213 protein-coding genes, 1 tRNA gene, 1 pseudogene and 1 riboswitch are annotated in these 227,007 nt (G+C 61.7%); of the genes and pseudogenes, 117 read left to right on the top strand and 98 right to left on the bottom strand.

What is annotated here, in order from left to right; all coding sequences use genetic code 11:
* Positions 1 to 232: 232 nt before the first annotated feature.
* The 3 genes from G442_RS0103925 to G442_RS24890 all read right to left on the bottom strand — a co-directional run bounded on the left by G442_RS0103925 (position 233) and on the right by G442_RS24890 (position 2,139).
* Positions 233 to 433 carry a hypothetical protein gene (locus tag G442_RS0103925; RefSeq protein ID WP_026396924.1) on the bottom strand — a complete coding sequence of 67 codons (201 nt, stop codon included), beginning with the start codon at positions 431 to 433 and terminating at the stop codon, positions 233 to 235.
* A 40-nt stretch (positions 434 to 473) separates the two neighbouring features.
* Positions 474 to 1,931 carry an MATE family efflux transporter gene (locus tag G442_RS0103920; RefSeq protein WP_026396923.1) on the bottom strand — a complete coding sequence of 486 codons (1,458 nt, stop codon included), beginning with the start codon at positions 1,929 to 1,931 and terminating at the stop codon, positions 474 to 476.
* 67 nt (positions 1,932 to 1,998) lie between these two features.
* Complete coding sequence (locus tag G442_RS24890; RefSeq protein ID WP_154660344.1) at positions 1,999 to 2,139, bottom strand: hypothetical protein; 141 nt, start codon at positions 2,137 to 2,139, stop codon at positions 1,999 to 2,001.
* Positions 2,140 to 2,171: 32 nt separating this feature from the next.
* Here G442_RS24890 and G442_RS0103915 point away from each other — a divergent pair, with 32 nt between their 5' ends.
* Both G442_RS0103915 and G442_RS0103910 read left to right on the top strand, forming a co-directional pair.
* Complete coding sequence (locus G442_RS0103915) at positions 2,172 to 3,596, top strand: amidase (protein WP_026396922.1); 1,425 nt, start codon at positions 2,172 to 2,174, stop codon at positions 3,594 to 3,596.
* The gene (locus tag G442_RS0103910; RefSeq protein WP_026396921.1) at positions 3,593 to 3,799 is read left to right on the top strand and encodes a DUF3311 domain-containing protein; all 207 of its coding nucleotides are present in this window, start codon (positions 3,593 to 3,595) and stop codon (positions 3,797 to 3,799) included. Before G442_RS0103915 ends, G442_RS0103910 begins: the two co-directional genes overlap by 4 nt.
* Positions 3,800 to 3,902: 103 nt before the next feature.
* Here G442_RS0103910 and G442_RS20820 read toward each other — a convergent pair whose 3' ends face one another.
* On the bottom strand, positions 3,903 to 4,871 hold the full coding sequence (locus G442_RS20820; protein ID WP_051291900.1) for a hypothetical protein: 969 nt from the start codon (positions 4,869 to 4,871) through the stop codon (positions 3,903 to 3,905).
* A gap of 561 nt (positions 4,872 to 5,432) precedes the next feature.
* Between G442_RS20820 and G442_RS0103900 the strand changes: the two genes are divergently transcribed.
* The 7 genes from G442_RS0103900 to G442_RS20810 all read left to right on the top strand — a co-directional run bounded on the left by G442_RS0103900 (position 5,433) and on the right by G442_RS20810 (position 14,543).
* Positions 5,433 to 6,332 (top strand): DMT family transporter, encoded by a 900-nt coding sequence (locus G442_RS0103900; protein ID WP_026396920.1) that lies wholly within the window; start codon positions 5,433 to 5,435, stop codon positions 6,330 to 6,332.
* Between the two features lie 158 nt (positions 6,333 to 6,490).
* Positions 6,491 to 7,588 (top strand): LLM class flavin-dependent oxidoreductase, encoded by a 1,098-nt coding sequence (locus G442_RS0103895; protein ID WP_026396919.1) that lies wholly within the window; start codon positions 6,491 to 6,493, stop codon positions 7,586 to 7,588.
* A 93-nt stretch (positions 7,589 to 7,681) separates the two neighbouring features.
* Positions 7,682 to 8,485, top strand: coding sequence for a class II aldolase/adducin family protein (locus tag G442_RS0103890; RefSeq protein ID WP_026396918.1), 804 nt, complete (start codon positions 7,682 to 7,684; stop codon positions 8,483 to 8,485).
* Positions 8,486 to 8,491: 6 nt separating this feature from the next.
* Positions 8,492 to 9,091: a cysteine dioxygenase family protein gene (locus G442_RS0103885; RefSeq protein WP_026396917.1), complete on the top strand. Its 600-nt coding sequence runs from the start codon at positions 8,492 to 8,494 to the stop codon at positions 9,089 to 9,091.
* Between the two features lie 3 nt (positions 9,092 to 9,094).
* A complete protein-coding gene (locus G442_RS0103880; protein ID WP_084440350.1) occupies positions 9,095 to 10,684 on the top strand; it encodes a rhodanese-like domain-containing protein in 1,590 nt (529 codons plus the stop codon).
* 632 nt (positions 10,685 to 11,316) lie between these two features.
* A complete protein-coding gene (locus G442_RS20815) occupies positions 11,317 to 13,701 on the top strand; it encodes a TonB-dependent receptor (protein WP_084440349.1) in 2,385 nt (794 codons plus the stop codon).
* A 284-nt stretch (positions 13,702 to 13,985) separates the two neighbouring features.
* Positions 13,986 to 14,543 (top strand): carboxylesterase family protein, encoded by a 558-nt coding sequence (locus G442_RS20810; protein WP_026396915.1) that lies wholly within the window; start codon positions 13,986 to 13,988, stop codon positions 14,541 to 14,543.
* A 231-nt stretch (positions 14,544 to 14,774) separates the two neighbouring features.
* Here G442_RS20810 and G442_RS0103865 read toward each other — a convergent pair whose 3' ends face one another.
* The 7 genes from G442_RS0103865 to folD all read right to left on the bottom strand — a co-directional run bounded on the left by G442_RS0103865 (position 14,775) and on the right by folD (position 23,182).
* Positions 14,775 to 16,466: a S10 family peptidase gene (locus tag G442_RS0103865; RefSeq protein ID WP_246789316.1), complete on the bottom strand. Its 1,692-nt coding sequence runs from the start codon at positions 16,464 to 16,466 to the stop codon at positions 14,775 to 14,777.
* Positions 16,467 to 16,793: 327 nt separating this feature from the next.
* Positions 16,794 to 17,792 (bottom strand): lysylphosphatidylglycerol synthase domain-containing protein, encoded by a 999-nt coding sequence (locus G442_RS0103855; RefSeq protein ID WP_026396912.1) that lies wholly within the window; start codon positions 17,790 to 17,792, stop codon positions 16,794 to 16,796.
* An 88-nt stretch (positions 17,793 to 17,880) separates the two neighbouring features.
* The gene (gene ribH, locus G442_RS0103850; RefSeq protein WP_026396911.1) at positions 17,881 to 18,363 is read right to left on the bottom strand and encodes a 6,7-dimethyl-8-ribityllumazine synthase; all 483 of its coding nucleotides are present in this window, start codon (positions 18,361 to 18,363) and stop codon (positions 17,881 to 17,883) included.
* A gap of 157 nt (positions 18,364 to 18,520) precedes the next feature.
* A complete protein-coding gene (locus tag G442_RS0103845; protein ID WP_026396910.1) occupies positions 18,521 to 19,813 on the bottom strand; it encodes a bifunctional 3,4-dihydroxy-2-butanone-4-phosphate synthase/GTP cyclohydrolase II in 1,293 nt (430 codons plus the stop codon).
* 20 nt (positions 19,814 to 19,833) lie between these two features.
* Positions 19,834 to 20,451, bottom strand: a complete 618-nt coding sequence (locus G442_RS0103840) for a riboflavin synthase (protein ID WP_026396909.1) — start codon at positions 20,449 to 20,451, stop codon at positions 19,834 to 19,836.
* The gene (locus G442_RS20805; RefSeq protein WP_051291898.1) at positions 20,436 to 21,527 is read right to left on the bottom strand and encodes a bifunctional diaminohydroxyphosphoribosylaminopyrimidine deaminase/5-amino-6-(5-phosphoribosylamino)uracil reductase RibD; all 1,092 of its coding nucleotides are present in this window, start codon (positions 21,525 to 21,527) and stop codon (positions 20,436 to 20,438) included. The genes G442_RS0103840 and G442_RS20805 overlap by 16 nt, the downstream gene beginning before the upstream one ends.
* A 93-nt stretch (positions 21,528 to 21,620) precedes the next feature.
* Positions 21,621 to 21,782, bottom strand: a riboswitch (FMN riboswitch).
* 431 nt (positions 21,783 to 22,213) lie between these two features.
* Entirely contained in the window at positions 22,214 to 23,182 is a 969-nt protein-coding gene (folD, locus tag G442_RS0103825) for a bifunctional methylenetetrahydrofolate dehydrogenase/methenyltetrahydrofolate cyclohydrolase FolD (protein ID WP_026396907.1), read from the bottom strand.
* A 60-nt stretch (positions 23,183 to 23,242) separates the two neighbouring features.
* Here folD and G442_RS0103820 point away from each other — a divergent pair, with 60 nt between their 5' ends.
* Together G442_RS0103820 and G442_RS0103815 are read left to right on the top strand one after the other, a co-directional pair.
* A complete protein-coding gene (locus G442_RS0103820; protein WP_084440347.1) occupies positions 23,243 to 24,370 on the top strand; it encodes a threonine aldolase family protein in 1,128 nt (375 codons plus the stop codon).
* A gap of 722 nt (positions 24,371 to 25,092) precedes the next feature.
* On the top strand, positions 25,093 to 26,331 hold the full coding sequence (locus G442_RS0103815) for a cupin domain-containing protein (RefSeq protein ID WP_026396905.1): 1,239 nt from the start codon (positions 25,093 to 25,095) through the stop codon (positions 26,329 to 26,331).
* Between the two features lie 312 nt (positions 26,332 to 26,643).
* On the opposite strand, the gene G442_RS0103810 is transcribed toward G442_RS0103815, so the two are convergent.
* From G442_RS0103810 to G442_RS0103775, 7 genes are all read right to left on the bottom strand, one after another.
* Complete coding sequence (locus G442_RS0103810; protein ID WP_035376145.1) at positions 26,644 to 28,857, bottom strand: TonB-dependent siderophore receptor; 2,214 nt, start codon at positions 28,855 to 28,857, stop codon at positions 26,644 to 26,646.
* A 443-nt stretch (positions 28,858 to 29,300) separates the two neighbouring features.
* Positions 29,301 to 30,110, bottom strand: coding sequence for a DUF1266 domain-containing protein (locus tag G442_RS0103805; RefSeq protein WP_026396903.1), 810 nt, complete (start codon positions 30,108 to 30,110; stop codon positions 29,301 to 29,303).
* A 12-nt stretch (positions 30,111 to 30,122) separates the two neighbouring features.
* A complete protein-coding gene (locus G442_RS0103800; RefSeq protein ID WP_026396902.1) occupies positions 30,123 to 31,454 on the bottom strand; it encodes a J domain-containing protein in 1,332 nt (443 codons plus the stop codon).
* Positions 31,451 to 33,151, bottom strand: coding sequence for an Hsp70 family protein (locus G442_RS0103795; protein ID WP_026396901.1), 1,701 nt, complete (start codon positions 33,149 to 33,151; stop codon positions 31,451 to 31,453). The genes G442_RS0103800 and G442_RS0103795 overlap by 4 nt, the downstream gene beginning before the upstream one ends.
* Before the next feature lie 291 nt (positions 33,152 to 33,442).
* Positions 33,443 to 34,246: an NAD kinase gene (locus tag G442_RS0103790; protein ID WP_026396900.1), complete on the bottom strand. Its 804-nt coding sequence runs from the start codon at positions 34,244 to 34,246 to the stop codon at positions 33,443 to 33,445.
* A gap of 70 nt (positions 34,247 to 34,316) precedes the next feature.
* Entirely contained in the window at positions 34,317 to 35,357 is a 1,041-nt protein-coding gene (locus G442_RS0103785) for a hypothetical protein (RefSeq protein WP_026396899.1), read from the bottom strand.
* Between the two features lie 132 nt (positions 35,358 to 35,489).
* Positions 35,490 to 36,470, bottom strand: a complete 981-nt coding sequence (locus G442_RS0103775; RefSeq protein WP_026396898.1) for a diacylglycerol/lipid kinase family protein — start codon at positions 36,468 to 36,470, stop codon at positions 35,490 to 35,492.
* 316 nt (positions 36,471 to 36,786) lie between these two features.
* Here G442_RS0103775 and G442_RS20800 point away from each other — a divergent pair, with 316 nt between their 5' ends.
* From G442_RS20800 to G442_RS0103750, 5 genes are read left to right on the top strand one after another with little or no spacing between them, the layout of a single operon-like run.
* Complete coding sequence (locus G442_RS20800; RefSeq protein ID WP_051291897.1) at positions 36,787 to 37,785, top strand: metallophosphoesterase family protein; 999 nt, start codon at positions 36,787 to 36,789, stop codon at positions 37,783 to 37,785.
* On the top strand, positions 37,782 to 39,080 hold the full coding sequence (locus G442_RS20795) for an LptF/LptG family permease (protein ID WP_051291896.1): 1,299 nt from the start codon (positions 37,782 to 37,784) through the stop codon (positions 39,078 to 39,080). The genes G442_RS20800 and G442_RS20795 overlap by 4 nt, the downstream gene beginning before the upstream one ends.
* On the top strand, positions 39,077 to 40,216 hold the full coding sequence (locus G442_RS0103760) for an LptF/LptG family permease (RefSeq protein ID WP_026396897.1): 1,140 nt from the start codon (positions 39,077 to 39,079) through the stop codon (positions 40,214 to 40,216). The genes G442_RS20795 and G442_RS0103760 overlap by 4 nt, the downstream gene beginning before the upstream one ends.
* On the top strand, positions 40,213 to 41,013 hold the full coding sequence (locus G442_RS0103755) for a sterol desaturase family protein (RefSeq protein WP_026396896.1): 801 nt from the start codon (positions 40,213 to 40,215) through the stop codon (positions 41,011 to 41,013). Before G442_RS0103760 ends, G442_RS0103755 begins: the two co-directional genes overlap by 4 nt.
* Positions 41,014 to 41,026: 13 nt before the next feature.
* Entirely contained in the window at positions 41,027 to 41,806 is a 780-nt protein-coding gene (locus G442_RS0103750) for a nucleotidyltransferase family protein (RefSeq protein WP_035376191.1), read from the top strand.
* Between the two features lie 115 nt (positions 41,807 to 41,921).
* Here the strand turns inward: G442_RS0103750 and G442_RS0103745 are convergent, their stop codons facing one another.
* The 7 genes from G442_RS0103745 to G442_RS0103715 form a co-directional block, all read right to left on the bottom strand.
* Positions 41,922 to 42,989 carry a DMT family transporter gene (locus G442_RS0103745; protein ID WP_026396894.1) on the bottom strand — a complete coding sequence of 356 codons (1,068 nt, stop codon included), beginning with the start codon at positions 42,987 to 42,989 and terminating at the stop codon, positions 41,922 to 41,924.
* A gap of 82 nt (positions 42,990 to 43,071) precedes the next feature.
* Complete coding sequence (gene pckA, locus G442_RS0103740) at positions 43,072 to 44,652, bottom strand: phosphoenolpyruvate carboxykinase (ATP) (protein ID WP_026396893.1); 1,581 nt, start codon at positions 44,650 to 44,652, stop codon at positions 43,072 to 43,074.
* 300 nt (positions 44,653 to 44,952) lie between these two features.
* Positions 44,953 to 45,234 carry a hypothetical protein gene (locus G442_RS24245; protein ID WP_084440344.1) on the bottom strand — a complete coding sequence of 94 codons (282 nt, stop codon included), beginning with the start codon at positions 45,232 to 45,234 and terminating at the stop codon, positions 44,953 to 44,955.
* A 197-nt stretch (positions 45,235 to 45,431) separates the two neighbouring features.
* Positions 45,432 to 46,499 (bottom strand): histidinol-phosphate transaminase, encoded by a 1,068-nt coding sequence (hisC, locus tag G442_RS0103730; RefSeq protein ID WP_026396891.1) that lies wholly within the window; start codon positions 46,497 to 46,499, stop codon positions 45,432 to 45,434.
* Positions 46,496 to 47,050: an ankyrin repeat domain-containing protein gene (locus G442_RS0103725; protein ID WP_026396890.1), complete on the bottom strand. Its 555-nt coding sequence runs from the start codon at positions 47,048 to 47,050 to the stop codon at positions 46,496 to 46,498. The genes hisC and G442_RS0103725 overlap by 4 nt, the downstream gene beginning before the upstream one ends.
* A gap of 127 nt (positions 47,051 to 47,177) precedes the next feature.
* The gene (locus G442_RS0103720; protein WP_026396889.1) at positions 47,178 to 48,272 is read right to left on the bottom strand and encodes an MBL fold metallo-hydrolase; all 1,095 of its coding nucleotides are present in this window, start codon (positions 48,270 to 48,272) and stop codon (positions 47,178 to 47,180) included.
* Positions 48,273 to 48,523: 251 nt separating this feature from the next.
* Positions 48,524 to 49,450 (bottom strand): hypothetical protein, encoded by a 927-nt coding sequence (locus tag G442_RS0103715; protein ID WP_026396888.1) that lies wholly within the window; start codon positions 49,448 to 49,450, stop codon positions 48,524 to 48,526.
* A 376-nt stretch (positions 49,451 to 49,826) separates the two neighbouring features.
* Between G442_RS0103715 and G442_RS0103705 the strand changes: the two genes are divergently transcribed.
* The gene (locus G442_RS0103705) at positions 49,827 to 51,119 is read left to right on the top strand and encodes a cation:dicarboxylate symporter family transporter (RefSeq protein WP_051291895.1); all 1,293 of its coding nucleotides are present in this window, start codon (positions 49,827 to 49,829) and stop codon (positions 51,117 to 51,119) included.
* Positions 51,120 to 51,639: 520 nt separating this feature from the next.
* On the opposite strand, the gene G442_RS24880 is transcribed toward G442_RS0103705, so the two are convergent.
* The 3 genes from G442_RS24880 to G442_RS20780 are packed head-to-tail and all read right to left on the bottom strand — an operon-like array spanning position 51,640 to position 53,956.
* Entirely contained in the window at positions 51,640 to 51,921 is a 282-nt protein-coding gene (locus tag G442_RS24880) for a hypothetical protein (protein WP_154660342.1), read from the bottom strand.
* 56 nt (positions 51,922 to 51,977) lie between these two features.
* Positions 51,978 to 52,631 carry an SGNH/GDSL hydrolase family protein gene (locus G442_RS20785; protein ID WP_035376144.1) on the bottom strand — a complete coding sequence of 218 codons (654 nt, stop codon included), beginning with the start codon at positions 52,629 to 52,631 and terminating at the stop codon, positions 51,978 to 51,980.
* Between the two features lie 53 nt (positions 52,632 to 52,684).
* Positions 52,685 to 53,956, bottom strand: a complete 1,272-nt coding sequence (locus tag G442_RS20780) for an OpgC family protein (RefSeq protein WP_084440343.1) — start codon at positions 53,954 to 53,956, stop codon at positions 52,685 to 52,687.
* A 202-nt stretch (positions 53,957 to 54,158) separates the two neighbouring features.
* Between G442_RS20780 and G442_RS0103685 the strand changes: the two genes are divergently transcribed.
* Complete coding sequence (locus G442_RS0103685; protein WP_026396885.1) at positions 54,159 to 55,277, top strand: Mrp/NBP35 family ATP-binding protein; 1,119 nt, start codon at positions 54,159 to 54,161, stop codon at positions 55,275 to 55,277.
* Between the two features lie 178 nt (positions 55,278 to 55,455).
* On the opposite strand, the gene G442_RS20775 is transcribed toward G442_RS0103685, so the two are convergent.
* Positions 55,456 to 56,451: a DMT family transporter gene (locus G442_RS20775; protein WP_051291894.1), complete on the bottom strand. Its 996-nt coding sequence runs from the start codon at positions 56,449 to 56,451 to the stop codon at positions 55,456 to 55,458.
* A gap of 328 nt (positions 56,452 to 56,779) precedes the next feature.
* Between G442_RS20775 and G442_RS20770 the strand changes: the two genes are divergently transcribed.
* Complete coding sequence (locus G442_RS20770) at positions 56,780 to 57,616, top strand: SGNH/GDSL hydrolase family protein (RefSeq protein ID WP_161628328.1); 837 nt, start codon at positions 56,780 to 56,782, stop codon at positions 57,614 to 57,616.
* Between the two features lie 358 nt (positions 57,617 to 57,974).
* Here the strand turns inward: G442_RS20770 and G442_RS0103660 are convergent, their stop codons facing one another.
* The 3 genes from G442_RS0103660 to G442_RS0103650 are packed head-to-tail and all read right to left on the bottom strand — an operon-like array spanning position 57,975 to position 60,963.
* Positions 57,975 to 58,826 (bottom strand): sugar phosphate isomerase/epimerase family protein, encoded by an 852-nt coding sequence (locus G442_RS0103660; protein ID WP_026396884.1) that lies wholly within the window; start codon positions 58,824 to 58,826, stop codon positions 57,975 to 57,977.
* 56 nt (positions 58,827 to 58,882) lie between these two features.
* Positions 58,883 to 59,449: a UbiX family flavin prenyltransferase gene (locus G442_RS0103655; RefSeq protein WP_026396883.1), complete on the bottom strand. Its 567-nt coding sequence runs from the start codon at positions 59,447 to 59,449 to the stop codon at positions 58,883 to 58,885.
* Positions 59,446 to 60,963, bottom strand: a complete 1,518-nt coding sequence (locus G442_RS0103650; protein WP_051291892.1) for a UbiD family decarboxylase — start codon at positions 60,961 to 60,963, stop codon at positions 59,446 to 59,448. The genes G442_RS0103655 and G442_RS0103650 overlap by 4 nt, the downstream gene beginning before the upstream one ends.
* A gap of 92 nt (positions 60,964 to 61,055) precedes the next feature.
* On the opposite strand from G442_RS0103650, the gene G442_RS20765 reads away from it, so the two are divergent.
* Positions 61,056 to 61,943, top strand: coding sequence for a LysR substrate-binding domain-containing protein (locus tag G442_RS20765; RefSeq protein WP_051291891.1), 888 nt, complete (start codon positions 61,056 to 61,058; stop codon positions 61,941 to 61,943).
* A 569-nt stretch (positions 61,944 to 62,512) separates the two neighbouring features.
* Positions 62,513 to 62,848, top strand: coding sequence for a cupin domain-containing protein (locus G442_RS23835; protein WP_161628327.1), 336 nt, complete (start codon positions 62,513 to 62,515; stop codon positions 62,846 to 62,848).
* A 537-nt stretch (positions 62,849 to 63,385) separates the two neighbouring features.
* Here G442_RS23835 and G442_RS0103630 read toward each other — a convergent pair.
* Positions 63,386 to 64,030 carry a TetR/AcrR family transcriptional regulator gene (locus G442_RS0103630; protein WP_084440342.1) on the bottom strand — a complete coding sequence of 215 codons (645 nt, stop codon included), beginning with the start codon at positions 64,028 to 64,030 and terminating at the stop codon, positions 63,386 to 63,388.
* A 149-nt stretch (positions 64,031 to 64,179) separates the two neighbouring features.
* Here G442_RS0103630 and G442_RS0103625 point away from each other — a divergent pair, with 149 nt between their 5' ends.
* From G442_RS0103625 to G442_RS20755, 7 genes are all read left to right on the top strand, one after another.
* Positions 64,180 to 64,926: a glucose 1-dehydrogenase gene (locus tag G442_RS0103625; protein WP_026396880.1), complete on the top strand. Its 747-nt coding sequence runs from the start codon at positions 64,180 to 64,182 to the stop codon at positions 64,924 to 64,926.
* A 465-nt stretch (positions 64,927 to 65,391) separates the two neighbouring features.
* Positions 65,392 to 66,387: a phosphate ABC transporter permease subunit PstC gene (gene pstC / locus G442_RS0103620; RefSeq protein WP_026396879.1), complete on the top strand. Its 996-nt coding sequence runs from the start codon at positions 65,392 to 65,394 to the stop codon at positions 66,385 to 66,387.
* The gene (gene pstA, locus G442_RS0103615; RefSeq protein ID WP_026396878.1) at positions 66,384 to 67,292 is read left to right on the top strand and encodes a phosphate ABC transporter permease PstA; all 909 of its coding nucleotides are present in this window, start codon (positions 66,384 to 66,386) and stop codon (positions 67,290 to 67,292) included. Before pstC ends, pstA begins: the two co-directional genes overlap by 4 nt.
* 35 nt (positions 67,293 to 67,327) lie before the next feature.
* Positions 67,328 to 68,089 carry a phosphate ABC transporter ATP-binding protein PstB gene (gene pstB, locus G442_RS0103610; protein WP_035376183.1) on the top strand — a complete coding sequence of 254 codons (762 nt, stop codon included), beginning with the start codon at positions 67,328 to 67,330 and terminating at the stop codon, positions 68,087 to 68,089.
* A 71-nt stretch (positions 68,090 to 68,160) separates the two neighbouring features.
* A complete protein-coding gene (phoU, locus tag G442_RS0103605) occupies positions 68,161 to 68,862 on the top strand; it encodes a phosphate signaling complex protein PhoU (RefSeq protein WP_026396876.1) in 702 nt (233 codons plus the stop codon).
* A 13-nt stretch (positions 68,863 to 68,875) separates the two neighbouring features.
* Positions 68,876 to 69,601 carry a response regulator gene (locus G442_RS0103600; RefSeq protein WP_051291888.1) on the top strand — a complete coding sequence of 242 codons (726 nt, stop codon included), beginning with the start codon at positions 68,876 to 68,878 and terminating at the stop codon, positions 69,599 to 69,601.
* Positions 69,602 to 69,649: 48 nt separating this feature from the next.
* Positions 69,650 to 70,846 (top strand): ATP-binding protein, encoded by a 1,197-nt coding sequence (locus G442_RS20755; RefSeq protein ID WP_051291887.1) that lies wholly within the window; start codon positions 69,650 to 69,652, stop codon positions 70,844 to 70,846.
* 14 nt (positions 70,847 to 70,860) lie between these two features.
* On the opposite strand, the gene G442_RS0103590 is transcribed toward G442_RS20755, so the two are convergent.
* Together G442_RS0103590 and G442_RS0103585 are read right to left on the bottom strand one after the other, a co-directional pair.
* Complete coding sequence (locus G442_RS0103590; RefSeq protein ID WP_026396874.1) at positions 70,861 to 71,277, bottom strand: c-type cytochrome; 417 nt, start codon at positions 71,275 to 71,277, stop codon at positions 70,861 to 70,863.
* Between the two features lie 10 nt (positions 71,278 to 71,287).
* Entirely contained in the window at positions 71,288 to 72,874 is a 1,587-nt protein-coding gene (locus G442_RS0103585; protein ID WP_026396873.1) for a flavin monoamine oxidase family protein, read from the bottom strand.
* 186 nt (positions 72,875 to 73,060) lie between these two features.
* On the opposite strand from G442_RS0103585, the gene tmpT reads away from it, so the two are divergent.
* Positions 73,061 to 73,699, top strand: coding sequence for a thiopurine S-methyltransferase (gene tmpT, locus G442_RS0103580; protein WP_026396872.1), 639 nt, complete (start codon positions 73,061 to 73,063; stop codon positions 73,697 to 73,699).
* Between the two features lie 117 nt (positions 73,700 to 73,816).
* Here the strand turns inward: tmpT and G442_RS20750 are convergent, their stop codons facing one another.
* Positions 73,817 to 74,734, bottom strand: coding sequence for an AraC family transcriptional regulator (locus tag G442_RS20750; RefSeq protein ID WP_035376143.1), 918 nt, complete (start codon positions 74,732 to 74,734; stop codon positions 73,817 to 73,819).
* 459 nt (positions 74,735 to 75,193) lie between these two features.
* Here G442_RS20750 and G442_RS0103570 point away from each other — a divergent pair, with 459 nt between their 5' ends.
* From G442_RS0103570 to G442_RS0103560, 3 genes are read left to right on the top strand one after another with little or no spacing between them, the layout of a single operon-like run.
* Positions 75,194 to 78,379, top strand: a complete 3,186-nt coding sequence (locus tag G442_RS0103570) for an efflux RND transporter permease subunit (protein WP_026396871.1) — start codon at positions 75,194 to 75,196, stop codon at positions 78,377 to 78,379.
* Positions 78,372 to 79,547, top strand: a complete 1,176-nt coding sequence (locus G442_RS20745; protein ID WP_035376142.1) for an efflux RND transporter periplasmic adaptor subunit — start codon at positions 78,372 to 78,374, stop codon at positions 79,545 to 79,547. The genes G442_RS0103570 and G442_RS20745 overlap by 8 nt, the downstream gene beginning before the upstream one ends.
* 13 nt (positions 79,548 to 79,560) lie before the next feature.
* Entirely contained in the window at positions 79,561 to 81,015 is a 1,455-nt protein-coding gene (locus tag G442_RS0103560) for an efflux transporter outer membrane subunit (RefSeq protein ID WP_246789314.1), read from the top strand.
* Between the two features lie 183 nt (positions 81,016 to 81,198).
* On the opposite strand, the gene xylB is transcribed toward G442_RS0103560, so the two are convergent.
* Positions 81,199 to 82,662, bottom strand: coding sequence for a xylulokinase (gene xylB, locus G442_RS0103555; RefSeq protein ID WP_026396869.1), 1,464 nt, complete (start codon positions 82,660 to 82,662; stop codon positions 81,199 to 81,201).
* Between the two features lie 200 nt (positions 82,663 to 82,862).
* Here xylB and G442_RS0103545 point away from each other — a divergent pair, with 200 nt between their 5' ends.
* Both G442_RS0103545 and G442_RS20740 read left to right on the top strand, forming a co-directional pair.
* The gene (locus G442_RS0103545; RefSeq protein WP_026396868.1) at positions 82,863 to 84,191 is read left to right on the top strand and encodes a hemolysin family protein; all 1,329 of its coding nucleotides are present in this window, start codon (positions 82,863 to 82,865) and stop codon (positions 84,189 to 84,191) included.
* A 155-nt stretch (positions 84,192 to 84,346) separates the two neighbouring features.
* Complete coding sequence (locus G442_RS20740) at positions 84,347 to 85,516, top strand: acyltransferase family protein (RefSeq protein ID WP_051291886.1); 1,170 nt, start codon at positions 84,347 to 84,349, stop codon at positions 85,514 to 85,516.
* A 16-nt stretch (positions 85,517 to 85,532) separates the two neighbouring features.
* On the opposite strand, the gene G442_RS20735 is transcribed toward G442_RS20740, so the two are convergent.
* Complete coding sequence (locus tag G442_RS20735; RefSeq protein WP_051291885.1) at positions 85,533 to 87,770, bottom strand: putative bifunctional diguanylate cyclase/phosphodiesterase; 2,238 nt, start codon at positions 87,768 to 87,770, stop codon at positions 85,533 to 85,535.
* Between the two features lie 128 nt (positions 87,771 to 87,898).
* Positions 87,899 to 89,218 (bottom strand): DUF763 domain-containing protein, encoded by a 1,320-nt coding sequence (locus G442_RS20730; protein WP_051291884.1) that lies wholly within the window; start codon positions 89,216 to 89,218, stop codon positions 87,899 to 87,901.
* A 179-nt stretch (positions 89,219 to 89,397) separates the two neighbouring features.
* Here G442_RS20730 and G442_RS0103525 point away from each other — a divergent pair, with 179 nt between their 5' ends.
* Together G442_RS0103525 and G442_RS24875 are read left to right on the top strand one after the other, a co-directional pair.
* On the top strand, positions 89,398 to 90,330 hold the full coding sequence (locus tag G442_RS0103525) for a LysR family transcriptional regulator (RefSeq protein WP_026396867.1): 933 nt from the start codon (positions 89,398 to 89,400) through the stop codon (positions 90,328 to 90,330).
* Positions 90,331 to 90,618: 288 nt separating this feature from the next.
* Positions 90,619 to 90,774 (top strand): hypothetical protein, encoded by a 156-nt coding sequence (locus tag G442_RS24875; RefSeq protein WP_161628326.1) that lies wholly within the window; start codon positions 90,619 to 90,621, stop codon positions 90,772 to 90,774.
* A 121-nt stretch (positions 90,775 to 90,895) separates the two neighbouring features.
* Here the strand turns inward: G442_RS24875 and ung are convergent, their stop codons facing one another.
* The 11 genes from ung to queA all read right to left on the bottom strand — a co-directional run bounded on the left by ung (position 90,896) and on the right by queA (position 101,017).
* Positions 90,896 to 91,582, bottom strand: coding sequence for a uracil-DNA glycosylase (gene ung, locus G442_RS0103515; RefSeq protein WP_026396865.1), 687 nt, complete (start codon positions 91,580 to 91,582; stop codon positions 90,896 to 90,898).
* 99 nt (positions 91,583 to 91,681) lie between these two features.
* The gene (locus G442_RS0103510; protein ID WP_026396864.1) at positions 91,682 to 93,199 is read right to left on the bottom strand and encodes a complex I subunit 4 family protein; all 1,518 of its coding nucleotides are present in this window, start codon (positions 93,197 to 93,199) and stop codon (positions 91,682 to 91,684) included.
* 190 nt (positions 93,200 to 93,389) lie between these two features.
* A complete protein-coding gene (locus tag G442_RS0103505; RefSeq protein WP_026396863.1) occupies positions 93,390 to 94,034 on the bottom strand; it encodes a glutathione S-transferase family protein in 645 nt (214 codons plus the stop codon).
* Positions 94,035 to 94,358: 324 nt separating this feature from the next.
* On the bottom strand, positions 94,359 to 94,985 hold the full coding sequence (locus G442_RS0103500) for an MlaC/ttg2D family ABC transporter substrate-binding protein (protein WP_026396862.1): 627 nt from the start codon (positions 94,983 to 94,985) through the stop codon (positions 94,359 to 94,361).
* Positions 94,986 to 95,014: 29 nt separating this feature from the next.
* Positions 95,015 to 95,872, bottom strand: coding sequence for an MlaA family lipoprotein (locus G442_RS0103495; protein WP_084440341.1), 858 nt, complete (start codon positions 95,870 to 95,872; stop codon positions 95,015 to 95,017).
* A 192-nt stretch (positions 95,873 to 96,064) separates the two neighbouring features.
* On the bottom strand, positions 96,065 to 96,892 hold the full coding sequence (locus tag G442_RS0103490) for a TerB family tellurite resistance protein (protein WP_026396860.1): 828 nt from the start codon (positions 96,890 to 96,892) through the stop codon (positions 96,065 to 96,067).
* 50 nt (positions 96,893 to 96,942) lie between these two features.
* On the bottom strand, positions 96,943 to 97,122 hold the full coding sequence (locus G442_RS0103485; RefSeq protein ID WP_026396859.1) for a hypothetical protein: 180 nt from the start codon (positions 97,120 to 97,122) through the stop codon (positions 96,943 to 96,945).
* 198 nt (positions 97,123 to 97,320) lie between these two features.
* Positions 97,321 to 97,632 (bottom strand): ribbon-helix-helix domain-containing protein, encoded by a 312-nt coding sequence (locus tag G442_RS24240; RefSeq protein ID WP_084440340.1) that lies wholly within the window; start codon positions 97,630 to 97,632, stop codon positions 97,321 to 97,323.
* Positions 97,629 to 98,759 (bottom strand): tRNA epoxyqueuosine(34) reductase QueG, encoded by a 1,131-nt coding sequence (gene queG / locus G442_RS0103475; RefSeq protein WP_084440339.1) that lies wholly within the window; start codon positions 98,757 to 98,759, stop codon positions 97,629 to 97,631. Before queG ends, G442_RS24240 begins: the two co-directional genes overlap by 4 nt.
* Positions 98,726 to 99,886: a tRNA guanosine(34) transglycosylase Tgt gene (gene tgt, locus G442_RS0103470; RefSeq protein WP_026396857.1), complete on the bottom strand. Its 1,161-nt coding sequence runs from the start codon at positions 99,884 to 99,886 to the stop codon at positions 98,726 to 98,728. Before tgt ends, queG begins: the two co-directional genes overlap by 34 nt.
* Before the next feature lie 75 nt (positions 99,887 to 99,961).
* The gene (gene queA / locus G442_RS0103465; RefSeq protein ID WP_026396856.1) at positions 99,962 to 101,017 is read right to left on the bottom strand and encodes a tRNA preQ1(34) S-adenosylmethionine ribosyltransferase-isomerase QueA; all 1,056 of its coding nucleotides are present in this window, start codon (positions 101,015 to 101,017) and stop codon (positions 99,962 to 99,964) included.
* A 354-nt stretch (positions 101,018 to 101,371) separates the two neighbouring features.
* Between queA and G442_RS0103460 the strand changes: the two genes are divergently transcribed.
* From G442_RS0103460 to G442_RS0103450, 3 genes are all read left to right on the top strand, one after another.
* Positions 101,372 to 101,593, top strand: a complete 222-nt coding sequence (locus G442_RS0103460) for a hypothetical protein (protein WP_026396855.1) — start codon at positions 101,372 to 101,374, stop codon at positions 101,591 to 101,593.
* Between the two features lie 69 nt (positions 101,594 to 101,662).
* Positions 101,663 to 102,145, top strand: coding sequence for a kinase inhibitor (locus G442_RS0103455; RefSeq protein WP_026396854.1), 483 nt, complete (start codon positions 101,663 to 101,665; stop codon positions 102,143 to 102,145).
* 146 nt (positions 102,146 to 102,291) lie between these two features.
* Entirely contained in the window at positions 102,292 to 103,053 is a 762-nt protein-coding gene (locus G442_RS0103450) for a DUF2076 domain-containing protein (protein WP_026396853.1), read from the top strand.
* A 188-nt stretch (positions 103,054 to 103,241) separates the two neighbouring features.
* On the opposite strand, the gene G442_RS20720 is transcribed toward G442_RS0103450, so the two are convergent.
* Entirely contained in the window at positions 103,242 to 103,916 is a 675-nt protein-coding gene (locus G442_RS20720; RefSeq protein ID WP_051291883.1) for a uracil-DNA glycosylase family protein, read from the bottom strand.
* An 82-nt stretch (positions 103,917 to 103,998) separates the two neighbouring features.
* Entirely contained in the window at positions 103,999 to 104,607 is a 609-nt protein-coding gene (locus G442_RS0103440) for a LabA-like NYN domain-containing protein (protein ID WP_026396852.1), read from the bottom strand.
* A gap of 122 nt (positions 104,608 to 104,729) precedes the next feature.
* Between G442_RS0103440 and folK the strand changes: the two genes are divergently transcribed.
* The 20 genes from folK to gloA all read left to right on the top strand — a co-directional run bounded on the left by folK (position 104,730) and on the right by gloA (position 124,488).
* Positions 104,730 to 105,260, top strand: coding sequence for a 2-amino-4-hydroxy-6-hydroxymethyldihydropteridine diphosphokinase (folK, locus tag G442_RS0103435; RefSeq protein WP_026396851.1), 531 nt, complete (start codon positions 104,730 to 104,732; stop codon positions 105,258 to 105,260).
* A gap of 54 nt (positions 105,261 to 105,314) precedes the next feature.
* Positions 105,315 to 105,701: a DNA-directed RNA polymerase subunit omega gene (gene rpoZ / locus G442_RS0103430; RefSeq protein ID WP_026396850.1), complete on the top strand. Its 387-nt coding sequence runs from the start codon at positions 105,315 to 105,317 to the stop codon at positions 105,699 to 105,701.
* 69 nt (positions 105,702 to 105,770) lie between these two features.
* Entirely contained in the window at positions 105,771 to 108,071 is a 2,301-nt protein-coding gene (locus G442_RS0103425; RefSeq protein WP_026396849.1) for a RelA/SpoT family protein, read from the top strand.
* Between the two features lie 28 nt (positions 108,072 to 108,099).
* A complete protein-coding gene (gene acpS, locus G442_RS0103420; protein ID WP_026396848.1) occupies positions 108,100 to 108,504 on the top strand; it encodes a holo-ACP synthase in 405 nt (134 codons plus the stop codon).
* A 247-nt stretch (positions 108,505 to 108,751) separates the two neighbouring features.
* Positions 108,752 to 109,546 (top strand): signal peptidase I, encoded by a 795-nt coding sequence (lepB, locus tag G442_RS0103415; RefSeq protein WP_026396847.1) that lies wholly within the window; start codon positions 108,752 to 108,754, stop codon positions 109,544 to 109,546.
* 3 nt (positions 109,547 to 109,549) lie between these two features.
* Complete coding sequence (gene rnc, locus G442_RS0103410; RefSeq protein WP_026396846.1) at positions 109,550 to 110,272, top strand: ribonuclease III; 723 nt, start codon at positions 109,550 to 109,552, stop codon at positions 110,270 to 110,272.
* A gap of 34 nt (positions 110,273 to 110,306) precedes the next feature.
* Entirely contained in the window at positions 110,307 to 111,206 is a 900-nt protein-coding gene (gene era / locus G442_RS0103405) for a GTPase Era (protein ID WP_026396845.1), read from the top strand.
* A 193-nt stretch (positions 111,207 to 111,399) separates the two neighbouring features.
* Positions 111,400 to 112,137, top strand: a complete 738-nt coding sequence (gene pyrH, locus G442_RS0103395) for a UMP kinase (RefSeq protein ID WP_026396844.1) — start codon at positions 111,400 to 111,402, stop codon at positions 112,135 to 112,137.
* Between the two features lie 176 nt (positions 112,138 to 112,313).
* Entirely contained in the window at positions 112,314 to 112,835 is a 522-nt protein-coding gene (frr, locus tag G442_RS0103390; RefSeq protein WP_051291928.1) for a ribosome recycling factor, read from the top strand.
* A gap of 8 nt (positions 112,836 to 112,843) precedes the next feature.
* A complete protein-coding gene (uppS, locus tag G442_RS20715) occupies positions 112,844 to 113,608 on the top strand; it encodes a polyprenyl diphosphate synthase (protein ID WP_051291882.1) in 765 nt (254 codons plus the stop codon).
* A gap of 29 nt (positions 113,609 to 113,637) precedes the next feature.
* On the top strand, positions 113,638 to 114,468 hold the full coding sequence (locus G442_RS0103380; protein WP_051291927.1) for a phosphatidate cytidylyltransferase: 831 nt from the start codon (positions 113,638 to 113,640) through the stop codon (positions 114,466 to 114,468).
* Positions 114,469 to 114,532: 64 nt separating this feature from the next.
* On the top strand, positions 114,533 to 115,690 hold the full coding sequence (gene dxr / locus G442_RS0103375; protein WP_026396841.1) for a 1-deoxy-D-xylulose-5-phosphate reductoisomerase: 1,158 nt from the start codon (positions 114,533 to 114,535) through the stop codon (positions 115,688 to 115,690).
* A gap of 36 nt (positions 115,691 to 115,726) precedes the next feature.
* A complete protein-coding gene (rseP, locus tag G442_RS0103370) occupies positions 115,727 to 116,833 on the top strand; it encodes an RIP metalloprotease RseP (protein ID WP_026396840.1) in 1,107 nt (368 codons plus the stop codon).
* A gap of 319 nt (positions 116,834 to 117,152) precedes the next feature.
* Positions 117,153 to 119,549, top strand: a complete 2,397-nt coding sequence (gene bamA / locus G442_RS0103365) for an outer membrane protein assembly factor BamA (protein WP_084440366.1) — start codon at positions 117,153 to 117,155, stop codon at positions 119,547 to 119,549.
* Between the two features lie 7 nt (positions 119,550 to 119,556).
* Positions 119,557 to 120,423, top strand: coding sequence for an OmpH family outer membrane protein (locus tag G442_RS0103360; protein ID WP_026396838.1), 867 nt, complete (start codon positions 119,557 to 119,559; stop codon positions 120,421 to 120,423).
* A gap of 45 nt (positions 120,424 to 120,468) precedes the next feature.
* The gene (gene lpxD, locus G442_RS0103355; protein WP_035376141.1) at positions 120,469 to 121,575 is read left to right on the top strand and encodes a UDP-3-O-(3-hydroxymyristoyl)glucosamine N-acyltransferase; all 1,107 of its coding nucleotides are present in this window, start codon (positions 120,469 to 120,471) and stop codon (positions 121,573 to 121,575) included.
* Positions 121,576 to 121,610: 35 nt separating this feature from the next.
* Positions 121,611 to 122,093, top strand: a complete 483-nt coding sequence (fabZ, locus tag G442_RS0103350) for a 3-hydroxyacyl-ACP dehydratase FabZ (RefSeq protein ID WP_026396836.1) — start codon at positions 121,611 to 121,613, stop codon at positions 122,091 to 122,093.
* Between the two features lie 147 nt (positions 122,094 to 122,240).
* A complete protein-coding gene (gene lpxA, locus G442_RS0103345) occupies positions 122,241 to 123,140 on the top strand; it encodes an acyl-ACP--UDP-N-acetylglucosamine O-acyltransferase (RefSeq protein ID WP_035376140.1) in 900 nt (299 codons plus the stop codon).
* A gap of 38 nt (positions 123,141 to 123,178) precedes the next feature.
* Positions 123,179 to 124,057: an LpxI family protein gene (locus tag G442_RS20710; protein ID WP_051291881.1), complete on the top strand. Its 879-nt coding sequence runs from the start codon at positions 123,179 to 123,181 to the stop codon at positions 124,055 to 124,057.
* Between the two features lie 41 nt (positions 124,058 to 124,098).
* Positions 124,099 to 124,488 (top strand): lactoylglutathione lyase, encoded by a 390-nt coding sequence (gene gloA / locus G442_RS0103335; protein WP_026396834.1) that lies wholly within the window; start codon positions 124,099 to 124,101, stop codon positions 124,486 to 124,488.
* Positions 124,489 to 124,955: 467 nt separating this feature from the next.
* On the opposite strand, the gene G442_RS26065 is transcribed toward gloA, so the two are convergent.
* Positions 124,956 to 125,381 (bottom strand): hypothetical protein, encoded by a 426-nt coding sequence (locus G442_RS26065; RefSeq protein ID WP_035376139.1) that lies wholly within the window; start codon positions 125,379 to 125,381, stop codon positions 124,956 to 124,958.
* Positions 125,382 to 125,571: 190 nt separating this feature from the next.
* Here G442_RS26065 and rpmH point away from each other — a divergent pair, with 190 nt between their 5' ends.
* The 6 genes from rpmH (at position 125,572) to argB (ending at position 130,014) form a co-directional block, all read left to right on the top strand.
* Positions 125,572 to 125,706: a 50S ribosomal protein L34 gene (rpmH, locus tag G442_RS24235; RefSeq protein WP_084440337.1), complete on the top strand. Its 135-nt coding sequence runs from the start codon at positions 125,572 to 125,574 to the stop codon at positions 125,704 to 125,706.
* A gap of 7 nt (positions 125,707 to 125,713) precedes the next feature.
* Entirely contained in the window at positions 125,714 to 126,100 is a 387-nt protein-coding gene (gene rnpA / locus G442_RS0103320) for a ribonuclease P protein component (protein WP_051291925.1), read from the top strand.
* Positions 126,101 to 126,120: 20 nt separating this feature from the next.
* A complete protein-coding gene (yidD, locus tag G442_RS0103315) occupies positions 126,121 to 126,408 on the top strand; it encodes a membrane protein insertion efficiency factor YidD (protein WP_035376171.1) in 288 nt (95 codons plus the stop codon).
* Positions 126,409 to 126,534: 126 nt separating this feature from the next.
* Positions 126,535 to 128,274, top strand: a complete 1,740-nt coding sequence (gene yidC / locus G442_RS0103310; RefSeq protein WP_026396831.1) for a membrane protein insertase YidC — start codon at positions 126,535 to 126,537, stop codon at positions 128,272 to 128,274.
* Positions 128,274 to 128,942 (top strand): ribosome biogenesis GTP-binding protein YihA/YsxC, encoded by a 669-nt coding sequence (yihA, locus tag G442_RS0103305; protein WP_026396830.1) that lies wholly within the window; start codon positions 128,274 to 128,276, stop codon positions 128,940 to 128,942. Before yidC ends, yihA begins: the two co-directional genes overlap by 1 nt.
* Positions 128,943 to 129,090: 148 nt before the next feature.
* Complete coding sequence (gene argB / locus G442_RS0103300; protein ID WP_026396829.1) at positions 129,091 to 130,014, top strand: acetylglutamate kinase; 924 nt, start codon at positions 129,091 to 129,093, stop codon at positions 130,012 to 130,014.
* 474 nt (positions 130,015 to 130,488) lie between these two features.
* On the opposite strand, the gene G442_RS20700 is transcribed toward argB, so the two are convergent.
* The 3 genes from G442_RS20700 to G442_RS0103285 all read right to left on the bottom strand — a co-directional run bounded on the left by G442_RS20700 (position 130,489) and on the right by G442_RS0103285 (position 134,791).
* Positions 130,489 to 130,719 carry a hypothetical protein gene (locus G442_RS20700; RefSeq protein WP_035376138.1) on the bottom strand — a complete coding sequence of 77 codons (231 nt, stop codon included), beginning with the start codon at positions 130,717 to 130,719 and terminating at the stop codon, positions 130,489 to 130,491.
* A gap of 354 nt (positions 130,720 to 131,073) precedes the next feature.
* Positions 131,074 to 132,501 (bottom strand): c-type cytochrome, encoded by a 1,428-nt coding sequence (locus G442_RS0103290; RefSeq protein WP_026396828.1) that lies wholly within the window; start codon positions 132,499 to 132,501, stop codon positions 131,074 to 131,076.
* 58 nt (positions 132,502 to 132,559) lie between these two features.
* On the bottom strand, positions 132,560 to 134,791 hold the full coding sequence (locus tag G442_RS0103285) for a PQQ-dependent dehydrogenase, methanol/ethanol family (protein WP_026396827.1): 2,232 nt from the start codon (positions 134,789 to 134,791) through the stop codon (positions 132,560 to 132,562).
* A gap of 694 nt (positions 134,792 to 135,485) precedes the next feature.
* Here G442_RS0103285 and G442_RS0103280 point away from each other — a divergent pair.
* The 5 genes from G442_RS0103280 (at position 135,486) to cyoD (ending at position 140,605) form a co-directional block, all read left to right on the top strand.
* Positions 135,486 to 136,250, top strand: a complete 765-nt coding sequence (locus G442_RS0103280; RefSeq protein ID WP_026396826.1) for a Bax inhibitor-1/YccA family protein — start codon at positions 135,486 to 135,488, stop codon at positions 136,248 to 136,250.
* A gap of 497 nt (positions 136,251 to 136,747) precedes the next feature.
* Entirely contained in the window at positions 136,748 to 137,671 is a 924-nt protein-coding gene (gene cyoA / locus G442_RS0103275) for a ubiquinol oxidase subunit II (RefSeq protein WP_026396825.1), read from the top strand.
* Positions 137,672 to 137,676: 5 nt separating this feature from the next.
* A complete protein-coding gene (gene cyoB, locus G442_RS0103270; RefSeq protein WP_026396824.1) occupies positions 137,677 to 139,668 on the top strand; it encodes a cytochrome o ubiquinol oxidase subunit I in 1,992 nt (663 codons plus the stop codon).
* The gene (gene cyoC / locus G442_RS0103265; protein ID WP_026396823.1) at positions 139,668 to 140,273 is read left to right on the top strand and encodes a cytochrome o ubiquinol oxidase subunit III; all 606 of its coding nucleotides are present in this window, start codon (positions 139,668 to 139,670) and stop codon (positions 140,271 to 140,273) included. The genes cyoB and cyoC overlap by 1 nt, the downstream gene beginning before the upstream one ends.
* Positions 140,273 to 140,605, top strand: coding sequence for a cytochrome o ubiquinol oxidase subunit IV (cyoD, locus tag G442_RS0103260; protein WP_026396822.1), 333 nt, complete (start codon positions 140,273 to 140,275; stop codon positions 140,603 to 140,605). The genes cyoC and cyoD overlap by 1 nt, the downstream gene beginning before the upstream one ends.
* A gap of 496 nt (positions 140,606 to 141,101) precedes the next feature.
* On the opposite strand, the gene fdxA is transcribed toward cyoD, so the two are convergent.
* Together fdxA and G442_RS0103250 are read right to left on the bottom strand one after the other, a co-directional pair.
* Positions 141,102 to 141,434, bottom strand: coding sequence for a ferredoxin FdxA (fdxA, locus tag G442_RS0103255; RefSeq protein WP_026396821.1), 333 nt, complete (start codon positions 141,432 to 141,434; stop codon positions 141,102 to 141,104).
* A gap of 212 nt (positions 141,435 to 141,646) precedes the next feature.
* Positions 141,647 to 144,298 (bottom strand): helicase-related protein, encoded by a 2,652-nt coding sequence (locus G442_RS0103250; protein WP_246789312.1) that lies wholly within the window; start codon positions 144,296 to 144,298, stop codon positions 141,647 to 141,649.
* Between the two features lie 154 nt (positions 144,299 to 144,452).
* On the opposite strand from G442_RS0103250, the gene G442_RS0103245 reads away from it, so the two are divergent.
* From G442_RS0103245 to G442_RS0103235, 3 genes are all read left to right on the top strand, one after another.
* Positions 144,453 to 145,865, top strand: coding sequence for a leucyl aminopeptidase family protein (locus G442_RS0103245; protein ID WP_026396819.1), 1,413 nt, complete (start codon positions 144,453 to 144,455; stop codon positions 145,863 to 145,865).
* Between the two features lie 150 nt (positions 145,866 to 146,015).
* The gene (locus G442_RS0103240) at positions 146,016 to 146,438 is read left to right on the top strand and encodes a MarR family transcriptional regulator (RefSeq protein WP_146882157.1); all 423 of its coding nucleotides are present in this window, start codon (positions 146,016 to 146,018) and stop codon (positions 146,436 to 146,438) included.
* Positions 146,439 to 147,213: 775 nt separating this feature from the next.
* Complete coding sequence (locus G442_RS0103235; protein WP_026396817.1) at positions 147,214 to 147,660, top strand: hypothetical protein; 447 nt, start codon at positions 147,214 to 147,216, stop codon at positions 147,658 to 147,660.
* A 51-nt stretch (positions 147,661 to 147,711) separates the two neighbouring features.
* Here G442_RS0103235 and G442_RS0103230 read toward each other — a convergent pair whose 3' ends face one another.
* A complete protein-coding gene (locus tag G442_RS0103230) occupies positions 147,712 to 148,794 on the bottom strand; it encodes an MraY family glycosyltransferase (RefSeq protein ID WP_026396816.1) in 1,083 nt (360 codons plus the stop codon).
* Between G442_RS0103230 and G442_RS24870 the strand changes: the two genes are divergently transcribed.
* The 7 genes from G442_RS24870 to G442_RS20695 all read left to right on the top strand — a co-directional run bounded on the left by G442_RS24870 (position 148,787) and on the right by G442_RS20695 (position 155,266).
* Positions 148,787 to 148,969 carry a hypothetical protein gene (locus tag G442_RS24870; RefSeq protein ID WP_154660340.1) on the top strand — a complete coding sequence of 61 codons (183 nt, stop codon included), beginning with the start codon at positions 148,787 to 148,789 and terminating at the stop codon, positions 148,967 to 148,969. The genes G442_RS0103230 and G442_RS24870 overlap by 8 nt on opposite strands.
* Before the next feature lie 10 nt (positions 148,970 to 148,979).
* The gene (locus G442_RS0103225; protein WP_026396815.1) at positions 148,980 to 150,992 is read left to right on the top strand and encodes a polysaccharide biosynthesis protein; all 2,013 of its coding nucleotides are present in this window, start codon (positions 148,980 to 148,982) and stop codon (positions 150,990 to 150,992) included.
* Positions 150,989 to 152,128: a DegT/DnrJ/EryC1/StrS family aminotransferase gene (locus G442_RS0103220; protein ID WP_026396814.1), complete on the top strand. Its 1,140-nt coding sequence runs from the start codon at positions 150,989 to 150,991 to the stop codon at positions 152,126 to 152,128. Before G442_RS0103225 ends, G442_RS0103220 begins: the two co-directional genes overlap by 4 nt.
* 18 nt (positions 152,129 to 152,146) lie before the next feature.
* A complete protein-coding gene (locus tag G442_RS0103215; RefSeq protein ID WP_026396813.1) occupies positions 152,147 to 152,617 on the top strand; it encodes a hypothetical protein in 471 nt (156 codons plus the stop codon).
* Positions 152,614 to 153,225 carry an HAD family hydrolase gene (locus G442_RS0103210; RefSeq protein WP_246789311.1) on the top strand — a complete coding sequence of 204 codons (612 nt, stop codon included), beginning with the start codon at positions 152,614 to 152,616 and terminating at the stop codon, positions 153,223 to 153,225. Before G442_RS0103215 ends, G442_RS0103210 begins: the two co-directional genes overlap by 4 nt.
* 148 nt (positions 153,226 to 153,373) lie before the next feature.
* Positions 153,374 to 153,823, top strand: coding sequence for a RidA family protein (locus tag G442_RS0103205; RefSeq protein ID WP_051291880.1), 450 nt, complete (start codon positions 153,374 to 153,376; stop codon positions 153,821 to 153,823).
* A gap of 237 nt (positions 153,824 to 154,060) precedes the next feature.
* On the top strand, positions 154,061 to 155,266 hold the full coding sequence (locus tag G442_RS20695; RefSeq protein WP_035376137.1) for a serine hydrolase domain-containing protein: 1,206 nt from the start codon (positions 154,061 to 154,063) through the stop codon (positions 155,264 to 155,266).
* A 7-nt stretch (positions 155,267 to 155,273) separates the two neighbouring features.
* On the opposite strand, the gene G442_RS24865 is transcribed toward G442_RS20695, so the two are convergent.
* The 4 genes from G442_RS24865 to cobT are packed head-to-tail and all read right to left on the bottom strand — an operon-like array spanning position 155,274 to position 157,788.
* Positions 155,274 to 155,489, bottom strand: coding sequence for a hypothetical protein (locus G442_RS24865; RefSeq protein WP_146882153.1), 216 nt, complete (start codon positions 155,487 to 155,489; stop codon positions 155,274 to 155,276).
* Positions 155,486 to 155,971 carry a hypothetical protein gene (locus G442_RS0103195; RefSeq protein ID WP_026396810.1) on the bottom strand — a complete coding sequence of 162 codons (486 nt, stop codon included), beginning with the start codon at positions 155,969 to 155,971 and terminating at the stop codon, positions 155,486 to 155,488. The genes G442_RS24865 and G442_RS0103195 overlap by 4 nt, the downstream gene beginning before the upstream one ends.
* A 24-nt stretch (positions 155,972 to 155,995) precedes the next feature.
* On the bottom strand, positions 155,996 to 156,757 hold the full coding sequence (gene cobS / locus G442_RS0103190; protein WP_051291879.1) for an adenosylcobinamide-GDP ribazoletransferase: 762 nt from the start codon (positions 156,755 to 156,757) through the stop codon (positions 155,996 to 155,998).
* A complete protein-coding gene (cobT, locus tag G442_RS0103185) occupies positions 156,754 to 157,788 on the bottom strand; it encodes a nicotinate-nucleotide--dimethylbenzimidazole phosphoribosyltransferase (protein ID WP_026396808.1) in 1,035 nt (344 codons plus the stop codon). Before cobT ends, cobS begins: the two co-directional genes overlap by 4 nt.
* A 251-nt stretch (positions 157,789 to 158,039) precedes the next feature.
* Here cobT and bla point away from each other — a divergent pair, with 251 nt between their 5' ends.
* Entirely contained in the window at positions 158,040 to 158,897 is an 858-nt protein-coding gene (gene bla / locus G442_RS0103180) for a class A beta-lactamase (protein ID WP_026396807.1), read from the top strand.
* 106 nt (positions 158,898 to 159,003) lie between these two features.
* Positions 159,004 to 159,546: a bifunctional adenosylcobinamide kinase/adenosylcobinamide-phosphate guanylyltransferase gene (cobU, locus tag G442_RS0103175; RefSeq protein WP_035376136.1), complete on the top strand. Its 543-nt coding sequence runs from the start codon at positions 159,004 to 159,006 to the stop codon at positions 159,544 to 159,546.
* Positions 159,547 to 159,549: 3 nt separating this feature from the next.
* On the opposite strand, the gene G442_RS20690 is transcribed toward cobU, so the two are convergent.
* The 5 genes from G442_RS20690 to G442_RS24230 form a co-directional block, all read right to left on the bottom strand.
* On the bottom strand, positions 159,550 to 160,137 hold the full coding sequence (locus tag G442_RS20690) for a hypothetical protein (protein WP_051291878.1): 588 nt from the start codon (positions 160,135 to 160,137) through the stop codon (positions 159,550 to 159,552).
* A 113-nt stretch (positions 160,138 to 160,250) separates the two neighbouring features.
* Entirely contained in the window at positions 160,251 to 160,802 is a 552-nt protein-coding gene (locus G442_RS0103165; protein ID WP_026396805.1) for a methylamine dehydrogenase light chain, read from the bottom strand.
* A 101-nt stretch (positions 160,803 to 160,903) separates the two neighbouring features.
* Entirely contained in the window at positions 160,904 to 161,509 is a 606-nt protein-coding gene (locus tag G442_RS0103155) for a thioredoxin domain-containing protein (protein WP_051291877.1), read from the bottom strand.
* Between the two features lie 73 nt (positions 161,510 to 161,582).
* The gene (locus G442_RS0103150) at positions 161,583 to 162,770 is read right to left on the bottom strand and encodes an amine dehydrogenase large subunit (RefSeq protein WP_084440336.1); all 1,188 of its coding nucleotides are present in this window, start codon (positions 162,768 to 162,770) and stop codon (positions 161,583 to 161,585) included.
* Between the two features lie 137 nt (positions 162,771 to 162,907).
* A complete protein-coding gene (locus tag G442_RS24230; protein ID WP_084440335.1) occupies positions 162,908 to 163,201 on the bottom strand; it encodes a sulfurtransferase TusA family protein in 294 nt (97 codons plus the stop codon).
* Between the two features lie 304 nt (positions 163,202 to 163,505).
* On the opposite strand from G442_RS24230, the gene G442_RS0103140 reads away from it, so the two are divergent.
* From G442_RS0103140 to G442_RS0103125, 4 genes are all read left to right on the top strand, one after another.
* Complete coding sequence (locus G442_RS0103140; RefSeq protein ID WP_246789334.1) at positions 163,506 to 163,964, top strand: Fur family transcriptional regulator; 459 nt, start codon at positions 163,506 to 163,508, stop codon at positions 163,962 to 163,964.
* Positions 163,964 to 164,812, top strand: a complete 849-nt coding sequence (locus G442_RS0103135) for a GNAT family N-acetyltransferase (RefSeq protein WP_026396800.1) — start codon at positions 163,964 to 163,966, stop codon at positions 164,810 to 164,812. The genes G442_RS0103140 and G442_RS0103135 overlap by 1 nt, the downstream gene beginning before the upstream one ends.
* A 102-nt stretch (positions 164,813 to 164,914) precedes the next feature.
* Positions 164,915 to 166,504, top strand: coding sequence for an apolipoprotein N-acyltransferase (lnt, locus tag G442_RS0103130; protein ID WP_084440333.1), 1,590 nt, complete (start codon positions 164,915 to 164,917; stop codon positions 166,502 to 166,504).
* 90 nt (positions 166,505 to 166,594) lie between these two features.
* Positions 166,595 to 167,065 (top strand): helix-turn-helix domain-containing protein, encoded by a 471-nt coding sequence (locus G442_RS0103125; protein ID WP_026396798.1) that lies wholly within the window; start codon positions 166,595 to 166,597, stop codon positions 167,063 to 167,065.
* A gap of 57 nt (positions 167,066 to 167,122) precedes the next feature.
* Here the strand turns inward: G442_RS0103125 and G442_RS0103120 are convergent, their stop codons facing one another.
* Positions 167,123 to 167,449 (bottom strand): DUF551 domain-containing protein, encoded by a 327-nt coding sequence (locus tag G442_RS0103120; RefSeq protein WP_026396797.1) that lies wholly within the window; start codon positions 167,447 to 167,449, stop codon positions 167,123 to 167,125.
* Here G442_RS0103120 and G442_RS26430 point away from each other — a divergent pair.
* Positions 167,448 to 167,576, top strand: a complete 129-nt coding sequence (locus tag G442_RS26430) for a hypothetical protein (protein WP_264801260.1) — start codon at positions 167,448 to 167,450, stop codon at positions 167,574 to 167,576. The two genes, G442_RS0103120 and G442_RS26430, sit on opposite strands and share 2 nt — an antisense overlap.
* A 233-nt stretch (positions 167,577 to 167,809) precedes the next feature.
* Here the strand turns inward: G442_RS26430 and eutC are convergent, their stop codons facing one another.
* Complete coding sequence (gene eutC / locus G442_RS0103110; protein ID WP_026396796.1) at positions 167,810 to 168,550, bottom strand: ethanolamine ammonia-lyase subunit EutC; 741 nt, start codon at positions 168,548 to 168,550, stop codon at positions 167,810 to 167,812.
* A complete protein-coding gene (locus G442_RS0103105) occupies positions 168,547 to 169,941 on the bottom strand; it encodes an ethanolamine ammonia-lyase subunit EutB (protein WP_026396795.1) in 1,395 nt (464 codons plus the stop codon). Before G442_RS0103105 ends, eutC begins: the two co-directional genes overlap by 4 nt.
* Before the next feature lie 179 nt (positions 169,942 to 170,120).
* Here G442_RS0103105 and ssb point away from each other — a divergent pair, with 179 nt between their 5' ends.
* Positions 170,121 to 170,675 carry a single-stranded DNA-binding protein gene (gene ssb / locus G442_RS0103100; RefSeq protein ID WP_026396794.1) on the top strand — a complete coding sequence of 185 codons (555 nt, stop codon included), beginning with the start codon at positions 170,121 to 170,123 and terminating at the stop codon, positions 170,673 to 170,675.
* 452 nt (positions 170,676 to 171,127) lie between these two features.
* Here the strand turns inward: ssb and G442_RS0103095 are convergent, their stop codons facing one another.
* From G442_RS0103095 to G442_RS23825, 3 genes are all read right to left on the bottom strand, one after another.
* On the bottom strand, positions 171,128 to 171,967 hold the full coding sequence (locus G442_RS0103095; protein ID WP_170230052.1) for an aspartyl protease family protein: 840 nt from the start codon (positions 171,965 to 171,967) through the stop codon (positions 171,128 to 171,130).
* 198 nt (positions 171,968 to 172,165) lie between these two features.
* Positions 172,166 to 173,533, bottom strand: a complete 1,368-nt coding sequence (hflX, locus tag G442_RS0103090; RefSeq protein WP_026396792.1) for a GTPase HflX — start codon at positions 173,531 to 173,533, stop codon at positions 172,166 to 172,168.
* Positions 173,534 to 173,863: 330 nt separating this feature from the next.
* A complete protein-coding gene (locus tag G442_RS23825) occupies positions 173,864 to 174,484 on the bottom strand; it encodes a hypothetical protein (RefSeq protein ID WP_051291876.1) in 621 nt (206 codons plus the stop codon).
* A 330-nt stretch (positions 174,485 to 174,814) separates the two neighbouring features.
* Here G442_RS23825 and G442_RS0103080 point away from each other — a divergent pair, with 330 nt between their 5' ends.
* Positions 174,815 to 175,669, top strand: a complete 855-nt coding sequence (locus G442_RS0103080) for an EcsC family protein (protein WP_035376135.1) — start codon at positions 174,815 to 174,817, stop codon at positions 175,667 to 175,669.
* Between the two features lie 186 nt (positions 175,670 to 175,855).
* On the opposite strand, the gene G442_RS24860 is transcribed toward G442_RS0103080, so the two are convergent.
* Together G442_RS24860 and G442_RS0103070 are read right to left on the bottom strand one after the other, a co-directional pair.
* Entirely contained in the window at positions 175,856 to 176,011 is a 156-nt protein-coding gene (locus tag G442_RS24860) for a hypothetical protein (protein ID WP_154660339.1), read from the bottom strand.
* Between the two features lie 116 nt (positions 176,012 to 176,127).
* A complete protein-coding gene (locus G442_RS0103070; RefSeq protein ID WP_026396790.1) occupies positions 176,128 to 177,096 on the bottom strand; it encodes a 2-hydroxyacid dehydrogenase in 969 nt (322 codons plus the stop codon).
* Between G442_RS0103070 and G442_RS0103065 the strand changes: the two genes are divergently transcribed.
* The 4 genes from G442_RS0103065 to G442_RS0103050 all read left to right on the top strand — a co-directional run bounded on the left by G442_RS0103065 (position 177,074) and on the right by G442_RS0103050 (position 179,631).
* Positions 177,074 to 177,349 carry a hypothetical protein gene (locus tag G442_RS0103065; RefSeq protein WP_026396789.1) on the top strand — a complete coding sequence of 92 codons (276 nt, stop codon included), beginning with the start codon at positions 177,074 to 177,076 and terminating at the stop codon, positions 177,347 to 177,349. The two genes, G442_RS0103070 and G442_RS0103065, sit on opposite strands and share 23 nt — an antisense overlap.
* Positions 177,350 to 177,502: 153 nt before the next feature.
* A complete protein-coding gene (gene aat, locus G442_RS20680) occupies positions 177,503 to 178,189 on the top strand; it encodes a leucyl/phenylalanyl-tRNA--protein transferase (RefSeq protein WP_084440365.1) in 687 nt (228 codons plus the stop codon).
* A 51-nt stretch (positions 178,190 to 178,240) separates the two neighbouring features.
* Positions 178,241 to 179,035 (top strand): DUF4412 domain-containing protein, encoded by a 795-nt coding sequence (locus G442_RS20675; protein WP_174766878.1) that lies wholly within the window; start codon positions 178,241 to 178,243, stop codon positions 179,033 to 179,035.
* Positions 179,035 to 179,631: a hypothetical protein gene (locus G442_RS0103050; RefSeq protein ID WP_026396788.1), complete on the top strand. Its 597-nt coding sequence runs from the start codon at positions 179,035 to 179,037 to the stop codon at positions 179,629 to 179,631. The genes G442_RS20675 and G442_RS0103050 overlap by 1 nt, the downstream gene beginning before the upstream one ends.
* A gap of 131 nt (positions 179,632 to 179,762) precedes the next feature.
* On the opposite strand, the gene G442_RS24855 is transcribed toward G442_RS0103050, so the two are convergent.
* The 6 genes from G442_RS24855 to G442_RS0103015 form a co-directional block, all read right to left on the bottom strand.
* Positions 179,763 to 180,482: an SH3 domain-containing protein gene (locus G442_RS24855; RefSeq protein ID WP_146882148.1), complete on the bottom strand. Its 720-nt coding sequence runs from the start codon at positions 180,480 to 180,482 to the stop codon at positions 179,763 to 179,765.
* 553 nt (positions 180,483 to 181,035) lie between these two features.
* A complete protein-coding gene (locus G442_RS0103035) occupies positions 181,036 to 182,514 on the bottom strand; it encodes a mannose-1-phosphate guanylyltransferase/mannose-6-phosphate isomerase (protein ID WP_084440330.1) in 1,479 nt (492 codons plus the stop codon).
* A gap of 209 nt (positions 182,515 to 182,723) precedes the next feature.
* Positions 182,724 to 183,101, bottom strand: coding sequence for a hypothetical protein (locus G442_RS0103030; RefSeq protein ID WP_146882146.1), 378 nt, complete (start codon positions 183,099 to 183,101; stop codon positions 182,724 to 182,726).
* Positions 183,102 to 183,256: 155 nt separating this feature from the next.
* On the bottom strand, positions 183,257 to 183,559 hold the full coding sequence (gene ihfB / locus G442_RS0103025) for an integration host factor subunit beta (protein ID WP_026396783.1): 303 nt from the start codon (positions 183,557 to 183,559) through the stop codon (positions 183,257 to 183,259).
* A 20-nt stretch (positions 183,560 to 183,579) separates the two neighbouring features.
* A complete protein-coding gene (sppA, locus tag G442_RS0103020; protein WP_026396782.1) occupies positions 183,580 to 184,527 on the bottom strand; it encodes a signal peptide peptidase SppA in 948 nt (315 codons plus the stop codon).
* Between the two features lie 85 nt (positions 184,528 to 184,612).
* Positions 184,613 to 185,104, bottom strand: coding sequence for a MucR family transcriptional regulator (locus G442_RS0103015; RefSeq protein WP_026396781.1), 492 nt, complete (start codon positions 185,102 to 185,104; stop codon positions 184,613 to 184,615).
* Between the two features lie 624 nt (positions 185,105 to 185,728).
* Between G442_RS0103015 and G442_RS24850 the strand changes: the two genes are divergently transcribed.
* Complete coding sequence (locus G442_RS24850; protein WP_146882144.1) at positions 185,729 to 186,037, top strand: hypothetical protein; 309 nt, start codon at positions 185,729 to 185,731, stop codon at positions 186,035 to 186,037.
* Positions 186,038 to 186,402: 365 nt separating this feature from the next.
* Here the strand turns inward: G442_RS24850 and G442_RS20670 are convergent, their stop codons facing one another.
* From G442_RS20670 to trxB, 3 genes are all read right to left on the bottom strand, one after another.
* Positions 186,403 to 189,711, bottom strand: a complete 3,309-nt coding sequence (locus G442_RS20670; protein ID WP_051291875.1) for an efflux RND transporter permease subunit — start codon at positions 189,709 to 189,711, stop codon at positions 186,403 to 186,405.
* Positions 189,712 to 189,970: 259 nt separating this feature from the next.
* Positions 189,971 to 190,855: a LysR family transcriptional regulator gene (locus G442_RS0103005; protein ID WP_026396780.1), complete on the bottom strand. Its 885-nt coding sequence runs from the start codon at positions 190,853 to 190,855 to the stop codon at positions 189,971 to 189,973.
* Between the two features lie 124 nt (positions 190,856 to 190,979).
* Positions 190,980 to 191,933, bottom strand: a complete 954-nt coding sequence (trxB, locus tag G442_RS0103000) for a thioredoxin-disulfide reductase (protein WP_026396779.1) — start codon at positions 191,931 to 191,933, stop codon at positions 190,980 to 190,982.
* A 230-nt stretch (positions 191,934 to 192,163) separates the two neighbouring features.
* Between trxB and G442_RS20665 the strand changes: the two genes are divergently transcribed.
* From G442_RS20665 to gshB, 7 genes are all read left to right on the top strand, one after another.
* The gene (locus G442_RS20665) at positions 192,164 to 192,643 is read left to right on the top strand and encodes an Lrp/AsnC family transcriptional regulator (protein ID WP_084440329.1); all 480 of its coding nucleotides are present in this window, start codon (positions 192,164 to 192,166) and stop codon (positions 192,641 to 192,643) included.
* A complete protein-coding gene (locus tag G442_RS20660; protein ID WP_084440328.1) occupies positions 192,640 to 193,809 on the top strand; it encodes a glycosyltransferase family 2 protein in 1,170 nt (389 codons plus the stop codon). Before G442_RS20665 ends, G442_RS20660 begins: the two co-directional genes overlap by 4 nt.
* Before the next feature lie 46 nt (positions 193,810 to 193,855).
* Positions 193,856 to 195,301 carry a glycosyltransferase family 39 protein gene (locus tag G442_RS0102985; RefSeq protein ID WP_026396778.1) on the top strand — a complete coding sequence of 482 codons (1,446 nt, stop codon included), beginning with the start codon at positions 193,856 to 193,858 and terminating at the stop codon, positions 195,299 to 195,301.
* Positions 195,302 to 195,351: 50 nt separating this feature from the next.
* Complete coding sequence (locus G442_RS23820; protein ID WP_026396777.1) at positions 195,352 to 196,536, top strand: flagellar motor protein MotB; 1,185 nt, start codon at positions 195,352 to 195,354, stop codon at positions 196,534 to 196,536.
* Between the two features lie 55 nt (positions 196,537 to 196,591).
* Positions 196,592 to 197,458 (top strand): flagellar motor stator protein MotA, encoded by an 867-nt coding sequence (gene motA, locus G442_RS0102975; protein WP_026396776.1) that lies wholly within the window; start codon positions 196,592 to 196,594, stop codon positions 197,456 to 197,458.
* Positions 197,459 to 197,489: 31 nt separating this feature from the next.
* Positions 197,490 to 197,999, top strand: a complete 510-nt coding sequence (gene greB, locus G442_RS0102970) for a transcription elongation factor GreB (protein WP_026396775.1) — start codon at positions 197,490 to 197,492, stop codon at positions 197,997 to 197,999.
* A 65-nt stretch (positions 198,000 to 198,064) separates the two neighbouring features.
* Positions 198,065 to 199,060 (top strand): glutathione synthase, encoded by a 996-nt coding sequence (gene gshB, locus G442_RS0102965; protein WP_026396774.1) that lies wholly within the window; start codon positions 198,065 to 198,067, stop codon positions 199,058 to 199,060.
* Between the two features lie 7 nt (positions 199,061 to 199,067).
* On the opposite strand, the gene G442_RS20645 is transcribed toward gshB, so the two are convergent.
* Complete coding sequence (locus G442_RS20645; RefSeq protein WP_035376132.1) at positions 199,068 to 199,265, bottom strand: hypothetical protein; 198 nt, start codon at positions 199,263 to 199,265, stop codon at positions 199,068 to 199,070.
* Between the two features lie 164 nt (positions 199,266 to 199,429).
* Between G442_RS20645 and G442_RS0102955 the strand changes: the two genes are divergently transcribed.
* The 4 genes from G442_RS0102955 (at position 199,430) to G442_RS25700 (ending at position 202,784) form a co-directional block, all read left to right on the top strand.
* A complete protein-coding gene (locus tag G442_RS0102955; protein WP_026396773.1) occupies positions 199,430 to 200,161 on the top strand; it encodes a class I SAM-dependent methyltransferase in 732 nt (243 codons plus the stop codon).
* A gap of 213 nt (positions 200,162 to 200,374) precedes the next feature.
* Positions 200,375 to 201,682 (top strand): heme-copper oxidase family protein, encoded by a 1,308-nt coding sequence (locus G442_RS0102950; RefSeq protein WP_026396772.1) that lies wholly within the window; start codon positions 200,375 to 200,377, stop codon positions 201,680 to 201,682.
* Positions 201,679 to 202,635: a heme o synthase gene (cyoE, locus tag G442_RS0102945; protein WP_026396771.1), complete on the top strand. Its 957-nt coding sequence runs from the start codon at positions 201,679 to 201,681 to the stop codon at positions 202,633 to 202,635. Before G442_RS0102950 ends, cyoE begins: the two co-directional genes overlap by 4 nt.
* Positions 202,632 to 202,784, top strand: coding sequence for a hypothetical protein (locus G442_RS25700; protein ID WP_169720786.1), 153 nt, complete (start codon positions 202,632 to 202,634; stop codon positions 202,782 to 202,784). Before cyoE ends, G442_RS25700 begins: the two co-directional genes overlap by 4 nt.
* Before the next feature lie 15 nt (positions 202,785 to 202,799).
* Here the strand turns inward: G442_RS25700 and rlmB are convergent, their stop codons facing one another.
* Positions 202,800 to 203,684, bottom strand: a complete 885-nt coding sequence (rlmB, locus tag G442_RS20640; RefSeq protein ID WP_084440364.1) for a 23S rRNA (guanosine(2251)-2'-O)-methyltransferase RlmB — start codon at positions 203,682 to 203,684, stop codon at positions 202,800 to 202,802.
* A gap of 134 nt (positions 203,685 to 203,818) precedes the next feature.
* On the opposite strand from rlmB, the gene G442_RS0102930 reads away from it, so the two are divergent.
* Both G442_RS0102930 and G442_RS0102925 read left to right on the top strand, forming a co-directional pair.
* Positions 203,819 to 203,904 (top strand) — tRNA-Tyr (locus G442_RS0102930).
* Positions 203,905 to 204,036: 132 nt separating this feature from the next.
* Complete coding sequence (locus G442_RS0102925; protein WP_035376130.1) at positions 204,037 to 205,623, top strand: tyrosine-type recombinase/integrase; 1,587 nt, start codon at positions 204,037 to 204,039, stop codon at positions 205,621 to 205,623.
* 18 nt (positions 205,624 to 205,641) lie between these two features.
* On the opposite strand, the gene G442_RS20635 is transcribed toward G442_RS0102925, so the two are convergent.
* The 9 genes from G442_RS20635 to G442_RS24840 form a co-directional block, all read right to left on the bottom strand.
* On the bottom strand, positions 205,642 to 206,010 hold the full coding sequence (locus G442_RS20635) for a hypothetical protein (RefSeq protein ID WP_035376129.1): 369 nt from the start codon (positions 206,008 to 206,010) through the stop codon (positions 205,642 to 205,644).
* Entirely contained in the window at positions 206,007 to 206,369 is a 363-nt protein-coding gene (locus G442_RS0102915; protein WP_026396769.1) for a tlde1 domain-containing protein, read from the bottom strand. Before G442_RS0102915 ends, G442_RS20635 begins: the two co-directional genes overlap by 4 nt.
* Positions 206,370 to 206,550: 181 nt before the next feature.
* Positions 206,551 to 207,957: a hypothetical protein gene (locus G442_RS0102910; RefSeq protein WP_146882140.1), complete on the bottom strand. Its 1,407-nt coding sequence runs from the start codon at positions 207,955 to 207,957 to the stop codon at positions 206,551 to 206,553.
* A gap of 234 nt (positions 207,958 to 208,191) precedes the next feature.
* Positions 208,192 to 208,689, bottom strand: a complete 498-nt coding sequence (locus G442_RS23815) for a hypothetical protein (protein ID WP_051291872.1) — start codon at positions 208,687 to 208,689, stop codon at positions 208,192 to 208,194.
* 146 nt (positions 208,690 to 208,835) lie between these two features.
* A complete protein-coding gene (locus G442_RS23810) occupies positions 208,836 to 209,498 on the bottom strand; it encodes an HNH endonuclease signature motif containing protein (protein WP_051291871.1) in 663 nt (220 codons plus the stop codon).
* Between the two features lie 371 nt (positions 209,499 to 209,869).
* Positions 209,870 to 210,262 (bottom strand): hypothetical protein, encoded by a 393-nt coding sequence (locus G442_RS24845; RefSeq protein WP_146882137.1) that lies wholly within the window; start codon positions 210,260 to 210,262, stop codon positions 209,870 to 209,872.
* The gene (locus G442_RS0102890) at positions 210,259 to 210,786 is read right to left on the bottom strand and encodes a hypothetical protein (RefSeq protein WP_146882136.1); all 528 of its coding nucleotides are present in this window, start codon (positions 210,784 to 210,786) and stop codon (positions 210,259 to 210,261) included. The genes G442_RS24845 and G442_RS0102890 overlap by 4 nt, the downstream gene beginning before the upstream one ends.
* 361 nt (positions 210,787 to 211,147) lie before the next feature.
* Positions 211,148 to 211,534, bottom strand: a complete 387-nt coding sequence (locus G442_RS0102885) for a hypothetical protein (protein ID WP_026396766.1) — start codon at positions 211,532 to 211,534, stop codon at positions 211,148 to 211,150.
* A gap of 335 nt (positions 211,535 to 211,869) precedes the next feature.
* Positions 211,870 to 212,097, bottom strand: coding sequence for a hypothetical protein (locus G442_RS24840; protein WP_146882134.1), 228 nt, complete (start codon positions 212,095 to 212,097; stop codon positions 211,870 to 211,872).
* A 211-nt stretch (positions 212,098 to 212,308) separates the two neighbouring features.
* Between G442_RS24840 and G442_RS0102880 the strand changes: the two genes are divergently transcribed.
* On the top strand, positions 212,309 to 212,971 hold the full coding sequence (locus G442_RS0102880; RefSeq protein ID WP_026396765.1) for a recombinase family protein: 663 nt from the start codon (positions 212,309 to 212,311) through the stop codon (positions 212,969 to 212,971).
* Positions 212,972 to 214,662: 1,691 nt separating this feature from the next.
* Here G442_RS0102880 and G442_RS0102865 read toward each other — a convergent pair.
* Together G442_RS0102865 and G442_RS0102860 are read right to left on the bottom strand one after the other, a co-directional pair.
* Positions 214,663 to 215,646, bottom strand: coding sequence for an aldo/keto reductase (locus G442_RS0102865; protein ID WP_026396763.1), 984 nt, complete (start codon positions 215,644 to 215,646; stop codon positions 214,663 to 214,665).
* Positions 215,647 to 215,784: 138 nt separating this feature from the next.
* Entirely contained in the window at positions 215,785 to 216,774 is a 990-nt protein-coding gene (locus tag G442_RS0102860) for an aldo/keto reductase (RefSeq protein WP_026396762.1), read from the bottom strand.
* 164 nt (positions 216,775 to 216,938) lie between these two features.
* Here G442_RS0102860 and G442_RS0102855 point away from each other — a divergent pair, with 164 nt between their 5' ends.
* From G442_RS0102855 to G442_RS20620, 9 genes and pseudogenes are all read left to right on the top strand, one after another.
* The gene (locus G442_RS0102855; protein WP_026396761.1) at positions 216,939 to 217,835 is read left to right on the top strand and encodes a LysR family transcriptional regulator; all 897 of its coding nucleotides are present in this window, start codon (positions 216,939 to 216,941) and stop codon (positions 217,833 to 217,835) included.
* A 673-nt stretch (positions 217,836 to 218,508) separates the two neighbouring features.
* On the top strand, positions 218,509 to 219,357 hold the full coding sequence (locus G442_RS0102850; protein WP_035376128.1) for a DeoR/GlpR family DNA-binding transcription regulator: 849 nt from the start codon (positions 218,509 to 218,511) through the stop codon (positions 219,355 to 219,357).
* Positions 219,358 to 219,374: 17 nt separating this feature from the next.
* On the top strand, positions 219,375 to 219,863 hold the full coding sequence (gene derI / locus G442_RS0102845) for a D-erythrulose-4-phosphate isomerase (RefSeq protein ID WP_026396759.1): 489 nt from the start codon (positions 219,375 to 219,377) through the stop codon (positions 219,861 to 219,863).
* Positions 219,823 to 220,848, top strand: a complete 1,026-nt coding sequence (locus G442_RS0102840) for a substrate-binding domain-containing protein (RefSeq protein WP_246789309.1) — start codon at positions 219,823 to 219,825, stop codon at positions 220,846 to 220,848. Before derI ends, G442_RS0102840 begins: the two co-directional genes overlap by 41 nt.
* Positions 220,849 to 220,873: 25 nt before the next feature.
* On the top strand, positions 220,874 to 222,373 hold the full coding sequence (locus G442_RS0102835) for a sugar ABC transporter ATP-binding protein (protein ID WP_026396757.1): 1,500 nt from the start codon (positions 220,874 to 220,876) through the stop codon (positions 222,371 to 222,373).
* Positions 222,363 to 223,379 carry an ABC transporter permease gene (locus G442_RS0102830; RefSeq protein ID WP_026396756.1) on the top strand — a complete coding sequence of 339 codons (1,017 nt, stop codon included), beginning with the start codon at positions 222,363 to 222,365 and terminating at the stop codon, positions 223,377 to 223,379. Before G442_RS0102835 ends, G442_RS0102830 begins: the two co-directional genes overlap by 11 nt.
* Before the next feature lie 67 nt (positions 223,380 to 223,446).
* Positions 223,447 to 225,168: a dihydroxyacetone kinase family protein gene (locus tag G442_RS0102825; RefSeq protein WP_026396755.1), complete on the top strand. Its 1,722-nt coding sequence runs from the start codon at positions 223,447 to 223,449 to the stop codon at positions 225,166 to 225,168.
* An 87-nt stretch (positions 225,169 to 225,255) separates the two neighbouring features.
* Positions 225,256 to 226,023 (top strand): triose-phosphate isomerase, encoded by a 768-nt coding sequence (locus tag G442_RS0102820; RefSeq protein ID WP_026396754.1) that lies wholly within the window; start codon positions 225,256 to 225,258, stop codon positions 226,021 to 226,023.
* 263 nt (positions 226,024 to 226,286) lie between these two features.
* A pseudogene (locus G442_RS20620) lies at positions 226,287 to 227,007 on the top strand (IS5 family transposase); the annotation flags it as partial.

Here is a 227,007-nt window from a genome sequence, read left to right as displayed (position 1 = left end):
AAACGGGCCCTCAGGCAGGCGATGCTCTGCCGCTTCGTGAGACGAGGGGTTCGGAGGATATGGGCCCGAAGGCGCATATTCGCGGCGCTCAGCCACTGTTGCCGGGCATCGGCAGCGTCTGGTTTATTGAGAGCTATTGCAAAATGGGCGGACCTGCCGGATTGGCCTAACACAAGCTCTCGCGTGTGGCTCGGGCAGCAGGCTTTATAGCTTTCGTGAAGAGTGGTCGTCGTTACTCGCCAAGCACTGCTCGGGCGCGGTGGACCACTGTTTCGTATTCCTCGTCGCTCAGTTCGCCCCGGCGATGGAACTCGCTCGCACGCGCCAAAGCGTCACGGGCATGACCTGCGTCCGGAATGGGATAGCGTCGTCCCGACAGCGCGAATGCGTCGTCGGGCAATGCGTCCCGCTCGGCCTTGCTCAGCTTCGACATGGGCGTCTTACTCTTCAGGGCAGACAGTTTTGAAACCGTCTTATTTCGATTCGGACAGCGCGGCTTCCTCGATGGCGTCGAGATCCGCCATGGCGGCTTCCGGGCTCAGCGTCGGCACGTCCGACGCTGCGACGATGGCGTCCGTTTCTGGCGTAACCTGCCCGACGTTCAGGTTTGCGACCACGCGAAAGGCCACGACCACGGCCAGGGAGCCGAACAGGACGCAGCCCAGCGATTGCCCGATCTGCACGCCTGCCGCGCCGTAACGCGCGCCGACTGTGACGAACGGAATGGTCCCGAGCGTCGCGCGCCCCCAGTTAAACAGCGTCGAATAGATCGGGTGGCCAAGATTGTTGAAAGCGGAGTTGGCCACGAACAACATGCCGACGAACAGGTAAGACGAAACCGTCCACGAGCAGAACAGGTGAATCAGCGTCGCGCCGTTGCCTGTGGCGTGGAAGCCGGCGACCAGCAGGTTCTGGATGAGCGCGAGCACGACCCAGGTTGTCGCGACGCACAGAGCGACCAGCGTCAGCGACGACCGCAGCACTTCACGCACGCGGTCGAGTTTCTTCGCCCCGAGATTTTGCGCCATGATCGGCCCGACCGCGCCGGTCAGGGCGAAAACGAACGCGAACGCCACGACGACGATACGCTCCACGGACGCCTGTCCGCCGACTGCATCGAGCCCGAACCGCGCCATGTTTCCCGTCACGTAAGCAGAACCGACCGGCGTGGCGAGGTTGGTGAGGATCGCGGGGCCGGCGATGGAGGCGACGCGTTTCGTGTCGCCGGGAATCGCATGTAGTTGCGGCTTGCGCAGCAATCCGTGCGCCCCCGCCCCGCGCATGCCCAGCATGAGGACCGCAAAACGCGAAAGGACGGAACTTATCGCCGCGCCTGTCAGCCCCTCATGCATGCCAAGGATCAGCGCCGGGTCGAGGATCGCCGCGACGATGGCGCCGCCCAGCGTCACGTTCATGGAGCGTCTGGCGTCGCCGACGGACCGCATAAGCGCGGAACTGGACATGCCGAGCGCTACGAACGGCAGGAACGGCGAAACGATATAGAGGAAGCGCTCCGCCTGCGTCAGCGCTTCTCCTGATGCGCCGAGAAGCCGCAGGATCGGGTCTGCGAAAAGCGCCGTCGCAACGCCCAGCAGCAGCGTCAGGACGAACGTGGTGGTCATGAAGGAGGAGGCCACGCGTTGCGCAACGTCGAACCGGCCTGACCCTATCTCTCGCCCCACGCAGGCGCCGAGTCCGATCGTCAGTCCGATGGACACCGCGATCTGCACGCCGCCGATCGCGCTAGCGAAACCGATCGCGGCGGTCAGCGCCGGATCGCCGAGATGGGCGATATAGATCATGTTCAGCAGATCGACGGCGAAGACGGCCATAAGGCCGATGGCGCCCGTTCCCGCCATGACCATCACATGCCGCATGATGCTTCCGGTGACGAAGCATGCGCCGCGTCCCGGCGCTGTCTTTCCGCTCATTGAAACCCCGTCCGCTGCGAGCGTCCCGCAGCGGCTCCGACTGTCGTTCATCACAAGTATGGCACGTTCACGCCGTGGCGCGAATGCTCGATTGCGCATTGCGGACAGTAAATTGAGGCTCCACGATGACGGCGGCGCGCCATTTGGGTTGTTGCGCGGGGCTGGGCGAGATTTCATAATGATCGAGAAACGATCTGCCGCGCTCCACGCCGCATCACGCCATCGCAGAGGATCCTTCTGATGACGACGCCGCTGTTTTTATGGCCCGCGACCCGCATGGCCGAAGCTATCCGCACGGGCGAGGTTTCGGCTCGCGAATGCGTTCAGGCGGCCCTCTCGCGCGTCGAAAGTCTCAATCCGCGCCTCAACGCCGTCGTGCAGTTCATGGCGGAGGACGCCATCCGGCAGGCGGACGAAGCAGACCGGGCCGCGCGTTCGGGCGCGGAGGTCGGCCCGCTGCATGGCGTGCCGATCACCATCAAGGTGAACGTGGACCAGAAGGGCTACGCCACCACCAACGGCGTCGTCGCCCTGCGGGACGCCATTGCGAAAGAGGACTCGCCACAGGTCGCGTCATTGAAGGCGGCAGGCGCTATCGTGATCGGGAGGACGAACACGCCAGCCTTCTCAATGCGCTGGTTCACCGACAACGCGTTGCATGGCCGGACCGTCAACCCGTGGAGCCCGGCCGTGACGCCCGGCGGATCAAGCGGAGGGGCGGGGGTCGCGGTGGCGACGGGCATGGGGGCGATCGGACACGGCAACGATTACGGCGGGTCGATACGATATCCGGCCTATTGCTGCGGGGTTGCAGGATTGCGGCCGTCGGCTGGTCGTGTAGCCGCGTATAACCCTTCTTCGACTGTCGAACGCAGCCTGACCAGCCAGATGATGTCCGTGCAGGGGCCTCTGGCGCGCTGCGTCGCGGATCTGGGTCTGGCGCTGCGCGCCATGGCGCGCCCCGACCCGCGCGACCCCGGTTATGTGCCTGCTCCTCTGGATCACGCCGGGTCTTTTCGTTCGGGCAAGCGGGTCGCCGTATTTCGCGGGACCGATCCCGGCTCTACGAATCCGGCGTCGCTCGTCGCTCTGGATCGCGCGGCCGCCGCGCTTGCCGAGGATGGATACGTCATCGAAGACGCCGCGCCGCCGCACTTCGATGACTCCGCCGCTCTGTGGGCTGCGCTGGTTTTCAACGATCTCAGCGGCGCCGCTTTCGAGAAAATGAGCGAACTGGGGGACGAGGCTTTGCGGCGCACGCTCGCCTATTCGGTTGGCGTGACGAAAACGTTGGACCGGGAGGCCTGGGCGGCGTGTTTCGCCCGTCGGTTCACGTTGGCGCGCGAGTGGTCGCTCTTCCTCAACGCCTATGACGTCCTGCTGACTCCCGTGTCTTTTGCGCCGCCGTTTCCCGTCGATCTCGACGTGCGCTCGCAAGAAGATTGCGTCGCGACGCTGCGCGATCAGGCGCCGTTGCTGCCAGCCGCGCTGTTCGGCCTGCCTGCGCTGTCGATTCCCACCGGTGTCGTCGACGGCTTGCCCACGGGCGTGCAGATCATCGCAGACCGTTTCCGCGAAGATCTCTGCCTGATGGCGGGGGAGACGATTGAACGCGCCGTCGGCCCGGTCTGGCCTGAACTTTACGCGCGGGAGGCGGGGGTTTGAGCGCCGCCGCCCGTCTTGGCGTCGGGTTGGGAATCCCCGCCGTCGCGACGTTGGCCCTTATTCCCGTTGTTGGCCTTGTTCATGGGACAGTCTTGGGATTTCCGGTCGTGATCGCGGCGTCGCTGGCGGTTTTCGCCCTGACCAGCGGATGTATGGCGATCTGCTGGCTGGTCTGGGACCGGAAGGCGCCCGATCGTCCTTAGATGCAGACGATCCTGACGTTGCGGGAGCGTTCGGCGCGTCGTGATACTGGCGCGCAGTCGGTGAGTAGGGGAGCGGCGCTTCTGTTTGAAAGGTGACTCGGGGCTAGAGCTGGTAAGCAAGCCCCAGGCGCAGTTGGACAGCGTTCGAGCGTGTCCCGGCGCGCGACGCTGAGGTGAACTTTGCGTCCTCTCCATAGAAATTAGCCGTAAAAATTTCCGGGCCGCTGGCTTTCCTCCAGATATCGGAAGAGTGGGTGTGTCCATAATCCATGTACGCGTATCTTACCCCGCCGGTCAGGTGGAGCCGACGCGTCATCCGGTAATCAAGTGCGACGTCCCCGCTCCACTCCGGTCGGGCTCCGTTGGAGCCATAGACCAGATCAGCGCTCCCCGCATCGAGATATTCCGCCCACCCGGCGCGCCCTCGGATGACCAGTCGCTTCGTGAGGGCATAATCCGCATGCAGGGCAAGTCCAACATACCCAAGGCCCAGACTCGTGAACGAGTTTCCGCCGCCCGCTGTGTATCCACCCTGAAATACAGGGGTAAGCATCAGCCTGTTATGGGCGAGTTGAAATCCCTTTCCGATCTCGCCGGTGACATTGATCGTATTATGCGTAAAGTTGTCTCGATAACGCGCTCCGCTCGCCGAACGTCTGCCGCCGTCTACATTTGTCCAGACATAATCCTGTTGCGCCGACATATCCCCACTACCAAGGTTGAATATGCCTGCGGCGTAGAGGTTTCTGACCCGCCCGATATCGAACATGTATTGAGCATCGGCCCGAAAGCCTGGCCGCCAGCTTGTTAGGTGCGCGCGCGAAGAGGTCCGGTCGCTCCAGTCGTATTGTGGGTAGTAGGGCGACGTGATCGCGGTGTTCAGGCCAGCTGTTCCAGCGAGCGCATCATAATTCCCGGTGATCGACAGGCCGACCTCGCGGTTGACCGCAACGACGGGCGACGTTTCTGCGAACGCATTGGGCGTCGTCACACATGCGCCGAATGACGCCGCCACAGATGCGGCGCCAAGCAGAACGATCTTTGGAATGGCGTGACATCGTCTGGAACTCATGAACAAACTCTCCGTGGCGCAAAGGCGTCCGGCACGGAATGCCACAAGTCTCAATCATGAAACAGTGTCATAGTTTGTCACTGTTTGACATATTGTGTTGATTTCATACCCTGATGCTTGACGGCCCTGGTGTGGCTCCTTCCGGGCTGGCGCATTGGATGGGTATTGTAATAATTAATTGTCGTATAATTTTAACTTAAATTTATAAATAAATTATTTATATATATCGTCATTATTGCCATTAATGCTGTGAATGCAGTGTGTATTTTAGTCTGATATTGTTCTGGATCGGTCGTGAATTGCCGATTGCGATCCGTTTTCGCTATTGGCGTTTGTCGAAATCACGCTGCTTGAGCAGGCCGAGTCTTCCGTGCGTGAGGTGGAGGCTGTTCGCTGGCTGAAAGCTGGCAGCCGATCTGCTCATGATTGGATGAGCAGTCGCATCCGCAAGTCATGCAATCGTGTCTTCAGGCCCTTCATCGGCCCCATTCACATAGACGGCTATCTCCCGGCGTGCTTCAGAGGCGACGTTCCTGAAACAGACCGAAGAGATCTAGCGTCATGTCCGCCTTAATCGCTCGCAAAACGTTCTTTTCCCCTGAAGAAATGGCGTTGCTGGGCATTACGGTCCTGTGGGGCGCGACCTTTCTGATCGTGCACACGGCGATGCAACATTGCGGGCCGTTGTTCTTCGTCGGACTCCGGTTCAGCATCGCGGGAGGATTGAGTCTGCTCCTGTTTCTCCGAACGATGCGCGCCGTGACCGTGAAGGAAATAGGCGCGGGGGCCTTGATCGGCGTTTCGATTTTTCTGGGATACAGTCTTCAGACGTACGGATTGGAGACGCTCGACGGTGGTATTTCCGCATTTCTGACGGCGCTGTACGTGCCGATTACGCCGCTGCTGCAATGGGCGGTGATGAAGCGGCGCCCGAAGCTGATGACGTGGGTCGGCATCGGATTTGCGTTTACGGGGTTGCTGTGTCTGACCGGGCCGGGGGCGATGTCCGTCGGGCTTGGGCGCGGAGAAATCGCGACCTTCGCTTCGGCCTGCGCAATCGCGGCGGAAATCATTCTGATCGGACGTTTCGCATCGAAAGTGGACAGCGTTCGTGTGACCGTCGTGCAGCTTCTGACGGTCGGCGTCCTGTCATTCGTCGTCATGCCCATCGCTGGAGAGTCTGCGCCGTCATTCTCATGGGTGTGGCTGTCCGCTGCGGTAGGGCTGGGCATGGCGAGCGCGCTCATCCAGTTGACCATGAACTGGGCGCAGAGGGCGGTTTCGCCCGCGCGGGCGACCATCATTTACGCCGGAGAGCCCGTATGGGCTGGCCTCGTTGGGTGGATCGCAGGCGAGCATCTGCCCCCGCTCGCCATTCTGGGCGCGGCGTTCATCGTGGCGGGCGTCGTGGCCAGTGAATTAAAGCCGCGTCGTCGAAAAACAGCGATTGCGTCCCTGTAATCGGCCAGACCGCCGTCCGGGGTCCCGGCAGGAGAAGGGATTATTGAGCGAATCTTGATGGTGGATTTGAGTTTTTTTGATGGCATTAATTACGAAAAAAACGGTAGATTAAGCGCCAACGGCACTTTTTTTAGTGAAATAGTCATCAGGAGCGCGTCATGCCCGTTGATTTCATTGGCTTCGTCAACGGCCGCAACCATTCGGAGATTATCCCGGCGGAAGGGCCGGTGGTGAATCTCGACCATGTCGAGGCGGCCGCGAAAATCCATGAGAACGGGGGGTTTGACCGGGTTCTGGTCGCCTTCCATTCGAATTCCCCGGAAAGCATCCTGATCTCCCAGCATGTCGCCAACGTGACTCGTCGGCTCGGTCTGATGGTCGCCCATCGACCGGGTTTCACTGCGCCGACGCTTGCGGCGCGGCAGTTCGCCACGCTGGACGCTATCAGCGGCGGCCGCGCTTCCGTGCATATCATCACGGGCGGCGACGATCGGGAGTTGCAGGCGGACGGCGACCATCTGACGAAGGCTGAGCGTTACGCCCGGACGAGCGAATACCTCGACATCGTGCGCCGTGAATGGAGCAGCGATGCGCCCTTCGACTATGATGGAAAGTATTACAAGGTGCGTGGCGCTCATTCGGCTATCCGCCCCCAGAACGGCTCATCCATTCCCGTCTTTTTTGGCGGCTCTTCAGAGGAGGCGATTGCGGTCGCCGGCAAGCACGCTGATATTTACGCGCTCTGGGGCGAGACATACGACCAGGTGCGTGAGACGATCGCGCGCGTGAAGGCGTCTGCGGCGCAGCATGGCCGCACGGTCAGGTTCTCGCTGTCCCTCCGTCCCATTCTTGCCGAGACGGAGGAGGCGGCCTGGGCGAAGGCCGAGCATATTCTGGAGACGGCGCGCGGCTTGCAGGAGCAAACCGGCTACGCCCGCCCATCGGTTGTGCCCAACGAGGGGTCGCGGCGTCTGCTCGCGGCTGCGGCGCAGGGGGCGCGGCTGGACAAGCGGTTGTGGACGGGGCTGGCGGCGCTGACCGGCGCACGGGGCAATTCCACGTCGCTGGTCGGCACCGCGGAACAGGTGGCGGACGCTCTGCTCGACTACTATCGTCTGGGCGTGACCAACATTCTGATCCGGGGCTTCGATCCGTTGCAGGACGCCTATGTCTACGGACGGGATCTTATTCCTCTCGCCCGACGTTTGATCGCGGCGGAGGACGCGCGCTCTGGCGCGGGGCGTGAGGCTGCGTAAGAAATTTTCTGTGCTGCGGCGCCTTGATCGGGTGGGCCGCGCGGTCGTCCATCGTCGCGTCAATCGAACCGGTAAGCAAAAGGGTCACGTCCAATGAACGTCATCGCAGCCCCGCTCCGCCATAATGATCAGCAGGCCCGCGCCCGAAAACTGGAGCCACGTCGGCCCGCAGCGTCTTTCGCGGAGGAAAGACTTCACCGCAAGCAGCGCCTTGCCGCGACGTTTCGGCTTTTTGCCCGCTACGGCTTCGATCAGGGTCTGGCCGGGCATGTTACCGCGCGCGATCCGGAATTTCCCGATCAATACTGGATCAATCCGCTCGCTGTGCATTTTTCCCAGATCAAGGTTTCGGATCTGCAACTCGTCGATCATGACGGCGCCATTCTGATCGGCGACAGGCCGATCAACACCGCAGGTTTCACCATTCATTCTGCGTTGCACCGGGCGCGTCCCGACGTGATCGCGGCGGCGCATACACATTCGACCTATGGAAAGGCGTTTTCCGCGCTGGGAACGGAACTGCTGCCCATTACGCAGGACTCCTGCGCCTTTTACGAAGATCACGTCGTTTTCGACCCGTTCAGCGGCGTGGTGCTGGAGGACAGCGAGGGGGAGCGGCTTGCGCAGACTCTCGGCGACCGCAAGGCGTTGATCCTGCAGAATCACGGGCTGCTTACCGTAGGTCCGACCGTAGAGGCCGCCGCATGGTGGTTCATCACCATGGACAACGCCGCGCAGACGCAATTGCTTGCGCAGGCGGCAGGTCCGCTTAAGCCTATTGCGCCCGACATCGCGAAGCTGACGGCCAGTCAGGTCGGCACGCATCAGGGCGGTTACTATTCTTTCCAACCTCTGTGGGACTGGATAGTCGCACAGGAGCCGGATCTTTTGGACTGATATTCGATGAGCAGCATTGTTCCCTTGCGGGAGTTCGTTACCCGTTTCACCGCGCTGTTCGAGCGAGGTCTCTCTCCTTCGGCTGTGCAGCAGGAGGGGGCTTCCCTTTTGCGGACACTGGTCAGCAAGGACGACTGGCTGCCGGACGTCTTCGCGGTTCCAAATCCTGAGCGATACAGTCAGTATCTTCTGCACTGCGACCCTCTCGAGCGGTTTTCGGTCGTCAGCTTCGTGTGGGGGCCCGGCCAGACGACGCCATTGCACGATCACCGGGTCTGGGGATTGATCGGAATGCTGCGGGGACGGGAGAGCGAAACGCAATTCCGGCGGAATTCTGATGGCGGCTTTGAACGCGTAGACGTGAGTTTTCTTGAAGAGGGCGAGGTTGCGTCCCTGGAGCCGGACGTCAATGACTATCATGTCGTAGCGAACGCGCTGGAGGACAGGGCGTCCGTGTCCATCCACGTCTACGGCGGCAATATTGGCGGCGTTTCGCGCGCGGTTTACGATATCGAGACCGGCGAGGAACGTCCGTTCATCTCTGGTTACTCAAGCGGCGTTACGCCCAATCTCTGGGATCGATCCCTCAACGCGAAAGCGGCCTGATCCATGAACGCATTTTCCTCTCCGCATGTGTCTTCAACGGTGGTTCGCGAAAAACTTCGCGACGGCGAGGAGATTGCGCTGTTTGATTTGCGGGAGGAAGGCCCGTTCGCCGCCGCGCATCCCCTGTTCGCGGTGAACCTGCCGCTCGGGCGTATTGAAGAGCGGCTTGCGGGGCTCGCTCCGCGTCGCGACGCGCCCATCGTGATTTATGACGACGGGGAAGGGCGCGTTGCGAAGGCGTTGCCGATTTTCCGGCGGCTGGGCTACACGAATGTCTCGGCGCTTGCTGGTGGTCTGGAGGGGTGGCGCAATTCGGGCGGCGAAATTTTCATCGACGTCAATGTGCCATCCAAATCTTTCGGCGAACTGGTCGAGCACGAGCGCGGCACGCCGTCGTTGCCTGCGCGGGAACTGTATGAACGCCTCGAGCGGGGGGATGACCTCGTGGTGCTCGATGCGCGTCGGTTCAGCGAATATACGACCATGTCCATCCCGAGCGGCCGTTCAGTGCCTGGCGCGGAACTGGCGTTGCGCGTTCGTGGTCTGGCGCCATCGCCGCAGACGACCGTTGTCGTGAACTGCGCGGGGCGCACGCGCTCCATTATCGGCGCGCAATCGCTGATCAACGCAGGTATTCCCAATCCTGTCTTCGCGCTGCGCAACGGAACGATTGGCTGGACGCTTGAGGGATTACAGCTCGCGCATGGAGAGACAAAGCGGGCTGGCGACGTGCTGGAAGATGACCGGGAAGCCGCGTTGCAGGGGGCGATTTCTCTGGCGGAGCGAGCAGGGGTGCGGTTGATCGACGCCGCAGGCGTCGCCGAATTGGCGGCGGACACAGCGCGTACGCTGTACCGGCTCGACGTTCGCTCTCCGGAAGAATACGAGGCGTCCCATCTCGCAGGTTTTCGGTCGGCGCCTGGCGGCCAGCTGGTGCAGGCCACGGATGAATGGGTCGGCGTGCGACATGGAACGATCGTTCTGACCGACGATGACGGCGTGCGCGCCCGCATGACGGGGCACTGGTTGCGGCAGCTCGGCTGGAATGAGGTTTATGTTCTGACGGACTGGTCCGATCTGCCGCGCGAGAGCGGTGTCGAGCAGGCGCCGCTCGCTGGTCCGCTGCCGGATGTGCGCTTCGTCTCGGTGAAAGATTTGTCCGAACGTGTGGCCCCGTTTGTAATTGATCTCGCCACGAGTCCAGAATTTCGAAAAAAACACATTCCAGGATCGCATTTTGCGATTCGTAGTGATGTCGAAGACATTTTCGGAAAAATAGGTGCTCGCAAGATTGTCCTGACGTCTCCGGATGGCCTTGCCGCACGTCTGGCGGCGCCGGAATTTGAGGCCCAGGGTTTTGACGTAGAGGTTCTGGAGGGGGGGCTGAACGCATGGCTTGCGGCGAAGCAGCCGATCGAGGTGGGGTTGACGCCGGAAGCTGCGCTGTCTGAACCGAACGATATCTACAAACGTCCTTATGAGGGAGCCGATAACTCTGCAAAGGCGATGCAGGCTTATCTTGACTGGGAATTTGGTTTGATTGCGCAGCTTGAGCGTGACGGGACACACGGATTCCGTGTTTTAAAAGGGTGATGCGCGTCGGGTGTTCATGTCTGGAGTGAGGCAATTGTTATGCCAAGCTCCAGATTGATCGTTTTTGTCTATTGAAATTTGAAAGCAGTATGCCCTTCTTGGAATAAATGAAGGTATTGGGAAAATTTTCTCATAAAGAAAATGTTTTTTGGACAATTATATCTTATAGATGACCCGCACATTCCCTGCGCAAGCGAGTCTGTTGGGGCGGCCGCAGATTTTCGTATGTTGGAAATAATGTAAGTCGAGTTGACGTAATGCTGCAAACGAATTTCCGATAGATAATTAAATTACTGAGATTTATAGAAAATCATCCCGTGGTCCTGATCTTTTAATTTATGACTTGTGAAACATCTGCAGTTTTCCTTGCGCCCGTTCGGGCATAAATTCCGTTCGTATTCGCACGGGCCATGGGTGTGGCGGATACATGAGGCGAGCGAATGGCAGATTTTCAAAAACAACATGAATAGTTATAATATTAAATATGAATTGTATTGAAATTTATTCAATTTATGTTGTTGTATTTGATTTTGCAATGAAATTACTTTAAATAAATCAATATAGAAATTGTATATTTTGGAAAAAATATAGATATTAATTGTGTTGTTCTCGTTGCTTCGGAATGACATGATATGACGCTAGCTTGTGTTAATTCTTCACGCGCCCTGAAAAACGGCCATCGCCTGATGCTGCTGGTGTCAGCCTTTACATCCTCAACGGCTTTGGCGGCGTCTTCCGACGTATCGCAGTCTCGATCTGTGGGGGCGCATAAATCCCGCGATGCGGCGCAAGTTCGCCATCCGGCGCCCCGAGCGTCCGTGGGGAAGGCCGAAAGCATTGCAGTTACCGGACAGACGCACGGCGCGCGTCTGCATGCCGCGTTGCAACGCACTCCAGCGTCTATCTCTTTGCTGACAGGAGAGCGTCTGCGCCAACTTGGGGTGACGGATGTGCGACAACTGGCGAACTTGACGCCAAATTTGTACGAACCGCGTGCGACAGTGGGGTTTTCGGCCACCAACTATTTCATTCGTGGCATTGGAGAACTTGACCCGCAAGGAGAGCCGTCAGTCGGCACCTATATCGACGGCGTTTATCTGCCGCGGACTATAGGTACGATGCAGGAATTGCTGGATGTGGATAACGTGCAGATCGACCGTGGGCCGGTCGGCTTTACTGCAGGGCACCAGGCCGAAGGCGGCGCAGTGCGCATCAACACCGTTGCGCCAGGAAATACAAGGCAGTTTCGCGCGCTGGTTGGATATGGATCATATAATGAATACAGGGCCGCGTTTCTGGCGAGCGGCGCGCTCGTGAAGGATCGTGTTTACGCCAGCCTCGCCTTCGATCGTCACGGCCGTGACGGCTTTGATCGCAACTACACGCTCAACCAGACCGAGAATAATATTGATTACACGCAGGCGCGTGGAAAATTGCGCTTCACGCCGAACGATCGCTGGGACATTACGCTCGCGTTCGACGGAACGGTGGATGGCTCGACCAACCGGGGGTATGGCAATCTGCTGAATGGCTACACCCATGGCTTATATTCTTCGATTTATCCTAAAAATAATTACAGTCAGGTCGGATTTACAGGAAACGTCAACTATGTCGTCAACTCTCACCTGCAGCTGCATTCGACGACGGCCGTTCGGGGGTATGACGACACAGGATATTATGACAACTACGGGACGAAATACATTCAGCGGTCGCAACTTCTTTATTATAAAGACCGCGCGTATTCCGAGGATTTAAATCTGCACGGTGATTATGGACGGCTCTCCTTCACCGTTGGTGCGTATTTCATGTACGAAGACTGGTATACTGCACGGCGGGCGAACAATACGAACGGGGCATGGTACCCGGATTCACAGGCCGCCTCTCTTCAGAGCTACACGCCAGTATATGCCAAAATCGATCAGTTGACACGTATCTGGGCTTTATATGGGCAGGCGGAATACAAAATTACGCCGACTTTGACAGCGACGGTGGGGTTGCGATTCAATCATGAATCTCATTCGAATGCGGAAGACCTGAACTACCTCGTAGCTGGCGGCAATCATTCCGTGGGCTGGCCGGGCGTCACAGGCGCTCTTTACTCCGGCGCCCCGGGCGCTTCGGCATGGCCGGGGCACGCCGCAGCCCATGCCGACTGGACGCAATTGCTGCCGAAAGGCGCTTTGACCTGGCAGATCACGCCAAGTGTCATGCCCTACGTATCGATCTCGCAGGGAAGCAAATCGGGCGGATACGATTATCGCGCACAGACGCCCGGCGCAGCCAATATGGCGCAGGCTTTGCTGCCTTATAAGCCGGAGCTGGTGACGACGTTCGAAATTGGCGCGAAGACCAGTCCGCTCGCCCATATTCTGGAAGTAAACGGCGCCCTGTTCTGGAATAATTTTAATAACATCCAGATGACGACTTATGACGCGACGACTGCGCTCTCACACAGATTTAATGCGGGCAAAGGGCACTCCGCAGGCGCGGAGATGGAGGCCACTGCGCATATCGGATCGAACTGGGATATGCACTACACGGCGTCCTATCTCTATGCGCAGTTGGACCATTTCGACGGCGTCTCCACGGCTCCCCTGAAACTGGCCGACGGAGGTGCATACAATAACGCGCCGCATTCGGGCGCACGGCTTCCATATTCTCCACGTTGGCAGATGAACGCGTCCGTCTTCTATCGTGTGCCGTTGCGCCGTGCGCCGGGCCGGTTCAGCATCGGCGCCGACGTTTCATGGCAGTCTTCGCTCTATCTCGACGGGAATGAAAACGCGCAGACAAGACTGTCGCCGCAGACATATTTCAACGCCATCGCGACATGGACAAGCGACGACAGACGATGGACCATCACCGGGCAGGTCCGCAATATTCTCGACCGCAGGTATCCGCAGACCTTGTCATATACGCTCGGTTCAGCGTCGCATGGGGCTTACTCGCCCGTGAACTACGCGGCGGCGTTCGCAGATCCCCGCACGATCTTCGTGACCGCCGAATACAAGCTGTGACGCTCGTGTTTCCGCCGCGTCGGATCTGACGCAACGACGCGATTTGGACGCGCCTCGCAGACTTGCGTCTGACCAGGATAATATCGCCCGACATACGTTGTCTGATGACAACAATCCTCGTAGCGTCCGCATGTTTTGGGAAGTGATTATTCAGACAGGAGACGCAGGTGAGTGCAACCCGGATATAAAAAAAATTCTCTGGCCCGGGTTGGCTTGCCCTTGCGCTTCTGCTCTCGCATGGAACTGCGCGTTCGACGTCGCCTGCGCGCGAAGCAGCTCCTTCTATGCACGATGTGAAAATTTCGACGGCATTGGGCGAAATCGTGGGAACGGAACTGGGCGGAGTCGAAGCCTTCAAGGGCATTCCTTTCGCTCAGCCCCCCATCGGGATGTTGCGGTGGGCAGCGCCACAACCTGCATCCCGCTGGGTCGGAGTCCTGGATGCGACGCATTTTCGGGCGGACTGTATGCAGAAGCCCTTTCCCAGCGACGCGGCGCCGCTGGGCGGACCGGTGTCAGAGGACTGCCTCTATCTCAATATCTGGCGGCCCGTATTGGCTGCGAAAACGAAATCGCCCGGTCTGCCTGTCATGGTGTGGATTTATGGAGGAGGGTTCGTGAACGGAGGAAGCTCGCCTGCCGTTTACTCCGGAGCGCCGATTGCGCGGCAGGGCGTTGTCGTCGTCAGTTTCAACTATCGTCTCGGCCGTTTTGGAACATTTGACACACGTTCTTTCAGGGGCGGCGGCACGCAATCAGAGAATTTCGTCAATTACGGATTTGAAGATCAGGTAGCGGCGTTGCGCTGGGTCAATGGCCATATTGCTGATTTCGCTTCGTGAGTGATCATTTTCAAAATATCGTCGGATTTATGCCGGTATATATCTTCCACGAGCAGGAACGCGCGTTCGAGGCGTTTCACAATAAGTAAAGTCACGGTTGCAACAGCGGCAGAAACGAGAGTGACGCGGCGCCATCCTAGTGGCGCGCCACTTTTCACAGGTGAGTAGAGGAAAAAACGACCATGGTGAAGCTTCGCCCCGGACGTTGAGCCGGGACGAAGCTCCATTTGGTCACTCTGTGTGGGCGGGGTTCACATTGCTGGATCGCGTGATGAAAGAAGCCACGTTCTCGTGCAACTGCTTCAACGCCGTCTCATTCGCATACACCATGTGCCCCGACTCATACCGTGCATATTCGATGTTCGATTGCAGACGATTTGGAATCTGCAGATGCTTCATCTCATAAACGCCTTCGTAATATGGCGTCGCAAGATCAAAATACCCAGCGTTCAACATGACTTTCAAAGTTGGGTTGGTTTTCATCGCATAGGCGAGATCCGGCATCACGTTTGCGGAGCCGTCAAACGCCTGCCCTTCGCCGGGCGGCGTGTGTCGGAAATCCCAATGGGTGTCTATGCCCCCTCTGTATTCCTGTCCGTTTCCGTACCCGAGCGTTTTACGTGTGTAATCGTTGAACGCGGAGATATAGGCGGAACTGATCGCTGCGGACTGCGGATCGTAGTCCGCCTCTTCGCTCAGCGGATTGATCGTGGGGCCAGAGAAGCGGGAATCCAGGCGTCCCGTCGTGGTGTCGTCATTTTCCTGCAGCGTTTTTTCAAACTCTCCTACATCGACACGCAAATCGGCCCGCAGAAGATAATCCACCGGCAGGCCGGTATAGGTATGCAGCTTCTCGGCGACGGCACGCTTGCTCTCAGCAGTCAGATCTGCGCCTTTCTGCAACGCCAGCAGATAATCGTTGGATGCGAATTGCTCGACGTCCTTGAGCAGAGCCTTGAGATCGGGAGGATTGTCGGGCAGGCGATGGTGGTACCACGCGGTTGCTGCGTAGGTTGGTAACGCCAGAACGTATGGAAGGTCATTGCCGGGATTGAGTTTTGGTTCATCTCCTTCATTATCATAGCTGAGAATTTGAGAAAGAAGGATGACTCCGTTGAAGTCGATATTGTCCTCGTTTTGCAAATCGTTGACCAGAACGGCCGAACGGAGCGTGCCGTAGCTTTCCCCAAACAGGAACTTCGGCGAGTTGTAACGCCCGAACTCGCCGAGGAACTGGGTGATAAAGTTGGCGAATGCGTGCCCATCGGCGTCCACGCCCCAAAAAGACTTTTCGCGATCCTTGCCGGCAATGCGTCCGAACCCGGTGCCAGGCGCGTCAATGAACACAAGATCCGTCACGTCGAGCAGGCTGGCCTCGTTATTGACCAGTTGATATGGCGCGGCGGGGTCGTGGGCGTCGTTCATTGTGACGATACGACGCGGACCAAAAGCGCCCATATGCAGCCATACGCTCGCGGAGCCCGGGCCGCCGTTATAGACGAACGTGATCGGTCGCCCTTCCGGTTTGGCGTCTTTTTTGAAATAGGCGACGTAAAACATTGCCGCGGCGGCGTCTGGATTGCCGTCGTCGGCCTTGCCGTCGCCTTTGTTGTCCGTATGAAGACCAAGCCGGCTCTCAACGACTGATGTCGAATCATCCCACCCCTTAGGGTGCACAATCAGCGTGCCAGCGACGGCGCGGTAGTCGATTTTCTGACCGCCGATCGTGACGCTTCCGGCGCTCTCGCGCCGGTCGGTCGTCTGCGGCGTCGCAGGCTGAGCGTGGGAGAAGCTTGCCGTCGCAGACTTGTCTTCCGCCGCGACTGCCCGTGATCCGGGTAAAGCTGTGGACGACAGGAGCAGCGCGAGCAGCGAAGCGGAAAAAGTGAGACATGAGGACGGGGAACGAGAGACTCTGGTCAACGCGATAATCTCCATGCGGCGCGATGGCGGGACTATACGGTGGTCCGATGCGTTGCAAAATTGGGCGGTAGCGGAGAATGCTCTGCATTACGCAAGTTTCAGACTGCATGCGGCGTTCGACGTCACGTCGTATTGTGCCTTGAGGCGTTGTGCTCTGTTCCGCTCGCCTTCTGGCGCGCGCTGTGTGAAACGGGACTGCCGGTCGGCGGTATTGTCATCATCCTTCGCGGGGATCACGCGTTGCAGGTAAGCGGTTTTGCGAAAATACATGATCAATCAGGCCGCCCAGCCAGATGCGAAGACTGATCGACCTGAATGGGTTCAACCTTACCCGCCGCGTGCGCTTACAGGTGGCGCGGCGCCCACCGGACGCCAGCGATGTTCCAGATATTGCCATGCCGCGAGCGAAGGCAGGCCCCAGGCGATTTCGCGTAACCGCTTGATCAGCGAAAGTGCGATCGACACTGTCGGCGGCAGGCCGAACAGGCCGCCGACCAACACGTACCCGCCTTCCGAAACGCCCAGTCCTCCAGGAACGGCGAAGGCGACGGATTTTGCGATCTGCCCGACGCTTTCAATCACGTAACCTGTGGCGAGAGAGCGGTCATGGCCCAGAAAATGCAGGATGATGCAGACCTCAACCGCGCCCAGCGACCATCCGGCGAATTGCGCGCACCCGGCGATTATCGCCCGGCGGGGCGCGCGGTAGAGAGACATGATTTCGTCGTGCAGGCCACGGATGCCGTCGACGCCGCTCCAGCCCAGATGCGCTGCGATCCGAACCAGAAGTCTCTCGACGACGGAAATCGCGCCGAACCACTGACTGCCGAACAGGGCGGCTCCGATCAGGAGCGCAACACCGCCGCTCTCCATCAATTCGTCGGTAATTGTCGAGCGTTTAACGAGCAGAAACAGGATCAGAAGGCCGACGGCGGTGAAAGCGACCTGACTTAGCAATTCGATGGTCAAATCGCAGATGGTGGCGGCCGCGGCGTGACGAAGCCCAAGACCCCGACGACCAAGAAGGCGCGCTGATGCGACCTCTCCCCCGATCTGCGCAACGGGAAGCAGATTGTTCACACCCTCCCGCACGCAACGGAGCAGGGCATAATCGCGCAGCGGAACGCCCGCGCCCCGGCGCCCGGAGATGACGCGCCAGGAGTGGGCGGAAAGCAGGACCTGAACGGAATGGAAGAGGATCGCGAAGAGAACGCCCCAGCCCCCGGCGGCGACAAGGGTCAACGTGGCGGCCGCCCCGAACTGGGCCAGCATCCACGCGGTCAGTCCGACGCCAAGAATTCCGGCCAGGACCGTCAAGCGCCTCATCGTCAGGCGGGCCTCCCCCCCTTAACCAGCAGCGGATACCGGCGCAGGATCGACGCCACCCGGGGGGCGATCCTTTTCGATATGCCGATTATCCGGCGATCTGTCGTAACAGTGCAATCGATTCCACACACGCAGCGGCCGCTTCGCGCCCCTTGTTATGGATATCTTCACGGGAGCGGTCGACGGCCTGCTGCTCGGTGTAGGTAGTGAGAACGCCGAACGCGACAGGAGTTTCCGTCGCGAGTGACGCCTGCATGATTCCGACGGTCGCTCCGAGGCTGATGAACTCGAAATGCGCCGTATCGCCCTTGATGACGCAGCCGAGGCAGATCACGCCCTCGTAGCGTCCGGTCCGGACGAGGGCCTGCGCCAGCAGCGGAAGTTCGAAGGCGCCCGGCGCAGGAAAAAAATCACCGTCGGCGACCGTGATCCCGTGCTCGCCGAGCCATTCGATCGCACCGTTGCGCAAGCCGCCCGTCACGTCCTCGTTGAAACGGCTGACCACCAGCGCGAGGCGAGGCGCCGGGGACAAGTTCAGGTTGGGGACGGAGGCGGGAGAACGCGTGCTCATAACTTTTCCTGTCGTGTGTGAATGAAGACATTTGCAACGGGTGGGACGTCATTCGGTCAGGCGTTGATGGTCGACCGAGTGAGGTTCCCCGCGACTGGACGACGACGCGCTGGCCGCCGACCTGTGAACGAAGACGGGTCCAGCCTTGTGCGGACGGTCAGTCTGCCGCGCCGACCGATTCCGCGCGCAGCACATGACCCAGACGTCGTCGTTTGGCGTCCAGATAAGCCCGGTTGAACGGGTTCGCCGCGATCTCCAGCCCGATGCGCCGACGCACGGTGAAGCCGCGTTCTTCAAGCGCCGTCACCTTCTGCGGATTGTTCGTCAGCAGATCGAGCGTGTCGACGCCAAGATCGCGCAGGATCGACGCCGCCGCCGACCAGTCGCGCGTGTCCGTCGCGAAACCGAGTTTGTGGTTGGCGTCGACGGTATCCAGCCCCTGATCCTGCAGCGCGTAAGCGCGGACCTTGTTGCCCAGACCGATGCCGCGCCCTTCATGCCCGCGAATGTAGAGCAGTGCGCCGCAGTCCGACCGACCGATCTCCTCCAGCGCGCCCCGCAGTTGCGGACCGCAGTCGCAACGCAGCGAACCGAGCGCGTCGCCGGTCACGCATTCGGAGTGCAGCCGCACCAGCGGCACCGTTCCCGGCGCGGACGGATCGCCCTTCACCAGCGCGACGTGCTCCGTGCCGTCCGTGTCGCGAAAGGCGTGGATGACCAGCTGTTCTCCGCCGAACGCGCTCGGCAGGGCCGCCTCAGCCAGTTCGGCTGTCACAGCGTCCGCCCGCGACGGCCGTAGCGCCGCAGCGAGCGACGTTCTGGCGTTGGGGGTGATCGGCGTGGTTCCGTGTTCGCGCACCCAGGCGGTCAGTTCGGCGATGGAGACGATCACCAGCCCATGCAGGGCGGCGTAGTCCTCAAGCTCAGGACGACGGGCCATTGAGCCGTCCTTGCTCATGATCTCGCAAATTACGGCGGCGGGGCTGCATCCGGCGAGACGGGCGAGATCGATCGACCCTTCCGTGTGGCCGTCACGCTCCAGAACGCCGCCGGGAGCCGCCCGCAGCGGAAAGATATGTCCCGGTGAGACAAGGTCCGCAGCCTGCGCGTCAGGCGCTACGGCGGCGAGCACCGTGCGGGAGCGGTCATGCGCGGAGATGCCGGTCGTCACGCCCTCTCGCGCCTCGATCGACACGGTGAACGCCGTGCTGCGTGGCGCCGTGTTGACGCGCGTCATCATCGGCAGGTCGAGATGCGCGACGCGCTCGGGCGTCATCGGCAGGCAGACCAGCCCGCGCCCGTGCGTGACCATGAAGTTCATGGCTTCAGGCGTCATGAACTCGGCGGCCATGACCAGATCGCCCTCGTTCTCGCGATCCTCGTCATCGACCATGACGACCATGCGACCGGCCCGGATGGCCTCGACCGCGCGCGCCAGCGTCTCCGGCATTTCGGGACGCGACGCGGAATTCAGCGATATTGACATAGTGTCTCCACATACTTCGCGATCACGTCCACTTCGACGTTCACCGGATCGCCCGACGAAAGCGCGCCCAGAGTGGTGTGGTCCCAGGTGTGAGGGATGATCATCAGGGCGATATGAAACGTATCGGCTTCGGCGCCGCCTTCTCCGGGAGCGCCAACCTCGTTGAGCGTCAGGCTGATGCCGTCCAGCGTGACGGAGCCTTTCTCGACCATGTAACGGCGCAGGGCGGACGGGACGGCGAAGACGATCCGTCGGGCGTCTCCGGAGTCCTCGACCGAGACCAGTCGTGCGACGCCGTCCACATGGCCCTGCACGATATGCCCCGAGAGCCTCGTCGACGGCGTCACTGCGCGTTCAAGGTTGACCCGGCCTCCTTCGGAGAGCCGCCCCAGCGCGGTGCGCGCCAGAGTCTCGGAACTGACGAAGAAGCGCACGCGGCCGTTCGCGTCGTACTCCGTCGCGGTCAGGCACACGCCGTTCACGGCGATGCTTTCGCCAAGCGCCACGTCCGTGATGCCGGTGTCGATGTCGAGCAGACACGACGCGTTGCCGGACTGCACGGCGGCTACGCCGCCAAGATGCTCGATTATGCCGGAAAACATGCGGCGTCCTCTTTCTTGATAATCTGATCGGCCTTGGTGGGTTCGACGAAATCGAGACCGCGATCGGCGAACAGCGCCAGTGGCGTGTCGCGATGTCGGCTTGCGACCGTCAGCCGTTCGCCGCCCGCAGCACGTTGTTCGATGCGCAACCAGTCGTCCCAGACGTCTCCGGCGCGCATCGCGGCGAGGAGCGTCGGCCCCGCCTCGACAAGCGCCCAAAGCGCGCCCGCCTCGGCCAGCATGGCCGGAGCGTCCTCGACGGCGGCGCAGAAGCGCACGTCGAAGCGTCGTTCGGCCTGCTCCAGCCATGCGGCGGGAGCATTGTCGCGGCGTCCGCAGACCAGCAGAATCCGGCGCCGTTCTACGTGATCCGCGACCCTGCGGACGTCGAGTCCGGGCAGGTCGGCGCGCACGGTGCCGATCCCGGTGACCACGGCGTCGGTCGCGCGGCGCAACGCGTGGGCGAGGTCGAGCGCGGCGGGGGAGGTGAATGTCGTGCGACCGGTCGGCGGGATCATCGAACCCCCGGCGTCCACGGCCTGTTTCACGGTGAACCAAGCCTTTCGGCTGGACGCCCAATATACGAACGGTGCGATCAGGCCCCGGCATTCCGCCAGCAATGCGCGCTGGTCGGGCAGCGTGGTCGCTTCAGACAACCATCGCACTGTACGCCCGGCCGCAGTCAGCCGTGCGCCGCCGCCGCCCGCCACGCGCGGATTGGGGTCGGCGCAACCGACCCACACGGTCTTGACCGGAGTGACGAGCAGCGCCTCGGAGCACGGGGGGGTGCGGCCTGTATGGTTGCAAGGTTCGAGCGTCACGACCGCCGTGTGGATACGATCGGTCAGCCCCAGTTCGGCGCACTGCGCCAGCGCGCGCGCCTCGGCGTGAAAAGTGCCCGCCTTATGATGCGCGGCCGCCGTCAGGATCGCACCGTCACGGTCAAGCAGCGCGCAGCCGACCGGCGGGTTGGGCGCCGTAGCGCCGACAAAACGGCGCGCTTCGTCGATCGCTGCGCGGAAACCCGCCGCAATCGCCGTATCGTCACGCTGCTGTCCGGTCTGAAACGCTGTCATCCCCGTCCGCCATCTGGTCAACACACCACGGGCGTCTCAGGGCGAATATGGACGGGCGCACGCCCCCCGCACTGCGGAGCACGCGCTTCGATCCACCGTTCTCTCTCATCCGGACTATGACCGTCGGCTCCGGATTCACACCGGATCTGCTTGACCCCGCCGCAAGAGCGGCGGGCGCTCGCGGGCTTTCGACCGTGCCTGCGCACGGAACGATTTACCGCCGGTGGGGAGTTTCACCCCGCCCTGAGAACGTCCGCAACCAGTCTTCCGACTGGCGCTGGATTTATATGAAGGATAAAATTCCGCGATTGCAAGAGGCGGTTGGGTGGAACGTTCTGCAGTTTGTAGCCGGACTTTGCCTCGAGAGGGGTTGAGGAAATCCCGGTTTTGAACGGGCGCCTTCGCTTGCGGTGGTGCGGGCATTTCGATTTGTGGATAGTGTCTTTAATATTATTTATCGCCAGACTGGATTTTTCGTTGATGGCGCGTCGACGTGTCCTTTGACGCCAGGATTCGATGAAACTTCAGTTCAGCTCAAAAGGTGTTGTCCGTTGAATGGATATTCAGCCGCACAGTCTGAGCCAGCCTGGCAATCCAGGCTAAGGGATGGCCATGTCTGCAAAACGCCCTGTCAGTAATCAGTGCAGCCTGCATCGCAGAGAGAAACCAAATTTCAGAAGGAATGTTCAATCAGCTTCGTGAGGCGTCACGGACATATTAGCCGCCGTCAACGTATTACGCAGCAGGCACGCGATCGTCATCGGCCCGACGCCGCCCGGCACGGGGGTGATTCGTCCTGCGATCGGCGCCACCTCATCGAACGCGACGTCGCCAACAAGCTTCGTCTTCCCGGAGTCCGTCGGAATGCGCGTAATGCCGACATCGATCACAGTCGCGCCGGGCTTCACCCAGTCTTTCGTCACGAGCGCGCGATGGCCGGTCGCAACGACCAGAATGTCCGCCGTGCGCGCCAGCGCCTGCGGATCGACCGTATCGATATGGGCGACGGAAACCGTGCAGCCCTCGTTCAGCAACAGCAACGCCATGGGCTTGCCGACCAGATTTGAAGCGCCGACGACAACAGCGTTCAGGCCACGCAACTCTCCGACGGCGGATTTCAACAGCATCATGCAGCCCAGAGGGGTGCAGGGGACCAGTCCGGGCAGTCCCAGCGCCAGCCGCCCGGCGTTCACCTCGCCTAGCCCGTCTACATCCTTCTCCGGCGCGATCGCATTGGTCACGCGTCTGGCGTCGACTCCGGCAGGCAAAGGCAACTGCACGAGTATGCCGTGAATCTCGGGGTCGCGATTCAACCGGTCAACCAACGTCAGCAACTCGGCCTCGGATGTCGTTTCCGGCAGCATGTGCATGAATGAGCGCATACCGGCGCGATGCGTCTGCAGCGCCTTGTTGCGCACGTAAACTTCGCTGGCGGGATCGTTGCCGACCAGAACCACGGCCAGTCCGGGGGTGACGCCGTGCTCGGCATGGAAGGCGCGGACCTGTTCCGCAGTCTCCTTCGTCAGCGCCGACGCGAAGGCCTTCCCGTCAATCAATTTCTCACGGCCCGCCGCGGCGCTGCCGGATGCTCCGCCCTCGCGATGCGCCGCAGCCTTGCGGGCGTGGGGAAATTCGGGCGAACTGAAATCGGACATGGTCTGGTTTTCGCTCAGGCGGCAGGTCATGAAAATGGAACGGACAAGCGGAAGCGCGAGATGGAACAGAACACCGGCGAACAGATATCCGCCAACGCCCCGGCCCCAGACGCACAGGCTGCCCGTCAGGCTGGAGAACACATACGCAAGAACTTCGCCAGCGACAACGTCGCGCCGGTTTGTCCGGAAATCCTGGCGGCCATTGGCGAGGCCAATGTGGGCGCCGCGCCCTCTTACGGCGCAGACCCCTGGACCGCGGGTCTGAAAGCCAGGGTTGCTGAGATTTTCGAAACCGACGCGGCCGTCTTTCCTGTGACCACGGGAACGGCGAGCAATGGGCTCGCGTTATCAGCTTTATGCCCGCCCTGGGGCGCCGTGCTGTGTGACGAAAGCGCGCATATCGACAACGAGGAATGCGGCGCCCCGGAATTTTACACCCATGGCGCGAAGCTGCGCCCGCTCCCTTCCGCGGATGGCCGCATCGACCCGGCGCTGCTTGCGCGCGCGCTCAACGGACATGCGGACAGGGGTTTCCATCTGAGCAAGCTTTCCGCTCTCAGCGTCACACAGGCGACGGAGTGGGGCGCAACGTATTCTCTGGAGCACCTGCGCGAAGTGACCGATCTGGCGCGGGGAGCAGGTCTTGGCGTGCATATGGACGGTGCGCGCTTCTCGAACGCGCTGGCGCATCTCGGCTGCTCGCCAGCCGATATGACGTGGCGCGCTGGCGTGGATATCCTCTCGCTAGGCGCCACAAAAAACGGAGCCCTGGCGGCTGAAGCGCTCATCGTTTTCGATCCCGTTCGGGCGGTGGAGATGGAGCGGCGGATCAAGCGCGCGGGGCATGTCTGGTCGAAGCAACGCTTCCTCAGCGCGCAGCTTCTCGCATGGTTCGCCGATGATTTGTGGTTGCGCAACGCCCGCAACGCCAATGACATGGCGTCGCGTTTGGCGCGAGGCCTGCTGCGTCAACCTGGCGCAACACTTCCGTATGCGATCGAAAGCAACGAGGTGTTCGTCGTATTGCCTGAGCCCCTTGTTCAGGGGCTGGAGCAGGCCGGATACGATTTCTATCGCTGGACGACGCCGCCGGGCGTCGAAGGCGTGCTGATCCGGCTGGTCACGCGTTACGATACGACGCCGGACGATATTGACGGGCTGCTGGCCTCTCTGTCCGCCGTAGCATAGCGGCAGGCCGCGCCGCAGCTTGGCTGCCGGGGGGGGCGGGGGCGCAACACGCTGGGGCGCCACCCGTCAGCGGAGGCTGCATTGCTACGGGGCGCATGTGTGTTGCGTAATGAAAAAGAGATTTTATTTGTAAGCCAATATCGAAGTGTTTTTCGACAATACGGTTTGCCCTTCGATGTTTTAACTTCGTAAATCGAAAATGGTCTGCTTTGCCTCTAAATCCGTGGGTCCATAGATACTTTATGCACTTTGACACCGCACTTCACCTGAAGCGCGGCGTCACGTAATTCCGATACGTTTGACGCCTGCTCGGGTGGGTTATCTTGCGGAGGTGGCCCGGTGGTCTTCGCCGAGTGTCCACAAAGATATGCTTCGGCGAACATCCGGTTGGCCGATATTTTTCAGAATTTCTGGTTTTTATTTATCAGGCGGAACAGGCATCGGGTGGCGGCGTTGTCGGCCGTAGATCACGTTCGTGAGACTGGTCGAGAATACCGCGCTGCGGGTTCATACGACAGACGCGATCATAGATAAATTACTGTAATTGTGGAAAATTTATCGCGTTGGCGACTGCTGTCGTCGCTACGTCATCCCCCATTCTAGGGGCGAGTTTGTGGCGAAAAGCGGCGTAAACGCCCGGCCCCATATACCTGAGTATAATCGATCTGCATTAATTTCGCAGGTAACGGTTCAGGCGCTTGAATACATTTGGAAGGTGACCCATGGATCCTTTACAGCGTCGCGGTTTCCTGTCCGCAGCCAGTTTGCTCGGTGTGGCGGGCGTCGCCAACGCCGCCACTTTCGGAAATCCTGACCGTCCGCCGGAAGGTAAAATCAACGCCAAGACGGCGTCGAGTCTGTCCGATCCGGGGCCTGTGAACCCGGCTCTCGCATCGCAGTTCCCGTCGTTTCAGAATCCTCCCGCGACGGACGTCAATGGCATGCCCCTGTTCTGGGCGTCGTTCAACAATGCACACAGACGCTACCAGAATGGCGGATGGGCGCGCGAGGTGACGCAGGAAGATTTCGCGATTTCGGAAGACATATCCGGAGTGAATATGCGCCTCAGTGCGGGTGGAATTCGCGAAATGCATTGGCATCAGCAGGCAGAATGGGCGTTCATGATCGCCGGAAAATGCCGCATCACCACTCTCGACGAGCAGGGACGGCCCAGCGTCGAGGACGTTGAACAGGGCGATATCTGGTATTTTCCACCCGGTCTCCCGCATTCACTGCAAGGGTTGGGTCCAGACGGCGCTGAATTCGTTCTCGCCTTCGACAACGGCATGTCGTCCGAGTTCAATACATTGCTGCTGACCGACTGGGTGGCGCATACGCCGCCGGAAGTTCTGGCGAAAAACTTCGGTGTGCCAGCAGACGCATTCAAAAATATTCCTCTCGACAATCTTTGGATTTTTCAGGGTGACGTTCCTGGCGACCTTGCGACTGACCAGAAGAATTCCCACGTTCAGCCGGGCGCGCAAAAAGTCATCTACCGCCTGTCGCGCTCCAAGCCGGTTGCGCTGAGCAATGGCGGACAGGCGCAGATTGTCGACAGCCGCAACTTTCCGATTTCGAAGACGATCGCGTCGACTCTGGAAACCATAAAGCCCGGAGCGCTGCGGGAGATGCACTGGCACCCCAATGCGGACGAATGGGCGCTCGTCCTCAAGGGGAAGGCGAGGGTGACCGTGTTTAACACGGGGCCGCGCGCCCAGACGACCGATTTCAATCCGGGCGATATATGGTACATAAAGAAAAGCTTGGGTCATTATGTAGAAAACACTGGAGATGAAGATTTTGTCGTTTTGACGGTCTTCAAATCGGATCGGTTCGCCGAGGTGACCTTGACCGACTGGTTGACGCATGTTCCGCCGGAAATGGTCGCCCAGACGCTTAACCTGCCTCTGGATGTTATCAAGCGTTTCCCGACGAACAGACCCGATTTCATGCCAGCCTGAGCGGAGGGGTTTCCCTTGCGCTCTAGGCGGGGGCAGGGCGTTGCATCGCAACGCTCTGTGGAAGCCCGTGTCTTTATGGAATGGGAGCCAGTTTCTGGCTCCCATTCCCCATGTTTGCTGTAAGGCGCCACGGGCATGGGAAGAAAAGCCTGTTCTGTTGCGCCTCGTGTAATAAAAGCTCTTTATCGCATTCTGGATGCAAAACCTCATCCCCTCACGTTGGTCCGTGGATGACGCTTTGCTCTGGCTGAGTGAGAAGCATGACGCGGCAGGAAGACCCGTCCGGTCGGACGGGCTTTGAAAATGACGTCTTCACCAAGTGAATCCGATGGTGGCCTGCGCGTTCCGCCGTTCGCCGTAGTAACAGAATTCTTGTCCATAAGAGGCGTAGGCCAGACAGTTCGATACAAAGCGTTTGTCAAAAATATTGCGAACGCTTGCTCCGACAGTCCACCCTCGCAGCGAGCGGGACAGATTCGACAGATCGTACCGTAGCGAGCCGTCGAACAGGGCGTATTGCGGAACCCAGACGCTTCCGTAAGTCGCCTCGCCGCCATAAGCTTTTGACGTGTAACGCATTCCGGCGCCAAACCCCAGCCCCTTCGCCGGGCCGGACGGCATAGTGTAGAACGCGAACAGCGAGGCGTTGCCCTTGCCGGATTGGATCAGCGGTTTTCCAGTCGAATCGTCGCGAACCTTCTGCACGCTTACAGCGGCCGTGATCAGCAGGTTCTTGTAGAGATCTGCATGGGTTTCGAATTCGAAACCATCGGAATGAACCTTGCCGCTCTCGGTGCTGTAACCAAGATTGCCGACGGCGACGAGAACATTGGTCTGTTCAATGTGAAAGCCCGCAGCAGTCAAAAGAACCTGCGTCCCGGGAATCTGAAACTTAACTCCACCCTCAAGTTGTTTTCCGATCGACGGGTCGGCCTGGCGAAGCGTGGCTCCGCCGTCGCTGGATACCAGTCCCGATTGCGGCTGGAAGGATGTTGAATAGCTGATGTAAGGAGAAAGGCCGAAATTGAAATGATAGAGGCCTGACGCACGCCACGTGATCTGACTCGGGCTTTCGCGAGTATCTGATCCTGAAAGATGCTCTACCTGCCGGGAACGGTACCAGTCGTTTCGCAGGCTCCCCGTCAGGATGAGGTTACGCCAGCGAATTTCGTCCTGACCATAAGCGCCGATCTGATGTGAATCAGCCGTGTAGCGCGCGCCGACCTGCTGGGCGGGGAAAACCATGTGGTAGTTCGGATGCAGCACGTTCAGATCAGGGGCGTCTCCGGACGTATAAGTTTCGGAGGCGCTTTGCCACATGTAGTCGAAGCCGAACATCATCGTGTGCGTCAGAGGACCGGTGCGCACATGACCCTTGAACTGGCTGTCGAACGCCAGATTATGAACGTGTTCGTTCGTGCCGTAGGCGTATCTGGGAACGGTATCCGGGGTGTTGTAATATCCGGCGTCATAGACGCTGCGGTTGATGACTTTGATATCGTCGTAGCGCCCGCGCGAACTGAAGCTCCAGGCGTCGTTAAATCGGTGATTGAAAATATACGTAAAGGACCCGTGCTTTCGGTTGAATTTTTCTACGCCGACGTCTCCGTCATAGAAATTGCGTGGCAGATAACCGAAGGACGCCCGCTTGAGCGACCCCACCAGCGGCACGCCGCCATATGTGCCGCTTTCGGGGTCGTACTGGTAATTTCCGAGCAGCGTCAGCGTGGTCGGTCCGTCTCCGCCAAACGTGAAAGCCGGGCTGATGGAGAAACGGCGGCTTCCCGTTTTGGACAACTGGGTGTGCTGCCCGTTTACCGTTCCATAAAGCCGATAGCGTACAAAGCCGTTATCGGTGGCGTAGCCCCCCACGTCGGCGTCGACGCGATAGAGGTCGAACATGCCGCCAGTGGCGTTTACGCCACCATAAAACCGCTGGTCGGTCGGAAGCTTGCTTGACAGCGCCGCCAGACCGCCGGGGCTGGACTGCCCATAAAGTGCGGAGGCCGGTCCCTTGAGAATCTCCACACGATCAAGGCGCGACGTATCGGTTTGGGCAACCGCATAACCCGTAGGACTGTCCTGCAGTTTTAGCCCATCGAGAAAACTGGGTATGCTGAAGCCACGCAACAGGTACTGATCGTAACGCGTGCCGATGCCGCCACGCAGATCCGGGGTGATTCCCGCCGCGTAACGCACGGCCTGATTAAGCGACAAAACACCCCGTACATCCATTTCGTCACGAGAGATGACGGTCACGGACTGCGCTGTGTCTACGAGGGGGGTGTCCATCTTGGTGGCGGAAGACGCGACAGTGGCGGATCTTTTCCCGCGGATTTTCACCTGTTCGATTGCCGTCGCCCGAGCGCCCGGCGTCACAGGCTTAGGGGCGGGCTTTCCACTGTCGGCGGTCGTTTTTGTTACAGGCAGCGGTGATTTCTGGTCCGCGGCACGAACCTTGCCGCCTACGCACAGCGACAGGGGGATGAGGAAAAGAAGTCGTGCGCGGTGTCCGCCGGATATCATGACTGGCTCCTGCCTGATTTCGCAGGGGTTCTAACGATAGTGAGAGGCATTTGCAATACGATGGACGGGCGAGGCCGCCCCAGGGTGGCGATTCTTGGCCCGGGCGCGCCTCGCGAGCAGGCGTCGTTGAGCGTGTGGGTGAAAAACCTTGACGCGTAAGGCGCTTGTTTCGCAGCCTGGAATCAGGGCGCGCGGGTCAGGCGTTTCGCCGCCACGAACGATACGCATCACCTATGCGTTCGCCGCTTAAAGGGGAGGCTGGCGTTAGTGTTTCGAAAACCTGAGTTGAGATTGGGCCTTTCGATTTGCGGAACCTGCGCTGCGCAGTGCGGTCGATGAATTGGCGTGATGAATCGTTTTTCGATTTCTTGTTAAAAAGAGTATCCGAGTGTGCGGTGTAGTCTGGCGTCGATGTCGCCATCGGACGTTACGGGCGACGACGATCAGAGAGCGTCGCCAGTCTTCTCCAGCCACCAGACAGGCCCTTGCGAGATGGGCTCCGATACATCCCGCAGACGTGCGGGCGCGACCTGCGGCGGCAACGGTTGCGCCCAAGTCAGGCGCCAGGGGCTGTGCCGCGTCGAAAGCAGTTTCTGGGTCAGCCGGTCGATCTCATTGCGCTCGCTGAACTCTGCGCCTTTCCAGAAACTTCTGCCGCGCAAGAAATCTTCGGCATAATCGCCCCACGATTCATAGGTGCGCTGCACGTCACGGGCCATGTCGAAAAGATATGGCCAGCATTCGTCCTCGCTCAGCCAATCATGCAGTCGGCCGCCGTAAACCAGCATGACGGCGCGTGCCGTGTCGAAGGCGAGGAATTTGGCTTTCAGCATCCCAAGATGATCACTGAGAAGCGCGTCGATCCGGTAGAGTTCGGCGCGGGCATCTTCGTCGTAATCGGCGGTTTTCCCCAGTTCCTTGCGCCGCTCCGCAATGTTTTGCAAAGGGCTGACGCTGTAGTCGGTCAACCGGGCCATGTGTCCGACGCGGTGCCCCTCCCGCCCCAGCCAGTTAAGTGTGGCGATCAGCGTCCGGCGGTCCTGCACGCTCCAGAATGTCTTCATCCGGGTGGCGACGCGCGCCTTCAACGCGGCGGTTCCCGGTGCGTCGGGTTGCGTTAGAGCGTCCAGCGCATACCCTTCGCTTGCGACGAGCGGCGCTCCCATGGCGAGCGCCCATGCGCGTTGCGCGTTCTCCGGGTGACCGGTGGGAAGGGCGAAGCGCAGCTTCGGGGTCGCGGTTCTGAGCAGCATCGCGTATTCCCGTCAGATCTCGTTGCTTACGAGATACGTTCGTACTTCGGACAGCGTTCCGTCACGAAATTTCAGCTGCACAGAGACGCTTTTCGCAGATTCTGGTCCGCGGGCCGATAGCTTTGCCCCTGGCCCCAGCGGTTGCGGCCATTGGTCTTTGCCGCCCGCAGGTAGTGGAAAAAGAAGATTGGGCGCTTCCGTATCGAATCCATACCGTACTTCTGAAAGAGCAGCCCGATTGGCGACCAGAGTTGCAAACCAGACCGTCGTCCTGTCGAACCGACGTGTCACGGTGGTCCACCGCACGTTCTGACGCTCGAGAGCGTCGCGAGCGCGCGCTGGTGCGTCTACTGCGAAAGTAGCAGGAGGGGCGACGTTGGCGACGACGGTCGTATGCCGGGCCTCGGGCTCTCTGTGCAACAGAAATGCGCCTGCGAATGATGTGGCGACAAGAAACACGCAGGCGGCCGCTGCCGCTATCGCTATTGGCGGACGTGCGAAGCGCCGCCTGTTCTCCCGAGAGCCCGCCGTAGTTTCGGCGTCGATCAGATGGCCGCGTCCGACATTGAGGGGCGCTGCAAGCACAGGCGGTCCCTCCACGGCCGTTCGCAGCGCGGCAAGCGCCGCTGGCGCAAGACGACCATGAAGAAAGCGGCGGCGGTCCCAAGCGTCGCGCAGCAGCGCCTGGGCGCGGGCGCGCTCCGCGCCATCCAGTCGTCCGCCGGGCGGCAGCAGCTTCGACAGGTTTTCAGAAGTGGCGAGCGCAATCGCTGCGGCCTGCCCATAAGGGTGGCGTTTCGGATCGTGGAGCAGGTCCAGCCAATCTTCCGCTTCGAGGCGATCGAGGAGCGCCTTGTGCCACTCGGGCTCACGTCGTGCAGGTAGCGATGCCGGATCGCGCCAGTCGAAACGATCCGCAAGGGCGCGGATTAATCCGGCTGAGATCGTCAGAAATGGGTGAAGTCGCCCGAACAACGCCCATTCGAGCCCGTCGCTCCGGCCGGGCCGGGGAGGGATGTCGCGAATGGTTTGTTCCAGCAGCGCCATCGCAACCTGCGCGTTGCCGGTGCGGCGCAGGGAGTCGAAACTTTCAAGAAATTCCTCGATCGGCGGCTCGCCCGGCAGTTTTTCAGGCTCAGGCGTCGCGTTCGGAAGCCGGGCGAGAGCGCAGGCGGACTCGTAGGCGGCGCGGAGAAGCTGGAACGCTTCCTGATCGTCTTCCGGGTTGGTTGATCGCAAAAGCCGGGCGTAGGCCCGCTTGATGGCCCGTTCGTCCCGGGTGGCGTCAATGCCAAGGATCGACCAGCAGTCGCGTCCGTGCGGCGTGTGTCCTTCGCCAGTCACAGGGTTGTCGCTGCGAGAGATTCGAGCGCCGCTTTCAGTCGGTCCGCCGCGTCGTTGATCGACTGACGATCCTGCGCCGTCAAGGCGCGCTCGAACAGGCCGATCTCGGTCGCGAGAGAGGCGCGCGTCGCGCCCAGCGTTTCCTCGTAAAGCCTCTCGGCCCGGGCGAGGAGCAGGCGGGTCGGCACCTCCTCGCGCGGATGAATCTTGATCTCGGACAGAGCCTCAAGCCGCGCTTCGATTTCTTCCTGGCTCAGAAGACCGGGGTTTTCCTCGATCACCAGGCGTTCAATCGACCGGGTTTCGACGTCCTGCGCTGTCACTTCAAGAATGCCGTTGATGTCGTAGGTAAAACGAACGTCGATGGCCTGCTGCGCCGCCGGGCGGGGTTGAAGCATCATCTGCAGCTTGCCGAGAAGGATGTTGTCCTTGACCAGCCGACTTTCACCCTGAAACACGCGGACCTCGACGCCGCCCTGATAGTCCTTGGTCGGCGTTACGCGTTGTACGCGACTGACGGGCACGACGGTGTTGCGTTCAATGATTGGCAGCAGTCGCCCGGCGGAGGAACCGGAGGCGCCCATTTCAGAAACTTCGATACCGAGAGTGTAGGGCGCGACGTCAGTCAGCACCACGTCGTCCAGCGCGGCGTCGCGCATTTTCAGGCCCGCCTGCACCGCGGCGCCGCAGGCCACCACTTCGTCCGGGTTGATCTGTTGCAATGGAAATTGTCCGAACATGGTGGCGGCGAGACTGCGCACGAGCTTCATGCGTGTCGCCCCGCCCACCAGCACGACGCGGCTGAGTTCTCGCGGCTGTATGCGACTGTCACGCAGGGCGCGCTCCACTGGGCGGCGCAATTGTTCCAGCAGGGGGGCGGTGATGACTGCGAATTCGTTCGCGGTCAGGGTGGCGTTGAAAGTCCCGGCCTCGCCGCGCAGCACGATCTCGACGGAGCCCTCGCTGTTGAGCCGATGACGCGCCTGTTCCACCGCGGCCCGCAGCCGTGCGATTTCGACGATCCCGGCGGCTGACAGCGGATCGGCCCGCCAACCGGTTTCGCCCCGAAACCAGCTGATCAGTGCATCGTCGAAGTCTTCGCCGCCGAGGAAATTGTCCCCCGCAGTTGCGCGAACCTCCATGACGCCGTCGAACAGCTCCAGAACCGAAACATCGAACGTGCCGCCCCCAAGATCGAAGACGAGGATGCTCCCGTCTTCTTCCTGCTCCTGCAGCCCATAGGCGAGAGCGGCTGCGGTCGGTTCGTTGAGCAGACGTTCGACCTTCAGTCCCGCGAGTCTTCCCGCAGCCCGCGTTGCGTTGCGTTGCGTGTCGTTGAAATACGCGGGCACGGTGATGACTGCCTCGGTCACCCGTTCGCCCAGAAAGGCCTCTGCGTCGGCTTTCAGGGAACGGAGAACAAAAGACGACAGTTCCTCCGGGCGGAATGTCTGTCCGCCAAGCGTCACCGTGCGTGCTGTTCCCATGATGCGCTTGAACGCCGCAGCGGTGCGGTCGGGATGCGTCGTCAACCGTTCGCGCGCGGTCTGCCCGACCAGTATTTCACCGTTCCTGTCAACGCTGACGACCGATGGCGTGAGGTGGCCGCCATGCGCCTGAGGCACGAGCACAGGCCTGCCGTCCTTCCAGACGCTGGCCAGGCTGTTGGTCGTTCCGAGGTCTATCCCGATAATCACCGTGTGCTCTTCAGCAATGAATCGCGAACCCGGCCGTTCGTCATGATTGTTTTGACCGGAAGAGGTTACAACTCAAGCATCCGCTGTGCGCTTTGACAACCGTTCTATCCACGACTCAAACCGGTCGCCTGCGGGACGTCCGGCGCAACATTTCGATTCTGCTGTTCGCCCCAAGAAAGGGCGCCGTCACGCACTTTCGTATGCCCTAACGCCAATACCGTGGCAGCAGTTGCTTGTTCGATACGTGTGCTCATGGACACATTTTATGAGCACACGTTCTCGTATCGACGATCATGCGGAGAACTGTTCGGCGATGATGCGTTCGGAGAGATTCTGCCCCGGATCGAACAGCACTGTTACAGACTGGTCGCGATTTTCCCGCACCGTCACGGAGACGACGTCACGCACTTCGGTAAAATCCGCCACGGCCGCCACCGGCCGCTTTTCCGCCTCAAGCACCGTGAACGTGACCTCCGCCGTCGACGGCAGAAGCGCGCCGCGCCAACGTCTGGGCCGGAACGCGCTGATCGGCGTGAGGGGCAGCAGATTGCCCGACAGCGGGACGATCGGGCCGTGCGCCGAGAGATTGTAGGCTGTGGAGCCTGCTGGCGTGGAGACCAGCACGCCGTCGCAGATCAGTTCCGGCATCCGCTCCCGTCCGTCGATGTCGATTCGGATTTTGGCCGCCTGCCGGGTTTGTCGGAACAGGAAGACGTCGTTCAGCGCATAGGCCTCGTGCTCGGTTCCATCGCCGCAAACTGCCCGCATGATCAGGGGGTATAGCGTCGCGAGCTGGGCGACGGCCAGACGCGCTGGAAGATCATCTTCATCGAACGGATTCATCAGAAATCCGACCGACCCGCAATTCATGCCGTAGACCGGGATGTACCGTCCGGTCGCACGCCGCAACGTCTCGAGCATGAAACCGTCGCCGCCAAGGCAGATCACCGCCTCCGCATCGTCAAATGCGCAATCGCCGTAGCGATCGACAAGGCGCTGATAGGCCTCCTGCGCGACAGGCGTCTGCGTTGCCAGGAAGCAGAGCCGGGCAGGCGGATCGCGCAGCGGAGGAAAGGCGGATGGATCAAGGCTCATTGCGCTGAGTCTACCTGTATTGCGACGTCGGGACCATCGGCGTGCGGAGGACGCCCCGCGCCATCGTAATTCATGCCTTGCGGCGGAAAACACCCGCGCGCATCAGCCTGATCACGACCCCCGGCGCAGCCAGCAGCGGGTGGCGTTCGGCGAATGGCGTCAGCGTCAGCGCTACGCCAGTGTGGCGCGATATCTTCCAGACCAGATATCTGGCTCCGCCCGCAAAGGTGAAAGACGCCTTGATCAGCCGCGCGACGTTCAGCGGCCGGCCCATTCCGGCCCGGATGCGCCAGCGGCGAGACGCGGGGGGGCGCATGGCCGTCGGCAGGCCGGGATCGAGCATTGCCCCGTCTGCCGAAGCAGGCAGATCCCCGGCGAGCCAGCACAACGGCAGCAGCCTGCGGTAACGCGCCTCCGCCCCGCCAAGCAGACTGGCCGGGCGCCGCGACGATTCCACTCGCAATTCCGCTGCGTAGGTGCGTTCGAACAGCCCGAGCCAGTACTGCTCCGCGTCTCCCCGTTCTGGCCCGAGTTTGGCAGCCCAAAGGGCCGCCGTGGCGACGGCCCGCACCACGCAACGCAGAATCGCGTCGGCCGCCGCCGCGTCCCTGACCCAGACAAGGCGCGCGGGCTGCGAAAAACGCGCCCAAACCGTCGTGTCGAAGGCGTCCGGGCGCGTCAGGCGGCGGAACTGCGCCAGCGACAGGATAGCGACTTTGGCGCGCATCACGCGCCCGTCGATTGATCGCTCATGATATTCGACGTTTGGCGGCAGCAGGGCATTGGCGATGCGCGCGACCCGTCCACGCGGCCAGTCGCGCTGACGCTCCACGATCACGTAAAAATCAAGCACGCTGTCGGAAAGATCAGCGTCGTTTTCCGCGGAGCCTGCTCCGGCAGTCGCGCCAGCGTTCCTTTCCGGGGCCGTATTGTCCAGCAACCGCGCTGCGGAGCCATAGAACAGCACGCCCAGCGGTCGCGCCGTACCGACGATCGCCGCTGCGAAACGCGTGACCGAAGGCGGCGTGGGCCGCGTCAGCTCCGCCACCAAGGTATTCGCAACGGCGCCCGCTGCGTTCAGTGACAAGCCGGTGCGGGTGGAACTGATCATGGAGAGGCCCTGCTTCTGGATTGCCATGTTTCCCGGGCTTCAATTCCGACCATAGCGTCTGCGAGTCGTCCGAAGCGGCGCGTGAACGCGTCAACGACGGCGCCCTCCAGAGCCGCCGTCATGTCAGCTCGCTCAGGCGTTGACGAAAGCGATGCCCGGCCCTTGTGCGAGCAGGATGCAGCCATCCGGGCCGGTGTCCAGTTCTTCGCCATCGAGCACGAGCCGATCGCGCGTCTCGATCCGGACCGACCCTGCCTGACCGCTGCGGTAGGTTGACGATGACCGGAGCCAGCCGGGCTTCTGGCGACGCATCAGCGACGCGACGGCGCGGGGCAGCTTCTGCGGATTGGCGAGGATGTCGAGGTAGAAAAAACCGCCGTTCGCAGGCGTCCTGTTGTTCCAGAACGGCCATACGCCGTGGCCCAGTCGGTGCAGGGCGGAGCAGAGAAACAGAAATCGGGCGGCGTCTTCCGGCGCGCCCTCGTCGATCGCAAGCGACATCACCTCGCCGTTCATCCAGCGGCGCCGGGTCTCTTTGCGGAGCAACTGACGCACTGCCCAGATCACCGTCGCCAGCACCGCCATGTCATGAGAGTAACGATTGAGGATCGCAGGCTGATGGGCAAGTTCGATCCCGCGCGTGAAAGCGGCCAGGCCGCAGAACATTCCGGCGATCGGCGCGCGGTTCGAACCCGGCCAGGACACCAGGATGGGGCGCCGGGTCTGCGTGTTGGAGAACAGCGTGCCATTCCGCTCGCGCTCGAGCAGCGTCGTCAACGCGGCGACGCCGCGATTCTTCAGACCGACGTCCTCGGCGATCAGATTCGTGTTTCCGGATGGCAGAATCGCGAGGGCGGGTAGTTCGCCGGGAGGGTAGACGGCGATGATGGCGCTCATCACGTCGCTGACCGTGCCGTCGCCGCCGTTCACGACGATGCAGCGAACGCCCTGAGCGGCCAGCGCCTTGATTTCCGTGAACAGCTCGTCCCGGTCGGACGGGGTGAGGAACATCGGACCGAGCTGACGCGCAGCTTCCCGTTCGAACTCGCCGTCGCCGTCGCGCGCGTTGCGGCGGCTCCGCGGGTTATGAATCAGGGCGAGGCGTGACGTCACTGGATATTCCGCAAATCTTGCTCGTCGTGCGAGGCGTCGTGAGGGGACGTCTCAGTGTCGGGGCAGGCGGGTCTCCCCGGCTGGTCGGCTGATATAGACAGGCTGGCCGCAATTGTCACACGCCGCTCGTCCCGCTAATTCTCCGCCAGCTGTCGTGAGCTGCGGCGATACGTGCTCCGCACTTGATCCGTTGGCGAGTTTAAGGGATCGATGGCGGTGTTGACGTCCTGCGGCCGGACGAAAACCCGGAACGTATGCTAGTGTGCGTGGACCGTGCTTCGACCCGCTATAAAAGCGCTTCGGGGAACAGGGTCGCATGAAGAGGTCAGGAAACACCGCTTTGTCAGCCGTTCTGGCGCATCTCTCCGATCCGCATCTGCCGTTACGGACATATCCCGGCGTGCGCGAATTGATGAGCAAGCGCGCCCTGAGCCTGCTGTCGTGGGGGTTGCGCAGGCGCTTTGTGCACCGTGAGGGACCGCTGGCCGCCGTGTTGGCGGACATCGAGGCGAGCGCGGTTGACGCTCTGGCGGTGACTGGCGATCTGACCAATCTGGGCACAGGGTCCGAATTCCGCGCTGCTGCGGCATGGCTGCGACGCTTCGACCGTCCTGTCGCGGTTATCCCGGGCAATCATGATGCGATGGCGCCGATTGCGTGGAACGAGGGACCGGGCTTGTGGGCTGATCTGGGAGGCATGGCCGACCCCGGCGAGCCAGCCGTCACGACGCTCGGGCGCGTGGCGCTGGTCGGCGTTAACTCCGCCATCCCGACGCCGCCCTTTATGGCCGGAGGACGAATCGGCCGGGATCAGGCGGAGCGGCTGATCGCGACATTGCACCGTCTTCGGACCGAGGGGTTGTGCCGGATCGTGATGATCCACCATCCGCCGCGCCCCGGTCTGGTGGTTCCGCGCAAGGCTTTGTGGGATGCGGGGATGTTCGCGGAGGCGATAGCGGAGGCCGGGGCGGAGCTTGTGCTGCACGGCCACTCTCATCGCGGCACCGACAGCGTCGTGCCCGGTTCCGACACGCCGCTGATTGGCGTGACCTCGGCGTCGCATAGCCCCGGCAGGCTGGATCGGGCGGCTGGCTGGAATCGGATCGTCGTCGAGCCGGTGGAGCGCCGCGCCGATGTCTCTGGCGCTGCTGACGCGCCGCCCTCAGGCGGTCGACCCGCCCCTTCTCCCGCCCGCCCGGGTCTCGTCGCATGGCGGATTGGCGTGGAGCGGCGGAGGCTCGGGACCGACGGCCTGCTTCATGCGCTGCCTCGTCTTGAATTCCTTCGGCCATGCGTCGAAAGCGGCTTATCGTGAAGAGCCAATCGCGTCTCTATGAACCGCCTTTCGCGCACGTCCCGGCGGTGGTCCGCCCGAACACGCTCGATGCGTATTTGCTGGCGCAGGCCGTGCCTCCATTCGTCATCGCCCTGTCGGTCGTGCTCATCGCATTGTTGCTGGAACGGCTTCTGGTTCTGTTGAACCTGCTGGCGGCGGAGGCGAGTCCGTTCTCGACGCTGCTCCGACTGCTCGCCGACCTGTTGCCTCACTACATGGGGCTGGCGCTTCCCGCCGCGCTGTGCGTGTCGATCTTCGCCGTCGTGCGCCGGATGAGCGACACAAACGAACTCGACTCCCTGATGAGCAGCGGCGTGTCTCTTCTGCGCGTCTGTCGCCCGTTCGCCATCGCCGGGGCCGCGCTCGGCGTGATGTCCATGTTGCTCTACGGCTATATCCAGCCGCACGCGCGGTATCAGTTCCGCGAGGGGTTTTATCTGGCCAGCCACGCGGGCTGGGCGCCGGTGCTGCAGCCGGGCGTCTTCGCAACGCCGTCCCCCACCATTTCATTACGGGCCGATGGCGTCAGTCATGACGGCACGGATCTGACAGGCGTGTTCATCCGCGATACGAGCGACGGGCGTGAGCGTGATATCGTCGCGAAACGCGGCCACGTCCGCGTAAACACGGCGAAGGCCGAAGCCCAGATCGATCTGACGGACGGCTCCATCCTGACCATCCCGCAAAAAGGCGAGCCGAGCGTCACATATTTCGATCACGCGACTCGTCTGATCAGCCATGCCCAGCAATCGCAGTTCCGCAATCGAGGCGATGACGAGCGTGAGTTGACGTCGGGAGAACTGTCGCGGGAACTGCATCGTGACGCCCGCGCGGCCAGGGGCCTCGTGGACACAGTCACGCCCCCCTCCGCTTCACAGCAACAGTTCGCCTCGGAAGACATACCGCCGCAAAGCCTGCGGGCGGAACTGAATTTCCGCCTGGCTCGCAGCCTGTCCATTCCCTTCATCCCGATCCTCGCCGCCTCGCTGGCTATCCTTGGCAAACGCAAGCGGGGCAGCGCCGGGCTGGCGGTCGCTGTCGTCATCCTTGTGACGTACGACCACGCGCTGCAATTCGGAGAAAGTCTGGTGGCGACGGGACGCAGCTCGCCGCTCCTCGTCATCTGGGCGCCGACGCTTCTGTTTTGTGGGGCCTGCACGGCGCTGATTCTGGCGCGCGCGGACATGATCGCGCCAGCGAATCTTCGGGCGGTCCTGCAGGACGTCGCCCGGATGCGTCTTTTCCGGCGGCGGCTGTCGGGCGAGGCTCGATGAACGCCCCGCTACTCCGGTCAGCTGGGCCGCGCCATGTGTTGCTGCGGTATCTCTCCCTCCTGCTTACGACCCGCGTGGCCATGTGCTGCGCGATTCTGATCGCGCTGATGGAACTGCTCGGCTTGCTGGAGCAGATGACGCCAATCCTGCGTCGTCATCTCGGCGTGACCGGCGTGCTGACCTACATGACGCTGCATTTGCCGCTCATGCTCCAGACGGCGTTGCCACTCAGCGTGCTCGTCGGCGCGCTGCTGATGCTGACCCAGATGACCGTCAGCAACGAGACGGCGATCCTGCGCGCCTCCGGACTTTCCACCCTCGGCCTCGTCGTGCGTCTGGCGCCGGCGACGCTGGCGCTTGGGCTGTTCGGCGTGGTGGTGGAGGATCAGCTTACGCCCCGGTCCGAACTGGCTCTGGCGGCGTGGTGGAGCCACAGCGACCCGCATCCGGAGGACGGACGCTCCTTCTGGTTCGCTGTTCCTGAAGACGTATCGCGAAGTGGGGGCGTGGCCAGCGAACTGGCGCATGTCGGGTATGTCAAGGACGTGGGTAAGAGCGCGTTTGGCGTCGACTTGTACGACAGGGACGCGGAGGGCAGACTTCTCGGCGTGACCCATGCAGCGCGTGCGACATATGACGAGGGCGGCTGGACATTGTGGGAGGTGAAGCGCTCTGTCGTCGCGCCCGACGGCGACGCCGCGCGAGTGCAGGTGAGCACAGAGCCACAGGTGCGCTGGGGCAACACGTTCCGCGCCAGTGATATGCTGCGCCTGTCCATGGACACCGCGCCGTTGTCTTCGTTCGACATCTGGCGGGCGCTGGACGGTCGGGTGGCGACCAGTCTGGCTCCTGGTTACCTGCGCGCTGCGCTCATCGAACGCCTGCTGCGTCCGCTTGCATTGCTGGTCATGCTTTTGCTTGCGACGCCGGTGGTCTATATCCCTCCGCGTACCGGGATGCGCAGCTGGCTGCCCGTCTGGTGTCTGGGGGGCGGACTGCTCTTCATCATCGTGCAAGGCATGTTCCGCGCGATGGGCAATGCGGGGCTTCTTCCTGCCCCGGTCGCGACCGTTCCCGGACTGCTGATCTTCACCATGGCGGCGGGCGCCGTGCTTTTGAGGAACGAAGAGCAATGAGCGGGACCTTGCGCAACTCGACCATCCGGTCCGGGCGCAGCTTCGATCTGGGTAAGATGAACCTGCGGCAGCTTTGGGTCGCGTATCTCACCTACCCGACCATCCTTCTGTATTTCGCGCTTGCGCTTGCGAGTCTGATTCTGGCGGCGCGCAACTTCGCGGGGTGGGGGGCGACCTGCGCTTCAATTCTGGCGGTCGTGCTGATCTACCCGGTCGTCTGGTATCTGCTGCATCGCTATGTGCTGCATGGGCAGTATCTCTACAAATCCCGCTGGACGGCGGCGTTCTGGAAACGCATCCACTTCGATCATCATCAGGACCCGCATCTGCTGGACGTCCTGTTCGGGGCGCCGTCGACCACTCTTCCGACCATCGCCGTGATCACCCTTCCAGTCGGCTGGATGATAGGCGGCCCCGGCGCGGCGGCCACAGCGTTCGGGACAGGGGTCGTGATCACCTGCGTCTACGAATTCTTTCACTGCATCCAGCATCTGAACTACAAGCCGAAGGCAGCGTGGATACAGCGCATGAAGGCGCGCCACGTCCTGCATCACTTCCATGATGAAGACGGCAATTTCGGCATCACGAGTTACGTGGTCGATCGCGCGCTGGGCACCTATTACGTTGACGCCCGCGCCCGAACCCGTAGCCCAAGCGTCTTCAACCTCGGCTACAACGTTGACGAAGCCAAACGCTATCCGTGGGTCATGCGTCTGACGGGCTCCGCGCCGAAAGACCGTCCGGATGGAGCGCGTGGCGACAGCGACGCACCGCGCGGCGCGGGAAAACACGCGTGAGACGCTTCGCGTGATTGAGGCGCCGCGCGCCGTCGGGCCGCTTACCGCGCTCGTTCTGGCCGGTTCACGCGCTGGCGCGGCCGACCCCATGGCTGTGGCGGCGGGGCTTTCGCATAAGGCGCTGATTCCCATCGCCGGACGGCCCATGATCTCTCATGTCATCGATACGCTTCTCGCCACGCCCGGCGTGGGTCGCGTGGTCGTGTGCATCGAGACTCCGGAGGCGCTGACCGGGGTCCTGCCGCCGGGCGTCGAGACCATGACGGCGGCGGCCGGGCCAAGCGCGAGCGTTCTGTCTGCTCTGGCGGCCTACGGCGCGCCATTGCTGGTGACTACAGCCGACAATCCGCTGCTGCGTCCGGCCTGGGTGCAGGCGTTTCTGGACGGCGCTGCGGGCGCGGACGTTGCGGCCGGCGTCGCGGGCGAGGCTGCTGTAAGGCGGGACGTGCCCGGCACGAAGCGAACCTTTATACGCCTTTCGGACGCAGCGTTTTCCGGCTGCAACCTGTTTTTGTTCCGCACGCCGGGCGCTGCGCGCGTGGCGGCGCTGTGGCGGCGGATTGAACGCGAGCGCAAGCATCCGCTGCGGATGGGCTGGCTTCTTGGTCCCGGCGTCCTGCTGCGGGTGTTGACCGGACGGCTGACCGTGCGTGCGCTGTGCGAGCGGATCGGGCGTTTGACCGGGGCGGAAGCTCGCCTTGTGTTCATGCCGGACGGTCGCGCCGCCGTGGACGTAGACAAACCCGCAGATCTCGAACTGGTGAAAGCGTTGATGGCCGCTGAGGCCGCCTGACCCGAGATTACGGGTGAGGTTCGCACGCGTCCTGGCCTTCGATCTTCCCTGTCGTTGCAAAGTCAGGAAAACGTGCGCTGGCGCCCGGCGCTTCTGCCGCTGCGCCGTTTTGCCTTCAATGTGCGTGCCGGTGATGCAGGTCCGGGTAGTGAGGGTGCCGGTGGGTCATGGGCTGGTGGCGGTGCCAGTGCGTATGTGGCTCCCCCGGTGGATCGTTTGGTCCATGCGTATGCTGGTGGTGCTCGTCGTGAATGTGGCGGTGGCTATGCTCCAGCGCCTCATGGGTGTGTTCGTGGTCGTGCCGTTCGACGAGATGCAGATACAATCCGACGGCCATTAGAAGGGTCGCGGCGCCAAGCCGCCATGTCATGGGCTCATCGAAGAGCGCAATCGCCAGAATTGCGCCGATAAACGGCGCTGCGGAGAAATAGGCGCCGGTCCGCGCTGCGCCGAGATGGCGTAGCGCCAGTACGAAGAGCACAAGGCTGACGCCGTATCCGAGGAAGCCAATCGTCCCGGCTGCCGCCATCTGGGGGAGCGGAGGCAGGCGCGCGCCGCTCGACAGAGCAAGAGACAGATTCACGGCGCCTGCGACCAGTCCTTTGAGCATGGCGATCTGCACAGGGTCAGATGAGGACAGTTTGCGGGTCAGATTGTTGTCGAGGCCCCAGGCGACGCACGCGCCGACGATGGCGAGGGCGCCCAATCCCAGACCGTCCGCTGTCCCTGCGCCGCCCGCGCCCTGCCACGAAAGAAGCGCCGCGCCGGAAAGAATTGCGAGAGCGCCGAGCAGCAGGCGTCGATCCACGTTCTCCCGAAAGGCGAGCCAGGCGATCCCCATCGTCGCAAGGCCTTCGACGTTGAGGAGCAGGGCGGCGCTGGAGGCGGGCGTGTGCGAAAGCCCGAGCATCAGCAACAAAGGACCTGCCACGCCGCCGCAGAGAATGACCAGTGCGAGCCATGGCGCGTCGCGGCGCTCCAGCGGCGCCTCGGCGGGCGCGTCGCCTCTGGCGCGCAGAATGAGGTGAAGCGCGGCGAGGCCGATCCCCGAACCGAGATACAGCAATCCGGCGAGAAGCCACGGATTCACGCCGTCGCCAAGGAGCATCTTGGCGAGCGGCGTGCTGGCCCCGAAGAGTCCCGCCGAGGCGATTGCTAAAGTGGACCCCGATTGAACTTTCATACGGCCTCTCCTCGATCGTCAGTGCGCGTGAGATCCTGCTCTCCGATCCTTCGATCTGGTCTGACCGACGGGCGATCGCGATTCAGCCCGCTGCTCCACCAGCCTTCAGGGCCGTGTAGTTCTTCTCGAACAGGGAGAGCAGATGGCGCGCGGTGCGTTCGTATTCCGCGCTGTCAGACCAGCTTCGGACGGGGTCGAGCACCTCTGCTGGAACTCCTTCTACAGCTTTCGGAAGCGAGAGACCAAAGAGCGGCTCCGCCTCGAACTCTCCACCGATCAGACCCCCGCCAAGAATCGCGGCGAGGATTGCCCGCGTATGTGTCAGCGACATCCGCTTGCCGACGCCGTATGCGCCCCCGGTCCAGCCGGTGTTCACCAGCCAGCATGTCACGTCCCCGCTGGACAGGCGCTGCTTAAGCAATTCGCCATACACCTGAGGCGGGCGCGGCAGGAACGGCCCGCCGAAGCAGGGGGAGAAGGTCGCCTGCGGCTCGCGCCCCAGCCCCTTTTCGGTGCCTGCGATTCTGGCGGTGTACCCGGAGATGAAGTGGTACATCGCCTGATCAGGCGTAAGCTTCGCCACCGGCGGCAGCACCCCGAATGCGTCCGCCGTCAACATGATGACGTTGCGTGGTTGTCCGGCGCGGCTGCCGGGGCAGATATTCGGCACGAAGTCGAGCGGGTAGCACGACCGGGTGTTCTCCGTCTGGGAAGAGTCGGTGAGGTCGAGCGCGCCGCCGGAGCCGATGGCGACGTTCTCCAGCACAACGCCGAAGCGGTGAGACGCCGCCCAGATATCGGGCTCGGCTTCCTGATTGAGGTCAATGACCTTGGCGTAGCAGCCGCCTTCGAAGTTGAAGACGCCCTCGTCCGACCAGCCGTGCTCGTCATCGCCAATCAGTGGACGTGCACGATCGGAGGACAGGGTCGTCTTGCCCGTTCCCGACAGCCCAAAGAACAGCGCAACGTCGCCATCGACGCCGACATTCGCCGAGCAGTGCATGGGCATGACGCCCTTGGCGGGAAGCAGCCAGTTCATGACGGTGAAGATCGATTTCTTGATTTCGCCGGCGTACTGCGTCCCGGCGATGACGACCAGTCGCTGGTCGAGGGAGAGAGTGACGGCCGTGGAACTGCGCACCCCGCATGTCGCGGCGTCGACTTCGAACCCCGGCGCATGCAGGATCACCCAGTCGGGCTCGAAGCCTTCAAGTTCGGCGTCGGACGGGCGGATGAACATGTTGCGGGCGAACAGGGCCTGCCAGGCGTTCGTCGTCACCAGACGCACGCGAATCCGGTGGGCTGGGTCCGCGCCTGCGTAGAGATCCTGCGTGAACAGGGGCTGGCCGGCCAGATATCCCCGCACCTGATCGGCGAGGCGCTGAAATTGCGCCGGCGCAAGTTTCTGGTTGATATCGCCCCACCAGACCTCGTCGGTCGAGGAGGGTTCGTCGACGACGAACTTGTCTTTTACTGATCGTCCTGTGTGTTCGCCGGTGTGGGCCACCAGCGCGCCGTCGGCGGAAAGGCGAGCTTCGCCGCGTCTGACGGAATGCTCGACCAGCTCCGCAGCTTTCAGGTTGGCGAAAACTTCAGGAACGTTCTTCAGGCCGGTTCCAGCCAATACGTCGCATGCATTCTGGGGGGCGGTGGCATTGTTCATTGATTATTCCTCGCCTGATGGACGTTCGTCTGCGGAAGCCGGCGCCGACGGAACAAGGCGAAGACGGTAACATCTCGATTGCGAAGAGTCTTGATTTACGCGTGTGGGACGCAGTTCCCTCGACGCATAACGTCACCCTTCTGGCGTGGAATATGCCTGCTAGCGGTCGAGGTCCGCCGCTATGGGGAGGTCCCGGAGCGGATGCGCTCGGAACATTCCGCTGTGTACGAAAATTGACGATGCAGCGTGATGGATTGCGGCGCGCGGGCTTGTTTCCGCGCGCCGCAACATGTTGATCTGTCAGCCGGTCAGATCGGAGCGAATGCGGCTCTGGCGACGACGCGGCGCGTCAGTCGCGCGCGGAGCGCGCGCGGCGCCAGCGGCAGTTTTCAACGCCGGAGCGGCGGACACTTCAGCTTCAAGCTGGGCGATGCGCTTGCGCACGCTTTCCCGCAGGGCGGGGGCCGTGTGCGACTTCATCGACGCCAGCGTTTCCTTGAGATCGCGAAGTTGCTTCTGTTTTTCCTCGAGCGTACGGCGGATCGGCTGATTATCCGAAAGCTGACCATGAAAAGAACGCATGACTGAATAACCTATCAGGCAGGACAAAAGGATGACGTCCCGCAGAGTGGGGACAAAACGACGAACAACAATTTAAGAAACAGGGATCGCCGGGAGCGTTTTACGATAACCGACCCTGCCGATCGGCGCCTCGAAAGACGACGCCTCCGGTCTGGTCCCTGGTATGCGCCCGACTTTCATCAGCCGGGCGTCCGCGCTCAGGAGTTGCTGAGCAGTATGCCCCTGAGCGAATCGAGCAATGTGGCGCATTGCTCGTCGGCGCCGACCGTCACCCTGAGCCAGGGGGCAGTGCGCGGGCCTTTCAGATGGCGCACGATAATCGCCCTTTCTCTCAACGCGGCAGCCAGATGGGCTGCGTCACGGTCCGGGTGTCGAGCGTACACAAAATTGGCGGACGAAGGCAAGACCTCGAACCCGAGCTCTCGCAACCCGCCGGACAGCTGCTCACGTGTCGCCATCACCCGTGCGACCGATTCGCTGAACCAGTTCTCGTCTTCTATTGCAGCCTGCGCGCCGACCTGCGCGAGGCGATCCAGCGGATAGGAGTTGAAGCTGTCCTTGACCCGGACGAGCGCCTCGATCAGCGCAGGATCGCCCAGAGCGAATCCTACGCGAAGCCCGGCGAGCGCGCGCGATTTCGACAGGGTCTGCACCACCAGCAGGTTGGGATAACGGCTGATAAGCGAGACGGCCGATTCCGCACCAAAATCGACGTAGGCTTCGTCCACCAGCACGACGCGGGACGGATGGGCCGCCAGCAACGTCTCGATGGCTGAGAGGGGTAAGGCGATTCCGGTCGGCGCATTGGGGTTGGCGACGATCACGCCGCTGCACGGGCGGGTGTAATCCTCCACGCGTACGCGCATGGCCTCGTCGAGCGGGATCAGCTCGAATGGCAGGCCGTAAAGGCCGCAATACACCGGGTAGAAGCTGTAGGTGACGTCAGCGAACAGCACCGGGTCGCCATGATCGAAAAACGCCTGGAAGGCGTGCGCGAGAACTTCGTCCGAGCCGTTGCCGACGAACACATGCGCCGCAGTCAGCCCGACGCGGCGCGCGATCGCATCGCGCAGAGCCGTGGCTTCGGGATCCGGGTACAGGCGCAGGTCGTCGCCTGTAGCCTCCCGGATCGCCGCGATCGCGCGCGGGGAGGGGCCGTATGGGCTCTCGTTCGTGTTCAGCTTGATCAGGTCGGCGATCTTTGGCTGCTCGCCGGGAACATAAGGCGTCAGGCGGCTTACGAGAGGGCTCCAGAGTTCGCTCATCGCGCGGTTCCGTTGCCCAACAGGTCCTGCATGGGCTCCGAACCCAGCGCGACGGCGATATCGCGGGCGTCACGCCCCTCTCCGTCGCGCAGGGTCGGGTTCGCTCCCGCCTCGATCAGCAGCTTCGCCATGTCCAGCCGCCCGAACATCACCGCGAACATAAGCGGCGTGCGCCCGACCTCGTTCGCGGCGTCCACCTGAGCGCCCGCTTCCAGCAACATGCGGGCGATCTCGATCTCGCCCTTGAACGCCACGCCCGCCAGGGCCGTGGCGCCCTTGGCGTCGCGCAGGTCGATTGTAGCTCCTGCGTCGAGCAGAACTTTCGTGGCCTCGAGATGGCCGTTGTACGTTGCGAGAATCAGCGCCGAATGGCCCTTTTCGTTGGAAAGGTCGGGGCTCAGTCCCGCCGCGACGAATTCCTGCACCAGATCGGCCTGCCCGTCGCGCGACGCGTTGAGAAACAGCGCCTCGACTTCGGCCAGATCGAACGCCTGCTCTTCGGGCGCAGTGGCGTCAGGCTTCCCTGTCCCGGCGTCGTGCTGACCTGTCATGGGCGTTCTCCTTGTAAACGTGACGCCGCAACGTGGCGGCGGCAGGCGCCCATCCTACCGTATCCGCAGCCGGGTTGCGAAGAGTCCGGCTTTCTCGGGCCGCCAGGCTGCTCTTGCGTCGGGGAACTCAGGTCAGCGAGATCAGACGTGTCTCGCCGAACGACAGGGGCGTGAATGCGTCAGGGGGTAAGCCGGCCCAGGCGGCCGTGTCCGCCAGGCAACGTTCGGGCTCCCCAAGCGGTTCCCGCGACAGTGGAAACGTGCCGAAATGCATGGCGACCGCCTTCTTCGCCTCCAGCGTGCGAAAAGCGGCGACCGCTTCCACCGGGTCGGCATGGACCCTGTGAAGGAAGGAACGCGGCGAATAGGCGCCGATCGGCAGCAACGCCAGATCCGGCGCGCCAAGCTTTTCCCGGATTTCCCGCCAGTGCGGGCCGTGGGCTGTGTCGCCTGCGAAAAATATGGAGCGCGGACCAACGTCGCCCACGGCGGGCAGGCTCAATGTCAGCCCGCCCCAAAGGCGGCGCCCGCCGTCGAAGGGCGTCCGCTGCGCGAAATGGCGCGCCGGCGTGCAGGTCGCGGCGACATCGCCGAATCGCATGCTATCCCACCAGTCCAGCTCGGACACGCGCCGAAGCCCCGCCTTGGCCAACAGATCGCTGTTGCCCAGAGGCGTGATCACGATCGGATCGTCCCGACGCGCGATGGCGCGAAGGCTGGGCAGGTCGAGATGATCGTAATGGCAGTGAGAGATGAGCAGCACGTCGATCTTCGGCAATTCCGCCAGCGTCCGTCCCGGCGCACGCAATCTGCGGGGACCGATGAAAGAGAACGGCGAGCAGCGTTCCGAGAAAATGGGGTCCGTCATGACCGTCAGCACGCGCCCCCCGGGCAGCGGCGCCCGCAGCAGGAACGTGCAGTGCCCGATGAAAGTGACGCTGATCCGCCCCGACCCGGGCGTTGTGAACGGGTCTCCCTGAGGCGGAGGGTCGATGATCCGTTCCGGTTTGTCGGTCAGAGAGGACAACGCCCAGCGCAGGAAACGCGTAGGTTTGACGCGCCTCGGCCCGTCAGGCGACCCTCGTTCGATGAATTCAGGGTCGTCCGGCTCTTCCGGCCACGCGTCGGGTCGTGGCGCTGGCGCCCAATCCTGCGGGAGCGGAGGGTTGAAGAACGCCAATCCGTCGGAATGATCGGAAGGCCGATGAGGTCGGAGCGTCATTCCGACCAGCATGCCCTATCCCGCGCCGCAAGGCGAGGGAGGAGGGCGACGTCTGCGGCCGCCGTATCCGTGCTTCTGCTTCAACGGTTGAGGCTGCGTTCCTCACGCATGAAGCCGCCGTTTTCGAACGGGCCCTCAGATATTATTTCGATATAGAAATGGAATAAAATTCCTTAATAATATCGATATTTTCTGTTTAGTGTCCATGTTTGCATGGACGCGGCGCCTGGGGCAGTGGCGTTTAACGATTGTCAGAACACGTTGGCGTCTTCGTTCCGTGCGCGAAAATAACGTTCGATCTCGCGGCGTAGACGGGGCTTGTTTCCGGCCAGTTCCCACGCCTGCCAGACATTGCGCTTCAGATCCTCGTCCGGGTCGAAGTGATTGCGCGCAAGAATGTCCCAGCGGCTTTCATAAGCCCGATCGCGCTTGGCTCCATGGAAACTGTGCTCGATCGTTCCGCCCAGCGCGCCGATATTCCCGTTGATCGCCTGCATCGCCCGCGACTGCCAGCGCAGGACATGGCGTTTGTACCCCTCCGAAATATTGCCCGGGTAAGATTCCTGCGCCCGGCCGATCAGTCCCAGCGCCATATGGTGATCCGCCGAACCCAGGGCGGCCATGTCGAGCAGGCCACCTGTGGCCTCCAGCGCCGAACGCGTGGCCGCCCACGCATACCCGGGATGCGCGAAGCGATACGGCGACCGGTGCGCGCGCGGCCCCTGCATGATCGGTTCACCGTCCATCCAGAGACGGCAGAAGGAGCGGTGAAGCTGCATATGCTCGCCGTTCGGGCCAAGGTCGTAGCAATCGGACCACGGCTGAATCACGTCGAAGAGTTGCAGCGCCTCCACTGTCTCGCGCGCCCAGTCCGGCTGGCGAAAAAACACGTCGCTGTCGATCCACGCGACCGTGCGCCAGTCATGCGGCAGGCTGGCGATACCGATATTCAGAAGCCGTTCTTTCTCCCACACCATGGAGTTCGCGCGCACGCCGACGTGCCGGACGCCGGGAAGCTCGCAGGTGAACGGTCGGTCGCCGTACTGGCACTCGACGACGGTGAGTTGCGCTCCGCTGTCGAGAATGTGCTGCGCCCAGTCGCGATAGATGCGATCCGGGGTTCGCCAGCGCAGCGGGTTCGAGCGGGAAGTGACGACGTGCAGTTGCGAAGAATGCATTCAGGAAGACCGGCAATGGAGGGAATGGGGCGCGGCGACGCGGGGCGCTATTTGGTCGCCAACGGGATGGGGTCGTCCGGGCGGGACGCGGTCGCAAGGATAGCTGTCATCATGTCTGGGCCGGCGGCGCGGGCAGATTTTCGCTCCGCCGCCCTTGTCATGGTCACAGGAAAGCCAGCGCCTCCTGAAGGGCGGCGATGACCCCAGGCCTCCAGACAGGTCCCAGACGAACAGGATCGGCGGCTTCTCAGAAGTCGTGACGTCTGAAGCGCCCTGGCACGCTTAGGGTCCAGCCGGGCGCATCCGCCCCCATTTCGCGGGCAGAACTATCGTGAAATACTGGGCTCCAGTTGAAAACTCAGGAACGCCCATACGTATGACTGTTACGCAGGACGCAACGCCACCCGCACGCAAGTCGCCACGCTTCGGCGTTTTCTCTCAGGTCGCGGTGGCGACAGCGCTCGGCCTTCTGGTCGGTCTGCTCGATTCTGCCTTCGCCGAGCAGACGCGCTGGCTTAGCGCGCTGTTCCTGCGCCTGATCGTTATGGCGGTCGGGCCGCTGCTGTTCTGCATTATCGTCACAGGCATCGTCAGCGCTGGCTCGCTGCGCACCGTCGGGCGGCTGGGTTTGCGCGCCCTGCTCTATTTCGAGGTCATGACGACGGCGGTCCTGTTGCTTGCGGTCGGCGCGGCGTTGCTCATCCACCCCGGCGCAGGCGTCGATTTTCACGCGACGGAAGCGGACGCACAGGCGGTGGCGTCGTTCGCGGGCAATGCGCATCTGCTGCACAATGGCGGCGTCACCGGTTTTCTGCTGGCTCTCGTGCCGCGTTCGCCCGTTTCGGCCTTCGCTGACGCTAATATTCTACAGATTCTCGTCTTCGCCATCCTGTTCGGTTGCTGCCTCGCGCAGATTGGGCCAGCAGGAGCCCCGCTCATAAAGCTGACAGACAGTCTCACCGCGCTCTTTTCGCGGATGATGCGCTATATCATCGCGACTGCGCCTTTGGGGGTGTTTGGCGCCGTGGCGTCCACGACCGCGCAGTACGGGCTCGAGGCGATCGAGAGTCTTGCAGCGTTCGTGCTGATATATTGTGTTGCGATCACAGTGTTCATGACCGTAGTGCTTGGCGGCTGTCTGCTCGCCTGCGGGATCAATCCTCTGCGTTTCATGCGTTACCTGCGCGAAGAGATCGTCATCGTCGCCGCCACGACCAGTTCGGATTCGGTGCTGCCCAGCGTCATGGCCAAGCTGGAGCGCATGGGCGTGTCGCGGCAGGTCGTCGGGCTGGTGACGCCTGCCGGATATTCTTTCAATCTCGACGCGCTGTCGATTTATCTTGGCTTCGCAGTCGTGTTTCTCGCGGAGGCGACGCACACGCCCCTGGGCTGGGGCCAGATGTTCGCCATGCTGGCGACGGCGCTTATCACGTCGAAGGGCGCGCATGGCGTGCCGGGCGTCGCCATCGTGGTGCTGGCGGCCACGCTTGGCGCGGCGCCATCCATTCCGGTGGCGAGTCTTGTGCTGCTTCTGGCGGTCGACTGGTTCGTCGGTATTCCGCGTTCCGTCGGCAATCTTATTGGAAATTGCGTCGCGCCTGTGGTCATCGCGGCGTGGGAGGGGACGCTGGACCGGGAGCAGGCGCGTCGGACGCTAGGGGGCGCTTAGGGCAGGGCTGGACGTTTGGCGAGCGTGGCCGTGGTATAGGAGGGGTTTTGATTTGCTGCCGGGTGAGTTTTTTGAAATATTTAAAATATACTGAAAATATTTATATAAAAATCATGCAAATTCGTAAGTTAAATATTCCTCTTCGTGCCTTTGCGTTTTTCACCTGGCCCGGTATTCGGCCGCATGCAGCGGGAATAACTGATCGGATGGCAATGCTCCCTCAAATACAGAGGATGTGCCTCTACGTAAGTCAACGCGAGTCGAGGATGACAATCTCCAGAATTCTCGCTGCGTTCCGGGGTCATGTCGCTTATTCCGGCGTTGGTTTTTCGGCAATGTGCGTATGGCAATTTTTGGAAGAATTTTTGATATCTGGCCCGTCTACATCGGAAATTTTCTACATGGATCCAATCTTCTGAAAATGAACGCAAAGATCTGCCTTCCCTACGGATCCAAGTGTCACCAATGTCATAGCCTGGGCGCCGGACGCCGTTAGCAACGAAGCGGAAATGTGATTTTTTCAGTCAGTTTCATCATAATCCTGGACTTTTAGAAAATAATCAGCGCCTTCGGCAAAGCCGTTCGCTCGATACGTCGAACGAAGTCTCTTCACAAGATTTGGGGTGGCGTAATCTGTAATTTTCGATTCCATCAAAGCGGGTTGCGCTCTTCCGGATTGATCCAGATACCAATGGTAGAACGCGTCCGCTTGCGCGGCTGGTGTTATGACTTGGGCGAACGCAACCGCCGGCAGAGAATGGAGGCAGGCGAGAGTTGTTAAAGAGGGGAATGTGAAGCGCATATCTCACCTGCGGCCGCAACAGCCGCACTGCATTCCCTTTCAGAAGAGAGCAGACCTCACGACATCACGGCAGGTCTGCCCCAGGCCTGCGCAGCCCCTGTAAGTTCGATCACCCAGTTCGCGACGGCTTCGCCGAGCAGGCGGTAGCCGAAATCGCCCATATGCAGGCCGTCAGGCGACAGATCGTCCCGCGTCATCCCGTATTCGGCGCACCAGGACTTCATGCGGCCATAACGATCGAACACGGGCACGCCCAGTTCCCGCCCGAGTGCAGGCGTCGCGTCACGAAACGCCGGGAATGCGGCGCATTCCTCCATCATCCGGCTCCATTGCGGCCCGATCATCGCCAGATCGGCGCCGCTCTCACGCAACGTCGACAGATCCTTGCGGGTCAGGTCCTCGAACTCGGCGAGAGGGACGTTCTGCCACGCGTCGTTGGTGCCGCCCTGCCAGATCACGAGATCGGCATTGGCGCTCAGAACCGGTTGCAGACGCGCGTGCATCTCGCGCGCGCCATTGCCGCCAATCCCCAGATTGACGATCGTCAGTCCGCCGCGTGCGAAAGGTTCGAATGTCCGGGCGAAGATCGGCGCAAAACCATGTTCCGGTGAACTGGCGCCCACGCCTTCGGTCGTGGATGAACCGAACAGGCAGATAGTCACGGGTTCGCCAGCTTCAAGACGGCTGGTCAGGCGAGGAAAGAACGTCATCGGGAACAACTCTCCGAACTTATTGGAGAGGCTGAGGGCGGATGCGCCCCGCCTTACGCCTCGACGGCCGGGCCTCCGCCGGGTGCGGCGGCGCGCTGCCGCACGCGACGACGTTCATAAAACTGCGCGACAAGGAACAGAAGACCCAGCCCCACGCCGTTCACCACAATCTGAAGTGGCCACCCAGCTCCGAAGGTGGTGAAGACCAGTCTGCCAAACAGGTCGAGGACGGTGCCAGCCGTGAAGATCTCGAGGGAGTGTCGTCCCGCCAGCGCCAGCGCCTGCCCCAGGCGTGAGTGGGAGAGCGTCCGCGCGACGGACGATGACTGAACAAGATAGAAAATCGCCATGACGTCGAGCAGGCGCAGCGGCGCGAGGGTGCTTTTGTCTGGGGACGGCAATGCGAACGGCCGCAATTCGGGCAATCCCCATTGCGCCCAGGGAAACGCCTCCACCAGTGAGAACGTCAGATAAAGCGCGGCGGCGATCTTCAGCCAGCGATACGACGGCAGGTCGCCCCCGTGCCGTCCGGCCTCGATCGCCGCGGAGGCCCCGAGGACGAACAGGAACTGCCACGCCAGCGGGTCGAAATACCATCCATCGGGATCGAGCCAGTTAGGGAAATTCACCGTCGGGTCGACGTTGATCAACAGCCATAGCCCGGCGCTGAGTCCGAGGGCGAGAAAGCGGCTGACCCGGATCAGCAGGTAGATAAGCGGAAACGCCCCGAGAAGCACCATATAGAGCGGAAGGATGTTGAGATTGGCCGGAAGGGCGTCGAGCAGCAGCACGCGCCACAGATCCGAAACCCCGTGGGCCAGTTCGGGCTCCAGAAAATCTACGGGCACCGGCGAGAACCGGCGCCATTCGCGGATCGTGAAGACCGAAACAAGCAACATCAGCGTCTGCGCCACGTAGAGCTTGCCGCAGCGGCGGGCGATACGGATCACCGTATCTCTGGCGCCGTTCCTGGCGAACCCGCGCCCGTAAGCAAGCCAGGAGGCGTATCCGGCCAGCAGCACGAAAATTTCGGCCGCGTCGGCGAAACCTACGTTCCGCATGGTCAGCCGGTTCAGAAGATTTTGAGGAATGTGATCGACGAACATCATCAGCAACGCGGCGCCGCGCATGGCGTCGATGCGATGGTCGCGACTGCTGCTCCGCGGCCGGACGGAAGGCGGCTGCGGGGCGCTGCCCGGAGGGCCATCCTCCGTCGTATGGGTCGTGCCTGGCGCTTCGTCTGCCACGTCGCCCGGCGAGGCTTGTGGGCCGGGCCTGGCGGGCACGTCGCGACTCAGTGTGGCTGTGGATGATTGGTCCGTCATATCCTGTCCTGAGCGGCGCGTCCCAGCAGATCGACCGGATCTAGACCGGGCCGTGTGCTATTAAAAGGTATCGGCGACTTGAAAGCCAGTCTGGTTGCGCTTTCTTGCAGCATGGATAACAGAGCGCGGGCGCGTAGGGACGCCCTGCCGCTCCGGCGTCCGTTCGAACGCGGGCATCTGAAGGTGAAATTAAGGTGGTGTTATGACCCAGCGTGGCGTTCCTGAACGAACAGAGGTCGAGGCAATCCTCCGCGACGTCGCTGACGCGACGAGTGGTCGCGGCCTTCTCGATATCGCGCGCGTCGAGTCATGCGCCATTGTCGACGGACGTTTGCGTGTGGTGCTCACCGTCGCTGCGGCCGACGCTGCGGCTGTGGACCGCCTCACCGGCGCCGCAGAGCATGCGCTGGACAGCGCGTTCGCGCCTGTGCGTTCCCAGGTCATGTTGACGGCCCACCGCGAGCAGACGCCCGCCCAGCGTCCCGCTGCGCCCGGTGGCGGACATCGCCCGCTCGGCGGCGTGGGCGGCGGCGCATCGTCGCTCGATGTCGGAGCGGTCATCGCCGTGGCCTCGGGCAAAGGCGGCGTCGGAAAATCGACTACCGCCGTCAATCTTGCGGTCGGACTGGCGCTTGAGGGGCTTTCGGTCGGTCTGATGGACGCGGACGTTCATGGCCCGTCTCTGCCCCGGATGCTCGGCGTCGCCGAACGTCCGGAGGTGCGCGACGGTCGGCTGATCCCTGCGCGCGCATGGGGCGTGTCCGCCATGTCGATCGGCATGCTGGTCGATGAGAATCAGGCCATGATCTGGCGCGGTCCCATGGTTATGGGCGCGATTGGACAGCTTCTCAACGACGTGGACTGGGGCAGGCTCGACGTTCTGATTATCGACATGCCGCCCGGCACTGGCGACGCGCAGCTGACGCTTGCGCAGAAGGCGACGCTGACCGGCGCGATCATCGTCTCGACGCCGCAGGACATCGCGTTGCTTGACGCGCGGCGGGGTATTGCGATGTTCGAGAAGACGCGTGTGCCGGTGCTCGGGTTGATTGAAAACATGTCATATTTCTGCTGTCCCAACTGTGGTCATCGGACCGAACTGTTCGGCCATGGCGGCGCGCGTGAGGAAGCGGCGCGACTGGACGCGCCGTTTTTGGGCGAAATTCCGCTGCTGGCGGATATCCGGGCCAGCGCTGATTCGGGCGCGCCGATCGTGGCGGCGGCGCCGGAGAGCGAGGCCGCACAAGCGTACCGCAAGCTGGCGGCGACCGTGGCGGAGTCTTTGCGTCGAACGATGCGGCGCCCTCCGGCAGGGGCGTGAGACGGTTCTGCCCAGCGGCCATCGCCGTAAGGCGACGTCTGATTCGTTCTCTACCAGGCGACGTAAGGGACCGTCTGGACGTGTGCGTCCGCTGATCCGGGCGTTTACTGAATGAGTTCGCGACGGGCAGGCGTTGCGGCGGCGTCGGACGTCCAGGAACCTATGCTTTCATCAGATTTTACACCGGGTGCGAGGCGTCCACTGTCTGCGCTCGACTCCCTGCGCTCCGATGCGCCCCGACGCAGGTCACGACGCTTAACGCGACCAGCGTGAAAGCCGCCGCTTCAAGGACATGCGGCAGCCGCTTCTCCCACAGAAATCCGTAGATCAGCGCGAATAACGTCTCAAAGAGAATCATCTGGCCGGTGAGCGTGAGCGGCAGGAGACGGCTCATGCGGTTCCACAGCGCGTTGCCGACGATGGACGCCAAAAATGCAACGCTCAGAGACACGAGGCCAAGCTGCGTCCACTCGGTCGCGTCGTGATGGGCGTGGTCGATTAGGAATGCGAGCGGAACAAGCACGAGACTCTGCGCTCCGGTGACGACGCCCGTCAGAAAATTCCAGTCATGAGCGGATATGTGATCAAGGCGTCGTAACCAGCGGCTGTTGCCGACCGCGTAGATCGTCCATGATACAAGCGCGCCGATGGCGCTCAACAACCCGGTCAGACGCGCGGACGCTGGTATTTGCGACGGCGCGGCCACAGTTTGCCAGCCGATACAGACCGCTCCGGCTGCGCAGAGCAGGAGCGATGGCGCCAGCTTCGCCAGCGATACCGCCCCCTTGTCGCGACTGCCGACGATCGTGACCGCGACGGGCAGAAACCCGATGACCAATGACGTCATGGCCACGCCGCCGCTCTGCACGGCGGTCGAGAGCAACAGATAGTAGAGAATATTGCCGGCGAACCCGAGCTTCATAAGCGCCAACCACTCGCCAGCCGAGACCGTAGCCGCGAAGTGGCGCCATCGCGGCGCGAGCATGGCCGCCGAGATCAGTCCGTAAAACAGGTATCGTCCGCTCGTCAGGAACAGCGGATCGAACGTCCGGACCAATTCGGGCGCAAGAAACACCAGCCCCCAAAGCGCGCCTGCTCCTGCGCCACAGATAACTCCCGCAAACGTGGCGTGGGAGTGGGTGACGTCCGGCGCGCTGGGGGAAGTGGCGGTCATTCCGGGTATCCTGTTGTCTGCGGTGGGGCGTAACGTCGGTATTTTTTCATAGCCAAGGTCAGCATTGTCTTGTGGGGGCATTTGCACTGAATATCGGGTCGTTGGCCATGCTTCAGGCCGCCATTGTTTCGTGCGCCCTCTCGGGCTCCAGCGTTTTCGTCCGAGGGGACATGTCTTGCGTCGAACAGGGCGCAGGCGTCGCATTCAAACGCAATTCTGCAATTGGCGCCCGCCAGCCGCAGGCCCGCCTGATTTTCGTGAAAGACTGCCTATGAAGCGTCATGTGTATAGCTTCGGTTTGCTTTTTTCTCAGGCGTTAAAAGCCATCTTGACGCTTCTGCTGGCGGCGGTTCTGTCCGCGCCCGCCGTCGCCCGCTCATCGGCGCCGGGCACTGGAGATCTTTATGTCTCGATGGGCAGTTCATACGCCGCAGGCCCGGGTGTCGGCGCGCCCATCGTATCCGCTGGCGGGTGTCGTCGTTCGGCGTCGAATTTCGCGGATATCGTCGCCAGAGCGCGCGGTCTGAAGCTTGTCGACGTTTCCTGTTCGGGCGCGACTACGGCTAACATCCTTGAGCACGGCCAGTATGGGCTGCCGGCCCAGATCGAAGCGGTCACTCCTGATGCGCGACTTGTTTCGATCCTTATTGGCGGGAACGATGTCAATTACGTCACCGACCTGATGGGGCTGTCATGCCGCGATACTGGCGGCGCGAATTGCCGCGTTACGGATCCCGCGGAGGTAGAGCGTCGGATCGCGGTGTTACCGGAATCTCTGGACAGGGTCGTGACGGAGGTGCGCCGTCGGGCGCCTGCGGCGCGCATCGTGCTGCTCGGTTATCTGCCAGCGGTTCCCGGTCGTGCGGCGGAATCCTGCGCAGCTCTGCCGCTTGCGCCGGACGACGCCGTGCGAATGCGCGCGCGCTACGTGCGTCTGGCCCAGATCATCGGCGGCGCCGCCCGACGCAACGGCGTCGGCGTAGTGCCCAGCTCCGTGATCGGCGCCGGTCATGAAGTCTGTGCGGAGGTTCCCTATGTCGCGGGTTATCATCCGCAGAAAACCCCAGGGTGGGCTGCTCCGGTTCCGTATCATCCCAATCAGGCGGGTATGGACAAGGTTGCTGCGGCCCTGAATGAAGTCATTGGTGATCCTGGCGCTCGCTGAGGCATGGACGTCGCATACCTGCAGGTCATGTCAGCTGTGTTGCGTCAGTCTCACTGAGAGCGATGGCAGGGCGGCCGTCCGGCGGATTTTCGGGGCGTTCGCCCCTTTGGCGCCCTCATGGGCGGAGAAAACTTTCACTTTGTGCCGCTTGAACGTGTCGGTGGATCGTTTTCCATCACGCCAAATACATAGTGCTCGAGGGCAAGATACATGGAGGCCAACGCTGCCAAGTTCTGTTTTCGTTGAAGGACGATGGCCAGAACAGCGGACATCAGTCGATCGGATGGAGAAGTGTTCGGTCGGACAGGAAGCGCGTTAAAACAACCCGAGCGGTGAAACAGTGCGACCAAAGCTGCGGTTATGCCGTCGCTCCTGATTCTTCGGCAGCGGTTTCGACGCCCTGTCTGATGCGTCTTACAACAGACTCTGGATCTTGGGACCACAGAGAGTTGGTGACGCCGTCGGAGAAGAGTTCGACGACATAGTCGCCTGTATAACCTGTATCGTGAATGCGCCTGAGAAATTCTCCGTTGGGGATGACGCCGTCGCCGGGGATATGGCGATCGTGAAAATTACGCGGGCGACGCCAATCCGCGAGATGCACCAGAAAGAGTTTTTCACCGCAGAGAGAAACCTGATCGAGCGCCGCGCTTTCCCAAAGATTGTAAGAATCTGCGCAGATGCCGAAGTTCGGATGATTGACTTCATCCAGCATTTCCAACGCCGTCACAATATTTGAGACGATGGTGCTTCGGTTCATCAGCGAGGCTCCAAGAGGCTCCAGCGCGATTTTTACGTCCCGTCTGGCGGCATAGTCTGCGATTTTCTTGTAAGCTTCGACAGAAGTTCTCCAGACCAGATCCTCGTCGCCGGTCGGGACGGCTCCTGTCTGGGTTGGTATGACGCGTCCCTTCAGAATTCGAGAAAAACGATCAACCGCGCGGCAGAATAACCTGACACGTTCGTCCGGATCGTGCGGTTCCTGAACAGACATGGAAGGGAAAACAGTCATTATCTGGGGTTGTAGCGAGCTGACGTGAATGTCCTGCTCGCCGAGCCAGTCGATCTCCGCTTCAAAATTATCGTGACTGAACTTTGATTCCCAAAGCTCGATCCCCAGCCCATGTCGCCGATAGAGCTTTGCGTCCTCCCGCAGCGTCAGATTTTTCGTGCTGACCTCGCTGATATGTAGCCGCGACAGAATCGACATATGACTGCTTCTTCCTACGATTATCACTGCGGAGCGTTTGCTGTCGCCTCGGTGGTCTATTCACCCCACCGTTGCATCGTGGGCACGTCGATGCCGAAACAGTCGAGTGCGCGCGCGACGCAATGATCGACGATATCGCTGACGGATTGAGGCTTGGTGTAAAAGGCGGGCACCGGAGGCTGGATAATGCCTCCCATCTCTGTCACGGCGAGCATGTTGCGAATATGCCCTGCGTGCAACGGAGCTTCGCGCACCATCATGACAAGTCGCCGTCGCTCTTTCAGAACGACGTCGGCGGCGCGTGTCAGAAGTGTCGTGGTGACGCCCGTCGCCACTTCGGCGAGTGTGCGGACCGAGCATGGCGCGATCAGCATGCCCATTGTCCGGAAACTGCCGCTGGCGATGCTCGCGCCGACGTCCTTGACCGGATGCACATGATCAGCAAGCGCGTGAAGCTGCTCGCGGTCCAGATCGGTCTCGTAGGCGCGGGTCATTTCACCGGCCTGACTTACGACCAGATGGGTTTCAACGCCAAGTTCACGGCACATTTCCAGTGCGCGCACGCCCAGAACGATCCCCGTGGCGCCGGTTATGCCGATGATGAGCGGGCGGTTGGCGCTCATGCGTCGCCTCCGGGAAACAGGTCCGGCGCAAACGGGCGGGGATCAACGTCCTGAAACTGCGCCCGAACAAATTCCTTACGCAAATGCCATGGCGCAGTGCAGTCGAACACTGTTTTGCAAGTGGTGCCTTTTGACGCGAGCGCCGGGTTATATTCCGGCGTCTGGGAGGGGTCGAGCACATGCCCTGTCACGCCCTGCAGAAACATCGTGTCCATGTCGCCCTGATAACGGGTCTGCATGGCCCAGAGCACATCGTTCGTGTCGAACGGATCAACGTCGTCATCGACGAGGAAGACATTTTTAAGCTCACGATAGGCACCAAGCGCAATGATGGCCGCCTGTCGTGCGTTGCCGTCATCGAATGCGCCGCGCTTGCTGACCTGAAGGATCGCAAGCAATTTTCCGCCACCCGCCGAATGTGCATAAACATTCTTCACAAATCCGGGGAGCGCGGCTTCACAGGCGTTGAGGATGCTGGCTTCCGTCGGGATTCCCGCCAGATTGACGTGCTCCTCCCCCGGTCCGACGAGTGTCTGCAAAATCGCGCCCTTGCGCATCGTCACGGCCGTCACCTTGATGACGGGGAGGGACGGATTGGCGGGGCCGGTGTAACCGGGGAATTCCGGCATCGCCAGACCGGTGTCGGTGTTGGTGTCTTCGCGAATGCGTTTGTTTGGTAGAATGACGCCTTCTATGACGATTTCCGCGCGGGCGATCGCGTGTTGATCGACCGTCACCGCAGGCGCCAGCTCGACCGGCTTGCCGCGGAGCGCCCCGGCGACGGCCAGTTCATCATAGCCGAATGGCGTCGTGGGCGCCTCGAAGCATGCGCCGATCGCGATCGCGGGATCGAGCCCCATGTTGATGGTGATGGGGAGCGCCTCTCCTCGAGCTTCGGCCTTCTGGCGGAAGACGTCGATATGCCGCCCCGGCGCAAAGAAAATAGACAGTTCGTCTTTTCCCTGTACGCATAGACGATGAATCGTGACGTCGCTGTGTCCTTCGTCAGGATCCGTCCCCAGCACGAGGCCGAGACAGAAGAAAGGGCCTGCGTCCTCTGGCGTGTTGGTCGGCGCGGGGAGCAGCGTTCGCAGGTCAAATCCCTCGTCATCGGCGCGATGGACGACCTCCTGCACAGGCGCGTGTTCGGATTTGATGACGACGGGCTGAACCGGGTTAGCGACCGCCTTTCCCATATGATGCGCCAGATCTTCAGACTTTGCGCCGAGCAGCAGCGCCACGCGCTCGCGACTGGCCATGACGCCGACAAGGACACGGGAGTCAGGAAATCCTTTGATCGAGTCGAACATCATCGCAGGACCGATGCGTGTCGGCCGCATGACGGTGCCTCCGGCGCCGATATGCCTGTAAACGCCCGCCAGTTCCCCTTTCGGGTCCACGGGGCGTTGTGTGCTGATGATCTGTCCGGGATGGCGGGACAGCAACTCTATGGCTGAACGAAGATCGTCGACGGGCGCATCGGTGGTCGTGTCGTGCTGCTTGGGGGAGGTCATTGCCGGGCTCCTGCGAATTATTGAAGCAGGGTGACAATTCCTAGTAGTATAATCCATCCACACGAAACGCCATTTTTGATATGTTTTAACTTATGGATCCTCTCGTATCGCTCTCCCTTCGACGTCTCCGCGCCTTTCTGGTCGTCTGCGACACGCTGCACATCGGGAAGGCCGCGCAAATCATGCAGATCGCTCAACCAGCGCTCAGCCAGCAGATTCGCAGTCTTGAGGGGGCACTCGGCGTCCGGCTGTTTCATCGGCGGAAGCGTGGGATAGACCTGACCGAAGCGGGGACTGCTTATCGGGAGGAAGCGGGCAGGCTACTTGCGGCGCACAAGCATGCCGCCGATGTCGCGCGGCGTGTTGCGCGCGGGGAGCTTGGTTCTCTGGCGGTCGGATACATCACCTCGGCGATGTTCGGCGGCAAACTGCCGCTGCTGATCCGCCGGATGCGGGACAGTTACCCCGACCTGACTATCCTCCTCCGCGAAGGCGGGATTGAAGAGATTGTCTCCGCGCTTGAGGCCGGAGAGATTGATATTGCGTTCGTCCGGGGCCCGCTGCCGATCAGGGAGGGGCTTTCCCATCGTGTGGCAATTACGGAAAAGCTGATGATAGCTCTGCCGCAGCAGCATCCATGTTCGGAAAAGGCGTCGCTCGCGCTGGCTGACCTGTCGGATGACCCGATGATCAGCTTCCAGGACGATGCGGGCGTCGGCACGGAGCGCATCATCCATGACTATGCCGCGAAATCCGGCGTCACTCTTCAGGTCGGGTGGCGTGTTTCATCCGCGACCAGCCTTCTGGGACTTGTCGCGGAAGGGATCGGGTGGGGATTTGTGCCGGAAGGGCTTGCGCGGCTAGGCGTTCCCGGCGTGGTCTTCGTCCCGCCGACGGACGACATCAGCGCCCCTCTCTGGGCGATCTGGCGCGACGAACGGGTTCTGAGCGCCGCGTTGCGCAATATTCTCGATTTGTGAGAGACGCATGTAGCGACTGGCTTCCTGGAATCATTTTTGAAACTCTGGAAATTTTGATGTTTTCTTTGGTGTGTTTGGTGTGCGTATGTCACGTCGTTACTGATTTTATTTGCGTAATTAGCGTAACTTTTAAAATGACCACCCGACCCCATGGTTGCTGGGGGGGCAAAGCAGAGACGAAGCGTCGTAAGCTCTCTCGCGTTGCGTTTCGCAAACAGTGTCGAATGTGGCGGGTCGTCAGGCAAATATTGAGGTGATCAGTTTGTGTGCGAATTCGGGCGCGTACGGCATACATGCAAGACACAAGCGTGGATGCCTGCGCCGTCAATAACCGGTATTCAGGATGACGGCTTCGGCTTGCTAGCGGAAGAACCGCCAATGCTGAGCTTATGTGGATGCGAGAGAATGCGATGACCGAAAAGCCGCCTATGATCGTCAACATGCATACGGCGCCGGAAATCGCGGCCGATGTGCCTGCCGCGTAGGCGCATTTTCGGCTCGCGTTGACGCCGGAGATGAAGGCCGCAGGGCCAGGACGCTTCGGCATGGGGCGCCTTGGGATGCGCTCAGTGCGGGTGCCCCCGGGCCACAGCGCTTGCCCCGCGCATACACATCTTCAGGCTGACGAAATTTTCGTCGTGCTCGAAGGGAAAGGCCTCTTCCGTTATGGCGATCACGTGTATGAGATCCACCCCGGAGACTGCATCTCCTGCCCGGCCGATACAGGAATCGCGCACCAGATAGCCAATCCGCCGCCGCCAGCAGATGTCTGCACCTATCCCGACAGCGGATCGATCAGCGTCGGGGGCGTCAAGCGCTTCGGGCTCTTGCGCGAGGCTGGATATTACGAGGGGCAACCTCAACCCACACCGCTTCTGACGCGTGACGGCAAGGCGCAGGCCTGATCGAAATCGTGGGGGGGGGCGCCAGCGACACGCTGCCGAGGTCGTGATGTTATCGTAAAGGACTTCTGACGTCTTCGTGGCTTGCGGTCATCCGGCTGTGGGACGGTAGAGCCGCCATTATAGTGTGAGACGCCAGGGTCGCCAGTTTAAGGTGATATATCGAACGCGTTAATGTGCCTCCGATACCTTTGTCCTGTTGCCTGACGGAGTAAGCCCTGGCGCCCTTGGCAATAGGGCGTGAAGCGGTCCCCCGAAATTTTTCGGTAGGCGGAGTAAGAATGTGCGCCCCGTTCAGGTCGGGCGCCTGTTTAGATCGACGGCAGGCATAGGTCTGTGGGTCCAGGAAGCGAAACAGTCTCACTTTGGCTGTCGCCTCTCGCCTGTGTTGGATCATCGCACGACGAAACGATGTCGAAATCGGGATTATATAAATCCGTCTTCTTCACGCTTTTTCACCTCATTCTGTCGCCGGAGCGAGGGGGCGGCGGTTTCTCAAATCGGCCGAGCGAGTTCAGATCGAAAAACGCGGCCCCGAATTCATGCCGCGTTCGACCCGCCGTCCTTCGCTGGCCACGCCTGCATGCCAATCCGCGCAATTTCGAGAAGCCTCTCCCGCGCGGCGCCGTCGCGCGCCTGCACGGCCATCCCGCGGATCAGCGACATGTAGAAAGCGGCGAGGGCTTCAATGTCGGTGCTGGCGGGCAGGTCGCCCGACGCGACGCCCTGACGCAGGCGATTGGCCATCGCGCTCTCCGACTGGGTTCGCTGCGTCGCCACCAGTTCGCGCAGGCGCTCCTGTGACGGAGAGCATTGGGTGGCGGCGACGGCGATCATGCATCCCGTCGGTCGGTCAATGCGCGTAAACTCGGTCGCAGCAAACGCCAGCAGGCGCTCAAGCGCAGTTCGCGTGTCGGCGTGTTCTTTCAGAACCGTGTCGAACCATGCCCCTGACGCCTGCGCATAAGCCTCGACCGCTTCCTGGAACAGGGCCTCCTTGCTTTTGAACGCATTGTAGAAGCTGGACGGACTGATTCCCATCGCCGCGATCAGGTCGTCGAAACTCGTCCCGTCATATCCTCTGTCCCAGAACAGACGTACCGCCGCGTAAAGCGCTTGCGTCCTGTCGAAAGACTGTGGCCGCCCGCGGCCACGTCGTTCGGCGTCGATTTTTTTTGGTGTCATCGCTCCATAAATCCTTGAACGCTGAAACGCGCCATCTCATATGCCTTATGTTGGAGCGGTCGCTCCACATTTTAACCCATTCGTTTTCAACAAACAGGGCATGCGAAGCAGGCGCGCTTCTCCGCTCAGGCGAACAAGGTGTGACATCAATGAGCAAACTTTCAGGAAAAGTCGCGGTCGTTACTGGCGCGTCAAAGGGCATTGGCGCGGGAATTGCAAAGGCTCTCGCGGCTGAAGGGGCGGCGGTTGTCGTCAATTACGCATCCAGCAAGTCAGGTGCGGACACCGTCGTCGCTGCGATCACGGACGCTGGCGGCAAGGCAGTCGCTGTTCAGGGCGACGTGTCGCGCAAGGCCGACGCGGAGGCTATCGTCTCCGCCGCGATCAGCCAGTTCGGCCGCCTGGACATTCTGGTCAACAATTCCGGTGTCTACGAGTTCGCGCCGCTTGAGAGCATCACCGAGGAGCATTTTCACCGGCAATTCAACATCAATGTTCTGGGCGCGCTGCTGACAGCGCAGGCCGCAGCCGCGCACATCGGCGCTGGCGGAAGCATCATCAATATCAGTTCGGTCGCGTCGCGCGTCACTCCGCCCAACGCGGCGGTCTACTCGGCGACGAAGGGCGCCCTCGACGCCATTACCGGCTCACTGGCGCGTGAACTTGGGCCGAAGCAAATTCGGGTTAACGCGATTAATCCCGGCCTGATCGAAACCGAGGGGACACAGGCTGCGAACGTTGTGGGCTCTGACATGGAGCGGGCGATCGTCGCTCAGACGCCGCTGGGTCGTGCAGGTAAGGTGCAGGATATCGCTCCGCTCGCGGTCTTCCTGGCCTCCGATGATGCCGGGTGGTTGACCGGAGAGACGCTGATCGCAGCTGGCGGTCTGCGCTGAATTTATGATTGCCGTCCGGCGCCGTCTGCGCCGGGCGGTGGCGCGGGGACGTGAGGCGGCGCCTTGCCCCAATAGCGGGCAGGGCGGCGTTCTCGTATGAGCAGCCAGCGTGGGATCAACCGTGCGGCTGCCTGACGCACGGTTGTCTGGAAAGGCCGGCCGGGCGGGCCGCTGTGGTCGAATGATGGTGCGTTGGGTCTAACCCGGGCTCGCCGCGAACCCGGCTTTGCGTCCTGTCAGGTGCGAAGGACTGGTTTACATCGTGACCGCCAGTCGTTGGTCATGGACGATTTCGCTGTCGAGACGCCGCCGAATAAGTAGGTTGCAGAGTGGTAAGGGGTTCTCGGCGTGCTGGGCGCGAAGCGCGCGTGCAATAAAAATGTCACGGCCCTACAGTCATTAGCCGGTTGCCGGGCGGAGGACCGTTAAGTATTGGTCAGCCTCGCTGAGGGGAGCGACGCAAACATGGATGTAACGTCGGGGCCGGCTGGATCGCCGACCACGCATAACGCCCGTAGCGAAGCTGGCGCGAGGCGTGGACTGGATGGCGACGCGGTTTTCCGGGTTCTGGTCACGGGCGCGGGGGTTACTGTCCTCGCACTGCTCGGCGCCATCATCCTCGTCATGCTGTTCGGCGGCGTTCAGGCGTTCTCCACGTTCGGCCCGGCCTTCCTAGTCTCCAATGTATGGAATCCGGTCACCCATCACTACGGCGCATTGGCTCCGGTCTTCGGCACGCTGGTCACCAGCGTGATCGGCCTGCTTATCGCCGTTCCGCTGGCTTTCGGCGCAGCGTTCTGGCTGACGCAACTCGCTCCGGCGCGGGTTTCGGCCATTATCGGGATGGCTGTGCAGCTTCTCGCCGCCGTGCCCTCGATCATCTTCGGCATGTGGGGCTTTTTCGTGGTGCGGCCACTGATGGCTCATTACGTGCAGCCGAACCTGCGGCATACGATCGGCCACGTGCCCGTGCTTGGGGCGCTGGTGCAGGGCGCGCCGTTCGGAACTGGCCTGATGACCGGGGGCATCATTCTCGCCGTCATGGTCATGCCGTTCGTGACGGCCGTCATGCGCGATGTCTTTTCGTCGATCCCGCCGGTGCTCAAGGAAAGCGCCTTCGGCCTCGGCGCCACGCGCTGGGAAGTCATGCGGCAGGTGATCCTGCCATGGTCGCGCAGGGCCGTAGTTGGCGCCGTCGTGCTCGGCATGGGGCGCGCCATGGGCGAAACGATGGCGGTGACGTTCGTCATCGGCAACGCCAACCGTATCGGCTGGTCTCTTTTTGCGCCGGGCAATACCATCGCCTCTCTGATCGCGCTCGAATTTCCGGAGAGCGCGGCGGGCAGTCTGAAACTCTCCTCCCTGATGGCTTTGGGTGCGATCCTGATGGCGCTCTCCTTTCTGGCGCTTTGCGCGTCCCGGTTGATGCTCGGCGTCTCCTCCCGGCAGGCGCGTCGATGAGCGTGGATCCAGCCTCGAAGCACGCTTCTGCGGCTCCCGCTTCGTCTGAGCCTGACAAGTGGCGCGTCGGCAGCGCCCTCGTCGCGCGGCGCCGGTTCATGGACCGGTTGGCGACAGTGCTTAGCCTGTGCGCGACATCAGTCGCCCTCGTGGCTCTGGTCTCGATCCTGTTGACCCTGCTCGTGCGCGGCGCGGCAGGCCTGTCGCTGGTCACGTTCACGCATTCCACCGCCTCTCCCGGCCTGAACGGCGGCTTGGCGAACGCGATTGTGGGCAGCCTGATCCAGACCGCGATCGCGATCGCGATTGGTGCGCCGCTGGGCATGTTGTGCGGGATATTTCTGGCCAATTACGGTCGCGGCTGGGTCGCGTCGACGACGCGCTTCGTCTCTGACATGCTGCTGTCAGCGCCGTCCATTCTGATCGGTCTGTTCATCTACCAGATCGTCGTGGCGCCGACCGGGCAGTTCTCCGGTCTTGCCGGCGGCCTCGCCCTGGCGATTCTCGCCCTTCCCATCGTCGTTCGCACCACCGAGGACATGCTTGCCCTCGTGCCTACGGCGCTGGTCGAAGCAGGGATCGCGCTCGGGGCGCGGAAATGGCGTGTGATCGTGTTCATCTGCCTGCGCGCCGCCCGCACGGGCGTGATCACGGGTATCTTGCTCGCTGTCGCGCGCGTGACGGGCGAGACGGCGCCGCTGTTGTTCACGTCGCTGGGCAATCAGGAGTGGTCGGTCAATCCGGCGCATCCGATGGCTAGCCTGCCGGTCACAATCTACCAGTACGCCGGTTCTGCGTACGAAGACTGGGTGCAGCTGGCGTGGACCGGCGCCCTGCTGGTCACTCTGGGCGTTCTCGCCATCAATATTATCGTGCGCGTCGGTTTCGACCGTAAGGGAGCGTAATTATGAGCGTGCTTGCGGGCGATCTGCGGGAATCCATGACGTCGTCGGCCATGATCGCCGTGAAGAATCTGGATTTCTATTACGGACAGCACAAGGCGCTGCACGGAATCACCATGGATTTCCCGAAGCGCAAGGTGACGGGCATGATCGGCCCGTCCGGGTGCGGGAAGTCGACGCTGCTGCGTGTGCTGAATCGGATGTATGATCTCTATCCGGGACAGCGCGCCACCGGCGAGGTGATGTTCGACGGACGCAACATCGTCGCCCCCGGCATGGATCTGAACCGGCTGCGCGCCCGGGTCGGCATGGTGTTTCAAAAGCCAACCCCGTTCCCGATGTCGATCTATGACAACATCGCTTTCGGCGTGAAGCTGCATGAAAAACTGTCACGCGCCGAGATGGACGCGCGCGTCGAGGACGTGCTGCATCGCGTCGCCCTGTGGTCGGAAGTGAAGGATCGCCTGAAATCTTCCGCCACCGCGCTGTCGGGCGGCCAGCAGCAGCGCCTGTGCATTGCGCGCACGATCGCGACGCGGCCCGAAGTGGTGTTGCTGGACGAACCGACCAGTGCGCTCGATCCGGTGTCCACGGCGCGTATCGAGGAGCTTCTCGACGAGCTGAAAAAGGAATTCACGATCGCCATCGTGACGCACAACATGCAGCAGGCGGCGCGCTGCGCCGATCAGGTGGCGTTCTTCTATCTGGGCGAACTGGTCGAGATCGACAGCACCGACCGTATGTTCACCGCGCCGCGCGAGAAGCGGACCCAGGATTACATAACCGGCCGCTTCGGCTGAACCGGACGACGGCGGTCCGACCGGTCGCTGTGCACAGTTAAGCCCGAAAGGGCGAAGTTAGGATCGTTGCGATGACCGAGGCCACGCATACAGTCAAAAGTTACGAGCAGGAGCTTGAACGCCTGCGCAGCCTGATGGCGCGCATGGGCGGCCTGGTCGAGCGCCAGACGGCGCGCGCGGTAAGCGCGATCGTCGATCGGGACGAAGAAGCGGCTGCCGAGGCGCCCGAACTCGACCCGGAAGTTGACAGTCTGGAGCGGGAGGCGGAAGCGCTGGCCATCCGTATTCTGGCCCTGCGGTCGCCGATGGCTGTGGACCTGCGCGAAATCGTCGCGGCTCTGAAGATTACCGGCGATCTGGAGCGGATTGGAGACTATGCCTCGTCTATCGCGCGCCGGGCGATGAAGCTGGAGATGGAAAACAACCTCTCGCTGATCGGCCTGCGCAACATGGGTCGGCTGGTGCAGGAGAACCTGCGGCGCGGCATCGACGCCCTGACCCAGCGCGATCGTGATCGCGCCATCGAGGTATGGCAATCCGATACAGCGGTCGATGAGCTGTACACCGCCATGTTCCGTGAACTTGTCACCTACATGATGGAGGATCCGCGCAATATCGGCGCCTGCATCCATCTTCTGTTCGTGGCGAAAAATCTCGAGCGCATCGGCGACCACACGACCAATATCGCAGAACGCGTCTACTACGCCGCCACCGGCGAGATGCTGCCGTCGGTAAGGCCGCGTGGCGGCCTCGGCCCGACGACCGTCGCCTGAAGGAAACCCGGCGATGAACGTGGAAACGCAGGATGCAGGCGGCGCCGGCAGGGGCGCAAGGCTTCTGGTCGTCGAGGACGATCCGTCCCTGCAGGTGATGATGCGCTACAACCTGGAGAAACTCGGCTACGCCGTTGACGTGGCGAGTGACGGGGCTGCGGCCCTGAACGCCGTATCCGCTGCACGGCCGGACCTCGTGCTGCTGGACTGGATGCTGCCGGGCGGGATGTCGGGGCTCGATGTCTGCCGCCGTCTGCGCGCGCTTCCTGGGGACAACGCCATTCCGGTCATCATGTTGACGGCGCGTAGCGAAGAGACAGATGCGATCAGCGGGCTTGAGAACGGGGCGGACGACTACCTCACCAAGCCATGCAGCATCGCGACGCTGGACGCGCGCATAAAGGCGATGCTTCGCCGCATGAACGTCACCTATGACGAACTGCGTTTCGAAGACATCGTGCTCGACCCCACCAAGCATCGGGTGGAGCGGAGCGGGCGCAAGATCCAGCTTGGTCCGACTGAATACAGACTGCTGGAATTCTTCATGCGCCGCCCGGGAAGGGTGTTTTCTCGTGAGGATATTCTGAAGGCCATCTGGGGCGAGAACATTCACGTCGAAATCCGCACGGTCGATGTCCACATCCGTCGGCTCCGGCGCGAGATCAATGCGCCCGGCGAGGCCGATCTGATCCGCACCGTGCGTTCGGCCGGGTATGCGCTGGACAACACGCCTGACTGACCCGAAAGCCGCGGCCGCAGCGTCCGGCCGTACGGGAGTTCTCCCGAAATGACGGATGTCGTGCTGGGGTTTTGTCTTGGCGGCGGGACGCTGGCGGGCTTTGTCGCCGGGTATCTCGTCGCTTCGCGCCGAGCGGTGCGCGGTGTTCTCGGACCGGTTCTGGGCGTCGAGAGCGTTGGCGCAGCGGGTGCGACCCTGGAAGAGACGCTGGATCTCCTTCCTGAACCAGCGCTGCTCCTCGACATTCAGGGCGTGCTCAGATTCGCCAATGCGGAGGCGCTGGCGGCTTTTGGCGACGTGATCGGCACCATTATCCGTCATCCGGACGTCTATGCGGCGTTGCGGCGTCTGGACTCGGAAACGATCGAGGCAGCTGCGGACATCGTCATCGACGTTCCGGTCAGGCGTGTGGTGCGGGGCGCGTTCAGGTTGCTGCCCGGCGGTTCGGGGCGCGTGCTGGCGATGCTGTTCGACCACTCGGAGCAGGATGCGGTCGAGCGGGTTCGATCGGATTTCGTCGCCTACGCCAGCCATGAGCTGCGCACGCCTTTGGCGGCGCTGATCGGTTTCATCGAAACCTTGCGCGGACCAGCCGCGGACGATCCGGAGGCGCAACAGCAGTTCCTCGGGATCATGGCGGGACAGGCCGGGCGTATGCAGCGCCTGATCGACCAGCTTCTGGCGCTTTCCCGGGTCGAGATGATGGAGCACCGCAAGCCTCGGGGCGAAGTGAACGCCGAGGACGTGGTCGCCCGCGTCCGCGACGAGTCAGCGCCCTTGCTCGCCGCGCGGGGGATGACGATGGAGACGGAGCCGACCCCCTTCGTCTGTCCGGGAGACGAGGACCAGATTGTACAGATTCTGTTGAATCTTCTTGAAAATGCGGTGAAATACGCAAGCACGGTCAAGGGACGCGCACCGCGCGTCACGCTGTCCGTCGCTGAGGTCGCAGTGGGCGGAAAGGCGGGCGTGTCGTTCATCGTCGCCGATAACGGGCCGGGGATCGAGGCGCGTCATCTGCCGCGTCTTACCGAACGCTTTTATCGCGTCGAAAATGGTCCGGCTGTCACGGACGCCAGCGGTTATGGACTGGGGCTCGCCATCGTGCGTCATGTCGTCGACCGGCACGAAGGACGGTTCAGCATTGAGAGCGAACCGGGAGTCGGCACCCGTTGTATGGTGTGGCTTCCAGCGCGCTCAGGGCGGCGCGAAGCGCGCGAACGCCCTTCGCTTCTTCTGGCCTGAGCGCACGGCAAACTTCAGTGCATGGGGTGCGGCGCCGGCCCCGCCATCGCCTTCACAGTGTCGACAGTAATCGTATCCTTGTAGGAATTTCCAAAATGCGTCCGGACGTAGTTCACTACGTCTGCGATCTGTTGCGGCGTCAGAACGCCGTTGAACCATGGCATTGCGCCATAACCGTTAAGCACGACGGTAGCGGGATAGATCGGGGACGCCAGCTTCGGGTTGCCCGCAAGCGCCGGGATCACGGCTGCGCCGACGCCGCCCTTACCATTCGCCATATGGCAGGCCTGACACACATGTTTATACGTCTCGGCCCCGGTGGCCATAGTCGCATCACGGTCTCCGCCGGCTCCGGGAGAGTCGGCGCGTGCGGCGACGGGGAGGACGGACAACAGGGCGAGAATGGAAAGCGTCGATCTGAGGTTTTTCATGGGACCGCCTTCAATTCGCCTGCGCGCGTTTGTTGAGCTGGGTGATGGCGTCGAGCGACGACAGAAGCGCGCCTTCCTGCCAGCAGCCCAGATAGGACGCATGCTCGCCCGCCAGCACGACGCGTCCGTCCATTGTCGTCAGGTTGCGGTAGTGCTGTTTGCGGCTTTCCTCGCTCCACATCGCGCAGCAGCCAAGCGAACCCGGCATCCGGCTCCATGCTACGGCGACGCCGTTGCTGAATTCCTTGCGATATTGCGAGTGAAAGACCTCGCCCTGCTTGAGCCCGAGTTCGATGCGTTCCGCAGGCGTCATGCCAGCGATGTCGAGCCCGGCCATGTTTTTCGTGTAGGCGCCAAGCAGTACGGCCGGTCCGGGCTTGTGGAACCCGTAACTTGGATATGAGATCTGGGAAATTTCCTGGCTTGTGAAACTGATCCCGCCATAAATCCCTTCATCTTCCTCCCAGAAGCGCCGCTTGAACTCCAGCCCCATCTTGATGTGGGAGGTGTAGGGAACGGCGCCGATCGCTGCGCGCATGGCAGGGGAAACCTGCACGTCGATCTGGCTGAGGATCGAGAGCGGTATGGTGCAGACGCACCAGTCCGCTTTCTCGACAGCTGTCGCTCCGGTCTCGGTGTGCGTCCATGACACGCTCACGCCGTGATCGTCCTGGGCGATGCGTGTGACGCGCGCGTTCATCGTGAACAGGTCGGACACCTGTGCTGCGAATCCCTTGCCGATCATGTCCACGCCGCCGACGGGCTGGAACATCGTCGTCTGCATCTCGTAATTCATGAAATAGGAAAGCGCCTGCCAGACCGGCGGCGCGAACAGATCGTGCCGGTCGAGCAGGGAAGACGTGGAAACCGGGACAGGCGCGCCGTCAGGACCACCGCCCGGACGCTGGTCCCAGCCGCGCCGGGAGCCGAGATGCAGGGTGCTGGTGTAGCGCATGTCGCCGTCAAGAACGCCCCAGCCGCGCATCGCTTCGCGGACGCGCGCGCGATCCTCCTGCGTCAGCTCCTTGTCCAGCGTGTGCGAATCAATGGATTTCGCGAGAAGTTCCGCGACGTTGCCGGTAAAATCGGCGGCCACGTCCCTGTAGCGCTGGGGTTTGCCGCCGAACGTGTCGCTGCTGTGAACGAGCGCATTGTAGTTCAGCTGAATGAACGGCTCCAGACTGACGCCAAAAGCGCGGCAATAGTGCAGAAGCGCGCGATGGTGGTAAGGGACGCGCCACGGTCCGGGGTTGATGTAGTTCCCGGCCGCGAATTTCACGTCCTGAACCGCGCCGCCCATTTCCGCGACACGGTCGCCGCCTCGAAGGGTCCAGTTCCGGCCGCCCGTGCGCGCCTGATACTCGAGAATCCGGACGGAGTACCCCGCCTTGCGGAGTTCGTAGGCGGCGAGCATTCCAGCCAACCCCGCGCCGAGCACCAGCACGGTCTGGCCCTTGCGGTGGGTTTGCAGGTTGGGCGGTCCGGTGAACCGGGATTCCGCTGCGTGCCCAAGCACGGTCATTGCCTGATATAGCGCCGCCGCGCCGCCCATAAGGCCGATCGAAGTGAGGATTTGTCGGCGTGTCGTACCTGACATGCGTCCCGTATGCCTTTCGGTTGTGGACGCGCATCGCCGTGCTGGATCTCACTTCGATACGCTCTAGCATTGAGCTGCTATCATGCTCCGGCGACGATCAGCAAGGCGTAAGGGACTGTTCCGCTTGCGGCGCCCAGTCGCCGGATTTATTTCTGACCGTCTCGCGCACTGACGAAGGCCGCCGCCGTGGATCGTGAATTCTGGTTGAAAAAATGGCGTGAAAACGAGATCGGTTTTCATCAGCCGGACACCAACGCGTTCTTGCGCAGGCATTGGACCAAAATGCGTCTGCGTCCCGGCGCCCGCGTTTTTGCGCTGCTGTGCGGTAAAAGCCATGACATGCTTTGGCTGCGCGCCCAGGGAATGTCGATCGTCGGCGTCGAACTGGCGCGCAACGCCGTAGAGCAGTTCTTCGAAGAGAGCGGACTGACGCCCGTCGTCTCCATGTGTGGCGTGTTCGAATGTTTCGAGGTCGAAGGGCTGACGCTTCTTGTCGGGGATATCTTCGACCTGAGCGTGCTCACGCTGGGGCATGTCGATGCAACATACGATCGCGCCGCGTTGATCGCACTGCCGGAGCCAATGCGTGCAAGATACGCTGACCAGGTCATGGCGCTGGCTGGCCACGCGCCGCAGTTTCTGGTGACGATCGCCTATGATCAGGCGATGGCTTCCGGGCCGCCGTTCTCGGTTGGGGAAGAGGAAATCCGGAGGCGCTACGGCGACCGGTATGTGATCGAAATGATCGAGCGAACCGACATTCCCGGCGGGTTCAGGAAAGCCGGTCCGGCAACGGAGACCTACTGGCTTTTAATGCCCCGGTGAGACGATCTCTGTGGCGGCCGCCTTATTAGAAGTGGCGCCCGTTTGCATGAGTTTTCGGCCGCTCTCTGGAGGAGGACGCCCGTTTGTCAGCGCATGTCGACAGTACCGAACGAACCTTCAGTTCGCCATCGTCATTTCCGGCATGGCGCCGGACTGGAGACGCAACTCCCGGGTGTCCCGCGCCGGGGGGCTTCCGAACATGCGGCGGTATTCACGGCTAAACTGTGAGGGGCTGTCGTAGCCGACTGCAAAGCCGACTTCAGCAGCGTCTGCGCCAGGAATAAGCAGCAGGCGTCGCGCTTCCTGCAACCGCAGGCGGGTTCTGTACTGCAGCGGACTCATCATGGTCGCGGCCCGGAAATGACGGTGGAAGGAAGAAGGACTCATGCCGGCGCGCCGGGCAAGAGACGCGATCTCAAAAGAGCTTGCGTAATGCTCGCGAATCCAGCCGATAGCGCGGTTGAGTTGCGAAAGGCTGCTTCCTGCCGTCGCAATCTGGCGCAGCACCTGCCCCTGCGGTCCCATTAAAATACGATAGAGCAATTCGCGCGTGTAAAGCGGGAACAAGATCGGGATATCCTGAGGGCGATCCAGCAAATCGACTATGCGCGTGACCGGGTCGAGGATGTCGTGAGTCAGATCGCTGAAACGTATGCAAGAAGGGCATAATGGCCCGGATAGCGCCTCGTCATTTCGCATGTCGACAAGCAGGTCGGCGATCTGCACAGGATCAAGCGTGAAGCACAGGGCGAGATAAGGCTCTTCTCGCGAAGCGCGGACCACCTGGCTGGTGACGGGAAGGTCGACGGCGGTGACCATGAACTTGCTTGAGTCATATTCGAATGTCTGGTCGCACAGCATGACCTGCTTGGCGCCCTGAACGATCACGCAGAACCGGGGCTCGTAGACCGCGTCCATCGGCGTGGTCGGAGCTTCTGCGCGAAATAGCAGCAGTCCGGGCACGATCGACCGGCATATTGCATCCGGGCAATGGCGTGCGATGGAGGTGCGCAAATGTTCCAGCGTATTCTGCATGACCCTCTCTCCGATGGTTGGCGCAGCGGACCGTAGCCTGTTGGTCAAACAGTATAGCCGTATGCCCGATTCGCTCAGAGGTGAAAAATAGGCAATTGATCGGATCGTGCAATTATTTGGGCGCATTAGGCTATCGGAAAAAATGCAATGAGAGAAAACACACCTGAATCACCCCTTAAACAGTGGTTATTTCAGTCGGAGGGCGGCTCCTGAAGAGAGATTTTTCCGCGCGGATGGAAGAATCGTGCAAGCTTCTGGTCGGATTGCGCTACCGCAGGCTACGGGGATTTTTGCATAATCCGCGCAGACACTGACCGCCCGCTCGAATTGACGTCATCCACGTCGATCGGGCGCGTTCCGTCACGTTCCGCAGTTATGGCGAAGCGCTAGCCACCGTCGTGCAATCCGACGGCAGGAAGGACGCAGCCGTCCTTCCGAGCCTGCCAGACAGAGAGTTTCATGGGTATAGTCGCCTTCGCGCTCCGACGGCCGTACACGTTTCTTGTCGCCGGAGTGCTGGTCGTCCTTCTCGGTGTGACGGCGGTCTTCCGTACGCCGACCGACGTGTTTCCTAATATCGATATCCCCGTCGTGACCGTGGTCTGGTATTATGATGGACTGGACGCTACGGAGACGGAAAAGAGGCTTACGACGTATACGGAGTTCTCTGAGAGCTTTTTCGTCAACAATCTCCGCACGATTGAGAGCCAGACTACCCCGGGCCTTGTTCTGGAAAAACTGTATTTCCAGCCTGGCGTAAACGTCGATCTCGCCGTGGCGCAGACCGTATCGGCGACGAACTCCATCCGTGCGTTTTTGCCGCCGGGGGTTCAGCCGCCGATCATCATGCAATACAGCGCATCCAGCGTGCCGGTGCTCCAGTTGTCCTTGTCATCTGACAAGCTGACCGAGAGCGAATTGTACGATTACGGTATCTACCGCGTCAGGCAGCAACTTGCGCCAATTCCGGGAACCCTGCTGCCGCCGCCCTATGGCGGAAAGATCAGGCAGGTCATGGTCGATATCGACTCCATGCGTCTCGCCGGTCTCGGGCTGACCCCGCTCGACGTGTCGAACGCGATTATGGCGCAGAATCTCACACTGCCGGGTGGAACGGTGAAATTCGGTGCGACGCAATACGATATTCACGTGAACGGGATGCCCGACGTCGCCGCGCGCCTGAACGACGTGCCGCTCAGGCGGGATCTGTCGACAGGCGCACTGACCCGTATCGCTGATGTGGCGACGGTGCGTGACGGATGGGCCGTGCAGCAGAACGTGGTCCGAAAAGAGGGGCGGCGCTCGGTCCTGCTGTCGATCATGAAAGCGGGCAACGCCTCGACGCTCGACGTCGTGAACGCGATCCGTGACAAGGTGCTTCCGGTCACGCGTGCAGCCGCACCGAAAGGCATGGCTATCGACGAGATGTTTGATCAATCCGTGTTCGTCAAGGCGGCCATTACGGGCGTGGCGTCGGAGGCGGTGATCGCGGGGCTTCTGACGGCCGCTATGATTCTCGCGTTTTTGGCCAGTTGGCGTTCGACGCTGATCGTCGCGATCTCCATTCCGCTGTCGATCCTGTCGTCCATCGCGGTGCTGTCATGGACAGGCCAGACGCTGAATCTGATGACGCTGGGCGGTCTGGCGCTTGCGGTCGGCATTCTCGTCGACGACGCGACTGTGACCATCGAGAATATCCATCGCCTGCGGCACGAAGGTCTGAGCCTTCAGCAGGCAGTTCTTGACGGCGCGGCGGGAATTGCGCTGCCCACTTTAGTCTCGACGCTGGCGATTTCCTGCGTGTTCATCTCGGTCGAATTTCTGACCGGACCGTCGCGATTTCTGTTTACGCCGATGGCTCTGGCCGTCGTGTACGCCATGCTCGCCTCCTATGCCGTCAGCCGAACGCTCGCGCCGATCTTTGCAGCTCTGCTGCTGCGTTCGGAGGAAGACGCAGCCGAGCGCAGGCGAGAAAAAGGCCTGCCGCCGGATCGGTTCGCACGATTTGGCGTCTGGTTCGACGCCCGTTTCGAGCGGTTGAGGGCGCGCTATCTGTTGACGCTGGAGCGCTTGATCAGAAGTTCATGGAAAGTGCCAGCAATTGGCGGCGTGGCGCTTGTCGCCGCTGGCGTGCTGGCGACCCAGGTCGGGCAGGATTTTTTCCCGTCCATCGACGCCGGGGAGTTCAAGTTGCACATCCGCGCGCCGGAGGGCACGCGGATCGAGACGACGGAGAAACTGTTCGATCAGGTCGAGAACGTCATCCGCGAGGTTGTCCCGGCTGAAGAACGCGTCCTGCTTCTGGACAATATTGGCATTCCCTTCCGTTACTCGATGCCGTTCGACGACGGCTCCACTGTTGGCACGAACGACGGACAGGTCATGGTGGAACTGGCGAAGGATCATCGTCCCACGGCGGAGTATGTCCGTAAGCTGCGGACGGAACTTGCCCGCCGGTTTCCGGATTGCGTCTTCTATTTCCAGCCCGCCGACATCGTCACGCAGATTCTGAATTTCGGCGTTCCTGCTCAGGTCGATATCCGTATCGCCGGTTACGACGCAGTCAATAACCGCAAAGTCATGCAGGAAATCCGCAAGGAGGTTTCGACCATTCCGGGTCTTGTGGACGTGCGGTTGCATCAGCAGCTTTCCGCACCGGAACTCAAGGTTGCGATCGACAGGCAGCGCGCGGAAGATCTTGGCCTGACGATGGACGACGTCGCGCGCAACGTGATGGTGTCGCTTGCGTCTTCCAATACGGTCACACCCAATTTCTGGGTCGATCCGAAGACCGGCATCCAGTATCCGCTCGCTGTGCAGACGCCGCAATATAAAGTCGGAGACGTCAGAGATCTGCAAAACACTGTCATCGCGTCCGCCGTCGGGGCGGACAAGACATCCGCCCTGCTCGGCAATGTCGCCTCCGTCGAACGCGGCGTGGCGCAGAACGTGATCTCGCACAGCAACATCCAGCCGACGCTGGATATCGACGCAAGCGTGGAAGGCCGGGATCTCGGTTCCATAGCGCGAGAGATAGACCGTGTCGTTTCCAGGCACCGTCATGAGCTATCGGCGGGAAATACGGTTGTGGTGCAGGGGCAGATCGAGAGCATGCACTCGGCGTTCGGCAGGCTCGGCATAGGTCTGCTGGTGGCGGCGATCGCGGTCTATCTGCTGATGGTGGTCAACTTCCAGTCCTTTACAGATCCTTTCGTGATCGTTCTTGGGCTTCCCGGAGGAATGTGCGGCATCGTGTTCATGCTCTTCGTCACAGGAACGACGTTTTCGGTACCCTCGCTGATGGGCGCGATCATGAGCGTCGGCGTCGCCAGCGCCAATTCGATCCTTCTCGTCACCTTCGCGAAAGAGCGGCGGGCGGAAGGGCTGGATGCGACGGCGGCGGCGCTCGAAGCCGGGCGCGCGCGTCTGCGCCCCATCCTGATGACATCCATGGCGATGGTGATCGGCATGTTGCCGATGTCGCTGGGACTGGGCGACGGCGGCGAACAGAACGCACCGCTCGGCCGCGCAGTGATCGGCGGCCTTCTCGCTGGAACCTGCGCCACGCTGTTTGTGGTTCCCTGGCTGTATAGCCGTTTACGTCGGCGTGAGAGCCGCATTCTTGAGGATTATGAGAATGTCTGAGCCGGTTAAACATTCTTCCGCAGCTCCCGCTGGTGGCTCCCGCATAGCGCCGCTGGTTGGGGTCGGGGTTCTGGTCCTGCTCGCCTATGGCGTTTACGGGCATGTTGAACGTTCCGTCAGCGTTCGCGCGCTGGCCAGTACGCGGGCGACGCAGGCGCCGGACGTGCGTGTCATGACGGTGCATTTTGACGAAAAGCCCGTCACGCTGGAACTGCCTGGCGAGACGGCTCCGCTGGAGACGGCGGCGATCGGCGCACGCGCTTCAGGCTATATCGAGAAGAGAAACGTCGATATCGGCAGCGTGGTGAAAGCGGGCGACGTTCTGGCGATCATCCGCGCGCCGGAACTCGACCGGCAGGTCGCGCGTGCGCAGGCGTCGCTCGCACAAACTCGGGCTAACCTCGCGCTCGCCAAGGTGACGGCGCAGCGTTCAGGCGGACTGGTCAGCGGCGGCGCCGTTAGCCGCCAGAATTTCGATGTTGACCGCATTACACAGGATGCGCGGGCGGCGGAGCAGGCGGCGGCGGACGCGGCACTGGCCGAAACGGCGCAACGCAAGGCTTACACGACAGTCGTGGCGCCGTTCGATGGCGTCGTAACTGTGCGCAACGTCGAAGCTGGGGATCTGGTCAGCGCGGACAACGCACAGGCGACGCCGCTGTTCGTCGTGGCGCGTACGGACCGGCTGCGTGTGCGCGTCCACGTGCCGCAGACGGATGCGGCGGGGGTTGCGATGGGCGCGCCGGTGACGGTGACGACGCCGGACCGGCCGGGGGAGAATTTTTCGGGCGTCGTCACGCGTACGGGCTTCGCGCTTGAGCGGGGCAGCAGGATGTTGCCTGTGGAGGTTGAACTGGACAACCGCGAGGGAAAGCTTGCCTCCGGTCTGTACGTCGCGGCGCGGTTCGCGTTGCCGCGCCCCACGCCAACGATCGTCATCCCTTCGGAAGCATTGATTTACGAAGCGGATGGTCTTTCCCTCGCGACAGTTGATAGCGACGACAAAGTGCGTCTGCACAGCATCAAGGTGGGGCGCGATTTTGGGGACCGTCTGGAGGTTCTGTCCGGGTTGCCGGACGGCAGCCGCCTGATCGTCCGCCCGCCATCCTTTCTGGGGGAAGGCAGCCACGTAAAACCGGTCGCCGACGCCCCGGCGAAAGGCGCTTAAAATGCGGGTTGTCATGAGAAACGCCGTTGGCGCGGTCGCGCTGGCGCTGTCGGGCTGTACGATGATCCCGAACTATCATCGCCCTGCGGCGCCGGTGGCGGCTACCTGGCCGGGGGCTTCCGGGACGGACGCCGCAGCCGCAGCGGATATGCGCGACTGGACGACGTTCTATCGCGACCCGCTGATGCAACGCCTGATCGCATTGGCTTTGGAGAACAATCGTGACCTGCGTATAGCCAGGCAGCAGGTTTCAGCGGCAAGCGCGCAGTTCGACATCGAGAACGCTGCGCTGTTCCCGATGCTTAACGGCAGCGCCGGGGCGAATATCCAGAAAGAATATTCGAAAATCCTGAGTCTGGCGACGACGGATGGGCCGTTCTACACACGTCAGTACGCCGTTGGTTTCGGCCTGTCGGCGTATGAGGTGGATCTCTGGGGCCGTATCCGCAGCGCCTCCCAGTCTGCGTTCGATCGTTACATGGCCGACGCGTTCAGCCGCGAAAGCATGCGCCTCAGCGTCATCGCTGGCGTTGCGTCGTCGATGTTAAGTTGGGTCGCCAACAACGAGGCGACTCTGGTGACGCAGCATGTGCTGGAAAGCCGCCGGAACACATACGATCTCGTCCGTCAGACGGTGGCGCGCGGAACCGGCACGCAACTGGATCTGGCGCAAGCGGAAGCTCCGGTGCACGAGGCTGAAGCGAATCTGCAAGTCTATATAAGACAACGTGCGGAGGCGTTCGACCAGTTGACGCTCCTGATCGGCACGCCGCTGGACGCGTCAACGACACAGGCGTTGCAAGCGAAGACGAAGCTGGGCGATGTCGTGGACTTTCCGAACGTGCCGGCTGGTCTTCCGTCCGACCTGATCGGGCGTCGTCCGGATATCCTGTCGGCGGAGGACACGCTTCGTTCGGCCAACGACGATATTGGCGCTGCACGAGCCGAGTTTTTTCCGAAGATTCAAATCACGGCGACCAACGGAACGGCGAGCAACAATATCACGCGGCTGTTCCAGAGCGGCATGGGCGCCTGGAACGTGGCGCCGCAGATCACGCTGCCGTTGTTTGACGCGGGACGCCTTACCGCCGCGCTCAAGCAGGCGAAAGCGCGCAAGCAGGAGGAAATTGCGCGCTACGAGAAAACCATCCAGACGGCCTTCAAGGAAGTGGCCGACGCTTTGGTCGGGCGTGACACCTATCGCCTGCAGCTTGAGGCGCAGGACAACCTCATTGCCGCCAATGCGCGGCAATACTCGCTCGCGCGGCAACGTTTTGATGCCGGTTATGATCCGTACCTGGACACGCTCGTCGCGCAACGTTCGCTTTATGAGGCACAGTTGGGCGGAATAACTGCGCGGTTGCAGATGATGTCGAACAGCGTGACCTTGTATAAGGCGCTCGGCGGCGGTTGGTCGGCGGCGACGCCCAAAAGACCGCCCACGCCGATTGATGAGCGGATTTTCTAGAAACAATAAGATGCGGTAAGCGATTAAACGCGAAGATAACAGTGTGTGAGCGGCAGTCCTGCGGCAGCAAAGCCTGAAAGACGATCTTCTGGGCTAAAAACCGAACAGCGTGGACGTGTCATCGGACGACAGGGGGAGGGCGGGGTATGAAGCCCTCCGGTGGCGCGCGAACGTCGCGGCTTGCTACACTCGTCCTGACGCCGCCTTAACCGCCGGATAGAGCGCTCGATAGATTTTTACGCGCTCGGCGTAGGCGTCCCGAAGAGCGGCGTCGGGATGCACGGTTTCGGAACGCTCCGCCGGGAGGCATACGGTTTCCGGCGCCTCGCCCGTCACCGCCATGCGCGCCAGTCGCGCCGCCCCGAAGGAGCCGCCAAGCTCACCGTTCTTTAGCCGATGCAACGGCATGTCCAGCGCCGCCGCCAGGATGCGTACCCAGCGCGGACTGCGCGAGCCGCCGCCGATCACGTCGGCCTCGCCCACGACAGAGCCTGACGCCCGCAAACCGTCCAGGGCGTCCCGGAAAGAAAACGCAACGCCTTCGAGCACCGCCTGCGTCATGGCGGCGCGATCGGAATCTTGCGACAGTCCGAGAAAACCGCCCCGGATGTCTGCGTCGTTGTGGGGCGTCCGTTCTCCGGACAGATAGGGAAGAAAGACAGCTTTTGACGGTTCTTCGATCCGTTCGGGCAGTTCGGCAAGAAGGTCAGGCTCGTCAATCCCGCACACGCGCGACCACCACGCCAGTGACGCCGCCGCCGACATGGTGACGCCCATCTGGTGCCACATGTCGGGCACTGCGTGGCAAAAAGCGTGAACGCCGCGTTCCGTTCCCACACGAAGACCATCCGTGGTCGTCCACAACACGCCGGAGGTGCCGAGCGAAAGGAATGAGTTTCCGGACCGGATCGCGCCAAGCCCGACAGCCCCTCCGGCGTTGTCGCCTGCGCCCCCCGCGACTACGGGCTGATCCGTCATGCCCCATTCACGCGCAAGATCGGCCTTGATGCGCCCGGCGGAGGCATTTCCTTCGCAAAGCGCGGGCATCGCCGTCTCACGCAATTCGCAGGCCGCCAGAGCCTCGTCCGACCAGCGACGGGCGCCGACGTCCAGCCAGAGCGAACCTGAGGCGTCCGACATATCTTCGATCATCTCGCCGGTCAGGCGATAGCGCAGCCATGCCTTGGGCAGCAGCACATGACGGGTCGCCGCGAAGATTTCAGGCTCGTGCCTTGCGACCCAGATCAACTTGGGCGCAGTGAAGCCCGGCATCGCGATGTTGGCGCAGACCGAGCGGCTTTCCGGAAAGCGTCGCTCGAACTCAACGCACTCGTCCGTGGCGCGCGTGTCGTTCCACAGGATGCACGGCCTCAGGACCTCGCCCCTCGCGTCAAGCAGCACGGCGCCGTGCTGTTGCCCAGAAAGCCCGAGGCCGCGGACCTTCGCCATGGCGTCTGGCGCATCGTGGCGGAGACCAGCCAAAGCCGCCTGTGTGGCTTTCCACCACGCTTCAGGATCTTGCTCGCTCCAACCCGGGTGGGGCCGGGAGACTGTCAAAGACTCCGTGCGGGTCGCGACCACGGTCTGATTGTCATCGACGATAATGGCTTTGACGCCGGAGGTTCCGAGATCGAGTCCGATATACATGGCTCTTACCTCCGCATGGAGAAGCGAGATGGCGCAATTCACAGATTGTTGACCGTAACCTCAATCAGCGCCACCGGGAACCGGATGTTCCGGCGTGACAAAATGCCTGAGCGCTGGCCTTTGACCGCGCGGACGGGGTATGCTCGCCCGGCGGCGTACGTCATTCGACGCGTCGAGCAGCTAACCCGACGGTCGTTCTTGTGATTCTCCTGTTTCTGGGCCTGATCGCCCTCGTTCTGCTCATCGCTGTCAGCATCCTGATCTCGATGTCGGAAATATCGTTCGCCGCCGCGCGCGATGTGCGGCTGCGCGCCCGGGCCGACGCGGGCGACGAACGCGCGACGGCTTTCCTCGCCCTGCGTCGCAACAGCGGGCAGGTGATGACGGTCCTGCAGATCCTGCTCAATTCAGTCGGCGTGCTGGGCGGCATGATCAGTTCGGGAATGCTCGCGCCGCCGTTGACCGACATGCTTATGCGCTGGGGATTTGTCGAGGCGTCCGCCAGCAGCATCGCTACGGCTATCGGATTCGTCGCGACCACGGGCCTGTTCGTCGTGTTCGCCGACCTGCTGCCCAAGCGGATCGCAATGAATGCGCCAGACAGGATCGCGCTTGCGATCGGCTGGTTTCCGGCGGGCGCTCTGCGGGCGCTTTATCCGGTTGTCTGGGTGTTCTCGAAAATCTCCGACGCGTTGCTGCGCGCTCTGAAAATACCAGCAGCCTCGGCTGTCGAGCCGGTTACGCCCGAAGATCTCAGAGCCATCCTCGCCGCCGGAACGGCGTCCGGAGTTCTGCTCGAACAAGAACACCAGATGATCCAGAACGTGCTGGGCCTGCAAGACCGCTCCGTCACGTCCGCCATGACGCCCCGTGACGAGATCGTCTTTCTCGACGTGCAGGAAACGCTAGAGGCTCAACGCGACAAAGTCCGCGTCCGCCCTTATTCCCGCTATCCGCTGTGCAATGGCGGCCTCGACAGGGTGATTGGCTCGATCCGCGCAGAGGATGTGCTGGTCACGGTCGTCGATGAGCCGAAGACGATCATACAGAGCGGCGAACAGGCGGTGAGCCCGATATCGCGGCTTCGCCGCGACGTCCTCTCCGTGCCGGAGACACTGAATCTGTGGGACACGTTGGCCCAGTTCGACACGCATGGGGCGGGCTTCGCCATCGTGGTGAACGAATACGGGCTTGTGGTCGGATTGATCACGTTCAAGGATATCATGGGCGCCCTCATGGATGGGCTCGCCAACCCGTTCGACGAGCAGGCTATCGTTCGCCGTGACGAAAATTCATGGCTTATCGACGGGGCGGCGCCGATCGGCGACGTCATCCGCGAACTTGGCGCGCTGGACCTTCCGGACAGCGACATCTTCGACACGATCGGCGGTTTCGTGACTCACCGCCTTCGCCGCATGGCCCGCAAGGCCGATCGCATCGACGCGGTTGGCTTCCGGTTCGAGGTGGTCGACGTCGAGGGCTTCCGTATCAACCAGCTTCTGGTCACGCGTCTGGAACAGCGCGGGTAACGGATACGCGTCAAGCCGGCGAGCGCCTCCGACGTTTCAGGCGCGTCATGAAAATGACGAAATACCCTGACAGGGGCAGTTCCGTAACGATGAGCATCGTCTCTCTGGACGGTTGAGGACTTTTCGCTTTCACGGGCGGAGATACGGATGCCGCAATGCTGAAAACCCTTCGCTGGTTCGAGACTGTCAGCAGTGCGTCGGCCACTGGAAACAAAAGGCGGAATCAGGGCGTTGACGTGATTCGCGGCGTATCGATCATCCTTGTGGTGATTAATCACATGGCATTGCGTATCCCTCTCGCCCGTACAAATCTTGCATCGATTCTGCCCTCCCGCTTGCTGGAGGCGGTCGGGTCGAGCGGCCATGCCGCCGTGTTCGCGTTCTTTGTTATCTCCGGTTTTCTGATCACCCAAACCGTGCTGGGCCGTTGGAAGAGACTGGATGGCGTTCGTCTCGCCCAGTTCTACGCGCTCCGCGCCGCACGGATACTGCCGTGCCTTGTCGCGCTCGTCGCCGTGCTGGCCTTGCTGGATCTGATGGGTGCGCCGGATTACGTCATCACACGACCAGATCAGAGTTTGCCTCGCGCTATTTTCGCTGCCCTGTTCATGCACATGAACTGGTACGAGGGACATACCGGTTATCTTCCGGGGAATTGGGACGTTTTGTGGTCATTGTCGATCGAAGAAGCGTTCTATCTGTTTTTTCCGTTGATCTGCCTGACGGTCGGCAAACGCCCGGCGATCTTTGCTGTACTTGTCGGAGCGTTCGCGTTGTCGCTTCCGCTTCTGCTTGACGCGCTTTCACATGAACCGCGTATATGGCGACACAAGGCCTATGCGCCGGGAATGTCCGCCATCGCCATGGGAGTGAGCGCTGCGCTTCTGGCGCGGAAATGTCCTGGTATGAAAAGCAGCGCCTTGTTCCATCTCGCGGGATGGGCGGGCCTTTGCATGACACTCCTGATGTTCCTGGCTGACGATATCCTGAGCGCGTATCTAGGCGCGGGCTGCATGCTGGTCCTGACGACGGGCGTCGCGCTGCTCCTCGTCGCGTTTCAGGGGGGCTGGGGGAATGTTGTGCTTACGCCCTGGACAGGTTGGGTCCGCAGATGCGGCGTGCTGAGTTATGAGATTTATTTGACGCATATGTTCGTCGTCTACACGCTGATTCGTGTTTACGCATGGAGCGGCTGCGGGCTCCGGTATGCGTGGCTGTGGACGGCTCTCGCCCTTTTTATGTCGTTACGGCTAGGTTCAATCGTTGAAAAGACGTTTTCAACGCCCGCCCGACACTGGTTCGGAAGGCGCTTGATCGCTGAGTGAAATTCGCATTGCTTCTTTATGACTCTGCTGTCCGCAGCGTTCTTTCGTGTTCCGTCCGTTCGGTCGTCAATATGCGCGTTATTATGCGGGGCGGCTGCATCGCCGGGGCGTTAAGCAGGTTCGTGATGTCTTCAGCAGATCTCGGGCGCGCAAAATAAAATCCCTGTCCTTCGCGGCAGCCGTGGCGTGCAAGCCAGAGAGCCTGTTCGCCGCGTTCTATGCCTTCGGCCAAAACTTTCAGGCGAAGATTGCGGCACAGGCTTAGTATCGAGCGCACCACGAACTGGTCGTTGGTGGATTCCTCGATCTGCCTGAGAAAAGAGGCGTCGATTTTTATTCTGTCTACGGCGAATTTTGTCAGGTAGCTGAGCGAAGCATAGCCCGTGCCGAAATCGTCCACAGCGATGGACACGCCAAGATCGCGCAGGGCCGCCAGTTGTCTGTTGGTGGAGTCCACGTTTTCGATGAGCACCGATTCCGTCAATTCGAGTTCCAGCGACGCCGGGTCCACGCCCGATTTTTCGATGGCGGAGGTAACCATCTGGTGCACGTCCGCAAGGCGAAACAGGACGCCGGAAATATTCACCGCGACCCGGGGGGTCAGCCCCTGTGCGCGCCAGACGCCAATCTGACGACAGACTTCGTCGAGAACCCATGCTGTGATGGGCGCTATCAGGCCAGTTTCTTCGGCGACGGTCAGAAAATAACCGGGGGAAAGAAGGGTTCCGTCGCGACGTTCCCAGCGGAGGAGCGCTTCTACAGCGAAAATTTTTCCGGATTTGAGGTCGAATTCCGGCTGATAATGTAACCGGAGTTCGTTGCGTCGCACAGCGCTGTGCAGATCGAGCTCGATGCGCATGGATGCGGCCTGTGCGTCCTCCATATTGTGCTGGAAGAACGCATAGCCCCTGCCGCCTCGCGCCTTGGCGCGATACATCGCCATATCGGCACGCTTCAGAAGAGTTTCAAAGCGGAGAGCGCCCCCCCGATAAATCACGACGCCGAGGCTGCATGTAGAAAGGACGGTGCCAGGTTCCTCTCGCTCAGGATGAGAGACGGCCAGCTCGAACGGTTCGTTGAAAACGCTGAGGATCTGCTTCGCCTCGTGCTCCACAGCGTCTCTGGACGCGCCGATGTCGAGCGGGCTGACGATCGCAAATCTGTCGCCGCCGATGTGGCTCACAATGGCGGCGGGAAGAGTCGCGACAAGGCGTTCTGCGACCGCTCGCAGCAGGCCATCGCCAGCCTGATGGCCCAACGTTTCGTTAATAGCCTTGAAGCGGTCGAGATCGACTGCGTACAAAGCAAACGATTGGTGCGGATTCTTACGATTCAGCCGCAGCAGGTCGATCTCCAGCTTCAGCCGATTGGGGAGGCGCGTAATCTGGTCGTAGTATGCGAGGACATGCAGCTCTCGCTCCGCCGCCTTGCGCTTGGTGATGTCAAGCGACGTGGTCAGAACGAGTGGTTTATTGGAGGATTCTCCGGGAGGCGTAAGGTGCAGCGGCGCCTTGGTCGTCATGAGCGTGCGCTCCACGCCTGCAGCGTCGACGAAAGTCTCCTCGTAGTGCGAGCCGGCTCGTCCGGTTTCAATCACCAGACGCGCCTGTTGCTCGGACCGCTGTTCATCGTCGCCCCATGACCGGGCGATTGTGCCCATCAGGGCGGATGCGGGCGCCCCAACCATTTCCGCATGACGGCGGTTTACGAGGACATATCGTCCCTCGGCGTCCACGGCGCTGATCATGATCGGCGCTGTATCGATGACCTGCAACAGTCGCTCATGGCTTGCGCGCAGCAATTCGTCTCGGGCGCGGTGGTTCGCTTTCTTCTCACGCTCCAGCGCATCGGCGCTTCGTCGCGCCTCATTCCGGCAGGAGACGAGCGTAATGAGATTGCGGGCGCGTATGAGGAATTCTTCCGGATCTACGGGCGAATGTAAGAAATCCGTGATCTCGGCGCGAAGCACGTTCAGTCGCATCTCTCGGTCCTGGCGGCCGGAAATGACGATGATTGGTATTCCTTCTCCCCAGGCCTGGGCCCGGATGCGAGCGATAACTGCGGCCCCATCCAGATGGGGAGAGCGCAAGTTTACAAGCAGGAGGTTGAGGTTTTCTGTATCCCTAAATTGAGAAATGGCGTCGTTTTCTGAAAAAAATTCCGATATTTCGGAACTCGCCTCAAAATTCATGATGAAATCGCGGGCGCGATCTTCGTTGGCGATCTGGTCTGCAGTTATGGCGATCAGTCTCATCCGCGTCTCGCGGGAGAGGCGCGTCGCGACAATACGTTACGGAAACGAACGTTCTGGCCTGTCATTCCGGCCCCGATGAGAAATGAATTTTGATGACTGTATCTTATTCTGGACCAGATAATAGACAGTTAATTACTCGCTCTCGAAGAGTTTGAACCCGACGCCATTGTGCGAGGTTCAATCGCAGTCGAATCACGGCCTTTTTCCTGAGCGGGCTCCCATCCGAACACGCTGCGGCCACCGTATTCGTGCGACGCTGCGCGTTCCGCTCGCACGAATGTGTTGAAGTCCGGTCCCGAAGCGCGCCTCTCCAGTCGCCGCGCCTGTTCGTCCAGCCGTCGAATAGCCTCCAGCCGTTCGTCCTGCCCAAGCTTCGCCGACTCCATTGCGGCTTTCAGAACCGCGAGCGTGTGATCGTAGACCCTTGTAGGAACAGGATAAGGATCGCGATCTTTCCCACCATGTGCGAGCGAGAAGCGGGCAGGGTCGGAAAAGCGGCAGGGCGCACCGTGGATCACCTCGGCCACTGCGGCGAGCGCGTTCACCGTTCGTGCGCCGACGCCGGGGGTAAGAAGTAACTCCTGAAAATCCTGTGGCCCCCTGTCGGCGGCCGCAGCCAGCGCGCCGTGAAGGCGGCGTATGACGACATCCGTCTCCCTCACGTCGTGGCGCTCCGGCATCGTCAGATGCGGCAGCAGAAGCTGCGGTTCATCGGGGCGCGCTGTCGTCGCGCCGGTTTCTCCGCGCAGCAAGGCGAACTCCCGCGTCAGTCCGTCGGGGCCGAGGTCGGACAGCAGTGAAAGTTGTGCGTTGCGGGACGCGTCGGCGCGTCTGTCCGCAAGGTTGACGATCGCGCCGCGAGCGGGGCCGTCAATCGCGGCGTGCGGGTCATCCAGAAAACTGCTCAAACCCTCTGAGAGCCAGTGATAGCGCCGCGCATAGCGGGTCGCGTCGTTCATGCCCTGCTGGATCACGACCCAGCGACCGTCATCCGCGACGACAAAGCTGTGCAGGTAAAGCGCGAAGCCGTCCTGCAGGGCGGCGCTGTCGACCTTCGCCACCAGCCTGCTTGCGCGCGCCAGTGCGCTTCCGTCCAGGCCGGTCCGCTCGCCGACGGCGGCGAGTTCGTCGGGAGTGCGTCGCGAATGCCGCCCTCGTCCGCCGCATACATGGAGCCCCAGTTCTGCAGACAGCGGCTCAAGGCCGCGCTTGAGCGCGCCCATGACGCTGGTGGTGATGCCGGAGGAGTGCCAGTCCATGCCCATCACGGCTCCGAAGGACTGGAACCAGAATGGGTGGGCCAGCCGCCGAAGGAATTCGTCCCGGCCGTAATGATGGATGATCGCCTGTGCGATCACGGCGCCGAGCTTGCTCATTCGCGCGCCGAGCCACGCTGGAACGCGTCCTCCGTGCAGCGGCAAATCGGCGCTTCCGGCCCGGCGGGTCATGGGTTTTCTCCCTGGTCCAACGGGGCTGCTGACAGAGCCTCGGTATCCCGGCGAGGCTCGCCCATCGTATCGCAGCGCGCAACCCCGCGACGGGGGCCGCATTGGTGCGGCGACGAAGATGGGATAATGAATTTTGGCGTGTGGGGCTCCCGGACGTCGTATTCGCCGGAGGCCAAACGATGAAACTGCCTGATTTCGAAGCCTGGGCGATTTTCGCGAAAGTCGTGGAGTTCGGTTCCTTCGCCCGTGCCGCGAACGAACTGCGTCTGTCCAAGCCGACCATCTCGAAAGCGGTGTCGAGGCTGGAGCGGGACCTGAACGTCTCCCTGTTGAACCGGACGTCTCGACAACTCGCGCTGACCGAGGCCGGACGCCATGCTCTGGAGCACGCCAACCGCATTCTGGCCGAGGGAGAGCGGGCGGAAATGGAGGCGCGGGAAGGGGCTTCGGCGCCGCGCGGGCTGGTCAGGATCGCGGCTCCCATGACGTTTGGCGTCCAGCATCTGGCGCCCATCCTTCCCGATTTTCTGGAGGCTTATCCGGAAATCGACGTGGCGGTCGATTTCAGCGATTCCCTGATCGATCTCGTTGGCGGTGGCTATGACGTCGCGGTGCGAATTGCGTCTCTAACTGATTCCTCATTGAGGGCGCGCAGGCTTTGCGCCGTCAGACTGCTGCTGGTCGCAGCACCCGATTTTCTGGATCGCCAGGGCGGACCGACCCACCCGGCTCAACTCTCTGACATTCAGGGAATGGTCTATACCAACGTCACCGCGCCCGGCGTGTTCAAAATGCGCCATGTCGATGGCGAGGAATTTGTAATCCAGCAATCGGCGCGTCTCAGCGCGAACAACGCGGAAGCCTTTGCGCCTGCGCTGCTGCGTGGCCTTGGACTGGCGTTCCTGCCCGAGTTCATGGTCTGGAATGAACTGCAATCGGGCCAACTGGTCCACGTTCTGCCCGATTGGAACATCTCGCCGATCGCACTGCATCTTCTGACGCCTCCGAGTCCGCTGCGGCCAACGCGCGTGTCCGTGTTGCTCGATTTTCTGGCGGAACGTTTCAGGGAAGCGCCATGGGCGCGCCCTCTGCCGACGCGCTCAGCGGGGTGAGGTTCTTCCCGCGCAGAGTGACCTCCGACAAGTAAGTCACTTGTGAAAGAAGACCCCAGATTCACAGTGCAAGGCGCCTAAGCGGAGATGTTTTCTGATGAAATAATTTTTCCGAAACAGTTATGCGTTTTCGCTGTATTCGGATGGTGTCCTCAGTTCTCTCCGCTGTGAAAACGATCTTGTGTCGGGCGTTATGATGTGCCGTCGATGAGACAGAAAAATTCACAAGACAGGTTACTCTTCATTGCCGGGTCGGTTGTTTTTCTGCCTTCGTGCGATCTGTGGAACATGGCGGGACGTAGCGTGGCGAAACATACGGCCATCATGCGTATTTCATCTCAGTGCGACTTTAACGTTACGATCCCGCAGGCGAACGGACCGCAGGCGTTGTCGCCCCTGCGGCGCGGCTCATCGAAGATGATCGTTCGGCAATTCCCGACCTGACCGCGCGTTTCCTTAGGGAAGGCGGAAAAACCAACGGCGGCAGTTCATTTCCTTCCATCGCGCGTCGAAACAGGAGTCCTGCTCGGCGCTTCAGGACGCATGTCCTGGCCCGACCGGCCCCTTATCCCAGAGCCCAGTTCACCGGCGCGATTCCATGCTCTTCAAGAAATGCGTTCGCCTTCGAAAAATACCGACCGCCAAAGAACCCGTTATGTGCGGACAGCGGCGACGGGTGGGGCGCCTTGAGAACCAGATGCTTTGTGGCGTCGACAAACGCCGCCTTTCGCTGCGCATACGCGCCCCACAGGATGAACACCGCAGGCTGCTCCTGCTCGTTCACCCGCGCGATCACTGCGTCTGTGAACTTCTCCCATCCTTTGCCCTGATGCGACGCCGCGCGCGCCTGCTCGACGGTCAGCACGCTGTTGAGAAGCAGGACGCCCTGTCGCGCCCAATTCTCCAGATTGCCGTGTCGCGCGGGCGGAATGCCGAGGTCCGTGTTCATTTCCTTATAGATATTGACCAGCGACGGCGGCACACGCACGCCCTCGCGGACCGAGAAACACAGCCCATGCGCCTGACCTTCGCCGTGATAGGGGTCCTGACCGAGAATGACGACCTTCACTGATCCAAGCGGCGTCAGATCCAGCGCACGGAAATACTCGGAGCCTTTGGGGAAAATCGCTTTCCCGAGACGTTTTTCTTCAAGAAGAAAGCTCTTCAACGCCGCCATGTAAGGCGCTTCGAACTCATCCTTCAGAGCGGTCTTCCACCGCTCGTCGAGTTTAACGTCCGTCACGTCGTTCATGCCTGCCTCTCGATAAAAAAACCCGCCGCGGGCGAACCGCGACGGGGGAGAGTAACACGCTCTGTTCGTGAGCCCGAAGGTCGGGGGCGAAGACCCCGCTCAGCGCGCCGCCAGTTCCACCGAGGCGTGCGCCGCGGAGGCCGTCGCCGGGCCGCCATCGGACGACAGCATGTGTGTGATAGCCGGATCGAACAGCCGCGTGAACGAACCGGGGTGCACGCCCATCCACAGCGTGACGATCGCCAGCGGCGCCAGCACGGCGATTTCGGCAGCCGTCAGGTCGCGCAGCAGCCCTACCGCGCCGCGCACGTGCCCGAACAGCACTTCGCGATACAGGACGAGCATGTAGACCGCGCCCATGATCATCGTCGTTCCCGCCAGCAGCGCAAGCCACAGGGAGACATGCACGGCGCCCATCAGAATCAGTAATTCGCCGACGAAAGAGCCGGTGCCCGGAAGGCCGACGTTGGCCATCGTGAACAGCATGGCGAGCGTCGCCAGCGCAGGCATCCGCATGGCCACGCCGCCAAGAGCCGACATGTCGCGCGTCTCGGCGCGCCATGCGATGGCGGCGACGCAGAAGAACAGGGCGGCGATGACCACGCCGTGGGACAGCATCTGATAGATCGCGCCGTCCACGCCCTCCGGATTGAGGGTGAACAGACCGACCGCGATCATGCCCATGTGAGAGAAGGAGGAATACGCGATGACCCGCTTGGCGTCCTTCTGTGCGAAGGCGACGAAGGCTGCGTAGACGATCGCGATGACGCCCAGCGGCAGGATATACGGCGCGAAACGATGCACCGCATCGGGGAACATCAGAACGCCAAACCGCAGCAGGCCGTAGGCGCCCGTCTTGGACAGCACGCCCGACAACATGGCGGACGCAGCCGTCGGCGCCTCGGTATAGGCGTCGGGCAGCCAGGCGTGCAGCGGGAACAGCGGCAGCTTCACGCCGAAGGCGAGCACGAAGCCCATCAGCAGCCAGCACTGCATCTCCGGAGAGAAATGCGTCTGCGCCAGAAACGGAATGTCGGTGGTTCCGGCCGCGCTCCACATGGCGACCAGCGCCACCAGCATGAACAGCGAGCCGCCGAACGTGAACAGGAAGAACTGCAGCGACGCCCAGATGCGCTTGGGTCCGCCCCAGACGCCGATCATCAGGCTGGCCGGGATCAGCGTCGCTTCATAGAACACATAGAACAGCACCAGATCGAGCGCCGAAAACAGGCCCATCAACGCCGTCTCCAGCAGCAGCATCGCCGCCATGAAGTCGCACGCGCGGCCGTTGACCGAGCGCCACGCGGCGCCGATGGACAGCGGCGTGAGGAACGCCGTCAACAGAACGAAGACGAGGCTGATTCCGTCCAGGCCCGCATGATAGGACACGCCGAAACTGGGCATCCACATCAGTTGCTGCTCGAACTGGGGACCTGCCTGTAGCGGGTCGAACTCGCTCCAGATCACCACGCTCAACGCCAGAACCAGCAGACTGGTCCACAGGGCGATCCACCGCGCGGCGCGGTCCGCCGCTTCCCCCGCGTTGCGCGTCAGGAGGATGGCGAGTGCGCCAGCCAGAGGGAGATAGGTGACAAGAGAGAGAAGGCTCGGATGCACGGCGCGCTCACAGTCCGGTACTAGGTGGCGGGAACCTTAGCGCCCGTTATTCCCCCCGACCACCCGTCAGCCGGTAACGTTGCGCCGAGCAGCCATTTCAATCACGCGTATGTGGTCGCTTGCGTATCGTATGATCCGGCATGAGAACGACGGCGGGGCGGGGCGGGGCGGGGCGCTGAACCGACGGCTCCTACCCGACGGCCCTGAGTTCATCGTAAGAGACCATGACGTGTTCCCGGAACGCGGGCCGGGCGACGAGTGCGTCGTAATAGCGGCGCAAAGCGGGTCGCTCGGCGCGTGAAATGGCGATGTCGTAGTAGCGGAACAGCGTATGTCCGAACTGGATGTCGGCGAGCGTAAAGTCATCGCCCGCCAGACAGGCGTGGCGCGACAGACGTGCGTCGGCGATTGACAGAAAACGATCCAGCACAGCAATGGCGCGTGCGATTGCAGCCGGGTCCCGGTCCTTGGGCGATTTTCTGACCACGGGCCAGAAAATCGCTGAGGTGAAATTCATCGCGACGTTGATCTTCGCCCATTCCGCCCATTTATCCACATGCGCCCGCGCGGCGACGTCGGCGGGCCAGAACGGCGCAGCGCTATAACGTGACGCCAGATAGCGCAGAATGGCGCCGGTCTCCCAAAGCGGTTCGTCGTCGCCGTCGCGCAACACGGGTATCGTTCCGTTGGGGTTCATCGCTAGAAACCCGGGCGTGTCGAGGCCGCCGTATCGATGTCCTGCGTCGTGGCGCACATGGGGCAACCCGAGTTCGCCCACGCACCACATCACAGCCTGCACATTGGAGGAATTGCTCCGTCCCCAGATCGTCAGCATCGTGTTTCGTCCTCTGTTCAGTCCGCGACGTTACCTGCAGCGTGGGCCAGGGAAAACAATGAAGGGGGTTGTACGCATCCCGCTCCGCGCTTTCTGCCGCGCGAGGCTTATCGGTCGGGGAGGGCGCCGTCTCTCGTGGCCCGTGTGTGGAGAGGGATCGAAGGAGTGATTACCCCGGTGGGGAGTGTTCGGTCGTTACGGAAGCAAGTGGTTTCGACATGACATGCATGACAGGAGGCGTGGGGCGTAAAAAAAGCCGCCGCGTGTTGTCACGCGACGGCTTTTTCAGAAACGGCCGAGGTTTACTCAACCTGGGTAGTGGGATCAGTGCCCCGCCACGGTGTTGTGTTTGTCGATCTGACGCTGCAGGGCGTTCAGCAGCGCTTCGACAGTGCCGCCGGAGCGGGAGATGTAGGACGCATAGTCCTGACGCTGCGTCAGACGCAGGCTGGCGCCTTCGCCGACTACGTCAACGACTTTCGGTGCGCCTGAGGCCGAGCTGACGACCCACTGCATGTTCGCGTCAGGCTGTCCGGGCCGCATCAGGATGGCGTCGACCGCCTTGTCTTCGCCGACGGGGGACGTGGCGCCGATGGTGAAGCTCACGCCGCGATAATCGCCCAGCTTGTCGGTGATGGCGTTGACCAGGACCTGATGGAACAGTCCGAGATAGCGCGTCTTCTGCGCGTCGGTGGCCACATTCCAGTAACGCCCGAGGCAGAAACGGGCGATCGCATCGACGTCGACGTCCTGCTGCAGCAGCGGCAGGACTTTCTGCTTCTTCTCTGCGGGCGACAGATTGCTGTTGACGATGGCGACAAGCTGGGAGCCGAGCTGACGCACGAAGTCTGCAGGTTTTTCGGCGGCTGCGGCGGGTCGGGAAAACGTGACGCCGAGCGCAAGCGCTGCAAGAGCGCTAAACAGACGCCGACGGCCAAGGCTGATGATCATTCTGGTCTGCCCTTTTTTATTGCATCGGTTCAGTTGTACCAATCAGGCACAGTCGCCCGATGATCGTTCTTGATCGAGTCCGCCAACGCTTTCCGCTGCTGCTGGTAAGCGCTTCGGATCGTGGCGTAGGGGTCAAGCGCATCTTTCTCCAGATTGTCCAGATCGTCGATACGATCTGCGCGGGAGTTGATGGTGTTGACGATGTTGTAAGCCCAGTTGAAGGTCAGCAGGCCATACCCGCGCGGAACGTAGTTCAGCGGCATCAGGCCTGTGTCGATACCATAGCCGATGCCGTCGCGCACGGAGGACGGGCCCATCATGGGCAGGAACAGATAGGGGCCGGACGGCACGCCCCACGTCGCAAGCGTAAGGCCGGCGTCGTTATCATGATGCGGGTAACCCGCGTATTTCGCCACGTCGATCAACCCGCCGACGCCTGCCGTCATGTTGATGCACCAGCGTACGAACGCGTCGCCCGCGCGACGAGGCTTGCCCGCGCCGACGTCGTTGAAGAACACGACGGGCTCGTTCATCGTCTGCGCCATGTTGGCCAGCGACGAGCGCACGGGACGCGGCACGGCCCAGACATAAGCTTTGGCGACCGGCTTGAGCGTGTATTTGTCGACGGTCATCGACAGGTTGTACATCTTACGGTTCATTGGTTCGAACTTGTCGTTCGCCTCATTGTATTCCGCGAGCGCCTCCGGGTCCTTCGGTTTGGGCGTGGTCAGAGACCCGCATCCGGCGAGGGTCAGCGTGGCGACGAGCAGGGAACCGATTCGCCCTGTCGAACCAGTGCGCCGGTTCGTGTGTGTGGGGCCATCGCTCAGAAGCCGGCGCGTCTGCGAGTGAAGGGTCCGCTGCTGATCGCCTGTTTCTGAACTCATACCTAAGACTTCCCCAATGCTGCCCGCGTCTCCCTGCACAGCCGAATGGGCAGGGCGGGAAAGCGCCGTTACAACGCGTCAAGACCTCCGGACGTCGCCACTCTCTAGCATGTCGCGTCGGTGATGCAATCTTGCGGCCCCGTCACGACCCGTCTTGACGATGCGCGGCGCAGACATAACGCGCCGCTCCCCTTATAGGCCGCGTTCACGTTTCACCACGTCCCACGCGGCATTGATCCGCGCGATTGTCGCCGCCGCGACCTCCATCTCCTTGGGGGAAGCGTTGCGGGCTGAAAGAACGTCCGGGTGATGGGTGCGAACGAGCTGACGCCAGGTCGTGCGGACTTCGTCGTCTGTGGCCTCGACTGATACGCCAAGAATCGTATAGGCGTCGTCTTCACCCAACACGGGGCGCGAGCGCCCGTTTTCCGCCCGGTCCCATGCGCCGCGGCCAAGGCCGAACGCCTGATGCGTTCGGGTCAGAAAACGCAGCTCCGCCGGGTGCAGCGGCTCTCCCTTGCGGGCGTCCGCACGCGCGATCGTGAAAAGCGCCGCCAGAAGATCCTCAAGCTGCGCCTTGTCGTTCTGGAAGGCGTGCCCCAGTTCGCGGGCGAAATATTCGTAATCGTCCGTCCTCTGCCGCGCCATATCGAACAGGCGGCCAATTTCCGTCATGCTCTCGGGCGGAGCGCGGAAACGGCTCTTGAAGGCGTCAATCTCCGCGCGGTTAACGGGGGCGTCGCACTTGGCGACCTTGGCGGACAGAATCACCGTGCACAGGGCGTAGAGCTGATCCTTGCGCCCTGCCACCGACGCGACCTTCGCCGCCACAAACGTCGCCGCCCCGTTGGGATCCGGGGCTATGCGAGCGCCCCAATTGTCGCTCCATCCGGTTCCCGGTGGTTGGAGGATCGCGCCATTGTCGGCCGCATGCCCAAGCGCCGCGCCGACGACGGCGCCCATAGGACCGCCGACTGCGAACCCGGCCACTCCGCCAAACAGTTTGCCCCATATCGCCATGTGAAAAGCCTAGCACCGGAAAGCGACGCTCCCAAGGGGCCACGTCGGCGTCAACTCGTCGTCAGATCCGGCGCCCGGTCAAACGCCGAATGCGCCAGAGCGATCAACTCGTTGGCGATGCTGGTCATCCCGGCCTCCCAGACCACGTCGGCCATTTGCAGCAACGAATGGGAGATGAGCAGGGGGCTGGTCTGCGGGCAGTGCGGGAGACGAAGGACGTTGGCGGCCATGGGGGTCCTGCATGGGCTTGGGGGCGGCGCAGCGCTTGCCCGCGGTCCTTTCGACGCTAGAGGGCGTGATGTTTCTGACAGGTTAATAACCTCAGAAAAACGTGCGGACATTGTCATTTGGTTAGTCAGATTTCGTATCGCCAGCGGTGACGCCCCCAGTTGGGGGCACGAAAGATCGGGCTGCCTTGCACGTATCGATCACGCGTCAGCCCGATCCGGAGCGCCATCCACCGCCGCATCAGGAGCGTCGGCCGATGGCGCTCCCACTGTAATCTGTCTCCAGATCGCTCCGCCTTCGCCGGACGCGTGATGCAGCGCAGCGACCCGCAAGGCCGACGCCAAAGGTCGCTGTGGGTCGCGCGTGGCGTCGATCGTTTCCACGACCTGGGAAATCGCGAGATTTCCTGCCGCCGCAATGGCGTCCAGCGCCCGCCAGAACTCGGGCTCCAGAGCCACGCTGGTGCCATGTCCCGAAAGAACCAGGCTTCGCTTTACAAGATGGCGGCTCATCCAGGCCCCTCCAGCCGCTCGCAGGCCCAGCGCGCGGCCTCGGCCACGACGGGATCACCATCGTCGCATCGCGCCTGCGCCGTCGGCAGGAGAGAGGCCTCATTCGAATTGCCGATTGCGATCATGACGTTGCGGACAAAGCGGTTTCGCCCGATTCGCTTGATGGGAGATCCTGAAAACAGCGTCCTGAACTCCGTGTCGTCCAGAGCCGCGAGTGCTGCGAGGCGTGGCGCCGTCAGATCCTCGCGGGCCTGAAGCTTCGCCTGACGCGACGCCGAGGCGAACCGGTTCCACGGACAGACGGCGAGGCAATCGTCGCAGCCGTAAACCCGGTTGCCCATCGCCTCGCGGAATTCATGCGGAATCGGCCCCGGGTGTTCGATGGTGAGGTAGGACACGCATCGTCGCGCATCCAGTTGATATGGCGCGGGGAACGCGTCGGTTGGGCAGGTCGCGAGGCATCGCGTGCAACTGCCGCATCGTCCGCCCGAGAGCGACGACGGCGGCAGGTCCAGCGTCGTGTAAATTTCTCCCAGCAGCAACCAGCTTCCATGCGTGCGCGACACCAGATTGGTGTGCTTGCCCTGCCACCCGAGTCCCGCCCGTTCCGCCAGAGGTTTTTCCGGCACGGGCGCCGTGTCGACGAACACCTTGACCTCGGCAGGAAGGTTGCGCCTGCGGGCCTCGGCGACCAAGAACTGCGCCAGGTGCTTGAGAAGCCCCTTGATGATGTCGTGATAATCCCGGTTGCGGGCGTAAACGGAGATGTTGCCGCGATCAGGACGATCCAGAGTGGCGAGGGCGTCGCCATCCGGGCCGTAATTCAGGCCGAGCGCCACGACGCTTCGCGCCTCGGGCCATAATCCGTTCGGATGCGACCGCGCTTCCGTCCGCTCGGTCATCCACGTCATCGCGCCGTGGCGTCCGGCCTCGAGAAAGGCGCGCAACCGCTCCCGCGCTTCGCCCCCCAGAGCTGTGTCGCATATGCCGAACGCGTCGAAACCCAGCGCGAAAGCCTTGTCGCGCAGACGGTCCGCCAGAGCGGCCGCGCGAGCGTCGCGCCCAATGAGGGCTGGTCCTTTGGCGTCTGCGCTCAGGAAACCGGCGGGATCGAAGGCTGCGGCCATTCCTCCTCCGTCCAGTCGCCCTGCGCCCACGCCGCGCGCAGGGCCGCGCCGTGCGCTGCGAGGTCGCCCGCGACGATCGCCGTACGAAGGCCGCGCATCATACGCTGGTAATAAGCGAGGTTGTGCCAGGTCAGCAGCATCGGTCCGAGAATCTCGTCGGCGCGAAACAGGTGATGCAGATAGGCGCGCGAGTGCCGCGAGCAGGCGAGGCAGTCGCAATCCGGCGAGATCGGCCGCGCGTCGGTGGCGAAGCGGGCGTTGCGCAGGTTCAGCGTGCCGCGTTCGGTGTACGCGCGGGCCGTGCGTCCGGCGCGGGTCGGCATGACGCAGTCGAACATGTCCACGCCGCGCTCGACGCCGCCAAGAAGATCGTCCGGCGTGCCGACGCCCATCAGATAACGTGGCTTGTCGCCCGGCAGCAGCGGCGTCGTGACGTCCAGTGTCGCGAACATCAACTCCTGTCCCTCGCCGACGGCCAGACCGCCGATCGCGTAGCCTTCGAACCCGATATCGCAGAGCGCCTTGGCGCTTTCGGCGCGCAGCTCCGGCTCGACGCCGCCCTGCACGATGCCGAACTGCCCGTAGCCCTCACGCTGCACGAACGCCTCACGCGACCGGGCCGCCCAGCGCATCGACAGGCGCATCGAAGCGGCGATGGCGTCGGCCTGGGCGGGCAGGGCGGGGCACTCGTCGAAACACATGGTGATGGTCGCGTCGAGCGCATGCTGGATCGCCGTCGACCGCTCCGGGTCGAGCCGGTGCTTCGAGCCGTCGATATGCGACTGGAACGTCACTCCGTCCTGATCGAGCTTGCGCAGCGCGCCAAGCGACATGACCTGAAACCCGCCCGAATCGGTCAGGATCGGACCCGGCCAGTCCATCATCCGGTGCAGTCCGCCCAGGGCGCGGACCCGCTCGGCGCCCGGCCGCAGCATCAGGTGATAGGTGTTGCCAAGCACGATCCCCGCGCCCGTGGAGCGCACGGCGTCCATGGTCATCGCCTTCACCGTGCCCACCGTGCCGACGGGCATGAAGGTCGGCGTCGCCACCGGACCGTGAGCGGTTTCGAGAACGCCTGCGCGAGCGCGACCGTCAACCGCCTCGCACCGCCAGTTGAAAGCGGTCATGCGCGCCTCCCAGCAGCGCGTTCAGGACGGGATGGGGCTGTCATGCGGGTCGGCGGCTTGGTCATCGGTCGCCAATCATTGGTTGTCCTCGCGTCGCAGAAGGCACGCGTCGCCATAGGAATAGAAACGGTAGCCTTCCCGCACCGCGTGCGCATAGGCCCCGCGCATGCGGGCGGTCCCGGCGAAGGCGCTGACAAGCATGAACAGCGTCGAACGGGGCAGGTGGAAATTGGTGAGCAGCATGTCCACCGCCCGGAACGTGAAGCCGGGCGTGATGAAGATCGAGGTCTCCCCGTCGAAGGGGCGCACCACGCCCTGCTCGTCCACGGCGCTTTCCAGAAGCCGCAGCGTCGTGGTGCCGACAGCGACGACCCGCCCGCCACGGGCGCGCGCGGCGTTGATCGCGTCCGCCGTTTCCGCCGTCACGACGCCGCGTTCGGCGTGCATCTTGTGGCCCGTCAGCGTTTCGGCGCGCACCGGTAGGAACGTGCCTGCGCCGACATGCAGCGTAAGAGTTCGACGCTCGATCCCCGCCGCGTCGATGCGTTGCAGCAGGTCCGGCGTGAAGTGCAGCCCTGCGGTCGGGGCCGCGACCGCGCCCTTGTGGGCGGAGAAAATCGTCGTGTAGTCCCGCTCGTCCTCGGATGTCGGTCCGGCGGGACGGTGGATATACGGGGGAAGCGCCAGTGCCCCGGCGGCCTGAAGGAACGCGTCGAACGCGTCTCCCTCGGCGCTGAAACGCAGGGTCGCGCCGCCGCCGTCTTCCAGTTCCAGCACGTCCGCGACATCTTCGGCCCGTGCGCCGGGGAACGTCAGCCTGTCGCCCACGCGCAGGCGCCGCGCATTGCGGATCAGCGCGTGCCAGCTTCCGTCCGGCAGGATGCGATCGAGCGTCACGCCGATCTTCGCCTCGCCGCGCAATGCGTGAAGCTGGGCGCGGATAACGGCCGTGTCGTTGGCCACGAGCAGATCGCCCGGCCGCAGCAGATCTGGAAACTCGCGCATCGTACGGTCGATGAGGCCCGCTTCCGCCACGTCCAGCAGCCGCGCGCTGTCCCTCGGTCGCGCCGGGCTTTGCGCGATCGACTCCTGAGGCAGGTCGAAATCGTAATCTGCTGTGCGGTCGGTCATGGGCCGCAGCGTTTAAGGGGAATCGACCTCCGGCGCCAGCGTTGCGTTGGCTTGTGCGCCTCCCGCTAAATACGGGTGGCTGCGATTGCCGGGGAGTGCGCTGCGTCGCAAGGCGCAGCCTTGGGTGAGGGATGTCAGCCGCGTTTCATGCGGTCACTCCGTTATACATTCCCGCTGATGCTTGCGGCTTTGGGCAGCCTTTACGGGGGGCGCGCGGAGGACGTATTCTTGAGTAGAGTATGGTTCCGCGCGTCTCCTTGTCATGGCGGGGTTGATGCTACCGGTCAGGAACGCCATTTTCTGCCCAACGCGCGCGACCCTGATGGTCGCGCCATGGCTTTAAGGAACCTGCCCATGTCCTATGCTTTGCTCGACGCCGTGCGGGTCGCGAAGGCCGCCAAGGTTTCGCTCGACGTGCTGAAGACTTCTACGGAGGCGTCGGAGGCGCATCAGCGCAAAATCATCATGGTGGAGCGCATCGCGGCTCTGGCCAGCGCAGCAGCCGATTCCACTGCCTGCGGACAGGGAGTCACCCTCACTTCGGAGGAGTTCTGGCTCATCAGCCTCAACTGGTGAAGCGAGTGGCCGTTTCGACGCAGGCGCTTTCTCGGGAAAGCCCATCCATCGTGACAGGGGTATGATCCAATGACCTTCACACTGACCAGCGCGACCCTGACCAACGGCGCGGTGATGCCGCAGGCGCAGGTTTATTCGGGCATGGGGCGGACGGGCGACAATCTGTCTCCGCCTCTGGCGTGGAGCGGGGCGCCGGAAGGAACCAAAAGCTTCGTCATCACGGCGTATGACCCGGATGCGCCCACTGGCTCAGGTTGGTGGCACTGGGTGGTCATCGACCTCCCGGCGACAGTGACGGCACTTCCGGAGGGCGCAGGCTCCGGTAAAGGCGGCCTGCCCGAGAGCGCGCGGCAGATCCGCACCGACTTCGGTGCGCCGGGTTATGGTGGGGCGGCGCCGCCGCTAGGGCGCGTTCACCGTTACGTCTTCACCGTAACGGCGCTGGACGCGCCGACTCTGGACGTCCCCGCCGACGCGTCTCCCGCGTATGTCGGCTTCGTCATGAACGCACATCGGCTCGCTTCCGCGACGCTGACCGTCCTTTACGGATAAGGTCGCTGGCCGTCGGTCTGACGCCGAACACGTGCATGGCCGTTTTATGACGAAATTAAAATTTTGAGCGATACGGCATACGCTTGCGTGTGGTTTCCCCGGCGCTCAAAATATCCGCGCACGAGTAGTCTGAAAGGGCACGAAGCATGAACACCGAAGAACGCGACCTGATTTCGAAATTCATCGCGCGCGTTGGCGGCGCGCCGCAATCCGGTTTCGGCAGCGTGCCCGCCACGCGACCCAACCTGCCGCCGATCGACCCGGAGGCGGACCGCTTCATTGCTCAAAATCTCGAGCAATACCCGGAAGCCCGTTACCGCATCACGCAGATGGCGGTGGTGCAGGAAGCAGCGCTTGTCGAGGCGCAGAATCGCATCAGGGAGCTGCAGTTCCAGTTGCAGCAGGCCCAGCAGGCCCTGCAACAGGCCCAGAGCCAGACGAAACCCTCCGGCGGTATATTCGGCGGCCTTTTCGGCGGCGGTCAGCAGCGCGCCCAGGCGGCGCCCCCTCCGGGTTGGGGCGGTCAGGCTGCGCCCGGTTATGGATACGGCGCGCCGCAGCCGCAGATGCAGCCCATGCCCCCCGGCTTTCAGCCCGGCATGTTTCAGCAGCGCGGCTCCGGTTTTCTGGGTTCGGCCCTGACGACGGCGGCGGGCGTCGCTGGCGGCATGATGGCGGCGAACGCGCTTGAGGGTCTGTTCAGCGGGCATCACGGCGGCGGAGACCTCGGTGGTGGTGGCTGGGGCGCTCCTGGAGAGACGGTCATCAACAACAATTACGGCTCTGACGCTGGAGGCGACCCGTTCTCGGGCGCAGGGACGTCCGTCGATCAAGGCTTCGACGCTGGTGGCGGTGATTGGGGTGGCGGCGGCGATTGGGGCGGTGGCGGCGACGACCTGTCGTTTTAATCGTTTCCCGCCAGCGGCTCCCGGATTCTGAAGGGGGGTGCTGGCGGGCAAGATTGCTCGGGCCGTCAGTGCGCGCGTGTAGCGAGACGCGTGCCTTCCGCGACGTTTAGGCCGGTCTGGCTCGCGAGTTTCGCTCGTAGCCGCCCGCAACATCCGGGTGGCGGCTTTTTGTTGAGGGGGCGGGTCCTCTATAGGCCCTGCCGTCCGAGCGCCTCGACTACGGTCGTGACGATGGCGCTGAACATTTCGCGACAGATCAGTTCGTCTCTTGGGCTATGTGCCGACAGAGGGCTGCAATCGACGATAATAAGCCCGTCCGGCAGGGTGGCTACGCGCCCATGCTGAAAACCAAGACGCGACATCGGCATGCCGCACGCCGCGATGGTGGCGTTGTGCGCCAGGGCGCCGATAGCCAGCACGATTCGAAGATTGGGCATTGCCTGCAGTTCGGCCTTGAGGAAGGCGTTGCAGGCATGAACTTCCGCAGGTTGCGGCAGGGCTGCGGGTGGCGCGCATCGAATGGCGCCGACCACCCGGCACTGATCGGAACGTAGGCCGATAACGTCGCCCGGCACGTAGTGCCCGGTCGCAAGCCCATGCTCGGCTAACGTTTCGCAGAAAATGACGCCTGCATTTTCGTCGCCGAAGGGGCGTCCCTGACGTGCGTCTTCCGTGATCTCGGGCGCTGGTCCTACGATGAGGACGATGGCTTCTCGTGACCCCCAGGGGCGGACAGGCGCGTGGTCAACTTCAGGACGGTTCCGCCGATTTGCGCTGCGTAACTGCGCCAGCCGGGGACATAGCTGACAATCGTCGTCGGGAGCGTCAGTGACCTCCCGGGGGGTGAGCAGCGTGTGGCTCACCGGGGCTTACGTTCCCTGTGCGTCCGATCGGCGGACTTCGGGCAGTCCTCCGATCGGTATGCGGGCGCGTTCTCGAAGCGGATCATTCGCTATCGAGATCGTCGGGTTCGCTGAGCTGGTCGGCCGGGTGTCGAATCGGGGCTTGGCGCGTCCGCGGCTCGGCGGGGCGGCGCGTGAACTCGTCGGCGATATCCGCCAGATCGACAAACCGGTCGGCCTGCCGGCGCAAGTCGTCCCCGATCAGCGGCGGAGAAGAGCGCATCGACGAAACGACTGACACGCGCACGCCCATTCGCTGCACGGCCTCCACAGCGCGGCGGAAATCGGAATCGCCAGTGAAGAGGATTGCGTGATCGAGTCGAGGCGCGGCCTCCATCATGTCCACCGCGATTTCGATGTCCATGTTGCCCTTGATGCGCCGTCGACCGTTGTGATCGGTGAATTCACGCGCAGTTTTTGTAACAAGAAAGTAACCGTTGTACGATAACCAGTCGGTCAGCGGCTTGATGGGCGAATATTCTTCCGTGTCCAGAATGGCTGCGTAGTAATAAGCGCGCAAAAGATTGCATCGGGATGTAAAAAACTCGAGCATCTTGCGGTAATCAACATCGAATCCCAGTCCTCTTGAAGCTGAATAAAGGCTGGAACCGTCGATAAATAATGCCGTTCGTTCTGTATTGCGGATAATCATTCAGTCTCTTCCTTGAATGCGTCTGATCTTACCGATAAACTAGTTAAGCTATCGTTATCTTGTGTTGGGGGAAGCGTGGTTGTGGCGGGTGTGGACGAAGTGCGGTTTGCGCGTAGGGTGTCATGCAGGTCCTGATCGCTATAGGCGCCAATCTTCCACGTTCGCTGGGAGCAGGTGTCATGGGAGCTTCGCCTCTGGCGACCTGCGAGGCCGCCGTGCAGGCGCTTCGGGGAATCCCGGGCCTGTCGGTCGAGCGGGTTTCCGCATGGTACGAAAGCGAAGCGATCCCGGCTTCGAGCCAGCCACCATACGTGAACGGGGTAGCGTTTGGTAGGTCTTTTCTTTCGCCCGAAACGCTCCTTGAGCGCCTTCACGCCATAGAGGCTGATTACGGGCGCGTTCGGGGCGAGCTTAACGCTGCGCGCACGCTCGATCTGGATCTGATCGACGCAGGCGGCGAGATCAGGCGCGGCGGTTCCCCGGTCCTGCCGCATCCGCGCGCGCATGAGCGTGCATTCGTCCTGCTTCCGTTGCGCGACGTGGAGCCGGACTGGAAGCATCCGATTCTGGGAGCGACCGTGCAGGAGTTGATCGACAGGCTTGAGCCGCAGGCCATCCGGCGGCTGCCTGCCGACGCCGTCGCTCTTCCCTAACGGCCTGCCGGATGGTAATAGGGTCTTTTCCAACGAATTTCGCGGAGGCTGCCAATGGCGCGCGTCACTGTTGAGGATTGCGTCGAGAAGGTGCCGAACCGCTTCGACCTCGTTCTGCTTGCTGCGCAACGTGCGCGTAATCTGTCCCGCGGCGAAGAGCTGACGCTGGATCGGGACAACGACAAGAATCCTGTCGTGGCCTTGCGCGAGATCGCCGAGGAGACGGTGCCGCTTGAGGGGCTGCGCAGCGATCTGGTGCGTTCGCTGGCTCGTGCGCCGGAGCCGGAGCCCGCCGACGAGGAGGTGCTCGATCTCATCCCGACAGACCAGAATATTTTCGGTCTGCAGGAGAGCGCCGCCGAAGAAGAGATCACAGATCTTTCTCCGGAAGAATACAAAGCCGCCATCGAAGCCGAACTCGGCGGTCGGGGACGGCGCTGAGCGCGCCTTTAGGCAGCCATTTTTATATCTCGCGCCTGACGCGGCGCGTTCTGCTTGGCGTTGCGCGACATGACGGCTGAAGCTCAGGGCGCGGCCGACGTCGCCATTTCGGCAGGCTCGCCCTCCAGCGCGTCCGCCGGAGCTTTTCTGGCCGCTTCGCACGGTCAGGTCATATCGCCTGAGAAGCTTCTCAGGCGCATTCGTCAGTATAATCCGGACGCCGACCTGGGGCTTGTCGAGCGGGCGTTCGAGGTCGCTGCTGCGGCTCATGCGACGCAGCTTCGCGACAACGGCGATCCGTACATCACGCATCCTCTCGACGTTGCGCTGATTCTCGCGGGATTTCATCTCGACGTCGCGTCGATAGCGACCGCCCTGCTTCACGACACGATCGAAGACACCGGCCTCACGGTTGAATCTCTGCGCGAGCAGTTCGGGTCGACGATCGCGGAGCTGGTGGACGGCGTCACCAAGTTGACCCGTCTCGAACTGCAGTCCGACCGTACGAAGCAGGCGGAGAATTTCCGCAAGCTCGTGCTGGCGATGTCGCGCGACATTCGCGTGCTGATCGTTAAGCTGGCCGATCGTCTGCATAACATGCGCACGTTGCATTTCGTGCAGCGCGACGACCGTCGCAAGCGCATCGCGCGCGAAACCATGGACATCTATGCGCCGCTCGCCGGGCGCATCGGTATGGATCGCGTCAAGACCGAGTTGCAGAACCTGTCTTTCGCGCAGCTTGAGCCGGAGGCGGACGCGACGATCCGCGCGCGTCTGAACTATCTGCGCGGGCAGGGCGCGGACGTGATCGAGGAGGTTCGCGGCGAACTGACCCGTATGTGTCAGGAAGCCGGGGTCGAGCGCGTCGAGGTGACGGGGCGCGAGAAATCGCCCTTCTCGATCTGGGAGAAGATGCAGAAACGCAACGTGGCGTTCGAGCAGCTCTCGGACATCATGGCGTTCCGCGTCATCGTCGATTCCCGCGAGGACTGCTACGTAGCGCTCGGCGCCATCCACGCGGCGCTGCCGATGATTGCGGGGCGCTTCAAGGACTACATCTCCACGCCCAAGGCCAACGGCTACCAGAGCCTTCACACCGGCGTCACGCTGCGGCATCCGCGCAACCAGAAGATCGAGGTGCAGATCCGCACTGCGGACATGCACGACATCGCGGAGAACGGCGTGGCCGCCCATTGGGCGTACAAGCAGCTTCCCGAAGGCGCCGCGCCTGACGCGGAAGCGCAGAGCCCGCGTGCGATGAAGCGTCCGCGCTGGGTGCAGGATCTTCTTGAAATTCTGGAAGACTCCGCTGCGCCGGACGAATTCCTCGAAAACACCAAGCTCGAACTTTATCAGGATCAGGTCTTCTGCTTCACGCCGAAGGGACAGCTGATTCCGTTGCCGCGCGGCGCGACGCCGATCGACTTCGCCTACGCGGTGCATAGCCAGGTCGGCGACACCTGCGTCGGCGCCAAGGTCAACAGCCGTCTCGTCCCGCTGCGTTACGAACTGCAGAACGGCGATCAGGTCGAAATCATGACGGCCCGCGGCGGCGCTCCGTCGCCGTCCTGGGAGCGCTTTGTCGTCACTGGCAAGGCGCGCGCGCGTATCCGCCGTTACGTCACGGCGCAGCAGAGACAGGCGTCCATCGACTCGGGCAAGGCCGCGCTGGCCAAGGCGTTCCGTCAGGAAGGCGTGGACGGCTCGGAAAAAGTTATCGACAGCGTTCTCAAGGAGCTGAAGCAGGCCTCCGTCGAGGACCTGTACGTGGCGATCGGCGGCGGCCATCTTGGCCCCAAAGACGTCGTGCATGCGGCCTATCCCGAGTTGCGCCGCGCGCCGCGAGGTCCGCGCATGGTGCCGGGCTTCATGGCGCGGACGGCTCCGACCAGGCCGCGCACGTCCGGGTCGCCGCTGGTTGGTCTCGGCGCAGGCATCGCCGTGCATTTCGCCGGATGCTGTCACCCTCTGCCGGGCGACCGGATCGTCGGAGTGGTCGCCAACGGCAAGGGCGTGACGGTGCACAACGTCAACTGCCAGACGCTGGAGGCCTTTGCGGCGACGCCGGAGCGGTTCCTTGACGTTGACTGGGATTATCAGGCCATCGGTCACGGCGGGCAGGGTGCGGAGCCGTTTGTCGGGCGCGTCACGGTGATCGCCGCCAACGAGCCGCAGGTGCTCGCCACCGTCACCAACGCGGTGTCCAAACAGGACGGCGCGATCGTTAACCTCAAGATCGTCAATCGCCAGCTCGATTTCATGGAGATTCTCGTGGACGTGGAGGTGCGCGATCTGAAGCATCTTTCCGGCCTCATCGGCGGCCTGCGATCCGCGACGGGCATCTCCCAGGTCGAGCGCGCGCGGTCCTGACGGTCCACCTGCGCCGAAGGACGAAGTCATGATTCTCGGACTGGGCATGGACCTGTGCGACATGCGGCGCATCGAGCGCTCCATCCAGCGTTTCGGTGATCGCTTTCTTGAGCGCGTGTTCACTGAGCAGGAACGCGCGCGCGCCGAACGTCGAAGCGGACAGGCGCGCATCGGCGCCTATGCGAAGCGGTGGGCGGCCAAGGAAGCGTGCTCCAAGGCGCTCGGGACCGGATTTTCGAATGGCGTGTTCCACAGCACGATGGGCGTACGCAATCTGCCCTCCGGCCAGCCTACGCTCGCGCTGACGGGCGGCGCCGCTGCGCGGCTTGCAGCGCTTACGCCGCCAGACATGGTGGCGCGTCTTTTCCTGACGATGACTGACGATACGCCCTACGCACTGGCTCAGGTCATCATCGAAGCCTTGCCGGCCTGATCGTCAACGTCGGCTTCGGGCCTCGAACGAAGCGGGTCCGGGATTGCACCGGGGCAGGCTCCCCGAAACAGAGTCGCTTGACAGGGAAGGGGGTGGGCGGCTTCATCCGCCGGCTGACGTCGTCGTTGTTGACGACGTGTCACGATTGGGGTTCGCGTCGATCGTGAGCGATCGCCGGAAGCTGTCGCGAGCGATGGCGCCGCGGCGGGCGATGTGGAAGACCTTCTCGATGGAGTACAGTGACGATATGGCTTCCACGCAGGACACGGCGCAGACTTCGCCCTCGTTCATTCAGAATCTGATCGAAACCGCTCGCTCGTTCGTTACGATCGTTCTGGTCGTCGTTGTCGCCCGGACGTTTTTTTTCGAGCCGTTCAATATCCCGTCCGGCTCCATGATCCCGACCCTGCAGGTCGGCGATTACCTCTGGGTTTCGAAATACAGCTACGGCTATTCGCGATTTTCGTTCCCTTTTTCGCCGGACATCTTCAGCGGTCGCATTTTCTACCATGAACCGCATCGTGGCGATGTGGCCGTGTTCCGGTTCACCAAGGACAACTCGATCGATTACGTGAAGCGCATCGTCGGGTTGCCCGGCGACCATGTGCAGGTGCGCGGCGGGCTGCTTTTCCTCAACGGGCAGCAGGTTTCCTGTCCTCCGGCGGGTGACTACACCGCTATCGACGAACACCATACCCACATGGAGGGGCAACTGTGCCTGGAGACTCTGCCCGGCGGCCGGACTCAGCCGCCCCAGGGGCACGAGATCCTGAAACTCACGGATGAGGGCATGCAGAACGACACGCCGGACTACGTCGTGCCGCCCGGTCATTTCTTCGCCATGGGCGACAATCGCGACGACAGCGCCGACAGCCGTTTCATGGGCGACGACCCGGAGGATCTGGGGTTCGTGCCCATAGAGAATCTCGTTGGACGGGCGCAGTTGGTGTTCTTCTCCGTCGATATGACTCACCCCTGGTGGCAGATCTGGGCGTGGCCGTCCGAGATCCGCTGGAGCAGGTTGCTGAAAGGCGTTCACTGAGTCATGAGCGGCTCAAACCCGGCCGAGCTCGAGCGGCTGCAGCAGGCGATAGGGCATCAGTTTCGCGCCCCGGATCTTCTGCGGGAGGCGCTGACGCACCGATCGGCGGCGCATCAACGCGCCACCGGGCGCGGTAAGCGCGCGACGCGTGGCGCCGGGTCAAATGAACGTCTCGAGTTCATTGGCGACCGCGTGCTTGGCCTGCTGATGGCGGAATGGCTGCTGGAGCGGTACCCGGCGGAGCAGGAAGGGGCGCTCGGCTCACGTCACGCTCAGCTGGTTTCGCGGACGACTCTCGCTGAAGTGGCGCTGGCGCTGGATATTCCCGCCGCCCTCGATGTGGCGGCACATGAAGAGCGGATCGGAATCCGCAACACCGCGAACGTGCTGGCGGATGCGGTCGAGGCGCTGCTTGGCGCGCTTTATCTCGACGACGGCCTCGCCCCGGCTCGCGTGCTGGTGCGGCGTTTCTGGACCGACGCGATTGTAGCGCAGGGGCGCCCGCCGAAGGACCCGAAGACTGCGCTGCAGGAATGGGCGCTGGCGCGGGGGCTGGCGCTGCCTGCTTACGAAATGCTAAGCGCCGACGGTCCCTCCCACGCGCCGCGTTTTGTCGTGCAGGCGCATGTGGCCGGTTTTTCCGGTCAGGGAGAGGCAGGAAACAAGAGGGCGGCGGAAAGCGCCGCCGCCGCCGATCTGCTGACGCGTTTCGGCGCCTCCTCGTGAACGGGCTGTACAGGCCGAAAGGGCGCCAAGGGCGATGACACAGGAAACCCGCTGCGGATTCGCGGCTCTGGTGGGCGCGCCCAACGCGGGCAAGTCGACGCTTCTCAACAAGATGGCTGGCGCTAAACTGTCGATCGTCAGCCCGAAGGCGCAGACGACCCGCTTCCGCGTGCTCGGCATTCTGATGCGCGAGAGCACGCAGATATTGCTGGTGGACACGCCGGGCATCTTCAAGCCGCGCCGCAAGTTGGATCGCGCCATGGTCGCAGCGGCATGGGCGGGGGCGGAGGACGCCGACGTCACGCTGCTGCTGATTGACGCGCGCTCGGGCCTCGACGAGGCGGCGCGCGCGGTGGTGGAGCATCTCGCGAAAGCGAAACGACGCGTGTGGCTCGTGCTCAACAAGACGGATCTGGTGCCCGCTCCGGCGCTGTTGCCGCTTACGGCGGAAATTTCGGGCATGATCGACGTCGAGCACGTGTTCATGATCAGCGCGCGCACGGGCGGCGGCGTCGACGACCTGCTTGACGCGCTGGCGGGAGCGTTGCCGCCCGGACCGTATCTCTACCCCGAAGACGATCTGACCGATCTTCCCGACCGTCTTCTGGCGGCGGAACTGGTCCGCGAGCAGGTATTCCTGCAGACGCACGAGGAAGTGCCATACGGCGCGACCGTGGAGACCGAGAGTTTCACGGAACGCCCGGATGGTTCTGTGCGGATCGACGTCACAATCTATGTTGGTCGCGCCAGCCACAAGGCGATTCTGATCGGGGAGAAGGGAAAGCGCATCCGCGAGATAGGCGAGCGGGCCCGCAAGCAGTTGGGATCGTTGCTTGAGCGCACGTGCCATCTGTTCCTGAACGTAAAAGAGCGAGCCGGGTGGGATGAGGAGCGCGCCCGTCTGCGCGCCATCGGGCTGGACGACAACGCCTGAGGCGCCAGTCTTCGAGCTCCGCCGTTGGAAAACTGTTAATGGTCGGCGTCCATCGGTCTCGTTAACGAGAAAGGCGTCGCCAGTGCTTGTGGCGACCGCGCGTGAGCGATATGACGGGCGACGGAAACGCGCTCCGGGGTTCAGATATTTCGGTTGCGTGGATCATCCCTGACAGTCTGCGCATCGAGGCCCAATGACCGAAAGCACCGACGCCGCTCCCGCCGCCCGGCGAGTTCTCCTGAAGATATCCGGGGAGGCGCTGATGGGCGCCGGTCAGTATGGCGTTGACGCCAATACCGTCGACCGTATCGCCGCGGACGTCGCGGCGGTCTCTGGCAGCGGCGTCGAGGTTTGCCTTGTCGTCGGCGGCGGCAACATCTTTCGCGGGCTGACCGCTGCTGCGCGCGGCATGGACCGGGCGCAGGGCGACTACGCCGGGATGCTGGCTACGGTCATCAACGCGCTGATGGTGCAGAACGCTCTTGAGCGAGAGGGCGTTCCCACGCGCGTCATGTCGGCCATTCATATGTCGTCCATCGCCGAGCCGTATATCCGGCGTCGCGCAGTTCGTCATATGGAGAAGGGCCGCGTCGTGATTTTCGCCGCCGGGACCGGCAACCCCTTCTTCACCACCGACACCGCCGCGGCGCTTCGCGCTGCGGAAATGGACTGCGATTGTCTTCTGAAGGGCACACAGGTGGATGGCGTTTACAGCGCCGACCCTCGCAAGAACCCGGACGCAGAGCGCTATGAGCAGCTCACTTATCTCGAAGTTCTGGCCCGTGACCTGAACGTCATGGACGCAGCCGCGATCAGCCTCGCACGAGAAAATCGCCTGCCGATCATCGTGTTCAACATTCACGAGGCGGGCGCGTTCGAGCGCGTCATGAAGGGCGAAGGCAAGTTTACGCGAATCGAGGAGGTGTCCTGATCGAAAGTCAGGCGCCGTCGGGACTGTAACGTCCGCCTTTGACGAGGCTGAGTTTGACGCTTCCCGACCTTGCGGGTCGGGGTTTAGAGGCGACGGCCCCTGTGCCGTCCCAATCAGTTTGTGGGAGAGCCGTTGTGGCTGATCTGGACACGCTTACAGAAGATCTGACACGCCGGATGGAAGGCGCGCTCGAAAGCCTGCGCCGGGATTTCGCCGGTTTGCGGTCCGGGCGCGCGAACGCGGCCCTGCTGGAGCCTGTCCGGGTCGAAGCCTATGGCGGCGAGGTTCCTCTGTCTCAGGTCAGCACCATCGCCGTTCCGGAAGCGAGGATGCTGACGGTTCAGGTCTGGGACCGGGCTCTGGCGGGCGTTGTGGAGAAGGCGATTCGCGACGCGGGACTGGGGCTGAACCCGGCTGGCGAGGGGCAGACTATCCGTGTGCCGATTCCCCAGTTGACCGAAGAGCGCCGCAACGAGCTGGCCAAGGCCGCCGGTCGCTATTCCGAAGGCGCCAAGGTCGCCGTGCGCGGCGTCCGTCGCGACGGAATGGATCAGACGAAAGGGTTCGAAAAGAAGGGCGACATCAGCCAGGACGACGTCAAGGCGTGGTCGGACTCGATCCAGAAACTCACGGATCAGTATGTAAAGAAGATCGACGAAATGCTCGCGGACAAGGAACGCGAGATCAAGCAGGTCTGAAACACGTCATGTCATCCACGACGGGCGCGGCCGTATCGAGCGCGTCGCCCGCCTCCACTGCCTCGAACGCGCATCTTCCGGTCCATGTCGCCATTATTATGGACGGCAACGGACGTTGGGCGGCTGCGCGGGGACTGCCAAGGGTCGCCGGTCATCGCGCCGGGGCCGAGGCCGTGTCTCGCTGCCTGCGGGCCGCAAAGGCCAAGGGCGTCGAGTATCTGACGCTTTATGCGTTTTCTTCGGAAAACTGGCGCCGCGAACCGACCGAAGTCGCGGATCTGACCAGCCTGCTGAAGTATTACCTGCGCCACAAGGTTGCTGAACTGCACAAGGAAGGCGTGCGAATCCGCTTCGTCGGCGATCTGGGCCGTTTCGGTCCCGATCTGGTCGCCGAACTGGAGCGCGCGGAAGCCCTCACGGCCAGCAACACCCAGCTGACCCTTCTGCTGGCTCTCTCCTATGGCGGACGCGGCGATATCGTGCACGCCGCGCGCGCGCTGGCGGAGGCCGTGCAGCGGGGGGATATCGCGTTGTCCGCGATCGATGAAACGGCGCTGTCGGCGCGTCTGCTGACGGCGGGCGTGCCCGATCCGGACGTCATCGTGCGCACCAGCGGCGAGCATCGCCTGTCCAACTTCCTGCTCTGGCAGAGCGCTTACGCGGAACTGGTGTTCCTCGATACGCTTTGGCCGGATTTCGACGAGGCGTCCTTTACACGGGTGCTCGACATTTACGCGCGACGCGAACGGCGCTTCGGCGCCCGCCCGGCGTGACCTTGGCTCCCGCGCAGCCGTCCAGCGTCATGCCCGGCCGAGACTGGCGCGATCTGCGTCCCCGCCTCCTCTCGGCTCTTGCGCTCATCATCGTCGCCGTTCTAGCGATCAGCCTTGGTGGGTACGCATACGGCCTGCTCATTATCGCGACGATGGCGGGAATGGCTGCGGAGGGAGCTGCCCTGTTCGCGCTCTCTCCGCGCTCGTGGCGCGGCGCGCTCTTTGTTGCGTGGTCTTTTTGCGCAGGCCTTTCGGCGTTCTGCGGGCGGTGGGAAGCCACGCCCGCCTTCGCCATGACGGCTTTCGTCTTCGGGCCGCCGCTGTGGCTGATGAACGCCGTGATCGCCGCTGGCGGTCTTTCTCTCATGTGGCTCCGGCTGGGCGCGGATTGCGGCGTCTGGGCCGTCGTGTTCGTGATCGCCGTGGTCGTGTCGAGCGACAGCGCCGCCTATGTCACCGGGCGGATGATTGGCGGCCCGAAGCTCGCGCCGCGCATCTCTCCCGGCAAGACGCGGTCGGGCGCAGTCGGCGGATTGCTGGGCGCCGTCATGGCGGGGCTCGTGGTCGCGACAATTTCGGGCGCAGGGTTTGCCGCCCGCGGCGCCGGGTGGGCGTTGCTTCTGGGGATAGCGGCGCAGGCGGGAGATCTCGCGGAAAGCGCAGTCAAGCGCGCGAGAGGCGTCAAGGATTCCGGGCGTTTGCTGCCGGGGCATGGCGGTCTGCTGGACCGTTTCGACGCGTTGCTCGCCGCAGCGCCTCTGGCGGCCCTGTTGTCGTTGCTGGCGAAACCGGGGCTTCCGTTCTGGTCTGCCGGCTTTGACGATCTGGCGCGGGGGCTGGGGCGTTTCCTCGGTGGATGAGGCGTGGTCTGGCGCAAGGGGCAGGCTCGCCGCCGGCGGCGAATGCGGGTAATGTGGGATGGTTATGAAAACGGTTAACATTCTGGGATGCACCGGCAGCATCGGTTGCTCCACTGTCGATCTGGTCAGACAGGCTGGCGCCGACGTTTCCGTCCGAGTGCTGGTGGGGGGACGCAACGTCGCCGCTCTGGCCGAGCAGGCCCTCTCGTTGCGCGCGGAAATAGCGGTCATCGCCGACGAAGGAGCTCTCTCCGAGCTTCGCGAACGTCTTGCGGGATCTGGCGTCGAAGCTGCCGGCGGCCGCGCCGCCGTAATCGAGGCTGCAGGGCGAGAGGTCGACTGGACGATGGCCGCTATTACCGGAGCGGCCGGTCTGGAACCCACGCTGGCTGCGATCCGCAATGGCAAGACTGTGGCGCTGGCCAACAAGGAAGCTCTTGTCTGCGCGGGCGACGTGATGCTCCGCGCCATCAGAGATGCCGGCGCGACGCTGCTTCCTGTCGACTCGGAACACAACGCGGTCTTTCAGGCGATGGCCGACCGTCAGACCGATCAGGTCGAGAAAATCATCCTTACGGCGTCGGGCGGACCATTCCGTAGCGCCACGCTGGAGACGATGGAGGCCGCGACGGCCGCCCAGGCGCTGAAACACCCGACCTGGACCATGGGCGCAAAGATCAGCATCGACTCCGCGACGATGTTCAACAAGGGGTTGGAGGTCATCGAGGCCGCGCGGATATTCGATCTGACTGAAGACCGGATCGACGTGCTGGTGCACCCTCAGTCGGTCGTCCACAGCCTGGTGCAATACACCGACGGGAGCCTGATCGCGCAGCTCGGGTCAGCGGATATGCGAATTCCCATCGCGCACTGCCTCGCCTGGCCGCGCCGGATGGCTACGAACTCGCCCCGTCTGGATCTAGCGGAGTATGGCTCGCTGACGTTCGAGGCGCCGGACGAGGTTCGTTTTCCGGCCCTGCGCCTCGCCCGTCGGGCGCTGCGTGAGGGCGGGGCGTCCTCTGCGATCCTTTCCGCCGCCAATGAAATTGCGGTCGAGGCGTTCCTTGCTGGCCAGATCGGTTTTCTCGATATCGCCCGCGTCGTGGAGAAAGTGATGGACGCGCTCGGCGCTCCACCGATCGACGATCTGGACGCCGTTCTTCACTGGGATGCGGAAGCGCGGCGGGCGGCTTCGACGCGTACGATCCAGCGCGCCGCGTGACGTCCTTAGTTCGCCGGTCCCCAAGGAGCCATGCCGATGCATGAAGCGATCCGCACAATCCTGTCGTTCGTCGTCGTGCTCGGCGTGCTCGTGTTCATCCACGAGTTGGGTCATTACCTCGCGGCCCGGTGGCGGGGCGTAAAGGTCGAGACGTTCTCAATCGGCTTTGGCCCGCCGCTCTGGCGCTGGACCGACAAGGCCGGGACGGAGTGGCGCGTCGGGCCGATCCCCTTGGGCGGCTTCGTGAAGCCGCACGGCTTTGAGGGGCCTGAGGAAGCGACGGACGAGCAGAAAGCCGCCTGGGAACCCGGACGCACGTTCCACGACAAGCCGGTGGGTTCGCGCGCCATCGTCATTCTTGCGGGGCCGGTTTTCAATTTTCTTCTCGCCTTCCTGCTGTTCTCCGCGTTGTTCGCGTTCTGCGGTCGCCCGGAAGCGCGTAACGAAGTGAACGCCGTGTCGCCGGGCAGCGCTGCCGCTGTGGCCGGCGTTGTTCCGGGCGACGCGATTATCGCGGTTGGCGACACGTCGACGCCCGAGGTGACGACGGTGCAGAGCGTGGTGGCGGCGGCTCCGGGCAAGGCGACAACGCTGCATGTGCGCCGTCACGGCGAGGACGTCTCCCTGCCCGTGACGATCGGCAGCGTCTCGGCCTCCGGCAAGGCAGGCCCTGTCGGCCAGCTTGGCGTTACTTTCGCCACGATCACGAGCGCGCCCCTGTCTCCCGGAGCGGCTGTGGTCGCGGGAGCGCGTGAGACGTGGTCGGTGACAGTGCAGACGCTGGATGGTCTCTGGCAGATGGTCACAGGCCGGCATACGGCGCGAGATCTTGGCGGACCGCTGCGGATCGCGCAGATGTCGGGGCAGGTGGCGCAGTACGGCGTCGCCAGTCTGGTGTCGTTCATGGCGCTTCTGTCGGTCAATCTCGGTTTGATCAACCTCTTCCCCGTGCCGATTCTCGACGGCGGACGTCTGGTGTTCTACGCGATCGAGGCGATCCGTGGACGTCCCGTGCCGCGCAAGGTGCAGGAACTCGGGTTTCAGGCCGGTTTCGCGTTGATCGCCTGCCTGTTTCTTTTCTCCACGTTCAACGATCTTTCCAGCTTTGGTCTGTTCAAATGGGTCGCGTCGCTGGCTGGGTGAGAGCGCGGAAAGCTTTAGCGTAATGCTTGGGCGTGTTTCGTAATGTTCCGGGCGCTTGCGCCCCCGGCGACATTTCGGATAGTTCCGCGAGTGTATTCGGGAGCATATGTCCCGATCAGGCGTCTGTTCCGGTTTCGCAGGCGCGGCGGCATTTGGGTTCGCGCCCGCATTTCCGCTATGCTTGAAAAGCGGGTCGGGTTGACGAGCCTATTCGCGAGTGAGTTTGGTCGTGGCAGCGGGAGCCTTGCTCCCCGTCGGAGAGGTGCTGGTCTTGAAGAGTAAACGTAAGGCTTTGCTCGCTTCGGTTTGCTTGCTGCCAATGCTTATGGGGTCGAAAGCGTCCGCGCAGTTCGCCCCGGCCAGGCGTCATACCGCCGTCGAACACAATGGGGCCGCCGAGCGCGAGCGCCACTCGTCGGGTCAGGTCATCGAGAACATCGAGGTCCATGGCAACGACCGGATCGAGGCCAGCACGGTCCTGTCCTATATGGTGGTGCGCACGGGCGACACTTTCAACCAGGACAATCTCGATCGTTCCCTGAAGACCCTTTACGCCACGGGGTTGTTCAAGGACGTCACGCTGCACCGCTCTGGCGACACTCTGCAGGTGCAGGTCGTCGAGAACCCTATCGTCAACCGCATCGTCTTCGAGGGCAACCACGCCGCCAAGGATGAGGACTTACGCAAGGTGATCGCCCTGCGCTCGCGCGCAGTGTTCTCCCAGCAGACGACCGCCGCCGATCGTCAGAAGATTCTTGAGGTGTACGCCCAGAAGGCGCGGTACGGCGCCGATGTGACGCCGCAAATCGTTCGACTTGCGCATAATCGCGTCGACGTGGTGTTTCAGGTCAACGAGGGGCCTCAGACGCTGATCCGTAAGATTTCTTTCGTCGGGAACAAGAACTTCAGCGAAGCGCGTCTCGCCGGAGTGGTTTCCTCGAAAGAAACGCAGTGGTACCGGTTCTTTTCGTCCTCGGACGAATACAACCCGGAGCGTCTGCGTTACGACGCCGAATTGCTGCGTCGTTTCTATCTGGCTAACGGCTTCGTCGATTTCCAGATGATCAACGCGACGGGTGAATTGTCGCCCGACCGGAAATCCTTCTACGTCACGTTCACGCTGAACGAAGGCCCGCGCTACCGGCTCGGCAAGATGGACATCCGCTCCAGTCTTCGCCACGTTCCGGCGGCGTCGCTGCGTAAATATATCGAGCTGTTTCCGAACCAGTGGTACGACGGCAACGCGGTTCAGCACAACGCGACGAACATGGAGGAGATCATCCAGTCGAAGGGCAACCCCTTCGCGGTGGTCCGTCCGGAAATCGCCCGCAATCCGGAAAAGCGCATCGTCAACCTGCTCTTCGACGTCAGCGAAGGGCCGCGCATGTATGTCGAGCGCCTCGACATCAACGGCAATACGATCACGCAGGACAGCGTTATCCGCAGGCAGTTGCCTATGGCGGAAGGCGATCCGTTCACCGCGATGTACAAGAAATACTCCAAGCAGGCGTTGCAGGATCTGGGCTATTTCAGCTCCGTCTCCATCGACCAGAGTCAGGGGTCTGCGCCGGACCGCGTCAACGTGGCGGCGAACGTCGTGGAAAAACCGACCGGCGAGTTCTCGCTCGGCGGCGGGTATTCGACGGACGTTGGCATCATCGGCAACCTGGGTCTCAAGCAGCATAACCTGCTCGGCAGTGGCGTCGACGCCGGTATTTCCGGCACCATGGCGTATTACCAGCGGCAGGTGGATCTCTCCGTCACGGATCCATACTTCCTGAACCGAAACCTCGTCGCGGGCGTCGATCTGTTTTACATCGAGAACAAGTATCAGACGTACCAGAACTATTCAGAAGGGCGGTATGGCGTCACCTTCCGTCTGGGTTACGCCTATACGAACCATCTGTCACAATCATGGAACTACTCGCTCATCCATCGTACTATCGGCGGGTCCTGGAGCGAGACGTCCTTCTACATTCTCGATCAGGCGGGCAGTTCGCTGCTGTCGCAGATCGGCACGACGCTCACCTACGACACGCGCGACAGCCGTCTGCAGCCGCATAAGGGTTTTGTGGCCCGTGTGGGCGGCGATTTCGCCGGGGCCGGCGGTGATGAAAAATACGTCCGTGGCAAGGTCGACGTCGGATATTACCTGCCGCTCGACGATATGATGGGCAACCACGACTGGACAGTCGCCTTTACCGCCGGCGCCGGCTATCTGGCGGACTGGGGCAATGGCCGTCACGACGTGATCGACAATTTCTATCTCGGCGGTCAGAATCTGCGCGGCTTCCTCGACGGTGGCGTGGGTCCCCGAGCAGTCGGGCAGACCACGGTGTCTCCGGCGGACGGCGCCATCCACTCGCAGGAAGACCTTCTGGGCGGGCGCTTCATCTATACGGGGTCAATGACGGTCAACTTCCCGATGCCGTTCGCGGCGGACATGGGTATCCGTGGCCGTTACTTTGTTGACACCGGCGCTCTGGCGGGCCTGCGTGTGAGAAACAATTACACCAACCCGAACCAGCTCAACTATTACCCATACAAATACGAGCGTGTTTCGGGCGACACCCTGACGCCGCGTATCAGCACCGGTCTGGGCTTCTCGTGGAAGAGTCCCTTCGGTCTCATTAACATCGATGCGGGCATTCCTGTCCTGCGTAAACGAAATGACCGCACGCAGCTGCTGCGCTTCGGCTTCGGTCAGCAATTCTGAGGTGACAATGTCTCGCTTGTCCGCAGCGGCGCTTCTCGCCGCCGCCGTTCTTGTCGTTCCCGGTCATTCCTTCATCGAGTCCGCCCATGCGCAGGCGGCTTCCAACTCCAGCGGCGGAGCCGGGTGGTTCGTGCCGAAGACGGCGCACCCCGCAGCGGCCCCGGCTCCTGCGCATATGTCGCGCCCCGCTCCGGTGCAGGCGCAGGAAGGTGATGGTCAGGATGGTGAGGAGGCTGACAACTCCCGTCCGCCGCCAGTGCTGCCACAGCCCAATATTCCGACTGCGCCCGAACTGCCGAAGGCGGCTCCGCCCCCGGCAGCCGTGATCGGCATCATCAGCGTCGCCGACGTGATGCGCCAGTCGATGGCAGGTCAGCAGGTCGAGCGCGAGCTTGGCGGTCGTCGCGACGCATTGGCGCAGGACGCGCAAAAGGCGCAGGCTGGCTGGCGCGATGAGCAGCAGAAACTGCAGGCCGCCGCCAAGACGATGTCCGCAGACCAGATTCAGGGCCAGGAACGCGCCCTGCAATCGCGCGTCATGAAGGCTCAGCGCGACTTCCGTGAGCGCAACCGGATCATCCAGGAAGCGGCGCAGGTCTCGCTCGGGCAGATCGAGCGAGAACTGGTGCAGGTCATTCAGCACGTCGCCTCGAGCCACGGCATGAACCTGATCATGCATAGCGAGCAGGTCGCGTTGCACGTCGACGGGCAGGACATCACGAACGAGGTCGCGACGCAGTTGAACGTCGTTCTGCCGAAAGTCTACATCCCGGCGCCGAACGAGGATCCGGAAGTGCTCGCGAAGTCCGGCAAGATGCCGACCACGGCGTCCGCGCAGGCTGCTGCTCCGGCTCCGGCCGCAGCGCCGAAATGAGCGTGACACGGTGAACCTCGCGCGATCTGAATCGGGAGCGGCGAGATGAGCGGCGTGGTGGAGCGCAGGCATGCGACGGCTGACCGGCGCTTTTTCGAGCGCGCCGGACCGTTCACGGCCGAGGCGTTGGCTGAGGCGGCGGGTGGTGACCTGCTCCCTCCGCGCGAGGGAGGCTTTCCTGAGGGAGGCTTCACCGGCATAGGGCCGCTTCAGGCGGCGGGGCCGACAGAGCTAAGCTTCCTCGACAACCGTCGTTATGCGGCCGCATTAGACGACACGCAGGCTGGTCTGGTGATTGTCGCCAAAGCCTTTGCGTCGCGAGTTCCTCCCGGTTGTGGCGCTATCGTGGTGGCGCAGCCCTATCTCGCCTGGTCGCGCGTCGCGCGCATGTTCCATCCTGCGCCAAAAGCGCGCGCCGGGGTCCACGCGACAGCGGTGATCGCCGCGTCCGCGCAGGTCGACGCTTCTTGTGAGGTCGGGCCCTTCGCGGTGATCGGAGAAGGCGTCGAGATCGGGGCCGGGACGATTATCGGCCCGCACGCCGTGATCGGCGACGGAGTCCGCATCGGCGCAGACTGCCGGATCAGCGCGCAGGTCGTGCTGTCCCATGCAGTGCTGGGCGACCGGGTTATACTCTTTCCCGGCGCACGCGTTGGACAGGACGGATTTGGTTTCGCCGTGGGGCCGCAAGGCTTCGAAACCGTGCCGCAACTTGGCGTCGTAATCCTTGAGGACGGCGTGGAAATCGGCGCCAACTCCACTATCGACCGTGGCTCGGTGCAGGACACGGTGATCGGCGCAGGATCGCGACTCGATAATCTGGTGCAGATCGGTCATAACGCTCGCCTTGGCAAAGGCTGTATCGTGGTCTCTCAGGCGGGGATTTCCGGTTCGACCGAACTTGGTGATTACGTCACCATCGCGGCGCAGGCGGGGCTGATCGGCCACATCAAAATTGGGACGAAAGCCCGTGTCGGTGCGCAATGCGGCGTGATGTCGGACGTTGAGGCCGGAGCCGATGTCATCGGAAGCCCGGCGATGCCGTTCCGAGAATTTTTTCGTAATGTTGCAACACTGCGTCGACTTTCTCGCCGCCCTGGTGTTGAAGAGGGCGCTGACGACAGCCAGTCGGAAGGAAAAGGCGGCGCGTGACGGGCGCGGCGCGATAACGGAGCGGTTTGACAGACGTGGATCAGGAACGCGAAACGCAGGACGCTGGCGCGACGACGCGCATCGAGACGGTCGACATCATGCGGATCATGGAAGCGATTCCCCATCGCTACCCATTCCTGCTGATTGATCGCATGGTGGATGTCGAACTCGGTCAGTCTGCGGTCGGGGTCAAGAACGTCTCTGTGAACGAGCCGTTTTTCCAGGGACATTTCCCCGCGCGCCCGGTGATGCCCGGCGTGTTGCTGATCGAAGCCATGGCGCAGACGGCGGCGACGCTCGTTGTGTTGACGCTTGGCGCGGCCTTCGAAGGCAAGCTCGTTTATTTCATGACGATCGAGGGTGCGAAATTCCGTCGTCCGGTAGGCCCCGGCGATCAGGTTCGCATCCATGTCGAAAAAGAGCGGCAACGCGCCAATGTCTGGAAGTTTCGCGGCGTGGCGCGTGTCGAAGGCGTCTCGGTCGCCGAGGCGACGTTCAGCGCCATGATTATGGACTGACATATCGCGGGGCGCTACGGAACCGCTCTGCGCCGGGCGGGTTTTGTATCGCGCTGATACGTTTACTTACCGCCTCCGGGGCGTGTTGAATCTTTTTATCGACCCGCGAATTGCCTTATTGCTCACCGATGGTTAGCTGAGGCGTCGATGGAGGTAGTTCTGGTTGAAACGGTGAATGCGGCGCGCTCAGAGAGCCGTGCCGGTCTGGAGTCAACGGCGCCGGGGATTCATCCCACTGCGCTGATTGCTCCCGGCGCGCGTCTGGGCGAGGGCGTGAAGATCGGTCCATGGTGCTCGATCGGGCCGGACGTCGTCGTGGGCGACGGCGTGGAGATGGTGGCGAATGTCGTCGTCGATGGCTGCACCACGCTTGGCGCCGAATCGCGCTATTTCCCGTTTACGACGGTCGGCCTGGCTCCTCAGGATCTCAAATACAAGGGCGAGCCCACGCGCTGCGAGATTGGCGCGCGCACAGTGGTGCGCGAGCATGTGACCATCCATCGCGGCACGGTTACGGGGTCTGGCCTGACGCGCGTCGGGGCCGATTGCCTGATCATGGCTAACGCGCATGTCGCCCACGACTGCACGCTCGGAGACCGCGTGATCATCGTCAACAACGTCGTCATGGGGGGGCACGTCTCTATCGACGACGACGCCCGTGTCATGGGCTCGGCGGCGATACACCAGTTCGTCAGGATCGGGCGCGCAGCCCTTGTCGGCGGCGTGGCCGGCGTCGAAGCCGACGTCATTCCGTATGGCAGCGTCCTTGGAAACCGGGCGCGGTTGGTCGGGTTGCACTGGATCTGGCTGCGGCGCAACGGCGTCGACTCGGCTCAGATCCATCGGATGCGCAAGGCTTTTCAGGCGCTTTACCCGCGCGGCGGCGGAGACGACGTGTTCGCCCAGCGTATTGGCGTGGTGCGTGAGCAATACGGAAGCGATGCGAAGATCGAAGAAATCCTTCGCTTCATCGAAGCGCCGAGCCGTCGGGGTCTGGTCCGTGTGGCGCGCGAGGAATGTTCCAGCAGTGAGACTGAAGCGGGCTGATTGCCTGCGGCCCGGATGGTGACGGGAGATTGACGCCATTGTCCGAGAACGATCATGTTTCAGGCGCGCATGGCGTCGAAACTGCCGATAACGTAGGCATTCTGGCTGGCGGCGGACCTCTTCCGGGGCAAGTCGCCGCAGCCGTGGCGGCCTCGGGCCGCTCTCCGTTCATCGTCGCCTTTCAGGACTTCGCCGACCCGGCAGTGGTCGAGACGTGGCCGCATGTCTATGTGCGCCTCGCCGCTGCGGGTCGGATCCTGTCCGAACTGCGCGAGCATGGGTGTCGTGACATCGTCCTGATCGGTCCCGTGAAACGACCTTCACTGCGCGATATCCGCCCTGACGCGGAAGGCGCGCGTATCCTGACCCGTCTTGGCCGGGCGCTCTTCGCCGGGGATGACGGATTGTTGGGCGCGCTGGTGCGTGTTCTTGGCGAAGAAGGCTTCACAGTTCGCGGCGCACACGAGTTTCTGACGGCTTCGCTTGGGCGACTGGGCGCTCTGGGGCGCGTCCAGCCGGACGAGCGCTCTCTTTCCGATATTCGGCGGGGAATGGAGGTCGTGCGGACTCTCGGGCGTCTTGATATCGGTCAGGGGTGCGTGGTGCAGGATGGCGTCGTTCTGGCGGTCGAGGCCATGGAGGGCACCGACGCCATGCTGGACCGCGCTGGCGCGTGCCGACAGCCGGGAGAGGGGGGCGTTTTGGTCAAGCTGCTCAAGCCCGGGCAGGAGAGGCGGGCGGACATGCCGACCATCGGGCCGCAAACGATCGATCAGGCGGCGCGTTCGGGTCTGGCGGGCGTGGCGTTCGAAGCCGGGGGCACGCTTCTTACCGACCCGGCGGCCTGCATCACGGCGGCCGACCGTCTGGGTCTTTTCCTTTATGGTGTCGGGCACGCTGAACAGTCCGGGGCGTAGCCGCGGACAAGGTGCTGTTTTATTGAAGAAAGGCGTCGATTATGGCCAGTTATCTGCACACGATGGTGCGCGTGAAGAATCTGGACGCCAGCCTGGCGTTCTATCGCCTGCTCGGTATGCACGAATTGCGTCGGCGGGAAGTTCCTGATGGGAAATACACGCTTGTTTTCATTGGCTACGCAAGTAATGCCGAAGGGCAGGCCGAAATCGAGCTGACCTATAACTGGGGCAAGGACGATGGCTACGAGGTCGGGACGGGCTTCGGTCATTTCGCCGTTGGCGTGCCTGATGTGGCAGCGATGGTCGAGGCGGTGCGCGCGGGAGGCGGGAAGGTCACGCGCGAGGCAGGGCCGGTCAAGTTCGGCACGACCGTGATCGCTTTCGTTGAAGATCCTGATGGGTACAAGATCGAGCTTATCGAACGGCGCTGACGCTGAAACCAGCTGTTTTCACAAGGTTCACGCCACGTGTTCTCGCACGCGTGGCGTGAACTGCGTAACCAGACTTGGTTTGTTTTGCAGTAAATACGTCGCTCGCTGGTTCTGGCGCCGTGCAGGCGGAAGCGTCCGAGTGGAGGAGCGGCTTCGCAACGCAGCCGCCTGAACCCTTGCGCGTTCGCTCGTCTTCCCGGTTGCGGCGTCCGATTATCTGTTCCGGGCCATCCTGCTCGATGGGCTGTCACGACACCTCGCGAGCGCTCCTGAGTGGAGGGACGTCCGGCATCGGCGAGGTTTCTCTTAAGTCGTACGGCTGGAGGGTTGAGCGACAGTCGGCTGATTTGGAGCCTTATCCGGTCACACGGATTCACGGATAAGGTTCTAGTTTGTTGGTTTGTTGGTTTGTTGGTTTGGCGGGCTTCTTTATCCGATCAGCCGATTCCGTCTGATCGGATGATGCTCTAGCTGGCGGCCTTGATCAGGGCCGTCGTCCGGTCCAGCGCGTCCAGCACCTGCTCCGCGCGTCGACGGACCTCCGGGTCCGCGTGCGACGAAAGCTGGTCGGCGGACAGAACGGCGGGCGAGATCAACCCCCGCAGATCGTGGCGCAGTTTCGGTGATATCGTTGCGCTATTGTCCCCGGTTGCTCCGGGGGGAGCCATGTAAGCCGTCGTGGCGCGATTGTCGGACGGCTGTTCTGCCATTAGACCGTCCGGCGCTGGCGCGTTGCGTGCAGAATCGATTCGCAATGTGGGCGTAGCGGCGATCGCAGCGCCCAGCAGCGCGATAAAAATCGCGCCGCCTTGGGGAAGGGGGACGTATCGCGTGGCGATCGCGGTGGCGAACGCGATAAGGAAGACCGGGACCGTGAGGTAAGGGCGGCGCAAGCGTTGGCTCCTTCATGGCGGCGCCGTGTCCGGGCGCGTTGAAAACGGATGACGTGGCGACTCCGCATCCGCGCATCTCGCCGTTGACGCAGGGCGGTCCTCTCACTATAAGCCCGCCTTCCAGACGCTGGCGTTTTTCGCCGTGAGGCGTCGTGACATTTTTTTGTGTAGTTGACTGAGGAGTGCCACCGTGAAGCGCACGTATCAACCGTCCAAGCTGGTCCGCAAGCGCCGTCATGGTTTCCGCGCTCGCATCGCTACCGTCGGCGGCCGCAAGGTTGTCGCCAATCGTCGTTCGAAGGGGCGCAAGCGCCTCTCCGCCTGATCAGGCGATGACGTCCGGGGAAACGCTCCCCGGAAAGGAGCGCGTCGTGCAGGATCAGCGCTCTTCGCGGCTCAAGAAGCGCGCGCAATTTCTGGCCGTGGCCGCGAAGGCGCGCAAGGCGCCGACGCCGGGACTCGTTCTGCAAGTTCTCAGTCGCAATGACGGAGAGCCAGGGCGGGTGGGCTTCACCGTCACAAAAAAAGTCGGAAACGCGGTCGTTCGCAACCGAGCGAAACGCCGCCTCCGCGAGGCCATAAGATCCGTCGAAAGCGACGTTTCGTTGAATGGTCTGGATTTGGTGGTGATAGGCCGAATCGGAACGGGCGACCGTCCTTTTCCTGAGCTTATCGCGGATCTGCGGCGCGCGTTGAAGAAGACCGGGGCGTTGTCGTGAGCGATGACGCCGGTCGCAGCATGCTCGGGCGTTGCGCCTGTGGAGCGTTGATCGGCGGCATGCGCCTCTGGCAAATCGTCGGGCGCCCCGTTGCCGGGCCAAACTGCCGCTTCCATCCTTCATGCAGCGAGTACGGCGTGGAAGCTGTTCAGGTGCATGGCGCGCTACGTGGAAGCTGGCTTGCCGCCAGCCGCATCTTGCGCTGCAACCCGTGGAATCCAGGCGGATACGATCCTGTGCCTCTGGCAGGTTCGAGCGAGGCTGCGGTCGCGGCAGTCGACTCTGCTAAGGGAGTCTCCACGCAATAGGGCGTCTATAAGCCCAACCCATCTGGCGTTCCCTGACAAGTTCGGTATGAGGGACGCAAATGTGCGGTGGGGCCGCCGCCGCAGTCGCGGCGTGGTCCCGTGAAGTAGAAAGGTCGGCCGGTCGATATGGACATCAGGCGTGTAATATTGGCGACGTTGCTTTCGGCGCTGGTGCTGCTCGGTTTCGACTACTTCATGCCCCAACCCAAGCCGCAACCCGCTGTCGCGACGCAGGAGCATGCTGACACGCAGGCGAGCCGTCCGCCTCCTGCCGCGGCGCCCGGGTCGACGGCCGCAGATGAAGGGGCTCCCGCAAGGCTGCCGATCGATGCGGTTGACGTCAGCGGCTCGGTCAATCTTCACGGCGCGCGTCTGGATGATCTCGTTCTGCGGGGTTACCACGAGACGGTGAAGCCCGGCAGCCCGCTGGTGCGCGTGCTTGAGGCGCAGGGTCAGCCGCATCCGACCTATGTCGAGTTCGGGTGGTACGGGCAGCCGGGGCAGACCGTCCGCCTTCCTGACGCGCACAGCGTCTGGAAAACCGACGCGCAGAAACTCGGTTCCGGCGCCCCTGTCACGCTGAGCTGGAGCAACGACGCCGGTCTGACGTTCGAGATCGTGCTGGCGATCGATCGGGATTACATGTTCACCGTCACCCAGCGCGTCCGTAACGCTACCGGCGATCAGGTGGCGCTCGTCCCCTATTCTCGTGTCGTGCGTGCTTACACGCCTGAGGAAACCGGCGGCATGCTGGTTCACGAGGGACCGATCTCGGTGATCAACGGCCGTATGGAGGAAGGCTCCTACAAGTCGCTGCGCACCAATTCGACCGCGCCGAATTTCGTCTCGTGGAGCGCTTCCGGAACCGGCGGCTGGGCGGGAATCACCGACAAATACTGGCTCGCGGCCGTCGTTCCCGATCAGAAGTCGGACGTCAGCGGAACTTATGGGTTCGACACGCCTGCCGGTGCATACGAAGTAGGCTTCACTGGCCGCGCGCCTGTGACGGTCGCGGCCAACGGAGTGGGCGAGTCGACGGCGCATGTGTTCGCGGGCGCCAAGGAGGTTCGCCTTCTGGAGCGTTATGAGAACGAGCTGCACATTCCCGATTTCTGGAAGGCCGTCGATTTCGGCTGGTTCGCGTTCCTGACGCGCCCGGTGTTCTTTGTTCTTGACTGGTTGTATCAGCTTTTTGGCAATTTCGGTCTGGCGCTTCTGACGTTCACGCTGATCGTCAAGACGCTGTTCTTTCCGCTGGCGGCGAAGGGCTTCCGTTCGGCGGCGGCGATGCGCTCGGTCCAGCCGAAGATGCAGGCGATCCGCGAGCGGTACAAGTCCGATCCGGTCCAGATGAACCAGAAGATCATGCAGCTTTATAAAGAGGAGGGAGTGAACCCCGCCAGCGGGTGCCTGCCACTTCTTATTCAGGCTCCGGTGTTCTGGTGTCTGTATAAGGATCTGTACGTCACGATCGAAATGCGGCACGCGCCGTTCTTTGGCTGGATTCATGATCTGTCCGCGCCTGATCCGACCAACCTGTTCAATCTGTTCGGTCTGATTCCGTGGGATCCGACGACGCTGTCCGGCATGCTGCTGCTCGGCGTGTGGCCGATCCTCTATGGCGCGACCATGTTCCTGATGCAGAAGATGAATCCGGCGACTGTGGACCCTGCCCAGAAGCAGATTTTCATGGCGATGCCGTTCATCTTCACGTTCTTCATGGCGCGGCAGCCTGTCGGTCTGGTCATCTACTACTGCTGGAACAACCTGCTGACGGTGGCGCAGCAGATGGTCATTCAGCGCGTGCACCGGGATCGCCCAAAGACGACCGTTATCCCGCCTGCGAAGAAAGCCCGGAAAGGCTGATGGCCGCTCCCAATTTCTCAACCCCGATCGAACGGACGGCGGACGAGCTGGAAGCCGGAAGGCTGTTGTTCGCCGGGGAATGCGAGTTTTTTTTCGGCGCGCAGCAACTCGGGCAACTACCCGATCCTGATAAGCCGGAGATCGCTTTCGCCGGTCGTTCGAACGTGGGCAAGTCGAGTCTTGTCAATGCGTTGACGGGGCGGAAGGCGCTCGCGCGGGCGTCGTCCGAGCCGGGGCGAACCAAGCAGCTTAACTTTTTCGACTTGGCCGGGCGTCTCGTGCTGGTGGACATGCCGGGTTACGGTTTTGCGAAGGCCGCAAAATCTGTGAAGGAAGACTGGCAGGAGATGATGTTCGCCTATCTGCGCGGACGTCCAACCCTGCAGCGTGTGATCCTGCTTCTCGACTCCCGCATCGAGACCAAAGCGTCCGACATCGAGGTCATGGATCTGTTCGACAAGGCGGCGATCAACTTCCAGATCGTTCTCACCAAATGCGATGGACTGAAGCCCGGCCCTCTGGCGCGAAAGCTGGAGAGCGTGCGGGCTCTTGCGGCCAAACACCCGGCCGCGCATCCCGAAGTGATCGCCAGCAGCAGCGAGACGGGGCTTGGCATGCCAGAGCTTCGCGCCGAACTGACCGCGTTCGCGCTCCCTGCAATCGGCTGAACGGCTCTGTCCCGCGCTCGTCGCGCAGAACCCATCGCACGCGGGCGGCTTCACTGATGACGCCTCTACCCGCTATCGTAGCGGACTTCTCCACCCGAGCTGCCGATCGCGCCCGATCGGACGCGGGTCTAGCCTGGATGGACTTTAGATGACTGACGATACGCCCGGCGTGGTCGACGCGTTACAGCAGGCCGCCACCCTCGCCAGCGCGCTGCCTTTCCTTCGTCGTTACGCCGGAGACACCATCGTGGTGAAGTACGGCGGTCACGCTATGGGCGACGCCGCGCTGTCCAAGGATTTCGGCAGTGACATCGCCTTGCTGAAACTGGTCGGCATCAACCCGATCGTCGTGCATGGTGGTGGACCGCAGATCAATCGCATGCTGGAGCGGCTGCAACTGAAGTCGTCGTTTGTGGATGGGCTTCGGGTGACGGACAGTTCCATGATCGACGTGATCGAGATGGTTCTGTGCGGTTCGGTCAACAAGGAAGTCGCCAACCTGATAAACCGCGCCGGCGCATTGGCGGTAGGCATATCGGGAAAGGATGGCGGTCTCATCAAGGCGCGCAAGCTTCTGCGCGCGGTGCGCGATCCGGTCAGCGGCATTGAGCAGGTTCTCGACCTCGGTTTCGTAGGGGAGCCGCACCGTGTGGACCCGCAGGTGCTTTATGCGCTGTCGGGCTCAGGACTTATCCCGGTCGTTGCGCCGATCGCCGCAGGGGAGAATGGAGAGACCTACAACATCAACGCCGACACTGCTGCGGGCGCCATTGCGGGCGCAGTGCATGCGACGCGTATGTTGATGCTGACGGATGTTCCGGGCGTCCTGGATGGCGACGGCAAGCTCATTCCCGAACTGACTGCTGAAGAAGCCAGACGCGGCATCGCCTCAGGCATGATCTCCGGCGGCATGATTCCCAAAGTCGAGACATGTCTGCAGGCAGTGCAGGCAGGCGCCAAGGCCGCAGTTATTCTTGATGGACGCGTGCCTCATGCGTGTCTGCTTGAACTGTTCACCAAATCCGGGTCCGGCACGCTTATCAGGGCGGATGGAACGGCCAGCGCCGGTTAAACTGTAAAAGGCGGTTGCGGGTGGTTGGCTGGGCCGATTTACACCCTCAACGGCTTCACGGCTTCACGGCTTCACGGCTTCTGCAGACAAGGTGTTCTGCAGAGGCAGCTTGTTCATTACGCATTCATGGCTGGGCGAATTCGAATATTGCCGGACGGGTAAGGCTCACGTCGACAGAGCTGTGGCCGGAGGCCAGCCAGTCCTTTTGGCGGCAGACGCTTGGAAGCATCATGCAAATGCTGTGTGCAGTAGTTTCCGGTAGAAAATCTACGCAGTAAAGACGTTCTATATAGCAGCTATAGCTAACGTTGCCCTACGATTAAAGATAGCCGCCGCAGCGGTCATTCTACGGTGTATCCGTCGCAGATAATCAAGGCTCGAAGAAGCTTTCCTGTAAAGAAAGGCGCCCCAAAGTATATTGGAGCGCCCTTTCGTCCGATTTTGTACGATCGGTCGAAGTAATTTCGGGTTCAATTAGTGACGTGAGGGATAACCGTAGGTGAAGGACTGGTAGGGAGATCCTCCGGTCAGGATTGAACTGACGCCTCCAAGAATCCCGTTAACGGCGGCGCCGACCCCGCCGAGGATTCCGCCGACGACAAGGCCGACGCCAGCGAGGACTCCGTTAACGGCGTAAGCGACGCCGCCAAGAAGCCCGAAACCGCCGGACACTGTCTCTAATTCTATTGTTGTAAGTTCACGCATGACGATTCCTTTTCGAATCCGAGAAGGGCGTTAATTCGCCCCAAGGTCATCACGACACAAACACCACAAAGTTTCAATAAAAAGACATTGTATCAAAAAATATACAAATTGATTGACGCGTCTCCATTCCGACGACACGAATGTTTTCCTCAATGATTACATAATGGTAAGCGGAGACATCAGATTTTTAAAGGTCGCAGTGACTGTGGGCTACATCGGGCAGGCAGGATGATCTGCTGGGCGGCCAACGTAAAACCGGCCGTCAGCGAATGGCGTTTATCAACAAAAAAGGCCACGGATTGCTCCGTGGCCTTTGATGGTTCCCGCTGAAGCGGGAACATATCCGGTCCAGACTTACTGGGCGGCGTCGACGCCGGTGTGGGTCGACGGAGAGAAGGTCCATCCCGCTCCGTAAGGCTGCGGCGCGAAGAAGCCCCATGTCGAGTTCGTCGATGTTCCTGCGTCCCAGGCGCGAGCGCTGATCGGCGTGCCCTTGGTCCGAAGCTTCTGGATGTCCGCAGCGGTGACGTTGGCCGGAGCCTTATTGCCCCATGCGCCACGGATGAAGTTCACAACGTCAGCAATCTGCTGGTCGTTGAGGATCTTCTGGTAGCCAGGCATCGCGACTGCCGACGGCGCCCAGTTGGTCGGAGGCAGTACGCCGCCAGACACGACGACATGAGCCAGAGACGTCGGATTGTCGGTCACGACGACTGGGTTTCCGGCCAGCGGCGGGAACATGCGGGCGACGCCGCCGCCATCATTCCGGTGACAGATCGCGCACTGGTTCAGATAGATATCTGCGCCAGGGACGCCAGCAGTCTTGCCGGAATCGAGCATCTGAGCGGTTGACGCGTCGTAGGTGTAGTCGCCACGCGCAGGCGGAACCGGCGGCAGGCTCTTCAGATACTTCGCGATCGCCTTCAGATCGTCGTCAGTGAAATACTGCGAACTCCAGGCGACGACGTCAGCCATGCCGCCAAAGACGGCGGAGTGGTCGATGCGGCCCGAACGCAGGAACTGCACCAGATCGTCTTCAGACCAGCGACCGAGACCCAGAACCGGGTCGTTGCGCAGGCTGGGGGCGATCCAGTTGTCGATCGGAGCGCCGCCGGCGAGGAAGTCCGCGCCGCCGGTTGCGTCGTAAGCCTTCTCCTGCATGGAGAAACCACGGGGCGTATGGCACGCGCCGCAATGGCCGGGGCCGGTTACGATGTATTCGCCGCGCGCGATGACCGGGTCGGTGCCCGGAGCAGGCGTGAACGCCTTCGGCGCCGGAGCGAAGAGCTTCGCCCAGATGCCGAGCGGCCAGCGCATCGACAGCGGCCAAGTGATGTCGACCGGACGGTTCTGCTGCGCGACCGGCTTCACGCCGTGCATGAAGTAGGCGTACAGCGCCTTGATGTCGTCATCCGTCATTCTGGCGAATGAAGGATACGGCATGGCCGGATACAGTGGCGATCCGTCCTTGCGCACGCCGCGACGGACAGCGTTGTCGAAGTCCTGCAGCGTGTAAGTGCCGATTCCGACCGTCGGGTCTGGCGTAATATTGGTCGAATAGATCGCGCCGATCGGCGTCTTGATCTCAAGTCCGCCAGCGTAAACGCTGCCGTGTAGGCCCGTATGACAGGCCACGCAGTCGCCCAGACGGGCGACATAGGCGCCCTTGGCGACCAGATCGCTGTCGGCGGTCTGCGCGACGGCCGGGGCGGCGTCGAGCGCCGTTCCTGCCAGAAGTCCGACCACCGCCGCGCTGAGCGCGGCCTTAAATCCCTTAATCATCGCTATCACCACCGCGTCGCTGTTTTGTCGAATGAGGTCATCATCGGGAAGTGGCAGGTCACTGGGTTATGCCCAGTGACGCGGCATCGGGGATCGTCTTGTCGTTTTTACGGGCGTCGACTTCGCGCTGATACGTGTCGTTGCCGCGCTTGATGATGAACTGACGGATGCTCTCGATCTGATCCGGGGACATCGAAGCGTCGAAGCGGTCCATGCCGTAGGCGGTCAGCGCGCCGCGGCCGACGACGTTGTAGAAACCGTCCTTGTGACGGATTGCGCCCGACCAGCGCAGATCCGGCAGAACGCCAGCGCCCTCTGCGTTGTCGCCATGGCAGGCGGCGCAATAGGTCTGGTACTCGAAGTAGCCCTTGTCCGTGACCTTCTCGTCATACTTCTCAGGCGGCTTCACGGGCAGGAAGCCCATGTCGTTCTGCGGAGGCAGCTTCGCCTTGCCGTCGAGCGAGAAGGCGACGACGCGGGAGTGGTTGACCGTCCAGCCCGAGGTGCGGGCGACGCCCCCGAGGAAGAACGGGTAGATTCCGCCCCAGCCCACTTCAACCGCGACATACTGCTTTCCGTTGGCGAGGTAGGTCACCGGCGGCGCGATGATGCCGCTCTGTGCGTCGAAGTGGAACAGATCCTGACCGTTGGTCGCGTCGTAGGCGTGGAATTCGCCATTCGCGAGGCCCTGGAAGAGCAGGTCGCCGCCGGTGGCCACGATGCCGCCGTTCCATGGACCCTTGTGGTCGATCTTCCATGCCGCCTGCTGCTTCACCGGATCCCAGGCCACGATCCAGCCCTTCAGATCCTTGATGAACGCCGCTTTGGCTTCGGGGGTGTCCGGGAGGCCGGCCTTGCCCATGTCGATGCCGAGGTTCCAGGAGTCCGGGTGCGCCTTGAAACCGCCAACCTGGCTCTTGTAGAGGAACGGAACCTGCTGCGCCGGGATGTAGACCAGGTTGGTCTTCGGGCTGTAGGCCATGGCTGCGAAGTTGTGGCCGCCGAGATCGCCCGGGATGGCGTACCATTCCTTGCCGTTCAGCGTCCACAGGGCGTCCGGGTTGTAGATCGGACGACCGGTCTTCGGATCCAGGCCGAGCGCCCAGTTCTGGTAGACGTAGTTGTTGCCCGAGATGAACTGGCCGGTCTTCGCGTCGATGACGTAGAAGAAGCCGTTCTTCGGAGCATGGACGATCACGTGGCGGGTTTCGCCGTTGATCGGCAGATCGAGGGTCATGATCTGCTGGACCGAGGTGTAATCCCACTGGTCCATCGGGGTTTCCTGGAAGTGCCAGACGTACTCGCCGGTCTCAGGCTTGACCGCGACTATGCTGCCGAGGAACAGGTTGTTGCCCTTGCCGTCGGTGCGGTACTTGTAGTTCCAGGGAGATCCGTTGCCGACCGCGATGTAGACCAGATCGGTCACGGGGTCATACACCAGCGAATCCCACACGGTGCCGCCGCCGCCCTGCTTCGTCCAGGCGCCCGTCGGGCTCCAGGTCTTGTAGGCCTTGTTCATCAGAACGCTGTCAGACGCCGCGTGGTCCGGCTCGTTCTTGTTGTTCGGCACTGTGTAGAAGCGCCAGTCGAGCTTGCCGGTCTCGGCGTCGAAGGCCGAGATGAAGCCGCGTGCGCCGAATTCCGCGCCGCCATTGCCGATCAGAACGCGGCCCTTGGCGATGCGCGGGGCGCCGTCAACGGTGTAGGAGCGCTGCTGCCCGAGGGAGGCGTCCTTGGGAATCGTATACGTGCTCCAGACCAGCTTGCCGGTCTTGGCGTCGAGCGCAATCAGGCGTCCGTCGAACGTGCCGAAATAGACTTTGCCGTTCCAGTAGGCGAGGCCGCGGTTGACGGTGTCGCAGCAGCCGCGGTCGGCGACGTTGCCCGGAACCTTGGGGTCGTAATCCCACAGCAGTTGTCCAGTGTCGGCCTTCAGGGCCTTGATCTTGGACCAGTTGGTGGTCGCGTAGAGGACGCCATCGACGACGAGGGGCGTGCCTTCCTGACCGCGGTTGGTGTCGAGATCGTAGAACCACGCCAGCTTCAGGTCGCCGACGTTGGAGCGGTTGATCTGATCCAGCGGGCTGTAGCGCTGCTCGGAATAGGTGCGACCGTAGGTCAGCCAGTTTTCCGGGTGGTCGTCGGCGTGGATGATGGCTTCGCCGGTGGCGCCTTGTCCATCATCGGCGCGGGCCGACGCTACGGGGTTGCAGAAAGCCGCGGCAAGAAAGGTGCCTGCGGCGAGCACGCCGAGCAGCGGGCTCCTCCGGGAGGAGAAAGGGCGAATCATATTGTATCGTCCTCGACAGATCATCGATTTGGGCCAAAGCCGCGAAAGCAGTGCGAATTTGGTGTTCGCGGCAGTCAGCCTAGATGACGTGATCATGTCAATCGTGTCATCTTTGGGTACGCTTATGCGTAAAGAGTGAGCATCGCAGGACGTTTGGTCAGACGGACAGGCTCGTAAGCCACCCTGATGATCGTTTTTTCACAACATCGGATCTTGCGTGAATGGGCGCGCCTCTTCCGGCGAACTGCGGCATATGTGGCGTTATTTCGCGTAATGTAGGGAAATAGGTGAGTCGCGCCCTCGCTGTTCCGGGCGGTATCCGCCCTTACGGAACATCAATTTGGGGGCGGTGGCATGCGGCCGGTTGCTCCGCCTGCATCTCTTCGTCGCTGCGGCCTTGGGAGAGCTGCTCACGGAAAGGTGACCGTTCTGCTATCCTCCCGGCGACGCGTGGGAGCAGTCGGCAGAGGCGTCGAGATGTCCAGAGGGGAGGTCTCATCATGCGCAGGACTCTGTCGCGCATACGTTGCGGCGATTCCTGCCGAATGGCGCCGGAACTTGGGGAGGGGATGACTCACCTTTAATTATGGCTCGCCTGCGAGTGTCTGCTAATTAAGGCAGGACTTGAATTGGCGACCTGTCGCCAAATATATTCAGTTGTCGTCCGGCCTGGCCGGAAGGGAGAGAGGTAATTATGTCGTTCACTCGCGACTTTCGTTCGTCGCCATCTGCGGCAGGGGTGCAATCCGCCGTCGTAGACGCCGGTCTGCGCGCTTATATGCTTCGCGTTTACAACTGGATGGCGTCGGGGCTTCTTTTGACGGCTCTGGTCGCCTACGGGATCGCCAATACGAGCGCGCAGGCCCTTTTCTTCCGCCGCGCCGAAGATTACTCGATTCACCCGACCGGTCTCGGGTTGCTGGCGATGATCGCGCCGCTCGGCTTCGTGTTGGTCATGTCTTTCGGGGTCAACCGCCTCTCAAGGCAGGCTGTGCAGACGCTGTTCTGGCTGTTCTGCGCCGTGATGGGCGCGAGCCTTTCGAACATCTTTCTCGTTTACACCGGCGTGTCCGTAACCCGTGTGTTTCTGGTGACGGCGATCACGTTCGGCGCGACGTCTCTATGGGCGTATTCGACGAACGCCAATCTGATGCGGTTTCAATCGTTCTTCATGATGGGGCTGTTTGGTCTGGTGATCGCGGGCCTCGTCAACATGTTCCTGCACAGCCCGGCGGTGTACTTTGTATATAGTGTTGTGGGAGTGCTGCTCTTCACCGGCCTGACTGCGTTCGACACGCAACGCATCAAAGTGACCTATCCGCAGTTCGCCTATTACGAAGGTCCGGAGCAGGCGGCGAAGCGCAGCGTTTACGACGCGTTGAACCTCTACCTGAACTTCATCAACCTGTTTCAGTTTCTGCTTCAGTTCATGGGGGTCCGGAGCACCAGCGACAACTAGAGTCGCGTTGCGAATCCCGAACTGCCTGACCCGGTCGCCTCGGCGCCCGGGTTTTTTTGTGTCCGGATTTTGGCTCGCGGATGACGAAACGCCTGCCGAATTAGCGTGTCTGCGTCGCGTAAAGCGTCTGGGTGCCATTAAAATATCTCTTATTCGCCGTGAGGTGACGCCACGTTGGCAAACATGTGAAAGCGTCAGCCCAGAAAAAGCCTAGATTTTGGCTGCGCTAGCCGGATTTTCGCTGAATTTGAAATATACTGAAATAATCCGTGAACACTTGTCCCGTAAACCATCTCGGTCGGATAAGGGGAGGCGTGGAAATTCCTCGCGTGCTGGACGGATTGTGATGCCAAGCTTGAGGGATTATTGATTCGCCGTAAGGCAATGCGATCCGCCTGTTGGGGCGGACTCTGTGTCCGAGACGATGGACTGCGGCGTCGCGGCCCGGCGTCTGTTTTTTGAAGGCTTGTAGGTATGTCAGAACCGAGGGGCGTACGATGATAAATAGGTACCTGAAGGGGCCAGCCCGGCTGGGCGGTCTGGCTTCAGTGCTGCTGCTGGCGGGATGCAACCTGGATGTGTTGGATCCCAAGGGCCCGGTAGGAGAGCAGCTGAAGTTTCTGATCGTTGAATCAACGGTCGCCATGCTGCTTGTGGTTGTCCCGACAATCATTTTGGCGTGCTACTTCGCATGGAAATACAGGGCGTCGAATACGAGCGCCGAGTACCTCCCGAAGTGGTCCCATTCGAACAAGATTGAAGTGGTGATCTGGGGCGTGCCCAGCATCATCATTCTTTTTCTGGCGGTGATCACCTACCAGACCTGCCACTCGCTGGACCCTTATCGTCCGCTCGACAACGAAGCGAACGCCAAGCCGCTGCACGTCGAAGTTGTCGCGCTCGACTGGAAATGGCTGTTCATCTACCCCGACGAGGGGATTGCGACGGTCAATCAGCTGGCGATCCCAGTCGGCACGCCGGTGGACTTCGTCATCACCTCCGATTCCGTGATGAATTCGTTCTTCATTCCGCGCCTTGGTTCGATGATCTACGCGATGGCGGGCATGCAGACGCAACTGCATCTGCTGGCGTCCGAGCCTGGCGATTACGCTGGCGAGTCCGCCAACTACAGCGGTCGCGGGTTCTCCGACATGAAGTTCCGTACGCTCGCCATGCCGGCTGATCAGTACGCTTCATGGGTTGAGAAGGTGCGTTCCTCTTCCGATCAGCTCGATAACGAGACCTACGGAAAGCTGGCCGCTCCGAGCGAAGCCGATCCGGTGAAATACTATTCGCATGTAGCGCCGAGCCTCTTCGACGGCATCGTCGCGAAATATAATAACGGCATGGTCATGGACAAGAACACGGGCAAGATGATCCGCGTGCAGTCCGCGATGTCCGACATGAATATGAAGGAGTAGGATTCATGCTAGGGAGATTATCGTTCGCGGACATCCCCGTGGATGTGCCCATTCTTGTAGGCACATTTGCGGGCGTCGCGGTCATCGGCATCGCCGTGCTCGCGCTCATCACCTATTACGGCAAATGGGGCTATCTCTGGAAAGAGTGGTTCACCTCTGTCGATCATAAACGCCTTGCGGTCATGTACATCGTGCTCGCGCTCGTCGCGCTTGCACGTGGTTTCGCCGACGCCATCATGATGCGCACCCAGCTCGCTCTCGCGTATGCTGGAAATCCCGGTTATCTACCGCCTCACCATTACGATCAGATCTTCTCCGCGCACGGGACGATCATGATCTTCTTCCTGGCGATGGCGTTCATGACGGGCCTGTTCAACCTCGTGGTGCCGCTGCAGATCGGCGCGCGCGACGTGGCCTTCCCGTTCCTGAACAACCTGAGCTTCTGGATGACGGCGATCGCCTTTATCCTGATCAACATCTCGCTGTTCATTGGCGAATTCTCGCAGTGCGGCTGGCTGGCGTATCCGCCTCTGTCGGAGACGCAGTTCAGTCCGGGCGTCGGCGTTGATTACTATATCTGGGCGGTTCAGCTTTCAGGCGTCGGCACGCTGCTGACGGGCGTCAACTTCTTCGTCACCATCGTCAAGATGCGCGCTCCGGGCATGACCTGGATGAAGGTTCCGGTGTTCACCTGGACCGCATTCTGCGCGTGCGTTCTGATCATGGTCGCGTTCCCGGTTCTGACAGTCGTTCTGGGTATGCTTGGTCTTGATCGTTACCTGGGTATGCATTTCTTCACCAATGATGGTGGCGGAAATCAGATGCTCTACCTCAGCCTTATCTGGACCTGGGGCCATCCTGAAGTTTACATCCTGATCCTGCCCGCCTTCGGCGTGTTCTCGGAAGTCGTGCCCACGTTCTCCCGCAAACCGCTGTTCGGTTACGCAACCATGGTCTACGCGACCTGCGCCATCATGGTGCTGTCGTTCCTGGTCTGGCTGCATCACTTCTTCACCATGGGCGCCGGCGCTGACGTCAATGCGTTCTTCGGCATCGCCACGATGGTCATCTCGATCCCGACTGGCGTTAAGCTCTTCAACTGGCTGTTCACGATGTACAAGGGCCGCGTGGAGTTCCACGCCACCATGTACTGGGCCGTCGGCTTCATGATCACCTTCACCATCGGCGGCATGACCGGCGTGATGATGGCGATTCCCGCAGCTGACTTCGTTCTTCACAACTCCCTGTTCCTGATCGCCCATTTCCACAACGTCATCATCGGCGGCGTGTATTTCGGGTATGTCTGCGGCATGAACTACTGGTTCCCGAAAGCGCTGGGCTTCAAGCTCAACGAAGCGTGGGGCAAGGCCGCGTTCTGGTTCTGGTTTGTCGGTTTCTACGTGGCGTTCATGCCGCTCTACGTGCTGGGCTTCGACGGCATGACCCGTCGTCTGAACCACTACGACAACCCGGCCTGGCACCCCTGGCTGCTGATCGCCGAAGTTGGCGCGGTTCTGGTGTTCTGCGGCATCGCCTGTCAGGTCATCCAGCTCTACGTCTCCATTCGCGACCGCAACTTGCCGCAGAACGTCGACGTCACGGGCGATCCGTGGAACGCTCGTTCGCTCGAGTGGTCGACGTCTTCGCCTCCGCCGATCTACAACTTTGCGATCACGCCGCATGTCCATGATCTGGACGCGTTCATGCACGACAAGGAAAACGGCATCGACACGCGCGGCGCGGGTGGCCCGTATGCTCCGATCCACATGCCCAAGAACACGGCCGCAGGCTTCATGGTCGGCGCGTTCAGTCTGGTGCTTGGTTTCGCGGCTATCTGGTACATCTGGTGGCTGGCTGCGATCGGGCTGATCGGAGTTTTCGCGACAGTGATCATCCGTAGCGCAAATCAGGACGTGGACTACTACATCCCTGCTGAAGAAGTCGCCCGGATCGAGAACGAGCACTCCCGCAAACTCATGGTACAGGCGGCTGAGTAATGGCGCACGATACAACTTTCCACGACGCGCATTCGGATCACGAACACCACGCTCCGCCGACGGTGTTCGGGTTCTGGGTGTATCTGATGACCGACTGCATCATCTTCGGCACGCTGTTTGCTGTGTTTGCGACTTTCCGCAACCAGTACGCTGGCGGTCCGACGGGGAAGGAGCTCTTCGAGATCTCCGGCCTTGCGATGGAGACGGCGCTGCTGCTCGTATCGAGCATCACCTACGGCTTCGGAATGATCGCCGCCCACAAGGGCGCGATCAGATCCGTTCAGCTGTGGCTGGCCATCACGTTCCTGCTTGGCCTGGGCTTCGTCGGTCTTGAAATCAACGAGTTCGCACATCTCATCGGCGAGGGCGCGGGTCCGGATCGCAGCGCGTTCCTGTCCGCTTTCTTCACGCTGGTCTCGACCCATGGTCTGCACGTGAGCTGCGGTCTGATCTGGATCGTGACGCTGGTTGTGCAGCTTTCGCGCGTTACGGAGATTTCGGAGCGGATGATGAACAAGCTCACCATGCTGAGCCTGTTTTGGCACTTCCTCGACATCGTCTGGATCTGCGTGTTCTCGTTCGTCTATCTGGGGAGCATGATCTGATGAGCACGCATCACAGCGGTCATGACGACGCGAGCCACGGCAGCGTGCGCTCATATGTTATCGGGTTCGTTCTCGCGGTCGTTCTTACGGTCGCGGCCTTCATGGTGGCCACCAGCGGCGCCCTGTCTCCGACTGGCGCTCTGACGGCGATCTCGGTTCTGGCGGCGGTTCAGGTGGTCGTCCACCTGATCTACTTCCTGCACATGAACACGACGGCCGAGAACCGGTGGAACAACAACGTGTTCCTCTTCACGGTGATGGTCGTCGCGATCTTCATCGTGGGTACGGCCTTCATCATGACGAATACCTCGGCTCACATGATGTCGCGGTAATTCCGGTTCCTGCCGGCGGCCTCCAGTCGCCGGCTTCCGGTTTTAAAAAGGCCTCGCGCGGTTCACGCGCGAGGCCTTTTTCATTAATGGGAGCAGCAACGTAACCTGGGGCGACAGTCTCATCCTGCGAGGGGCGTCTGGCGCCACGCATGCGCACCGGCCTGCATCAGCCGAAGTCGGGATTCTGGTGCGCGCGGCTCACGGCGCATACTCAGAATAACGGGTTATCGCTTTGGGAAGTTGGCGGCGGGCTTACGACCGTTCACCTATGCGCCGTGGCGCGCCTGACGCGCAGTATATGTGGTGAATGTCTGCGCCGGGCGTCCGCGGACTGCAATGGGCCTGCTTTGTAAATGTCGCTTAATTGGCTGTCAGGGATAAGCCCTGTGCGCCTGACGCGAAACGCCGCGACCAGCGACCGTCTTTTCGGGAGCGCAGATCAAAGAGAGGGGACAGCGCGTGTCCATGCGCGGACATACGCTGGCCTGTAGAGGCGTCAGTCTTTGTGGGGCGCAGACGACAACAGCTCTTTTTTGTTCGGCTTGTCTTTCCACTCTTCTGCGTCGGCGGGCTGGGCGCCCTTGCGGGTGATGTTCGGCCACTGCGTCGAGTAGCTGGCGTTGATCTCGGCCCATGCGGCGGCGCGGTCGTCGCTGTCGGGGAAGATGGCCTCAGCCGGACATTCCGGTTCGCACACGCCGCAATCGATGCATTCGTCCGGGTTGATGACCAGGAAATTCTCACCGGCGTAGAAGCAGTCCACCGGGCAGACTTCCACGCAATCCATGAACTTGCAGCGAATGCAGTTTTCAGTGACCACGTAGGTCATCGCTCTCTCCGATCGTCAGAAGGTCGGCGCATCGCCGACTTTGGTGTCGCGGGGCGGTCGCGTGGACGGCTCCCATTTCTCAGGACGGGTTGATATGCGAGGGTTTTGGCCGCGAGGCAAGCCCGCGTTTTGGGCGCCTCCGGGCCAACCGGTGCAAGGCGCGGCCCGGGCGGACGCATTCGGAACGGATTGCGACGCAAATGAGCGCTGCGTTAAAGGCCGCTTCCTGCCCCAAGCAGACTCGAAAGCGCGGCGAATGGACCGTCTTTCACGGCGTTCGGCCGGGCGGACGCGCGCTTCGGCTCTACCCGGCGGGGCTGCTTTCGGCGAGAGAGAATCAGCGCCGGAGAGGGCCCGAACATCCCTGCAGGCAATGGCGGCGGCGGCGCGATTTTGAAACCGATGGCCAGCAACGCCTCTCTCAGGCATTCGCGCCTGAGTCCTGAAACCTGAAGGATGTCGGCGGGCGCGGCGACCGCGCTGTCGCGGGTCAGCGCCGCAAGACGGTTTGCGAGCCGCTGCGCCGCGTCCAGCCGCATGCGCACCGGTCCCAGTTCGGGCCACCCAAGTCTCGACAGCAGCCGATGGGGAAACTGGTCGGCCGGGACGACCACGGCGCTGTCGGAGGGGAGTTCCGGCGGCGGCGCATTGTCGTGGATCGCCAGTAAAAGGGCGCGCAGCCGCATGCGGCGTGGCTTGAGCAATTGCGGGAGATAGAGCACATCGAGCGAGCCCGCTCCTTCCAGCGCCGCTATCCCCAGACGGGACAATCGGCCGCGTTGGCGCAGCGGTTGCGTCGGTCGAGCCTGTCCGAGACCTTCGGTCAACTGATGGACGAGGCCCCTCATGGTCGGATCGGACGCTGCGGCGTCGGTCGCGCGGAACAGCGGGGCGAGGTCCCGCTCGATATGCGCGCGAAGGAAGGCCCCGGCGCGCGTCTTGATCCGGTCTTTTTGCTGGCTGTCGAGCAGTCCGTCTCCACGCGTCTCCAACGCAGGATGCAATGGGTCGCGACCAGAGCGCAGGCGGACGATGACCGCGCCGTCCCACAGAATCTCGCCACGTCGCTCGTCCAGCGAGAAAGTGGAATCGGGGGCGTTGCAGCAGGCGGCGACACGGGCGGGCAGTTCGGTTCGCATCGCCCGACGCGCAGCGCGGCCCAGCGTGGCGCGGTCGGTCTCCGGCAGGTTCTTGTCCAGGTGAAGCTCGAAACCGTGGATGCGTCCCACGGCATGGCCCTCGACGATCACTTCTCCGTCTTTACGAACGGCCGACAGCAGGGGCGTCCGGTCGTCGCCGTCCAGCAGGCGTATCAGATGCGCGGCGCGTCGATCGACGAAGCGGGCGGTCAGTCGTTCGTGCAGGGCGTCCGACACGGCGTCCTCCACCGCGCGCGTCCGCTCCTGCCAGAGCGGGGCGTGGGAGACCCATGTTTCGCGGGTTGCGACGTAGGACCAGATGCGGATGCCCGCCAGACGCTGCATCAGCGTGTCGACGTCGCCCTCGATGTTGTTCAGCCGTGCGAGTTGTTCTTCAAGAAGGCTGCCCGGCAGGCGTTTACCGGACGCCAGACGATCGTAGATCCGGGCGCAGAGTTGCGTGTGGTTCTGTTCGCCGAGCTTACGGAAGTCGGGGATCTGACACACGTCCCATAGCAGACGTGTTCTGCCGCCTGTCGCCGCCGACGCTGCGATCTCGGGGTCCGCCGCCAGCGCCGCCAGCGTCAGGGCGTCGCTGGTCTGCGGACTCGCTTGCAGGCCCCGTGCGGGCGACGGACGAGACAGGCTGCGGAGCAGGGCGCCAGGCGAACCGAAATCCAGATCGATATTGCGCCAGTAGAGTCGTTGCAGCGGATCGAAGCGGTGCGTCTCGACGCTTTCGATGATTGCGTCGGGAATGGCGGGGCATTGTCCGGTGGTCCCGAACGTGCCGTCGCGCGCGCCGCGTCCGGCGCGTCCGGCGATCTGTGCGACTTCCGGCGCGAGGAGGTTGCGGCGACGCAGGCCGTCGAATTTGGACAGGCCGGCAAAAGCGACATGGCCGATATCCATGTTCAGCCCCATGCCGATCGCGTCCGTGGCGACGAGGTAATCGACCTCCCGGTCCTGATACAGCGCCACCTGCGCGTTGCGCGTGCGGGGCGACATCTGCCCCATGACGACGGCGCATCCTCCCCGTCTGCTGCGGATCAGTTCGGCGATGGCGTAAATCTCGGCGGCGGAGAACGCGACGATCGCGGTGCGAGGCGGCAATTTTTCCAGTCGCGTCGCGCCCGTCGCGGTCAGCGCCGACAGGCGGGGGCGCGTTTCTATGATTGCGTCCGGCACAAGCTGGCGCATGAGAGGCGCGATGGTTTCTGAGCCGAGGAAGAGCGTCTCGTCCTGTCCGCGCGCATGCAGCAAGCGCGAGGTGAAGACGTGCCCGCGCTCGGGGTCGCCGCAGAGCTGGATTTCGTCCACAGCCAGAAAGGAGACGCTGCGGTCCGTGGGCATCGCCTCGACCGTGCAGGAGAACCAGCGTGCGCCGGGAGGAACGATCTTCTCCTCACCGGTGATGAGGCCCACGCGCGCGGCCCCTTTGGCGGCGACCATGCGGTCGTAGTTTTCGCGAGCAAGAAGACGCAGTGGGAAGCCGATGACGCCGGACGGATGCGCCAGCATGCGCTCGATAGCGTAATGGGTTTTTCCGGTGTTGGTCGGCCCGAGGATCGCATGAGGATGCGGCGCGCCAGAGGCGTCGGGCCCTCGCGACGCCATGCGTGCGGCGAAGGCAGGGGATGCGGCGCCGTTACGCGCCGGGGGGGAACCGTTTTCTGAGATCCGCGCCGTCAGGCCCGGAACCCGTCCGCCATGCGACCCTGTCATACCGCCATCGTGGACTGGTTTTCACGAATTGCAAGCGTCCTTTCCTGTTCGCCGCGCATACTCGGTTGCCCGACGTCGTGCTGACGGATTGCGTGGACGGGCCTGCGGGGGCAGCCTGAGGGTTAATGCCGGATTTTTGGAGCGTGGGAAGACTATGGCGGTAAGGGAGATCGAATGCGTCACGACGGGGCGTCGGAAGGCGTCGCGCATTGTTCACGGCGTCCGGGCGGGCGACGTGAAGACCCTGACGCGTATCGTGGGCGAAGCGGCCGCGGGATATGCGGCGGCTGTGGGATTTTCCGCGCGTCCCGGTGAACTCATGATCGTGCCGGATGGGAGAAGCGGCGTGTCAGCGTTGCTGGGATTGCCGCCTGAGGGCGTATCGGACCCGATGCCTTTCGGCGGGCTGCCTGGCGGATTACCGAAAGGCGCGTGGCGACTCGACCTTCCGCCCGACGTCGACCGCTCGGTGGCGACGCTGGGTTTCGCGCTTGGCGCCTACCGATTCTCGTTGAGGGAGGGAAGCAAGTCGGCGGCGGCGACCCTGGTGGAGGAGAGTCCTGGCGCCGAGGCGCTGGAGACGGCCAGATCGATCTGGCTGGGGCGGGACCTGATCAACCTGCCGGCGAATCTTCTGGGGCCGGCCGAACTGGCGAAGGCTGTCGTCGGCGCGCTCTCGCCATTCGGCGCGAAGACGAAGGTCGTGAAGGGTGAGGCGCTGGCGAAGGAATATCCGCTGGTCGCGCATGTTGGAGCCGGATCCGCACGCAAACCGCGCGTGGTCGTTGCGTCCTGGAGCGGGTCTGGCGCGGCGCCTGATGCGCCGCTGCTGTCGCTTGTCGGCAAGGGCGTGTGTTTCGACGCCGGCGGCAACGACATCAAGCCGTCTGCGGGCATGTTGCGAATGAAGAAGGACATGGGCGGCGCCGCGACGGTGCTGGCGCTGGCTCGCCTGATCATGGCGCGCGATCTGCCGATCCGGCTGGAGGCTCGGTTCGCCTGCGTCGAGAATTCGGTGTCCGGTTCTGCCATGCGCCCGCTGGATGTCGTAACGGCGCGCAATGGCCTGACGGTGGAGATCGGGAACACTGACGCGGAAGGGCGTCTGGTCATGGCCGATCTGTTGAGCGAAGCCTGTGAGTCGAAGCCCGCCCTTCTGCTCGACGTCGCGACGTTGACGGGAGCGGCGCGGGTCGCCTTGGGACCCGATCTGCCAGCATTGCTGGGCAATGACGACCGGGCGGCAGAGGCGCTCCTGAAAGCCGGCCGTGCGGTATACGACCCGTTGTGGCGTCTCCCGCTATGGGATGGATACCGTGATTGGCTGCGCAGCCCGGTCGCAAATATTAACAATGTCTCATCCAAGCCTTTCGCGGGGGCAATAACCGCGGCTTTGTTTCTTGAACGTTTTGTCGACCCAGCTGTGTGTTGGGCACATATTGATAGCTACGCGTGGAACGACAGTTCGCGTCCTGGGCGTCCGGAAGGCGGCGAAATCATGGGGTTACGTGCGATTTTCGCCGCGTTGCCGACGTTGCTGAACCTGAACGATATATTACATTCGTGAGAATAATGATTCCCATGAAGAACTATTTATTCAGGTGCGGTTTATTTTCGCCAGAGACGTTCTATATGACGTCGCATGTGAAGCGCCGGTCCCGACCGGCCTGACCGGGATAACGACTCCCGGCCCGAAAGAGTTAAGGAGTTTACTATCATGGCTCAGACCAAAACCGCCCCCATCAAGGGCGCCAAGGCTCAGAACAACGCCGCCGCCGACGCCCTCGTCACCACGTTGCGCGAGACGATCGTATCCCTCGTTCGTCGTGACGGCCCCGATCTTTCGGCGCGCCAGCTCGCCGTGTTCCTCACCTGCTATCTGCAGGAAGAAGGACACACGGTGCGTGGCCTCGCCGCGGAACTGAACGTTTCGAAGCCTGCGATCACCCGCGCGCTCGACCGTCTCGGTGAGCTGGATCTGGCCCGTCGCAAGGTCGATCCGCTCGATCGTCGCTCGGTGCTGGTGCAGCGCACGCTGAAGGGCGCCGCTTATCTGCGCGAAATTCGTTCGATCATGGGCGAATCCGCCGCGCCGAAAAAGGCTGTCGAAGAGAAGACGGTTCGCGCTCGCGCCGCCTGATCGCGCTCGAGCCGGGTTCTTCTCGTTTGGAGGTTTCGCCGGCGAAGCGACGATCTTTGCGGTTCGGACGCCGCGCTTTGAGCAGCGTTGTCCGAGCGAAGTCTAAAAAAGCCGCGTCCCTTTGGGGTGCGGCTTTTTTCTTTTGGCGCCGGTGCATATTGACCGAATGTTTGGGAGAGGCGTGCGTCCGCAGGCGTTGCTTTTTCCCGAACCTTCTTGCGTCTTCACGCGGGAGCGGTGTTTTCGGTTTTGATCGATCAGGGGCGCCGGGATACGCGCCCCGCTCATTCCGGTGGAATCCGTGGAGTGGGTGAATCTCTTCAGTGCCACAGATAAGGGCGGAGTCCGTGAGTCGGTTCGGCATATCAGACCTCACGGGAAAAAGTCTGTCTCGTCTCAATGAATGCAGGAGTCGTGCATCGGATCATGGCTCACAAACGCACAGGCGCCTTTCTTTTGACGTCTTGCAGACGCATGAAGATACATGCGGATTCGCGTTGGTGGAGGCGCATCGTCACATTTTCCGCAAACCTTCCGTGATGAGCGCCAGAATATGCTCCGGGGCGGGTTCGTTGCGTGTCTGTAGGCAGGGAAAGCGCTTTTTCAAACGGGCGCCCTGTTGTGAAACACGTCGTCGCCGCAAACCATGGGCGGGTGAGAACGTTGAAACACGATGTGGGCTGAAGCCGGACGCGGTTGCGCTCTCAGCCTTGCTTCGACGTGTTCCCGCACACATGGGAACAGCGCCAGCAAGATTTAAAAAAGGAAGATCTTCATGCGTTTTGCACCGATCGCCGCTGTAGCGGCTCTTTCTCTCGCGACCATCGCCACGCCGTCAGTAGCGGCAGGCGACGCTCTGGGTTCGCCGACCGCCACGGTGGTTCTTACGGCCAAGTCGGCGGATGTTGGCGTTGGTTACACGTGGGGCGACGCGACGCTGACCTATAACCACAAGAAATATCATTTCTCGGTGACGGGCGGCACGATCGCCGCCGTCGGTTATTCGGAAGCGACAGGCAAGGGTACGGTTTACAACCTGCACCGCGCCGAAGATTTCGCAGGAACGTACGCAGCCGCTGCGGGTGAGGCGACGCTGGGCGAAGGTATCGGCGGCAAGGTTCTTGAAAACAAGAACGGCGTGCGCATCAAGATCGAGATGGCGTCCAAAGGCGCCCGTCTGGCCGCTGCCGCCAGTGGCATCACTTTCACTCTCAAGCAGTAAGACGAACGCTGTCCGGGCGGAGTTTTTCCGCCCGTGGCGCCGCTTGCGGCGTCACCAGCGGTCGAGAGGCCGACGGCGTTCCAGAGATACGACAACGCTCGTCCAGACGAGTTGCGGTAGAGCGATCAGCCCCAGAAGCGACAGCAGGGCGCTGATGTGGCCGACTGCTTCCGCAGTTGTGGTCCCCGTGGCGGCGCCCATTGCAATGAACGATGGGCGCAGCAGCGTGAACCATGTCGCGCCCCACAGCACGAAGCCCCAGTGGATCAGCGCCACCGTCGTTCGCGGCATGCCGACGCGATAGGCTACTTGATACAGATGGCCACGGTGCGCCTCCAGCAGGCGTTCTCCGGCGAGAGCGCGGCGACAGAGTGTGACGCCTACGTCGTATAAGAGCCCCGCAATCAGGCAGAGAACTTCGATCGCCGTCGAGGGATCGAAGAGACCGCTTGCGTCGGGGCGGACGCCCGCGAGCGCGGCCGCTCCGATCAGCAGCCCACAGCTCTGGCTGCCCACGTCGCCCATGAAAATGCGCGCACGGGGGAAGTTGAACGGTATGAAGGCCAGCAACGTGCAGGCGAGCAACGCCGACTCCGCGCGCAGGCCGGTAGTTGCGGCGGCTGACGGAAGCAGGGCAAGGCAGGCGAAGGACAGGCACAGAACGCCCGAAACCAGCCCGTTCAGCCCATCCATGAAATTCACGGCGTTGGTCACGAACAGCAGCCACGGCAGGGCGATGGCCGCGCCGACCCACGCGCCAAGAGGTCCTGGAAGCGGCGACACGCAGGCTGTCACCAGCATTGCTGCGCCGATTTGCGCCGCCAGCTTCACCCACGGCGACCATTGCTTCACGTCGTCGATCCACGACACGATCGCCAACGCCGCGACGGCGACCCACAGGACGGCGACATGCGCCGTAAGCGCAGGCAGGCCAAGAGTCGCGCGGAGCGGAGGAAGCACCAGAAGAAATGCGCCGATCACGCCGACGCCGCCGCCTTTGGGCGTCGGTTGTGTATGCGCGCTGCGATGAACCGGCGTGTCAAGGACAGCCACGGCGATCATGCGGCGGATCAGCAGCGCAGAGATCATGGCGGCGAGGAGCAGCAGGGCGATGGAGGGAAGCGTGATGGGCATCAGTCGCCTTCAACCGGGAGCAGCGGGCGGCGCGAAGGGCGGTCGCCCGCGCTCTTCGGAGCGTATCCGGGGAGGCGGCGGGTTGGCTCATCGCGTCTGGTTGGCCTGCGTCGAACGGTCGGCGCAGAGGAAAGCTGCGTTGGTTCCTTCTAGCCAGCGCGAGGGTGGGCTATAGGGCTATGGTGATGGCACCGCAACGTCCGGAAGTCGCGCCGATAAGCACCCGGCTGCGGCCGTTCAACCGTATTCTCGTCAATGTCCTGCTCGACGGGACGGTGGCCGCGCTCGCCGCGCCGGTCGCGCGCTGGCTCGCCGCGCCGCAGGAAGGGCTGCTGCACCCGCTCTGGCTGCTGGCGGGAGGCGCGATCACATTGCTGGTCAGCGGGCTGCCGTTCCGGATGCCGCAGCAATACTGGCGGTTCTCCGGCATGTCCGACATGTTGGGAATCACCGGGGCGTCGATCGCCAGCGCCGCGCTGTTCACCGCCGGACTAGCCGTTACCGGCTATCCGCTGCCGAGCCCGGCGTTCCCGATCATCTACGCGTTGACCCTGATCGTCATGCTCGGGGGGCTGCGCGCTGCCTATCGCATGTTCAATGTGCTTGGCCGTCGCAGCGCGGCGCAGCGGCGCGTGGTGCTGGTCGGCGCGGATCAGGTCGCGGATCTGTTCCTGCGTGCGATCGACCGCAACGACGGCTCGGGCGTACGCGTCACGGGGCTGATCGGGCAGGGGACGAATCAGGCCGGGCGGCGCATTCATAACGTTCCAATTCTCGGGCACGTCACCGAAATAGCGGCGCTGCTTGACGGCATGGCGCAGCGCAAGGCGTTGCCGGACAGTCTGGTGGTGACGGACCCGAATTTCCGTGGGGAAGGGTTGAGCCGCGTGCTGGACGCGGCCGAGGCGCATGGCGTCGAGGTCATGCGCGCGCCGGTGTTGACGGCGCTTACGCCCGCCGACCGGGTTGAGCTGCGGCCTGTGGCTCTGGAAGATCTGCTGAACCGTCCGCAGGTGCCGCTGGATCGCGAGGGCATGGATCGCATGATCCGCGACCGTGTGGTGATGGTGACGGGCGCGGGCGGTTCGATCGGTTCCGAACTGGCGCGCCAGATCGCCTCCTTCGGACCGAGTCGTCTCGTTCTGGTCGATAACGGCGAATACGCGCTGTGGCGGATCGACGTCGAACTGGGCGAGCAGGCGCATCCGGCTGCGCGCGACATCGTCGTCGCTGACGTGCGCGACGCGGGACGGATCGAACGCGTGTTCGAGACCTATCGCCCGGCGCTGGTGTTCCATGCTGCCGCGCTCAAGCATGTGCCGATTGTCGAGAGCAACCCGTGTGAGGGATTGCTGACCAATGTGCTCGGCACGCGCATCGTCGCCGATGCAGCCGCGCGGCACGGCGCGCAGGCGATGGTGGTGATCTCGACCGACAAGGCGGTGAATCCGTCCAGCCTGATGGGCGCAAGCAAACGCGCTGCCGAAATGTATTGTCAGGCGCTCGACATCGCCGCGCGGGCGTCCGGGCGTCGCGACGCCATGCGTTGCGTGACTGTGCGCTTCGGCAACGTCCTCGGTTCGACCGGATCGGTCGTGCCGCTGTTCCGCAGGCAGCTTGAACGCGGCGGACCGCTGACCGTCACGCATCCCGATATGCGTCGCTACTTCATGACGGTGCCGGAGGCTGTCGGGCTGGTGTTGCAGGCCAGCGTGCGGGGCGCCGTCGTCGTGCTGGATCACGACGAAAGCGGCACGGACGCGATGCTGCGCGACGGCGGGATTTTCGTGCTCGATATGGGGCAACCCGTGAAGATCGTCGATCTTGCGCGGCGCATCATCCGGCTGGCGGGACTGCGGCCTGACGAGGACGTGGCGATCCGCTTCACCGGCCTGCGTCCGGGCGAGAAGCTGTTCGAGGAGTTGTTCCACGGGCGGGAGGCCCCGGCGCCGACAGATGCGCCGGGTCTGTTGATCGCCACGCCGCGCGTCGTGGATTTGCGGCAGGTCTCGGCGGCCGTGGACAGGATCGCGGCCTGCGCGCATGACGGCAATGCGGCTGAGGCGATTGCAGCGCTTACGGCCCTTGTGCCCGAATTCGTTCACAACAGCACGGGCGCGACGCCGACGGATGCGGGAGAAGCCGCTTCCGACGCCGCGCCCGGAACCGCCTTGGGCAGGGAGAGACTGGTTTCATGAGCACGTCGTCAGAGTTGGCCCCCATCGCGTTTCTCGACCTCGCGGCGCAACAGCGCAGGATGGGTGAGGCGCTGCGCGCGCGGATCGACGCGGTGCTGGCGCATTGCCGCTTCGTGATGGGACCGGAAGTCGTGGAACTGGAGGAAAAACTCGCGACCTACGCTGGCGCCGCACATTGCGTCGGCGTGTCCTCCGGCACCGACGCGTTGCAGATCGTCATGATGGCGGAGGGGATCGGGCGCGGCGACGCGGTGTTCTTGCCAGCGTTCACCTACACGGCGACGGCCGAGGTGCCGCTTGTGCTCGGCGCGACGCCGGTTTTCGTGGACGTCGATCCCGCGACATTCCAGATCGATCCCGCGAGCCTGCGTGCGCGCATTGCCGACGTGCGCAGGGCGGGCAAGCTAAAGCCGCGCGCCATCGTCGGCGTCGACCTGTTCGGTCAGCCTGCGCCATGGGCCGAGTTGCGCGACATCGCGACGGAGAACAACCTGTTCCTGCTCGACGACTGCGCGCAGTCCTTCGGCGGCTCCTATGCCGGACGCAAACTGGGGCGGGAGGCGACGGCTACGACGCTGTCTTTCTTCCCGTCCAAACCGCTGGGCGGTTATGGCGACGGCGGGGCGATCCTGACTGACGATGCGGAGCGCGCGGCGCTGTATCGTTCGTTGCGGACGCATGGCGAGGGTGGCACGCGGTACGAAGTTCTGCGCACCGGCATGAACGGCCGGCTCGACACGTTGCAGGCGGCGGTGCTGCTGGCGAAGCTGGATTTTTTCGAGGCGGAACTGGCGCGGCGTGAGGAAATCGCCTGCGCTTATGACGCCGGATTGCGCGACGTCGTGACCGTGCCTGCGCGTGTGCCGGGCGGGGTCAGCGCCTGGGCGATCTATGCGATCCTGCTGCCGGACACGGCGGCGCGGGCGGCGTTGCAAGAGCGATTGAAAGCGGCGGGCGTTCCGTCTGCGATCTATTACCCGCTGCCGTTGCACCGGCAGCCTGCGTATCGCGACCATCATGACGGCGCGACATTGCCGGTTTCAGACTCGCTGGCCGAGCGTATTCTTGCGCTGCCGATTCAGCCTGAACTGACGGACGCGGAGGTCGCCCGTGTGATCGCCGCCGTGCGCGGCTGATCGGACGGGGTCAGGGTCATGAGGAAAGAAGTCGTCTTCATCATCGCTTTTCTGGTGTTCACCATCGGAACGGCAAGCGTCATCTGGCTGGCGGCGTTGCCGAATTTCAAGCCGGTGACGTTTCCGCAAGTCACGGCCGGGAAAATTTTCGTGGGGCCGATGCGGCGCGTCCGGCAGTTGAACGCCGCGGAAATCGCGACGGTGAACGACTGGCTTCAACACCACACGCACGGGTGGGGGCCGCTCAGCCAGACGCCGCCTTCGAGCGGAGACGCGCGACTGGAGCTTCAGGCCCAGCGGGACGGCAAGTCCGACCCGATCACGCTGACGCTGTGGACCGGGATCAGCGCCGCGGACTGGAACGACACGGTGTTCGTCGAGGCGCCGGACGGGAAGAAAGTGCGTACGGAAACGTTCAGCGCCGCGGAGTTCGCGCCGTTGGGCAAGCTGGTCGACGGCGGCGCCTATCAGAAATCGGCCTTTCCGTGATTGAAATTTCCGGCGACGTCGCAGCGCTGATTTTCGACTGCGACGGAACGCTGGTCGACACCTTGCCGCTCTATCTGACGGCGTGGCGCGCCGCTGTGCTTGAGGTTGGCGGGATCGACCTGCCGCCGGAATGGTTCAGGGGAAAAGGCGGCTACGCGGAGCGGATGCTGTTGGCGGCCGTCGACAAGGCCTTCAACGTTGCTCTGGATCACGACGCGGTCATTTCCGCCGCCCGGCGCGGCGTGATCGATCGTCTGCACGCCGTGCGTGAAAACACGCCCGTGGTCGCGCTGGCGCGGGAATGGCGCGGCCGCCTGCCGCTGGCCGTGGCGTCGAGCGGTTCGCGTGAGGTTGTCGAGGCATCGTTGGCGGCCATCGGGCTGCGGGAGGCCTTCGCGGAGGTCGTGACGGTCGAGGATGTCGTAAACCCGAAACCCGATCCCGAAATTTACCTTCTTGCTGCGCAGGGACTGGGTGTGGACCCCGGACGGTGCGTGGTGCTGGAGGACAGCGACGAGGGGCTGGAAGCGGCGCGGGCGGCAGGCATGCGGGCGTTCGATGTCCGGGGCTGGGCTGAGGACAGGGCAGGCGGTCAGGCTGCCGTTTAAGGCGCCGCAAGAGTGCTCGTTGCATGATTGTCGGAGAGTTGCGGCCTCTCAGGCGCGCCGGGGCTGTGCGTGAGTTGTTTTCACAATGGAATCGCAATAATTTCCCAGGCGTTGCTATCGAAAGAAGCTTCTCACAAACGAGGTCATCATGCGCTACGTCGCTCCCGTCGCTCTTGCAATGCTGGTTTCCACGGCTTCGCACGCCGCTACAGTCGAGCATTTCGCTCCTGAGGGGGTGCCGGCGAGTGTCACGACCGCTCCGCCGTTCAGCAGTGCCGTCATGGCTGGCGACACGCTCTACATCTCCGGCACCACTGATCATGACCCGGCCACGGGCAAACCGGCCCTCGACGCGACCGCCGGCGCCAAAATCGTGCTGGATAACATCAAAAAGACAGTCGAGAAGGCTGGTCTGACGATGGACGACCTCGTCTGGGTGCAGATATTCGCCTCTGACCTCAAGAATTTTGCGGCGTTCAACGCCGTTTACCGGACCTACTTCAAGGGGCCGATGCCTGCTCGCGCTTTCATCGGGGCCGGAAGCCTCCTGGGCGGCGCTCACTATGAGGTCATGGGCATCGCCGTCAAACCGAAGTAAGCGTCACGAATTCAGGTCGTTTCAAAAGAGGAGGCGGAACGCTGTTGCGGTCCGCCTCCTTTTCTTTTTTGCGCTTTCCCGACTTTGCACAGCGTTCATGAGTCTTTGCCGTCATCTGCAAGTTCGTGGTTTGCACGCATTGTCTGCGTGATGGGGGCTGGTTGCGCCATGTGACGCTCCGCGGCGTCGTCGGGGTGGCGTCCATAAAACAAAACCGATATCGTAACAAAATAAACTGTGGACGATACGGCTGTGACGACAACGGTTCTTTCAGCGTGGGCGAACGTCATCGAGCAACGCGACGCTGGAAAGGCGGAGCTTCTGGCGCGCGTTTATGACGGTGCGCTGCCTCCCGACCGGCAGGTCGAGGTGTTCTCGGCATTGCGCGACATTCTGCCATGCCGCGTTGTCCGGCGCGGCGAGCCGCGGTCGCTGGCGTACGATGACGGCGCGTTGCGGAATCTGCTCGGCCTGAAAGTGGAGACTGCAGGCAAGGTAAACGATTTTTATGACTACCTCTCCCTAAACCGGGTTGCGGGGGTGCTGATCGCGCATGAAGGTCGGGTCGTTCTGGAGCATTATGACCTCGGGGCTGGACCCACGACGTTCTGGCCGTCCATGTCCGTCGCCAAGTCTGTCAGCACCACTCTGGTCGGCATGGCGATCAAGGATGGCCTGATCGGCAGTCTGGACGACATGCTTGAGCAATACCTTCCAGAGTTGAAGGGCGGCGCTTATCAGGGCGTGTCGGTCCGCAATCTCCTGCAAATGACATCAGGCGTCGGGTGGAACGAGACCTATACTGATCCGTCATCGGATCGTCGCCGGATGCTGGCGCTACAGTCCGCCGGCCGTCCCGGCGCGATCCTGGATTTGATGACGAGTCTGCCGCGCGTGGCGAAACCCGGTGCGGTCTGGAATTACAGCACGGGCGAGACCTGCGTCATGGGCTATCTGTTGCGTGCGGCGCTGGGGCGATCGCTGTCGGAATATCTTTCGGAAAAACTGTGGAAACCACTTGGGATGGAGCATGAAGCGCATTGGTGGCTCGATGCGGCGGATGGTACGGAGACGGCGGGCATGGGCCTGAACGCGACTCTTCGTGATTTCGCGCGTTTTGGGCTGTTCGTCCTGAATGGCGGATGTATCGACGGAAAATCCCTTCTTCCAGACGGTTGGTTTGCTGAAGCGGGACGTCCAAGGACGCTTTCGGGCGGCGATCGGCTGGACTACGGCTACATGTGGTGGCCGACGTCGGACCGTGACGGTGGATTTTCGGACGGCGCCTTTTCGGCGCGTGGTATTTTCGGGCAGCGTATCTATCTGAATCCGGCGCGCAAGACGATGATCGTCGAGTTACGGGCGCGGCCCAAGCCGATCATGGAAGATCCCGTGGATTCGAACGCGTTTGCACATGCGGTTGTGGATGTTTTGGCGAAATAGAATAGTCTTAATTTTTTCTGAGAAATTTTGCTTTCATTTTTATTTTGTTTATAAAATTTCTAAACACCGCAGGTTTGTAACTTGGTGCGTCAGGAACATATAGCTGTTCATGCATCCACTCACGAGCGTTGAGTATTTGAATTTGATATTCATTATAGTTCTGCATCAAAATATCTCCTATCAATTTTATTTCTTGTGAGAGAAAGTCTAAATCTTGTGTCATTGATTGTTCTTTTTTTTGGTTATTTTTGCAATGTTGTTGATGTCGCTAATTTCGCGTTCTCTTTCTTGGTAAGAAAAACATTTTCTTTTGTATAATAAATTCATGGTATTGTAAGTCATGCAGGCGTCGATGGCGATTCCGATAGGGCTGTCCTTTTCGAATTGGCTATAAAAAACACGCATGCAATCGTGAAGGATATCCTTCAGAGCTGTCGTTGCTAATGGTTGATCAAGAATGGACGCTACTTCTTGAACTTTATTACAGTAAGATTCGAATCTCTCCATTCGTTTTTCGTACAACGATATTTTGTATTGATTTTCCGCAATTTTCATCTGCCCATTGGTTGCCCGCCAGGACATGGCTGATACGACCAACGATAGAAACGACACAAGAAGCGTCAAAAAATCAGTTTTGTGAGATAGTATCTTTGCAATCAGATGGAAAAATATCGAATTATCGGCCGCAATCTGATGTGCAGGCATGGCGTGATCCTGAGTGGAAAATTTTTATCGAAAAAGTTGTGCGCTTTCTGAAACTAAATTCATGCTCTCTGAAACTATTACAGATGCGCCTAGCGTGTCGCCAGTGTATCCGCCAATTTGCCGCCGTGCCTGTAATGTGACTGCTCCGGTTGCGGCAATAGATGCGGCCCAGCTTACAAGCTCGTGGAAGGGGTTGGGCGTACATAGTAAGAACGCGAGCGGCGCAGCCAGCCCAAAAGCCACGACGAACACCGGCGGTTTGCCAACAGACCGTCCCAACCCATCCTCGCGCGCGGGCGGCAGCAGGGTCATGACGAGCGGCAGCGCGCCGCGTGAAGCCGCCGATGCGAGAACCAGCGCCGCCAGCACCCTGTCGGCAGGAATCGCGGCTATCGCGCTGGCGCGCAGCATTGTCGTCAGGACCAGCGCAAGAGCGCCGTAACTGCCGATGCGGCTGTCGCGCATGATGGCGAGCTTCCGTTCCCGATCACGCCCGCCGCCGAACCCGTCCGCGACATCGGCCAGCCCGTCCTCATGCAGTCCGCCTGTCAGCAACGTCTGGACGCACAGCGCGCACAGGGCGGCGACAGGCGGCGACAGGCCAAACGCGCGCAGCGCCTCCATCGCGGCACCGCCGACCAGTCCGATCAACGCGCCGACGAGCGGCCATGTCCAGGAGGAACGCGCCATGGACATGGTCGTGCCGTCCGCCCGCAACCACCCCGTTGGCAGGCGGGTGAGAAGTCCCAGCCCGCAGGCGAAGTCAGCGCGGACAGCGCGCATCATGGCGCAGAGGCGTCATCGCCTGTAGCGACGCCAGCAGAATCGAAAGTCGCCATTCCGGCGTGGCAGGCGACAGCCGCCCGCACGAGCGGCGCGGCAAGTGCGGCTCCTGACGCTTCGCCGAGCCGCAGGCCGAGGTCGAGCAGAGGCTCCATCCCCAGTGCGACGGCCAGCCGTGTATGCCCCGCTTCCGCCGAACGATGCGACAGCAGCGCGTGGTCGAGTCCGTCAGGCGCCAACCGGGCGAGAGGGGCGGCGGCGGCCGTGCAGACGAACCCGTCCAGCAGCACAGGCACGCCGTGGCGTCGGGCGGCAAGCGTTGCGCCCATGATTGCGGCGAGTTCGTAACCTCCCAGCCTACGTGCGGCTTCCAGAGGATCGGACGCGACGCCGCCGTGCAGTGAAAGCGCCGCGTCGATGGCGCGCGCCTTGCGGGCCAATCCTTCGTCGTCGATCCCGGCGCCGCGCCCGGCCCATTCCGTCCCGCTTCCGCCAAACAGCCCGGCGGACAGAGTGGCGGCGACAGTCGTGTTGCCGATGCCCATCTCTCCCAGACAGAGCAGGTCGGCCTCCGGCGACACTGAGGCGTAACCGAGGTCCACGGCGGCGAGGAACGCGGTTTCGTCCATCGCCGGACCGGTCGTGAAGTCGCTTGTCGGCGCCAGACCGGCGACTTCGACGACGCGAAGCGTTGCGCCTGCGACGCGCGACAACTGGTTGATCGCTGCGCCGCCGTTGCGGAAATTCCCCACCATCTGCGCCGTGACGGCGGAGGGCCATGCGGAGACGCCTTGCGCCACGACCCCGTGATTGCCTGCGAACACGATGACGTCGATGCGCTCCATCGTCATAGGCCGTCCGCGTCGCCAGCGGGCGTGCCATCGGGCGATGCTTTCCAGCCGACCGAGGCTGCCGGGCGGCTTGGTCAGTATATGGTCGCGGGCGATGGCCCTCGCCTCGGCCTCGGCGTCGCCGGACCAGAGCGATGTGGCGGCGTCGCGGAGCGCTGCGAGAGTGGGGAAAGATTCTGGCATGTTCCGGTATGTGCGGCCTTCGGGCGTGGGCGGCAAGCCGGGTGTGGGCGTTCGCTCGTCTCTGACACAGGAGTCGAGAGGCTTGCGGATGTGGCGTTGCGCGGCGGCAATGGGAAAGGTGTCGTCAATGAAAGATATTTTCGCGCTTCTCGCGCCGAAAAATGCTTATTCCGTTCCGAATGCGACACACAAAAGCCCGGAATTCGCTTCATCAGGCGTGACGCACTTAATTCCTAACACAGGCGGAACACATGCGACGTCGGCGCTTGCTTCAGTATGGCTCGGTAGTTCTGGCGTCTCCAGCCTACGCGGTTCCGGCCGCGCCTCAGGCGATTGCGACGTATGAGCGCGAGAGCCGTGGTCACATAGGCGTTTATGCCGAAAATCTTGCGACCGGGCGCAAACTGCTGTGGCGTGCGGACGAACGCTTCGTAATGTGCAGCACGTTCAAGGCGTCGCTCGCTGCCTGCGTGTTGCGCCGCGTCGACCGGGGACAGGAAAAACTCGATCGGATTATCGCTTATACGAAAGCGGACGTGCCGGACTGGTATGCGCCCGTCGCCAGGGAGAATCTGGCGCGCGGTTCGATGACGGTCGCAGAGATGTGTCAGGCGGCGGTGGAGCAAAGCGACAACACCTGCGCCACGCTGCTTCTCTCGAGCATTGGCGGCCCTGCGGCTCTGACGGCGTTCTGGCGTTCGATTGGCGACACGCAGACGCGCCTTGAAGATCCGGAGCCGTATCTCAATCGGACGCCCCCCGGCGGCGTTCGCGACACGACGACCCCGTCGTCGATGGCGAAGATCCTGCAACGCGTGGCGCTGGGGGACGTGCTGTCGGACTCGTCGCGGGCGTTGCTGACCGGGTGGCTGGTCGGGTGTCAGACCGGGGCGAACCGCCTGCGCGCCGGTCTTCCCAAGACGTGGCGCGTGGGCGACAAGACCGGCAACAACGCGAAGGATGCGGCGGGCGACATCGCGGTGCTGTGGCCGAAGCCGGACGCCCCGATCATCGTAGCGGTTTATACGAGGGGCGGAACGCCGACCGACGCGCAACTGGCGTCGGCGTTCGCCGGCGTCGGCGCGCTTGTCGCGGAGACGCTAGGGTGAGGCTTCGGGCGGGCTGCGCGGCAAGACGCCACGATTCCCCGGAGTAGGAAAATTACGCGCGGCGTCCGTTCCGGAAAAGCCGCGTAGCGGTGGGGGAACGATTCTGATGACGCCTGAGGTGGTTCTGACGCCGGATCTGACGGGGCTGGACGGAACGGTTCTTGTTCTTGGCGGCGCGCGTTCGGGCAAGAGCCGGTACGCCGAAGCCCTGATCACCGCATTGCCCACGCCGTGGATTTACGTTGCGACCGCACATGCCGGGGACGAGGAAATGGCGCGGCGGATCGATAAACATCGCGCAGATCGGAAAGACGGGTGGCGGACTGTCGAGGAGCGTTTCGATCTTCCCGGTGTTCTGGACCGGGCGGGGACCGCTCCGGTGCTGGTGGACTGCCTGACGCTTTGGCTGACGAACCTCATTCTCGACGAACGCGATATCGCGGCGGCGTCGGAAGGGTTGATGGAGGCGCTGGTCCGGCGTGCTGCGCCGACGATTCTGGTCGGGAACGAGGTAGGGTTGGGGCTGACGCCGGAAACTCCGCTCGGCAGGCGTTTTCGTGATGAAGCGGGATTGCTGCATCAGCGCATCGCGCGTGACGCGGGACAGGTCGTGTTTTTGGCTGCCGGGCTTCCGCTGCGTCTCAAATAGGAGTCAGGACGGCCCCGGCGCGGTGAACGGGCGGGAGACGCCGTTATCAACCTCCCGGCTGTTCAGATTGAGATCGTAATCGTGGAGATCGGCCGCGCGCGGACAGGCCTTTGCGACGCCACGCACCACTTCGTCGCGATACATATGCAGGCTGGCCTCCCGGAAAGGATGGGCGCGCAATCTGGCGACTTCCTCCTCGGTATAGGGTTTGGCGCCCTGCGGGGCGCTGCCTGCGCCCAGCCTGAACACGACGAAATTCATCATCGTCGCCAGATCCGCCGACGACAGGTTCGCAAAGGCGACGTTGGGCAGGCGAATCAGGTATTCGCGCCCGGCGGGGGTGCAGAGGAAATAACCTACATGTCCGGCGAGATCCGGGACCACACTGCGACCGGAATGTCCCTGCACGCCGTGACAGCCACCGCAACCGGTCAGATAGTTCCCCTGAACGCCCGGCAGAACGGGGACGGAGGCCATGGGAACCGGTGCCACGTTCACGGAATTGTCGCCCGCAAGCGCGGCGGCGCTTCCACCGAGCAGCGCCGTTCCAACGAACAGGGCGGCGAGCCAGCGTCCGGGGGCACGGGACACCGCAGTCGTTCCAGAACCGGCTGTGCTCTGGGCATGTCGCCGGACAGGAAGCGCACGCTCTCTAAACGATGCCCGCAGGCGCGACGCGAAGCGGGGACCGAACATGATGGAGCCTAGCTGGCCTGACCGATGATCGCCGCCGTTGAGCAGTGATACGTGGTCGATTTGGTGCCGAAGCACCAGATGATGTCGTTGCTCGTCTGCGGGCGGTAGATCGGCATTTCACGGTCGGACGTATTGCAGTCGCACTCTTTCGGCACGTTGCACATATTGCGACCGCAGCAATCACGGTAGGCGATGACGTAGGAACGGCCATCTTCCGGGTTGCGGCAGGTGCCGATCCACGAAACGGGGGAGGGTTCCGTGCCTGGAGGGCAGGTGTGCACGCCGCCGCCGCAGCAGCCGCACAGCACGCCGTCGATGGCGCAGTGCCGCCAGTAGTCGCAGCGATCCGGGTCCTTGGACTGCGCGTTGCGCTCGAAATCCGTCAGCGTCGGCGGAGGGTTCGGCGCTGCAGCTTCCGCACGCGTGACGGGCAGGAGCGGGAAGGCGGGAGCGACGGCCATGGCCGTGCTCACCTTGCCGAGGACGCTGCGACGGGAGGAGTTGACGGCAAGGTAACGGGCGAATTTCTCGCTCAGTGTGTCGAACAGCGACACGGACATGCTTTTACTCTCCCCTGACCAGTTCGAATTTCAGGCCTGCGGGCGCCCCGAAGGCGTCCGTCAGGACCGGCGATGTATGTGCGGCGCCGCTGCGCGTCAGATCATGCCGCATGGGCGTGACCGGCGTGCGACCGTGCTGCGAGATAGGACTGGACCGTCGCGAAGCCGGTCTCGTGCGCCGTCAGCAGGCTTTCCAGATGCTCGCGGCTGTTGACCAGCCCCTTAGCCACGATTGCGCCTTCCGTGCCGAGCAGCGCCGCGAACGGCAGCTTGTCGACGCCGATCATGCGGCCATAGCGATCGTCGTTGACCATCTGCCCGCGCGGCAGACCGAACGACGCGACCAGACGTTCCTGCGCTTCCGCGCTGTCGTCGCCCATGAACACCAGATCCAGCGCTTCCCGCCGGGCGAAGTCGCGTGCGATTGGCGCCAGTTTGCGCGAAATCGGGCATCCTTCGCCGACGAAGAGCAGGAGTTGCATCCGGGCTCGCGGGCCGCCGAACACGACGGGCGTGCCGTCTAGAGCGGCGCCCGTCCATGTCGGCGCCTGTGCGCCGGGCGGCGGACCACCCCCGGCCATCAAGGCGCCGGCCGGGGCCACGACACGATAAAAGCGGCGCAGGGATCGGAACAGCAGGGCCATCACGACCGCCACTGCCGCCACGAGCAGCCATGTCAGCGCCTGCGCTGCGGCGAGCGTGATCACGCGGACGCCCGCGCGGCTGGGCTGGACGGCTGCGAAGCGCGCGCCGGAATATGGATCGACTGCGTCATTTGGCTCACATATCCGGCACGATCGACATGCCGCCGACGCGCGCCTCGACGGTCCGGCTCACCTGCCCGGTGGCGGCGTCGATCACGGTGATCGGGCCGTCGTGGTCTCCCGTTACGTAAACGAGGGACGCCTTGTCGGGGCTGACGGCGACGCCTTTCGCGGGCGACGGCAGGTCGATTCTGCGAAGAAGGACCTGTTGCGCCGGATCGAACTCCCACAGCTCAGTGCCTGCGGTCTTGTGCGTCCAGTGGTTGCCGGAATGCATCAGCACGAAGAGGTGGCCGGTCGCGGTATTCCAGGCGAAAGGCTGCTGTCCGCCTGGACGCCACGCCAGTTCCTGCACGCCGGTTCCGGCTTGCGGCAGGCCTGCGGCTTTCTGCAAGGACCATGTGGCGTCGATCGTCGGGTTCTGACCCAGCGTGACGTTGTAGACCTTGCCCGTGTAGCTGACGAACAGCGCCTTGCCGGATTTGTGGTCGACCAGTCCCTGTTCGAAGACGGGGTCGTTATTCGCGTCGAAGAACGGCTTGGTGTGGGTGATCGTCGGCTGCGATCCGTCGTTCACGCCGACATTGGTCAGGGATCCGTCGCCGCAAAGGCTGGAGAAACCGCCGGATTTCCATGGGAAGATCAGCGCGCAGCCGGGGATGTCCACAGTCCGCGCGACAGCGCCCTTCGAAAGGTCCACCAGGGTGACGGCGGTCGCCGGGCTCATGTCGAAAATGTAGGCCCAGCGCCCGTCGCTGCTGACGTCCAGATCCTGCTTTTTGTAGACGGCGAGCGCGCGGGGCGGCAGTTCGATTTCTTTCGTCAGGGCGAGCGTCTTGGCGTCGTAGACCTGAAGCAGATCCTGTCGCGTGCCGTGATCGACGCGGGAGTACATCGTGTCGGCGACGTAGATAACCTTGCGATCCGGGGAGATGGCGATGTTCGCCAGCATGCTCGCGGGCAAGGTGCCCAGCATACGTCCCTTGTCCATGTCGAAAATCTGGTACGTGTAATCGGTCGCGGACGGGATGAACCAGTGCGGACCGATCGGCGGCAACGTGGCGACGTCGTTCTGCTCCGCCTGCAACACCGGATGAGCGCCAGCAGACTGCGCCATGGCCGGGGAATGTGACATTACGGCCGCGAGACCTAACCCCAGCGGTCCCATCGCGCGGCGGGCGCAGGTCTTCAGCCAATCCGTCATCTCGGTCCTCCACGTAACGCGTGCAAGACAAGCCGAATTACGGGACGCCGCCAAGGGGATGAGAAAAAAAATCTTTCACGATCGCAACGATGCCTTCGCGATCAGCGCAATCTGAGCGGTCAACTACGCCTTCGTTGTCAGGCCTTGCGGATGAACAGGGTGACCGAACCGTCTGTTTCGTCTCGCTGCGATATGATCGCGTGGCCCAGAGCGGACGCTGACCGGGACACGTTGCGCAGGGGTTCTTCCCCGTGCAGCGTCACGGCCAGCAACTGCCCGGAACTCATGGCGTCGAGTACGAGACGCGTGCGGACGAACGTCATCGGACACGTATCGCGCGTGATGTCGAGGGTTCGGTCGACGTGACCGACTCGGGAATAATTTTCAGTGACCGGCGACGTCGGCGTGGTCGTGTCTTCAGGCGCTTGCATGCCGGGAAAATGGGCGCAAGGCGACAGTTCGGCAAGGCGTCGAGAGGCGCGTATTCGTCGAAGGTGGGCTGAAACGGGAACGGCGGACGATGGAGCGGACGCGCGTCCTGGTAATGTACCAGTGGACAAACTTCGGTTGAGTCGGCTACGCGACTTGCTCATGGATCGCAAACAGGTCGGCGATAGGATAAGCGCCGTGAACGCACGTTCGATCGTATCGGAAGACGCGCCCGTCCACGGGACGAGCGCAACGCCTGTACAGGAATCTCGAATCGCCAGGCTGTGCGTTGAGCGCGGCCTGAAGATGACCGGCCAGCGTCGCGTGATAGCGCGCGTTTTGTCGGATGCAGAGGATCATCCGGACGTCGAGGAGCTTTATCGCCGGGCGACTGCTCTGGACTCCCGTATTTCGGTGGCGACAGTGTATCGCACCGTTCGCCTCCTTGAAGAGAAGGGCATCCTTGAGCGTCGGGATTTCGGGGGTGGTCGGGCCAGGTATGAGGCGAGCGAGCATGGTCGCCACTATCATCTGATCGACATTGACACCGGCAAGGTGATCGAATTCGAGGACGAAGAGCACGAGGCGCTGATGCGCCGCATCGCCGAGCGTCTTGGCTTCGACCTGATCTCGTTGCGGATGGAGCTGTTCGGCCGACGCGTTCCCGCTCAGGAAAGCGCCAGTGCGGGCAAAGCGGGCGACAAGGCGGGCGCGGCGGGGCGCGAGCGGAAGGCGCCTGCCGCACTTGGCGGAGGAAAAGCCTGATGAGCGCCGAAAAGCCGAGAGGTTCGACACTTTCCACGCTGGACCTTGATCGCACTGGCTTCCACGAACTGCGTGGCGGTAATCTCGGTGTGCGCATCGCCACGACGGATGCGGAGAAAGATGCGGCGCAGGCGCTGCGCTATCGCGTGTTCTTCGAGGAAATGGGCGCCCATCCCGACGCGCAGGCGCAACGGTTGAAGCGCGACGTCGACGAATTCGATGAGTACGCCGATCACCTGCTGGTTATCGATCACGCGATTTCGTCAGGGCCGGAGGGCGTTGTCGGCACCTATCGCCTGATGCAGGGCGATGCGGCGTCGCGACTGGGACGCTTCTACAGCCAGAGCGAATTCGATATCTCGCCGTTGACCGAATTTCCCGGAAGGCTGCTTGAAGTCGGACGCTCCTGCGTTGACGCGCGTTATCGTGGGCGGGCGGCTATGCAACTGCTCTGGCGCGGCATCGCGTATTATATCTTTCTGCACCAGATCGACGTTCTCTTCGGCTGCGCGAGCTTGCCCAGCCCCAATCCGGACGATCTGAGCGAAGAGCTGACATATCTGTATCAGAACCATCTGGCGCCGCCCGCGCTGCGTGTTCGCGCGCTGCCGGAGCGCCGCGTGGAGATGCTCCGGCGCGACCCGCTGACCATCGACACGCGAAGCGCGCTCGCCAAGCTGCCGCCCTTGATCAAGGGGTATCTGCGGCTGGGCGGTTATGTGGGGGACGGCGCGGTCGTCGACCCGCAGTTCAACACCACCGACGTTGCGGTGTTGGTCAAAAGCGAATTGATGGCCGACAAGTACTACCGACATTACGAGCGGCGGTTGCGCGACGCGCTAGACTAAACCGCGTCCACCGTCTCGCGGATCGTTCGTAAAAGTTCAGGCGAACGCTTCATTCAGAACGGACCGTGCGAGGTCCATCTTTTTCAGGATTGGCATCGCTGCATGAACGCCCCCATCGCGGACACGCTTTCGTCCAAGGCGAAGCGTCCGCGTTTTCTGCCGCGCCTTCTTCCGAGAGCCGGTGCGTTCCTGAAGCTGGCGGCCTCTGGCGCCGTCGCCGCTCTGGCCTTCCCTCCCGCGCATCTCGTGTTTGTGCTGCCGTTCGCGTTTTTGATGCTGATGCGCGCGATCGACGGCGCGCGCGACATGCGGCAGGCGGCGTGGGCCGGGTTCGCCTTCGGACTGGGGTTGCATACGGCGGGGCTATACTGGCTGACTAACGCCATTCTTATTCGTGCGAGTGAATTCTGGTGGTTCGTGCCGCTGGCGGCCCCCGGTTGCGCCGTCATTCTGGCGCCGTTCGCCGCCGTGCCCGCAGCCCTGTCGCGCCTTGCGCCGTCAGGCTGGCGGCGTGGCGCGCTGTTCGCCGGGGTGTGGACGCTGTGTGACATGGGGAGGGCGTTCCTCTTCAGCGGATTCACGTGGAACCCTCTGGGCAGCGACTGGGCGTTCCATGGTTTTCTCGGCGATGTGATGATCCAGCTTGCGGCGTGGATTGGCGTCGACGGGTTGACGCTGCTGACGGTTCTGCTGGCTGTGCTTATGCCGCTCGGACGTCGGGAAGCGCTTCTGGGCGTCGCCGTCTTATTCCTTTGGGGCGTGGTAGGCGCCTGGCGTTTCGAGACTGTCGCCTCGGGCGTGAAGGCTGATGAGCGCGTGTCGCCGATCGTGGTGCTGGCGCAGGGCAATGTGGCGGAGAAGGAGAAGATCGATCGCGCCGACGTGCGGACGGTGTTCGAGCGCTATCTGCGTCTGACTTCGGAGGGCGTGAATGCGGCTGTGGCTGAGGCGGCGTCTGCCCAGGGGCCTGCGCGCCCGGTAGTTTATGTCTGGCCGGAGACGGCATTTCCGGGCGTGCTCGAGGAAGAACCGGTGGCGCGTTCCATGATAGCGCGAGCGGCTACCGGCGCGGCGGCGGGCATGATCGGCTCCCTGCGGCAGGCGAGCGACGGGCACTGGCGTAACTCGGTCATCGCTCTGGATGATAGCGGCGCGGTGAAAGGCGCTTATGACAAGGCGCGGCTGGTGCCGTTCGGCGAGTACCAGCCAGCGTTCATCCCGCTTCAGATTGTGCCGGGCGGCGGCATGACGCCCGGACCCGGTCCGGTGACCTGGCGTCTGCCGGGGCTGGCTCCCGTCGGGCCGCTGGTGTGTTACGAGGTTATCTTCTCCGGCCATGTCGTCGACCGCCGTCATCGCCCGGACTGGATCGTCAACGTGACCAACGACGCCTGGTATGGCGACAGCGCAGGTCCTCGCCAGCATCTGGCGGCTGTCCGGATGCGCGCCGTGGAGGAGGGATTGCCTGTCGCACGGGCGGCGAACACCGGAGTCAGCATCGTATACGACGCGCGCGGGCACGATATGGGGCGTCTGGAATGGGGACGGGAGGGCGTGCTGGTGCGGGCCTTGCCGCCCGCCCTGCCGCCGCCTTTTTTCGCGCGGTTCGGGCAGGAGATACCGCTGGTTCTCTGTGTATTGACGATCGTTGTGGCGGTTCTTGGACGCCGGTTCCTACCGATTAGTCGATAAACGGTTAACAAACACATCTTTTGGTTGTAAAATTAGCATCTGTTTGAATGTTTTGCCGCTGTGCGGTCGAAGTAAGGATGCTGAACGGCGATGGGGGAAGAAACCGGGCGGAGTACGGAGCGTGACGTTCATATTGGTGGGCGTATCCGCTTGCGTCGTACGCTGCTTGGCCTGTCGCAGGAGAAGTTGGGCGAAGCGATTGGGCTGACTTTCCAGCAAATCCAGAAATACGAACGGGGTACGAACCGGGTCAGCGCGTCGCGTCTTCACGAGATCGCCCACGTCCTCGATGTGCCGATCGGTTTCTTTTTCGACGACATGAACGCAGATGCGCCACTCGCACGTACCCCAGCGGGAAGCGCCTTCGTGTCTGGTTTTGCAGAGGCGCAGCAGGGTTTTGGCGGCCCTCCGGCGGGCGGCGCTGGTTCGACGGGAGTTGACTCCGGCGTCCTGAACCGCCGCGAGACCCTCGAACTGGTGCGCGCGTATTATCGTATTCAGGATGAAATCGTGCGCAAGCGGGTCCTCGATTTGATTCGTTCGATGGCGCCGGCCGAATAACGTAACGGAACGGCGCCGACACGTGGCACCATCTGATGCGGCATCTCGTGTCGGCAATCAGGATGAGCCGGGCGGCGGGGGGATGGGCATCCAGTGGGTGGCGCGCGCCTTCGGGGCGGCAATCCAGCGGCCGTATTCCGGGTCCCAGCGATCCAGCCATGTGTAATCGCCGCGTCCGTCGATATGGTTGAACAGCAGCACCGCCGTCCCGTCTTTCGGGGCGCTTGCTATGTCGCGCCAGAGCGTCGCCACGAACGTGTTCAGGGCCAGTCGCATACGGGTGCGGTAGAGCGACTGCGCCATCGGGTTCAGAGTTTCCCACGACCCGTCGCAATAGTCGTAGTAGGAGCGGGCTGCAGCTTCCAGTTGTTCTTCAGAAATCATGCGTCACTCTCTCCGAACCTTCGTCCTGCCGGACGAACTGCTGCGCCGGGCGCTTCGAAACGCTGGCGTCTTTTCGGTCGACAGGGCGGAGACGGGCGGGCGGTCGGCGTGTCGTCCTGAAGTCTGAAGTCGCGTTTGAAACATTAGGCCGAATGCGTCGGTCCGGTTCAAGGCGAACTGCGTCACGTTACGTTTTTATAGCGTTAAGCCTTAATGGCCGGTTTCCGGCGAGCAGGCGCTTTTGCCTCGGCGGGTCTGCCTCGCTTATTTTCGAAAAAACGAAGGTCGCGAAATATCACGCATGTTCGTCGCCTGACCAGCATGCGATTCTCTGACCGGTTTTCGCGCGCCGGGCGGCGCTCACGCAGAGGGCAGGGCTGCGCTCGGGTCGTCTTTAAGATTCACGCCTGTGCCGCCGATCCTGATCGCTTCACGCAGCAACCATGCGAGTTTGTCGGCCGCCAGTTGCGGCGACAGGCCGCCTCGGGGGTGGATGTTGGAGATGCAGTTCCGTTCCGAATCCGCGCGTCCCGGACGCGGGTTCGCCGTAACGTAGAGGCTGAGGCTGTCGGCCACGCTCAGTCCCGGCCTCTCGCCGATCATCATGACGACGAAACGGGCTGCGAGCCTTTCGCCGATCTCGTCGCCCAGGGCGACGCGCGCCTGATGCGCGACGACGACGGGAGCGACGCTCCAGCCGGGCAATGCTTTGAGGCAGGCGGCGAGAACGCCAGGGGCTTGTCGCGTAACGGCGGTTGCGGAGAGACCGTCGGCAAGGACGAATGCGACGTCATACGCGCCGGGGGGCAGGCGGGGAGCATCCTCTTCGGCCAGTTGGCGGCCAAGATCGGGCCGCTGGAGAAAGGTCGCTCTGTCTGTCGCGCGACTGTGGACCTCGATAACGTCATCCAGTCCAAGAGTTGCGGCGTCGAGCGTTGCGCCGACGGCGTTGCGCGCCTGTGCGTGGGCGAGTTGAAAAGCGAGCACGTCGCGAGCCGGGATGGCGTCTCCGCATCGACCGAGGCCCACGCGCGCGATGGTCAGATCCCGCAGATCGGCCCACGGATCGACGCTCCTTGGCTCCGGCGTCCGATCATTCATGCCACGAGGCCTCCTGTCGGGCCGAGCACGCGGCCAAGCTGCTGCGGCGCGGAGACGCGCATCCGGCCTTCCGTCGTCAGCATGTCCTGACGGCGCAGCCACGCCTCGAATTCTGGCGCGGGCGGGCGATCGAAGGTGGAGCGAAGGGTCAGGATGTCGTGGTACGAAAGGCTCTGATACCCCAGCATCACGTCGTCGGAACCGGGCACGGCGATCAGGAAATTCACGCCGGCCACCGTCAGAAGCATCATCAGGTCGTCCATGTCGTCCTGATCGGCCATCGTGTGGTTCGTGTAACAGACGTCGCAACCCATCGGCACGCCAAGCAATTTGGCGCAGAAATGATCTTCGAGCCCCGCGCGGATCACCTGTTTGCCGTCATAGAGGTATTCGGGGCCGATGAACCCCACGACCGTATTCACCAGCAGCGGGCGGAATGCGCGGGCGACGGCGTAGGCGCGGGCCTCCATCGTCTGCTGGTCCACGCCGTGATGCGCGTTCGCCGACAGCGCTGCGCCCTGTCCGGTCTCGAAGTAGAGCGCATTGCTTCCGACCGTTCCCCGCCCCAGAGAGCGCGCTGCATCGTCCGCTTCTCGCAGGATGTCCAGAGTCACTCCGAAGCCCGCGTTCGCGGCCTGTGAACCGGCGATCGACTGGAAGACCAGATCGACCGGCGCGCCCCGTTCCATCAGCCGGATGGTGTTGGTGACATGCGTGAGCACGCAGCTTTGGACCGGCATGTCGTAGCGCTCCCGCACGCCGTCGATCATGTCGAGCAGAACTTTGATGTCCGGCAGGCTGTCGCTGGCGGGGTTGACGCCTATCACCGCATCCCCGACGCCCATCAACAGGCCATCCAGCATCGACACCGCGATGCCGCGCACGTCGTCCGTCGGATGATTGGGCTGTAACCGCGAGCCGAGCCGACCGCGCAGCCCCTGCGTGTTGCGGAAGGCGGTTTTCACCTCGATCTTGCGCGCGACGGTGATCAGGTCCTGATTGCGCATCAACTTGCTGACCGCTGCCGTCATCTCCGGCGTAAGGCCGGGAGCCAACGCGGCGAGGGTCGGGCCGTCAACGTCGTAACCGAGCAGCCAGTCCCTTAGCCCGCCGACCGTCATGTGCGCGACGGGCGCGAACGCTGAGCGGTCGTGCGTGTCCTGGATCAGCCGCGTCACTTCGTCGGCTTCGTATGGAACGAGCGGAGCGTCGAGAAAGTCGGTCAAAGGAACATCCGCCAGCGCGTAACGCGCGGCGATCCGTTCCACGTCGTCGGCTGCGGCCAGCCCGGCGAGTTGATCGCCAGAGCGCGCCGAAGACGCGCAGGCGAGCAGGCGCTTCAGATCCGTGAACGCGTAGCTGGTTCCGTCAAGTGCGGCGCGGTAGGTCATGACCGTTTTCTGTCCGGGCGCAGGGGCGATGCCTGAATTGTTTCGAGTGCGACGTTATCATGCCGCGCCGAGTCTGCGACCCGCGATGTCACGCAGTTGCGACTTCAGGCTCGACGGGCGCCTTCGCCTCCGGTACAGCAGGCGCAACGGATACATAGCAGAGCGTAAGGGACGGCCCCATGGCAGGCAGCGTCAACAAGGTGATTCTGGTCGGCAATCTGGGCAAGGACCCGGAGACTCGCACCAGCCAGAACGGCATGAAGATCGTGTCGCTGTCGGTAGCGACCAGCGAGACGTGGAACGACCGCGCGTCTGGCGAGCGCCGCGAGCGCACGGAATGGCACCGTGTGGTGGTCTTCAACGAACGTCTGGCCGATGTCGCCGAGCGGTTCCTGAAGAAGGGCCGTAAGGTCTATCTGGAAGGCACGCTGCAAACCCGCAAATGGACCGATCAGTCGGGGCAGGAGCGTTACACGACCGAGGTCGTTCTGGACCGTTTCCGTGGCGAACTGGTGCTGCTTGACGGTCGCGGTTCGGGCGATGGCGACGGCGACGAGGGCGGTTACGGCGGCGGCAGCGGTGGTGGATATGGCGGCGGCGGTGGAGGCCGCAGCCCCGCCGCGCCCCGCCAGATTGGCGGCCCGAGCGGCGGTGGATCGCGTGGCGGCGGCGCTCCCTCCAGCGGCGGATGGGACGCGCCGGGCGGCGATCTGGACGACGAAATTCCGTTCTGAGGGGCGATGTCCGCAGAGTCTGTGCAGATGTTCTAAGGGTCGCGGAAACGCGGCCCTTTTTTATTTGGTTGCGTGTCGTGGCAATGCGGCGTCACACCGTCTTATGACGCCACGCCGCGTGGGCTTTTTGTAAAGCGTCGCGAAAGGTCAGCATTCTCGCGCCATTTGCGGGGAAATGGGACATTTCGCGCAACGCCTTTGCGCTCGCTCATACGATAACGAAGCCCGGGCTCGCGCAGCGCAGGAGGCTGTCGATCTGGAAATTACAGTGCCTTACGCCAGAGGGGCGTCGCGCATGGGGAATAGTCGCAGTCGGTGCAAGTTTACGTAAAGTGGCGGATTGCGCGCCAGAGATTGGCTTATGAATCAGGCGTGGGTGATCAACTTTGTCATGTATGGCGGAGAAGCCTGACGGCGCCAGGAGGATCTATCGCTCGCGCGCCGGATCGGAGTCATTTACCGGACGTTCTGAGCCAACCGCGGCTATTGGCGAGATCAAGTGTGATAACCCAGTGCCGAAGCGCATCCCTCCCAAAATCTCCGTCCAGAATCAGATCCTTCACGATGGCGGGACCAGAAATCGTAAGGGCGTTGGGGAGCGTCATGCGCCAGTCCTGATTGGCCGTTTGGCGCGGGTTTAGTCCCACGAGGCTGGCGGCGTTCTGGTCTATGAGTGACGGTCCATAATTCCCCGTGTCGATTTCCATCCAGAGTGTTCCGGCAGACGTCGGCACGCCCAAATCTGCCGTGAGCGCGGCTCCTTCTGCGGACCGGACAAGGCGGATCGGCATTTCGTGTGCGATCTTCTTGATGTGCTCAAGGGTCTGTGGATTTTCCAGAACTATTCGATTGCGAGCGACGTCCAGCGTCACAACGCGATTGGCGAATATGTCCAGGCCCAGTACTCCGCTGAGACTCTTTCCATCCGGCCCCATAAGTTTTTCAAGGTCGATCACGGACAACTGAGGCATGGTCACGTTCAGAAAACCGACCGATACTTGGCTCGTATTGCATTTTGGAAAATCTACGCGTTCGCCGATTGCTCGAAACCCGGTGACTTTTCCCCACGGGCGACATCCGATCCGGGTTGCGACAGATGGGGTGACGCCCGACGTTCCAATACCGCTATCGAACAGAAATAACCCTTCCTGCTTGTTGACACTGGCCCGCGCGGCCTCGATGCTCCCGCCGGTCGTTACAAGCTGAATGACCTGCTGGGCCTGCGCCGCGCCGCCGAGCAGGCTCAACGCAACACAGAACGCGCTTGCTCCGAGTGATTTGCCAAATTTCAAAAGTTTGTTGACTCCAAAGGGAGAAAGACGATCTTGCGCCGGTTTTGGGTAAGAGACCGCCAGCCACTAACGACGCTGTCTGGTAATTCTCTCACAGCTATCCGCTATCAGGAAGGCGATGGGCCTTTGAAGGGGTCGATATGGCGGCAATCGCTTACGTCTCATCTGCGCCGGGCCACGCCATCGCCTGTCGGCGCCTCACTGCGTCGCGAGACTCCTTTTTAACCGGGCGATAGCGCCGGGCAGGCCGCGCACCGTCAAAACGCGGCCCGTCTCGTCATGGTCTTCCGACAGAACCCGTGCGCTTTCGTAAATCTCGCCGATCAGGCTCTGCTTTGCGTAAGGCAGCGTGAGTACGTCGTCCACCATTCCGGCTTCGAAGAACGCGATAATGGTTTTGCGCAGATCGCTGACGTTCTCGGGGGCGTGCGCGGACAGCATGATCGCGTCTGGATGTTTCTCCATCAGCAAGGCGCGTCTTTCGGCGTCCACGCGATCCATCTTGTTCAGAACGAGCCGGGACGGGACTGCATCTGCGCCGATTTCATGTAAAACGCTGCGGCTGACCTCAAGCTGTGCTTCGTAAGTGGGGTCGGAGGCGTCGACCACGAACAGAAGCAACGACGCTTCCAACGCTTCGGATAGGGTGGAGCGGAACGAGGCCACCAGATCGTGGGGCAACTGCTTGATGAAGCCGACGGTGTCGGAGACAAGCACGCGCGGTCGGGTCTCGGGCTGCAGAATACGAACTGTTGTGTCGAGAGTTGCGAAAAGCTTGTCCTGTACGAGAACTTCGCTTCCGGTCAGGGCGCGCATCAGAGACGATTTGCCTGCGTTGGTGTAGCCGACCAGAGCGACGCGCAACTGATCCCGGCGGGTGGACCGACGGTGGTCGCTGTCCCGTTGCACGGCTTCAAGCTGGGTTTTTATCTCCGCCAATCGGTCGCGAATCTTGCGGCGATCCAGAGAGAGGTCGCTTTCACCCGCGCCGCGTCCCTGTTGCCGCCCGCCGCCGGTCGCGGATTCACGCAGACGTGGCGCGACATATTTCAGGCGCGCCATCTCCACTTGCAGCTTCGCTTCGCGGGTGTTGGCGTGGCGGTGGAAGATTTCGACGATGACGCCCGTGCGGTCCAGCACCTGCGCGCCGGTTGCGCGTTCGAGGTTGCGGATCTGGCTTGGCGACAGTTCATGGTCGACGATGACGAATTCAGGTTTGCGGGCGGGGTCTACAGAGACTTCGGCGGGCTCGTCCGGTTCATCGGCCTGCTCTTCCTCCGCTTTTTCGAAGCGGCGCCGGGCCTTGGTCATCGTGGCCGTCGCCATGGACGTGACGACGCCGCTGCCGCCGGTTATCGCCGCAAGCTCTTCAAGTTTCCCCGCGCCCAGCAACAGCGCGGCGCCCGTACCCTCGCGTTTTTGCGACACCGAGCCGATGACTTGATAGCCCAGCGTCTTCACCAGCCTTCCCAATTCTTCGAGACTGGCTTCATGCGCGATGTCGTCCACATCGGGCGTCTGGATGCCGACAAGTACGGCGAGCGGAATTGGGGAGGCTGTTTCCATAATGCCCGTCATAGCATGGATTTGTTCGGGTCCGTAGGGCGAGCGGATCCAGGCGTGGGCAGTGTCTCCCGCCCAAACGGCCAGGGCGATTGGCGCGTGGTCTTGGCAGCACGGCGAGCCACACCGCGAGTTGAAAGGGCAAACAGGAGGGGGACGTTCAAGGGGAGGACGGAGCTTCGGTAACGTCGTTTCAGTGACCGACGTCACGGTCTCTACTGGCTACGCAGAGGCGTCGCGCCTTGTCTGGCGCAGTTCATTCATGACCGGCTGGGGGATCTGGCGTGTAGTGCAGCGCAGACGAAGGAACTGCCGGAGAAAACCGACGATCCGTTACGGCTCGCCAGCCGCGCCCCATGCGCCCGGCGCGTTGCGGCCATTGCCCGGCTGTCCGCCATAGGTCGTGTAGGTAAAGGCCCCGTTATAAGGCGGCACGACCGGCGCGGTCACGTGCAGGGTGTATCCCCCCATCGTCGCGAGCGGCGTCGAACTGCGGTCGTCGCGCGGCGTCTGCTGGGCGTCGACCGGCGCCAGACCGGGGCCTCTATGCGCCGTGATCTGTGGGGAATGCGCCTCCAGCACAACGTCCATGTCCTGAACAGGCACGTAACCATCGGGCGGAGGAGGGGCCTGCTCTTGCGATTCAAGAGACTGAGGCATGGGATGGTCGGACGTCGCCGCGTCGGCGGTCGTCTGGGCGGAGCGACTGTGTTGCGCCCCGCGCGTCCGGACGTGCTTCGCTGCGCTTCGCGCGGGAGCCTGCGTGAGCGACGAGTCGGAAGTCTGCATCGTGTCGTCGGGCGCGGCGAGCGCGCTTGTCGAGGACAGGGCGGTGGAGGCGCCGAGCGCGAGCAGGATGGCGGCAGCCTGCGGACCCTTGCGGCGCGTCGCGGCGCCGGATTCGCCGGGAGCGTTCGTTGTTCTCGCGGTCAAGCCATGTATGTGGCGAATCATGATGAGCCTCCCTCAAGCGCCCCCGGTTTTTACTGGATCGCGGACGACGCGCCAGCCCCCGCCCTGAGCGCCGCCGTGTAAGTCCAGCATGGTCGACGTGCCGGCCTGAACCCCGATCCGTCCTCTGGCAGGGCACGGTGGGCGGGCGACGGTTCGAACTGGCGAACAGAATTCCACCGTGCGCCTTTAACGTTGGTTTCGCAACGCTTGCGGTCAAGGGGCGTTTCCGCAACCCTGAGCGGGGTCTGCGCGCTATAATCCACTCTGGATAAACAACTCCGAATCATCGACTCTGGCGCACGCGACATAGACGAGACAGGACAGACTTACATGAATCTCAGCACGGGAAGCGACCTCGCGCCGCTGGCTCTTACGGGCAACCAGATCGCGGAGCTTGAACGGGCGCTCGATCAGGTGGAGTCAGGACGGGGCGTTCTGGTTCGTCTCGCCGATTTGATGGGCGGCGCCGTCGGTCACGCCACGCGGCTTGGCCTGCGCGGGTTGGGCATGGCGCCGAACATGCAGGAGAAGCTGCGCGGGATCGCGGAAACCGCCATCGCCCGCGCCTTCGATGTGGCGATTCTGGGCCTCGGAGGCCCCGCTTCGACGACGCCCCGGACTGGCGATGAGGAAAATCTGGCGCCGTCTGGTCGTTCCATGCGCGGCACGGCGGTGCAGGCGGCTGTCGCGGTGTCGGGGGCGGTCGGCGGCTTCGCCGGGATTGCCGGGCTTGCCCCCGATATCGGATTCACCACCGTTACAATCATGCGTGAGATTGCACGCATTGCGCGCGAGGAGGGGGAGGATCTCTCCGACCCGGATGCGCGTCGCGCGTGTCTGGAGGTCTTCGCGCTCAAGGCGTTCCCGAATGCCGGCGAAGGGCGGGAGAGCGAACTTGGCTATTTCTCCGCGCGAACGGTGTTGCGTGGGCGTCCGGTGGTGATGCTGATCGCCGAGGTCGCGTCGCATTACGGTCTTGCGATCGGGCAGAAGATCTCGATGCAATTGATGCCTGTGGCGGGCGCATTGTGCGGCGCGTCGTTGAACGCGGCGTTCCTCGCGCATTACAGGGCGCTTGCGCGGGCGCATTTCACGATACGGCGGCTTGAGCGCGAGCATGGCCCGACGGTTCGCGAAACTGCTCTCGCATTGCGCGATCAGGCGTTCAACCGCGCGGGCGGTTGATAGCCGCTTTGGCGAGTGGGCCAGGTTCTGAGCGCCAGTTGGCGGCGCGTCTTTTTGAGCGTGCGAATCCCGGGCTGGGTAGCGCTCAACATGCGCTACATCACGCACGGCGCCGTCACGCGGGATGTTTCGCGTGAAACACCGCTTCGGGGCTGCTTTTGCGATTAGCCCCGGCGGATGCGTTGGTCAGGCGCGCTCGCGCAGCGTGAAGACTGCGGCCGGTATTCCCAGAATCATGTAGATGACGCAGGCGACGTCCGCAGCGTTTGCGTAGTGTGGCGCGACAACGCCGACCACGCGGGTGCAGACGATGCCGATCAGGCAGACGATGAGCATATGCACGGTGTGGTCCTTCTTCGTGGTGAGCGTCAGGCCGCGTTCACCGGCTATGGCCGCGGGGCGTAAATCCAGCCTCCCGAATTTATGCCGCCGCGCCGGAGAAATGAAAATACCGCAGATCAGACTGGTGTGAGCAGCGGCGCGTCAGCGACAATAGCCACGACGTTGTCGAGCGCGAGCATGCCCATCGCGCTCCGCGTTTCGACGGTCGCACTGCCGACATGTGGGGTCATGAATACGTTCGGCGCGGCGAGCAGTCGGGGATCCGGGTTTGGCTCGTTGCGGCACACGTCCAGACCGGCCGCGGCCAGTTGCCCCGATGAAAGAGCCGCCAGCAGCGCGTCTTCATCAACAAGGCGGCCGCGCGCCGCGTTGACGAAGATCGCCCCGCGCGGAAGCAGCGCCAGCGTTTCGGCGTTGATCAGGGAGTCGGATTCCGGGCCGCCCGGCAGGTGCAGGCTCAGGATCTGCGTTTTCGGCAACATCTCTCGCAGGTCGGAAATCCATGTGGCGCCGTGCTCCAGTTCCGGGGCGAGGCGGCGGCGGTTGTTGTAGAGCACGGTCATGCCGAACCCCTGCGCGCGGCGGGCGACGGCCTGTCCGATCCGACCCATGCCGATAATGCCGAGCGTCTTGCCTGACACGCGCTGGCCGAGCAGTTCGTCCATGGCCAGGGTTCGGCCCCAGCCGCCGCGCATGATGGCGGAGTACTCGCCCGCGCGTCGTGAGGCGGCGAGCATGAGGAAGATCGCAAGATCGGCGTTGCACTCCGTCAGCACGTCGGGGGTGTTCGTCAGGGCGAGCCCGCGCGCATGAATGGCGTCTACGTCGAGGTGGTCGAGACCGACGCTGACCGTGGCGATCAGCTTTACGTCGGGCGGCATGCGATCAAGAACGTCCTTCGTGATCGGCGTGTGATGCGTGACCAGCAGGGCGACGGCTTTTCTCTCCCGCGCGGCTTCCAGCAACGCGTCGGTGGACAACGGCGCATCCGGTGGTGGCGGGGCGTCGAATTCGGCGGCGATGCGGGCCTCGACCGCTTCCGGAAGGCGAAGGCTGCGGACAATGCTGGGGCGGCTTGCGGACATGACTGTCTCCGGTCTCGGGATATGGGGGCGGAGCCCGACGGCGCGTTGCTACCCTATGCGGGGTTCGTCCGTCGCCTCAACATGGCGTAAGCAAGAGCCTTTCTGTCTCGCCGCCGCCGGGAAGGCTTCCGACCGACGGGAGACTGTGTTCGGCGTCTTCGGCAAGGCGCCGGAATCGCCTGTCGTTCGGGCGGAAACGTTTGAGAGGATGAAGATGCTCGATAAAATAACCGCCGGGGGCATTTTCCCTTAACCGGTGTTTCGTGAAAATACTTTGGATCGGATCGGGCTCCCCTCTGGTTGGACATGTGTTGCAGCCGGACTGCCTGCGAACCGAAAGGTCGAAACCGGGCCCGGGTATTGACGTAATCGGATGCGCCCTTCGGAGGTGAGAGACGCGATGCGAATGCGGCGAATGCCATCGTTGACGCCCGCGATGATGTTGCGCGCCTACGCCGCCGGGCTGTTTCCGATGGCCGACGGCGCTGATTCATCGCGTCTGCGCTGGTACGATCCTGATCCACGCGGAATCATGCCGCTCGACGCCTTCCATCTGCCGCGCAGGCTGCGCAGGACAGTTCTGGGTTCCCGTTTCACGGTGACGGCGGATCGGGCGTTCGAAGAGGTGATGCGCGCCTGCGCGGCGCCAGCGCCGGGACGTGAATCGACCTGGATCAACGAGGACATCGTAAGGGTGTTCTGCGCGCTTCATGAGGCGGGATGCGCGCACAGCATCGAGGCCTGGCGAGAAGGCGTGCTGGCTGGCGGGTTGTACGGAGTTTCCATCGGCAGGGCTTTTTTCGGCGAAAGCATGTTCAGCCGCGCAACCGATGCGTCGAAGACCGCCCTTGTGCATCTGGTCGCGCGGCTGAGGCTGCGGGGCTTCGCTCTGCTCGATACGCAGTTTGGGACTGAGCATCTGGCGCGTTTCGGGGGGATCGAGATTCCGGCGAACGATTACAAGAAGCGGCTGGAGCCGGCGGTGGCGGCGTCGCCTTGCTGGGAGCAGTTTGACGATCTCGATCCAGGATTGGTTGACGATGAAATCCGCACGATGGGCGATCGGCCAGACGCCAGATCCATGCCCTGTTGACTTCCTGTCTGTCCGCGCGTTGCCTGCGCTGAAACATGTGGGAGGAGCGTCGTGAAAATACAGGGTCACATCCCCCCGGAGCAGGGGGCGTCGCAGCGGTCGACGGCGAAGAGGCGCGCCATCGCGTCGGGACTGCTTTCGTGGGGATTCGCGCTGGCGGCGGTATGTTCGTCCATCGGACAGAGCCGCGCGGACGCCGATCATCCTCCGCTGATGCCTATGCGCGACGCAGTCGTCACGTACGAAGTGCGCGCCGACGGTTCGCAGGAGCCGCAGAGTGTGAAGGTCTGGTTTTCGGCGCAGGGCGCACAGCAACGTATCGATTCGCCCGACGGCGCCGGTTCAACGATTCTCAACCGCACCAGCAAAGAAGTGGTCATCGCGCTGCACAAGCCGAGGATCTACACGAAGCTCGAGCAGCGCGACGGCGTGCGCAGCCCGTTCCTTCTCGACGTTTCGATGCAGTTCAAGCGCGAGGGTGAGTCGACGATTGCAGGGACGCATTGCACGGACTGGACAGTGACGTCAGGCAGGGGGCAGGCGACTGCGTGCGTGACCTCCGACGGTCTGATCCTCCGTGAGAATGGCGTGGATGCGGACGGGATCAACGGCGCCCTCGTCGCCAAAACGATCAGTTACGAGCCGATACCGCAGAGCGTATTTTCGCCGCCTGCCGGTTATCAGGAAGTCCACCGTCATCGTATCGCTCCCGGAGGCGGCGCTGCAGGGGCGCCTGTGCTCGGTCCCGTTGGCGCGGCGGGGGAGGGCGCGGCGACTGTGACGCCCGCGTCGCCTGCCGCCGGACAGTCAGGCGCGGTAGCGAGCGATGCGGCGTCAGGCCGTTGATGTCGAGAGCGTTCCGTAAAGGGGGGCTGGTTCTTCTATTGGCCGCCATGTGTGGGGCTGCGCCGATCTCTCGTAGTCTGGCTGCGGATGACGTCGCGACGGGACCGTTCGTGACGCCGTCGGTTGACGTCGATGTACGGTATGAAATGGCGTCTCCCGACGGTGGGAAGCCGGTCGGCCAGCGTATGCGTTGGCAGGTCTCGTCGCTGCGGCAAAGAATCGATCCGGAAGGGTCGGCGGTCTACATGGTGACGTCCTGGCGCGACGGGACACTGGCCGTCGTGGACACGTTGCATCGTCGACGGAGCGTTATGCCAGCTCCAGGCGCCGCCTTGACGCCGCCGGGACAGGTCGCTGCGGGGTCTTTTCAGCGTCTGGGTTCGGACATGGCGGCCGGCCAGAGCTGCGTTCTCTGGCGCACGGCGGATCAGGACGGGCGCCCGGTGGACGCGTGCTACACTGCGGACGGGATACTCGTGCGCGTATCGCAGCAGGGGCAGGTGAAAGTGAACGCCGTGTCCGTCGCCAGAACGGCCCAGTCCGATGACGTGTTCGCTGTGCCGTCCGACTTTGCCGTCGCGGCTCCGGCTCGCTGATATGGCTGGGATGAATTTTCGAGAGTCTTCGACAGGGACGGCGCCGTAGGCGGGAATTCGGGTTTCGGGTCGTCCGGCGGGGTGTTTTCGCAGACGGTTTTCAATCTTCGAAGACCGCCTGCGCTGTGATGTCAGCCGGGGCCGTGGCCGCCAGGTCCTTGCCCGCCGCCGCTCTGCCTGTTGTCTCCCTGTCCAGGTCCTTGTCCTGGCCCACGTCCTCCCTGTCCGCCGCGATCGTCTCCTCGTTGGGGGCGGCCCTGATCGCCGCCGCGCGATCCGGGTCCCATTCCGCCGCCTTGCTGGTATCCGGATCTGAATTCTGAATGCTGGCCCATGCCGCCCATGCCGCCCATGCCGCCGCGTCCGGGGCCAGGTCCTGGGCCGGGTCCTTGTCCGCCGCGATCGCCCCAACCGCCGCCGCCCCACCTGTCACGATCGGAAAACCATGGCTGCGAGCGGTAATGGTTGTTCCAGTAGGAGCCGAACGCGAACGAAATGAGCGGCAGTCCCATCATCGCGCCATAGGTCATGGGCGACCCCATGCCTCCCTGATAGGGAAGTTGAATATTCTGTCCCGGAACCCATCCGCGCAGAGGCCCCACTGCGACGTCGCACCACCCCCATCCGGACAGGCAACCGAAGGTAGCGACCTGAGTGCCGGGCTGAAGAGAACCGACCAGCGGGTAGGAAGGGTCCGGGCCGGAGTAGAGATAGCTGCCGCCAGGAATAAACGCGGGCGTCTGTGCGTGCGCCGCGTTGATCGCGGGCAGGGAGGCGAGGAGCGTGGCGGACAACGCTGCGAGACGCATCCGGGCCTGAGGAGTTTCAGCGTATTTTCTGAGCCGTGGCATGAAGGGCGTTCCTGATATGTCGCGCCGCGCCCGTTGATCACGGAGCGGCGCTGGCATGATTTCGCGATATTATGGCGGGACGATGAACGCACGTCCTTCGTGGTGGGACGAGGCTTTTGTTCCCGGTGTTGCAGGTCCGCCGGATGAAGCCGTGTTTGCCTTACGGAGAGTTGAGCGGGGTATATGTTTCGGTTTGACGGTCGCGGCCTGAGAGGCTGCCAGCGGCCCGGAAAATCGTTCCGAACGGCAAATGATGTGAGTGGGCGCGCGGCCTTTGTTTCGATCTGCGTTCGTCACTCATGGTCACGGTGAAGTGCTGGCGTGGGCGTCGTTGACCGTGGTGCAAAAATCGACCCGTTCTGCGGAATTCTGCCCGGTGAGGGGCATCGGGTACGTCGTCGCTGTTGTTTGGACGGCGTCCGCCGTTCAGGTTTCGGAAGATTTGCGTCTCCTGTGCAGAATCGGGCGCGACTGCGCCTGATCGTAACGTGGGTTATTAAATGCAAAAAGGCGGCCCGAAGGCCGCCTTTTATCGAATCCGGCGTGTCTCGCGTCAGGTGCGGTTGTAGCTATCCTCGATACGCACGATGTCGTCTTCCCCGAGATACGAGCCCGTCTGGACCTCGATCAGCGTCAACGGGATTTTGCCGGGATTCTCCATGCGATGGATGCAGCCTTGGGGTAGGTAGATGCTCTCGTTCTCACGAACCAGCACCTTGTCCTCGTCGCGAGTGACCAGCGCTACGCCGCCGACGACAACCCAGTGTTCCGCGCGATGGAAATGCTTCTGCAGCGAGAGCTTCTGGCCAGGCTGGACCACGATCCGCTTCACCTGGAAACGGTCATTCTGGATCAGGCTCTCATAGAAGCCCCAGGGGCGATAGCAGCGGTTATGGACTGCCGCCTCGGGACGCTTTTCGCGCTTCAGACGATCAACGACCTTTTTGACGTCCTGCGCCTTATCGCGATGCGTGACCAGCACAGCGTCTTCCGTGACGACTACGACCGCGTCCTCGACGCCGGCCACCGCTGTCAGCAATTTATCGGACCGGACATAGCAGTTGGCCGAATCTTCGATCAACACGTCGCCGATGCTGACATTGCCGTGGGAGTCTTTGCTGCTGATATCCCACAGAGCGTCCCAGCTGCCGACGTCCGACCAACCAAGATCGGTTGGCACGACCGCAACGTGCGCGCTCTTTTCCGCGATCGCATAGTCGATCGAGATATCGGGCACGCGTTTGAATTCATCTGCGCCAAGGCGCTCGAAATCCAGATCGCTGGCGCGTGCGGCATAGGACGCGCGGACGCCTTCCATCACCTTCGGCGCGTGCTGCTCCATTTCACGGATCAGGGTGTCGGCCCGGAACACGAACATGCCGGAGTTCCAGAGGTAATCGCCTGAGTCGATGAATTCTTCGGCCTGTTTCACGCCCGGTTTTTCCCGGAACGCCTTGACCTGCGACAGGCCCGGGACGCCGGGCACCGGCGCGCCCGTCTCGATGTAACCGTAGCCGGTTTCCGGCCGCGTCGGATGCATGCCGAACGTCACGACCATTCCGCGCTCGGCGCCGGCGACGGCAAGATCCATCGCTGCGGGCAGGGCGGCCGGCTTGGTCATCGCTGCATCGGCGGCCATCATCCAGAGCACGGCGCCGGGATCGGTCTCTGCGACAAGCAACGCGGCGGCGGCGATGGCGGGGGCGGAGTTGCGCCCTATGGGCTCCAGCAGGATGCGCGCGTGCTCGACGCCTGCTTCCCGAAGTTGCTCGGCGATCAGGAAGCGGTGCTCCTCGTTGCAGACGATGATCGGCGACGCGAGGGAGACCTGTCGGGCTCGGGCTACCGTTTCCTGAAGCAGCGAATATTCGCTCAACAGCGGCCAAAGCTGCTTGGGAAAGCTGGCGCGCGACATTGGCCAGAGGCGCGTTCCAGATCCTCCCGAAAGGATGACCGGGACGACGGTGACGCCGGAACCAGGCGTCGGTGACGTCTGCTCGGTCAACGGCTTCAGTTCGGGGGAATCAAGCATTGCGTTTCATTCTCCATGCGCGAAACGGAAAGTCCGCTGAGTATCCTGCAAGGTAAGGTTTGCGCAGCAGGAACTGGCCTTACGTGGTGCGTTCAGAAACCTGTGCGGTCCAAAGGGGAAGCTGACGACCTGCAGAGTTCAGGGTAACAGAATCTTTTTTTGGCTGCGAGTGCGCCTGACAGTCAGGCAGCGATAATTACGCGTCAATATCATCCTCGATGTCGGGCGTGTTTTCCCGGCATACAACGTCCTTTGGCGTCAGTGTAATACATCGCGTGACCGACTGGGGCGAAAAGTCGTCCGCCATGGCCAATCGGATGCATGGATCGGTTGTGGGCGGGAATAACAGCGCCTGCCGAAAGGCACCCGCGCAGCATAAAGTGGTGCTTCTTCGTATGAGCGTGCGCGGTGCGCGTGCGTGAGGTGGTGTGAGCGCCAGCGACGCTGACAGTCAGCCACAAAATGGCGCAAACCGCGAGAGCAGGCATTGCCCGTCCCGAATCGTGAAGCGCGGCTATCGTCCACCGGCCATGCGGTCGGTAGAGCGTTGGGGCGGTCCAGAGAGTCAGGCATGACGGACGAATCATAATCTCATGTCTCAAATCGATCATGAGGTAATGACGAGCAGTGCGCTCTGTCTATATTTTTATTACTCGCAGCGGGGGTGCAGGGGGGAGCTTTACGCTAAACAGGATGAAGCGCTGTCGCAAAACACGCCGCCTGCCAACCTCAGGCTGCCCGATCAGCTTTCCTTTTTGGGCGGACGTCCAGTATTCACCCGTTCGCGAAGTTCTTTGCCCGCCTTGAAAAACGGCACCACTTTTTCGTCCACGGCGACAGTATCGCCAGTACGGGGGTTACGACCGGCGCGCGCGTTGCGTTTCTTCACTGTGAACGCGCCAAAGCCTCTAAGCTCGACACGATCGCCGCGCGCCAGAGCCCCGCCAATCTCGGTAAAGATGGTGTGGACGATCAACTCAACGTCTTTCAGCAGAAGATGCGGATTCTCCGCAGCAATCTCGGCCACGAGTTCGGATCTGGTCATCGCGTCCCTCTCGATGGGGGCTAAGGTTTCCAGATCGCAACGGGGCCGTCAATGCCAAGCGCTTCGTTTTGCAGCAGTTCTTCGACATCGAAGCCGAGAAGTGTGGCGAAGGAGCCGCCGATCATACCGAGCAGGCGGTGACGGAGAGAGAACTGTTTCGACTTCTCACCAATTGTCTCAATTTTTGCATCCGTTGGGAGCGCGCATAATTTGGCAAGGGACGCCTTGGCGTCGTCCTCGTCGCCGAGGTTATCGATCAGGCCGAGAGCAAGCGCCTGCTGGCCGGTGTAGGGCCGTCCATCCGCCAGTGCTTTCACCTTTTCTTCCGGCATGTGGCGCCCGGCAGCCACCATGGTCACAAACTGTTCAAACAGGTTGTTTACGACCCCCTGAAGCATGGTTCGGCCCTCAGGGGAGAGCGGTTTAACGAGTGACGGCTGCCCCTTGAGCGGGCCGGATACGAGTTCGTCCACCGAGACGCCGACCTTGTCCAGAAGGTTGGACACGTCCGGCGATTGCATCAGAACGCCGATCGAGCCGGTCAACGTGCTCCGCTGGGCGAAGATCCGTCTTGCGGGGACAGCAATCATGTAACCTGCCGACGCGCCCATTCCCCCCATGGTCACGACGACAGGCTTCATTTTAGCGAAACGTTCGACAGCGTCGTGAAGCGCCTCTCCCCCCGTGACGGCACCCCCGGGACTGTCGATATCGAGTAAAAGCCCCTTTATGGAGCTGTCTTTCTCCGCGGTCTTCAGCGCGCGTGTCATAAGCGACACGTCGGAACCTATCGTGCCGTGGACTTTAAGGCGCGCCAGATGCGGGCCGAGCGGCGATGCATGCCGGTGGACGGAGACGCCTGCGACAAGTAACGCGACGCTGAACGCCGCGACGGACGCTCCACGCCAAAGTCGAAGACGGCGCCGATAAAGGGCGCTGACCACGGCTGCATCGACATCCTCGGTCATACGAACCATTTACTCCGGTTTCTGCGTGCAAAGCGTGATCCGGGCGCTCGTTTAAAAGCGCCTGGACCGTCATCAGGGCGGCTGCTTAGCCTGCCGACTGGGGCTTGCGCCCACGCTTGCGCGGAGCGACCGCTTCGTCTTCCTCGCTGAGGCTCGTTGCAGGCGCACTGGTCGTTGCGCTGATCTTGCGACCGAGGCCGATCTCACGTGCGAGCGTCGAGCGGCGCTCGGCGTAATTCGGCGCGACCATCGGATAGTCGGTGGGCAGGCCCCAACGCTCACGATATTGTTCTGGGGTCATGCCGTAGGCGCTCTGAAGATGCCGCTTCAGCATCTTGAGCTTTTTTCCGTCTTCAAGGCAGACGATGTAATCTGGGAATACTGAGCGTTTGATGGGAACGGCAGGCTGCAGCTTCTCGGGTTCCGGTGCGGCCTGACCGGCAGCCTCCAGGGCGGTGTATACGTCGCGGATAAGGGCAGGCAAGGCCTCCGACGCAAAAGTATTGTTTGAGACATGCGCGGAAACGATCTGTGCTGTCAGGTCAAGAAGGGGAGAGCCCTGCTTTATCTCAGTCATGAAAAACTCCGTTACGTTCGGATGACTTGGCTCTTCGGTTAGAAGATCCATCAGTTTTTGGGGAAAACGTGGAATCGAACGGTTGACAAATAATCGTAGCGCGCTTTCATCGCAATACCGTTTGAGAAAGTTTTTCGAGATACTTTTTCTGTTCTGCGGTATCCGAATTTACACCGCATGGCGCGAAAAAATACGATCAAACCGTCACTGGAGGGTGACTGTTCTATGGGCTGAACAGTTTTTTTGGTAATTTAAATGGCTGATTTTCTTCTGACTGCATGCCGTGAATTTGAAATGAAAAGAAATTTTATTGCGTATGTCAGTGTAGAAGTTTGCTTATGTCGAGAGATTTTTTGATATTTCTCACGGAGACAGGTTCGATCTGACTGTCAATTACGACTTGCTTATTGTTTGAAAAACTACGAACAAACGGCATGGAAGGCGGATCTTTTTTTGGCTTATTGATTACATATATTTACTTTTTATCGCGTATTGTGATTAATACTGTCAATTTTTGTTTCTGCTCTACGTAATACTATAAAAATAGTTAATAAATAACGACATGCGTCGTGTTCGTCTTAATCGATTATATTTTCTGAGGTATGTTCTCGGAATTATCGATAAATGGAAAACACCTCGGAAGCCTTCTGTAATGCCGAAAGGAACGCGACTGCCGTCTGGTCCAGCTCAATCGACACAAAAATGCTCTTGGGTGATTATTGTTCGTTCTCTGGGTCTCTTTGGCGCGCCGTTCGCAAGTGGGAGCAAGGCAAAGATTTATTAAGAAAATTTTTAAATACAGACAGTGGTCACTGGTGCCCCGCGCATATACCAGCGAATTTGCGTCGCAGCGGCATTGTAATGAGGGATATTTTGCAAAAGCCTGCACAATTTTCCACGGTGCATCACTCAGTCGAAAGCATTGATGCGTGATCAGGTCGGATAATTAACCAGCTTGATGCGGTGGGTTACCCGACCTGTGCGTTTTTTGATTACGCTCTGTTGCGTTTTTTGAGAAAAAAGAAGGCAGCGGCTCCAGCGGCGACAAGCCCCAGAACTTTCCTGCAGCAACGGCGGCCGGTGGTGTTCTCGCCGTTTCGAGAGGAGGTTTTACAGCACTTTAACATAGGGCGTTCTTTTCATCCGTCATGTGGCTGTAGAGTGTAAAGCAAAGAGGGCGCGCCATCGTCAACACGGCGTCATGTCTCTATATTCACACCTACACAGTAAAACTTAATGTATTGGAGAGCATCCGCCAACTATGTTAAAAAAAGTTATAAATCTATACAGAAAGCGCATTAAGCAGGTTTGGAACCCAACGTGCCCGTCCCGTCGTCATGTGTCCGCCAGAGTCCCGCGACACGCCGCCTCAGGCCTTCCATCAGTAGATATACGGCGGGCGTCGAATACAGGGTCAGCAACTGACTCATGGTAAGGCCGCCAACCACGGCGATCCCAAGAGGGCGTCGCAGCTCCGCGCCATATCCGTTGCCCAGAACCAGTGGGACCGCGCCGAGAGCGGCGGCGAGCGTCGTCATCAGGATTGGCCGAAACCGCTTGTGACAGGCTTCGCGGATCGCCGCCTGCGGGGTCATGCCGCCTTCACGCTCGGCTTGCAGCGCGAAATCGATCATCAAAATCGCGTTCTTCTTGACGATGCCGATCAGCAGGATCACGCCGATCATGGCGATCAGCGAGAAAGACTGACCCGTAATCCACAGAGCGAGCACCGCCCCGATTGCCGCCGAAGGCAGCGTCGACAGGATCGTCAGCGGGTGGACGTAGCTTTCGTAAAGCACGCCCAGCGTCACGTACATCGTCGCCAGGGCGGCGATGAAGACAAGGAGTTCGTTGATCAGCGTCTTGTTGAAATCCGCCGCCCGGCCAGTGAAGCCGCCCTGAATTTCGCTCGGCATGTGGATGAGGGCCCGCACGCGCTTGATCTCGGTTTCCGCGTCGCTGATTCCCTTGCCTTTAGGCAGGTTGAACGAGACCGTTCCAGACACGAAGCTGTCGGTGTGGCTGATGCTCAGCGGCGTCGGCAAATACGATAAGGACGCGACGGTTGTGAGCGGCACCATCGTTTCGGAGGATGACGAGACCGCCGACCCGTTTGAGGCGCCGTTTCCGCCCGCCAGTCGGTTGGCGATCTGATTGCGGAAAGATTGCTGACTAAGCGAGGCCTGTGTGGATTCCGTGGCGTCGGGGAGTTTAACGCGTATCGAATTCGACACCGTGCCGCCGCCTGCCGTGCCGCCAGAGGTTGAAACCCACATACTGTTGAGGATGTCGGGGCTCTGGCGGTAACGCGCTGCGGCTTCCATGACGACATAATAGGTCGTAAGCGACGTCGAAATACTGGACGCCGTCCGTTGGCCGTATGCGTCCTCGAGCGCATTGCCGATCAGTTGCGGCGTGATCAGGCGCCGTGCGGCGTTGTCGCGATCGATATTCACATGAACCGAAGCGCCGGTGTTCTGGATGTCGGTGCTGACGTCCTTGAGGATCGCGTTGTTGCGCAAAGCTTCCGCCAGACGGGGCACCCAGACGTAGACATCGTCTGCGTTTTCTCCGTGGAAGACATAGTTGTAATTGCCTCTGTGCTGGCGTCCGCCGCCGCCGTTCACGTCGCCGGAGTTCGAAATATGCGCGTCCAGTCCGGCGATGTCGGCGACGCGTTTCTGAACGCGCGCAGCGATCGTTTCCGGGGTTTCGCTGCGCGTGGATTTGTCAGTCAGTTCGGAGAAGGCTTCGGCCTCGTTCGCGGCGTCGTCTCCCGTGAACGCGACGACCGACGTGACCTGCCGGTCTTTCATCATGGCGTCGACCACGGCGCGAGTCTTTGTCGACACTGACGAGAAGGAACTGGTTTCGTCCGCATGCAGGTAGGCGGAGAGCAGCGCGATGTCTTCGGCGGGCAGGATGGTCTTTGGCATCACGATGATGACCCCGACCGTCGCCATCAGACTCAGCGGGAGAGAAGCAAGAACCAGCCAGCGGTGACGAAGCGTGCGATCTAGCGAACGCATGTAGAGACCGACCATCGCGTTCAGCGTGCTCTCCACTGCGTCGAACGCGAGATGCGCCAACCGCGCCAGACCTGATCCCTGCTGGGCCGGGCCGCCATGGTGCACTTCAAGGAGATAGGCGCACATCATTGGCGTAAGGCTGAGCGAGAGCAGCAGCGAGATCGAGACTGCGGTCGCCAGCGTCATCGCGAATTCGAAGAAGATCTTGCCCGCCGTGCCGCTCAGCAGCAGCAACGGCAGGAACACCGCGATGAGCGAGATGGTGATCGACAGCACGGTGAAGGATATTTCCCGCGATCCGAGAATCGCGGCTTCCATCCGGTCCATGCCGTCCTCCATGTGACGGGCGATGTTTTCGACCACGACGATGGCGTCGTCCACGACGAAGCCGGTCGCGATGGTCAGCGCCATCAGCGACAGGGTGTCGAGCGAGAACCCGAGCAGATGCATGATCGCGATTGAGCCGGCCAGCGATACCGGTACGGTGACGGCAGGTATGAGCGTCGAACGCCATGAACGCAGGAAGGCGAGCACGACGATGACGACCAGAGCCACGGAGATCAGCAACGTCAGCTGCGTGTCGGCCAGCGCTGAACGGATGCTCTTCGACATGTCGTCGAGCAATGTGAGCTTCACGTCGCCGGGCAGCACGCTCTGCAACATTGGCGCGTGGGTCTTGATCTGATCTGTAACCTCGATGACGTTCGCGCCCGGTTGCGGGCGGATGATGGCGATAACGGCGGGTTGGCCGTCGAACCATGCGGCCTGGCGTTCGTTCTGCGGCCCGTCGCTGACTGTTGCGATATCGGTCAGGCGGATCGGACGGTTGTTGCGATACCCGACGACGAGGTCGCGATATTGCGCCGCCTCTCGCGCCTGATCGTTGGTGGCGAGAGTCATGCGCAGGCCGCCGGCGTCGATGAAGCCCTTCGGCGTGTTGGCGTTCGCCGACGCCAGCGCGGAACGGATGTCCTCAAAACCGAGCCCGAACTTGTAGAGCGCGTAGGGGTTCATTTCGACCCGGACGGACGGCTTCGCGACGCCCTCCGTCTGCACCCAGCCAACGCCGCGAATACCTGCGAGTTGCGGCATAAGTCGCGTTTCGGCGAAGTCGCGGAGTTTGATCAGCGGACGCGTGTCGGAGGTCAGGGCGGCGATGATGATCGGATTGTCGCTTGGGTTGGCCTTGTAATATTGCGGGTTGTCGATGAGTGTGCTCGGCATGTCCTGCCGCGCCGCTTGTAACGCGGCCTGAACGTCGCGCGCAGCGCCGTCGATATCTCGATTATCGTCAAAGAAGAGCAGCAGGAACGATGATTTGTCCGTCGTGTCGGACGTCATCTGCGTCAGTCCGGCGATAGTCCCCAGCCGCCGTTCCAGCGGCGTCGTCACGGCGCTGGCCATCTGCTGCGGCGAACTGCCCTGCTGGTTCGCGATCACATAGATGACCGGCACCGAAATATTCGGCAGATCGGCGATCGGCATTAACCTGTAAGCCAAAGCGCCGGAGACGAGGAACGCCAGGGCCATCAGAGTCGTCGCGACCGGCCGAAGAATGAAAATGCGGCACAGGTTCAAATGCGGGGGCTCCAGAAGCGTGCGGTCGCGTTCGATCTCGGCGCGGGCTGATTCTCCGACCGTTACGGCGGCCGACCGTGAGCGGAGGGGTATCCATGAAAGGATACGCCTTTACCGCTCCGTATTTCAAAAACGTTCGGACCGGAAGGCGTGCCTGACAAGTGCTTCTGAGCGTGTCTGTTTCCGGAGTTTGAAGAAAAATCCGGATGTTGAGTTGAGCCGGAGGGGGAGGTGGGGCGTAGGCCCCACCCGGGCTCCTTTACCCGCGCAGGCCCATTTCGCTGGTGAGAAAGTCGCGGAAGACGGCGACGCGTTTCGAACTGCGCAGCTCTTCAGGGTAAACGAAGAACGCCTCCACCGCCGGGTGCTGTATGTCCGGCAGGATCTTGACGAGGTTTGGATACTCCGCCGCTGCGTAGCCGGGGATGGACCCGATGCCGAGCCCGGAGGCGATGGCGTCCGCCATGGCGGCCATGCTGTTGACCTCAAGGCGCGCAGCGCGGCGGGTGCCGTCGTTCAGGCCCGCTTCGAGCAGCCAGTTTATGTGGGGCACCGGAGGATGATAACCGCCGAACGCTACCAGCTTGTGCGCCGCCAGATCGTCGAGCGACGCCGGCATGCCGTAAGATTCGATGTAAGATGGCGCGGCATACACCGGCAGCGGGAAGTCGGCGAGATGACGCTGGATCAGATCCGGCTGGCGGGGCGCGTGCATCCGCACTGCGACGTCTGCTTCCCGCATGCCGAGATCAAGGTCGTTATCCTCGAGGATCATGGTGATGGCGATCTCGGGATTCTGCTCCATGAAACGGTGCAGGCGCGGCATAAGCCAGCAGCTTCCGAAACCTGTCGTCGTGGTGACGCGAAGCCTTCCGGCTGCTTTTTCCTTGCTCTCGGTCAGGAGAGTCTGGGTCATTTCCAGTTTGGAGAAAACCTCGCGGACGGTCTGGTTGAGCGTCTCGCCCTGTTCGGTCAGGATAAGTCCACGCGCGTGCCTGTGAAACAGCGGAACCTGAAGCACATCCTCAAGCGCGGAAATCTGCCGGGATACGGCGGACTGGCTGAGGTTCAGAACTTCCCCCGCGTGAGTGAATGACCCGGCCTCTGCGACCGCGTGGAAAATTCTTAGTTTATCCCAGTCCACATCTGTCTCCCTGTCTGGACGCGGGTCGCCTGCGCGCCGGACGCCCGAAAACACGATGCCTGTCGTTCTCGTGCAGGAATCGGCGGTTTAGGTCAAGCGTTTGCAACCCGCAGGCGTAACGATTTCAGGCTGCGGCGATTCCGGAGAGGAACCGCTCGGCGTCGAGGGCCGCCATGCATCCCGAGCCCGCCGCCGTGACGGCCTGGCGATAAATCTTGTCCTGCACGTCGCCCGCCGCGAAGACGCCGGGGATGGAGGTGCGCGTCGAGCCGGGCTGGGTCATGATATAGCCCTCGTCGTCGAGCATGAGCTGATCGTGAAACAGCGCGGTGTTGGGCGAGTGGCCGATGGCGACGAACACGCCGTCGACGTCGATGGTCGACAGCGTTTCGGTCAGCGTGTCGCACAGACGCACGCCGGTCACTGCGGGAGGCGTTCCGTCATGAAGGATGTCGGCGACGACCGAGTTCCAGACTACGGAGATCTTCGGGTTGGCGTGCAGGCGATCCTGCAGGATTTTTTCTGCGCGCAACGAATCGCGACGGTGGATCAGCGTCACATATTCCGCGTGGTGCGTCAGATAAAGGGCTTCCTCCACGGCGGTGTTGCCGCCGCCGACGACGGCGACTTTCTTGCCCCTGAAGAAGAACCCGTCACATGTTGCGCATGCTGACACCCCGGCGCCCTGCAGGCGTTTTTCATTGGGCAGGCCGAGCCATTTCGCCTGCGCGCCTGTGGCGATGATGACGCTGCGGGCGTGCATGACGTCGCCGCCGTCGAGCGTGACGCGGAACGGGCCGCCGTGGCGAAACTCCACCTCGGTCACGATGTCATGCACGATCCTGGCGCCGACATGCTCCGCCTGCGCCGCCATCTGCTCCATCAGCCACGGCCCCTGAATCGCGGAGGCGAAACCGGGGTAGTTCTCCACGTCGGTCGTGATCATCAGCTGGCCGCCGGGCTGAAGGCCCGCGACCAGAACCGGTTTGAGGTTGGCGCGCGCTGCGTAAATCGCGGCGGTGTAGCCGGCGGGACCGGCGCCAATGATCAAAAGGTCGGTCGTGACGGGTTCGTTCATGGGGTCGATCATCCATGGGCGTCTGCGTGCGGCTTGGCGGATACGCCGCCGGGCGCCGACGAAGTGACAGTGAGTGTGCATATGGCGCTGTGAGAACGTCCCGGCAAGTCGCGCGAGATTTGCGCGCCGTCACAGTCGGGTCATTTGCGCGGTCATGAGGACGGCTTTGCGCAAGCAGCGTCGTTCGTCCTATACCCGCCGCCAAACCGTGCGTGAAAAGGCGGAATCTTGTGACGGAACTGGATGCGGTCGACCGGCGGATCGTGGCCGAACTTCAGGCGGACGGACGGATGACGAACGTGGAGCTTGCGCGCCGCGTCGGCATCTCGGCGCCGCCATGCCTGCGCCGCGTCCGCAGGCTGGAAGAAGAAGGCGTCATACGAGGCTATCGCGCCGATACTGATCCTCAGGCTCTGGGGTGGCCGATCACGATGTTCGCCCTGATCGGACTCGACAGTCAGAAGGAAGCAATCCTGTTACAGTTCGAGGAGATGATCGCCGCATGGCCGGAGGCCTGTGAGTGTCACATGCTTCGTGGCGGCGTTGATTTTCTTGTTCATCTGGTGGCGCGGGATACGGCGCATGAGAACCGGTTGACGCGCCGTCTGACGGAAGCGCCACATGTCGCGCGCGTTCAGACGCTTCATACGATTCGCACCAGTCTGTCTCAACCTGCGAGACCGGCAGATCTGAACGAGGCTGCGCCATGACGGTTGAGACTGTAACGCCGCAGGCCGCCAGGCGCGAAAACGGGACGTATTTTGCTACCGAGACGGACGCGGAGCGTCACGGCGGCCCGGAAATCACAGTCGTCGTGCCGTGTTACAAGGAAGCGGCGAACGTCCGGCCTCTGGTGGACGCGCTGACCGTTGCGCTGGAAGGGCGCGATTGGGAGGTGGTGTTCGTTGACGACGATTCGCCCGACGGTACGATCGACGAGGTCCGGGCTCTTTCCGAAGAGAACTGGCGCGTGCGCGGAATCAGCCGCATCGGGCGGCGCGGTTTGTCTTCGGCGGTGATCGAAGGGGCGCTGTCGTCGTCAGCCCGCTACGTCGCCGTCATGGACGGGGACCTGCAGCACGACGAATCGCGATTGCCCGCATTGATTGACGCCCTGACTGAAGGGCGTTGCGACATCGCGGTCGGAAGCCGCCACGTGGAGGGCGGCGACAACAGCGGTTTAGCGAATGTCTGGCGCCACGCCCTGTCCGATGGCGGCATCCGTCTGGCGCAGATGGTGTTGCCGGTTAAGGTCGGAGACCCGATGAGCGGCTTTTTCGCGCTGCGCCGGACGCTGTTTCAACGCATTGCGCCGAGGTTGTCAGGGCAGGGCTTCAAGATCCTGATGGATCTGATCATGTCGGCCCCCGAAAAGGTCCGGGTCGAGGAAATACCCTGTGTGTTCCGCCCGCGGGTTGCGGGCGAAAGCAAGCTGGACGTGCTGGTCCTGCTGCAGTTCGCTGGACTGTTGCTGGACAAGCTGTTTCGTGGCTGGTTGCCTGTGCGCTTCCTGACGTTCGCCTGCGTGGGCGCGATCGGCGTCGCGGTGAACCTGATCGTCATGAACGTCATGCGGATCGGGGGCGCGGATTTCGAGGTCGCACAGACCATAGGCACCGTTGCCGCCATTCTGGCGAATTTCTGGCTCGACAACACGTTCACCTATCGTGATCGTCGTCTGCGCGGGCCGCGTCTTTATGGCGGTTTCATCGCGTTTCTCCTGGTCTCCTCGGTGGGCGCCTGGGCGAATATCGGCATAGCGCAACTGTTCCGCGCGGGCGGAGATGGCTGGGGGCAGGCGAGCGCTGCGGGCGCAGTGATCGGCGTCGTGTGGAACTACGCCGTGTCGTCGGCCCTGATATGGCGCCCGAGGTGACGACGACGCGGCCGGAAGCCGACTGCGCGAGAATCCGGAAGTCGCCGTGAAAGTCCATCAGGTGGTTCGGTCGCCTACGGTCTGGCTGGCGGGGGCGACCCTGCTGCGCCTCATCGTGGCTGCGTTGCTGCCGGTGACGCCTGACGAGGCCTATTACTGGGTCTGGTCGCGGGGGCTGCAGGGCGGATATCTCGATCATCCGCCGATGGTGGCCTTGTGGATACGGGCGGGCACAGGCCTTTTCGGCGACAACGCTTTCGGGATTCGGGTGCTGGCTCCGCTGGCGACGGCGGCCGGCACAGTCATGATCGTCGCTGCGGCGCGTGATCTGTTTCGCCTCGCGCAGCCAGACGGGCGGGAGAATGCCCGCGCGATCATGGCGGGCGTTCTCCTGAACGCGACTCTGGCGCTGGGCGTCGGGTCTGTGACGATGACCCCGGACACGCCGCTGCTATTTTTTGTGGCGCTCTTTCTGTTGGCCCTGGCGCGCGTGTCATCAGGTGGTTCGTCGATGTGGTGGCTCGCCGTCGGCGCGGCTGTCGGGCTTGGCTTCGACAGCAAGTACACGATGGCCCTGCCTGCGGCGGGTCTTGCGGTGTGGCTGGTGCTCACGAAAGAGGGACGACGCAGGCTTGCGCGGCCATGGCCGTGGTTGGCGGCCGTCACGGGAGCAGTTTTGACTGCGCCGGTCTTTTGGTGGAACGCGACACATGGCTGGGCGAGTTTCGTCAGGCAGGGCGGGCGGGCGGCGGACTGGCGGCCCGCGCGCGCGGCGCAGTTTCTGGGGGAACTGCTCGGCGGACAGGTCGGCCTTGCGACGCCTGCGATTTTCGCCCTGTTCGTCGTAGGCGTATGGAATGCGTCGCGTCGGCGCGATGCGGCCGACAGGCTGCTGCTGTGCCTGGTTGGCGTCCCGCTGGCGGTGTTTGCGCAGCACGCGCTTGGCGATCGGGTGCAGGCGAACTGGCCGGTCATCATATATCCCGTTTTCGCCGTGTTGGCCGCCCGGGTCGATGTCCGCTGGCGGTTCGTCGCCGCGTTCACGGGCGTAGCGTTAAGCGTGCTGGTGATCCTTCAGGCGCTGACTTCAGTGTTTCCCCTGGGGCGCCATCTCGACGTCGCGTTGCGGCAGGGTGGCGGGTGGCCTGCTTTCGTGCAGGACGTCGATGCGCGGACGGCAGGCGCGGCTTTCGTCGCCGCCGACGATTACGGGCTGGCTTCGGAACTTGCGTTGCGTCTTCCGGGACGCGTCGTAGCGGGGGCGGACGAGCGCTGGACATATTTTGGTCTTCACCCTGTCGCATGCGCGGGCGATGGTTATCTGCTGCATAACGCTCGTCGTGATCCGCCCGGGAACGCGGGGTGGATGCGCGGGGCGGAAACGGTGGTGACGGTGATCCGCGCCCGACGCGGCGTCGAGGCTGAACGCTACGTTCTTTACCGTCTGTCATGTTCGCAGGAGGATTTCTACCGCCTTCCGCCCGCCCGTTAAGTCGCCCTTAAGCTGCGCCAGCCAGCATGTCGGCGGAGGCGTGGGAGCGGATGGCGAAACGGAACGGACATAACAAGGGGCCGACGATCATCGTGCGTCGCGGCGGCGGCGGGGGCGCCGGACACCACGGCGGTGCGTGGAAGATCGCCTACGCCGATTTCGTGACCGCGATGATGGCGTTCTTCCTTGTCATGTGGCTGATCAACGCCACGACCGAACAGCGGCGTCGTGGCATCGCCAATTTCTTCAACCCGATGGCCAATAGCGGCTCGCCCGCCTTGCAGGTTCAGCCGCAGGACACCCCGACAAACGCCTCCTCATCTGACAACAAGCAGACGGCGACAAGCGCTGAAAGCCGAAGCGCAGGAAGCGCGGCGAGTGCCGGAAGCGCCAGTGCATCCGGTGCGGCGGGCGTAGCAAGTCTTCGTGCTGCGGCGAGTAAATCGCTTGGCGTGATCGCAGTGTCCGAACCCGGGCGCGTCGGAGGATTCGGGCCCGAACCTGGAGCTGTTCCCGGCCGTAGCGACGCAGGCTCCGGCCCTGCGCATGAGGAGCGCGGAGCTATAGTCGCGCCGCAACCATCTTTCCCGGACCGCAGTCTGGGCCGCCAGACACTCGCGCCACCAGCGATTCCGCGCATCGTGCCAGTTGGCGGCGATCAGGCAGGACCGTCGATTGCGGTTGGGGAGGCGGATGCGGCGAGAGCGGAGCAGGCGGCTCTGGAGGCTGGGGCGGATCAATTAAAGCGGGTGCTTGCCCGGACGTCGACGGTGGCCGCGGATGCGGGACAGGTCGCCGTCGCCGTGATTCCAGCGGGGTTGAAGATCGAACTGAGTGAATCTGATCGCAAATCGATGTTCGACAACGGCTCGGCGCGGTTGACCGACCGCGCGGTCGCTCTGTTGCGTGTCATCGCCCCGTATCTGACGGCTCTGCCGGAGAAACTCTCTGTTTATGGATATGCGGATGGCGCGCTCTACCGCGGACGCAAGATGTCGAACTGGACATTGTCCGGCGTGCGGGCGGACTCGGCGCGGCAAATTCTGACGGACAATGGGTTCCCGGACCAGAGGCTCAGAGAGGTGGTTGGCGTCGGAGACCATGATCTTGCGCGCCCCGACGATCCTGGCGCGCCGGAAAATCGTCGCGTGGTGCTTGTCCTCCATCGCGATCATCCGGCGCTGGAAAGCGCAGGCGCGTCGACGGCGTCCTCTGGCGTGGACGCCGTCAAATGATCCGAATGGTTTCTTCTTCAAACCGTAACGGCGTTCAAGAGTGGGATTTTAGTAAATGCTGGTAATCGGCGGCCTCGTTTTTCTGCTGCTGTGCGTGTTCGGATCGTTTGTGGCGTCGGGAGGGGCCATCGCGCCGCTTCTGGCGTCGATGCCTTTCGAACTGCTTACAATTCTTGGCGCCGGAATTGGCACGTTCATCATGGCCAATTCCATGGGTGATCTGAAGCATGTGCCCGCCGCATTCAAATCCGCGCTGAAAGGGCCGAGCTATGGCAAGCGCGACTATATGGATTTGCTCGGCTTGCTGTTCTTCTTCACGCGTCTGGCGCAGTCGCAGGGTCTGATGGCGCTGGAAAGTCACATCGAAACGCCGACAGAGAGCACTGCTTTCGCTGCCTATCCCAAGATTCGTGACAATGAACGCGCACGCGACATGATCTGCGATTATCTGCGGATGATGAGCATGAATATGGACGACGCGTTTCAAGTCGACGACGTCATGACGCGTGAGCTGGCGAAAAACCTGAAAGAAGAAATGCATATTTCGCATGGCATGCAGCAGCTCGCTGACGCGTTGCCTGCTCTGGGCATTGTCGCCGCGGTATTGGGCGTGATCAAGACGATGGGTTCGATCACCAAGCCGCCAGAAGTGCTTGGCGAAATGATTGCAGGCGCGCTGGTCGGAACTTTTCTCGGCGTGCTGCTGGCTTATGGGATCGTGGGACCAATCGCGACGCGTATGCGCAGCGTCGTCGAAGAAGAGGCTAGTTACTACGATCTCATTCGCGTGGTATTCGTGGCTCATCTTCAGGGCAACGCCCCGCAGGTCAGTGTCGAGATCGGTAGAAAGGACATTCCCGTGCATTACATGCCCAGCTTTCTGGAGATGGACACGGCGATCAGCGAGCAGGCGATCGGCTGACGTCAGGCATTGATGTGAGAAACCTGGGCATATGACTGCCGCAACGCCCGACGTTGGCGCCGAACTTGCGCGCTACGTGACGCCGGATGGCTTGCAGACGATGCGGGTGGAACTCACGCGTCTGTTAAAGCAGGAGCGTCCGTCCGTGGTCGAAATCGTGTCGTGGGCGGCAGGCAACGGCGATCGCTCCGAGAACGGCGACTATATCTACGGCAAGAAGCGGCTTCGTGAGATTGACAGGCGCATTCGGTTTCTCACGCAGCGTGTCGAAAACGCCATTGCGGTCGATCCTGCGGCCCAGACCAGGCGGGATCGCGTGTTTTTCGGCGCCACGGTGCTGTATGTCGATGAGAGCGATCGGGAAACCACCGTGACTATCGTCGGCGCCGATGAGGCGGATTCTTCTCAGGGGCAGGTCAGTCTGCTGGCGCCGGTCGCGCGTGCGTTGCTTGGTCATGGCGTCGGGGATGAGGTGGTTCTGAACACGCCGCGCGGGCCGGAGCGACTGGAACTGCTGGAGATTTCCTACCCGTCGCCGTAGGGCTGAGCGTTTTCGGCGCGATGAAACTGTTCTAGTGTCGCCCGCTCAATGGAGGGAATTCGGCTATGGCCCGTAAGCTTGACGTCGGGGTGCAGATGGACCCCCTGGAGGGGATCGACATCAACGGCGATTCGACGTTCGCCCTGATGCTTGAGGCGCAAGCCCGAGGCTATAACCTGTTCGTCTACGGCGTTGAGTCGCTTGCGCTGACGGAAGGCGCCCATACCCCCGGACGTGGTCGGACGAGCCGCGTCACAGCCAGCGTGCGGCCGGTCACCGTGCAGCGGGAAAAGGGCGATCACGCGCGCTTTGGCGCCGCTGTCCGTCGCGATCTGGGCGACATGGACGTGATCCTGATGCGTCAGGATCCGCCATTTGACATGGCGTACATCACGGCGACGCATCTGCTCGAGCATATTCACGGAACCGGCCCCGGACGTGCGCTGGTCGTGAACGATCCCCGGTCGGTGCGCGACTCACCAGAGAAGCTGCTGGTCACGCACTATCCGGAATTGATGCCGCCGACGCTTGTCACGTGGGATGTGGCTGAAATTCGTGCGTTTCGCGCCAGATGGCGGGACATCATCGTCAAGCCGCTGTTCGGCAACGGAGGTAGCGGCGTTTTCCGCATTCGCGAAGACGACCAGAATCTCAACGCCTTGCTGGAAATGCATTTCGCCCGCTCCCGCGAGCCGCTGATGATCCAGCGTTACGAACCGGCTGTGCGGGCTGGCGACAAGCGAATCATTCTGGCGGATGGGAAGCCAATTGGCGCCATCAATCGCGTTCCGGCGGAAGGCGAGGCGCGGTCCAACATGCATGTAGGCGGCGTTGCCCAGAAGGTCGACCTGACCCCGCGTGACCGTGAAATATGTGAGGCGATCGGCCCGATGCTCCGGGAGAAGGGGCTGGTCTTCGTCGGCATCGACGTGATTGGCGACTGGCTGACAGAGATCAACGTTACGTCGCCGACGGGCCTGCAGGAGTTGGCCCGGTTTGACGGCGTCAACCCGGCGGGGCTTCTTTGGGATTGCATCGAGGCCCGCCTGTCAGCGGGTTGACACGGGCTCAGGCGCCGTCCGGCCTGGCCGGAGGCTCTGGCTGTGCTGCGGTGTGCTCTGTTTCAGGCACGGCCCCCTTGGGTTTGTCTGAGCCGAAACGGTTGTCGAAACGGTCCCTCAAATCCCACAACTGTTGGCGGAAGTAGTAAGCGAACATTCCGCCCCAGATGATGACGCACAGGAGGGGCAAAACGATTTGCAGCATGAGTGTCCTCGCGTTTCCGGGCTGTTTCGCTCAGGTCCGTGTTCCGGTCCAGCGCGGGGGCTTCCATTATGCTGTAGGTCGGTCGTCACGTTTGCAAGCGTCCGACGAAGTGTAACGATACGCGGCCTCTTGTAGAACTTCGCGGTGGCGGGCAGATAGGGGGCATGAGCGAAGTCTTGCAAGGCGTCCGCGCCGAGTCGGTGGAAGTGGCCTCTTCGATACCCGAGTCTCATGGACCCAAGGTCGCCCTCGACGCCGACGCGGTTAAGGCCGCCTATAAGCGCTGGGCTTCAGTCTATGACGCCGTGTTTGGTGGGGTTTCCGCGTTTGGTCGCCGCCGCGCCGTGGCCGCCGTCAATGCCCTGCCGGGCGAGCGCGTGCTTGAGGTTGGCGTAGGCACAGGGCTTGCGCTGCCGCATTACGTGCCGGGTAAGCGGATCACGGGGATAGACCTGTCCTCCGACATGCTGGCCCGCGCGAGAGAGCGGGTTCGCCGCGAACGCCTGAACAACGTCGAAATGCTTCTGGAGATGGACGCGGAGGACACGCGCTTTCCGGATGCTTCGTTCGACATCGCTGTCGCAATGTTCGTCGCTTCGGTCGTTCCGCATCCGCGCCGGTTGCTGAAAGAACTGAAGCGCGTTGTTCGGCCTGGCGGTCATATTCTGTTTGTAAATCATTTTCTTGCGCCGAATGGTCTGCGCGGCGCGGTCGAGCGCGGCATGGCGCGCGCGTCTCACTCTCTGGGCTGGCATCCTGATTTCGCCATGGAGGCGTTGCTGCCGCCCGAAGACATACGCCGCGCCCGGATTGAAGCTGTTCCGCCGGCGGGGATTTTTACACTGGTGACGCTAAAGCACGAACAGGTCACCGCGCCGCAGTCTGAAGACGCCTGACGCTACGCATCGGTTTGTTGGGTTTGGCGTGTGCGTGGGTGCAATGTCGGTGATGCAGGTCTGTCCCGCTGGCGCCGCCAACGGGCTTCATGGCGACGTGAAATCCCGTTAAGGTTGATGAAATAGATACGATGACGCCGCGCCGCTTCGTCGAGCAGACGTGGGTGGCGGTTCAGGAGGCGTATCGTCGGAGGTGGAGAGACTCTCGGCGCCATGTCTGAAACAGTAGACGCTTCGTCCCGTTCGATGTCCGGGCTGACCGCTGAACGGTCTTCACCTCCTCGATCTGCCGTTGGATATGTAGTGTTCTCCTGCGTGGTCGGAGCTGCGGCCGGGACGGCGGCGCTCGCATCGCAATTCGGCTTTCTGCCCTCCGATCTCGCGAAGAAGGCCGGTCAGGCGCATTCGATCGCGATGGTGCTGTATGTTGCGTTGCCTGCGTTGCTGGGCGGTTTCGGAGCGCTTTTGGCTCCGGCGGAGCTGCGGCGCGGTGTTGGCGCCAGCGCGATCTGTGCCCGGCTTTTATCGCTGTCGCTCGTGTTGATGATCGCCAGTCTGCTGCTGTTTTTTGGTGCGGCAGGGGCGGCGATGAGCGTGTGGGGCGGGCCCGTGTGGTGTCTGGGAGCCGTCGTGATGGCGACGTCCGTTCTCAGCAGAATTCTGGATAGCCGGACATCTGTCGTTTCCGGTGAGCGCCGTTCGGCGCACCGTTTCTCCCTGTTTTTATGGACGCAGGTCGCGGCGGCGGCCGGGCTGTTGTTCTCGGTGCCGGTGCTGGCTGCAGGCTTGACCCGAACGCTGGTGTCCGGAGCGTCAGCGCCGGATGTGCTGACGTCTTTTGAGACGCCGGCTATGATTATCGTGCTCGTTGCGGCGCTTGGTCTGGCGTCACGTGCGTTCGAGCCTGCTGCAGGTCAGGACGATGATCCGGGAGTTTCTGCCCTGGAAAGCAATGTCGGGCGCGCTGTGGTGGTGGCGGCAGGCGTCGGCGGGCCGGTAATTTGGGCTCATGCGATGATGGCCCATCAGACGTTGGTTCCGGTCGTGTCTTTCGAGATAGGGTTGGCGGCGCTGTGTTCGCTCACGTTTGGCGCCCTTTGGATGTCGCGTTTATGGCGACGGGCCGTCTCCTTCGCGGGGCGCGGGGGCGTGCCGCTGTTATGGACGTCCGGTTTCTTCGTCGTGCTGCTTTCGGGCTGGACGGTTGGTGTGGCCGAGGGTGACAGCGTTCATGCCGCCGTGCTGAGCGCATCCGCTCTGGCGTTATTCGGGGCCTTTTACGGTTGGCTCGATAGCGCCGGGCGTTGGTACCCTGCCGTCGCCGCGCGATTCCAGTTTCTGTTTATGTTTGCGGGGTCCATTCTGGGTAGTCTAGCGGTTTCGCATGCTGGAGGGGCGCTGCAGATCGTCAGCGGCGTCGCGTTCGGCTTGTCGTTGCTGGCTTTGGTTGTTGTTGCTCTTGGTGTTTTCCTGGGTGAGCGATCGACTGATGGCGCGACGATTACGCAGGTCGCGCGATGAGCGGCGCGAGCCTTGTCGATCGCGCTGCGCGGCCCCGTTATCGCGCTGACCGCGTCGGGACCCGGGCGCATGACTGGGTTCAACTGTTAAAGCCGAGAGTGATTTCTCTGGTGGTCTTTACGGGGGCAGCCGGCCTTGCTGTCGCGCCCGGCCCGGTGAACCCCGTTCTCGCAGCGATCAGCATTTTATGTATTTGCCTTGCGTCTGGCGCGGCCGGGGCGATCAACATGTGGTATGACCGCGATATTGATGCGGTCATGCAACGCACCGCGACGCGTCCTATTCCCGGCGGTCGTATTCCCGCTGATGAGACACTTGTTTACGGCGTCGGTCTTTCCGTTCTTTCTGTCGCATTGATGTGGCTGGCGACGAACGCGCTGGCGGCCGGGATTCTGGCGTTCTCGATCTTCTTCTATGCGGTTATTTACACGATGTGGCTGAAGCGTTCGACGCCGCAGAACATCGTCATCGGTGGGGCGGCGGGCGCTTTTCCACCAATGATCGGCTGGGCCGCCGCTACGGGGTCGCTGTCAGTGCTGCCGGTCGTCATGTTTCTGATCGTGTTCCTGTGGACGCCCCCGCATTTCTGGTCGCTGTCGCTTTACGCCTGCAAGGATTATGGGCGCGCGGGCATTCCTATGTTGCCTGTCGTACGTGGAGCACGGCACACGCGCTGGCAGATTCTTCTCTACACGCTGATTCTTCTGCCGGTGTCGTTGACGCCTTCTTTTATGGGGCTTTGTGGCCCGCTCTATACCGTGACCGCGACTCTGCTGGGTCTCGGGTTCGTGGCCTGCGCGGTGCGGGTGCTGCTGGAGAAGCAGGACGATGCAGGCGTCAGTCTCGTGGGCGATCGTGCTGCGCGAGTGTCGTTCCGGTTCTCGCTGGCTTATCTTTTCTTGCTGTTCTGCGGCTTGCTCGGGGATCATGCACTGACATGGTGGCTTTCATGAGCACGATCGAGCAACACCCCTCCGCCACTTTGACGGAGGCTGAATTACATGAGGCTGATCGTCGCCAGCGTGGCCGGATCGTCGGCCTTGTCAGCTTCACGCTGGCTATGGCGGCGATCATCTATGTGATCGCGCTGATCCGTCTGTAGAATTTTTTCCTTTACTCAATTGGTCCGAATCAGTTCGTAGAGGCCGACCGCCGCTGCTACGGAAACGTTCAGGCTTTCCATGTGGCCCGGCATGTACACGCCTGCGATCTCGTCGCAGGCTTCTCGGGTGAGGCGCCGCAACCCATCGCCTTCTGAGCCCAGCACAAGTGCGGCGCGTCGCCCGCCCAGCGACGACCCGTTGAGGCGGCTCCCTCCTGCGTCGAGGCCGATTGTCCAGATATCCTGACGCTTCAGCGTCTCCAGACTCCGCGCAAGATTGACGACGCGTATCAGCGGCACGATCTCAAGAGCCCCGGATGCGGCCTTGGCGAGTGCGGTGCCCTCATCCGGCGCGTGGCGATCCTGCATGACGATGCAGGCGGCGCCGAACGCCGCAGCCGAGCGGAGAATCGCGCCGACATTGCGGGGATCCGTGACCTGATCGAGCACGAGGATGGGGCCGGGGCGCTCCAGGGCGTCTTCAAGGTCCATGGCCTCCAGAGGCTCGACCAGCGCCGCGACGCCCTGATGTACCGTTTCAGCTCCCAGAAGAGCCGCCAGATGCGCCCGGTCTGTTGTCTCGACCGATGCGGGGAGCGGTGTTGACAGTCTCTCGATGAAGTCCGGGCGGGCTTCGGTGGTCAGCAGGACGCGGAGAATGGTGCGCGCGGGGTTTTCCAGCGCGGCCTGCACCGCGTGAACGCCAGCTAGCCAGTATGGCCCGCCGGGCTTGCCCCCTTGCCGCCCACGGCCACGATGCTCGCGAGGCGCACGCTGGCCCTCGTTGCGGGAGGCTGACGGCTGCCCTGGGTGCTCATGCGGTGCGGCGCGTTCTGAGCGCCTCTGCTGGGGGCGGGAGGAGGGCTGCGGACGGGGTGTTGATGAGCGGGGTTTGGGCATGAGTGCAGCTATACGATTACGGCGCGCGTCCGTCATCATTTCGCGCACCTACTGTTCGCCAGGGCGCGGAATACGTTTGTGTGACGAAACCGCATTGACAGGAGGGGACGAGCGCCGTAATTCGTCTCCGCGTCGGAAGGGTGCCCGAGTGGCTAAAGGGGGCGGACTGTAAATCCGCTGGCGTACGCCTACGTTGGTTCGAATCCAACCCCTTCCACCATCTTCAGAAAATCAAAAGAAAACAAAGCCTTGCGGGGATTGTCGGTAAAATACCTTTACCGCGCCGGTAATGGTTCGTCGGTAAAGCTTAGCGGTGGCCTGAATGCGTCGTTTGACCTTAAAAGGAAACGAGATGCGCGGGCTCAAGCCTATTGGACGCACGTATTACGCACGCTTGCTGATCCCTAAAGACCGTCAGCGGGACGTGGGCACCGCCTATGGTGTCAAGTCGGGCATCGTTGAAGAGCGTGTTAGGACGACGGGCACGCAAGACAAACGAGAGGCGATCAAGCGCCGGGATGTTGTGCTTGCTGCGCTCACTCATGAGGTTAATGCGAAGCTAACCGCAGCCGGATTGCCGCCGCTACATGGTGAGTGGAAACCCGATTGGCTGAATGAAGACGTTATGATCAGCGAGGCGATGGAGGCCCGCCAAGCGCTGCGTGCTCTGTCTGACGTGTCGGACGAAAAGGACGAGATCGACGGATGGACGAGCCCGCGAAGCCGCGAAGAGTCTAATTTCCGAGACCTGATTATAGACCGCGCCGCCGAAATGACTGAGCAGGGCGTGAGCGGCGTTGGCGAATACGTGCTGCGTTCCATCGGTGTGATGACGGGCACAGCCACGCCGTTTTCGGTCGTTCTGGATCGCTGGATAAAAGAGCGTCGGCGCGACGTGAGCGCGGCAATGGTTGCGATGGACAACACGTCTCTGCGGCACTTCGGGAATTATCTGGCGATATCGCAGGGGCGCGGGAAGCCCGATGATCCTGTCGCCTTCCTGCGAGTGCAGACAATCCAACAAGTGCCTGACGTCGTTACAGGAGAGTTTAGCGAGTGGCTGACGGAGCAAGGGCTTTCACCAAAGACAGTCAGTCGCATCATAAGCCCGCTCAAGGTGCTATGGGATTGGGCGATTCATAAAAAGCTAATCCCAAGACAGAACCCGTGGGTTGGCGCGACATCCGGGTTGAAGAAGCGTGCAGAGCGCGAACGGAGGGCGCAGGCGAAGAAAGAGCGTGAGTTTCACGAAGCTGAACTGATCAAGCTGCTCACCGCTAATCCGAACGAAGGACACCGGGGCGTGTGGTCGTGGACTGCGCCGCTCACGGACCTGATGCGGATCGCTTTGCTTACAGGAGCCCGTGAGAACGAACTGTGCAGCTTGACGGTGGGCCGCATCGTGAACCGTGACGGCGCTAACGGGCTGCTATGGGGCATCGAAGTGACCGAAGAGCACGCCAAGACGGAGAACTCAGTCCGTAAAGTTCCGCTCCACCCGCTGTTGATGCCTATTATAGAGAGGCGCTTACGGGACGCGGAGGCGACGGGTGAACCGGACGCCGTGCTGTTCCCTGAATGCAAGCCCGGTGGTGTGGGCAAGAAGCGCGGGCATGTCTTCTCGCAACGTTTCACGGACCTGCGGCGGGCCGTGCTGGGCGTGGAAAGCAACGGAGTGGTGAACTTCCACAGCTTCAGGAAGTCGTTTGGCACTTTCATGCGGCGGGCGCATTTGGCTGGTGTTTCAGAATGCCAGCTTTCGGTTGCACAGAAACTCCTTGGCCATAAGCCGCAGACGATCACAGAGGCGGTTTATATGGAGGACGAGCTACAGTGGGCTGTTTGCGAACGTGCTATCCTCGGCATGGTCGAAAGCGGGATGCCGGAGGGCGTGCGGGAGGCTCTGGGCGTTACCGGGGAGCCGGTGCCAGGCCGATGACAAAGGAATAGCGACGAGTTACGGCTTCGACTCAGACTCTTGAGCAGGACCGAGCGGGTCAGCAAGAAACGCTTTCACCCCGCTGCCAGAGCACTCTTCGGGCGTTACGTCATTCTGGGTGATGACCCTTATCGTCTCGCCGCTCGGGCGCTTGAAGGTCAGCAAATAGACCTCTCTCGCTGTGTCCTTGTTCACTTTCTGGAACGCGAGGAGTTCATGGGTCACGTTAGGGTGGCCTAGTTCGTCCGGAGTTATCTTCCCGGCGTTCTTGAGCATGACGGCGGCCATGGTTTCCGGCCAATGCGAGCACGGCACGAGATCGTCAGCACGAGCCGAAGCGCCAAAGACAGCTGACAGCAAAGCCAGCCCGACAAATGCCGTCTTCATTGAACGACAAGCGTATGGTCGCCGCTTTCCCACATCTGCGTTCGAGTCTTGATGCTCATTATAACACAGCCTTCTGACGCTTCGCCCGGGTGGCGAATACTGTCGCCGTGTATCATAAATCCGCTCCTGCCAAACGTGTTTGTGCCGGTCTGCGGGTGCAAACGCATCGTGTAGCGCCCTGAGTGCGGGTGAGTAAACGGCGCTGAAAAAGTATAAGTGCCTTTCGGCGTCGGGCCGATGCTGGCTTTATCCTGCATAGATGGTTTGTTTTTGCCGTCACCATGCCCAGAGTATCCGATTTCGACGAACTTTCCGGCCCGCGTTAGTTCTCCGCTCGCCTGATTATAAATCCACACCATCGAATTACGTCTCTTTTCCAAATCAAATCACGTAGCATTATTTAGACTCATCGCACGCAGAGAGGCAACCACTAACCGTTATCGCAACATAACGCCGTCAAATACGCAGAGCAGGCCAAGCTGAGGCAACCCGCGCCCGCAAGGAACGCGAGGGAGCAATGATAGCGTCGTGCATGGAAACTCAAGCGACTCTGACAACGCGCCCTAATCGTTCCCTACACGCCCCTTCAATGGCCTCCTGCGCCCTCTCACGGAACGACACAGGCACCATCAGGGCGTCATGGATAGGCAGCACAGCGCCTTCCTGATCGAGTATGGCGGCCATTGCCTGCCGCATGATGTCCGCTTCAACCGCCGTGAGATATTGGCCGAGTGTCCACCCTGCGTCGCCAAGCGTTTCGGGAACTGTGGCCAGCACGTCGGCGGGAACTATCCCCTTGATGCTCGCGAGCGCCGGATAACGGGCGAGCGCCGCCGCCTCGATTGCAGCAGGCTTAATCGCGCCTGATATCGCCTTGTTCGTTCCTTCTGGCCACCTCCTCACGGAGCCGCCACGCTGAAAGAAGAGAACAAACCAGTGCTTGATGGCGGGACGTAACGCCGGGTCAAGGCCGGGAAGCGCGTATGGGTCGTCAGTGGGCGCAGGCGCATCGAGCAGGGCGAGGGCAATCGAGAGGAAGGACGCTGACAGGTCCACCTCGACCACATCCTCGCCATTGATTGTGATAAGACGCCTCTCCTGTTTTCCAAGACCGCTTTGGAAGTTATCAGCGCCAAGAGCATAGATTCGACCGTGCAGCGCCGCCGTGCCCACGAATTGCGCTTGTAAAACAGGCGGGGCGCAACCTGTAATCGCCTGCCCGTCCAGACTGGCCACCAGACGCCGCATAAAGGCCGTCACGGACTCATTCGGGTTAGCCGGTGCATTTCCCTCATCAGGAACGTTAGCGCCGTCAGCGGCCACCGTGCGCCCGTTACGCTTGCGGGGAAACGGCTTGACGATGACAAGCTGATCAACGGGCTTCGCAGGCGCAGGATTGACCAGTCGCCAGTCCAGATATGGCGCATCCTCAGAGCAACCGCACGCCGTGGCCATGTCGATAAGCCTTGGGCTGGGCCGTAAACGCGCCTCCTCGCCCAGATAGTCACCCCATGAGTTTTTGTAACTTTTGCCGGGGACGTAATCGACTAAGCCCAGATCAATCATCGCCTGCGCCTTTGTCCAGAACGCGCGGCACCCAATCGGAAGGTTGCGGGCAGGAGACCAATACCAACGACTGCAACCTTCATGGACAGCCGCCCAGCGCCCAGCGAAGGCGTGATACATCAATCCGGCCAGAATGATGCCTGTTTCCGTAATGCGTTTCCCTCGGCCTTTATCTCGCAGGCGCTTGGCATCGGGTGCGGGTTGCTTGCCCACCAGAGGACGGATGGCTTCAACCACTTGCTCAGTGAGGGCAATTGCCGCAGGGCTGTGCGGGATACGACCCAGCGAAAGCGTGTAGGCTTCCTTTAACTCGTTCGTATCGAAGCTGTGTGACGGAGGGCGCGGGACATAGTTGCTATCGCTGGCGCTAATGTGGTCCAAAATGTTACCTCTTATCCCCCTTAAGGGTTCCCCAATAGCTCAGCGTCTATTCGAGAGGAAGAGGTGTAAGGATCAACCTGATCATGATTTATCAAATGAGAGATCATCAACATACTGACCTGACAAGATCACATCTTACATGATCACCTTACTCAATCATCATAACTATCAAATCAGGGATGATTGAATGTGGGTTGATGAATAAGGTTTGAGTGGTCGCTGATCCAGATCACCTCACCACGGAGCGTCATCACCAGCAGCACTCAACCCACCACCCACGATCTCATAATCCTCAATCAACACACTCCCTCTCTGGAACGTATTGAGCTTCCGCCTGTCGAGGCCTCTAAAGTCTTCAGCGGGTCGTGTAGCGGCGGCAGAGGTGCGAAGCATCGCCCCAGCCGGTGTTAGCACGTCCTTGGGCGTTGCATGACTGCGAGGCTTCACGCTCTTTCCTGATGACGCTGTTGTCCGTGTCCCTGCGCCTGCGATGGGCAGCTTGCCACTGGGCTGCACCACACCACCCTCGAACAGAGCCTTGGTCGCAGCGCTTAACTTGCCCTGACAGACTAGAGAGCCCGTATCGTAAACGAGGATGATGCGGCCATCGGTTGTCCGAAACATGGTGCCCAGCCCATTGCCGGTCCGCTCAGGCTCTCCGAAGTCCAGACCGGCTTGTGACAGGATGATCTCGGCTTCCTCGGCGGTCCAGCGACGCTTTGGCTGTGGCATTGAATTGGCTCTCGTGTGGTTGTTGCTGGGCAACTAGTTGCTGACGTGGTTTGGCTTCACCCCTTTTCGCAAATAAGGCCGCCCGTGGCCACCTCACGGAGTATGAGGAAGACACGAGCGGCCTGTTTATTTGATTTCGCTTCGAGCTACACGCAGTCGAAAAGCGATGTTTGATTCCTATTGCCTATCGCATACCGCTTTAGGGTGGCGTTAAGTTTGCGCACGCACCCCCAAGATACGCCGACCTCGGCGGCAATCTGCTTGTGATTCAAATTACCCTCCTGAAGACGTTTCAACACCACGCTTCTGACGCTCACCGGTATGCGCTTGCTGCCCGACCGACCACAGAGTTTCATGTAAAGCATGTTCTCCGCGTGGGTTCCGCATTTGAGATGCGACGGCTCCGTGCAGGCGGGGTTGTTACACAAATGCATCACCATCTTCCCATCTGGAATTGGCCCGATCTCCTGTTCGAGCGCCACACGGTGAGCATACTCCGTCACGCCGCCACCGGATATCGCGACATGGCCGGATTGCTTTGCGTGCCCGCCGATAACAAGTCTGCACGGTTTTTCCAGCACAACAGGCAAATCCGTTGGGACTTCCCCGATTGCGGTGTTTTCGGCCAGATACGCGGCTGGCGAACTGTATTTCCTCCTCTTCTTCTTGTTTTCGGTTGGTGAGCAAACGCGGCTATGTGCCGTTAGGCTGTCTGTATCAGCCAGAGTTTTATTTAGGCAGAAACTTTCCACTATTTCTTTCGTGTGATACGTCCGATGAGGCAACCACGGCAAGCAATCGGAATGCATCTGCTATTCTGTATCTTATGGGCGCTTCTCCTCGGTTGATTGATTCGGTGGTGACGGGGAAAGAAGACGTCCGGCTTCTCATGAGCGCCTATGACAATAACCTTCTTTCTGCCCGCACCTAATGTGCTGCGCATTACGAAAAGAGCATATGAATAGCTCCCGCCATCGCCGCACGGGCGCATACGGCCACATACGGCGATGACGGGAAACATTCGGGGGCGGCCTTACGCCCGCTAACGCACCGCTGACACATGCGGCGGGATAGGGAGACGAATCTCCCTGCCGTATTCAGTCCTTTAAAGCTTCCTTTGTGGGCGCTACTCTTATAGGGGATTTTTGCGCGTAAAAGTCAGATAAGGTCCTGATTTCGTTCAATAACAGCGCGTCTCTGGGGCGATGCTGGGGCGGTGCTCCGCACCTCTTCGCGCCGCTGGCCACCCTGTATCTCCCCGCTCAACCAGTCTCAGGCTCATCGGCGTGTCAGGTGCGCCCTTCCCGCGCCACAAACGCCCGTCATCCGTCCGCACCTCAATCACGTAAGTCATTCCACTGCGTGCGACCGGGCGCTTGGCCGTGATGACGAGGTTTGGCCGAGCCTCACCCGAATATGTCCTGAAGAGTGCGCTTGTGGTCGTGAAGTGCCCATAGATGGACTGTGCGTGGAGTGTTGAAGGAACCCGCGAGGGAACTGGAGCGGTGTGGTTAAGCGACCCGCTGGGGCGTGCTGACGCACCGCTGAGGTGCGCCAAGGTCTCCAGCCTCATGCGGCATCCTCCGAATAAGAAAATTCACCTGAATAGCCAATGGCGCGATTGAGATAGGAGCCCGCAAGAGCCCTCGCTTTCGCGTCAATGATGACCGCCGCTCTCACCTCAGCTATGGCCGCCGCTTGTAGTTCCTGCGCACTCGCCCACACGTCGGCCATAGAGTCCCGCACAGCCCTGCCCGCTTCAGTAAGGCGGAAGCCTGTGAGGGCCTGCGAGGCGTCTGTTACGGGCGCTACAAGGCGTGCTGGGCGTGGGCGGCCTTGCCTCATATTCAGGAGACGCTTGACTTCCGACATGGGCCGCCAGTGTTCCGCCTCGGCCTCCGGGAGAGCGCACAGCATCAGGAAGCTACGCAGTTCCGCAACCGTCATAATGCCAATGTTTGAGTCCGGGACGCACCGCATGAGCGCCGCAAGCGCCGAGAAGGTCGCATCGTTGCGTATCGCGTCAGGACTTCCCGTTTCAGGGCAGGAAGCAGGCAAAGGGATAGCGTTCGCATCTGTGGCGTTAAAAGCATTCATCGTCTGTATCCCGTGAATATACTTTACGTTGTCAGGAACCACGCATCGGAAGACGCCGAATTAGTCCCTGAATCGCTCTTAGTACGAATGATTCGCGGGTACAAGTGCCTAATTTGAGATTTTATGCGGCCCTAAAAGCTTCCGCTTTAGGCTCCAACTCGGCTATTCGGGCCTCTCGCTGCGCCAAACGCTCTAGCCATCATCGCGGCGGGGCGCTCGTTCTGTTATCTGAGGCGCATCACACCGATCAGGAGACCCGGCCCGTGTCAGACTTCCTTGCACAGCTTTTCCAGCGTCCACATACACCTTACGCGATCTTCTCGGACGTAATGATGTCGTTCGGGTGCCTATGGGCGATAGATCAGGTGCGCAACGCTTGGCGTTGAGAAACCCTGCGGGTCAGTAGCACCGTGACCGCGTCACCAAGCCGCAACAGGCCATCCTGATCAAACAACATCTCAAAGCTCTCAGCGTCCGGCGTAACCGCCTCACCACTCGCAGACCCCGGAAGCAACCCCGTGATCCCATAACCGCCCATCTTAAGGGTGGATGACATGGTGTTGTTGGTTAGCTGGTTGATCTGGGCCTCAGTAGCTGTGACCGCTTCACCAGTGAAGGCGCTAAAGGTTCCTTTAATGCCCGTCTTAATGTTCCTTAGATGCTGGGCACCCTCAGACACATCATCAGTGTCAGCGGGATCAGCATCAACAAGGTCTGTGATGTAATTAACTGTGGTCTCTATAGCCAACCTGTGGCGTCTCCTTTCGGTATATCTATATGCACCACTAGGGGCGCTGCTCTTATAGGAGGGTTTTAGCCGATAACATGATGTAACTGATTGATATTGTTATATTATATGTGGTTATCCACAGACCAATATGGGAACCCAGATGGGACCCATTGAGGGACCCGCCTACACCTCTATGTCGGGTGAATTTCGTCAGCCAGCGTTTCCCTATGGAATGTTTTCGCCGTGAGGAACCGAACAACAACAGCGGCTAAACCCCCGAAATCCTGAAATCCTCTGAGCGACCATGCATGGGTCACGGTGGCCCGGCTTTGAGTCCCTGACGCTTTCTCGCGCTATGTCCGAGGGATCAGCCCGCCGTTGCTGTGATGTCGTCTGCGTGCCGATACATTTCTGATCCAGCGCAGCGCCCACACGACCACGCACGACGCCACTGCGGCGAGAAGCGCACACCAGTAGCATGCCCACCCGTGCTGGGCCGCAAGCCGATACAGAGAGACGCCGAGCAGCGCCGCAACGAGCGGTGACAGGTTCAGGCTGGTTCGGTGGGCTGGTCGTCGCATGTCTGGCGCTCTTACTCCGTCAGGGTCGCAACACGGCGCGGCGACGAGGCGGCGACGGTCGGTTGCCCATTAGCGCGACGAGTGACTGACGGCCACTGGATTGATTCGCTTTTCGAATCAGAGGGATTCGACTTTCGGGGATTCTGTCCGCCTGCGTCGGGCTGTATCAGCAATGTCAACCGACGATGACTCTCACGATACAGGCCCGCCCATGACCGCTTTCGTCACATACTTCCGAGTCAGCACAGCCCGCCAGAGCGCGTCAGGGCTTGGCATAGAAGCCCAGCAGGCGAGCGTTAGCGCCTATGTGGCCCAGACGGGCGGCAAGGTGCTGGCGACGTTCACGGAGGTTGAGAGCGGCAAGAAGAACGACCGACCGAAGCTCTTGGAGGCGATGGAGCGTTGCCGTCTGACCGGAGCGACGTTGCTGATCGCCAAGCTCGACCGTCTGAGTCGTGACGCCCATTTCCTGCTCGGACTCGAAAAGGCTGGTGTGGAGTTTGTTGCGGCTGACATGCCAAACGCGAACCGCCTCACGGTCGGCATCATGGCTCTGGTGGCGCAGCAGGAGCGTGAGGCGATCTCAGCCCGCACCAAGGCGGCGCTAGGCGCTGCAAAGGCCCGTGGTCAGAAGCTGGGCGGATATCGCGAGGGAGCACGCAAGGTCGATTATCGGTTGTCCATAGAATCCCGTCAGAAGGCCGCTGAGGCGTTCAGGGCGAGCGTTGGCCCGATGGCGTCTGGCCTGCATTCCGAGGGCCTGAGTCTGCGTCAGATCGCCGCACGATTGACGGAACAGGGCATCAGGACTTCGAAGGGCGGGCAATGGACGGCTGCGGGAGTGCGGCGGGTTATGGGCTCAATCCACAATTAACGATTCATGTTAGTGCAATTAGTTTATTCCACTATTTTTGATATGGTTTTGATTGACGTGGGGCGAAGCGAGGTCAGAAAATATCCGAGCACATCAATACACCCTCTAACGCCCGCAGCGGCCCGCACACGGCACGTTCATGTCGCTTCTTCCGTGCCACCGAGCCCCTGCGTAACCCACGTCATAGCAGCCCTGCACGTCTGTGAATGAAATGCTGGACTCGCGTTGTCCTCAGAGAGTTAGAAACGCAAGCTGATTCTTGACCTTGACAGCTAGATTCTTCGTGAATGGCAGTTTGCCGCCATTTTCGAACGCCGTTCGCATGACACACGAACGTAACATTACCCACAGTTTCCGTGGACAGGTGCTGGAATAACTCTGTGGATAAAGTGTGCAGCGTCAGGTGGGCGGCGGGGCGCGTTCGCGTTTCCCTCTTTGTTCCCCGCGAATCCATATCGGGCCTGTTGATGGCTTCATTTGAGGAAATTTAGCGGGTGTGGCGATAGAGCCGCACGCCGATCCGCTGTCGTGGGCTTCAGTCCGTCTTGAATAAGCTCTGTCGCTTCGGCACGATAATGCAAGGTCATCGTCGGTATTACCGACTCGGTAAACTCTGGTCGGTAATAGTTTTTTGGCGGTTTTCTGCGGATAATTGAAAATGTGTGAAAGGTCCAACCCCTTCCACCACGATCCTAAAAATTCAATGAAATCAGCGCATCGTATCGTGTTGTCGGTAATGATCATCTATCGCGGCGGTAGTTGTCTGTCGGTAGTCCGTCATGGCTGAAAAGGGCCGCAAATGCGCGGTTTGAAGCGCTCGGCGGGCGGCACGTTGCATGCCCGGTTGAAGCATTCCCAGAGACCAGCGGGAGGATGTTGGCAAGGTTTTGGGGATTGCGTCTGGCGCTCGGCAAGACATGCTCGGGACACTTAAGACGCGATAGCTGAAGACAACCTTTGGCGGCGGAGCATGAAGCTCGTGGAGACGCGTGAGCGCGCTTGGCTGGCGTGACTGATGTTCGATATCGGTCGCTTAGAAGTTCATCTGACATAAACCCCAGACGCTCACTGAGTCTGCTTGCATGGAGCAAGAGCTGCGGTAGGGCATCTATGGGTGAGCTATCGTAGGCATAGTTGAAAGCTGGATACCGGAAGGTGTGCGGGCGGTTCTGGAGAGCATGCAATCGAGTGGTGGGATCACGGGTGCAACTTGTGGCAAACCAATCTATATTGCGCAACGGAGCCCCTATGTTTGCCTGCCGCGCCCTGATTGCCATAATTCTATCAACCGCCAGTAGCGTGTCTGTTGCGCGTGCAGCGCCAGCATCGGTAAAGTGGCCGGTCCCCGTGGATGCTCAAGACGGTTATGACACGGGTGAAGTCGCCTGCCGCAAACCTGAATTGTGGAACGAATACAAACGTCTCAAGGCGGCCAGGCGAGATGCAACTGGCCTCCTGAGATCGGGTGAATGCTATACTCTCATGAGTAAGTGGGAGGTGGGTTGGGACAATCCGAAAGACATCACGAACGGAACAGCAACGCTCCACATAGACACGAAGCGGCATGGGTCGTTCTTGGGGTACGGTCAACCGACGATCGGGGACGACTGACGCGGCTACGGCCTGTGAATTAGGGAGTGTCGCCCGATCCTATAAACTAATGATTTTTGATCGTGAAAAAACGAAGAATATCAATCGAAATAGGTCGGAAGTCGCGGGGCGTAAGGCTGTTCCAGAGAAGCGACTTCCTCGGGGCTGAGTTTGATATCGAGCGCCGCGACGGCGTCGGCGAGATGCTTTGGTCGCGTCGCGCCGATAATCGGCGAAGTGACAAGAGGATTATTGAATACCCATGCCATCGCCGCAGTGGCCATCGAGACACCATGTGTAGCAGCGATTTTTTCGACGGCGTCGATGATGGGCTTGTCACTCTGTAGGAACAATGGGCGGCCAGACCTGTCCTCGGTTGGATTGTTTGCTCCCCGCGTGGTGCTTTTGTCTCCCCAGGGTCGCGTGACGAGGCCTGCGGCCAGAGGGCTCCACGGCAACGATCCGACGCCCAGATCGGCGAGCACGCCAAACATCTCACGCTCCTCCTCTCGCTGCACCAGATTGTACTGGTGTTGCATGGAGACAAATCGCGTCCAGCCGTTCAGGGCTGCGATATACTGCATTTTAGAAAACTGCCATGCCCACATTGATGAAGCGCCGATATAACGGACTTTTCCAGCCTTCACGACGTCGTGCAGGGCCTCCATTGTTTCCTCGACCGGCGCGTTCGGATCAAAACGATGGATCTGATACAGGTCGATATAGTCAGTCCCCAGTCGTTTCAGGGAAGCGTCGATCTGCTCCATCACCGCCTTGCGCGACAAACCGGACCCGCCGGGACCGTCGTGCATCGGAAAATTCAGTTTGGTTGCAAGAACGATATCATCACGGCGTGCGAGGTTCGCAATCGCTCGTCCGACGATTTCTTCCGAGGTGCCCTGACCGTAAACATTGGCGGTGTCCCAGAAAGTTATTCCCAGATCAAGCGCCTGTCGGAAAATGGGTTGTGCGTCCTCTTCGCTCAATGACCATGAACCCGAGAAGCCGCCTGTGCCGAAGCTCATGCAGCCAAGTGTGAGTCGGCTTACCTTGAGGCCCGAATTACCAAGTCGCGTGTATTGCATAAATCACCTTTTAGATTCCGCTCGTTTCCGGGGGTAAGTAAAGAGCTGCAGTCTGCTCTCGTGAGGGGGGGGGCGAACGGAAGACATTGCATCGTTGTGACTTCCGGCGCCTGGCTGGTGTTACGACTTATTGAGGTTTTAGAGGCCGGTCATCGCCATAATTTGTGCGGGGTAACGCTCACCTTCTATCTGAATTGCAGACGCAGCCGTTTCGATTTTTTCGAGATCGTCTGGAGTTAGATCAACACTTGCAGCTCCGAGGTTCTCTTCAAGCCGGTGTAGTTTGGTGGTGCCGGGGATCGGCACGATCCATGGCTTGCGCGCGAGCAGCCATGCGAGCGCAATTTGGGCGGGCGAGGCGTTCTTCTCCCAGGCGATCTCTTTCAGCAGGTCGACCAGCGCCTGGTTTTTATCCATAGCTTCGGGGGTGAACCGAGGAATGATCGCTCGGAAATCGCCTTCGCCAATTCTGGTGTCCTTGTCCATCGCGCCGGTCAGGAACCCTTTGCCGAGAGGGCTGTAGGGAACGAGGCCAATCCCCAGCTCCTCGCAAAGATCAAGGATGCCGTTGGTCTCGACGCCACGGGTCCACAGCGAGTATTCGTTCTGGAGAGCTGTGAGTGGTTGCACGGCATGAGCGCGCCGCGCGGTCGCAGCGCTGGGTTCGGACATCCCGAAGTGCTTCACCTTGCCCTCAGCGATCAAGTCCTTGACTGCGCCAGCAACGTCCTCGATAGGCACATTTGGATCGACGCGATGCTGATAGAGAAGGTCGATCTGCTCGACGCCAAGCCGCTTGAGCGAAGCGTCGGCGGCGGCTTTGATGTTTTCGGGGCGGCTGTTCAACCCGGACTGCTTGCCGTCGACGAAATTGAACCCGAACTTCGTGGCGATAGCCACCTGGTCACGCACCGGACGCAGCGCTTCTCCGACCATCTCTTCATTGGTGAACGGGCCGTAGACTTCGGCTGTATCGAAGAAGCTGACGCCACGATCCACCGCCTGACGGATTAGCGTCACGCCCTCAGCTTTCGTGACTCTGGTCGCGTAGCCAAAGTCGAGGCCCATGCAGCCATAGCCCAATGCGGATACTTCGGGGCCGCGAGCTCCAAGGCGTCGTTTCAGCATTGATCATTCCTTTCAGTCGACCGGGTCGGGAGGTCTTCGGGGGGGCGATCGCTTCCCGTGCGCCGCAACACGGTCGCAGCGTTACCTGAGCGCCTTACATAGCGCTCGCGTCGCCTATGAATTAGATGCTAAGTTTCGCATGAAGTTATATTTCAGGTTCATATATGAAACGCGACGAACTCGGCGACTTAATGGCGTTTTTGATTGTTGCTGAAGAGCGGAGCTTCACGCGCGCAGCCGCGCGGCTGGCGACGTCGCAGTCTTCGCTCAGCCATACTGTACGGCGTCTGGAAGAGCGGATGGGGGTAAGGCTTCTGACCCGAACCACCCGTAATGTCGCGCCTACCGAAGCTGGAGAGCAGCTTGCAGAGACCCTGCGGCCTGCGTTTAATGGTATAGTGGCGAAGATGAACGCGATCAGTGCGCTACGGCAAAGACCGGCGGGCTTGATTCGGGTTACGACCAGCAGGCATGCCGCCCAAACTATTCTGATGCCCGCGGCGAAGCGGTTGATGCTTGATTATCCAGAGATCAGGATCGAACTCACCGTCGATCAGAGGTTAGTCGATCTCGTTGCGGAGAGATACGACGCTGGCGTCCGGTTGGGCGAGCAAGTCGAAAAGGACATGGTGGCCGTTAAAATTGGCCCCGACTTGCGTATGATGGTTGCGGGTTCACCTGGGTATTTTGCGGTAAATCCTAAACCTCAGACTCCCCATGATCTGACCGCACACAATTGCATTAATATCCGCTTGCCCACGTACGGCGGTCTTTACGCCTGGGAACTCGAAAAGGATGGGCGCGCCCTGAATGTGCGCGTGGACGGGCAGTTCGTCTGCAACGACGTTCCAATGATTATTGACGCGGCGCTCAATGGTTTGGGGCTGGCGTGCCTGCCGGAGGATCAGTTCGACACTTTGATTGACGAGGGCCGATTGGTGCGTGTTCTGGAGGATTGGTGTCCGCCATTCTCCGGTTATCATCTCTATTATCCCAGCCGCCGTCAGACATCACCGGCTTTTAATCTGCTCATTGAGGCGTTGCGTTATCGCGGGCTATAGAGTTTTGTGCATCTAAGTATTGATTATAAATTATTCTAAATTAATCATTATATACTTAAATTTATTTCAATAAATACGAAATATGCATATTATTTTCAAGGTGTTTTCTTTAATAATGGGCATCGTTTTCTTTTGTCGTGAAACTGTGTCTTCGCCCGCAAAGTTGTTGGCAATTTTTTGACGCCACAGAGGCGCGGATCTCGAAGTGCTGGCCGCCGACGGTCGGCGCTTGTGGTCGTGGTTATTGATGAGACCGCGTTCAAGATCTTTCGGCGGAGCCGCAAGCTTTTGGACCAGAGGCGCGCGCTAACGTACTGGGGGGCGCTTTCTCGGTTCGAGACGAGGCTTAACTTTCGCCCGTTTTGACGCCGATCGGTCGTAGCGATTGCGCGCCCGTCTTCGAGAGTGGGTAGGTGGATAAAACCAAATCGCGCTGACGCGTTGGGCGGCGGCTTGTGAAGCCACTCACACAGCGATGTGATATTTGTATCATTATAACATAAAAAATACCACTTTACTGTGACATTGATGTTCTTTATGTGATGTTGTGCCGGTTGGGTGAACTCGTTCGTGCAGAAGACGAGACGCTCTCCCTCCAGGCGTCCTGGCCGCTGCGCGGCGGGAGACCTGATGCTATCAGACATGAGGCGGCACAAAAGGGAGAGCGTGATTTATGGCGCGTTCAGTCGATACAGGCGGAGTATCAGGAGCGGTGACGGCGCGACGTCAGGCGTTGCTGCAATACGTTACTGCAAACGGTAATGCGCAGATTGATGAGTTGGCCGAACATTTCGCGACCAGCCGCATGACGGTGCATCGTGACGTGCAAGCCTTGGCGGCCGAAGGTTTGCTGCGAAAAGTGCATGGCGGCGTGACCACGCTGTCCACAGGCAGTGTGGAAACCAGCATTTTGCACCGTTCCCGGCGCGCCACCCATGAGAAGCGCGCCATCGCGAATGTAGCGTCCCGGCTGGTGTCGGCGGGCGATATAGTGGTGCTCGACGACTCATCGACCGCTGCAATACTGAGCGATTATCTGGTCCAAAAGGCGCCGCTGATTGTCATAACCAACAGTCTGGGAACGGGAGCGCGTCTCTCATCCGCCCGCGGAATCGAGCTAATCTCGCTGGGGGGACAATATCGACCGACATTCGATGCTTTCTTTGGAAATCTTTGCGAATTGTCGGTATCTGCGCTGAGGGCGAACACATTGTTCATGTCTGTGTCGGCAATTCATGGCACGGCGGCGTATCATCAGGAGCAGGAAGTCATCAAGGCGAAACTGGCCATGATGGAGATCGTCGATCGGCGAGTTCTGCTTGTCGACAGTATGAAATTTGACGTCAGCGCTCTGAACCGACTGGCGGTTCTGACTGCGTTTGACATCGTCATAACGGACGCCGGAATTGCGCCCGACACGAGGTCGCGTCTGGAAGATGCCGGAGTCAACTTGCAAGTTGCTTCGTTGCGCCATGAACGTGGAGCAAATCAGGCGGAGGTCTTGCAGGTCGCTGAGGAATAAACAGAAGGAGTGGAAAGATGCGTATTGTGGTCGGAGGCGACAGCGCAGGCGAAGGACTGGCTCAGGTTCTTTACGAGCATTTGTCTCAGAAAGAGGGTTTGACGGTCGTTGATATGTCCCACCCACGCAGCGGTGACAAGGAGCTGTATTCCGAACTAAGCGAGCGTGTGTGTCTCTCTATCATCGACGGTGAATTCGACCGCGGTATTTTATGTTGCGGCACAGGTATTGGCGTCTGCATGTCGGCGAACAAAATTCCAGGAATACGCGCGGCGCAGACGCATGATACCTACTCGGCGGAACGCGCAGCGCTTTCAAACGACGCGCATATCATCACGATGGGAGCGCGTGTCATCGGCGCGGAGTTGGCTAAAGTGATTGCTGACGCCTGGATTATGAAGAGTTTTGACCCAAAAAGCGCGTCCGCCAAAAACGTAGCTGGCGTTGACGCGTTGGGAAGAAAATATGGCGGTCGGACGGGGCGTGAGGATAAGTTGGCCTGCTAATAAACCTGTATTGAAAATGACCGGACAAGACAGTTTCGAAAGAAAAATAAAAATGAAACATGTTTTTCTGCTTTCTGCAATTCTGGCCGCAGGCGTCATGGTCGCGCCGACGCCAATGAATGCAGCGGACACAAGCGGCCCTATGCGCTTTGTGTTGATCCCGAAGACGGTTCACCCCTGGTTCGACAAGGTCAACGCTGGTGCGCAGTCTGCTGCCACAATGTTGAGTAAAGCGACGGGGCAGCAAATTACAGTGGAGTATCGTGCGCCGCAAAGCGCTGACGTGTCGATGCAAAATGACATTATCGAACGAGCGATCGCAACACATCCAAATGGAATTTTATTAGATCCTCTTGATGAAAAGGGGAACCGTTCGACTATGGAAGAAGCTGACGGCCAGGGTGTGGGGCTGACGGTGTTTGACTCGCCTCCACCGCAGGGCATGGACGTGACCGGCGTCGGTGCGGATTTTTGCGAACAGGGCACGCTAGCGGCTGAACGGCTGGTCAAGTTGATAGGAGAAAAAGGGGAAGTGGCGATCATGATGGGCGTCCCCACCGCGCCCAATCATTCCATTCGTGCGCAGTGCGAGCAGAAAGTGTTCGCGAAATACCCCGATATAAAAGTGGTCGCCACGGGCATCGACAATGACAGCATCGAAACGGCGCAGAAGCAGGCGTCGGCGATCATGCAGGCTCATCCCAACCTGGCTGGGTGGGTCGCATGCGACGCTGCAGGACCAGTAGGCGTAGGGCAGGCAATTCGAGAGAGCGGCCAGATCGGCAAGGTAAAAGAGGTCGGGCTCGATAACCTCAACGACATGATTCAATTGATCAAAGACGGAGTCGCTGAGTCGTCGGCGTCAAGTCGTCCGGAGATGCAGGGCTATTGGGCTGTCGTTGCGGCGTGGCAGAAAGCGGCCGGGCAGAAGACCCCAAAAAACATCGACACTGGAATAGACATTATCACCAAACAGTCTCTCTAAGGTTATCCGATGCCCGGAGGTGAAAATGTCGTTTCTGAAGGTTGAAGGAATCCGCAAGGAGTACCCAGGCGTCGTTGCTCTGGATCGTGTCGATCTGACGTTGGAACCGGGAAGAATTCATATTCTTGCTGGTGAAAACGGGGCGGGAAAATCTACGCTGATCAAGACCATTACAGGTCTTGTAACGCCTGACGCTGGTTCGATAGATATTGAAGGAGAGGACGCGCTGGCGAACAGGGCGCTCTTTTCTAAAATAGCGTATGTGCCGCAAGAGTTGAATTTATTTGCGTCGATGACCGTCGCAGAAAATATGTTCATGCCATTCGGGCGTGCGGGTTTTGGTGGTCTCGCGGTGTCACGACGCGCCATGAAAGTTGCGGCCGGTAAATTTATTGAACGGTTCGGCATGCATTGCCGGGCTGACCAGTCGGTGAGTGGCATCAGCGTGCCGGATCAGCAGCTTCTGCAGATTGCGCGCGCTGCGTCGCGTGACAGTTTTGGCGTATTGATACTGGATGAACCAACGTCGTCTCTGACGGCGAACGAGACGCAACATCTTTTCTGCATTATTCGTCAACTTTGTGCAGAAGGTGTTGCGATTGTATTTGTATCTCACAAAATGGAAGAAATATTCGAATTGGGAGATACGGTGACGGTGCTGCGAAATGGGCGTAGCGTCGGGACCTACTCCATGACGGATATGACGGAAAGCCGCCTTATTCATCTGATGTCGGGGAACAGCATATCCCTTGAAGAACGCTTCCAGCCACGGCGGGAAGCAGGAGAAGTGCTGCTGTCTGTAGAAGGATTGGCGGGGCCTGGATTTTCCGACGCAAATTTCTCCGTCAGGCGCGGAGAAATCGTAGGATTCGCTGGCCTGGTCGGTGCAGGACGTTCCGAGTTGATGCAAACTATGTTTGGATATTATCGGGCGACGGATGGAAAGTGCCTGCTGGATGGAGCGGCTATTCCACCGGGCCGTACTGACAAGGCTGTTGCGGCAGGTATGGTCTACTTGTCCGAAGAAAGAAAGCACCACGGAATCTTTCCGCTTCTCAGTGTAAGGGAAAATATAGGGGCTTCCATAATGGATCAGCTCACTCGGGGTGGAGTGATCTCCGGACGCAAAGAGCAAAACAGAATCAAAAATATAGTTCGCGATTTCGACGTGAGGACATCGTCGGTCGAAAAAAGTATAAAGTTCCTTTCCGGCGGCAATCAGCAAAAAGCAATTATCGGGCGTGCGATGGCGAGACGTCCAAAAATTCTCATATTTGATGAGCCAACGAAAGGTATCGACATAGGAACAAAATTTCAGATCTACAAAATAATGCAGGAACTGGCTGAAGAGGGGGCTGGAATTATTCTGGTTTCTTCTGAAATGGCCGAACTGCAACGGTGTGCGTGCCGTATCGTTACAATGTACGACCGTCGAATCAACGGCTCGTTTGATCAGGCGTCCACCGACGTCAACACACTCGTAGGCGCAATCATTGGCGTCCAGGAGAGTCGTCATGTCGCATGAGACCATTGCCACCGCCACGGCATCGCCGACAGCGGAAAAGAAGCTACTGAAGACATTGATCGATCGCTTTGCGGGGAATTCTCTTGGCGGCGTTATGGCCGCTCTGGTCATCATTTTTGCTATCGCATGCTTCCTTTCGCCATACTTCCTGACGCGCTTTAATATGATGATCATCGCGCGTTCTCTGGCGTTTATTGGCCTGATCACTATCGGTCAGGCGATTTTGATGATTCTTGGTGAACTGGATCTCTCTGTCGGCGCTATAGGGGGGCTGAGCGGCATCGCCAGCGGTGTCCTGATGGTGCAATATGGAGTCAACCCATGGGTTGCGATCATCTTGTGCCTGTTCCTTGGCGCGGCATGTGGTTTGTTGAACGGGCTGCTTGTGACTCGGCTTCAGCTCCACTCGCTTGTGCTGACGATTGGTATGGCTGGCGTGTACGGCGGCGCGATACTCGTCGCGACGAAGGGCGTTGCAATCACCGGAATCCCACACGACATCACATTTCTCGGTAGTGGCATGATCGCGGGAGTGCCTATCCCCTTTGTCGTTTTGATGGCGATTCTGATTGTCGTTGGATTTGTCATGCAACGTACGCCGTTGGGGCGGTATGTATACGCAATCGGCAGCAATGCGGAAGCGGCGCGTATGCTGGGTCTGCGGGTCGCGGCAATCCGCGTAGGCGCTTTTGTGACCGCCGGATTTCTATCCGCGGTGGCGGGTATCCTGATGGTGGCGAGGTTGGGAAGCGCGCAACCTTCGATAGGCGATACCTGGGTTCTGTCGCCCATAGCCGCTGCTGTGATCGGTGGCGTGGCGACGACGGGCGGCCTTGGGAGTCCAATTGGAGCTGTCCTTGGGGCGATGATTATAGGCATTATCGAAAATATCATCGTTCTTTTTGGAATATCTCCATACTGGCAATCGATCGTAAGCGGCGGAATCGTCGTGCTTGCGATTTCCTTTGATTCCCTGACGCGTCGTTACCTCAACCGCGGCGCGTGATGGGAATCCATTTGCACCGTGACGAAGAGATCAATTCGGAAAAAATAAAGAATAAAGGACCGCATCAATGACACGGATTTGCGGAGATGCTTCTGATTTCGCCGCTTCGGCTCTTCATGGCTACTGTCTTGCGCACCACGATATAGTGAAGCCCGTGCGGGGAGGGGTTGTGCGTCGCACGCAGAGCGACAACGGAAAAGTCGCGTTGGTGGTGGGCGGCGGTTCGGGTCACTACCCGGCGTTCGTAGGGTATGTGGGTAGAGGGTTCGCCGAAGCCTCCGTAGCGGGCGATATATTCGCTTCACCGTCTACGCAGGCCATCATGAACGTAGCCCGGGCCGCCAACAGGGGGGGCGGCGTTATTCTGGGTTATGGAAATTACGCTGGAGATGTTCTTAATTTCGGCATCGCGGCCGAGAGACTTCGTGACGAAGGCATTGATGTTCGGGTGCTGGCGACCACCGACGACGTTGCGAGTGCAGACGATTCCAACCGAGCGATGCGACGTGGAATTGCCGGCGATCTGACTATTTTTAAAATAGCTGGAGCTGCTGCGGAAGCGGGACTCCTGATCGATGATGTGGATCGTGTTGGCCAACATGCCAATGACTGGACGCGGACGTTCGGCGTCGCGTTTGGAGGATGCACGATTCCGGGAGAGAAAGACAAACTTTTCGCGGTGCCCAAAGGAAGAATGGCCTTGGGGCTAGGCCTGCACGGTGAGCCGGGTATCGACGAGCAGGACATTCCCGATGTTCATCATTTGGCGAAACTACTGTTTGAGCGCGTCATGAACGAGGCGCCGGTCGACGCGCCGACGAAAGTCGCTGTGCTTCTCAATGGTCTGGGTAGCACGAAGTATGAAGAATTGTTCGTTTTGTGGAAGGCGTTAGGGGCTCTCTTCGCTGATGCGGGCCTGACTGTTGTGGCGCCGCTTGTAGGCGAATACGCGACCAGTCTGGAGATGGCGGGCTGTTCTTTGACCCTTACTTGGCTTGACGATGAGTTGGAGCTGTTTTGGCGGGCGGAGGTGCATACTCCATCCGTCAACAGGGGAAGAGTGGACGGAGATGCGCTTTTGGCTCTTCCGGTCGACGAGGGTGTGGCGTTTTCGGTTGAAAAAGCCACGTCCGTCGACGGTGAGATTGGCGGACGTTGTGTCGCGGGCGCGCTGTTGAAGCTGTCGCAGGCCTTGGCGCAAGCGGAGGCCGAACTCGGGCGTATCGACGCGCAGGCCGGGGATGGAGATCACGGGCAGGGAATGGCGCGGGGTTCGGCGGCAGCGGAACGTATGGCCCAGCGCGCTGTCAAGGCCGGCGCGGGTGCGAGGGCCGTGCTCGGCGCGGCGGCGGATGCCTGGGCCGATAGAGCCGGAGGCACTTCCGGAGCGCTTTGGGGGGAGGGCTTAAGGGCCTTTAGCACCGCGTTGAGTGACGATGCGGCACCGTCGGCGGAGCAGCTTGTGAGAGGGGCTCGTTTGGCGATGGAACGCATCATGGCTTTAGGGGGAGCTAAGCCGGGCGACAAAACCTTGATCGATTCGTTGGCGCCATTCGTGGAGACGTTTGATCGAGAGGTCAAATCAGGACGGCCTATCGTCGATGCTTGGCGCGTAGGAGCGGAGGCCTCTCAAAAAGCGGCCGACGAAACGCGGGATCTTACGCCGCGGCTTGGTCGCGCCCGTAATCACGTGCAACGGAGTATAGGGTTGCCAGACGCAGGAGCTTTATCTCTTGCGTTAGCAGCGCGCGTCGTTGGTGAGTTTCTTGCCAATGGAACAGAACATTGAATTTAAATATCTTATCGTGATTATGTGGGAGTTTCTTCTTAAATTTATACGAACTTCCACATGCTCCGAAATTTTTAAGGCGTGACTATGAGCAAACCTCCATTTTGGGTCGGGACCAGTTGGAAAATGAACAAAATTCTTCCTGAAGCGGAAGATTTTTGTAATGAATTGCGAAAGCATTGCCCCTCACATGACGATGCTATCCAGCGGTTTATAATTCCGCCGTTCACTATGGTGCGGGAGGTCAAGCGTATGATTGCCGATCTTCCGGTCAAAGTGGGAGCGCAGAATATGCATTGGGAAGATTCTGGAGCATGGACCGGAGAAGTATCACCGCCCATGTTAATTGATTGCGGCCTTGAACTGGTCGAGTTGGGGCATTCAGAACGAAGAGCGCATTTCGGTGAAACTGATGAAACAGTCGGACTGAAAGTTGCCGCAGCTGTCGCTCATGGTTTGATTCCGCTAGTCTGCATAGGAGAGACAGAGGAAGACAAAAGTAGCGGGAGAGCCGACTCAGTCCTCGAGCGTGAAGTAAGGGGGGCTCTCCGGCATGTGGCTGCGAAAGACGCGTCCACTATTTTGCTGGCATATGAGCCAGTCTGGGCTATCGGTGAACATGGCGTTCCCGCTAGCCCTGATTACGCTGACGCGCGGCACGAACACATTTCGTCGGTCACCGAAGATTGCCTGGGACGAAAATTGCCGTGCTTGTATGGAGGGTCCGTAAATCCAAGAAACTGCAGAGAACTGGCTTCATGCTCTCACATCGACGGGTTGTTTATCGGGCGGTCTGCGTGGGATGCTGCCGGATACTGCGATATACTTAATCAGGTTTCGGACGTTTTGGAGTAATCCATTATTTTGACTGGCTTCTTTGCCGTTCCGGCGGCGATGCGGTGCGACCTCGGCCATTCTCATGGATTTACGTCGCTAAGTAAACTTTACTTGGCGAAAACGGTAAAATAATTGCCTCTGGCAGTTTTCCGTCGATATAACGTATCTTCTATAGTAGAAAAATAGTTGGCGTAATTGATTGTGATGGGGTTTTTGCGACGATGAAAGCATCGCTAGAGAGTGTTATGTACTTTTGCTTCTCTTGGGTCTAATGGAACTGGATGAGCCCTGTTCTGCCTCGCAAGCCGTATCCGTCTGACGTCAGCGACGAGGAGTGGTCGCTGGTGGTTCCTTATCTCACTCTGATGACTGAGGCTGCGCCGCAGCGAGAGCATGCCCTGCGTTACGTGATCCGTTATGGCATTGCCTGGCGCGCCATGCCGAACGACTTCCCAGCGTGGTCGGCGGTGTATCAACAATCGCAGCGCTGGCTGGCGTCGGGCTGCTTCGAGGCTCTGGCACGGGATCTGCGAGCCTTGCTGGCCTCGCCTCCGGACGGGCGGAAGAACCCACGGCCGCGATCATTGATAGCCGTACGCTGCGCTCCACGCCGGAAAGCGGTGCCCGTGCCGGTTATGACGGCGCCAAGCGCAAGCGCGGCTCGAAGGTGCATATGGCGGTGGACACGCTCGGGCACTTGCTCGCTCTTCATGTGACGCCGGCCGATGTCGGCGATCGCGCCGCCGTGGCACGTCTCGCCGCCGACATCCAGGACGCGACCGGCGACAACGTCACACTCGCCTATGTCGATCAGGGCTATACCGGCGCAGTCGCGGCCGACGCCGCTGCCGCCGAAGGCATTGCCCTGCATGTGGTCAAGCTGCCAGAAGCCAAGCGAGGCTTTGTCCTGCTGCCGCGTCGCTGGGTCGTGGAGCGATCCTTTGCCTGGGCCACGCGCTGTCGCAGGCTGGTCAAGGACTACGAAAGATACGCGGCCACGCT

This window comes from Acetobacter nitrogenifigens DSM 23921 = NBRC 105050 (assembly GCF_000429165.1).
In the GTDB taxonomy this organism is placed as follows: Bacteria; Pseudomonadota; Alphaproteobacteria; order Acetobacterales; family Acetobacteraceae; genus Acetobacter; species Acetobacter nitrogenifigens.
This window is presented reverse-complemented; position numbering and strand designations above follow the sequence as displayed.

What these genes read in the sequence shown, in the direction of transcription:
- G442_RS0103705 (WP_051291895.1), top strand. Translation starts at nt 49,827, where the DNA reads ATGACTGTTACGCAGGACGCAACGCCACCCGCACGCAAGTCGCCACGC.
- G442_RS24230 (WP_084440335.1), bottom strand. Translation starts at nt 163,201, where the DNA reads ATGCAAGCGCCTGAAGACACGACCACGCCGACGTCGCCGGTCACTGAA.
- argB (WP_026396829.1), top strand. Translation starts at nt 129,091, where the DNA reads ATGACTGACGATACGCCCGGCGTGGTCGACGCGTTACAGCAGGCCGCC.
- G442_RS0103805 (WP_026396903.1), bottom strand. Translation starts at nt 30,110, where the DNA reads ATGCTGCTCAGAACCGCGACCCCGAAGCTGCGCTTCGCCCTTCCCACC.
- cobU (WP_035376136.1), top strand. Translation starts at nt 159,004, where the DNA reads ATGACGCCTGAGGTGGTTCTGACGCCGGATCTGACGGGGCTGGACGGA.
- G442_RS0103485 (WP_026396859.1), bottom strand. Translation starts at nt 97,122, where the DNA reads ATGGCCGCCAACGTCCTTCGTCTCCCGCACTGCCCGCAGACCAGCCCC.
- queA (WP_026396856.1), bottom strand. Translation starts at nt 101,017, where the DNA reads ATGACCGACCGCACAGCAGATTACGATTTCGACCTGCCTCAGGAGTCG.
- G442_RS0103230 (WP_026396816.1), bottom strand. Translation starts at nt 148,794, where the DNA reads ATGCCCATCACGCTTCCCTCCATCGCCCTGCTGCTCCTCGCCGCCATG.
- G442_RS20805 (WP_051291898.1), bottom strand. Translation starts at nt 21,527, where the DNA reads ATGACAGCGTTTCAGACCGGACAGCAGCGTGACGATACGGCGATTGCG.
- G442_RS0103895 (WP_026396919.1), top strand. Translation starts at nt 6,491, where the DNA reads ATGCCCGTTGATTTCATTGGCTTCGTCAACGGCCGCAACCATTCGGAG.
- gloA (WP_026396834.1), top strand. Translation starts at nt 124,099, where the DNA reads ATGGCCAGTTATCTGCACACGATGGTGCGCGTGAAGAATCTGGACGCC.
- ssb (WP_026396794.1), top strand. Translation starts at nt 170,121, where the DNA reads ATGGCAGGCAGCGTCAACAAGGTGATTCTGGTCGGCAATCTGGGCAAG.
- ribH (WP_026396911.1), bottom strand. Translation starts at nt 18,363, where the DNA reads ATGAGCACGCGTTCTCCCGCCTCCGTCCCCAACCTGAACTTGTCCCCG.
- G442_RS24245 (WP_084440344.1), bottom strand. Translation starts at nt 45,234, where the DNA reads ATGCGTTCTTTTCATGGTCAGCTTTCGGATAATCAGCCGATCCGCCGT.
- G442_RS20660 (WP_084440328.1), top strand. Translation starts at nt 192,640, where the DNA reads ATGACGGTTGAGACTGTAACGCCGCAGGCCGCCAGGCGCGAAAACGGG.
- cyoD (WP_026396822.1), top strand. Translation starts at nt 140,273, where the DNA reads ATGAGCACGCATCACAGCGGTCATGACGACGCGAGCCACGGCAGCGTG.
- G442_RS0102860 (WP_026396762.1), bottom strand. Translation starts at nt 216,774, where the DNA reads ATGCTGAAACGACGCCTTGGAGCTCGCGGCCCCGAAGTATCCGCATTG.
- G442_RS23820 (WP_026396777.1), top strand. Translation starts at nt 195,352, where the DNA reads ATGGCGAAACGGAACGGACATAACAAGGGGCCGACGATCATCGTGCGT.
- G442_RS24870 (WP_154660340.1), top strand. Translation starts at nt 148,787, where the DNA reads ATGGGCATCAGTCGCCTTCAACCGGGAGCAGCGGGCGGCGCGAAGGGC.
- cobS (WP_051291879.1), bottom strand. Translation starts at nt 156,757, where the DNA reads ATGATGCGCGCTGTCCGCGCTGACTTCGCCTGCGGGCTGGGACTTCTC.
- G442_RS24845 (WP_146882137.1), bottom strand. Translation starts at nt 210,262, where the DNA reads ATGAGGCTGGAGACCTTGGCGCACCTCAGCGGTGCGTCAGCACGCCCC.
- G442_RS20645 (WP_035376132.1), bottom strand. Translation starts at nt 199,265, where the DNA reads ATGCTGCAAATCGTTTTGCCCCTCCTGTGCGTCATCATCTGGGGCGGA.
- dxr (WP_026396841.1), top strand. Translation starts at nt 114,533, where the DNA reads ATGAAAACGGTTAACATTCTGGGATGCACCGGCAGCATCGGTTGCTCC.
- pstA (WP_026396878.1), top strand. Translation starts at nt 66,384, where the DNA reads ATGAGCGTGGATCCAGCCTCGAAGCACGCTTCTGCGGCTCCCGCTTCG.
- G442_RS0103455 (WP_026396854.1), top strand. Translation starts at nt 101,663, where the DNA reads ATGACCTTCACACTGACCAGCGCGACCCTGACCAACGGCGCGGTGATG.
- G442_RS0103525 (WP_026396867.1), top strand. Translation starts at nt 89,398, where the DNA reads ATGAAACTGCCTGATTTCGAAGCCTGGGCGATTTTCGCGAAAGTCGTG.
- G442_RS0103855 (WP_026396912.1), bottom strand. Translation starts at nt 17,792, where the DNA reads ATGAGGCGCTTGACGGTCCTGGCCGGAATTCTTGGCGTCGGACTGACC.
- G442_RS0103425 (WP_026396849.1), top strand. Translation starts at nt 105,771, where the DNA reads ATGACGGCTGAAGCTCAGGGCGCGGCCGACGTCGCCATTTCGGCAGGC.
- G442_RS0103495 (WP_084440341.1), bottom strand. Translation starts at nt 95,872, where the DNA reads ATGAGTTCAGAAACAGGCGATCAGCAGCGGACCCTTCACTCGCAGACG.
- G442_RS0103460 (WP_026396855.1), top strand. Translation starts at nt 101,372, where the DNA reads ATGTCCTATGCTTTGCTCGACGCCGTGCGGGTCGCGAAGGCCGCCAAG.
- G442_RS0102880 (WP_026396765.1), top strand. Translation starts at nt 212,309, where the DNA reads ATGACCGCTTTCGTCACATACTTCCGAGTCAGCACAGCCCGCCAGAGC.
- cyoB (WP_026396824.1), top strand. Translation starts at nt 137,677, where the DNA reads ATGCTAGGGAGATTATCGTTCGCGGACATCCCCGTGGATGTGCCCATT.
- G442_RS0103235 (WP_026396817.1), top strand. Translation starts at nt 147,214, where the DNA reads ATGCGTTTTGCACCGATCGCCGCTGTAGCGGCTCTTTCTCTCGCGACC.
- rpoZ (WP_026396850.1), top strand. Translation starts at nt 105,315, where the DNA reads ATGGCGCGCGTCACTGTTGAGGATTGCGTCGAGAAGGTGCCGAACCGC.
- G442_RS0103490 (WP_026396860.1), bottom strand. Translation starts at nt 96,892, where the DNA reads ATGGCGATATGGGGCAAACTGTTTGGCGGAGTGGCCGGGTTCGCAGTC.
- G442_RS20765 (WP_051291891.1), top strand. Translation starts at nt 61,056, where the DNA reads ATGGATCCTCTCGTATCGCTCTCCCTTCGACGTCTCCGCGCCTTTCTG.
- G442_RS0103215 (WP_026396813.1), top strand. Translation starts at nt 152,147, where the DNA reads ATGAGGAAAGAAGTCGTCTTCATCATCGCTTTTCTGGTGTTCACCATC.
- G442_RS0103755 (WP_026396896.1), top strand. Translation starts at nt 40,213, where the DNA reads ATGAGCGGGACCTTGCGCAACTCGACCATCCGGTCCGGGCGCAGCTTC.
- G442_RS0103785 (WP_026396899.1), bottom strand. Translation starts at nt 35,357, where the DNA reads ATGATCAGTTCCACCCGCACCGGCTTGTCACTGAACGCAGCGGGCGCC.
- hflX (WP_026396792.1), bottom strand. Translation starts at nt 173,533, where the DNA reads ATGGAAACAGCCTCCCCAATTCCGCTCGCCGTACTTGTCGGCATCCAG.
- trxB (WP_026396779.1), bottom strand. Translation starts at nt 191,933, where the DNA reads ATGAACGAACCCGTCACGACCGACCTTTTGATCATTGGCGCCGGTCCC.
- G442_RS0103900 (WP_026396920.1), top strand. Translation starts at nt 5,433, where the DNA reads ATGTCCGCCTTAATCGCTCGCAAAACGTTCTTTTCCCCTGAAGAAATG.
- G442_RS0103380 (WP_051291927.1), top strand. Translation starts at nt 113,638, where the DNA reads ATGCCCGGCCGAGACTGGCGCGATCTGCGTCCCCGCCTCCTCTCGGCT.
- rlmB (WP_084440364.1), bottom strand. Translation starts at nt 203,684, where the DNA reads ATGCCCAAACCCCGCTCATCAACACCCCGTCCGCAGCCCTCCTCCCGC.
- lpxD (WP_035376141.1), top strand. Translation starts at nt 120,469, where the DNA reads ATGAGCGGCGTGGTGGAGCGCAGGCATGCGACGGCTGACCGGCGCTTT.
- G442_RS23815 (WP_051291872.1), bottom strand. Translation starts at nt 208,689, where the DNA reads ATGCCACAGCCAAAGCGTCGCTGGACCGCCGAGGAAGCCGAGATCATC.
- G442_RS24840 (WP_146882134.1), bottom strand. Translation starts at nt 212,097, where the DNA reads ATGCGACGACCAGCCCACCGAACCAGCCTGAACCTGTCACCGCTCGTT.
- G442_RS0103585 (WP_026396873.1), bottom strand. Translation starts at nt 72,874, where the DNA reads ATGTCAGGTACGACACGCCGACAAATCCTCACTTCGATCGGCCTTATG.
- G442_RS0103505 (WP_026396863.1), bottom strand. Translation starts at nt 94,034, where the DNA reads ATGCTGACGATCTGGGGACGGAGCAATTCCTCCAATGTGCAGGCTGTG.
- G442_RS0103245 (WP_026396819.1), top strand. Translation starts at nt 144,453, where the DNA reads ATGGCGGTAAGGGAGATCGAATGCGTCACGACGGGGCGTCGGAAGGCG.
- G442_RS0103205 (WP_051291880.1), top strand. Translation starts at nt 153,374, where the DNA reads ATGCGCTACGTCGCTCCCGTCGCTCTTGCAATGCTGGTTTCCACGGCT.
- G442_RS0103590 (WP_026396874.1), bottom strand. Translation starts at nt 71,277, where the DNA reads ATGAAAAACCTCAGATCGACGCTTTCCATTCTCGCCCTGTTGTCCGTC.
- G442_RS0103560 (WP_246789314.1), top strand. Translation starts at nt 79,561, where the DNA reads ATGAGAAACGCCGTTGGCGCGGTCGCGCTGGCGCTGTCGGGCTGTACG.
- G442_RS20810 (WP_026396915.1), top strand. Translation starts at nt 13,986, where the DNA reads ATGCACGATGTGAAAATTTCGACGGCATTGGGCGAAATCGTGGGAACG.
- G442_RS0103240 (WP_146882157.1), top strand. Translation starts at nt 146,016, where the DNA reads ATGGCTCAGACCAAAACCGCCCCCATCAAGGGCGCCAAGGCTCAGAAC.
- G442_RS0102820 (WP_026396754.1), top strand. Translation starts at nt 225,256, where the DNA reads ATGAGCAAACCTCCATTTTGGGTCGGGACCAGTTGGAAAATGAACAAA.
- frr (WP_051291928.1), top strand. Translation starts at nt 112,314, where the DNA reads ATGGAAGGCGCGCTCGAAAGCCTGCGCCGGGATTTCGCCGGTTTGCGG.
- yidC (WP_026396831.1), top strand. Translation starts at nt 126,535, where the DNA reads ATGGACATCAGGCGTGTAATATTGGCGACGTTGCTTTCGGCGCTGGTG.
- G442_RS0103440 (WP_026396852.1), bottom strand. Translation starts at nt 104,607, where the DNA reads ATGATTATCCGCAATACAGAACGAACGGCATTATTTATCGACGGTTCC.
- G442_RS0103650 (WP_051291892.1), bottom strand. Translation starts at nt 60,963, where the DNA reads ATGACCTCCCCCAAGCAGCACGACACGACCACCGATGCGCCCGTCGAC.
- G442_RS24880 (WP_154660342.1), bottom strand. Translation starts at nt 51,921, where the DNA reads ATGCGCTTCACATTCCCCTCTTTAACAACTCTCGCCTGCCTCCATTCT.
- pstB (WP_035376183.1), top strand. Translation starts at nt 67,328, where the DNA reads ATGACGTCGTCGGCCATGATCGCCGTGAAGAATCTGGATTTCTATTAC.
- G442_RS0103070 (WP_026396790.1), bottom strand. Translation starts at nt 177,096, where the DNA reads ATGTCCGCAAGCCGCCCCAGCATTGTCCGCAGCCTTCGCCTTCCGGAA.
- G442_RS0103630 (WP_084440342.1), bottom strand. Translation starts at nt 64,030, where the DNA reads ATGACACCAAAAAAAATCGACGCCGAACGACGTGGCCGCGGGCGGCCA.
- aat (WP_084440365.1), top strand. Translation starts at nt 177,503, where the DNA reads ATGCGGCGAATGCCATCGTTGACGCCCGCGATGATGTTGCGCGCCTAC.
- G442_RS20750 (WP_035376143.1), bottom strand. Translation starts at nt 74,734, where the DNA reads ATGCAGAATACGCTGGAACATTTGCGCACCTCCATCGCACGCCATTGC.
- G442_RS24850 (WP_146882144.1), top strand. Translation starts at nt 185,729, where the DNA reads ATGGAAAACACCTCGGAAGCCTTCTGTAATGCCGAAAGGAACGCGACT.
- G442_RS26430 (WP_264801260.1), top strand. Translation starts at nt 167,448, where the DNA reads ATGCGTCACTCTCTCCGAACCTTCGTCCTGCCGGACGAACTGCTGCGC.
- pyrH (WP_026396844.1), top strand. Translation starts at nt 111,400, where the DNA reads ATGACCGAAAGCACCGACGCCGCTCCCGCCGCCCGGCGAGTTCTCCTG.
- eutC (WP_026396796.1), bottom strand. Translation starts at nt 168,550, where the DNA reads ATGAATGATCGGACGCCGGAGCCAAGGAGCGTCGATCCGTGGGCCGAT.
- G442_RS0103125 (WP_026396798.1), top strand. Translation starts at nt 166,595, where the DNA reads ATGGGGGAAGAAACCGGGCGGAGTACGGAGCGTGACGTTCATATTGGT.
- G442_RS0103035 (WP_084440330.1), bottom strand. Translation starts at nt 182,514, where the DNA reads ATGCTTGATTCCCCCGAACTGAAGCCGTTGACCGAGCAGACGTCACCG.
- G442_RS0102850 (WP_035376128.1), top strand. Translation starts at nt 218,509, where the DNA reads ATGGCGCGTTCAGTCGATACAGGCGGAGTATCAGGAGCGGTGACGGCG.
- G442_RS0103285 (WP_026396827.1), bottom strand. Translation starts at nt 134,791, where the DNA reads ATGATTCGCCCTTTCTCCTCCCGGAGGAGCCCGCTGCTCGGCGTGCTC.
- G442_RS20780 (WP_084440343.1), bottom strand. Translation starts at nt 53,956, where the DNA reads ATGACGGACCAATCATCCACAGCCACACTGAGTCGCGACGTGCCCGCC.
- yihA (WP_026396830.1), top strand. Translation starts at nt 128,274, where the DNA reads ATGGCCGCTCCCAATTTCTCAACCCCGATCGAACGGACGGCGGACGAG.
- G442_RS0103280 (WP_026396826.1), top strand. Translation starts at nt 135,486, where the DNA reads ATGTCGTTCACTCGCGACTTTCGTTCGTCGCCATCTGCGGCAGGGGTG.
- motA (WP_026396776.1), top strand. Translation starts at nt 196,592, where the DNA reads ATGCTGGTAATCGGCGGCCTCGTTTTTCTGCTGCTGTGCGTGTTCGGA.
- G442_RS0102855 (WP_026396761.1), top strand. Translation starts at nt 216,939, where the DNA reads ATGAAACGCGACGAACTCGGCGACTTAATGGCGTTTTTGATTGTTGCT.
- G442_RS20775 (WP_051291894.1), bottom strand. Translation starts at nt 56,451, where the DNA reads ATGACCGCCACTTCCCCCAGCGCGCCGGACGTCACCCACTCCCACGCC.
- G442_RS0103920 (WP_026396923.1), bottom strand. Translation starts at nt 1,931, where the DNA reads ATGAGCGGAAAGACAGCGCCGGGACGCGGCGCATGCTTCGTCACCGGA.
- G442_RS0103840 (WP_026396909.1), bottom strand. Translation starts at nt 20,451, where the DNA reads ATGTTTTCCGGCATAATCGAGCATCTTGGCGGCGTAGCCGCCGTGCAG.
- G442_RS0103625 (WP_026396880.1), top strand. Translation starts at nt 64,180, where the DNA reads ATGAGCAAACTTTCAGGAAAAGTCGCGGTCGTTACTGGCGCGTCAAAG.
- G442_RS20635 (WP_035376129.1), bottom strand. Translation starts at nt 206,010, where the DNA reads ATGAAGACGGCATTTGTCGGGCTGGCTTTGCTGTCAGCTGTCTTTGGC.
- phoU (WP_026396876.1), top strand. Translation starts at nt 68,161, where the DNA reads ATGACCGAGGCCACGCATACAGTCAAAAGTTACGAGCAGGAGCTTGAA.
- G442_RS0103880 (WP_084440350.1), top strand. Translation starts at nt 9,095, where the DNA reads ATGAACGCATTTTCCTCTCCGCATGTGTCTTCAACGGTGGTTCGCGAA.
- pstC (WP_026396879.1), top strand. Translation starts at nt 65,392, where the DNA reads ATGGATGTAACGTCGGGGCCGGCTGGATCGCCGACCACGCATAACGCC.
- G442_RS0103760 (WP_026396897.1), top strand. Translation starts at nt 39,077, where the DNA reads ATGAACGCCCCGCTACTCCGGTCAGCTGGGCCGCGCCATGTGTTGCTG.
- lepB (WP_026396847.1), top strand. Translation starts at nt 108,752, where the DNA reads ATGGCTTCCACGCAGGACACGGCGCAGACTTCGCCCTCGTTCATTCAG.
- G442_RS0103015 (WP_026396781.1), bottom strand. Translation starts at nt 185,104, where the DNA reads ATGACTGAGATAAAGCAGGGCTCTCCCCTTCTTGACCTGACAGCACAG.
- G442_RS20800 (WP_051291897.1), top strand. Translation starts at nt 36,787, where the DNA reads ATGAAGAGGTCAGGAAACACCGCTTTGTCAGCCGTTCTGGCGCATCTC.
- sppA (WP_026396782.1), bottom strand. Translation starts at nt 184,527, where the DNA reads ATGACCGAGGATGTCGATGCAGCCGTGGTCAGCGCCCTTTATCGGCGC.
- folD (WP_026396907.1), bottom strand. Translation starts at nt 23,182, where the DNA reads ATGTCCGATTTCAGTTCGCCCGAATTTCCCCACGCCCGCAAGGCTGCG.
- G442_RS0102950 (WP_026396772.1), top strand. Translation starts at nt 200,375, where the DNA reads ATGTCTGAAACAGTAGACGCTTCGTCCCGTTCGATGTCCGGGCTGACC.
- G442_RS0103570 (WP_026396871.1), top strand. Translation starts at nt 75,194, where the DNA reads ATGGGTATAGTCGCCTTCGCGCTCCGACGGCCGTACACGTTTCTTGTC.
- G442_RS0103165 (WP_026396805.1), bottom strand. Translation starts at nt 160,802, where the DNA reads ATGTCCGTGTCGCTGTTCGACACACTGAGCGAGAAATTCGCCCGTTAC.
- G442_RS0103725 (WP_026396890.1), bottom strand. Translation starts at nt 47,050, where the DNA reads ATGACAGGTCAGCACGACGCCGGGACAGGGAAGCCTGACGCCACTGCG.
- G442_RS20785 (WP_035376144.1), bottom strand. Translation starts at nt 52,631, where the DNA reads ATGACGTTCTTTCCTCGCCTGACCAGCCGTCTTGAAGCTGGCGAACCC.
- G442_RS20700 (WP_035376138.1), bottom strand. Translation starts at nt 130,719, where the DNA reads ATGCGTGAACTTACAACAATAGAATTAGAGACAGTGTCCGGCGGTTTC.
- G442_RS0102835 (WP_026396757.1), top strand. Translation starts at nt 220,874, where the DNA reads ATGTCGTTTCTGAAGGTTGAAGGAATCCGCAAGGAGTACCCAGGCGTC.
- gshB (WP_026396774.1), top strand. Translation starts at nt 198,065, where the DNA reads ATGGCCCGTAAGCTTGACGTCGGGGTGCAGATGGACCCCCTGGAGGGG.
- G442_RS0103815 (WP_026396905.1), top strand. Translation starts at nt 25,093, where the DNA reads ATGGATCCTTTACAGCGTCGCGGTTTCCTGTCCGCAGCCAGTTTGCTC.
- G442_RS0102955 (WP_026396773.1), top strand. Translation starts at nt 199,430, where the DNA reads ATGAGCGAAGTCTTGCAAGGCGTCCGCGCCGAGTCGGTGGAAGTGGCC.
- G442_RS0103715 (WP_026396888.1), bottom strand. Translation starts at nt 49,450, where the DNA reads ATGCATTCTTCGCAACTGCACGTCGTCACTTCCCGCTCGAACCCGCTG.
- G442_RS0103660 (WP_026396884.1), bottom strand. Translation starts at nt 58,826, where the DNA reads ATGTCGATTCTGTCGCGGCTACATATCAGCGAGGTCAGCACGAAAAAT.
- G442_RS24865 (WP_146882153.1), bottom strand. Translation starts at nt 155,489, where the DNA reads ATGACACAAGATTTAGACTTTCTCTCACAAGAAATAAAATTGATAGGA.
- pckA (WP_026396893.1), bottom strand. Translation starts at nt 44,652, where the DNA reads ATGAACAATGCCACCGCCCCCCAGAATGCATGCGACGTATTGGCTGGA.
- G442_RS0103080 (WP_035376135.1), top strand. Translation starts at nt 174,815, where the DNA reads ATGAATCTCAGCACGGGAAGCGACCTCGCGCCGCTGGCTCTTACGGGC.
- cyoA (WP_026396825.1), top strand. Translation starts at nt 136,748, where the DNA reads ATGATAAATAGGTACCTGAAGGGGCCAGCCCGGCTGGGCGGTCTGGCT.
- G442_RS0103885 (WP_026396917.1), top strand. Translation starts at nt 8,492, where the DNA reads ATGAGCAGCATTGTTCCCTTGCGGGAGTTCGTTACCCGTTTCACCGCG.
- rnc (WP_026396846.1), top strand. Translation starts at nt 109,550, where the DNA reads ATGAGCGGCTCAAACCCGGCCGAGCTCGAGCGGCTGCAGCAGGCGATA.
- G442_RS0103050 (WP_026396788.1), top strand. Translation starts at nt 179,035, where the DNA reads ATGTCGAGAGCGTTCCGTAAAGGGGGGCTGGTTCTTCTATTGGCCGCC.
- G442_RS0103745 (WP_026396894.1), bottom strand. Translation starts at nt 42,989, where the DNA reads ATGAAAGTTCAATCGGGGTCCACTTTAGCAATCGCCTCGGCGGGACTC.
- G442_RS0103915 (WP_026396922.1), top strand. Translation starts at nt 2,172, where the DNA reads ATGACGACGCCGCTGTTTTTATGGCCCGCGACCCGCATGGCCGAAGCT.
- G442_RS0102915 (WP_026396769.1), bottom strand. Translation starts at nt 206,369, where the DNA reads ATGGTGTGGATTTATAATCAGGCGAGCGGAGAACTAACGCGGGCCGGA.
- G442_RS24240 (WP_084440340.1), bottom strand. Translation starts at nt 97,632, where the DNA reads ATGAGCCGCCATCTTGTAAAGCGAAGCCTGGTTCTTTCGGGACATGGC.
- G442_RS0103195 (WP_026396810.1), bottom strand. Translation starts at nt 155,971, where the DNA reads ATGCCTGCACATCAGATTGCGGCCGATAATTCGATATTTTTCCATCTG.
- G442_RS0103925 (WP_026396924.1), bottom strand. Translation starts at nt 433, where the DNA reads ATGTCGAAGCTGAGCAAGGCCGAGCGGGACGCATTGCCCGACGACGCA.
- G442_RS0103105 (WP_026396795.1), bottom strand. Translation starts at nt 169,941, where the DNA reads ATGACCTACCGCGCCGCACTTGACGGAACCAGCTACGCGTTCACGGAT.
- rseP (WP_026396840.1), top strand. Translation starts at nt 115,727, where the DNA reads ATGCATGAAGCGATCCGCACAATCCTGTCGTTCGTCGTCGTGCTCGGC.
- ung (WP_026396865.1), bottom strand. Translation starts at nt 91,582, where the DNA reads ATGAACGACGTGACGGACGTTAAACTCGACGAGCGGTGGAAGACCGCT.
- lpxA (WP_035376140.1), top strand. Translation starts at nt 122,241, where the DNA reads ATGGAGGTAGTTCTGGTTGAAACGGTGAATGCGGCGCGCTCAGAGAGC.
- G442_RS0103720 (WP_026396889.1), bottom strand. Translation starts at nt 48,272, where the DNA reads ATGACGCTCCGACCTCATCGGCCTTCCGATCATTCCGACGGATTGGCG.
- G442_RS24855 (WP_146882148.1), bottom strand. Translation starts at nt 180,482, where the DNA reads ATGCCACGGCTCAGAAAATACGCTGAAACTCCTCAGGCCCGGATGCGT.
- tgt (WP_026396857.1), bottom strand. Translation starts at nt 99,886, where the DNA reads ATGACCGCTTTCAACTGGCGGTGCGAGGCGGTTGACGGTCGCGCTCGC.
- G442_RS0102840 (WP_246789309.1), top strand. Translation starts at nt 219,823, where the DNA reads ATGGCGGTCGGACGGGGCGTGAGGATAAGTTGGCCTGCTAATAAACCT.
- G442_RS0103790 (WP_026396900.1), bottom strand. Translation starts at nt 34,246, where the DNA reads ATGAGCCTTGATCCATCCGCCTTTCCTCCGCTGCGCGATCCGCCTGCC.
- hisC (WP_026396891.1), bottom strand. Translation starts at nt 46,499, where the DNA reads ATGAGCGAACTCTGGAGCCCTCTCGTAAGCCGCCTGACGCCTTATGTT.
- greB (WP_026396775.1), top strand. Translation starts at nt 197,490, where the DNA reads ATGACTGCCGCAACGCCCGACGTTGGCGCCGAACTTGCGCGCTACGTG.
- G442_RS0103120 (WP_026396797.1), bottom strand. Translation starts at nt 167,449, where the DNA reads ATGATTTCTGAAGAACAACTGGAAGCTGCAGCCCGCTCCTACTACGAC.
- uppS (WP_051291882.1), top strand. Translation starts at nt 112,844, where the DNA reads ATGTCATCCACGACGGGCGCGGCCGTATCGAGCGCGTCGCCCGCCTCC.
- G442_RS0103500 (WP_026396862.1), bottom strand. Translation starts at nt 94,985, where the DNA reads ATGATCATCAGCCTTGGCCGTCGGCGTCTGTTTAGCGCTCTTGCAGCG.
- queG (WP_084440339.1), bottom strand. Translation starts at nt 98,759, where the DNA reads ATGGCCGCAGCCTTCGATCCCGCCGGTTTCCTGAGCGCAGACGCCAAA.
- bla (WP_026396807.1), top strand. Translation starts at nt 158,040, where the DNA reads ATGCGACGTCGGCGCTTGCTTCAGTATGGCTCGGTAGTTCTGGCGTCT.
- G442_RS20730 (WP_051291884.1), bottom strand. Translation starts at nt 89,218, where the DNA reads ATGACCCGCCGGGCCGGAAGCGCCGATTTGCCGCTGCACGGAGGACGC.
- yidD (WP_035376171.1), top strand. Translation starts at nt 126,121, where the DNA reads ATGCTCGGGCGTTGCGCCTGTGGAGCGTTGATCGGCGGCATGCGCCTC.
- G442_RS20735 (WP_051291885.1), bottom strand. Translation starts at nt 87,770, where the DNA reads ATGAGACTGATCGCCATAACTGCAGACCAGATCGCCAACGAAGATCGC.
- folK (WP_026396851.1), top strand. Translation starts at nt 104,730, where the DNA reads ATGCAGGTCCTGATCGCTATAGGCGCCAATCTTCCACGTTCGCTGGGA.
- G442_RS0103890 (WP_026396918.1), top strand. Translation starts at nt 7,682, where the DNA reads ATGAACGTCATCGCAGCCCCGCTCCGCCATAATGATCAGCAGGCCCGC.
- acpS (WP_026396848.1), top strand. Translation starts at nt 108,100, where the DNA reads ATGATTCTCGGACTGGGCATGGACCTGTGCGACATGCGGCGCATCGAG.
- G442_RS0102865 (WP_026396763.1), bottom strand. Translation starts at nt 215,646, where the DNA reads ATGCAATACACGCGACTTGGTAATTCGGGCCTCAAGGTAAGCCGACTC.
- bamA (WP_084440366.1), top strand. Translation starts at nt 117,153, where the DNA reads ATGCTTATGGGGTCGAAAGCGTCCGCGCAGTTCGCCCCGGCCAGGCGT.
- G442_RS20815 (WP_084440349.1), top strand. Translation starts at nt 11,317, where the DNA reads ATGACGCTAGCTTGTGTTAATTCTTCACGCGCCCTGAAAAACGGCCAT.
- G442_RS20745 (WP_035376142.1), top strand. Translation starts at nt 78,372, where the DNA reads ATGTCTGAGCCGGTTAAACATTCTTCCGCAGCTCCCGCTGGTGGCTCC.
- G442_RS0103600 (WP_051291888.1), top strand. Translation starts at nt 68,876, where the DNA reads ATGAACGTGGAAACGCAGGATGCAGGCGGCGCCGGCAGGGGCGCAAGG.
- G442_RS0103220 (WP_026396814.1), top strand. Translation starts at nt 150,989, where the DNA reads ATGAGCACGTCGTCAGAGTTGGCCCCCATCGCGTTTCTCGACCTCGCG.
- G442_RS20740 (WP_051291886.1), top strand. Translation starts at nt 84,347, where the DNA reads ATGCTGAAAACCCTTCGCTGGTTCGAGACTGTCAGCAGTGCGTCGGCC.
- G442_RS0102825 (WP_026396755.1), top strand. Translation starts at nt 223,447, where the DNA reads ATGACACGGATTTGCGGAGATGCTTCTGATTTCGCCGCTTCGGCTCTT.
- G442_RS0103810 (WP_035376145.1), bottom strand. Translation starts at nt 28,857, where the DNA reads ATGATATCCGGCGGACACCGCGCACGACTTCTTTTCCTCATCCCCCTG.
- G442_RS20820 (WP_051291900.1), bottom strand. Translation starts at nt 4,871, where the DNA reads ATGAGTTCCAGACGATGTCACGCCATTCCAAAGATCGTTCTGCTTGGC.
- ihfB (WP_026396783.1), bottom strand. Translation starts at nt 183,559, where the DNA reads ATGACCAGATCCGAACTCGTGGCCGAGATTGCTGCGGAGAATCCGCAT.
- fdxA (WP_026396821.1), bottom strand. Translation starts at nt 141,434, where the DNA reads ATGACCTACGTGGTCACTGAAAACTGCATTCGCTGCAAGTTCATGGAT.
- cobT (WP_026396808.1), bottom strand. Translation starts at nt 157,788, where the DNA reads ATGCCAGAATCTTTCCCCACTCTCGCAGCGCTCCGCGACGCCGCCACA.
- G442_RS24875 (WP_161628326.1), top strand. Translation starts at nt 90,619, where the DNA reads ATGGCGGGACGTAGCGTGGCGAAACATACGGCCATCATGCGTATTTCA.
- G442_RS0103150 (WP_084440336.1), bottom strand. Translation starts at nt 162,770, where the DNA reads ATGACGGATTGGCTGAAGACCTGCGCCCGCCGCGCGATGGGACCGCTG.
- G442_RS25700 (WP_169720786.1), top strand. Translation starts at nt 202,632, where the DNA reads ATGAGCACGATCGAGCAACACCCCTCCGCCACTTTGACGGAGGCTGAA.
- G442_RS0103845 (WP_026396910.1), bottom strand. Translation starts at nt 19,813, where the DNA reads ATGCCGGAGACGCTGGCGCGCGCGGTCGAGGCCATCCGGGCCGGTCGC.
- G442_RS0103135 (WP_026396800.1), top strand. Translation starts at nt 163,964, where the DNA reads ATGAGCGCCGAAAAGCCGAGAGGTTCGACACTTTCCACGCTGGACCTT.
- cyoE (WP_026396771.1), top strand. Translation starts at nt 201,679, where the DNA reads ATGAGCGGCGCGAGCCTTGTCGATCGCGCTGCGCGGCCCCGTTATCGC.
- era (WP_026396845.1), top strand. Translation starts at nt 110,307, where the DNA reads ATGACACAGGAAACCCGCTGCGGATTCGCGGCTCTGGTGGGCGCGCCC.
- G442_RS0102925 (WP_035376130.1), top strand. Translation starts at nt 204,037, where the DNA reads ATGCGCGGGCTCAAGCCTATTGGACGCACGTATTACGCACGCTTGCTG.
- xylB (WP_026396869.1), bottom strand. Translation starts at nt 82,662, where the DNA reads ATGTATATCGGACTCGATCTCGGAACCTCCGGCGTCAAAGCCATTATC.
- G442_RS0103655 (WP_026396883.1), bottom strand. Translation starts at nt 59,449, where the DNA reads ATGAGCGCCAACCGCCCGCTCATCATCGGCATAACCGGCGCCACGGGG.
- G442_RS0103820 (WP_084440347.1), top strand. Translation starts at nt 23,243, where the DNA reads ATGGAACAGAACACCGGCGAACAGATATCCGCCAACGCCCCGGCCCCA.
- G442_RS0103030 (WP_146882146.1), bottom strand. Translation starts at nt 183,101, where the DNA reads ATGATTCGTCCGTCATGCCTGACTCTCTGGACCGCCCCAACGCTCTAC.
- G442_RS23810 (WP_051291871.1), bottom strand. Translation starts at nt 209,498, where the DNA reads ATGCATTCCGATTGCTTGCCGTGGTTGCCTCATCGGACGTATCACACG.
- derI (WP_026396759.1), top strand. Translation starts at nt 219,375, where the DNA reads ATGCGTATTGTGGTCGGAGGCGACAGCGCAGGCGAAGGACTGGCTCAG.
- G442_RS0102830 (WP_026396756.1), top strand. Translation starts at nt 222,363, where the DNA reads ATGTCGCATGAGACCATTGCCACCGCCACGGCATCGCCGACAGCGGAA.
- rnpA (WP_051291925.1), top strand. Translation starts at nt 125,714, where the DNA reads ATGACGTCCGGGGAAACGCTCCCCGGAAAGGAGCGCGTCGTGCAGGAT.
- G442_RS0103065 (WP_026396789.1), top strand. Translation starts at nt 177,074, where the DNA reads ATGCTGGGGCGGCTTGCGGACATGACTGTCTCCGGTCTCGGGATATGG.
- lnt (WP_084440333.1), top strand. Translation starts at nt 164,915, where the DNA reads ATGAACGCCCCCATCGCGGACACGCTTTCGTCCAAGGCGAAGCGTCCG.
- G442_RS0103250 (WP_246789312.1), bottom strand. Translation starts at nt 144,298, where the DNA reads ATGACAGGGTCGCATGGCGGACGGGTTCCGGGCCTGACGGCGCGGATC.
- G442_RS0102890 (WP_146882136.1), bottom strand. Translation starts at nt 210,786, where the DNA reads ATGAATGCTTTTAACGCCACAGATGCGAACGCTATCCCTTTGCCTGCT.
- G442_RS0103140 (WP_246789334.1), top strand. Translation starts at nt 163,506, where the DNA reads ATGACCGGCCAGCGTCGCGTGATAGCGCGCGTTTTGTCGGATGCAGAG.
- cyoC (WP_026396823.1), top strand. Translation starts at nt 139,668, where the DNA reads ATGGCGCACGATACAACTTTCCACGACGCGCATTCGGATCACGAACAC.
- G442_RS0103360 (WP_026396838.1), top strand. Translation starts at nt 119,557, where the DNA reads ATGTCTCGCTTGTCCGCAGCGGCGCTTCTCGCCGCCGCCGTTCTTGTC.
- G442_RS23825 (WP_051291876.1), bottom strand. Translation starts at nt 174,484, where the DNA reads ATGATTCGCCACATACATGGCTTGACCGCGAGAACAACGAACGCTCCC.
- G442_RS0103290 (WP_026396828.1), bottom strand. Translation starts at nt 132,501, where the DNA reads ATGATTAAGGGATTTAAGGCCGCGCTCAGCGCGGCGGTGGTCGGACTT.
- G442_RS0103225 (WP_026396815.1), top strand. Translation starts at nt 148,980, where the DNA reads ATGGCACCGCAACGTCCGGAAGTCGCGCCGATAAGCACCCGGCTGCGG.
- G442_RS20755 (WP_051291887.1), top strand. Translation starts at nt 69,650, where the DNA reads ATGACGGATGTCGTGCTGGGGTTTTGTCTTGGCGGCGGGACGCTGGCG.
- G442_RS0103685 (WP_026396885.1), top strand. Translation starts at nt 54,159, where the DNA reads ATGACCCAGCGTGGCGTTCCTGAACGAACAGAGGTCGAGGCAATCCTC.
- G442_RS0103450 (WP_026396853.1), top strand. Translation starts at nt 102,292, where the DNA reads ATGAACACCGAAGAACGCGACCTGATTTCGAAATTCATCGCGCGCGTT.